We start from the raw sequence: 229,975 nt of genomic DNA, 5'->3' as shown, positions 1-229,975 counted from the left end.
GCCCGAAGAGGGGCAGGTCCTGCTCGGTCAGCTGACGCTCGGACGCCGCCGCGCACAGGTGCGGCGCGAGGACGTAGGGGTTGGCGGGGTCGAACGTCGTCGCCTCGACGCCGGCGCCGAAGATGGCCTCCGGGTGGTGCACGACGAACCCGTCGAGCGGGTCCTCGCTGGCCACCAGCACCGCCACGCCGTCCGAGCCGGCGCGGCCCGCCCGCCCGGCCTGCTGCCACATGGACACGCGGGTGCCGGGCCAGCCGGCGATGACGACGGCGTCCAGGCCGGCGACGTCGACCCCGAGCTCGAGCGCGTTGGTCGTGGCCAGGGCGAGGAGCTCGCCGGAGCGGAGGGCCCGCTCCAGCTCCCGTCGCTCCTCCGGGAGGTAGCCGCCCCGGTAGGCGGCGACGCGGGCGGCGAGCTCCGCGTCGACCTCCCGCAGATGGCGGCGGGCCTGCTCGGCGATGACCTCGGCCCCGTAGCGCGAGCGGACGAAGACCAGCGTGCGGGCGCCGGCGCTGACGAGGTCGGCGAGCAGGTCGGCGGCCTCGGCGGTGGCGCTGCGCCGCGGCCCGGCCTCGAACGCCTCGTCCTCGGGGCCGCCCGCGCCCAGCTCCACCCCCTCGCCGGGCCACGAGGCACCCCACCCGGGCGACAGGGCGGGCTGCCACAGGGCGACGGTGCGCCGTCCGGCCGGCGCGGAGTCCTCCGTGACGGCGACCACGTCGGACTCCGGGACCCCGATCAGCCTGGCTGCGGTCAGCGCAGGCTCCGCCGTCGTGGCCGAGGCGGCGAGCACCGTCGGGGTGGCCCCGTAGTGGGCCGCGAGGCGCAGCAGGCGGCGCAGCACCAGGGCGACGTGGGCGCCGAGGACGCCGCGGTAGGCGTGGCACTCGTCCACGACGACGTAGCGCAGCCCCTTGAGCAGACGCTGCCAGCGCCGGTGCGAGGGCAGCATCGAGAAGTGCAGGAAGTCGGGGTTGGACAGCACGACGTCCGCGTGGTCCCGGGCCCAGTCCCGCTCCTCCAGCGGGGTGTCGCCGTCGCAGGTGGTCACGCGCACCCCGCGCAGCCCCGCGGCGTCGAGAAGACGGTGCAGCCCGGTCAGCTGGTCCGCGGCAAGGGCCTTCGTGGGGGAGAGGTACAGCGTGGTGGGGCGGCGGTCGTAGGCGGCGATGCTGCCCGCGCCGGGGCGGGCGGCGTCTGCGGCACCGGCGCGGACCGCGGAGATCGCGGGCAGCCAGGCGGCGAGGGACTTGCCGGACCCGGTGCCGGTGGCGACGACCGTGTGCCGCCCCGCCCAGGCGGCCTCGGCCGCGGTGACCTGGTGCACCCATGGTCGTTCCACGCCCAGGCGCCGGTAGCCGGCGACGAGGTCGGGGTCCGCCCAGCCCGGCCACTCGGCGGTCCGCCCCTGGCGGGCGGGCAGCTCCTCGAGGTGGACGAGGCGCCCGTCGCGCGCGCCGCTGGCGCGCAGGAGGGCGACGAGGTCCGGGCGGGGCACGGGATCAGTCTGCGTCATCGCACCGACACCCGCGGACGAGGAGCCGGCCTCGGCCGGGCCGTGCACGGCCGGCGTCCCGGCGCCCGGCGGCCGGCGCCCGGCGCCAGAGGGTCTCCTCCTCCGGGAGACGGAGGAGAGGACGGGACAGCTCGGTCGAGCGGCCGATGCCGGAGCGGCACGAGCGCCGCCACCATGTGGGGCATGACCACAGCACACGTCACCGCCGACACCCTCCAGGTCCGCTTCACCCGCAGGGAGAAGATCGCCGGCCTCGTCCGCGACATCGACCTGCCGCTCGCAGCGATCCGGGACGCACAGGTCGTCCCCGACGGGCTCGCGGCGACCCACGGGCTCCGCGCGCCCGGCCTCGGCCTGCCCGGCTACCGCAAGATCGGCACCTGGCGGCGCCCCGGCCACAGGACCGTCGTCTCCGTCAGCCGCGGGCGGCCCGCCGTCCAGATCGCCGCGGACCACCCCCGGCTCGACGGGCTGCTGCTCGACGTCAGCGACCCGGAGCAGCTCGTCGCCGCCATCCACGGCCGGTAACCCTGCCGAACGCCGCCGGCCGCCCGGAGCGCGCCGTCGGAGCTGCCACCTGCACGCCGACGACGGTGGCAGGTGGCTGCCAAGGGCAGTTGTGCGCACCCGGGCACCTCGGCCGCGCGCCCCCTCGGTGGGACGATCGCCGCAAGGGGGTGGCAGGCATGACATTTCGGGTGAAGGTGCAGGTGGTGGGCGCGACCCACGTCATCACCGTCGTCGGCGAGCTCGACGGCGCCACCGCGTGCCGGCTGCGCGCCGCGGTCGACCGGGCGCTCGACGCCCTGCCGACCGCCGTCGTCGTCGACCTCGGCGCGGTGACGTTCATCGACTCCGCGGGGGTGCGGGCCGTGCTGGACCGGCGCACGGTGATGAGCACGCTGGACGCCGCGCTGCGCGTCGTGGTGACGTCCGACCAGGTGCGCTCGGTCCTCGAGCTCTCCGGGATGACGGACGGGATGGTCCTGCACCGCACGCTGGACGAGGCGCTCGGGCGGGACGCCGGGCACCTGGCCGAGTCCGTCTAGAGCTCCCGGGCGCCACCGGACACGCGCCGGCCACTACGGCGGAACTTGCCGCGCCGCGTCGCCGCACCGGTAGGCTCGCCCGGGTAACAGCCATCCGTGACGACGTCGTCGCAGGTGGAACGCGCTGCCGAGGAGGGCGGATGCTGGATCTGGGGGCCACGAGCCTGACCATCGTCGGGATCATCGCGGGAGTCGCGATCGTCTCGCTCATCATCGCGGTGCTGCTGCGCCGCCAGGTGCTCGCCGCGGACGCGGGGTCGCCGCGGATGCGGGAGATCGCGGGCGCGATCGAGGAGGGCGCGCAGGCCTACCTGAGACGGCAGTTCCGCACGCTGGGCATCTTCGCGGTGGTCGTCTTCGGCCTCCTGTTCCTTCTGCCCGCCGATCCGGAGATCAAGGTCGGCCGGGCGATCGCCTTCCTCTTCGGCGCCGGGTTCTCCGCCGCCATCGGGTACCTCGGCATGTCCCTCGCCGTGCGGGCCAACGTGCGGGTCGCCTCCGCGGCCACGCGCGCCGACGGCCGCACCGAGGGGGCGCGGATCGCGTTCCGCACCGGTGGCGTGGTCGGCATGGCGGTGGTCGGTCTGGGCCTGCTCGGCGCCGCGGGGGTCGTGATCTTCTACCGCGGGGACGCCCCCGCGGTTCTCGAGGGCTTCGGCTTCGGTGCCGCGCTGCTCGCCATGTTCATGCGCGTCGGCGGCGGCATCTTCACCAAGGCGGCCGACGTCGGGGCGGACCTCGTCGGCAAGGTGGAGCAGGGCATCCCCGAGGACGACCCGCGCAACGCCGCCACCATCGCGGACAACGTGGGCGACAACGTCGGCGACTGCGCCGGCATGGCCGCGGACCTCTTCGAGTCCTACGCCGTGATGCTGGTGGCGTCCCTCATCCTCGGCAAGGCCGCGATGGGGGAGCAGGGGCTGATCCTGCCGCTCATCGTCACCGCCATCGGGGCGCTCGTCGCCCTCCTCGGCGTCGTGATCACGCGGGTCAAGGGCCAGGAGTCCGGCCTGACCGCGATCTACCGCGGCTTCTACGTCTCCGCCGTCGTCGGTGTGGTGCTCGCCGCGATCGCCGCGTTCGTCTACCTGCCCTCCTCGTTCGGGGCCATCGATGGCGTCAGCGAGGACCTGGCCGGCAACAGCGGGGACCCGCGGCTCATGGTCACCGCCGCCGTCATCATCGGGGTGGTGCTCGCCGGCGTCATCCTGTGGCTGACCGGCTACTTCACCGGCACCACCTCCCGGCCGACGGTGCACGTGGCGTCGACCTCGCGCACCGGCGCGGCGACCGTCGTCCTCTCCGGCATCGGCGTGGGCTTCCAGTCCGCCGTCTACACCGCCGGCATCATCGCCGCCGCGATTTGCGGCGCCTTCCTCATCGCGGGCGGCCACATCGGCCTCTCGCTGTTCCTCATCGCGCTCGCCGGCTGCGGCCTGCTCACCACGGTCGGCGTCATCGTCGCCATGGACACCTTCGGCCCCGTCAGCGACAACGCCCAGGGCATCGCGGAGATGTCCGGCGAGGTCGACGAGGCCGGCGCCCAGGTGCTCACGGACCTCGACGCCGTCGGCAACACCACCAAGGCGATCACCAAGGGCATCGCCATCGCGACGGCGGTCCTCGCCGCCACCGCGCTGTTCGGCTCCTACGCCGACGCCGTCCGCGTGGCGCTCGCCGAGATCGCGGACGCCGGGACGCAGGTGGCCGGCGGGATCGTCGGCGCCATGGTCAGCTACGAGATCATCTCCCCGATCACCCTGGTCGGCGTGATCCTCGGCGGGGCCACCGTGTTCCTCTTCTCGGGCCTGGCGATCGACGCCGTCACCCGGGCGGCCGGCGCGATCGTCTTCGAGGTGCGCCGCCAGTTCCGCGAGCACCCCGGCATCATGACCGGCCAGACCCGCCCCGAGTACGGGCGGGTGGTGGACATCTGCACCAAGGACTCCCTGCGCGAGCTGGCCACGCCCGGCCTCCTCGCCGCGTTCGCCCCGATCGCCGTCGGCTTCGGCCTGGGCGTCGGTCCGCTCGCCGGGTTCCTCGCCGGGGCCATCGGCGCCGGCGTGCTCATGGCCGTCTTCCTGGCCAACTCCGGCGGCTCCTGGGACAACGCGAAGAAGATCGTCGAGGACGGGCACTACGGCGGGAAGGGCTCGGAGGCCCACGCCGCCGTCGTCATCGGCGACACCGTCGGCGACCCCTTCAAGGACACCGCCGGCCCGGCGATCAACCCGCTCATCAAGGTCATGAACCTCGTCTCGCTCCTCATCGCCCCCGCCGTGGTGCAGCTGAGCGTGCCGGCGGACACCAACCACGCCGTGCGCATCTCGATCGCGCTGGTGGCCGCCGCCATCGCGTTCGGCGCCGTGGTGGCCTCCCGGCGGCGCGCCGGGCAGGTGGACACCGCGGAGGACATCGACAACACGATCGCCACCCGGCCGCACGTGGCCGGGGAGATGGAGCAGGTCGCCCCGGAGCCCACGACCCGGACCGGGAGCACGACCGGCAGCGCGGGAGCGTCCGAGCCGGCCGAGCGCCGCTGACGCGGCCGAGCACGACGGCGGAGGGCCCGGGGTCGGGAGACCCCGGGCCCTCCGCCGTCGGGGCAGTCCCCACCGGGGACGAGTCAGCCGCGGTGGCGGCGGGTCCCGCCGTGCGCCCGCTCTCCTGTCGCGTCGTCCCGCTCCGCGAAGGCCGCCTCGAGGCGTTCGTCGATGTGCGGGACGACGTGCGGAGCGAGGTCGCCCTCGAGCCGTGAGGTGATGTGCCGGTCCATCCGGCGGGCGAGCTCGTCGCGCCGCTGACGCCGCTCCGCCTCCACGAGCACGCGGTGCTCGGCGTGGAGCGCGCGGAACGTGGCCACGCACATCCCGATCATCACCACCGACACGGGCAGCGCGGTCAGGATCGCGGCCGTCTGGAGCGAGGCGAGACCGCCGGCGAGGAGCAGGGCGATGGCGACGGCGCCCTGCAGCAGCCCCCACACCACCCGGACCCAGGTGCGCGGGTCGGGGTTACCCCCGGACCCGAGCATGGAGATCACCAGGGAGCCGGAGTCCGAGGACGTGACGAAGAAGATGGCCACCAGCGCCACGGCGATGACGATGAGCACGCCGCCGGCGGGCAGGGAGCGCAGGAAGTTGAACAGCACGTCCTCGGCGACGACACCCTCGGCGGCGTCGAAGAGCCCGCCGTTCATGTCCTCCCACGCCTGCCGGATCGCGGACCCGCCCAGCACGGTGAACCAGACGAAGCTCACCGCCGTCGGGACCAGCATGACGCCCGCGACGAACTCACGGACGGTGCGACCGCGGGAGATCCGGGCGATGAACACGCCGACGAAGGGCGCCCAGGAGATCCACCAGCCCCAGTAGAAGATCGTCCAGGTGCCCTGCCAGGCCAGCCCCTCGTCCCCGGTGTACGCGGAGGCGTTCAGGCTCAGCGCGATGACGTTCTGCAGGTACGACCCGAGGGACTGCACGAGGTCGCGGAGCAGGAACAGCGTCGGGCCGAGCACGAGGACCGCGACCATGAACACCCCGGCCATCCCGAGGTTGATGTTCGAGAGCCACTTGATGCCCCGGCCCACGCCGCTCACGACGGACATGAGGGCCACGAGCGTGATGACGACGATGAGCACGATGAGCAGGCTGCTCGTCACCTCGCCGACCACGCCGAGCGTGGACAGGCCGGCGGAGATCTGCTGCACGCCCAGGCCGAGCGAGGTCGCCACGCCGAACAGCGTCCCGACGACGGCGACGACGTCGATGACGTCGCCGAGCGCGCCGCGCACCCGCCGCTCGCCGAGGAGCGGCTCGAGCGCCCAGCGGATCGAGACCGACCTGCCCTTGCGGTGGATCGCGTAGGCGACCGACAGGCCGACGACGGCGTAGATGGCCCAGGCGTGGAAGCCCCAGTGCAGGAAGGTCTGCGACATGGCGGCGGTCGCGAGCGTGGCCTTGCTGCCGTCGACCCCGGGCTTGGGGTCGACGAAGTGGGTGAGGGGCTCGGCGGCCCCGTAGAAGACGAGACCGATACCCATCCCGGCGGCGAACAGCATCGCGAACCAGGAGCGCAGGCCGAACTCGGGCTCCTCGTCGTCGTCCCGCGCGAGCTTGATGTCCCCGAAGCGGCTGAGCCCCATGGCGAGCGTGAAGAGGACGAAGGCGAAGACGAGGACCACGAGGTACGGCCCGAAGCCGGCGACGACGCCGGACTGCAGGGTGGTGAGGACCGAGGCCGTCCCGTCGGGGAAGACGATCGCCAGCACGACGGCGAGGACAATGAGTGCCAGCGCCGGGTAGAAGACCCTCGGCGCCTCGACCCTCCGGCGGCCGGTCTCGGGCGGCGTCCCGGTTCGGGGGGTGGTCACGATGTCCTCCGTCGTCGTTCCCCGGCAGCCGTGTGCCAGCGATCCGTTCTCATGGCCGCGACCGAACGTATCCGGACCGCCACGGGCACACCATTCGGGGGCGGCGGCCGGCGGCCGGGGCCTCGGCCTGCTTCTCTCCGCGCGCGCGGGACGACGCCGGAACCTACGTTGCGCTCATGGGTGTCACCGAGATCCTCCTGGTCAGGCACGGCGAGAGCGCCGCGAACATCGCCGCCTCCCGCGCCGAGGCGGCCGGGGCCGAGACCATCGACGTCCCCGCGCGCGACCCCGACGTCCAGCTCTCGGCCGCCGGGCAGGCCCAGGCGGAGGCGCTGGGGGCCTGGCTCCGGGACCTGCCGGACGACCGGCGCCCGGACGTGGTGTGGTCCTCCCCGTACCGCCGGGCGCTGGACACCGCCCGCACGGCGCTGCGGGTGGCCGACGCCGACGTCCCGCTGCGCGTCGACGAACGGCTCCGCGACCGCGACCTCGGCATCACCGACACCCTCACCACGGCCGGCGTGCTGGCCCGGTTCCCCGAGGAGGCGGAGCGCCGCCGGTGGCTCGGGAAGTTCTACCACCGGCCGCCGGGCGGGGAGTCCTGGGCCGACGTCGCGCTGCGCGTGCGCACCGTGCTGGCCGACCTCGAACGGCAGTCACGTCACCGGCGCGTCCTCGTGACCTGCCACGACGTCGTCGTGCTCGTCTTCCGCTACGTGTGCGAGCAGCTCGACGAGGAGCGCGTCCTCGAGATCGGGCGCACCGAGGGCGTCCGCAACGCGTCCGTGACCCGGCTCGTCCACGACGGCGAGGACTGGCACCTCGCCGACTACAACCTCGACGCCCACCTCCGCCAGGAGCACGCCCCCCGGACCGACGAACCGAGCGCCGTGCGGGAGGTCCGGTGACTCACGCACCCGAGCCGGTGACGCCGGCGCTGCTGCGCGCGTGGCCGCTGCCCGAGCCGCACGGGTCCAAGTACGGGCGCGGCCAGGTGATGGTGGTCGGTGGCGCGCGGGCGACCCCCGGCGCGGCGATGCTCGCCGGCCTGGCGGCGCTGCGCGTCGGTGCGGGCCGGCTCAGCCTCGCGGTCGCCGCGTCCGTGGCCCCGGCGGTGGCGGTCGCCGTGCCGGAGGCCGGGGTGCGTGGGCTCGCCGAGGACGACGACGGCGAGGTCACCGGTGACGACGCGCGGCGGCTGGAGCAGCATGCTGCCAGGGCGGACGGAGTCCTCCTCGGACCGGGCCTCGGGGCGCCGGAGGGCACCCTCGCCCTGCTGCGCGGGCTCGTGCCGCACGTCGGCGAGGACGTACCGGTCGTCCTCGACGCCTTCGCGCTCGGGGTGCTGCCCGGTGCCGGGGAGGTCCAGGAGCGGCTGCGGGGCCGGCTCGTGCTCACCCCCAACCTGGTCGAGATGGCGCGGCTGCTCGACCGGGACGAGATCGCGGACGAGGCGGCCGCCGACGCCGTGCACGAGGTGGCGGAGCGTTACGGCGCCGTGGTCTGCGGGCACGGGATCGTCTCGGACGGCGAGCGCATGTGGCGCTCCTCCACCGGCCACACCGGTCTGGGCACCTCGGGCAGCGGCGACGTCCTCGCGGGCGCGATCGTCGGGCTGCTCGCGCGTGGCGCGGAGGCGGCCCAGGCGGCCGCGTGGGCCATGCACCTGCACGCCGCGGCCGGGGACTCCCTCACCGCGCGGGTGGGGAAGGTCGGCTTCCTCGCCCGCGAGCTGGTGGACGAGCTGCCGCACGAGCTGCACGCCCTGTCGGCCTGAGCTCGGGGACCGTCCTCCCGGGCGGCGGCAGCCCGTGCGTCAATAGGCTGCCGGTATGACCTCGCGACCAGGCCCGTCCCCGTACGCCGCCGAGCCGAGCACGGCGCGGACCGGTGCGCCGCCGCCCGCCGGTGACCGGGCGGTGCTGGCGGCCCTGCGCGCCGACCTCGAGCGGTCGGAGTTCACGCGCGAGGCGGTCGAGGAGCTGGTCGGCGGCGTCGCGTCGGCGGCGCTGCACCGGGAGCAGCGGCTGCCCGCCCTGCGGGCGGCCCGCACGCAGGACCACCCGGCCGCGGTGCTCCTGCGTGCCTTCATGCTCGGCGACGACGTGACCCGCGCCGAGCTCGACGGCGCGCTGCCGCGCACCGGTGCCGACGGTGCCGAGCGCCTGGGCCTGGTGCGGACGGCCGGCGCGGGCCCGGAGGACGCCGCGGCCGCCGTCGTGGACCTGCGCCCCTACGCCGTCACGGACGGCGCCGGCACGGCGCGGTGGTGGGTGGCGTCCGACCTCGGCGAGCTGGCGACCGGTGCGGTGCTGCGGGCCGACCACGTGCTCGGGATCGGCGGCGCCTCGCTCACGCTGGCCCAGGTGACCGCGCGCACGCCCCGGCGCCGCACGCTCGACCTCGGCACCGGGTGCGGCGTGCAGGCGCTCCACGCGTCACGCCACAGCGAGCAGGTCGTCGCGACCGACATCTCGGCGCGCGCGCTCGGGTTCGCGGCGTTCAACGCCGGGCTCGCGGGGGTCGACGTCGACCTGCGCGAGGGCTCGATGCTCGGGCCCGTGGAGGGGGAGACGTTCGACCTCGTCGTCTCCAACCCGCCGTTCGTCATCACTCCGGCCGCCGCGTACGACGCCGGCCTGCCCGTCATGGAGTACCGCGACGGCGGGCGCGGCGGGGACGACCTCGTCCACGACCTCGTCTCCGCCGTCGGGCAGCACCTGGCACCGGGTGGGGTCGCGCAGCTCCTCGGCAACTGGGAGCACCACGGCGGGCAGGACTGGCGCGAGCGGGTGGCCGGGTGGCTGCCCGAGGACTGCGACGCCTGGGTGGTGCAGCGGGAGGTCCAGGACCCCGCCGAGTACGCCGAGCTGTGGCTGCGCGACGGCGGGATGCGCCCCGAGCTCGACCGCGCCGGCTACGAGGCCGCCTACGCCGCGTGGCTGGCGGACTTCGAGGCGCGCGGGGTCGAGGGGATCGGGTTCGGCTACGTCCTGGTGCAGCGGCCCGCGACCGCCCGCGCGCCGTGGCGGCGCGTCGAGGAGGTGGCCGGCCCGGTGCGCCAGCCCCTGGGCCCGCACGTGGCCGACGTGCTCGCCGTGCGGGAGCGCCTCGCCGGCACCGACGACGCGGCCCTCGCCGCCCTGCGGGTGGTGCGCTCGCCCGACGTCACCGAGGAGCACCACCTGATGCCGGGGGACACGGACCCGCAGGTGCTGCAGCTCCGGCAGGGCGGCGGGCTCGGACGGGTCGTGCGGCCCGGGACGCTGGTCGCCGGCGCCGTCGGGGCCTGCGACGGCGAGCTGAGCGTCGGGGAGATCGCGGGCGCGCTCGCGACGCTGCTCGAGGTCCCCGCCGCCGACGTCGCCGCCGAGCTGCTGCCGGCCGTGCGCGAGCTGCTCGTGGACGGGTTCCTGCGCCTGGGGTAGGTGCCCGCGGGCCGGGCGGGCGCCGCCTCGACGTGCGGGCGGCGGGCTTCTCCGGCAACGATGGGCCATGAGCAACGACCTGTCGAACATCCCCGTCCAGCAGCAGGAGTGGCCCGGCTCGACGTCGGCCCTCGATCCCGCCCCGGACCACGGCGAGACGTCCTACACCGGGCACGGTCGCCTCGCCGGGAAGAAGGCCCTCGTCACCGGCGGCGACTCCGGGATCGGCCGCGCCGTCGCGATCGCCTTCGCCAAGGAGGGTGCCGACGTCGCCATCGCCTACCTGCCCGAGGAGCAGGACGACGCCGAGGAGACGAGGAAGCACGTCGAGGCGGCGGGGCGGAAGTGCGTGCTGTGCCCCACCGACCAGCGCACCGAGCAGGCCAACGCCGAGCTGGTGACCAAGGTGGTCGAGGGGCTCGGCGGGCTCGACGTCCTCGTCAACAACGCCGGCTACCAGATGACGCACTCCGAGCTCGAGGACTTCCCCGGGGAACAGATCGAGCGGACCTTCGCCACCAACGTCTTCGCGACGTTCTGGCTCACCAAGGCCGCGGCGCCCCACCTCAAGGACGGGTCGGCGGTGATCAACACGACGTCGATCCAGGCCTTCCAGCCCTCGGAGCCGCTCCTGGACTACGCCGCCACGAAGGCCGCGCTGAACAACCTCACCGTCAACCTCGCGTCCGAGCTCGGCCCGAGGGGCGTCCGCGTGAACGCGGTGGCGCCCGGGCCGATCTGGACGCCGCTGATCCCCGCCACGATGCCGGAGGAGAAGGTCGAGGGCTTCGGCGCCGACACCCCGCTCGGGCGCGCCGGGCAACCGATCGAGGTGGCGACGGCGTTCGTCTACCTGGCGAGCGACGAGGCCAGCTACGTCTCCGGCACCGTGCTGGGGGTCACCGGGGGCAAGCCGGTGTTCTGAGCCACGAGGAGGCACGATGCAGGCGGTGGCCGAGCACATCCTCGCCCTGCCGGGGTGGTGGGCCCTCGCCGTCGTCTTCCTCGTCCCGGCGCTGGAGGCGTCGGCGTTCGTCGGGTTCGTCTTCCCCGGCGAGGTGGCCCTCGTCCTCGGCGGGGTGCTCGCCTACGAGCAGCGCGTCAGCCTCGTCGCCGTGCTCCTCGCCGGGGTGCTCGGCGCGGTCGTCGGGGACAGCGTCGGCTACGCCGTCGGGCGCCGGTGGGGACGGCGGCTCCTCACCGGCACGGTCGGCCGGTGGGTGCGGCACGACCACCTGGACAGGGCCGAGCAGTTCCTCGCCGAACGCGGCGGCCGAGCGGTGTTCGTCGGCCGGTTCACCGCCGCCCTCCGGGTGCTCATCCCCGGCCTCGCCGGGATGGCGCGGCTGCCCTACGGCACCTTCGCGGCGTACAACATCGCCGGCGGGACCATCTGGGCCGTCGCCGCCGTCCTGCTCGGCTACCTCGGGGGCCGCAGCTGGCAGCACGTCGAGCACATCGCCTCCCGCGTGGGCCTGGGGATCCTCGCCGTCGTCGTGCTCGCGCTCCTCCTCGGCCGGTTGCTGCGCCCCGAGCGCCGCGACCGGCTGGCCGCCCGGATGCGGTCAAGCCCGCGGCTGCAGGCGGTGCGGCGGCGCTTCCCCCGGCAGACGGCGTGGCTCGCGGCCCGCGTCGAGCGGCGCCCCACCGGGCTGCCGCTGACGCTCGCCGTGGCCGTCGGCGCGGGTGGCGTCTGGCTGTTCGCCGGCACCACGCAGGACGTGGTGGCGCACGAGGAGTTCGCGCTGCTCGACCCGGTGGTGCGGGGCTGGGTCGAGGCCCACCAGTACCCGTGGGCGACCGTGGCCGCCGAGGTGCTCGGCACGCTGGGCAGCTCCGTGGTGCTCGTCCCGGTGGTGCTCCTGGCCGGCGGCCTCGCCTGGCGGCGCACCGGCCGGTGGTCCGCGGCGGCGGGGCCGCCGGCGCTGTACCTGGGTGCCGTCGCGCTGCGCGACCTCGTGGCCGTCCTGGTCGACCAGCCCGCCCCGGGCGGCGGGGCCGCGCCCGCGCTGTCGACCTATCCCGCGGCCCGCACCCTCCAGGCGGCCGTGGCGGCGGCGGCCGTCGTGCACGTGCTGCTGCGGCACGTCCACCTCTCCGTGCCGCGCCGGCCCGCCGTCGTCGCCGTGGCGTTCGCGGCCGCGGTCGCGGCGGCCGACCTGTACCTCGGGACCTGGCTCACCGACGTCACCGGTGGCCTCGCCCTCGCCGCCGCCTGGGTCGCCGCATGGGCGGTGGGGCTCCTGACGCTCGAGGGGCGGCCACGGGCACCGCTCGAGGGGCGCCCGCGGCCCGCCCGGCCCGGCTGAGGCGGTGCGGGCGGCGCTCGGGTCGCGGCGTCGGGCCCCCGAGGGCACGATCGCACCTGTGGGTGCCTCGCCACGGCGTGTGGGGGGCGACCCCACGCGCCCCCGGGGCCGTCCAGGCACCGCCCGGGCGTGGCGCCACGTGCGCGGCACCGCGCGTGCGGCGGCGCGGCTCGTGCTGTCGAGCGACGTGGCCCTCGGTTACGCGGCGCTGGTCGCCGCCGTGACGATCGGGCTCCAGCTGGTCCCGGCCGAGGTGCGCGCCGACGTCGTGCAGCGCTGCAGCACCAACCTCGAGAACCTGCGTGACCGGCCGGTTCTCGTGCTCGTCGTCAGCGCCTTCGTGGTGCCCACCCTCACCGGGCTGCTGTCGCAGCTGCCCCTGCTCCTGCTCGTCTACGCCACCGGGCAGCGGTGGGTCGGCCGCGCGGGGACCGTGCTGGTGGCCGGGTTCGGCCACGTGGGTGCCACGCTGTTCGTCGCGGCACTCATCGCCTCGGGCATCACCCACGGCCGGCTCGCCGAGAGCGTCGCGCGCGCCTCCGACGTCGGCGTGAGCTACGGCGTCGCGGGCATGACCGCCTTCGTCGTCTCCCGGGTGCCGCCTCGTTGGCGCGGCGTGTACGTCGCCGGGGCCGCGGGCTTGTACGTCGCGCCGCTGCTCTGGCACCAGACGTTCACGGACGTGGGTCACGCGAGCGCGTTCCTGCTCGGCCTCGGTCTGGCGCTCCTCGCGGCCCGCGTGGCGCGGGCCGCGCGCACGGCGGAGCGCCTCCCGTGACCCCGCCCCGCACCGTCACCCTCCCGGTCTGGGTGCCCGTCGCCGCGGCGGCCCTGCTCTGGCGCCTGGTCCCGGTGCTGGCCGGCGGGGGGCTGCGGGGGGCGGGCGTGTACGACGACGGCGTCTACTTCACCGCCGCGACGGCCCTGGTGCACGGCCGGCTGCCCTACGCCGACTTCGTCCTCCTGCACCCGCCCGGGATCGTTCTCGCCCTGGCGCCGTTCGCGGCGCTCACGCGGTGGCTGCCCGACAGCGTCGCGTTCGCCGTCGCCCGGGCGGCCTTCGCCGTGGTCGGGTGCGTCACCGCCGTCCTCGTCGCCCGGCTGGCGGGTGCGGCCGGCCGGGCGGCGGCGCTGACGGCGGGGCTGGCGTACGCCGTCGCCCCGGCCGCGGCCCACGCCGAGCGGACGACGATGCTGGAGGGGCCGGCCAACCTCTGCCTGGCGGCCGGCCTGGTCGTGCTGCTGGCGCGGCCGGAGCTGACCGCACGGGCGGCGCTGGGCGCGGGGGCCCTGCTCGGTCTGGGCGTGTGCGTGAAGATCTGGGGGGTCGTCCCGCTCGTCATCGTCGCGGTGTGGGTCGGCCGGCGCTCCGGGCGAGGCAGGCTCGGGCAGCTCCTCGCCGGAGCGGCGGGTGTCTGCGTGGCGGTGTGCCTGCCGTTCTTCCTCGCCGCACCCTCGGAGATGGTGCGTTACGTCGCGCTGGCCCAGCTCGGGCGCACCCGGGCGGCTGCCGGCTGGGCAGAACGGATGGCCGGGATGGTCGGCCCCCTCCTCGGCCGTGACCCCGTGCTGAGACCCGTCCACGTGCTGCTGGTGGTGGGTGGCTGCGCGGCGGTGGCCCTGGCGGCGTGGTCGGTGCGGCGGGACCGGCGCGCGCACCTGTTCCTCGCGCTCCTGGCCGGCGCCGTGCTGACCCTGCTCGCGAGTCCGACGACCTTCCGCCACTACGGGGCGCTGGCGGCCGTGCCGGTGAGCGTGGTGCTGGGCCTGGCGGTCCAACGGGCCCGGGCCCTCCAGGTCCGTGGGCGGCGCCCGGCGCAGGTGATGGTGGCGGGCGCCACGGCGGTGCTGCTCGTCGCTGCCGCGCAGTCGCTCGCCCCCGCGGTCCGCGCTCCCTTCCCCCGGGCGCTCGCCGGTGCGGCGCGGCACGTGGACGGGTGCGTCACCGCCGACGACCCCACCGCGCTGGTGCTCATGGACACCCTCTCCCGCGACCTCGCCCGGGGGTGCCGCCTCTGGGTCGACGTCTCCGGCCTGACCTATGACCCGGCACGTCCCACCCACGGCACCCCGCGCCGTCTGGACGGGCCGTGGCAGCGGCAGGTGCTCGGGTACCTCTCCTCCGGGGAGGCGACCGTGGTGCACCGCAGGGGCACGGGGCTCGACGCCCTGTCGAGGGCCACGGTGGCGCGCTGGCCGGTCCTGGCCGAGGCCGGCGGGTACCAGCTGCGGGAGCCGCGGCCGTGACCTCCGCTCCTCGCCTGGTGTGCGCGGTCGCCGCAGCCGTCGCCCTGCTCCTCCTCGTGCCGGCGAGCCAGCAGGAGACGCCGATCCCGGAGAATCCCCGGTTCCGCGGTGACGTCGTCGTCTTCTACCCGGAGCACCCTGACGACGAGACGCTCCTCGGCGCGAGCGCGATCCGCGCCGCCCTCGCCCAAAAGGGGCCGGAGAACGTCTACGTCGTCCTCGTCTCCCAGGGCCGCGGTGTGGCGACGCTGCTGCCGGGGCCCGCCCTCGCCGGGATGACGCCGGCCGAGATCGGTGCGCGGCGGGCGCAGGAGTTCCGCCGTGCCACGCGGGCTCTGGGCCTTGCGGCGAGCCACGTCACCGTCCTGCCCGACGTGCGCCCCGGCCCTGCCGACAACCTCGCCGAGATGCGCGCGACGGCCCTGCGGTTCGAGCGCTCCGAGGCTCTGGCGGGGCGGTCGGTGACCCACGTCGCGCACACCTACGCCTTCGACGCCAACCCCATGCACCGCGCGAACGGCCGTGTCCTCAAGCGGCTGTCCGACGCCGGCCTGGTCCACGACGCGCTGTTCTGGGTCGACCCGTTCGGGGACGTCACCGCGCGGCGAGGGCTGTGGCGCTTCCAGGCCCTCACCACGACCGACGCGCGGGCGGTCCGCGCCGCGCTGGAGGCGTACCGCCGCGCCGACCCCCGGTCCGGTCTCGACGCGATCGGCTACCGCAGCGCGCCCTGGCACTTTGTGCTGCTCGCCTCCGACCGGTATCTCACGTCCTACCTGCACACCGCCGCGGTCCCGGACTGATGCCCACGGCGGCCTGCTCGCCACGACGAGCACGACGCCATGACCACGTGCCCGCCCGCAGGGCACGCCGCGACGGCGGTGGCCGCCCGGCTCACATGTTCCGGCGGTACTCCCCGCCGACGTCGTACAGGGCGTGACTGATCTGGCCGAGGCTGTGGGTCCTCACCGCCTCCATCAGCGCCTCGAAGACGTTCTCGCGGTCCCGCGCCGCCCGCTGCAGGAAGGCGAGGCCGTGCGCACCGCCGTCGGCCGCCCCGGTACCGGCAGGTCCGGCCTCCGAGCCGCCGCGTCCGGTCTCGGAGCGGCCGCGTCCGCCGTCGGCCGGAAGGTGCCGGGACGACGTCGCGCCCACCGGAGCGAGCGGGTTACGGGCCTCCTGGAAGGCGCGCACGTTCGCGATCTGCTGGGCCTTCTCCTCCTCGGTGGAGCGGATGAGCTTCACGGGCGTGGCGATCTCGCCGGCGTGCTCGGCGGGGAGGAACGTGTTCACCCCGACGATCGGCAGCGACCCGTCGTGCTTGCGCCGTTCGTAGTAGAGCGACTCCTCCTGGATGCGGCCGCGCTGGTACATGGTGTCCATCGCGCCGAGCACCCCGCCGCGCTCGCTGATCGCGTCGAACTCCCGGTAGACGGCCTCCTCGACGAGGTCGGTGAGCTCGGAGACGACGAAGCTGCCCTGCCACGGGTTCTCGTTGGCGCTGAGCCCCAGCTCCCTGGTGATGATCATCTGGATGGCCATCGCCCGCCGCACGCTCTCCTCCGTGGGCGTGGTCACGGCCTCGTCGTAGGCGTTGGTGTGGAGGCTGTTCGTGGCGTCGAACAGCGCGTAGAGCGCCTGCAGCGTGGTCCGGATGTCGTTGAACTCGATCTCCTGGGCGTGCAGGGACCGCCCGGAGGTCTGGATGTGGTACTTGAGCATCTGGCTGCGCGGCCCGGCGCCGTACCGGTCCCGCATCGCGCGCGCCCAGATCCGTCGCGCCACCCGGCCGATGACCGTGTACTCGGGGTCCATCCCGTTGGAGAAGAAGAACGACAGGTTGGGCGCGAAGTCGTCGACCGCCATCCCGCGGGCCAGGTAGTACTCGACGAACGTCAGCCCGTTCGCGAGCGTGAACGCGAGCTGGCTGACGGGGTTCGCCCCGGCCTCGGCGATGTGGTAGCCCGAGATCGACACCGAGTAGAAGTTCCGCACCCCGTTGCGGATGAAGTACTCCTGGATGTCGCCCATCATCCGCAGCGCGAACTCGGTGCTGAAGATGCAGGTGTTCTGCGCCTGGTCCTCCTTGAGGATGTCCGCCTGGACGGTGCCGCGGACCACGCGCAGCGTCTCGTCCTTGATCCGCTCGTACGTCGCCGCGTCGACGAGCTCGTCGCCGGTCACGCCGAGCAGGGCCAGTCCCAGCCCGTCGTGCCCCGGCGGCAGGTCGCCCGCGTAGACCGGCCGCGGCCGGCCCGCGAACCTCTGCTCGAGCAGGCGCTGCGCCGCCGCCCACCGGTCGGGGTCCGTCCGCAGGTACTTCTCCACCTGCTGGTCGATCGCGGTGGTGAGGAACATCGCCAGGATGATCGGCGCCGGGCCGTTGATCGTCATCGACACGGACGTGGTCGGCGCGCACAGGTCGAAGCCGGAGTACAGCTTCTTCATGTCGTCCAGCGTGGGGACGTTGACCCCCGAGTTCCCGACCTTGCCGTAGATGTCGGGCCGGGGCGCCGGGTCCTCCCCGTACAGCGTCACCGAGTCGAACGCGGTGGACAGCCGCACCGCGGTCTGCCCGCGCGAGAGGTAGTGAAAGCGGCGGTTGGTGCGCTCGGGCGTGCCCTCGCCGGCGAACATCCGTGTCGGGTCCTCGCCCGTGCGCCGGTACGGGTAGACCCCGGCCGTGTACGGGTAGTGGCCGGGGAGGTTCTCCTTGCCGAGGAACTGCAGCAGGTCCCCCCAGCTGCGGTAGCGCGGCGCCGCCACCTTCGGCACCCGCAGGTGGCTGAGCGACTCGCGGTAGTTCTCCACCCGGATCGCCCGCCCGCGCACCTGGTACTCGGCGGCCTCGTCCGTGATCGACCGCAGCCGCTCGGGCCACCCGCGCAGCAGCGCGAGCGACTCGGGGGAGAGGGTGCCCAGCGCGTCGTCGTAACGACGGCGCAGCTGCAGGAGCGTCGCGTCCGGTCCCTGGGGCGTCGTCTCCGGGCCCCCGGGAGTCGCGTCCGGCCGGTGGGTCGGCGGACCGATGGGGCCGGCCGCCGCGTCACGTCCCGACGGCTCGGCGGCCGCGTCACGTCCCGACGGCTGGCCCGCCGTCAGGTCCGCGTCCGCGTACGCCTCGAGCGGGCCGGGCAGACGGGGGTCCCCGAGGTCCTTCAGCGCGGTCCAGTACGCCTGGGCGCGGTCCGCGGCGTCCGCCTGCACCGCGACCGCCGCGTTCGCCGCCCGGCCCTGCTCGGCGATCTCGGCGAGGTAGCGCACCCGGCTCGGCGGGATGAGCACGGTGGCGCGCGGCTCCCGCAGGGTCGTGTCGAGCTCGGGACGGAAGTCGACGCGTGCGGGCGGGCGGGCGGCGCCGTCAGTGCCGGCCCTGCCGTCGCTCCCCGGTGCGAGCACCCGCTCGCGGACCAGCCGGCACAGGTTCACGAACATCCAGGTGATGCCGGGGTCGTTGAACTGGCTGGCGATGGTCGGATAGACGGGCACCTCCTCGTCGGGCACGTCGAACGCCACCCGGTTCCGCCGCCACTGCTTGCGCACGTCCCGCAGCGCGTCCTCGGCGCCGCGCCTGTCGTACTTGTTCAGCACCACGAGGTCGGCGTAGTCCAGCATGTCGATCTTCTCGAGCTGGCTCGCCGCCCCGTAGTCGCTGGTCATGACGTACACGGGCAGGTCCACCAGCTCCACCACGGCGGAGTCCGCCTGCCCGATCCCGGCCGTCTCCACCAACACCAGGTCGAACCCCGCCGAGCGGAGGAACGCCACCGCGTCCCGCAGCACGGCGCTGACGGCCACGTGCCGGGCGCGGGTGGCCATGGACCGCATGTACACCCGCGGGCTGCGCAGCGTGTTCATGCGGATCCGGTCCCCGAGCAGCGCGCCGCCGGTGCGCCGCCGAGTCGGGTCCACCGACAGCACCGCCACCCGCATCTGCGGGAAGGACACGAGGAACCGGTTCAGCAGCTCGTCGATGACCGAGGACTTCCCCGCGCCCCCCGTGCCGGTCACCCCCACCACGGGGACGACGCCGGAGCTCGCCGCCCGCCCTGCCCACGCCTCGCGCAGCCTCTCGAGCTCGGCACCGTCCCAGGCGCCGTCCTCGATGGCGCTCAGCACCCTCCCCACGGCGGCGTCCTCGCCGGCGGCGACCGCCGCGCCGTCGGGGGGCGGCACCTCCCCGCGGGCGGCCCGGTGCCGGGCCGTGCGGGCGACCACGTCGTCGACCATCCCGGTCAGGCCGAGCCTCATGCCGTCGTCGGGGTGGTAGATCTTCTCGACCCCGTAGGCCTCGAGGTCGGCGATCTCCTCGTGCGTGATGGTCCCGCCGCCCCCGCCGAAGACCCGCACGTGCGCGGCCCCCCGCTCGGCCAGCATGTCCACCATGTAGCGGAAGTACTCCAGGTGGCCGCCCTGGTAGGAGGAGAGCGCGATCGCGTCGGCGTCCTCCTGCAGCGCGGCCCGCACCACGTCCTCGACGGAGCGGTTGTGCCCGAGGTGGATCACCTCGGCGCCCCGGTCCTGGATGAGGCGGCGCATGATGTTGATCGACGCGTCGTGGCCGTCGAAGAGTCCGGCCGCTGTGACGAACCTCAGCGGACTGGTGGTCACCTGCTTCTCGCTCGGGCGGGCGAGGGTGGTCATCGCGTGAACCTCCACACGTCGTCGGGCGGGGCGCTCGCAGTCTATCGGTGCGCGGATACCGTGGTCCCGTGACGAAGACCGACGCTCCCTCGGCACCTCCGCTCGTCGCCCGGCGCGCCGCGGGGGTGCTCCTCGCCGCCCTGGCGGCGGCCGCGGTCGTGGGGGTCTGGTGGTTCTTCGTGACGACGCCGACCGGGCAGCGCATCGACGAGATCGCCTACCTGGGCTCGCGGATCGGGCGCAGCCGGCTCGACGAGGGCGCCCAGTCCGTCCTCGACGTCGTCTCCGTGCCTTTCCTGGCCCTCACGATCCTGGTGGCCGGTGCGGTCGCGCTGCTGCGCCGTCGGGTCATGGTGGCCGTGGCCGTCGCCGCGGTGGTCGGCGGGGCGAACGTGACCACCCAGCTGCTGAAGTACAGCATCTTCGACCGTCCTCAGCTGGGCATCTCCGAGGCGACCATGAACTCGTTGCCGAGCGGGCACACCACGGTGGCCGCCGCGGTCGCCGGCGCCGCCCTCCTGGCGACGCCGCCGCGCTGGCGCTGGCTCGCCACGCTCGTGGGCCTGGCCTACGCCGGCGGCACGGGCCTGTCCACCATGATCGGCGGCTGGCACCGTGCCTCCGACGTCGTCGCCGCCCTCCTGGTCGTCAGTGCCTGGGTGTTCCTGGCCCTCGCCGTCGTCGGGCCCGGGACGGACGACAGCGGCCGCGCGGCGCCGGCGTGGTCCCGGCGGGCCGACGCCCTGACCCGTACCCTTTTGGCCGTCGTCGGGCTGGCGGGCGCGCTGGCCGCGCTGGTGGCCATGGTGGTCGCCTCCCAGGTGGGCGGCGACTCGCGAGCCGAGCAGCTGCTCGCCTACGGGGGCGCGAGCGCCGGCGTGGTCGCCGTGGCGTGCCTGAGCGGGTACGCGGCGCTCGCCCTCGGGGCCCCGCGGCGCTGACCTGCCGTTCGGTCCGCGCTCCGTCCCTCCGGCACTCCGGCCCACTCGGATCGTGCCGCCGCGGAGGCGGTGCGAAAGTGGTCCCACGATCCGCACGACCGAAAGGGCTTCGCGTGCTGGGACTGCCGGACGGCGTCAGAGCCTGTCTGTTCGACCTCGACGGTGTCCTCACGGACACGGCCCGCGTCCACGCCGCCGCCTGGGCCCGCACGTTCGACGAGTACCTCGCCGCCCGTGCCGCCCGCACGGGAACCTCCTTCGTGCCGTTCGACGCGCAGGCGGACTACGCCGCCCACGTCGACGGCAAGCGACGGGCCGACGGCGTGCGGGACTTCCTCACCAGCCGCGGCATCCACCTGCCCGAGGGGGAGCCCGGCGACGCCCCGGACGCCGAGACCGTGAACGGCGTCGGCAACCGCAAGAACACCCTGGTCCAGCAGCTGGTGCGGGACGACGGCGTGGAGGTCTACCCGGCCAGCCGCCGGTACGTGGACGCCGCCCGCGCGGCGGGCCTGGCCCTCGCCGTCGTCTCCTCCAGCGCCAACACGGCCACGGTGCTGCAGGTCACGGGGCTGGCGGACCGCTTCGACGTCGTGGTGGACGGCGTCGTCGCCCGCGAACGCTCCCTGCCCGGCAAGCCGGCCCCCGACACCTTCCTCGTGGCGGCGGAGGAGCTCGGCGTGCCCCCCGGCGCCGCCGCGGTCTTCGAGGACGCCATCGCGGGCGTCGAGGCCGGCCGGGCGGGAGACTTCGGCTACGTGGTGGGGGTCGACCGGCTCGGGCAGGCGGACGCCCTGCGGGCGGCGGGGGCCGACGTCGTCGTGACGGATCTGGAGGAGCTGCTGTGAAGGGACACGCGGACCTCGGGCGCGACCCGTGGGTGCTGTGCGAGAAGGAGCTCGACCTCGAGCACCTCGGGCAGACGGAGTCCCTGTTCGCCCTGTCCAACGGCCACATCGGGCTGCGCGGCAACTTCGACGAGGGGGAGCCGAACGTCGTCCCCGGCACCTACGTCTCCGGCGTCTTCGAGCATCACCCGCTGCCCTACCCGGAGGGTGGCTACGGCTACCCGGAGGCCGGGCAGGCCATCGTCAACGTCACCAACGGCAAGCTGATCCGCCTGCTCGTCGACGACGAGCCCTTCGACGTGCGCTACGGCAAGCTCACCAAGCACGAGCGACGCCTCGACATGCGGACCGGCATCCTGCGGCGCGAGGTGCACTGGACCTCACCCGCCGGCCGGCCGGTGCGGATCAAGTCCTCGCGCCTGGTGTCCTTCTCCCACCGCGCCGTCGCCGCCATCGCCTACACGGTGGAGGCGGAGGAGGAGACCCGCATCATCGTCCAGTCCGGGCTCGTCGCCAACGAGGCGGGACCCGTGCCGGCCGAGGGGGACGACCCGCGGGTGGCGAAGGCGCTGCACTCACCGCTCGTGGCGGTGAGCCAGGACGTCGAGCAGCGCGGCGCCGTGCTCGTGCACCGCACGGCGCAGTCGGAGCTCCACCTCGCCGCCGGCATGGACCACGACATCGAGTGCGACGCCCAGTACGACCTCGAGAACGAGGCGCGGGCCGACTGGGCGCGCACTTCGGTCGTCACCGTGCTGCAGCCGGGCCAGAAGCTCCGCCTCGTGAAGTACGTGGCGTACGGCTGGTCCGGCACGCGCACCTCCACCGCGCTGCGCGACCAGGTGGCCGCCGCCCTCACGAGCGCCCGCTACGGCGGCTGGACCACGCTCAGGGGCCTGCAGGAGGAGTACCTGGCCGAGTTCTGGGACGCCGCGGACGTCGAGATCGAGGGTGACCCGGTCCTGCAGCAGGCGGTGCGCCTCGGGCTGTTCCACGTGCTGCAGGCGGGTGCCCGCTCGGAGGGGCGCGCGATCGGGGCGAAGGGGCTGACCGGCACCGGCTACAACGGCCACACCTTCTGGGACATCGAGGGGTTCGTCCTGCCCGTCCTGACCCTGACCGCCCCGGAGGCCGCCGCCTACGCGCTGCGCTGGCGCGCCGGGACCCTGCAGGCGGCGAGGGACCGGGCGCGCACCCTCGGGCTGGGCGGGGCCACGTTCCCGTGGCGCACCATCGACGGCGCGGAGACGTCGGCGTACTGGCCCGCCGGGACGGCCGCCTTCCACATCAACGCCGACATCGTCCGGGCCTTCGAGGTCTACCGCCAGGTCACCGGGGACATCACGCTCGAGCGCGAGGGAGGCTTCGCGGTCCTCGTCGAGACGGCCCGGCTGTGGCACTCCCGCGGCCACCACGACAGCCACGGCGGCTGGCACATGGACGGGGTCACCGGTCCGGACGAGTACACGGCGGTGGTCGACGACAACGTCTTCACCAACCTCCAGGCGGCGCGGAACCTCACCAGCGCCGTGGAGGCGTGCCGACGCAACCCCGACCTCGCCGCAGAGATGGGCGTGACGACGGCGGAGCTGGCCGCCTGGGAGAAGGCGGCCCGGAACGTCCACATCCCCTTCGACGAGACCCTCGGCGTGCACGAGCAGTGCTCGCACTTCACCCGGTTCGCCGAGTGGGAGTTCGAGCCGAACGGGCACCGCTACCCGCTGCTGCTGCACGCGCCGTACGTGCAGCTGTACCGCAAGCAGGTGGTCAAGCAGGCCGACCTGGTGCTCGCGATGCACTGGCACCCGCAGGCCTTCACGGCAGAGGAGAAGGCCCGCAACCTCGACTACTACGAGCGCCGCACCGTGCGCGACTCCTCGCTCTCCGCCTGCACCCAGGCGGTGATGTGCGCCGAGGTCGGGCACCTGGACCTGGCCCGGGACTACCTCCACGAGGCGGCCCTGGTGGACCTGCACGACCTGCAGCAGACCACCGAGCACGGCGTGCACCTCGCCTCGCTGGCCGGCGCCTGGATCGGCGTCGTCGCCGGCTTCGGGGGCCTGCGCGAGGACGGTGAGGTGCTGCGCCTCGCACCCGCCCTGCCGTCGACCATCAAGGCGCTGACCTTCCGGGTGCGCTGGCACGGGATGCGGCTCGAGGTGCGGATCGGCGAGGGCGAGGTGCGCTGCGCGGTCGCCGGCCCGGCCGGCTGCCGCATGCCGCTGCGCCTGTACGACGAGGACGTCGAGGTCGGCGACGACGTCCCGCTCGTGCGCCCCCTGCGCACCCCGCAGCCGCTGCTGCCGCCGCCCACGCAGCCGCCCGGGCGGGCACCGCGGCGTATCAACGGCGAGGGCGGGTTCGAGGTGCCCCGGGCCCTCGAGGCCGACCACGTCGCCTGACCGGTCTCACTTCTCGTCGTCGTCGCGCCAGCCGTGGGAGTGACGCAGGCTGCGGGCGCGCGCGGCGTCCGCGGCCTGGCGGCGCCTGGCCCGCTCGGTGGCGCGGGTGTCCCGGACCGGCAGCTGGATCGCTGTCTCGGCCGCGCGGATGCCGGCGACGAGCTGGCGGGCGCGGATGGCCTCGGCGTCGATCTCCGCGCCGAGGAGCAGCGCCATGTTGATGATCCACATCCAGAGGGAGACCACGACGATGCCGGCCAGCACGCCGCCGTAGGTCAGGTCGAACCGGCCGGAGTAGGCGTACAGCCGCAGCCCCAGGGTGGCGACGGCGGCCAGGCCGATCGCGACGAGCGCGCCCGGGGAGACCCACCGGAACCGCGGGTGCCGCACGTTCGGGGTGGCGTAGTGCAGCAGCGCCACCACGAGGACGGCCGCGAGCAGGAGCACCGGCCAGCGCACCACCTCCCACACCACGACCGCGGTCCGGCCGACACCGAGCACCGCCCCCACCGCCCGGGCCACCGGCCCGGAGACCACGAGCAGGATCGTCACGAGCACCCCGAACGCCACGAGGACCACGGTGGTGAGCAGGTGCCACAGCTGCAGGCGCCACAGCGGGCGGCCCTCGTGCACCCCGTAGATCTGGTTCATCGCCCGACCGAACGACCCCACGTACCCGGCCGCCAGCCACAACGACGTGACGAGCCCGACGACGAGGGAGAACCCGGCGGCAGGATGGTCCGTCAGCGCGAGCACCGGTCGGGTCACCGCCTCGAACGACTCCTGGTCCGGCGCGAGCAGCCGCAGCACGTCGAGCACCGCCGTCACCGCGGCCTCGTTCTGGCCCGCGAGGGCGAAGATCGAGGAGATGGCGACCGCCAGCGGCGGGACCGACAGCGCCCCGAAGAAGGTCATGCCGGCCGCTCGGTCCCAGCACTCGTCGTTGAAGAACTCGCGCAGTGCCTTGCCCGCCATGAAGCGGCGCGAGGGGCGCCGTCCGACCACCTGCGTCTGCCGGACGGGCGCCGACGTCCCGAGCCCCTCCTGCGCCATCGCCTCCACCTCCCGGACCAAGCCAAGCACCGGGATGGCCGGCTCGCTCGGCGTCCGCCGGGCGGCCCACGTCCCCGCCCCGTTCTGCACCTTGTCCGGCGGACGAGGTACCGTCGGCCGCGAACCCCGTCGCCACGAGGCTCCCAGCAACGCCCCAGTAAGGAAGGTCCGCGTGACCAGCAGCCGCAAGCTTGTGATCGTCGAGTCGCCCGCCAAGGCCCGCACCATCGGCGGGTACCTCGGTCCCGACTTCGAGGTCGAGGCCAGCGTCGGTCACATCCGCGACCTCCCGCAGCCCTCCGAGCTGCCGCCGGAGATGAAGAAGGGGCCGTACGGCAAGTTCGCGGTCGACGTCGAGGGTGACTTCGACCCCTACTACGTCGTCGACTCGGACAAGAAGAAGAAGGTCACGGAGCTCAAGAAGGCGCTCAAGTCCGCCGACGAGCTCTACCTCGCCACGGACGAGGACCGCGAGGGCGAGGCCATCGCCTGGCACCTCCTCGACGTCCTCAAGCCCAAGGTCCCGGTCCGGCGGATGGTCTTCCACGAGATCACGCGGGAGGCCATCAACCGCGCCCTGGAGAACACCCGCGAGCTCGACACCCGCCTCGTCGACGCGCAGGAGACCCGGCGCATCCTCGACCGCCTCGTCGGCTACGAGGTCTCGCCGCTGCTGTGGCGCAAGATCAAGCCCGGCATCTCCGCCGGGCGGGTGCAGTCCGTCGCCACGCGCATGGTGGTCGAGCGGGAGCGGGAGCGCATGGCGTTCCGGGCCGCCTCGTACTGGGACGTCAAGGGCACCTTCACGGGGGGCCCGTCCGACGACCGTGCCCGGTTCGTGGCGCGGCTGGTCACGCTCGACGGCCGGCGGGTCGCCTCCGGTCGCGACTTCGGCGACGACGGCCAGCTGAGGGCCGCGGCCGTCAGGGCCGGCACGGTCCACCTCGAGCAGGCGCTCGCCACGGACGTCGCCACGGCGCTGGAGAAGGTCCAGGCCCGCGTCGTCTCGATGGAGACCAAGCCCTACACGCGCCGTCCCGCGGCACCGTTCACCACCTCCACCCTCCAGCAGGAGGCCTCCCGCAAGCTCCGCATGAGCGCCCGGGAGACCATGCGCACCGCGCAGGGCCTGTACGAGAACGGTTTCATCACCTACATGCGTACCGACTCCTCGGCGCTGTCCGGGCAGGCGATCTCCGCCGCCCGCCGCCAGGCCGCGGAGCTCTACGGCGGCGAGTACGTGCCCGAGAAGCCGCGCGTGTACGGCACCAAGGCCAAGGGCGCGCAGGAGGCGCACGAGGCGATCCGGCCCGCCGGAGACTCCTTCCGCACCCCCGCCCAGGTGGCGAGCCAGCTCAGCGGCGCCCAGTTCAAGCTGTACGAGCTGATCTGGAAGCGCACCGTCGCCTCCCAGATGGCCGACGCCCGCGGCTCCACCGCCACGGTGCGCCTCGGCGCCGACCCGACGCTGGCCGACGGGCGCACCGTGGCCGCCGAGCTCACCGCGTCCGGCACGGTCATCACCTTCCGCGGCTTCCTCGCCGCCTACGAGGAGGGCCGCGACGCCGACCGGTACGAGACCAACGGCAAGGACGACAAGGACACGCGCCTGCCGGTGGTGGCGGAGGGCGACGTCGTCGTCACCGAGCAGGTCCTGGCCGAGGGCCACGAGACCACCCCGCCGCCGCGTTACACCGAGGCCAGCCTCGTCAAGGCCCTGGAGGAGCGTGGCATCGGCCGGCCCTCCACCTACGCCGCGACGATCTCCACCATCACCGACCGCGGCTACGTCGACCGCCGCGGCCAGGCTCTCGTGCCCACGTGGCTGGCGTTCTCCGTGGTGCGCCTCCTCGAGGACAACCTCCCGCGCCTCGTCGACTACGACTTCACCGCCGAGATGGAGTCCGACCTCGACCGCATCGCGTCCGGCTCCGAGGACCGCGTGGACTGGCTCGCGAAGTTCTACCGCGGCGACGACGCCACCGAGCGTCCCGGCCTGAAGAACCTCGTCGAGGGGCTGGGGGACATCGACGCCCGCGCGGTCAACAGCATCGACATCGGCGACGGCATCACGCTGCGCGTGGGCCGCTACGGTCCCTACCTGGAGACCCCAGGGGAGGACGGCCAGGAGGGCAGGCGGGCCTCGGTCCCCGACGACGTCGCCCCCGACGAGCTGACGGTCGAGAAGGCCCGCGAGCTGCTCGAGCGCCAGGCCGACGACGGCCGCGAGCTCGGCGTGGACCCGGCCACCGGGCACACGATCATCGCGAAGAACGGCCGGTTCGGCCCCTACGTCACCGAGGTCCTGCCGGAGGAGGACGACGCGGCCGAGGCTGCGGCGTCGGGCAAGAAGCCGGCGAGGAAAAAGGCGAAGGCGAAGCCGCGCACCGCCTCGCTGCTGAAGTCCATGCAGCTCGAGACCGTCGACCTCGAGCAGGCGCTGAAGCTGCTGTCGCTGCCGCGCGTGGTGGGGACCGACGCCGAGGGCGTCGAGATCACCGCCCAGAACGGCCGCTACGGCCCGTACCTGAAGAAGGGGACGGACTCGCGCTCGCTCGAGAGCGAGGACCAGATCTTCGACATCACCCTGGAGGAGGCGCTGGCGATCTACGCCCAGCCCAAGACCCGGCGTGGTGCCACCGCGAAGCCGCCGCTGCGCGAGCTCGGCACGGACCCCGTCAGCGGCAAGCCGGTTGTCGTCAAGGACGGCCGGTTCGGGCCGTACGTCACCGACGGCACGACCAACGCCACCCTGCGCAAGGACGACGCCGTCGAGTCGATCACCCCCGAGCGCGGGTACGAGCTCCTCGCCGAGAAGCGCGCCAAGGGGCCGGCCAAGAAGCCGGCCCGCAAGCCGGCCGCACGGAAGACGACCACGACGGCGAAAAAGACGACCACCCGCAAGACCACGGCGAAGGGCTGAGCGGGCATGGTCGCGTCGCCGCTCACCCGCACCTTCCTCGTGGTCGCGGTCGTCTCCGGCACCGTGATCAGCGCCGCCGTGCTCCTGTGGGTCTTCGACGTGATCCCGATGGCGGCGTTCCTCGGCGTCGTCGTGGTGACGTTCGTCGTCGAGGCGCTCGTGATCCTCTCCACCGTCCGGAGGACCGGCCGGGTGGCGTCCGGGCCGGCAGGCGGCGTGGCCGCCCCGCCCGGGCCGGCCGGCACCGAGGTCCACGGCGCCTCGACCGTGCGCGAGCCCGGTGTCGACGGGGTCGGCTACGACCCGATGGAGAGATTCCGGCCGCCGCAGGGCTGAGACCGCCCGTAGATTTCTCCCATGACCTCTCCGGCGACGACGCCGCCCCCGCTGCCCGCACCGCCCGACCCCCGCGACGCGCCGCCGCTGCGCTGGGGGATCCTCGGGGCCGGCGGGATCGCCGCCCGCTTCGCCCGGGAGGTGCCGGCCCGGTCCGCGCAGCGGGTGGTCGCCGTCGGGTCGCGCGACGCCCTGAAGGCGGCCACGTTCGCCGCCGAGCACGGCGTCGAGCGGGCCTACGGCAGCTACGCGGGCCTGCTGGCGGACCCTGAGGTCGACGTCGTCTACGTCGCCACGCCGCACAGCCACCACCACGCGCACGCCCTGCTCGCCCTCAACGCCGGCAAGCACGTCCTGGTGGAGAAGGCGTTCACCCGCAACGCGGCGGAGGCGCGTGAGGTCTTCGCCACGGCCCGCGAGCTGGGCCTCTTCGCGATGGAGGCGATGTGGACCCGCTTCCTGCCGCACATGGTGGCGCTGCGCCACGTCGTCGCCGCCGGGATGCTCGGCGAGGTGGTCGCGGTCCACGCGGACCACGGGCAGCGCCTCGACCTCGTCGAGCGGCTCCACGCGCCCGAGCTCGCCGGCGGCGCCCTGCTCGACCTCGGCGTCTACCCCCTCTCCTTCGCGCACAGCCTCCTCGGGGCGCCGTCGGCGGTGCACGCCGCCGGGAGTCTCACGGCGCTGGGTGTCGACGCCCACGAGGCCGTCACCCTCACCTACGACGGTGAGCGGGCCCGCACTGTCGCCGTGTGCACCGCGAACATGTGGGCGCGCACCGCGACGACCGCCTCGGTGGTCGGGACCGAGGCGCGGGTCGACGTCGCCTCCCCGTTCTACGGGACCACCCGGTTCACGCTCGTCCCGTTCGACGGGCCGGCGTGGACCTGGCCCGCCGACGGCGAGGACCTCGGCGGCTTCCAGCACCAGGCGGCCGAGGTCGCGCGGTGCGTGGCGGCGGGGGAGCAGGAGTCCGCGACGATGCCCTGGCGGGCCACCGTGGAGGTCATGGAGACCATGGACGAGGTGCGGCGTCAGCTCGGCGTCGTCTACCCCGGCGAGCGTGCGGGCCTGGACCCCGCGGTCACGGCCGTCCCGGAGCCCGACGCCACCCCCCGCTGAGCGGGGAGCGGAGGCGGACTCGGCCGGCCCCGGGGACGACGGCGGAGCGTGTCCGCCCGCGCGGCTACCCTGGCCCGGTGAGCCCCGAGGTCCCTGCCGTCGTCCCGCCCGCCACCGACCTCCCCCACCGCGGGTGCTTCGTCTCCTTCGAGGGCGGCGACGGCGCCGGGAAGTCGACCCAGCGGAACCTGCTCGGCGCCTGGCTGACCGGCCTGGGGCACGACGTCGTCCTGACGCGGGAACCGGGCGGCACCCCGCTGGGCCAGGTGCTGCGCGACGCCGTCCTGCACGGCGAGGACCTCGACCCGCGCACGGAGGCGCTGCTCTACGCCACGGACCGCGCCCACCACGTCCACCGGCTGGTGCGTCCCGCACTGGCGCGCGGCGCCGTCGTCGTCACCGACCGCTACCTCGACTCCTCGGTCGCCTACCAGGGCGCTGCCCGCGACCTCGGCGACGGCGAGATCCGGGACCTGTCGCTATGGGCGACCCGGGGCCTGCTCCCGGACCTGACGGTGCTGCTCGACCTCGATCCCGCCGTCGGCGCCGGGCGCCGGACCGCGGCCCCCGACCGGCTCGAGCGGGAGTCGCTGGAGTTCCACACCCGGGTCCGCGAGCACTTCCTCGCCCTCGCCGCGCAGGAGCCGGCGCGCTTCCTCGTCCTGGACGCGACCGCCGCGCCCGAGGAGCTGCACGCCGCCGTCCGCACGCGCCTCCGGCCGCTGCTCCCGGCGCCCGCCGGACGTGCCGGCCACCCCGCCGCCGTGCCGGAGGAGCGCCCGTGAGCGTCTGGGACCAGGTGGTCGGCCAGGACGAGGTCGTGGCCACGCTGCGCGACGCCGTCCTCGCCTCCCGCCAGGCCGACGGCGCCGCCGCGGCCCGCGCCATGACGCACGCCTGGCTCATCACCGGGCCCCCCGGCTCCGGGCGCTCGGTGGCCGCCCGCGCCTTCGCCGCCGCCCTGCAGTGCACCGACCCGGCGGAGCCGGGCTGCGGCCGGTGCCACGGCTGCGCCACCGCGCTGGCCGGCACGCACGCCGACGTCACCCTCATCTCCACCGAGAAGGTCACGTTCCTCATCGAGGAGATCCGCCCGCTCGTCTCCCAGGCGCAGCGCGCCCCGTCCCAGGGACGGTGGCGGGTGATGCTCATGGAGGACGCGGACCGCATGGTCGAACGCACCTCCAACGTGCTGCTCAAGGCGATCGAGGAGCCGCCGCCCCGCACGGTCTGGCTGCTGTGCGCGCCGAGCCCCGAGGACGTGCTCACCACGATCCGCTCCCGCTGCCGCGCCGTGCACCTGCGCGTCCCGGACCCGCGCGCGGTGGCCGACCTGCTGGTCCGGCGCGACGGGCTCGACCCCGACGTGGCGCTGGCGTCGGCGCGTGCCGCCCAGTCCCACGTCGGCCTCGCCCGGCGCCTGGCGCGCGACCCCGAGGCCCGGCAGCGGCGCCGGCGGCTGCTGTCCGTGCCCGCCGGCATCCGGGGGGTCGGGGACGCCGTCCTGGCCGCCGCCGAGCTCATCGAGACCGCGTCCGCGGACGCCAAGGCCGCCACCGAGGAGCGTGACGCGGCGGAGAAGGCCGAGCTGCTGCGCAACCTGGGCGCCGACGCCGGCACCCGGCTGCCGCCCGCCCTGCGGGGGCAGGTCAAGCAGCTCGAGGAGGACCAGAAGCGGCGAGCCACACGCGCGCAGCGCGACGTGCTGGACCGCGCGATGGTGGACCTGCTCTCCCTCTACCGCGACGTCCTGGTCGTCCAGCTCGGCGCCGACGTGGAGCTCGTCAACACCGATCTGGCCGACGAGGTGCGGCGCCTCGCCGCAGGCACGACGCCGGAGCAGACGGTGCGGCGCATGGACGCCGTCGGGGTGGCCAGGGAGCGGCTGGCGGCCAACGTCGCCCCCCTGCTCGCGGTCGAGGCGATGATGGTGGCCCTGCGTCCCCAGGGGTGAACCGCGACGCATCGTGGGGGAGGGGGCGGTGCGGGACCGGGGTGGGCCGGTAGCGTGTGGGCGTGCCACGCTCCTTCCGCGCCGCCGTCCTCGGCGGGCTCGCCGCCGCCCTGACGCTGTCCGCCTGCACCGCCGAGCCGCTCGAGCGTGTCGCAGATCCCGGTACCACCGCCGTCCCCTCGGCCACCGCCGAGGAGACGTCCCCGTCCGCCGGGCTGCAGGGCTACTACGAGCAGCAGATCGCCTGGGAGAAGTGCGGCGACTTCGAGTGCTCCGAGGTCACCGTGCCGCTCAGCTACGACGAGCCCGACGGCGAGAGCATCACCCTGGCGGTCAAGCGTCTCGTCAGCAAGGACCCCGCCGCGCGGGTCGGCTCCCTCCTGGTGAACCCCGGCGGGCCCGGGAGCCCGGGCGTCGAGCTCGTCGACGCGGCTCCGACGATGTTCAGCGAGAACCTGCGGGCCGCCTACGACGTCGTCGGGTTCGACCCCCGTGGGGTCGGCTCCTCCACGCCCGTGGACTGCGTCAGCGACGCCGAGCTCGACCGGCTGCGCAGCGTCGAGTACGACACCGAGACCCAGGACGGCCTCGCCGCCTACGCCGCCGACGCCAAGCTGATCGCCGACGGGTGCGCCCAGAACACCGGGGAGCTCATCGGCCACGTCGACACCGAGTCGGCGGCCCGGGACATGGACATCCTCCGGGCCGTCCTGGGCGAGGACAAGCTCGACTACCTCGGCTACTCCTACGGGACCTTCCTGGGCGCCACCTACGCCGACCTCTTCCCGGGCAACGTGGGTCGCCTCGTCCTCGACGGCGCGATGGACCCGTCGCTGAGCAGCCACGAGACGACGCTGGCGCAGGCCGTGGGCTTCGAGAAGTCCCTGCGCGCCTACGTGGCGGACTGCCAGGGCGGGCCCGACTGCCCGCTCACCGGCTCGGTCGACGACGGGGTCAAGCAGGTGCAGACCCTCCTCGAGGTCGCCGGGGACACCCCGCTGCCCACGTCGTCGGACCGGGACCTCACCGCCTCCCTCGCCTTCTCCGGCATCATCACGCCCCTGTACGACAGTGCGAGCTGGTTCGTCCTGACCGCCGCGCTGGACCAGGCGATCAACTCGAACGACGGCTCCCAGCTGCTCTTCCTCGCCGACCTCATGGCCGGGCGCGAGCCCGACGGCACGTACCCGAACAACTCCACCGAGGCCAACTGGGCGGTCAACTGCCTCGACTTCCCGAGCACCGGCGACCCGGCGCTGTGGCAGCAGGAGGCCGCGGAGCTCGAGAAGGCGGCGCCCACGTTCGGCCCGCTCATGGGCTACGGCGACATGCTGTGCGAGCAGTGGCCGGCGAAGGGCGACGCCGAGCGGGGCCCGCTCACGGCGGAGGGCTCGGCGCCGATCATGGTGATCGGCACCACCGGGGACCCGGCCACGCCGTACGAGTGGAGCGTCAGCCTGGCCGACCAGCTCGAGAACGGGTTCCTCGTGACCTTCGAGGGGGAGGGGCACACCGCCTACGGGCGCTCGAACGACTGCATCGTGCGGGCCGTCGACGACTTCCTGGTCGAGGGCGTGGTTCCGCAGGACGGGCTCACCTGCTGAGGCTCAGGTGCCCGGGCTGCCGGGCAGCTCGGCCGGCCGGCCGGTCTCACTGCCGGGTGGTGCGCAGTGATGCCGCCCACACCTGGCGGAACGGTTTTGTTCGATGCGGCGCCGTCCCGGTACAGTTGTCTGCGCTGCGTCGGGCGATCCCCGACGGGCACGCCGCCTTAGCTCAGTCGGCAGAGCGATTCACTCGTAATGAATAGGTCGTGGGTTCGATTCCCACAGGCGGCTCCAGGCCAGCGGCCCGGTCTCGACGGACAGTCGGACCGGGCCGCTGCTCGTTTCGGCAGACAGTCCCACGCCGGCCAGCATTCGACGGAGCGGCTCTCCCGAGGCTGAATGGGTGCGTGCGGCGATTGGCGTGGCGGCACCAGGGCACCGCCATTGTTGGTGGCTCGTCGGGCGACAGCCGCACTTTCGTGATATCCGGGCGACGTCGGAATCGGGGGGCAGCGTGGAGTCCCGTGCAGCCCCGCACGCCCGCACGGTGGTCGCGCGAGAGATATCCGAAGAGACGCGACGGTATTCCGCACGCGCCTTCGACGGTGAATTACGGGCGCCTCGGCTGTGAATTACTTCTCATTCTGCCTGGCGATCGCTGGGGGAGTTGCGAATTCGAGCGAAGTCTGAAGCTGTCCGTGAATGACCGGCCCGACCCCTCCGCGCGGGGGTCGGGGTGTACCGGTGACCCGTAGGGTCCGAGTCCGGCGGGGCCGCTGCCCGTCGGCCTGCTGGTCCGCGGGCCCCCAGCTCCACCCGGGTCCGCCAGGGCGTCCCACGGGCGCGGCGGCATGCCGGTGCGGGCGGCACTGGTTCGTGGTGGGGCTCCCCGGCCGTCACGGACGCGACGGCACGGGTCCATCTGGCCGGTCCCGGTGCCTGCTGGTGGGCGGGGACCGCTAACGGTGGGTGAACCGGCCGACGTACACTCGAGCCGTGGATTATCTCGTCGCGCTCGTCCCCTCTCTGGGCACCGGGCTGCTCTTCTACTTCGTGATCCGCGCCTTCGTCAACGCAGACCGGAATGAGCGCGAGGCGCTGCGCCGGCTTGACGAGGAGGAGATGCGTAAAGGATCGGAACAGGTTCCCGGGGCCTGATTACTTCTTCGTCCACAGCATCGCTTCACCGGCGTGACAATTCTCGTCGAAAGAATTACGCTCGCCACACGAGTGATCGATACGTATCACCGGCAGGAGCGCGTCGCCCTGTCCCCCTGCGGGTGCGGGCGGTCCTGATTCTTGACGATTGACGACGAGAAAGAACTCACCATGGCGCAAAAGGTGCAAGTCCAGCTCATCGACGACATTGACGGTGCCCCCGCGGACGAGACTGTCACTTTCGCACTCGACGGCATTACCTATGAGATCGACCTCACCGACGCGCACGCCAAGGCTCTGCGTGAGTCCTTCGCGGAGTGGGTCGGCCACGCCCGCCGGGCGGGTGGGCGGCGCACGCCTGCCAGGCGTTCGGGCGGCGGTGCTCGCGCCGCGTCGTCGGACGCAGGGAAGATCCGCGACTGGGCCCGCCAGAACGGCTACGAGGTCTCCGAGCGCGGTCGCATCTCGGCCGAGATCCGCGAGGCCTACGAGCGGGCCACCAACTGATCCGCTGATCTGACGGCTCGCGCGGCCGGTCGCCCTGCCGGGGTGGCCGGCCGTCGTCGTCGGGTCGCCCGGGACGTCCCGGGTGACCCCGGCCCGATGATGGAAGAATGACGGGCATGACCTACACCCTGGTACTGCTCCGTCACGGCGAGAGCGATTGGAACGCCAAGAACCTGTTCACCGGCTGGGTCGACGTGCCGCTGTCGGAGAAGGGCGTCGTCGAGGCGAAGCGCGGCGGAGACCTGCTCCGTGAGGCGGGCGTCTCCCCGGACATCCTCCACACCTCCCTCCTGCGTCGGGCGATCTCGACGGCCAACTACGCCCTCGACGTCGCGGACCTCCACTGGATCCCGGTCAAGCGCAGCTGGCGCCTCAACGAGCGCCACTACGGCGCCCTGCAGGGCAAGAACAAGAAGGAGATCCGCGACGAGTACGGCGAGGAGCAGTTCATGCTCTGGCGCCGCTCCTACGACGTGCCGCCGCCGGAGATCGAGCTGGGCTCCGAGTACTCCCAGGACTCAGACCCCCGCTACGCCGGGGAGCCGATCCCGCGCGCGGAGTGCCTGAAGGACGTGCTCGAGCGGGCCCTGCCGTACTGGAACGCCGAGATCGTGCCGGACCTCAAGGCGGGCAGGACCGTGCTCGTGGCCGCCCACGGCAACTCGCTGCGCGCGATCATCAAGCACCTCGACGGCATCGACGACGAGACCATCTCGGGGCTGAACGTGCCCACCGGCATCCCGCTGGTCTACGAGCTGGACGAGAACCTCGTCCCCGTCGTCAAGGGCGGGAAGTACCTCGACCCGAAGGCGGCGGAGGCGGCGATCGCGGCCGTCGCGAACCAGGGGAAGTAGCGCAGGGCCCGGCACCTGGCCGGGTCCACGCACGACGAAGGGTCCCGCACCGTGGTGCGGGACCCTTCGTCGTCGGTCGTGCGTCGTGCGCGTGCGCCCTGGCGGGCAGGTGGTCCGCGCTGCTACTGGCGGGTGGTCTGCTTGCCGCCGGTCTCCTCGTCCTTCAGGCCCAGCATCGTCCCGGTGTTCACGACGGCGTTCTGCAGGTCACCGGTGACGAGGAAGGAGATACGGCGGGCGACGGAGACGCCGTGGTCGCCGAACCGCTCGAGGTAGCGCCCGAGCAGCACCGCGTCCACCAGCTGCTGGCGGGTGAGCTGCTCGTCGTCGTCCAGCACCACCTGGAAGGACTCGCGGTGGAGGCGGTCCAGGACGTCGTCGTCGGCCTCGATCTTCTCGGCCAGGTTGAGGTCGCGGGTCTCGAGGAGCTCGACCACCTGACGGGCCACCTTGACGGCCTGCTGGCCCATCTGCTGCAGGATCTGCTGCATCCGACCGGTCGAGGCGACCTCGGGGTAGCGGCCGCGGGCCACGTACGCGAGGTGACGGGCCAGGTCGCCCATGCGCTCCATCGTGGCGGACAGGCGCAGGGCGGAGACGACGATCCGCAGGTCCGTGGCCACCGGCTGCTGGCGGGCGAGGAGCGAGACGCCCCGCTCGTCCAGGCTGCGCTCGATCTCGTCGATGTGGCTGTCGGCGTCGATGACCTCCTCGGCGAGCGTGAGGTCCGCCGTCTCGAGCGACTGCGTGGCCTTCTCGATCGCCGAGCACATGAGCCGTGCCATCGTCAGCAGCTCCTCGCCGAGCTGCTCCATCTCTTGCTTGAAGATCTCACGCATCGCAGGCTCCTTCACGTTCATTCTCCCCGCCGCGAGCGGGATATCTGGCCTCTACCGTAGTCAAGCCCCACCCGGTGTACGACCGGTGGCGCCCAGATGAACCCCGGGTGTCTCCCCGGGACGGTCTCGGTGAACTCGCCCGCGCCGCCCTACTCTCATGGCATGGAGTTCTCGCAGATCCTCAGCTTCGTGCTGGTGGCTCTGCTCGTCGTCGCTGCCGGAATCATCGCGTTCCTCGTGAGTGAGCGCGAGCGGGGCGCTCACCGTCGACGGGACGAGGGTGACGGGCCGGACGACGTGGTCTCCGTGCTCTCGGTCCTCCCGCAGGCCGTCCTGGTCCTCGAGCCGGACGACGACGTGCAGCGCGCCAGCGCGGCCGCGTACTCCTACGGGCTGGTCCGCAACGACACCCTCGCCCACCCCGAGGTGCGGGAGATGGTCGCCGGCGTGCGCCGCGACGGGCACATCCGGGACGCCGAGCTGACCCTCACCCGCGGTCCGCTGGAGGGGGCCGGCACCCTGCGGATGCAGGTGCGGGTCGCCGCGCTGCGGCACGGCCGGGTCCTGGTGCTCGCCGAGGACCGCACCACCGCGCGGCGCCTGGAGGAGATCCGGCGCGACTTCACCGCCAACGTCTCCCACGAGCTGAAGACGCCCGTCGGCGCCCTGGGGCTGCTGGCCGAGACGGTCGCCGACGCGGCCGACGAGCCGGACACCGTGCGCCACTTCGCCGGCCAGATGCAGAAGGAGTCCGCCCGCCTCGCCGCCCTCGTCCAGGAGCTGATCGAGCTCTCCCGCCTGCAGGAGCCGGACGCGCTCGTCGACCCCGAGGTCGTCGATCTGGACGAGGTGGTGGCCGAGGCCGTCGACCGCGTCCGCGTCGAGGCGATGTCCCGCAAGGTGACCCTGGTGCTCGGCGGGGCGAAGGGTGTGAAGGTCTACGGGGACGCGGCCCTGCTGACGACGGCGGTGCGCAACCTGCTCGACAACGCCATCCGGTACTCCGGCCCCACGGGCCGGGTGTCGGTCGGGGTCTCGTGCCGCGACGCCCTGGTCCGGGTCGCCGTCGTCGACCAGGGCGCCGGCATCTCCGCGGAGCAGCGCGAGCGCGTGTTCGAGCGGTTCTACCGCGGTGACGAGGCACGCTCCCGGGAGACCGGCGGCTCCGGGCTGGGCCTGAGCATCGTCAAGCACATCGCCAACGACCACGGCGGACGCGTCGAGCTGTGGTCGACCGAGGGGAAGGGCTCGACGTTCACCCTCGTGCTGCCGCAGGCCTTCGAGCCGGACCGGCCCGACGAGGCGCCGCACACGCACGACGACGCAGCTGACGTGCCCGGGCGGCGCACCGCCGCCCGGGGGCCTGACGCGATGGAGGAAGCGCACTGATGACGACGATCCTGCTGGTGGAGGACGAGACCTCGTACCGGGAGCCGCTCACGTTCAAGCTCGAGCGCGACGGCTACGAGGTGGTCGCGGTGGCCGACGGCCGGGACGCGCTCACCGCGTTCGACCGCGGCGGCGTCGACCTCGTCCTCCTGGACCTCATGCTGCCCGGCCTGTCGGGCACGGAGGTGTGCCGGCAGCTCCGCCAGCGCAGCAACGTCCCGGTCATCATGCTGACGGCGAAGGACAGCGAGATCGACAAGGTGGTCGGGCTGGAGATCGGAGCCGACGACTACGTCACCAAGCCCTACTCCTACCGGGAGCTCGTCGCCCGCGTGCACGCCGTGCTGCGCCGCGGCGCCGGGCCGGACGACCTCGCCGAGCCGGCCGTGCTCGGCGTCGGGCGGGTGCGCATGGACGTCGACCGGCACGAGCTGACCGTCGGCGACGAGCCGGTGGCCATGCCGCTGCGCGAGTTCGAGCTGCTCGAGCTGTTCCTGCGCAACCCGGACCGGGTGCTCACGCGCGGGCAGCTGATCGACCGGATCTGGGGCGCCAACTACGTGGGCGACACCAAGACGCTCGACGTCCACGTCAAGCGGGTGCGCGCGAAGATCGAGGTCGACCCGTCCCGCCCGACGATGCTGCAGACGGTGCGCGGCCTGGGCTACAAGCTGGTGACCCCCGAGGCCTGAGCCGGTCCCGGACGATCCCTACGGACGAGCCCCCGGGACGCTGGTGCGTCCCGGGGGCTCCGACGTCGGCTCCGTCGTCGTCAGGTCAGGCCTGGTCGAGGAACTCGTCGTAGGGCGGGATGGTGCCGTCGAGCACGGGGACCTCGACCTTGAAGTCTCCGACGGTGGGGTCCGAGACGGTCGTGGAGATCGTCGAGCCGGGGGCGGCGTCGACGCTCTGCGTGGTGATGCCGGCGTCGGTGAAGTTGACGTGGTCGCCGGCGTCCACGCGGACGGGCACGCTGGCGCCGCCGCCCTCGAAGGAGAACGAGATCTCGACGTCCTCGGGGGACCGGTTCACCACCGCGCCGAGCAGGTGGCCCGGCTGGCCCTCACCCTCGGTGAGGATCATGAGGTTCTCCACCGAGACCTCGTCCGTCACGGCGACGCGGATGCCGTCGCTGGGCGCGTACGGGTGCGCGGTGGTGATGGGGCTCGCGACCGAGCAGCCGGCCAGGGTGAGCGTGCCGCCCAGGGCGATCAGGGCGGCCAGGCGAGTGCGGGTGAAGCGGGCCAAGGGATCTCCTTCGTCTGACGATCGGGACAGCGCGCAGGCCCTCCCAGGGGGAGGTTACCCGAGACCACCGGCCCGGTTCTGTCGCGTCTCTCACGAGCCGCAGAATCTCGCCACTTTTCCGTGTTAGACTTGGGTCCTTAGCGACTGAAGGAGCCTTAACACTATGACCTTCGCTGTCGGCGAGACCGTCGTCTATCCCCACCACGGGGCTGCGCTCATCGAGGACATCTCCACCCGCGTCATCCGCGGCGAGGAGAAGATGTACCTGCACCTCAGGGTCGCGCAGGGCGACCTGACCATCCAGGTCCCGGCCGAGAACGTCGATCTGGTCGGGGTGCGTGACGTTGTCGGCGCCGAGGGGCTCGAGAAGGTGTTCGACGTGCTCCGCGCGCCCTACACCGAGGAGCCGACCAACTGGTCGCGCCGGTACAAGGCCAACGTCGAGAAGATCGCCTCCGGCGACATCATCAAGGTGGCCGAGGTCGTGCGTGACCTCTCCCGTCGTGACACCGACCGCGGCCTGTCCGCCGGCGAGAAGCGCATGCTGGCCAAGGCTCGTCAGATCCTCGTCTCCGAGCTCGCCCTCGCGGAGAAGACCGAGGAGGACAAGGCCGAGGCCATCCTGGACGACGTCCTCGCCTCCTGAGTCTCGAGTGAGCTCGATCCGCGCGCGCGTGGTGGCCTGTGCCGCCACGCGCGCCGTGCTTTCCGCCCGCGTCGCGGGTGGCCCGCGGCTGTACGCCGGGGCAGTGACGGCATGACCTCGGCCGCCGTCCTGACCGCCGCGGGTTCCGGCACCCGTCTCGGCCACGCCGTGCCCAAGGGCCTCGTGGAGCTCGACGGCGAGCCGCTGGTCCTCCGTGCCGCACGCGGGCTGGCCGACGCAGGCTGCCTCGGTGCCGTCGTCGTCACCGTCCCCGCGGCGGAGGCCGCGACCTTCGCGACCCTCTTCCCCGCGGGCACCGTCCCGGGGACCGACGTGCCCGTGCGGGTGGTGCCCGGCGGCCCCACCCGGCAGGCCTCCGTCGCCGCCGGCCTCGCGGCGCTGGACCCCGACGTCGACGTGGTGCTCGTGCACGACGCCGCCCGCTGCCTCACCCCGCCCTCCCTCGTCCGGGCCGTCGAGGGCGCGGTGCGCGCCGGGCACCGCGCGGTGGTCCCCGCCCTGCCGGTCACCGACACCGTCAAGCGGGTCGGGACCGCGGGCGTCGACGGCGCGGCCCCCGTCGTGGCGACGGTCGACCGTTCCGACCTGCGCGCCGTCCAGACCCCGCAGGGCTTCGACAGGGCCCTCCTCGACGCCGCCCACGCGGCCGGTGCCCACCGCGCGGCCGACGAGGCCGTGGCCGTCTCCGACGATGCGGGCCTGGTGGAGGCCGTGGGGGAGCGGGTGTGGGTGGTCCCGGGCGACGAGCGCGCCCTGAAGATCACCACCCCGCGGGACCTGGCGCTCGCGACGCTTCTCGTGCGCGACGCGGGTGTCCCGTCCGGCGCGGCGGACGACCGCGCCCCCGTGCCGCGCGCCTGAGGGCGGCCGCGCCTGGTGCCCCGCGCCTGAGGTCCGCGGGGCGCCGTTAACCTGTCCGGCATGCAGCTGCCACGCACCGGGATCGGGACCGACGTCCACGCCTTCGCCCCGGAGGGCTCCGGCCGTCCGATGCGGCTCGCGTGCCTGGACTGGCCCGGCGAGGTGGGCCTCGAGGGGCACTCCGACGCCGACGTCGCCGCTCACGCCGCCTGCGACGCGCTCTTCTCCGCCGCCGGGCTGGGGGACCTGGGCACCCAGTTCGGGACCTCCGACCCGGAGTGGTCCGGTGCGTCCGGGGCCAGCATGCTCGCCGAGACCGCCCGCCGGCTGGCCGAGGCAGGCTGGGAGATCGGCAACGTCGCCGTCCAGGTGGTCGGGGTCCGCCCGCGGATCGGCCGCCGCCGCGCGGAGGCGGAGGCGGCCATGTCCGAGGCGCTCGGTGCGCCGGTCTCGCTCTCGGCCACCACCACCGACGGGCTCGGGTTCACGGGCCGCGCCGAGGGGGTGGCGGCGGTCGCCACCGCGCTCGTGGTGCGGGCGCCGCTCGAGGCCGCCTGACCGGCGCGCCGGCCGCTCAGGCCACCGGCGGCTGCACCAGGGCGCTGTCGCGCCGGGTGCGCGAGCGCACGGGCAGCAGGAGCAGCAGACCGGCGAGCAGCACCGCGACGATGCCGACGATGCCCCAGTACTGGACCTCGTCGGAGGTGGCGGCCCCGTTGACGGCCATGCCGAGGGTGAGGGCGAGGGAGAAGGCCGCCGGTGCCATGAAGCTCACCGCCCGGCCGGTGGTGGCGTAGAGGCCGAAGACCTGACCCTCGTGGCCGGCCGGGATGAGCCGGGCGAGGAAGGTGCGGGAGGCCGACTGGGCCGGGCCGACGAAGATGCACAGCACCAGCCCGAGCACCCAGAAGAGCATGGTGCCCAGCTCGTGCAGGAAGAAGATGCCCGTCCCCGCCACGATCATCGACGCGAGCGACAGCACGATGACGCGCTTCGGGCCGAGCCGGTCGTCCAGCGCCCCGAAGAGGATCGTCGCCACGCCGGCGACGAGGTTCGCGGCCACCCCGAACACGATGACCTGGCCGGCGTCGAAGCCGAACGTGCCGGCGGCGATGACCCCGCCGAACGTGAACACCCCGGCCAGGCCGTCCCGGAAGACCGCCGAGGCGAGCAGGAAGTACACGGTGTTGCGGTCCGTGCGCCACAGGTCCGCGACGGAGCGGAACAGCAGCCGGTAGGACTCCACCAGGCCCGTGCGCCCGCCGGCCGTGCGGGGGCCCCGCTCGTCGCGCACCGTGAGGATGACCGGGAGGGAGAACAGGAGCGTCCAGACGGCGCAGATCAGCATGGTGACGCGGACGTCCATGCCGTTCTCGCCGGTGATGCCGAACATCCCCACCTCCGGGCTGATGAGCCCGAAGTAGACGATGAGCAGCAGCACGATCCCGCCGATGTAGCCCAGGCCCCAGCCCAGCCCGGAGACCCGGCCGACGGTGCTCGGCGTGGAGATCTGGTTGAGCATGGCGTTGTAGTTCACGGACGCGAACTCGAAGAAGATGTTGCCGGCGGCCAGGAGCAGCAGGCCGAGCCACAGCAGGTCCGGCGTCGGCGCGACGAGGAACATCGCGGCCGAGGTCGCGACCACCAGGAGCGTGTTGACGGTCAGCCAGAAGGTCCGGCGCCCGGAACGGTCCGCCCGCTGCCCGCTGACCGGTGCGAACACCGCCACCAGCAGGCCGGCCGCGGCCAGCGCCCACCCGAGCTTCTGGTCGGCGCCGGGACCGAAGGCGTCGGAGGTGAGGTAGACGGTGAACACGAACGTGGTGATGACCGCGTTGAACGCCGCCGAGCCCCAGTCCCACAGGCCCCAGGCGTACACGGGCCAGCCGAAGCGGCGGGCTGGGGCGGCCCCGGCGGGCGACGGCAGCGACGTCTCAGGCGTTCTCACACCGCGAACCGTAGCGGGACGAGGGGTCCTCGGGGTGACGAACCGGCGGTATTCGGACGGCGCCGGGCGTGTGCGCCGTCGTCGGCGACGTGCGGCCGTCACCGGAAAGGCTGCGCGGGCGCGCCCCGGTAGCCTGGGCGGGTGAGCCTGAGACTGTACGACTCCGCGACGCGGTCGGTGCGCCCCTTCGAGCCCCTCGAGCCGGGGAAGGTCGGCATCTACCTGTGCGGGGCCACGGTCCAGGGGTCTCCACACATCGGCCACATGCGCGCCTCGATCGCGTTCGACGTCCTGGTGCGCTGGCTCCGCCGCACGGGCCTGGACGTCACCCTCATCCGCAACGTCACCGACATCGACGACAAGATCCTCACGAAGTCCGCCGAGGCGGGCTGCCCGTGGTGGGCGTGGGCCTACCGGTTCGAGCAGGAGTTCACCGCCGCCTACGACGCCCTCGGCGTGGAGCGGCCCACCTACGAGCCCCGCGCCACCGGCCACATCACCGAGATGGTCGAGCTCATGCAGCAGATCGTCGAGAAGGGGCACGCCTACCGCGGCGCGGAGGGCAACGTCTACTTCGACGTGCGCTCGCTGCCGGAGTACGGCTCCCTGACCCGTCAGGCGCTGGAGAACATGTCCGTCTCCGACGACGGCGACGCCGAGCCCGACAAGCGTGACCCGCGCGACTTCGCGCTGTGGAAGGCGCCCAAGCCGGGGGAGCCCGCGACCGCTGCGTGGCCGACGCCGTTCGGGCGGGGCCGGCCCGGCTGGCACCTCGAGTGCTCAACGATGGCGCGCCGCTACCTCGGCGAGAGCTTCGACATCCACGGCGGCGGCATCGACCTGCGCTTCCCGCACCACGAGAACGAGCAGGCCCAGTCCCACGCCGCCGGGCTCGGCTTCGCGCGCTACTGGGTCCACAACGCGTGGGTCACCACCGGCGGGGAGAAGATGAGCAAGTCGCTCGGCAACTCCCTCGTGGTCTCGGAGGTGCTGGCCCGCACCGACGCCGCCGTCCTGCGCTACGCCCTCGGCACCGTCCACTACCGCTCCACCGTCGAGTTCTCCGACGTCACGGTCGCCGAGGCGGCCGGGTCCTGGGAACGTTTTGCCGGGTTCGTCAAGCGCGCCGTCGAACGGGTCGGCGAGGTGCCCGCCGAGGAGATCGCCGCGCAGGGACCCGGGCAGCTGCCCGAGGCGTTCGTGGAGGCGATGGACGACGACCTGAACATCTCCGCCGCCCTGGCCGTGGTGCACGAGCACCTGCGGGCCGGGAACACCGCGCTGGCCGAGCGCGACGACGTGACCACCCGCGCCGCCCAGGTGCAGGTGCGGTCCATGCTCGACGTGCTCGGGCTGGACCCCCTGGCCGCGCCGTGGCGCGGCGGCGGCAACGCCGAGGACTCGGCCCACCACACCGCCCTCGACACCCTCGTCACCGCGGTCCTCGCCGAGCGCGACGAGGCTCGCGCCACGAAGGACTGGGCGCGGGCGGACGCGCTGCGCGACCGCCTGGCCGACGCCGGGGTGGTCGTCGAGGACTCCGCCGGCGGAGCCCGCTGGCACCTGAAAGGAACAAGCTGATGGCAGGTAACTCCCAGCGCCGCGGCGCCGTGCGCAAGCCGGGGTCGAAGAAGGAACGGACCGTCGGGTCGGGCGGGCAGCGCCGTCGGGCGCTCGAGGGCCGCGGGCCCACGCCGAAGGCGGAGGACCGCCCCTACCACCCGGCGGCCAAGAAGAAGGCGGCCGCCGAACGCAAGGAGGCACGCCAGAGCGGCACCCGCGTCGCCGGGCGGGACGCCGGCCGGGAGGCGCGGGAGGCGGCCCGCAGCGCCTCGCTGACGGCGAAGGTGCGCGGCGCCCTCGGCGTCGGCGGCGACCACGAGGTCATCTCCGGCCGCAACCCCGTCACCGAGGCCGTGCGCGCGGGCATCCCGCTCGGGAAGGTCTTCCTCGCCGGCGGCATGATGACCGACGAGCGCGTCGCCGAGGTGGTGCGCACGGCCACCGCGCTGGGCGCCCCGCTCGTCGAGGTGTCCCGGTCCGACCTGGACCACCTCACCGACGGCGCCGTCCACCAGGGCGTGGCGATCGAGGTGCCCCCCTACGCCTACCGCGACGTCGCCGACCTCCTCGCCCGCGCCGAGCGCGCGAACCACCCGCCGCTCATCGTCGCCCTCGACGGCGTCACCGACCCCCACAACCTCGGGGCCGTCCTGCGCAGCTCCGGCGCGTTCGGGGCCGACGGCATCGTCGTGCCGGAGCGCCGCTCCGCGGGCGTGACCGCGGCGGCCTGGAAGGTCTCTGCCGGCGCCGCCGCACGCGTGCCGGTGGCCCGGGTGACGAACCTCGTCCGGGCGCTGAAGGAGCTCAAGGAGGCCGGCTGCTTCGTCGTCGGGCTCGACGGCGGAGGACCGGTCGCCGTCGGCGAGCTCGAGCTGGCCACCGAGCCCCTGGTGCTCGTCACCGGCTCGGAGGGCAAGGGCCTGAGCCGCCTGGTGCGGGAGACCTGCGACGTCGTCGCCTCCATCCCGATCGGCGCGTCCGTGGAGTCGCTCAACGCCGCCGTGGCCACCGGGATCGCCCTGTACGAGGTGGCGCGCCGTCGCCGGGAGAGCTGACGTGGCCGGACCGTGGAACCGCGCCGAGGGCGTGCTGGTGGCCACCCGGCTCGACCCCGACGCCGTGGCCGCCCACCTGGCGGCCGCCGGGGTCCTGGCACGGCTGGAGTGGTACCCCGGCACCGAGCACCTGCTCTCGCTCTCGGTGCTGACCGACCCGGCCGGGTCGGTCGGCGCCGCCGGCGAGGGGCAGGTCGTGGCCGGTCCCACGCTCCCGGAGCTGGTCGAGGAGCTGCAGGCCACGTTCGACGCCGACGTGCTCATGGACGGCGTGCCCGCCGGCCACGAGGCCGACTGGACGATCACCGAGGAGGGCATCACCCTCGGCCCGGGCGCGCGCGAGGCCACCCCCGAGGACGGCGCCATCCCCGGCGTGGTGGAGGAGGAGGACACCGCCCACGACGCCCGCACGGTGGTGCTCACCCCCATGCCCGTCCACCAGGTGCCCCTGCATGCCACGCTGCTGGGCCGGCCGGTCACGGTGGCCGAGCAGCCGGTGGACGGCGAGCCGCGCCGGCTCGTCATGACCACCGGCCCGGGCCGCGAGCTCGGGGTGCACGGCTGGGACGCCGACGCCTACCCGGTGCTGCGGCTGCAGGTCGACGCGGAGGACCGCACCGCCCTCCTGCTGCCCGGCCCGGACTCCGACGTGGATGAGCGGGAGGGCGGCGTCGCCGTCTTCAGCTGGTCCATGCGCAGCCGGTACGTGCTCCCCGACGACGCCGCCGGGCCCGTGCGCACGCTCGTCGAGGACCTCCTCGGCGACGGCGAGGACGCGGCCGCGTTCGCCGCCGCGGTCCCCGGTGCCGACCCGGCCGCCGTCGCGGCGTCCTTCGCGCTGCCCGGGGCGGACGGTCTCGCCGCCTTCGTCGCCGCGCTCGGGCTGCCGCCCGCCGTGGCCGACGTGCTGGAGGGGCGCGCCGAGCCGGCGGACCTCGAGGGTGCCCGCACCCACGAGGCGGAGCGGCTGCCCCGGGCCGCGGCGCAGTCCGCCCGGCTGGCCCTCGAGGGCCAGCCCCCCATGGCGCCGTCGACCCGGACCGCGCTGCGGGCGGGCGCCGTCGGTCTCGGCGCGCTCGCCGTCGTGGCGATGGTCATGGCGCGGCGCGGCCGCCGCGGCTGAGACCGCTCAGGCGCGGAGCGGGGCCAGGACCCGGAACGGCCGCCGGACCCGGGAGCGGCACAGGACCCTCAGAAGTCGACGGCGGGCATCTCGACCGAGTCGCGGTCGAGGAAGGTCCGCTCGTCCGGGCGGTGGCGCAGCACCTTGTCGACGTAGGAGCCGACGGCCTCCGCCATGGGCACGTCGCGGGCCTGCTGCTGCGAGATGAACCAGCGGTGCTCGAGGACCTCGTGGAAGATCTCGGCCGGCTCGAGCTTGCGGCGCAGGTCGCGCGGGACCGCCTGGACGGTGGGGTTGAAGACCTCGTCGAGCCAGTCGTGCGCGACGATCGTCAGGTCGTCGTTCTGCCGGTCGGTCTCCGCCCGGTAGCTCTCCAGGTCGTTGAGCATGCGGCGCGCCTGGTTCTCCTGCACGTCCAGGCCGGTCAGCCGCATGATCTGGCGGTGGTAGTGCCCGGCGTCGACGACCTTGGGCTGGATGGAGACGGTCGTGCCGTCCACGTCGGTGGTGATGGTCAGCTCGCCGACGTCGAAGCCCAGGTCGTTGAGGCGGTTGATGCGCTCGGTCACCCGCTGGCGCTCGGTGGAGCCGAAGGACTCCTCGCGCGTGAGCTCCGCCCACAGCGACTCGTAGCGCTCGACGATCTGGTTGCCCACCTCGATCACGTCGACGTCCTCGTCGAGCATCTCGCCGGCCTGGAGGTCCATGAGCTCGCCGATGATGTTCGTGCGCGCCAGGTCGAGGTCGTAGCCGCGCTGGCCTGGGGTGAGCGAGGGATGGAGCTCGCCGGTCTCCGCGTCCACCAGGTAGGCGGCGAGGGCGCCCGCGTCGCGGCGGAACAGCGTGTTCGAGAGGGAGACGTCGCCCCAGTAGAAGCCGAGCAGGTGCAGCCGCACGAGCAGCACGCTGAGGGCGTCGATGAGGCGGCCCGCGGTCTCGGGGCGCATGTACTGGCTGAAGAGCGCGCGGTAGGGCAGGGAGTACTGGAGGTGCTCGGTCACCAGCACCGAGTTCAGCTCCTCCCCGTCCGGCGAGCTCCGCCCGGTGATGACGGCGAGGGGCTGGACCGCCGGGGCCTCCAGGCGACCGAGCGAGCGCAGCTGCTCGTACTCGTGGTAGGCCACCGACTCGCCGATCTCCTTCACGGCGATGATCCGGCCCGAGAGCCGCACGAAGCGCACGACGTGCCGGGAGATGCCGCGGGGCAGCGCGGCGAGGACCTCCGTCGGCCACTCCTCCAGCGGGACCTCCCACGGGAGGTCGAGCAGCGCCGGATCCACCCGTGCGGCGGTGATCTGGAGCTGCTGTGCCATGAGGTCATTCTCCCCGCTGGCCCCACCTCCGCGGGCGGGCTCAAGGGCTGTTCGGAGTGTGAGGTTCGTCCGGTCGCGGCGGCCGGTACGGCCAATCTACCGGCCGGCACGGAGGAGGGGCGGGCCCGAGGACCCGCCCCTCTCGCGAGACGTCAAGTTCTCCCTGAGTCGTCAACTTCTCCGTGAGTCGTCAAGTCCTCCCTGAGACGTCAACCTCTCCGCGAGACGTCACCACTCACGGCGACGTCGTGCACGTGCCCGCCGGTGCGGCGGGCCGAGGTGCTACTGCGGCAGGCGCTCGCCGGTGGCGGACGAGAACGCGTGCTGCTCGCCCTCGCGGATGCGCACGAAGATCTTGTCGCCCTTCATCGGCACGTCGCGCGGGTCGATGCGCACGATGATCTGGTCGGAGTCCTCGCCGGAGCCGAGGTGCTCGTTGAGCTCCCGCGAGCCCGCGAGCTCGCCGTAGACGAAGGCGTCCGAGCCGAGCTCCTCGACGAGGTTGACGGTCACCGGGATGGCGCCGTCGCCCTCGGGGACCCGGTCGAGGGACTCCGGCCGGAAGCCGAGGATGACCTTGCCCTTGTCGGCGTCCGTCAGGGCGCTGATGGTCGAGCGGGAGAGCGGCACGTGGGCCTCGCCGAGGACCGCCTGGCCGTTCTCGACGCGGAAGTCGCCGAGGTTCATGGCGGGGGAGCCGATGAAGCCGGCGACGAAGACGTTGGCCGGGGTGTCGTACATCTCCCGCGGGGTGCCGACCTGCTGGAGGAGGCCGTCCTTGAGCACCGCGATGCGGTCGCCCATGGTCAGGGCCTCGGTCTGGTCGTGCGTGACGTAGACCGTGGTGACGCCCAGCCGGCGCTGCAGCGAGGCGATCTGGGTGCGGGTCTGGACGCGGAGCTTGGCGTCGAGGTTGGACAGCGGCTCGTCCATGAGGAACACGCGCGGCTGGCGGACGATCGCGCGGCCCATGGCCACACGCTGACGCTGACCGCCGGAGAGCGCCTTCGGCTTGCGCTGGAGGTACTCGCTCAGGTCGAGGATCTTCGCGGCCTCCTTGACGCGCTGCTCGATCTCGGCCTTCGGGGTGCCGGCGATCTTCAGCGCGAAGCCCATGTTGTCCGCGACGGACATGTGCGGGTAGAGCGCGTAGTTCTGGAAGACCATGGCGATGTCACGGTCCTTGGGCTGGACGTCGGTGACGTCACGGTCGCCGATGAAGATGCGGCCGGAGTTGACGTCCTCCAGGCCCGCGAGCATGCGCAGCGAGGTGGACTTGCCGCAGCCGGAGGGGCCGACGAGGACCAGGAACTCGCCGTCGGCGACCTCCAGGTCGAGGGCGTCGACCGCGGGGCGCTCGGAGCCCGGGTAGATGCGGGTGGCTTTGTCGAACGTGACGGAGGCCATGGTGATGTACATCCCTTCACCGGCAGGTACGTGCCGGACGATCCGTAGTGAAGAGTGCCGAGAGAGGTGTCCGCTCTGACACAGCGAACCGCCGCGGACACCGGGGTCCGCGACAGCTGCCGGACCCATAGTGGCACACGAATGTTACGGGTGTGAGTCGTGGGTCCCTTGACGCAGCTCGAGGAGGCGGACCAGGACGGCGGAGAGCTCGTCCGGGTCGGCCACGCGGTACGCCGCCGCGGTGTCGCCGTCGCCGACCTTGATCGAGACGTCGCCCTCGCCCAGCACGGTGAAGGCGTCCTCGTCCGTGGTGTCGTCGCCGGCGTAGAGCACCGCGTCGACGCCGAGGGCGGAGCGCAGCTGCACCAGGGCGTCCCCCTTGGTCACCTCCAGGACGGCCATCTCCACGACCTCCTTGCCGACGACGACGCGCACGCCGTCCCGGGCCGCGGGCCCGGCGAGGGTGCGCTCGGTGAGGCGCTCGCCGGCCGCGCGCTCGGCCGGCCGGGTGTGGAGGACGACGGCGGCCGGCTTGACCTGCACCCACGCGCCCTCGACGTCGGCCGCCAGGGCCTCCGTCTCGCGCAGCAGCTCGGCCTTCAGCGCGGTCTGCTCCGCGGTGAGGTCGACGGGCTCGGCCTCCAGGGCGGTGCCGCCGCCGGGGGGGTCGACCACGCGGCCCCACTGGGCCCCGTGGGAGCCGATGACCCGGGTGCCGCCGGGCAGGCCGGCCAGCGCCACGAGGTCGCCCGCCTCGCGCCCCGAGACGAGGACCACCTCGACGCCCGGCTGCTGCGTGAGCCCGGCGACCGCCTGGGCCGACGCCGGCAGCATCCGCGACGTCGTCGGGTCCAGCACGATCGGGGCCAGCACGCCGTCGAAGTCGAGGGCGACCAGCACCCTCTCCCGCTCCGCGAACTCGCGCAGCGCGAGGTCGAGGGACTCCTCGAGGTGGGCGGTGAACAGCGGCGCCTCGACGCCGGGGCCGGGTACGCCGGCGTCGAAGGTGGCCGCTCCGCCGTCGTCCTCGGGGGAGCCGGCACGCGGGGCGCGGGAGTGGTCGGCGGTCACCGGGCGGCCTCCTGGGGGCTGGGGACGGACATCGGGCTGGGGACGGACATGGCGAGGTAGCCGAGGAAGTCGTCGGCCCACCGCTGGACGTCGTGCTCGAGGACCCGACGGCGCAGGCTGCGCATCCGGCGGCGCCCCTCCCGGGCGTCCATCCCGATGGCGCGCATGATCGTCGCCTTGGTCCCGTCGATGTCGTGCGGGTTGATCTGCAGCGCCTGGGTGAGCTCGTCCGCGGCCCCGGTGAACTCGGAGAGCACGAGCGCGCCGCCGAGGTCGGACCGGGCGGCCACGTACTCCTTGGCCACGAGGTTCATGCCGTCGCGCAGCGAGGTCACGAGCATGACGTCCGCCGCGCGGTACAGGGCCGCCATCTCCTCCATCGGGTAGGAGTGGTGCATGTAGTGCACCGCCGCCCGGCCGAGGGTGCCGAAGTCGCCGTTGATGCGCCCGACGGTCACCTCGACCTCGTCGCGGAGCTGGCGGTACTGCTCCACACGTTCGCGGGAGGGGCTCGCCACCTGGATCATGCACGCCTCGGGCACGCGCAGCTGGCCGTCCTCGAGGAGCTCCCCGAACGCCTTCAGGCGGTGGCGGATGCCCTTGGTGTAGTCGAGCCGGTCGACGCCGAGGAGGAGGACGTCCGGGCTGCCGAGCTCCTTGCGGATCTCCTTGGCGCGGGCCAGCACCTCGGGGGTGCGGGCCAGCTCGTCGAAGGAGGCCGCGTCGATCGAGATGGGGAACGCCTGGGCCCGGACGGTGCGGTCGGGCCGGGACCAGCGGCCGGGGACCGTCACCTGCGGGCCCTGGACGCGCAGGCCGGTCAGGCGGCGCACCGCCCGGAGGAAGTTCGCCGCGTCACCCGGGCGCTGGAAGCCGACGAGGTCCGCGCCGAGCAGCCCCTCGACCACCTGACGGCGCCACGGCAGCTGGGTGAAGATCTCCAGCGGGGGGAACGGGATGTGGTTGAAGAAGCCGATCTTCACGTCGGGGCGCAGCAGCCGCAGCACCGAGGGGACCAGCTGGAGCTGGTAGTCGTGCACCCAGACGGTCCCTCCGGGCGCGGCGGCCTCGGCGGCGGCCGCGGCGAAGCGGCGGTTGACCGAGACGTAGGTGTTCCACCAGGCGCGGTGGAACTCCGGCGGGACGATGACGTCGTGGTACAGCGGCCACAGCGTGCCGTTGGAGAAGCCCTCGTAGTAGGCCTCGATCTCGTCCTCGCTGAGCGTGACCGGCCACAGGCGCATGCCCTCGCCGTCGAAGGGCTCGTGCTCGAAGCCGGCCTGGCCGGACCAGCCGACCCAGGCGCCGTCGTTCTTCTGCATGATCGGCGCGAGCGCCGTCACGAGGCCGCCGGGCGAACGCTCCCAGCTCAGCGACCCGTCCGCGGCGACCGTGATGTCGACCGGGAGGCGGTTGGCCACGACGACGAACTCGTGTTCTCCGGCAGGCAAGGGGATCTGTGCTCCTTCACTCGGTTCCTGCCACCGTACCGGCGCCGTGACGCCGATGCCCGGCGGGGTACCTGGAGGAGGCATGGATCACGAGGGTGTGCGGGTAGGTAGCGTTGGAGCATGACGGAGCCGGAGCAGCAGGTGCGCGAGGTGGGCGGCTACCGCCTGCTGCGCCGCCTCGGTTCCGGCGGCATGGGCACCGTCCACGAGGCCGTCGACGCAGACGGGCGCCACGTGGCGCTGAAGCTCCTCCACCCCCACATCGGCACCGACCCCCAGGCGCGCCGCCGGCTCGCGCGGGAGGTCTCGCTCCTCCACCGCGTGCGCGACGCCGGGGTGGCCCGCGTGCTCGACGCCGAGGTCGAGGACGCCGAGGCGTTCGTCGTCACCGAGCTCGTCGACGGCCCGACGCTCGAGGAGGACGTGGCCGCGGACGGGCCCTTCTCCTCGCACGAGCTGTCGAACCTCGCCCACGGACTGGCGGAGGCGCTGCGGGCCATCCACGCGGTCGGCGTCGTCCACCGCGACCTCAAGCCCGGCAACGTGATGATGTCAGAGCACGGCCCGGTGGTCATCGACTTCGGCATCGCCCAGGTGGCCGACGACGCCCGGCTCACCCAGACCGGCATGGTCACCGGCACCCCCGGCTACCTCGACCCGGAGGTCATCGCCGGCGCCGAGCCCGCCCCGGAGTGCGACTGGTGGGGCTGGGCCGCCGTGCTCGTCTTCGCCGCCACGGGTCGGCCGCCGTTCGGTCGCGGACCCACCGGGGCGGTGCTCGCCCGCGTGGCCACCGGGAAGGTGGACACCGACGGGCTGCCCGAGGTGACCGCACGCGCGCTGCGCGCCGCGCTCGACCCCGACCCGGCCAGGCGTCTCGACCCCGACGGCGTGCTCGCCGTGCTGGACCGGACCTGGGGGGACGACCAGCTCACCCAGGTGATCGGGACGACGTCCGGGCACGCCGCCGCCGCTGGCGCGGCGGGCGCCGTGGCTGGTGCGGCCGGGGCCGCTGGTGGTGCGGCCGGGGCCGCGGGTGCCGGCGCAGCCGCCACGGGTCTCGTCACCGCGGGCCCCGCGACCCACCCCTTCGCCGACGGCACGCGCGCGTTCCGTGACGACCACGCCACCTCCGCGCTCCCGGGCGCGACGGCGGAGGACACCAGCGCGGGGGCCGCGACCCGGGCGCTCCCGGCCGAGCCCCGGGGCGTCCCCGCCGAGCCGGAGACCCGGGCCATCCCCGCCGAGCCGGCGACGCGGGCACTCCAGGCCGAGCCGGCGACCCGGGCCATCCCGGCCGAGCCGGCGACCAGGGCGCTCCCCGCCGAGCCGGCGACCCGCGTCATGCCGGCCGCCCCGCCCAGCTATCCCGTGGGGCGTGCCGGCACGCCGACCCAGGAGCCGCCCACCCGGATGCTGCCCCCGGTGACCGGCGACGTGGCGCAGCGCCCCGGCGCCGTGCAGCCGTACCCGGATACCCGGCAGCCGTACCCCGACAGCCAGCAGCCGTACGCGGGAGACGGGCGGTGGCCCGGCCCGCCCGGTCCGTCCCCCCACGGCGACGTGGCCTACCCGTACCCGCCGCAGGACCCGCGGCCGCCGCGCTGGGCGGTCCCGCCGCGCCGGCGCACGCTCACCGTGGCGGCCGTCGGGCTGGGCGTCAGCGCGGCCGCGGCCTCCTTCCCCGGGGTCTTCGCCCTGGTGGCGGCGGCGCTCCTCGTCCTGACGGCGACAACCGGGTGGGCCGGTCGGGCCCGCCGCTCCTCTCGGCTCCGGCGCGGCCCCCGGTCCGGCGACGACGCGAGGATGCTCGCCGGTCTGCCGTGGCACCTCGTCCGCGGGCTGCTCGCGCTTCTGCCCGGCGTGGTCCTCGGCGTGCTGCTCGGCGGGGTGGCCTGGTGGGTCGCCGGGCGGGCGCCGCTGTCGCTGGAGCCGGCCGTGCAGGAGCCCGCCGCGCTCTGGGCGGGCGCGCTCGTCGCGCTGCTCGTCGCCTGGCTGATGCCCTCGAGCCGGTCCGCCCGCGAGGGGGCCCGCGCGATGATCGACGTCCTCACGCCCACCCGCGGCTTCCGTGCGCTGCTCGTCGTCCTCGTGCTGGGGGTCGCGGCCGTCGTGGCCGTGCAGGTCGCGCTGGGTGCCGCACCGGTCGCCTCCTGGGCGCCGCTGCCGGAGCCCCCGCTGCCCTGACCGCGCCCGGCGCGGCGGTGCCGGAACCGGGCATCTCGCCCACCCCCCGACCGTTACCCTGGTGCGGTGATCGCGCGGCACCCTGCGTGGCGGACGGGACTGGTCCTGCTCGCCGTCGTCGTCGCGCCCGTGGCTGCCGCCCTGGCGAGCGGCGCGGCCGTCATCCAGGCGTGCGTGCCGGCCTCCGGCGCGTGGTCGCAGGTGGCGCTCCGCCTGGCGCTGCTGCACCCCGACGCGGCCTGCCCCGAGGGCACGCTCGGAGCCGGCGCCGCACCGGAGCAGGCCCTCACGGTCGTCGCCGCCGTGGCCCTGCCCGCGCTGCTGGGGCACCTCGCCCTGCTCACCGGGGCGGCCGGGCTCGTCGGCTCCGCCCGGCGCGTCATGGCCGCGGAGGTCCGCCGGTTCGTGCGGGTCCTCCTGCCGGCCGCCGCTCCGCCCGTCCCCGACGACGGGGGCGACGTGGTCCTGCCTGTGCAGCCGGCCCGGCCGGTGCGCCTGCTCCTCGCGCGCCGCCCGCTGCGGCGCGGCCCTCCGGCGTGGGTCGGCGCGTAAGCAGCCTTCCCGCCGGGCGTCCAGCGGACGCCGCCCCCGACCCACCCCTGACAGGAAGAACCGATGTCCTCCAGCTCGTCCTCCAACACCAAGGCCCAGCGCCGCGACGCCGCGCGCGAGCAGGCCCGCAAGCTCCGTGAGGCCCAGGCCAAGCGCGAGAAGCGCAACCGCAGTCTCATCATCGCCGGCGTGCTCGCCCTCGTGGTCGTCGTCGGCATCGCGCTCTACGTGATCATCAGCCAGGGCAACAAGTCCGTCATCGAGTCCGTCGCGGACGTCCCCGCGAACACCTCGGTCCAGGACGGTGGCATCTCGCTCGGGTCGGACCTGGTGGCCGGCACGGAGAACTCCGGGGCGCCGGTGCTCGACGTCTACCTCGACTTCTCGTGCCCCCACTGCGCCACCTTCGAGGAGATCAACGCCGACGACATCGACTCGCTCGTGGCGGCCGGCGAGGCCACCGTCGTCTACCACCCCGTCGCGATCCTCGACGGCAGCGGCGGCGAGTACACCGGCTTCTCCGGCCGTGCGGTGAACGCGGCCGGCATCGTCGCCGACCAGGCGCCCGAGGCGTACAACGCCTTCCAGGAAGGCATGTTCAAGCTCTTCGCCGGTGCGAGCGCCGAGCCCACGGACAAGGAGATCGCCGCGACGGCGGTCGAGGCCGGCGTGCCGCAGAAGGTTGCGGACACCATCGCCGCGGGCGAGCACCCGTACAAGGACTGGGTCGCGGCCACGACCAAGCAGTTCAGCCGTGACGGCTTCACGGGCACGCCCACCGTGCTCATCAACGGCAAGGAGTTCGACGGCTGGAGCGAGCCCGGCGCCCTGGTCGAGGCGCTCAAGAACCAGTAGTCAGGACGGACGGGGACGAGCGTGCCGCGCCCGTCGTGGCAGACTCGTCCCCGGTCACGCCGCCTTAGCTCAGCTGGTAGAGCACCCGCCTTGTAAGCGGACGGTCGTCGGTTCGAGTCCGACAGGCGGCTCCACGGGTCGCCGACGTGGCCTCAGGCCGCGTCGGCGATCTCCCGCAGCCGCTCCGCGTCGAGGATCGCGGTCCAGCGCCGGCCGGACTCCACGACGCCGTCCTGGCGCAGCCTGCTCATCACCCGGGAGACCGACTCGGGTGTGGACCCCGTCATCCCGGCGAGATCGGCACGGCTGAGCGGGACCTGCAGCAAGGTGCTGCCGTCGGCCCGCGACTGCCCGAGCTCGCCCGACAGTCGCAGCAGCGTCGTCGCCACCCGTTGGGCGACGGAGCCGGTGGAGATCCGGCCGACGTCGGAACGGGCCCGGGCGAGCCGGCCCGCGACGTCGTCGAGGACGCGCAGCGCCACCTGGGGATGCTCGGTCAGCACGGCCCGGAAGGCGGCCGGGTCGATCCGCAGCGCGCAGGCGGTGGTCATGGCCTCGGCGCTCTCCGGGTACCTGGGCTCACCGAGGCTGCTCAGCGCACCGAAGAGGTCCCCGGGTGTGAGGATGTCCGTGAGGACGTCCTGGCCGGTCGGCGTGGGCTGGGTTACCCGCACCCGGCCGGCGGCGAGGACGTAGAGATGGTCGGCGGGGGCGCCGGCCTCGTACAGCGGGTCGCCCTCGGCCCAGGAGAGCGAGACCATGCGCCGGTCGATGTCGGCGAGCTCGCTCTCGTCGAGCCCGGCGAAGTAGGGGACCTGGCCGAGCACCTTCATGCGCACCGGGCGGGGGCAGTGGTGCGGCTCCGCGCAGGTGCTGCGCAGCGGGACGCGACGACGCGCCGCGCCGTCGGTGCTCATTCGATGACGCCGTCGTCCTGCCCCGAGTCGCCGTGCACGAAGTCCTCCTCGACGTCCGGCCCGGCGCCCACCAGCTCGGCGTCGGGACCGGAGCGCTCGGCGTCGGTGCGGGGCGCGCCGGAGGGGCGGCCACCGCCGAGGACGTCCCGCGAGCGGTAGCGGTCGACGTCCTGGTCCGGACGGACGAGGCCGCGGTGGACGAGGGCCTCGGTGACCAGGTCGGGCCGCCGGACGGACTCGCGGGGGGTCATGCTCACCACTCCTCGGTCGGTGCGGGGCGCCGGGTCCCGGCGCCCTCCTGCCGCGAATGCTACGTGAGGGACCAGTCCACCGGCTCGCCGCCGAGCTCGGCGAGGAGCGCGTTCGCGCGTGAGAACGGCCGGGAGCCGAAGAACCCGCGGGAGGCCGAGAGGGGGCTCGGGTGGGCGGAGGTGATCACCGGGGTGGAGCCGAGCATCGGGCGCAGCGTGGCGGCGTGGCGCCCCCACAGGATGGCGACCAGGGGCGTGCCGCGGGCCACGAGCGCCCGGATGGCGTGCTCCGTGATCTCCTCCCAGCCCTTGCCCCGGTGCGACGCCGGCTCGCCCGGGCGGACAGTCAGGACCCGGTTGAGCAGCATCACACCGTGGCGCGACCACGGCGTGAGGTCACCGGTGGAGGGGACCGGCAGGCCGAGGTCGTCGTGGAGCTCGCGGTAGATGTTTTGCAGCGAGCGCGGCACCGGGCGCACGTCGGGCTGCACGCTGAAGGACAGGCCCATGGGGTGCCCCGGCGTCGGGTAGGGGTCCTGCCCGACGATCAGCACGCGCACATCGGCGAGCGGGTAGGTGAAGGCCCGCAGCACGTCGGTGCCCGCGGGCAGGTAGCTCCGGCCGGCCGCGATCTCGGCACGCAGGAACTCGCCCATCGCGCCGATGCGGTCCGAGACGGGGCCGAGCGCGCGGGCCCAGCCGGGGTCGAGCAGGTTCTCCAGGGCGGTGGCTGTCACGCAAGGGAGGGTAACCACGCGGGGCCCCCGGCCGACCGGCGTGGCGCCACGCGGAGGAATGACACCGGTGTCGTTCGCGCCCTAGCATGGAACCCGGACCGCACGAGCACGCCCGAGACCTACGGAGGAGAGCATGGCCGCAACGCACGCGGAGGCCGACGCCGCCGGGTCGGCGAGCACCGGGCTGAGCGAGACGGAGGCCGCGATCCTGGGCTTCGAGCGGCAGTGGTGGAAGTACGCCGGCGCCAAGGAGACGGCGATCCGTGAGCTGTTCGACATGAGCGCCACCCGCTACTACCAGGTGCTCAACCAGCTCCTCGACTCCGAGGCCGCGCTCGCGGCGGACCCGATGCTGGTCAAGCGCCTGCGCCGCATGCGGTCGTCCCGCCAGCGGGAGCGGTCCTCCCGCCGCCTCGGGTCCTCGCTCTAGGAGCGCCCTCAGCGCCCACGACGCCGGAACGGATAACCTCAGCCCGTGAGCACGCCACACGAGGACTTCCCCGAGGACGAGTTCGACGTCGCCGGCCGCGACCGCACCCCGCAGGGTGTGCACCGCGGGCCGCGCTCGCCGCTGCGCACGCTGCTGCCGATCCTCGCCGTCGTCGTCCTCGCCCCGCTCCTCGCCTGGGGGGCCATCGCGCTCCTGGGCGACGGCGGGGAACCTGCCCCGACGGCGGGCGCGCCAGCCGCGACCGCGACGGCCGAGCCGGGCGGCGACGGCACCGGGACGGCCGCGACCAGCGAGGCCCCCGCCGAGGGGACGGAGGCACCCTCGGACGAGGCGACCAGCGAGGAGCCGACCGAGGAGACGACCACCGAGGCGCCGAGCGGCGACATCCAGTACGGCGCGCCGATCGCGGTCCTCAACGGCGCCGGGATCAACGGGCTGGCGAGCGACGTCGTTGGGACCCTCTCGGGGGCGGGTTACACGGGCGGCGTGGCGGACGACTACACCTCCGGGGCGCCGGCCACCACCACGCTGTACTACAACAACCCCGACCTGCAGGCGACCGCCGAGGACGTGGCGAGGACGCTGAACATCGGGAACGTGGTCGAGAGCTCGAGCGCCACGCAGTCCATCGCCATCGTGCTCCGCTCGGACTACCAGGGCCGGTGACATGACCCGCGAGGTGCGGGACGCCGTCGTCGTCGGCTCGGGCCCCAACGGCCTGGCCGCCGCCGTCACCCTCGCACGCGCGGGCCTCGACGTCCTCGTGCTGGAGGCCCGGCCCACGCTCGGGGGCGGGGCGCGCACCCTGGACCTTGGGCTCGCGCCCGGCCTGGTGCACGACGTGTGCTCCGCGGTGCACCCCCTCGCCCTGGCCAGCCCGTTCCTGCGCGCCTTCGACCTGCGGGCGCGCGGCGTCGACATCGTCGTCCCCGAGACCTCCTACGCGCAGCCGCTCGAGGGGCGTGACGCCGGCATCGCGTACCACTCGCTCGAGCGCACCGCCGCCGCGCTCGGCGAGGACGGGCCGGCGTGGCGCCGGCTGATGGCTCCGCTCGTCGACGACGCGCGGGCGGTCACGGCCCTCGGGCTCGGCGACCACCGCAGCGTGCCGCCCGAGGTGCTCAGCCCGAGCGGCGTCCGCGCGGCCCTCGCCTTCGGCACGACCCTGCTCGAGCAGGGCACCGGCCTGTGGGACCTGCGGTTCTCCGGCGACGTCGCACCCGCGCTGCTCACGGGCGTCGCCGCCCACACGATCTCCGCGCTGCCCTCCCTCGCCGGTGCCGGCACCGCGCTCCTGCTCGGCTCGATGGCCCACGCCGACGGGTGGGCCCTGCCGGTCGGCGGGAGCCAGGCCATCACCGACGCCCTCGTCGCGGACCTGCGCGCGCACGGCGGGGAGATCCGCGCGGACACGCCGGTGACGGGGTGGCGCGAGCTGCCCCGGGCGCGGGCCTACCTCTTCGACACCACGCCCCGGACGCTGGTCGAGGTCTGGGGGGAGCGGATGGCACCCTCCGTGCGTGCGGCGCTCTCGCGGTTCCGGTACGGCGACGCCGCCGCCAAGGTCGACTTCGTCCTCTCCGGGCCGGTCCCGTGGACCGACCCGCGGGTGAACGGGGCCAGCACCGTCCACGTCGCGGGCACCCGCGCCGAGATGGTCGCGTCCGAGGCCGCCGTCAAGGCGGGCCGGCACGCCGAGCGGCCGGTCGTGCTGGTCTCCGACCCCACGGTGGCGGACCCCGGCCGGGAGGTCGGCGGCCTGCGTCCGCTGTGGACGTACGCGCACGTGCCCAAGGGCTCGACCCGGGACGTGAGGGAGGACGTCACCGCCCAGATCGAGCGGTTCGCGCCCGGCTTCCGCGACGTCGTCGTCACCTCGCGGTGCATCCCCGCGGCCGAGATGCCCGCGCACAACGCCAGCTACGTCGCCGGCGACATCGCCTCCGGGGCGGTGTCCATGTACCGGATGGTGGCCCGCCCGAGGCTGGCGTGGCACGTCTACGACGCCGGGGTGCCCGGTGTGTACCTGTGCTCCTCCTCGACCCCGCCGGGGCCCGGCGTGCACGGCATGGCCGGCTGGCACGCGGCCCGGCGCGCGCTGAAGGTCCGGTTCGGCAGCTCCCGGCCACCGGCCCTCGGCCCGACGGCGTAGCGGCGGCCGAGGGGACGGGGCGGGCGCTGCGCCGCCGCCGGGGCCGTCAGCGGCCGGGGATCTCCACCACCTGGGGCCGGGGGCGCTTCGGTGCCCGTGCGTCCCCGGAGGACCGACGGCGGAGCCGTCGCCCCACCCACGGGCCGGCGTAGGTGCGCAGCCAGGTCAGGTCCTCGCGCAGCCGCTCGGCCCGGGCCGCCGGCGGCAGGGGCTCGAGCGGGTCGTCCCAGTCCGGGGTCTCGGCGCCGAGGCCCAGCGCCACGAGGGCGCCCTGCGTCACCCGCTCGTGCCCCTCGGTCGAGAGGTGGATGCGGTCCTCGGCCCACATGCGCCAGTCCCTCAGCGAGCGCATGCCCCACACGTCGAGCACGTGAGCGCCGTGCCGGCGGGCGATCGTCCACAGGTGCGCGTTGAACACGGCCACGCGTGGCCTCGTGGCCCGGATGACGGGGGAGTCGTGGGCGTCCATGCCGGTCGCGAGGAGCACGTCGGCGCCGGTGGCGCGCACCTTCTCCACCGCGGACTCCATGAGGGCGGCGAGGGCGTCAGGGTCCGAGCCGGGGCGCAGCAGGTCGTTGCCCCCGCCGACGAGGGAGACCAGGTCCGGCCGCAGCGCCAGCGCGGCGGGCAGCTGCTCGGTGACGATCTCGCCGAGCAACCGGCCCCGCACGGCGAGGTTGGCGTACTCCAGCGGGCCGTCACGCCGCTCCGCGAGGCGGCTGGCCAGCAGGTCTGCCCAGCCGCGGAGAGTCTCCGGCGCGGCCGGGTCGACGTCCCAAAGCCCCTCCGTCATGGAGTCGCCGAGTGCCACGTAGCGCTCCCACCGTGCGGCGGGTCCGGGTGCGGTGCTCACAGTGCACCAGCCTCCTCCAGTGCGGCGACGGTCAGGACCACATTGGCGCTCGACCAGGTCAACGGCGCGACGGCCGCGGGTGCCCCGTTGGCGAGCACCTTCTCCGGGATCGCGCCCGAGGCGGTGCGGTGCTCGACCACCCAGTCCAGCCACGCCGTCGCCCGGCGGGGGTGGCCGTTCTCCGCGGCCGTGAGCGCGTACAGGGTGGTCTCGGGCGTCCACGAGATCCCGTCCCGCTTCCACCCCGCCCCCGGGGCCACCCCGCCCGCGGGACGTGCCATCTCCTCCGCGGAGACCAGCCACGCCTCCTCGGCCCCGGGCAGGGCCCCGGTGGTGAACGGGGGCAGGAGCATCGCCGTCGCGGCGTCCCGCCCGTCGGACCCGAGCAGCGAGGTCATGGGCGCGTCCCCGGCGTACCGCTCGTAGCCGCCGGGACCGAAGGTCGTGACGACGGCGGAGCGGAGCTGGCCGGACCGGCGGCCCACCCGCTCGGCGCGGTCGTGCATGCCCTGGTCGGCGTAGAGCGTGGCCGCGTGCTCGAGGCCGGCGAGCATGGGTGCCGCGGTGCCGAGCGTCAGGTCCTTCTCGCGGACCTCCCAGTAGTCCGCCGACGGCGGGGGCAGGTGCGGAGCCTCGGCCGTGAGCTCGAGGACGTGGTCGGTGGCGGTGTCGATCAGGGGGCGCAGCTGCCGGAACGCGGTGCGGCGCTCGCCCTCGTCCTCGATCTGCGCCAGCACGGTGGCGGCGGACCACAGGACCCACCCGTTGCCGTCGAGCTGGATGCCGCGCCCGTCGGGCACGCCCGAGCCGTCCGGCAGGTAGCGGGCCTGGAACCCGCCCTGGCTGCTCTGCACCTCGCCGACGAAGCGGAGCACCGCCACCGCGTCCTCCACGTGCCCGGTGCGGGCCAGGGCCGCGGCGACGAACGAGGCGTCGCGGGGCCAGACGTAGCGCCATCGGTCCGTCCACCCGGCCACGACGGCGCCGGGGGCGGCCTCGGTCGTGGCACCGTCATCGTCGAAGGCGGCCCCCGTGAGGGTGTGGATGTCCAGCAGCGCGTTCGTGACGAGCTCCTCGTAGGCGGTCCCCGCGCCGGGGACGCTGCCCTCGGCCAGCCAGTCCCGCTGGGCCTGGGCGAGGGCCTCGGCGTCGGCGTCGCCCGCGTGGGCGGCGAGCACGCGGGAGCCGGGCAGGTACTCGGCGGGCTCGTGGGCGGGCACGTCCGCGACCCGGCCGTCCGGCTGGAGGTGGACGCCGTCGAGATAGAGGTCGATGAACTCCTCGGTCGACTCGTTCGCCTTCAGGTGCACCGACCACAGGGCGGTGGCCACGTACAGCACGACCGCGAGGGACCAGCCGAGCACCCGACGGGTGCGGCGCCGCCGCCGGCGCTCCGGGGCGGGGGCGGAGGCGGGGGCCGTCGTGCGGCGATCTGGCAGGACGACGGTGGTCACCGCAGCAGGGTACGTCAGGGGGTTAACGGAGATTCATCGCAGGTATGGGCCCGGACGCACCTCACCCTCAGGCCCGACCTGGCAGGAGCTCACTTCGACGGTGACGTGGTGATCGGCCTGCCGTCCGGGCCGACGACGAACCACACGCCCCCGACGTTCCCGTCCACGAGGATCGGACCGAGATCGGTCTGTGCGACCTGCAGCGTGGTCGCCGCAGCCGCGCTACCGTCGGTCCCGTCCGCGGTCCCGGTGGCGGGGCCTCCGGACATGTAGCCGCCGGGCGCAGAGGTCCCGGGTTCACCGCCACCTGTCGCGGTGCCGCCGCCATCGCCGCTGCCGGCAGCGCAGGCCGTGAGGACGCTGGCGAGCAGGACGACCGCAGTCACGGCCCGCAGGCCGGATCGTGCACGCATGACTCCTCCGGAGGTCGTGTCCCGATGCCGAGGTCGTGGCGGCCGGACGGCTCCGTGGAGGGGCCGGACGGCGCGTCGAAGGAGATACGTCCCGCACGGCCGCCGAGCTGGCGGGCGGACGGCGCAATCCCGGGTGCGCCGTCGGACGTACCTCAGGGCGTGCAGCTCTTCCCGCGGACGGACCGCGCGGCCGACGCGGCGCTGGTCGACGGCCTCGCCCTGGACGACCCCGACGCGGCGGCGGCCTTCGTGCGGCGTTTCCAGGGCGCGGTGTTCGGGCTGGCCGTCTCGATCACCCGGGACCGTGCACTGGCGGAGGACGTCAGCCAGGAGGTCTTCGTCCGTGCCTGGCGGGCCGCGGCGAGCTACGACGTCCGCCGGGCCTCGGTGCTGACGTGGCTGCTGACGATCACCCGCAACGCCGCCATCGACGCGGTGCGGGCCCGGCGCCAGGCCCCGACCGACGCGGAGGTGCTCGAGCAGCTCGTGGACGCCACGCTCCGCCCGCCGGACCCGGAGGAGCTGGCGCTGCGCGGCGTCGACGGTGAGCGTGCGGCGCGCCGGCTGATGGAGATCCCGCCCGAGCAGGCCCGGGCGGTGGTGCTGGCCGCCGTCGGTGGCCTGACGGCCAAGGAGGTCGGTGAGCACGAGGGCGTCCCGGTGGGGACGGCCAAGACGAGGATCCGCACGGGGCTCATGCGCGTGCGGCAGGCGATGGAGGACGAACGTGGCTGAGCAGCCGGGCGGGCCCGTCCCCGACCACCCGGAGCCGGACGAGATCGTGACCCTCGCGCTCGGGGAGGTCCACGAGCCGGGCCGGAGCGAGCTGGCGCGCCACCTCGCCGCTTGTGAGCCGTGCCGCGAGGAGTACTCGGCGGTGGTCGCCGGGCTCGAGCAGGTCCTCGCCGCGGCCCCGACCGTCGCGCCGCCCCCGGGGTTCGAGGGACGGGTGCTGACGGCCATGGGCATGGCGGGGGCGCCGGCCGCCGCCGGTGCACGAGAGCATCCCAGGGACGCCGGCAGGTCCGGGGTGGGTCCCAGCAGGTCCGGGGTGCGGCGCCGCGCCGTGCTGGTCGCGGCGGCCGCAGGCGTCGCCGGTCTTGCGGTCGGTGCCGGCGGCGCGTTCCTCGTCACCCAGGACGCGGGAGGCCCCGGCACGGGTCCCGCGGCACCGCCCCCGTCGGCCGGTGCGCCGTACACCGGCGCAGACCTGGTGCGGGCGGACGGCGCCGTCGTCGGCCGTGTCAGCGGGAGCCGGTTCGGCGGCAGGGACGTGCTGGTGGTGGACGTCGTCGGGGCGCCGGAGGGCGTGCGTTACGAGTGCCGGGGCGTGATGCCCGACGGCACCGAGGTGCCGCTCGGCGCGTGGACCGTCGGCCCCGAGCGGTCGGCCACCTGGGTGGTGACCGACCCCGGCGTGACGGCCGTGCGTCTCGTCACGGGAGACGGCCGCGCCTGGGCCGACGCGGCGCTCTGACGTCGGCCGTCACGGGACGGGCCTGTCGGGCACGCCGTCGTGCGCCGCACGCCTGTTCCCTCTCGGCGGACAGCACCTTGCACTCGGCCGGTGAGAGTGCCAATATCGAGTTAGCACTCTCGTCGTGAGAGTGACAAAGCAACCGGCTGGCCGGTGAGGCCCGGTGCGAGGCGGGACGTGACCGTCCTCGGGCCGGGTCGTCCGTCGCGGGCACCCGTCAGCCACACCACCACACCGTGGAGGAACCAGCTATGGCCAAGACCATCGCCTTCGACGAGGAGGCCCGTCGCGGCATGGAGCGGGGTCTCAACACCCTCGCCGACACCGTCAAGGTCACCCTCGGCCCCAAGGGCCGCAACGTCGTCCTGGAGAAGAAGTGGGGCGCCCCCACGATCACCAACGACGGCGTGTCCATCGCCAAGGAGATCGAGCTCGAGGAGCCGTACGAGAAGATCGGCGCCGAGCTCGTCAAGGAGGTCGCCAAGAAGACCGACGACGTCGCGGGTGACGGCACCACCACCGCCACCGTGCTCGCCCAGGCGCTCGTGCGCGAGGGCCTGCGCAACGTCGCCGCCGGCGCCAACCCGATCGCCCTGAAGAAGGGCATCGACAAGGCCGTCGAGGTCGTCATCGAGAAGCTCTTCGAGCAGGCTCGTGAGATCGAGACCAAGGAGCAGATCGCCGCCACCGCCGCGATCTCCGCCGGGGACCCGGCCATCGGCGAGCTCATCGCCGAGGCCCTCGACAAGGTCGGCAAGGAGGGCGTGGTCACCGTCGAGGAGTCCAACACCTTCGGCCTCGAGCTCGAGCTGACCGAGGGTATGCGCTTCGACAAGGGCTACCTCTCGCCGTACTTCGTCACCGACGCCGAGCGCCAGGAGGTCGTCCTCGAGGACGCCTACGTGCTCCTCGTCGAGTCGAAGATCTCCAACGTCAAGGACCTGCTGCCGCTGCTGGAGAAGGTCATCCAGTCGGGCAAGCCGCTCGCGATCATCGCTGAGGACGTCGAGGGCGAGGCCCTGGCCACCCTCGTCGTCAACAAGATCCGTGGCACCTTCAAGTCGGCCGCCGTCAAGGCCCCCGGCTTCGGCGACCGCCGCAAGGCGATGCTGCAGGACATGGCCATCCTCACCGGTGGCCAGGTCATCTCCGAGACCGTCGGTCTCAAGCTCGAGAACGCCGACCTCGACCTGCTCGGTCGCGCCCGCAAGGTCGTCATGACCAAGGACGAGACGACCATCGTCGAGGGCGCCGGCGCCGCGGACCAGATCGAGGGCCGCGTCGCGCAGATCCGCGCCGAGATCGAGAACTCCGACAGCGACTACGACCGCGAGAAGCTGCAGGAGCGTCTGGCGAAGCTGGCCGGCGGCGTCGCCGTCATCAAGGCCGGTGCCGCCACGGAGGTCGAGCTCAAGGAGCGCAAGCACCGCATCGAGGACGCCGTGCGCAACGCCAAGGCTGCCGTCGAGGAGGGCATCGTCGCCGGTGGTGGCGTCGCCCTCATCCAGGCCGCCAAGGACGCGTTCGAGGGCCTCGAGCTCGAGGGCGACGAGGCGACCGGCGCGAACATCGTGAAGGTCGCGGTGGACGCCCCGCTCAAGCAGATCGCCGTCAACGCCGGCCTCGAGGGCGGCGTCGTCGTGGAGAAGGTTCGCACCCTCCCCGCCGGCCAGGGCCTCAACGCCGCGACCGGTGTGTACGAGGACCTCCTCGCCGCCGGCGTGAACGACCCGGTCAAGGTGACCCGCTCTGCCCTGCAGAACGCGGCCTCCATCGCCGGCCTGTTCCTCACCACCGAGGCCGTCGTGGCCGACAAGCCGGAGAAGGCCGCCGCGGCCGCCGGCGGTGAGCCGGACATGGGCGGCATGGGCTTCTGATCCCGCCCCGCTGACCGGCGGACGACGTCGGAGCAGCACAGACCGCAAGGGCGGCACCCCGCGAAGGGGTGCCGCCCTTCGGCGTACCCGGCCACGTTCCGGCGGGCGCGGGTCAGCGCCGGAGATGGATCTTGTGGTGCTCGATGGCGGCCAGGTCGTCCGACGTCGCCTTCAGCAGCCGGTCCGCGAGGTCCCGGAGGGCGCGTGCCGTGGCGAGCTCCTCGCCGATCTCCGGGACGTCCTGGTCCTCCGGGTTGCGCCGGGCGCGGCCGTAGCCGTGGATCGGCGTGGGTGCCGACGTGGTCAGGACGGCGTGCGCGGTGGTGACGGCCTCGTCCGAGCGCACCTCCTCCGCGTCGAAGATTTCGATCCGCACGTTCCACGTCTTCGTCATGACGGCTCCTCGAGTGGGTGCCCGGCGCACGCGGCGGTGCGGCGCCGGAGTGGTCCCTCCATGGTCCGTCGCTCGTTGCGGCGAGTCCAGGGGACTCCCGGTGGCTCGTGTCAGGCCACCGGGTGCAGGTCTGACCGTCGCGCGCGCCGGCCACCGGGAGCCGGCTGCGAGGCCGGTCAGTCGTGCGGTCGGTCCAGCAGGGCAAGCTCGCGGCGGAGGTTCTCCCGGGCCGGCGTCTCCCAGCGTGCGCGGCCGGACGCGGTCGCGAAGATGTGCTCGTGAGCGAGCAGGCCGCCGAGCACGGCCGAACGTCCACGCCGGAAGTCCTCGTCCGGCACTCCCGCGTACTCGGCGCGCACGGCGGCGGAGTACCGCGCGTAGCGACGCGGCGAGGAGGCGAGGATCGCCAGGTCCGCGTCGCACAGCGCGGCGCCGGCCGCGTCGCCCCGGGCCGGCGCGTGGCTCGCCGTGAGCATCACGAGGCGCTCCACCTCCGCGACGGTCGCCGGACCCGCGCCCAGGTCTGACAGCCGTTCGCGGGCGAGCTCGGCGGACCGCTGCTCGTCGGCGCCGGGCACCAGGTCGTACACGGCGTCGTGGAACCAGGCGGCGAGCTCCGCCGTGACGGGGACCGCCTCCCCGTCGGCACGGAGGACGTCGAGGTGCTGCAGCACGTCGTCCAGGTGCGTCAGGTCGTGGTAGTGGCGGTGCGGCTCGTCCCACCGGCGGAGCAGCTCGGCACCGGCGTCGACCCACTCGGTCGACGCCGGAGCGGCGGCCCGAACCTCTCGGACGTCTCGGCGGTCCCGGTCGGGTCCCATACGGCCGGCCGGGGTCCGGGCAGCGAGCGCTGCCCAGCGCAGGGCCAGGTCCGCGGTGAGCCGGCGGTGCTTCTCCTGGAGCCGGTCGGAAGCCCGGACCCGCAGGCCCGACGCGCGCAGCCGGGCCACCAGTTCGCGGCCGGGGACGAGCTCGGCGCCCGCGGCCACCAGGGACTCGAGGCGCTCGGCCGGGACGTCGTAGTGGTCCAGGTCGAACGACCGTGGCGGAAGGCCGTTGGCGCGGGCGAAGCGGTGCAGCTCCTCCAGCGACCGGTCAGAGACCAGATGGGCCCAGACCGTCCCGTGGGCGGGCCAGCGCGGCTGGTCGACGAGGATGGCCACGATCCCGATGCTACGGCCGGTGGCCGTCCTCGTCCCGGTGGCCGTCCTCGTCCCGGTGGCCGTCCTCGTCCCGGTGGCCGTCCTCGTCCCGGTGGCCGTCCTCGTCCCGGTGGCCGTCCTCGTCCCGGTCGCCGTCCCCGTCCGTCCCGGCCGTCCTCGTCGGCCGCCGCCCGTGGTCAGCGCGCGAAGAGACCCTGGGCGGAGGCCTCGGCGTCGGCGTAGGTGCGCGACGCGGCGTCGAGGGCGATCGTGATCTGCTCCAGGGAGGCCTCCACCTGCGCCTGCGTGGCCCGCCACTGGTCCGCGCATGCGCCGAACGCCGCCGACGCCGAGCCGGTCCAGGAGGCCTGGAGCTGGACGAGGTGGTTCATCATCGCGGCCGCCTCCGCCCGGAGGGTCGCGGTGGTGGTGCGGGTCTGCGCGGCGGCGAGCGCCACCTCGGCGCTGTCGACCTGGAACCGTGCCATGGTGTGCTCCTCCCGTCCGCGCCCCGGTGGCGCGGGTACGCATCGGGACGTTACGGAGACGACCGGCACTGCCGGGGGAGCGGCGTCCGGGTCTGTGGACACCACGGCCGTCCGGCGCACCTGTGGACGGCCGTCCTGCTACCTCCTCTTGTCCTTCTTCCGGCGGGGTCGGTCGAAGAAGTCGGGCTCGCGCTCCATGCCGTGCTGCGGGGCGCCGTCCTCGGTCGGCCGCTGCCCGGTCACCGGTTGCGCGTCGACGAGGGGCGGGACCGGCTCGACCGTGCCGCGGGGCTGTTCCGGCGTGACGCGGCGGCCTGCGGAGTCCGGCGTCCCCGGGCTGGGCGGCGTGGGCGGCGTGAGCGTGGACGCCGCACTCGCACGGCGCTCCCGGACCGGGACCAGCATCTGCTCGCGCTCCGCCCGGGCGGCCAGCCGCCGCTCCCGCTGCAGCCGCTCCCGGTCCGCCCGCTCGCGGCGGTCGCGCGCCGCCTGCTCGATGAGCTCGCGGGAGGATCGTGCGACGGCGTCCCTGGTCGCCCGCGTGGTCTCTGCGCCGGCACGGGGCCGGGCGGCCAGGTCGTCGGGCTCGGACTCGAGGGAGGACGTCCGGGTAGGACGCTGTCCGCGCTCGGCCGCGGCCTCCGACGGCGTCGGCGTGCTGCCAGGGGTGACGGCGCCAGGGGTCACGGCTGCGGGAGTGACGGTGCCAGGGATCGCGGTGCCAGGCGTCACGGCGCCTGCAGGCGCGACCTCGGAAGGCACCGCGTCGGGTGTCGCGGCCCCGGGCCCTCGGCCCTGGCCGGGAACGGGCCCCCACGTCGGACGCGCGGCCGGGCCGGCGTCGGCGGCGGACTTGGCGGCGGGAGCCGGCCGGGCCGCCTCGTCGCCGGAGGTGGCGGATGCACCGGAGCCTGATGGCATGGAGGCGCCGGGGCCGGCGGGCAGGGCAGAGTCGGCCGGAGCCTCGGTGGCGGCGCGGACCGGCGCGGTGAAGACGTGGGACCCGGTGTCGTCGCGGCGGTGGCTCTCCTCGACGACCTCACCCTGCGCTGCCTCGGCCGCAGCGACGGACTCCTCGGGCCCGGCCTCGCCCATGGCCGCCAGCTCCGCCTGCAGCCGGGCGAGCTCCGCGGAGAGGTTCTCGCGAGCCGCGTCCTCCCACTGCGCACCCATCGGCGAGACGAAGAGGTTCCGCCTCGCGAGCAGCTTGGTGACGATGGCGAGCCGGGCCTCGACGTAGTGACGGGCGGGCAGGTGGGCGTACTCGGCCCGCACCGCCTTGCGGTACGCCTGGTAGTGCTGAGGGTCGGCCGCCAGCACCGCCAGGTCCGCGTCGGAGAGGGCGAGGCAGTCGATGTCGCGGCTCCGGATCTCGTGCCGCTTGAGGTTGAGGATGAGCTCCGCGATCCGGTCCCGGGTGGCCGGGGGCACCCCGAGGGCGCCCAGCTCCTCCCGGGCGAGCTCGGCCGAGGCGCCCTCGTCCTCCCCGCCGCTCCGCGAGTAAGCCTTGCCGGGCGTGGAGCTGAACACCGCGCCGTGGTACCACGCGGCGAGCCGCACGGTGTCGGGGTGGTGGGTCTCCTCGGCGAGCTCGTCGACGCGGGCGAGCACGTCGACGAGGTGCTTGAGGTTGTGGAAGTGCCGGTCCGGCTCCTGCCACCGCTCGAGGAGTCGGCGGCACGTGGCCTCGATCTCCTCACGCGGGGCGGTGGCCCCGACGGCGAGAACGCTGCGGACGAACGCGGCGGGCAACCATTGAGGTACGTCGATGACGCCCATGGCTCAGATCCTTGCATGCTGATCGTGCGGTCGCCCGATCGTAGACCCGCCCGGCGCGGCGGTGGGACGGATGGGGACCACCCGTGTCGAGGCTCACGGCCACGCCCCGGCGGGATGCGGACGGTGGCCCGGGAAACGGTGCGGCTCCCGGTAGAGTTCGCGGAATGTCACAACCGTTGGACCAGGCGCACGTCCTGCTCACGGGCGCCACGGGCTTCGTCGGGCAGGCCGTGCTCGAGAAGCTCCTCTCCGCCTACCCCAGCACGCGCGTCAGCGTGCTCGTCCGCCCCCGGGGAGACCTCTCCGCCGAGCAGCGCGTGGCCAAGCTGCTGCGCAAGCCCGTCTTCAAGGCGTGGCGCCGGTCGGTGGGCGAGGAGTCGGCGGCGGCCGCCTTCGCCGAGCGTGTCTCCGTGATCTCCGGCGACCTGGGAGACCTGCCGCCGCTGCCCGACGACGTCGACGTCGTCCTCCACTCCGCCTCCACCGTCTCCTTCGACCTGCCGGTCGACGAGGCGTTCGCCGCCAACGTCGGCGGTCCCATCTCGCTCTACGAGGCGCTGGCCGCCACCGGGGCCGACCCGCACGTCGTCCACGTCTCCACGAGCTACGTAGCCGGCCTGCGCAAGGGCGTGGCCGAGGAGCGGGCCCTGGACCACGAGATCGACCGCGAGGTCGAGCTCGCCTCCGCCGTCGCCGCGCGGGAGGCGGCGGAGAAGGAGTCCCGCACCCCCGAGGTGCTGGGCCGCCTGCTCCGCGAGGCAGAGAAGGAGCACCGGCGTGCCGGGGCGCGCGCCGTCGCCGAGGCCGCCGAGACGGCCCGGTCCGAGTGGGTGCGTGAGCAGCTCGTCGAGCACGGCCGCACCCGCGCACTCTCCCTCGGCTGGCCCGACGTCTACACCTTCACCAAGGCGATGGGCGAGCGCGTCGCCGAGGAGATGTGGGCGGGTGCGGGCCACCGTCTCTCGGTGGTGCGCCCCACCATCATCGAGTCCTCCCTCAGGCACCCCTACCCGGGCTGGATCGACGGCTTCAAGGTGGCCGACCCGCTGATCGCCGCCTACGGCCGCGGCCTCCTGCCGGAGTTCCCCGCCCTCGCCGACACGGTGCTCGACATCATCCCCGTCGACTTCGTCGTCAACGCGATCCTCGCCGCCGCCGCGGCACCGCCCGCACCCGGCGGCGCGAACTACTACCAGGTCAGCTCCGGGATCACGAACCCCCTGCGCCTCGGTTCGCTGGTGCACATGGTGCGCGAGTACTTCTCCGCCAACCCGCTCAAGGACGCCGAGGGCGCCCACGTGGCCGTGCCGGCGTGGTCCTTCCCGCACCGCGGCGCCGTGGAGCGCGCGCTGGGGCGGCGCGAGCTGGCCGTGGACGTGGCCGACCGGGCGCTGGGCTACCTGCCCGCCAACCGGCGCACCCGGCAGTGGATCTCCGCGCTGTACAAGGCGCGCCGCGACCTCGGGACACTCCGCAAGTTCACCTCGCTGTACCAGCCGTACACGCAGACCGAGGTGATCTTCGACGACGCCCGCACCCGCGCGCTGCACGCCGCCCTGCCCGCCGAGCGGCAGGCCGAGCACGGCTTCGACGTCGCCGAGATCGACTGGCGCCACTACCTCCTGGACGTGCACATCCCCGGCGTCCCCGGGCTGATGCGCGACCGCACCCCCAAGGAGGCGCCCGGCGCGCCCGCGGAGCTGCCGCGCCGCAAGGACGTGCTCGCCGTCTTCGACCTGCAGCGCACGGTCGCCGCGGCCACCCTCGTCGAGCAGTACCTCTGGGTCGAGCTCGCCGCGAAGCCGGCGTCGCGCTGGCCGGCGTCCCTGGCCAACCTCGTCGCCCTCGGCCCGCGCTACCTGCAGGCCGAGCGCCGGGACCGCGGCGACTTCATCCGCACCTTCATGCGCCGCTACGAGGGGGCCAGCGAGCAGGAGCTGCGGGCCGTCATCGCGCGGAAGGTGACCCCGTCGCTGCGCCGCGGTCTTCTCGTGGAGGCCGTCGAGCGGATCCGGGCGCACCGCGAGGCGGGCCACCGCACCGTGCTCGTCACCGGTGAGATCGACGTCTTCGTCGAGCCGCTCGCACCGCTCTTCGACGAGATCGTGGCCGGGCGGATGGAGACCGACGGCGACGGGCGCTGGACCGGCCACCTCGCCACCTCCCCGCTGGTGGGCGAGGCGCGCGCCGCGTGGCTGCGCCGCTACGCGCGTGAGCAGGGTATGGACCTGACGGGGTCCTATGCTTACGGGGACAGCTATGCCGACCGGCCGTGGCTGGAGGTCGTCGGGTATCCCAACGCCGTCAATCCCGACGCAGGCCTCTACCGCTACGCCCGGGCTCGGCGCTGGCCCACCCACCAGTGGACCGCCACGGCCGAGGGACGGCTCACCCCCGTCCTGCGCAGCATCAAGGGAGAACGCCAGTGACGCAGGGGAGCGAGAGCCCGACCGCGGGGTCCCGGCTCCACGGGCGTGCGCTCGTGACCGGCGGGACGTCCGGCATCGGGCTGAGCTTCGCCCGGGCGCTGGCCTCCCGGGGCTGCGACCTGGTGCTCGTCGCGCGCGACGAGGCCCGCCTCGCCAAGACGGCCGAGCAGCTGCGCTGGCGCTACGGCGTCGAGGTGGAGACCATCGTCGCCGACCTGTCCCGCCGGGACGCCGTCGGCGCGGTCGCCGCCCGGCTGGCCGACCCCGTCTCCCCGGTGGAGATCCTGGTCAACAACGCCGGCAGGGGCCTGCACGTCCCGCTGCTGGCCGAGGACCCGAGCGAGCACGAGGAGGCGCTCGACCTCATGGTGCGGGCCGTCCTCGTGCTCGGCGGCGCCGCCGGCCGGGCGATGAAGGCCCGCGGGCACGGGGTGATCGTCAACGTCGCCTCCGTCGCCGGCCTGATCCCGATGGGCGGCTACTCCGCGATCAAGTCGTGGGTGCGCACGTACTCCGAGTCCCTCTCCCTCGAGCTCGACGGCACCGGGGTGACCGTCACGGCGCTGCTGCCGGGTTGGGTGCGCACCGAGTTCCACGACCGGGCCGGGATCCGGGCGAGCTCGATCCCCGACGCCCTCTGGCTCGAGGCCGACCGCGTCGTCGAGGACTGCCTCGCCGACGTCGAGAAGGGTCGGGTACGTTCCGTCCCGTCCAGGCGGTTCGCGACGCTGGCGTTCCTCGCCGAGCACGCGCCGCGCCCGCTGGTCCGTCGCGCGACGGCGATCATCAAGGGGAGCCGGAAATGACAGGTGCACCGAGCCTGAGGCGCTACCACGCCGGCTGGCACCGGGCTGCGCGGTTCGTCGCGCAGCGGATGGTCCTGCGACCCGTCGTGCGGACCGTGACGAGGACCGTCGTCGAGGGGCTGGACAACCTCGAGGGGCTGAGCCGCCCGTTCGTCGTCGTCGCCAACCACTCCAGCCACCTGGACACCGGCGTCCTGATGAGCATGCTGCCGCGCCACGTCACCGAGCACCTCGCGGTCGGCGCGGCCGCCGACTACTTCTACTCCCGCTGGTGGACGAAGGCGGCGACGTCGCTGTTCTTCAACACCTACCCCATCCACCGCACCTCCGGCGGCAAGCGCACCCGCAAGGGTCTGTCCCAGCGCCTGGTGGCCGAGGACGTGCCGGTGCTGATCTTCCCCGAGGGCACCCGCTCCCGCGACGGCGTCATGCGCGCGTTCAAGCCCGGTGCCGCGGCCCTGTGCGTCGCCAAGAACGTCCCGTGCGTGCCGGTGGCGCTGCTCGGCACCCACGAGGCCATGCCCGTGGGCCGGTCGTGGCCGGTGCCCGGACGCCCGCGCGTGCGCATGCTCGTCGGCCGCCCCATGCGCCCGCGGCCCGGCGAGAAGCCCCGCGAGTTCAACGACCGCGTGGCTGCCCGCGTGCGCACCATGCTCGAGATGCAGACCCCGTACGTGCTCGCCGACGGCGCAGCTCCCGGCCAGGAGGCCGGTACGGACCACAAGCAGGAGGAGGCCTCGTGAAGGGTGTCGCACACCAGAAGTGGTGGGGCTGGGGTGTGGAGGGCGTCGCGTTCAACTACCGCGACAAGCCCAGGATGGCACCGTTCGTGATGGACAAGGTCGGCATCGACCTCTCGGCGCCGGGCACGCCGCCGCCGGCGTTCGAGGAGCTCGACGTCCCGGCCACCCGGCTGGGCGAGGAGCTCGCCGCGACCCTCGGCTCCGCCGTCGGCCAGGAGCACGTGGTCACCGACGACCTGGACCGGGTGGTGCACACCTACGGCAAGGGCCTGGCGGACCTGGTGCGGGTCCGGGCCGGTGACCTGCCGCGCGTGCCCGACGTCGTCGTCTACCCCGCCGACGAGGACGAGGTGCGCGCCGTCGTCGACGCCGTCGTCGCGGCCGACGCCGTCCTCATCCCCTTCGGGGGCGGGTCGAACATCTCCGGCTCGCTGACCCCGCCGCCGGCGGAGGAGCGCACCGTGGTCTCGCTCGACCTCGGCCGGCTCAACCGCGTGCTCGAGGTCGACGAGCACGCCGGTCTCGCCCGCATCCAGGCGGGCGTGCTGGGCCCGGACATGGAGGAGCAGCTCAACGCCCGCGGGTGGACCATGGGCCACCAGCCGGACAGCTTCCGCCACTCCACGCTCGGCGGCTGGATCGCGACGCGCTCGTCGGGCATGCAGTCCGACAAGTACGGCGACATCGCCGACATCACCCGCGGCCTGCGCCTGGTCCAGCCCGGCAAGGTCGTGGTGCTGCGGCCGCTGCCCTCGACGTCGTCGGGGCCGTCCGTGCGCGAGATGATCCTCGGCTCCGAGGGGCGCCTGGGCGTCATCACCGAGGCGTGGGTGCACGTGCACCGCCTCCCGGAGAACCGCGACATCATCGCCTACCTGTACCCCTCGTGGAGCGCCGCGCTGGCGGCGATGCAGGAGATCTCGACCTCCGACGCGCACCCCACCGTCACCCGCGTCTCCGACGCCAACGAGACCGCCTTCTCCTTCTCCACGCAGAAGGCGAAGAAGGGCATCTCCGGCAAGGTGCAGACCGTGCTCTTCGACGTGCTCGAGAAGCGCGGCTGGGACCTCGACGCGGTGTGCCTCTCCTACGTCGGCTACGAGGGCGGCAGCGCCCGGGTCAAGGCCGAGAAGAACATCATCGGCAAGATCGTCAAGAAGCACGGCGGCATCAAGCTCGGCCGCGGGCCGGGCGCCCTGTACGACCAGAAGAAGTTCGACACCCCCTACATCCGCGACTTCCTCCTCGACATCGGGGCGATGGGCGACGTCTCGGAGACCGCGGCGCCGTGGTCGAGGCTCATGGACGTCTACACCGGCACCATCCGGTCCGCGCGCGAGGCGTTCGACGAGCTGGGGGTCAAGGGCTTCATCATGTGCCACCTCTCGCACAGCTACCACTCCGGCGCCTGCCTCTACTTCACGTTCGCGTTCGCGCCGGGCGTGGAGTCGGTGGAGGGGCAGCTGGAGAAGTACTGGGTGGTCAAGAAGGCGATCCAGCAGTCGTTCGTGGACACCGGCGCCACCATCTCGCACCACCACGGGGTCGGCACCGACCACGCGCACTGGCTCGAGGAGGACATCTCCGAGGCCGGCACCGACGTGATGGTCGCGCTGCTGCGCGGGGTCGACCCGGGCCGCAACCTCAACCCGGGCACCCTGCTCCCGGCGCACCGGGAGTGGTGAGCGCGCACCTGAAGGTGCGCGCCGGAGCACGGTGACCCCCCGCTGACCGGCTCGTCCCGGAGCAGAGGGCGTCACCGGGCCTGCGAGGCTGCCGGAGCGCGCTCGCTGCGCTCCTTCAGGCCGAGCATCATCCCGCGGTCCATCACGAAGTGCAGCGGGTCGCCGACGACGTAGTCCACGACACCCAGCGCGGCGCGGGCCAGCGCGAACCGGCGGGGCACCATGGGCCGCAGGTACCCGCCGTCGCGCTCCCGCACGAGCAGCCGCGTCCGGCCGCCGGGGAGCGGGCGCAGGACGAACGCCCACGTGCCGATGACCAGCGCCCGGTTCGGCTCGAGCACCGTGACGGGGTTGCCGAAGCTGAACCGCCCGACCGAGCCGGTGTTGACGCGGTCGCCGAGCCGGAGGTGCTGGAGCTCGGGGTGGATGCGGGTGGCGGAGTGCGTGCGCTCGACGTAGTGGACGGTGCCCGGGAACACGAACCGCTCCACCCGGTCGTGGCTGTAGAAGCCGGCGCGGCGGTCCCCGATCTGGACCAGCCACGGCCACACGCGCTCCGGCGGCGCCTCGATGGTGACCGCCTTGGTGCAGTGGGTCATGACGTCGGCGACGATCTCGTCGCCCGGCAGCGGCTCACGCCGTTCCTCCGGCGTGCTGCCCCACGCGCTCATCCACGGGCGGAGTGCGACGTCGTAGGCGAGGAGCAGCGGCAGCAGCAGCGCGGCGGCGGGCCGGGCGAGGGGGCGGACCGGCATCAGGACCTCCAGCGTCGGAGCAGACCTAGGTCCAGGGAAGCACACCGTCGCCGGTGGGGCATCGCGGGACCTTCGTCCCCGGACGACGAACCGGGCAAGGACGACAATGGCCGCATCACCGGCGCACCGTCCCGCGGGGCGCGGTGCCCGGCCCGTCGGTCTGGCGAGCGGGGCCCACCCTGGGTCCCGCCTCGGCCGAAGGGAGGTCAGCATGCGCACCACAGCTGCCGCGCACGGGCCGCAGGTCCGCGCGCACGACCACGACGGAACCGTCCGGAGGGTCGCCGCACCGGTCGGCCGGTTCCTCCTCCACTACGCGGAGATGTGCGTGGTGATGTGCGTCGGCGCCGTCGCGCTGTCCGTGCTGTTCTTCCAGGGAGCGGCGTCCCTGGGTCGCACGAACCTGCCCGAGCAGGCTCCCGTCCTGTCCGTCGCGGTGATCGCCGTGAACCTGTCGGTCCCGATGGCGGCCTGGATGCGGTTCCGGGGCATGGACTGGCGCCCGACGCTCGAGATGGCCGGGGCGACCCTCGCCGTCGGGCTACTGCTGATCGTCGGCTACCTGACCGGTGCCGTGCCCCAGGCCAGCCTGATCGAGGTTCAGACGAGCCTGGCCTGCCCGGTCATGCTCGCCGTGATGATCCCGCGGTTCCGCCTGTACTCGTCCCACGGCGCCCACCACCGGGCGGGCCGGGTCCGGCACGCCCCGGTCGCCGGCGCCTGAGCGCTCGGCGCCTGCGGGGTCTGCGTCCGACGCCGGAGGTGCGGCCTCCGTCGCGGCGGAAGGCGGTGCCGCGGGCTGTGCCTCGCCGGCCGGCAGGGCCACCTGCACGGTGGTTCCGCCGCCCGGCGTCGGCACGACGCGCACCGCCCCGCCGTGGGCGCCGACGATGCTGGCCACGATCGCGAGCCCGAGGCCGGACCCGCCGGAGCTGCGCGTCCGGGAGGGGTCGATCCGGTAGAAGCGCTCGAACACCCGCTCCGCGTCCTCCTCCGCGATCCCCGGACCGTGGTCGCGCACCTCGAGCTGCGCCCAGCCCGGCTCCACCACGCCCACCCCGATCTCGACCGGTGTTCCGGCGGGGGTGTGCTGCAGCACGTTGCCCATGAGGTTGGCGACCACCTGGCTGATGCGGTCCCGGTCCGCGCGGACGACCACCGGCACCTGCGGGGCGCGCGTCCCGGCGAGCGGCACCACGGTAACCGTGCGGTCGGGCGCCTGGGCATGCAGGTCGGCGGCGGAGTCGCGGGCGACGGCGACCAGGTCGACGTCCGTCAGCACGAGCGGGCGGCCCTCGTCGAGCCGCGCCAGCTGGAGCAGGTCCTCGACGAGGTTGCCCATGCGCGTGGCCTCGGACTCGATCCGTCCCATGGCCTGCGGGAGCCGCTCCGGCGGGACCCCGCCCATCCGGTACAGCTCTCCGTAGCCGCGGATCGTCGACAGCGGGGTGCGCAGCTCGTGCGAGGCGTCGGAGACGAAGCGACGCATGCGCTGCTCGGACGCCGTCCGCGCCGCGAACGACTCCTCGATCTGGGCGAGCATGACGTTGAGCGAGCGCGCCACGGAGCCCACCTCCGTCGTCGCCGGCAGGGCGGGGATGCGGCGGGAGAGGTCGCCGTCGGCGATGGCGCCGGCGGTGGCCTCGATCTCGCGCAGCGGGGCGAGGGAGCGGCGCACCGCGGCCCAGGCGGCGAGCCCGCCGCCGCCGACGATCACGAGGCCGGAGAGCATGATGAGCTTGCTGGTGCCCGCCAGCGTCTCGTCGACCCCGACCATCGGGAGCGCGACGGTGACCGCGCCGAGGACCTGGCTGCCGCCGGGGGCGCGCAGCGGCATGGTGGTGGCGCGCCACCGCACGCGCCCCTCGTCACCGCCGTCGCCGAGGACCGTCACCGGCTCGGCGTCGGCCGCGGAGAGGGAGCCGAGGTCGACCGGCCCGAGCCGCGGGCGGCCCACCTCCTCCGCCGTCCGCGGGCTCATGATCTCCTCGACCCCCAGCCCGGAGACCTGCACACGCACGTAGTACTCCGACGGCAGCACGCTGGTGTCGGAGAGGGGTCGGCTGCCCGTGAGCTGGTCGACGGTGCGCTGGGCGAGGTCGTGCGCCGAGGCCTCGAGCTGGCGGTCCACCTGGCCGATGAGGTTGGCACGCAGCACCGCGACGGTGACCAGGGCCGCCGTCGTCAGACCCACGAGCAGGAGGGTCGTGATGATCGCGACGAGGCGGGCGCTGAGCGGGACGGCGCGCCAGCGGTCGTGCAGGCGCGAGACCATCAGGCCGGGATCCGGCGCAGCACGTAGCCCACGCCGCGCCGGGTGTGGATGAGGGGCGCGAGGGTGACCGCCGCGTCCCCGGCCAGGCCGAGGTTCTCCGCGGAGTCGATCTTGCGGCGCAGGTAGGAGATGTAGGACTCCACGATCGCGGGGTCGCCGGCGAAGTCGTAGTCCCACACGTGATCGAGGATCTGCGTCTTCGACACCACCCGCTCGGCGTTGATCATCAGGTAGCGCAGGAGCTTGAACTCGGTGGGGGAGAGCTCCACGGGGCGGCCCGCCCGGCGCACCTCGTGGGCGTCCTCGTCGAGCTCGAGGTCGGCGTAGGTCAGGTGCGCGCCGTCGTTCTCGGACGGCGGCTGGGTGCGGCGGAGCACGGCCCGGATGCGGGCCACGACCTCCTCGAGGCTGAACGGCTTCGTCACGTAGTCGTCGCCGCCGACCGTCAGGCCCTGCACCTTGTCGGACATGTCGTCCCGGGCGGTGAGGAAGAGGACCGGGACGCTCTGCCCGTGCGACCGCAGCCGCCGCAGCACGGTGAAGCCGTCCATGTCCGGCAGCATGACGTCGAGCACGACGAGGTCCGGCGGTTCCTGCGCGGCGGCCCGCAGGGCGGCGTTGCCGTCCTCCGCCGTGACGACGTCGAACCCGGCGAAACGCAGCGACGCCGAGAGCAGCTCGCGGATGCTCGGCTCGTCGTCGACCACCAGCAGGCGCGCCTCGGCCGTCCGGGCGGCGTCGGCGCGGCCGGTGAGCATGGCGTTCATGCGCCCAGTGTCCCGCGCTCGCCTGAGGATTGCCTGGGAGCTCTCTGGGACCCTCCCGGGTGGAGGGCGACCGTGCCGGCGTGCCGGTTCCGGCCTGCCAGGTGGCTGCGGGGCGGCTAGAGCAGGGCGGCCGCCGAGTAGTAGATGACGGAGAGCAGCATCGCCGCGACGACCACCGCCGCCAGCACCCGGTGCCACACGGGTCGCTTGCGCCGCGGCGGGAGGTCCTCGCCCGCGCCGCGCAGCTCCTCCGGCAGCCCGTTCACAGCCGCACCGTCCCGGCGACGCCGGTGACGGCGTCGCCCGCCACCCAGATCCGGCCGTCCTCCTCGGTCACGTGCACGCGGCCGGCACGGCCCTGCACCGTGCCCTGCGCCGCGACGTAGGAGGCGGGCGCGACCCCGGTGTCGCGCAGCCAGCGCGCCAGCCCTGCGTTGAGGCTGCCGGTGACCGGGTCCTCGGTTCCGGTGCCCATGACGGCCCGCACCTCGAAGGTGGGGCGGTCGTCCTCGCCCGGGGCGCCGTCGTCGGCGGGGTGCGGCCCCACGACGCCGACGAAGAGGTCGCTGAGCTCGGCGTAGGCCGGGCGGAGCCCGAGGACGACGTCGGCCGAGGCCACCCGGACCGCGAGCCACTCCGGGCCGTTGACGAGCCAGGAGGCGTCGAGCACGTCCTCGGGCGTGAGGCCGAGGCCGCGGGTGGCGCGCTCGAGCTCGTCGGACGACGGTGGCTCGTACCTGCTGAGCTCCGGACCGGCGAAGGCCCACCGGCCGGCCGACTCCCGCAGCGGCACCAGCCCCTTGGCGCACTCCTGCACCAGGTGACCGGGTGTGCGCGGCGTGCCGCCGGCCTCCAGCCAGGCGTGCGCGGAGCCGAGGGTGGGGTGCCCCGCGAAGGGCAGCTCCTCGTCGGTGGTGAAGATGCGGACCCGGTAGTCGGCGTCGCCGCTGGTGGGCGGGAGCAGGAACGTGGTCTCGGAGAGGTTGGTCCACGCCGCGAAGCGCTGCATCTCGGCGTCGGTGAGGCCCTCGCCGTCGACCACGACGGCCACCGGGTTGCCGGCGAAGGGCACGGAGGAGAAGACGTCGACCTGGGCGAAACGGCGTTCGTTCACGGGCCCCACGGTAGTGGCCCTGCAGCCGCTGCCGCGCTCACAGCGGGTGGGTGGCGCGGCCGGCCACGAACGTCGCCGCGACCGGCGTCGCACGCAGGTGGGCCGCCACGGCCGCGGAGGTCCCGGCGGCACCGGCCCCGCCCGGCGGGCGCGGCGGGGCGAGCGGGTCGGCGTCGAGGAGGACGACGTCGCCCCGGGACCCTGGCCGCAGCGTGCCCGCGCCACCGGTCGAGGCCGCCAGCGCCTCCGCCGCGCTGATCTGCTGCTCCGGGTGCCACGGCTCGCGCTCGTCGCCGCTGCGGTGCACGGCCGCGGCCATGGCCAGCCACGGGTCCAGCGGGGCGACCGGGGCGTCCGAGCCGAACGCCAGCCGCGCCCCGGCGTCGAGCAGCGAGCGCAGCGGGAAGCTCCGCGCGCCGCTGCCGGGCCAGGTCCGCTCCGAGACGTCGCGGTCGTCGAGCAGGTGCGCGGGCTGCACGCTGGCCACGACGCCCAGCCGGGCGAACCGCGCGGGCTGGTCGGGGGCGAGGAGCTGGGCGTGCTCGACGGAGCCGCGGGCACCGGCGGCCTCGATCGCGTCCAGGGCGATGGCGACGGCGGCGTCGCCGATGGCGTGGATGGCCACCTCCAGGCCGCCGGCCGTCGCCCGCCGCGCCAGCTCGGCGAGCTCGCCCGCCGGCACGTTCTGCACGCCGTGCGGGTGCGCGGCGTCGTGCGGGTGGGCGTAGGCGTGCAGCGTGTGCGCGGTGGCGGTGTTGAGCGATCCGTCGGAGATGACCTTCAGCGGTCCCATGGTCAGCAGGCCCCGGCCGCCCGGGAGCGGGTCCCCCGTGCGGAGCCCGGCCGCGAGCACGGCGTCGAGGTGGTCGGCGTAGGTGGCGGTGCGGATGCGGAGCAGGTCGAGCCCGGCGGCCACGCGCCCCGGCCAGTCGAGCTCGTTGCGCGCCCACTCCATGTCCGTGACGCCGACGACGCCGCGCGCCGCCGCGTGCCGCATCGCCTCGCGCAGCCCCTCGGCCGGGTCGGGACCGGGCAGCTCGGCGAGCCGCCCGAGGGCCGCGAACCACTCGTTCTCGCGGACCAGGCCGTCGTCGTCCGCGACGTCCGCGCCGGACGGGACCGGCAGGCCGAGGAGCGTGCGGGCGCGGGTGGAGACCCAGCCGCTGTGCACGTCGCCGGAGAGCAGGACCACGGGGCGGCCGCCCGCGACGGCGTCGAGGGCGCTCAGGGTGGGCCGGTCCGCCCAGGTGGCGTGGCGGAACCCGTAGGCGAGGACGGGCTCCTCGCGCACCGGGGCGTGGCCGGCGGGCGGGACGGCGGCGAGGTGCGCGGCCAGCAGCTCGAGCGCCTCGGCGGCGCTGCGGGCCGCGGAGACGTCGAGCCGGGTGAGCGTCTGCGCCCACTGGGTGAGGTGGACGTGCTGGTCCCACAGCCCGGGCACGGCCCAGCGGCCGTCGGCGTCGATCTCCTCCTCGCCCGGCAGGCGGCCGAGCGCGGGGGCGACGGCGGTGACCGTGCCGTCGGTGATGCGCAGGTCGACGGGCTCGCCGGGCGCCGCTCCGCCGTCGTCCACCGGGACGAGCCGGACGCGCCGCAGCAGCACGGAGCCGGTGAGCGCGTCCCCTCCCCGCCCCGCGCCCGGTGTCCCGGTGGAGGCAGGGGCCATCAGAGGTAGCGGCTGGGGTCGAACGCGGCGAGCGGGATGATGCGCACGCGCGGCAGCACGGAGGTGAAGGCGCCGAGGTCGTCCTCGAGGTCGAAGATCCGCAGCCCCCGCTCGGTCAGCCCCGCGAGCTCGGAGTTGAGGAACTCGCGGAAGCACAGCACGCCGACGCGCCGCCCGGCGTCCAGGAGCTTCTCGACCTGGGGGATGTAGTCGCCGTCGTGCGAGGCGAGCAGCACGTCCCCCTGGCCCTGCTCGAGGATGGCGTCCATCGTGCGCTGGATGCCGATGTCCACGACCTTCTCGTGGACCGTGCCGGCCAGCGGGATCGGGTGGAAGTCCATGGCCAGCAGCGCCTGGACGAACCCCATCGGCATCTGCCCCGACGTGGCGTTGAGGAAGAACAGGCCGCGCGCGTTCTCGTCCTCCCACACGTCCTCCGCGAAGTGCATCACGCGGTCCCAGCGCGGGCGCTCCTCCGGCGCGGGGCGCCGGCCGAGCACGCTCATGCCGAGGGTGGCGTCGATGTTCTCGCCGTCGACGAGAAGGTACGTGGTGCGGGAGTCGGGCATGGGGCCACAGTAGTGGGGACGTCCGTCCGTACGGCGCACCGCGCCCCGGCCCAGGCGCGCCGACGTCATAGGCTGCCCCGGTGCGAGACGACCGGAGCGTGACCCTGCTGGCGGGTGGGGTGGGCGGGGCCAAGCTCGCCCAGGGCCTCGACCGTGCGACCGACGACCTCACCGTCGTCGTCAACACGGGCGACGACGCCGTGATCTACGGGCTCAGCGTCAGCCCCGACCTCGACACCGTCATGTACACCCTCGCCGGGACGGCGAACCCGGAGACCGGCTGGGGAATCGCCGGCGACACCTTCGCCACCCTCGAGGCGATGGCCCGCCTCGGCGAGGACACCTGGTTCCGCCTGGGGGACCGGGACCTCGCCACGCTCGTCCTGCGCACCGCACGCCTGCGCGCGGGCGCCCCGCTCTCGGCGACGACGGCGGAGCTCGCCGCCGCGCTGGGCGTCCGCGCCCGGCTGCTCCCCATGACCGACGACGCCGTCGCCACCTTCGTCGACACGCCCGCCGGCCGCCTGGAGTTCCAGGACTACTTCGTCAGGCGCCGCCACGAGGACGAGGTGCTCGGCATCGTCCTCGGCGGCATCGAGGAGGCCCGGCCGGCGCCCGGGGTGCTCGACGCGCTCGACGCCGACGTCGTGGTGATCGGGCCGTCGAACCCGTTCGTCAGCATCGGCCCGGTGCTCGCCGTCCCGGGCGTGCGCGAGCGGCTGGCGTCCTCACGCGCCCGCCGGGTCGCCGTCAGCCCGATCGTGGGCGGGCGAGCCCTGAAGGGGCCGGCCGCTGCCATGCTCGGCGCGATGGGCCACGAGGTCTCGGCCCTCGGGGTCGCCCGCCTCTACGCCGGGCTGGCCGACGTCTACGTCCTCGACGAGAGCGACCGCGACCTGGCACCCGCCGTCGGGGAGCTGGGCATGGCGGCGCTGGTGACCCGGACCGTCATGGGCGGTCCCGAGGACCGGGAGCGGCTGGCCCGCGAGCTCCTCGCCGCGGGATGACGACGTCGCACGAGGCCGGGGTGCAGGACCCGGCAGCCGGACGAGATGCCGGGAGTCAGCGGGTCCGGCCGGATCAGCGCCGACCCGTGATCGCCGTCGTGCCGCTGAGAGGCGGCGGGGCGGGCAAGACCCGGCTCGCCGACGAGCTGGGCCCCGCCGAGCGGACCCGCCTGGTGGCCACGCTCGCCGGCCACGTGCTCGGCGCGCTGCTCGCCGGGCCGGTCGCCCGGGTCCTCGTGGTCACCGGCGACCCGGAGTTCGCCGCGGGCGTCATGGGGAGCGACCGCCGGGTCCGGGTGGTCCCGCAGCCGGGCGGCCGGCCGGGGCTGAACGAGGCGGTGGCCGTCGGCCAGGAGCTGGCGCTCGAGGCCGGGGCCCGGCGCGTGCTGGTGGCCCACGCCGACCTGCCCCTGCTGACGGCCGAGGACGTCGGTGCGCTGCTGGCCCCGGCGGGACGGGTCGTCGTCGCGCCGGACCGGTCGGGTACGGGCACCAACGCGCTCGTGCTCGACGGCTCGGTCAGCGGCTTCCGCTTCCGGTTCGGCCCCGGGAGCCGCGAGGCGCACGAGCGCGAGGCGCGGCGGCTGGGCGTGGTGCCGGACGTGGTGCTCCGGGCCGGCACGTCGACCGACCTGGACACGGCGGCCGACTGGGCCGCGCTCCCCGAGGCCGTGCGGACCGCGCTGCGGCGCGCGGTCGAGGGATGACGAGCTGGCGCTCGCGGCGTCAGATCGGGGCTGGACCGGCTGGGACCCTCGGTGCAAGGCGACCGAGATGGCCATTCTGGTCAGGATTCGCGCGATGACGAACCGATTGGGCCAGTTCGTCGGCCGAAGCACGGGGCGTCGGGGCATCCGGCCGGGCGCGCGTGGCGTCGGGGCATCCGGCCGGCGCACCCCGACGTCGATATCCCGGGCACCTGGCGGGCGTGCAGGGGTCGCCCGTCAGGTCGTCCAGCGGCCCCGATGGACGACCTCGTCGAGCGGGCGGCGCCGCCGACTGGTCGCCGAGCCGCCCGGCCGCTCCTCCGGCGCCGGGTGCCCGACCGTGATCGCCCCGACGGGCGCGTACTCCTCCGGCACGCCGAACTCCGCGCGCAGGGCCGCCACCCGCCCCGGCGGGACGCCGAAGAAGCAGGCCCCGAGGCCTTCGTCCACGGCCGTCTGGAGGATGAGGAGCGAGGCCATCCCGGCGTCGACGTGCCAGTAGGGCACGCCCCAGCGAGGGCCGCCAGCTCCCGCGGCAGCATCCCGCGCCGGACCGGCGCCCGCCTTGTCGGGCTCGGCGTAGCGACGGCGGTAGGCGGCCTCGGAGGAGAACGGGACCACCACCACCGGTGCCGTCCGCATGCCGCGCAGCCAGCTGTCCGGCCGGGCGGCGCGGGCCGGCGGGGTGGCGGCCGCCCAGAACCGCGCGACGTCGTCGGGCCGGTCGAGCACGAGGAAGCCCCAGCCCTGGGAGAAGCCGGCGCTCGGGGCTCGGACCGCGTGCCGCAGAAGCCGGTCGACCACGGCGGGATCGACGGGCTCGGGGGAGTACCGGCGCACCATCCGCCGTTGTCGCACGACCTCCTGGAACTCCACGCCAGAAATCATGGCAGGGCTCACGCGACGACAGTGGTGGTGTCCGGAGCGGCGTCCGGCACCGGGCACCCCGTCACCGCCACGTGGCCGCGGTGGTGTCCCGGGCCCGCCCGGCGAGCGGGGACCGGTGCGCCTAGGACCAAGGGACCTGGCAGCGAGTCCGTCCGCGCTGCCCGTCCGGTAGGTCCGGACTACCCTGGTTCTGACGGTGACCGGGCCGACACCCCTGGCGCGGCGCCGCTCATCCACAAGATGACGAAGGAGTCAGACGCCGTGACCACCCTGTCGCGCCCTGAGGCGCCCCGCACCGCCCCTCTTGCCTCGTTCCGGGTCCCCGGCCCGTTCGACCCCGCGCACGGCCACGAGCAGGTCGTCTACTGCAACGACGCCGCCAGCGGCCTGCGTGCCATCATCGCCGTCCACAGCACCGCGCTGGGCCCTGCCCTGGGCGGCACCCGGTACTACCCCTACGACTCGGAGGACGCCGCGCTCGCGGACGTGCTGCGCCTGTCGAAGGGCATGACGTACAAGAACGCCCTCGCCGGCCTCGACCTCGGCGGCGGCAAGGCCGTGATTATCGGCGACCCGACCCGTGAGAAGTCCGAGGCGCTCCTGCGCGCGTACGGCCGCTTCGTCGAGTCCCTCGGCGGCCGGTACGTGACGGCCTGCGACGTCGGCACGTACGTGACGGACATGGACGTCATCCACCGCGAGACCAGCTTCGTCGTCGGACGCAGCCAGCCGCACGGCGGCGCCGGCGACCCGTCGGTGCTGACCGCCTTCGGCGTCTTCACCGCGATGCGGGCGTGCGCGGAGCACGTGTGGGGCACCGGGTCGCTGCGCGGCCGCACGGTCGGCGTGGCGGGCGTCGGCAAGGTCGGTCACCTCCTGGTGGGCCACGCCCTCGAGGCGGGCGCCACCGTCGTGGTCACCGACGTCAGCGACCAGGCCGTCGACGCCGTCCGCCGGGAGCACCCCGAGGTCGAGGTGGCTGTGGACACCGACGCCCTCGTCCACGCCGACCTCGACGTCTACGCCCCCTGCGCGCTCGGCGGCGCCCTCGACGCCGCCACGGTGGAGGCGCTGCGCGCGCGCGTCGTGTGCGGCTCCGCCAACAACCAGCTCGCCGACGACGGCGAGGGCGGCATCCCCGAACGCCTCCTCGCCCGGGGGATCACCTACGCCCCCGACTACCTGGTCAACTCCGGTGGCGTGATCCAGGTGTCGGACGAACTGGAGGGGTTCGACTTCCAGCGTGCCAAGCACCGGGTGGAGAAGCTCTACGGCGCCACCAAGGCGGTCCTGGAGCGGGCCGAGGAGCAGGGCATCAGCCCCGCCCGCGCCGCGGACCACCTCGCCGAGGAACGCATCACCGCGATCGGCTCCTCCCGGATGTACCTGCCCGGGCGGCGCTGAGGGAGAGCGGCCGGTCGGTGTCGGGGCGCTCGCTCGGCAGGTCTGCTGGGCGGGGCCTCCTCAGCCCTGGCCGGTCCGTGACCCCGGCGCGGTACCGCCCGTCGGCGCCTCCGCCGTCATGAGGGCGCTCAGCTCGGCCTGCTGGGCGGCCGACGGCATGCCCCAGCCCGGCCGGTAGCCGACGACCTCGCGCAGCGGGCGCCCCTCCTGGTTGCCCGCCAGGATCTCGACGTCGTCGACGTCGATGAGCCCGGGGTGCAGCACGCCGCACGACTCGGCGACCTTGAGCAGGTCGCGGCGCAGGGTGCGGAGGTAGCCGGCGAACCGGACCGACTTCTGGGCCGGGTCCAGCCCGTGGGCCAGCCAGGCGTTCTGGGTGGCCACCCCCACGGGGCAGGTGTCGGTGTGGCACTTCTGCGCCTGGATGCACCCGATCGACAGCATGGCCTCGCGGGCGACGCCGAGGAGGTCGCACCCCAGCGCGAGCGCGACGATCGCGTTGTCGGCCAGGCCCAGCTTGCCCGAGCCGACGAACACGACGTCGTCCGTCAGCCCCGCCTCGGCGAAGATGCCGTACACCCGCGGGAACCCGACCCGGAAGGGCAGGGCGACGGAGTCGCTGAAGGTCAGGGGAGCGGCGCCGGTGCCGCCCTCTCCGCCGTCGATGGTGATGAAGTCGACCCCGCGCTGCCCGTCCGCCATGGCGGCGGCCAGGTCGCGCCAGACCTCGAGGTCTCCGACGGCGGACTTGATGCCGACCGGCAGGCCGGTGGCGTCCGCGAGCAGCTCCACCCAGTCGAGCAGGCTGTCCACGTCGCTGAACTCGGCGTGCCGGGACGGGCTGATGCAGTCCTCGCCCTGCCGTACCCCACGGATCTCCGCGATCTCCGCGGACACCTTCGCCGCCGGCAGCACCCCGCCGAGACCTGGCTTGGCGCCCTGGCTGAGCTTGATCTCGAGCGCCCGGACCGGCGCGGAGGCGACGAGGTCCTTGAGGCGCTCGAGGTCGAAGGCGCCGTCGAGGTCGCGGCACCCGAAGTAGGCGGTGCCGATCTGGAAGATGAGGTCGCCGCCGTGGAGGTGGTGCGGGGAGAGGCCACCCTCGCCGGTGTTGTGGAGGGCGCCGGTCATGGCGCAGCCCTCGTTGATCGCTCGGACCGCGTTGCCGGAGAGGGAGCCGAAGCTCATCGCCGAGACGTTGACCACCGACTCGGGGCGGAAGGCGCCGGTCCGGCCGCGCGCGGCGCCCAGCACCTTGGCGCACGGCAGCCGGACCTCCTCGCCGGACCGGGGGTGCGAGGGCGGCGCGACGGCGGAGAAGGTGCGGTGCTTGATGATCGGGTAGCCGTCGGTGTTCTCGACGTCGTTGTCCGTGCCGAAGCCGAAGTAGTTGTTCTCGCCCTTGGCCGAGGCGTAGATCCACCGCCGCTGGTCCCGGGTGAAGGGCCGCTCCTCGTCGTTCCCGGCGACGACGTACTGGCGCAGCTCCGGACCGATCTTCTCGATCGCGAACCTCGCGTGGCCGACGACGGGGAAGTTGCGAAGGAGGGTGTGGCGCCGTTGCAGGAGGTCGTGCGCCGCGACACCGGCCAGGCCGGCGAGGGGCAGGAACGCCGTCGTCCACCTCATGGAGGTGAGTGTCCCGCCCGCCGGTGCCTCCCGCCATCGGTGGGCGCGGCGAGGCCTCCGGGGGGTACGGGCCAGTTGGCGACGGGCGGGACGAGGGGCGCGGGCCAGTTGGCGACGGGCGGGACCCACGGGCGAGGCCCTCGACCCGGTCTCGGGTCGAGGGCCTCGCGGGAGCCGGACGGCCGGCTCAGTAAGTGGTGCGGTCCTCCTCGGGCGCCGGGACGGCGGAGCCCTCGTCGGTCGCGCCGGCGGCACCCAGCTGCGGTGCGGGGGTGCCGCCGCCCTTGAGGGCGGCGAGCCGGGCCTCGACCTCGGCGTCACGGCCGTAGTCCTCGAGCTCGGCGAACTGCGCCTCCAGCGAGGCGCCCTGCAGCTCGGCGTGGCCGGCCACCCGGGCCTCCTCGCGGCGCACCTGCTCCTCGTAGCGGGCGATCTCGCTGGTCGGGTCCATGATGTTGATGGAGGAGATGGCGCCCTGCACGGTGGCCTGGGCCTCGGCGGTCTTGGCGCGGGCGACCAGCTGGTCGCGCTTGCTCTTGAGCTCGTCGAGCTTCACCCGCATCTGCGTCAGGCCGGTCTTGAGCTTCTCGACGACCTCGTTCTGCGAGTCGATCATCGGCTCGGCCGCCTTGGCCTCGTTCTCGGCGGTGATCTGCTTGCCGATGGCGATCTTGGCCAGGTTGTCGAACCGGCCGGCCTCGCCGGCGTTGCCGGCGGCGCGCAGCTCCTCCGCCTTGTTCGCGGCGGCGAGCGCCTTCTGACCCCAGTCGCGGGCCTCGGCGAGATCGGCGGCGTGGTCCTGCTCCGCCAGACGGAGGTTGCCGATGGTCACGGCCACCGCGTCCTCGGCCTCGGCGATCGAGGAGGTGTAGTCACGCACCAGCTGGTCGAGCATCTTCTGCGGATCCTCGGCACGGTCGAGGAGGGCGTTGATGTTCGCGCGGGTCAGCTGGGCGATGCGTCCCAGGATGCTCTGCTTCTCTGCCATGGTGATGCCCTTCTGTGGTTGGGTCTCGTTCACGATTGTGGGTCTCGTGGTGCAGATGCCGGAAGGTTCCGGCCACCGCGCCGGGCACGGGACGCCGAGGGCGGCGTGCGGGCGAGGCGCCGTCGTCGGCCCGGCTGTCAGAAGCGACCTCCGCCGCCGCCGAAGCCTCCACCGCCGAAGCCCCCGCCCCCGCCGCCGAAGCCCCCGCCGCCGAAGCCTCCGCCGCCGCCCCAGCCGCCGCCGTGGCCGCCGCCCCCGAGGAGGATGCCGCCGAGGATCAGGGAGCCGACGTCGATGCCGCCACGCCGCCCGCCGCCGTAGCCGCCGCCCCAGCCGCCGCCGCCCCACGGGTCGTAGCGGTCGCTGTCACGCTCGGCGAGGCGCTGGGCGTCGGCAGCCATCTGCTCGGCCTGTGCCACCTTCTGCATGGCGGCGACCGGGTCGGTGGTGGAGAGGTGGTTCGCCTCGGACGCCAGGCGGGCCGCCTCGGAGAGCCGCGTGCGGGCCTCGGTGCCGACGGTGCCGCGGCGGGTGGAGATGTAGTCGGAGACCGCGCGGATCTGGGAGTTGAGGCGGCCGAGCCGGTCCTGCAGCTGGGCCGAGGCCCGGCGGCGGTTCTCGTCGGCGTCCCGGGCCGGTGCGAGGACGGCGTCGATCGCCGTCTCCGCGGAGTGGAGCCGCTGGAGCGCGGCGAGCGGGTCCCCGCCGGTGCGCGCGTGGTGCCCCTGGGCGATGGCCGCCTCGGCCTCCTTGCGGCGCGCGATGACGGCGGGGTCGTTCGGCGCCAGCCGGTTCGCGTCCTGGACGTCGCGGGTGATGGAGGCCAGGGCTGCGTCGAGGCGGTTGCCGGCGTCGGCGAGGGCCGCGCCAGCGCCGTTGACGGCGCCCAGCAGCGTGCTGGCCTGGGCGATCGCCTCCTCCGCCACGCGGGCGTGGGTGACGGCGGTCTGCCGGTCCCCGGCCTCGACCTTCGCCCGGCCGGTGGCCACGGACTCGTGGGCCGAGACGAGCAGCGCCTTCGCGTGGTCCGGGTTCTTCAGCACCGAGGCCAGCGCGGTGTCCGGGTACTGCGTCCGGAGCTGGGCCAGCTGGGCGCGGGCCCCCTCGATCTGTCGCTCGACCTCGGTGGCCCGCTGGTCCAGCTCGGAGAGCACCTGGGGTGCGCGGGCCTGCATGTCACGCAGCTTCACGAAGTGCTCGGCCTGGGCCGACAGGGTCTGGTCGATCTCGGAGGTGAGCTGGAGGATCTCGGCGTACATCTGCCGCTGCTGCGGCTCGGTCTCGGGGACGTCGTCGTCGAGCTGCTGGCGCAGGGCGAAGGCGCGCTGCGCCTTCCGCTTCGCCTCCTCGAGCGCCGCGCTGAACTGGTCGGTGGCCTGGAGCCCGAACTGCGCCTTGGCGAAGCCGAGCTCCTCCTCGGAGCTGCGGACGGCGTCGTCGGCCCCGAGGAGCGCGGTCCCGGCGCGCTTCGCGAGCTCGGGGGTGGGCAGGTTGAGCGGGTGGTCCGGGGGGAGCTGCTGACGGGCCTGGCGGGGCTGGGCCTCCCCACCCTTGCGGCGGCGGAAGACGGAGATGAGCCCGATGCCGCCGATGACGACCAGCCCGATCAGGGCGATGGTGAGGAAGCCGCCCATCCCTCCGCCCATCCCCGCGCCGCCTGAACCGGACAGGCCGCCCTGGGCCGCGTCGCCGACGCCCTGGGCGAAGGCGATGGACGCCTGCGTCCAGTCCTCGGAGCGGAGAGCCGGGACCACGTCCTCCCGGATGATCTGTTGAACCTCGGCGTCGCTGACAGGCGAGTCGGAGTGGAGTCCGTAGCCGTACGCGCCTTCGCCGACGGCGACCGAGAGCAGCACGTTGTCAGGCCCCAGGTTGGACTGCTTCGCCGTGTCGACGGACCACTGCTTCGCGCTCATGCCGTCGAAGTTGTCGACGAAGGCCACGAAGACCATCTGACCGGTGTCGTTCTGCACCTTGTCGAACGCGGCCTGGATCTCGGCCACGTCGCTGTCGCTGAGGACGTCGGCCGTGTCGGTGACCTGGTCCGCGAGGTTGGTCGGCGGCTCGGCCGCCGCGGGCCCCGCGATCGCGACGGCGGAAGCGGTGACCAGGGCGGCCGCGGCCAGCGACCTCACGACGGCGACGAGTCTCACACCGTGATCCTTTCGGGATCGGCGCGGCGGCGCAACGAATACGCGTCGCTTTCGCCCAGGGAGGAGAACGGGAACTGCGGGAACGCCCGAGCCCCCGGTCCCGCAGCTGGTGTGCCTGCGGGACCTGGGGCCCAGGTGGCTGTGGTTCCGGTGCTGCCGCGAGTCGAGTATTACCGCCCGACGTCGCTGCGAGCGGCGGCGCTCACGATGCTGCCGCGCCCGGCACCGGCTGGCACTCGTCGCCCGGCTCGGGTCCGTGCCAGGCTTGTCGGCGATGACGGTGAACGTGACCGCCTGAGCCTCGGAGGTGTTGCCGGCGGTCTCGGTCAGGGCGATGGTGGCTGTCCCGACGTCGTCGTCCTGGGTGCCGGTGGAACACCACGTTGCCGTAGTCGTCGAGGTTGTCCGCCTTGATGGTCAGTCGTTCTGCGTGGTGTGGCCGGTGCGGCCGCCTGAGCCGTGGTCCTGGAACCGGTCGATCGCCTCCTGTGCGCCGTCGGGCATGGAGCCGTCGGCGTTGCGCACCAGGAAGATCCCGGCCATCCCGCCGTCGGAGTGGAACTGGACGTGGCAGTGGTACATCCACGCTCCGGCCCCGACCATCTCGCCGGCGAGCACCTGGAAGCCGAAGGAGTCGCCTGGGTTGAGGTCGCGGTTGTCGATCACCTGGCTGGGGTCGTTCGGGCCCTCGAGGATGCCCGTGCGGTTGTATGCCCAGCGGTGCGCGTGCAGGTGGAACGTGTGCAGGGCGTTGCCGTGGCCGATGGCGATGAACTCCACGCGCTCGCCGAGGTTGGCCTCGAACATCGGGGCGTGCGGGGCGACACGGTTGTTGATCGTCATGTCGTTGAAGACGACCGTGAACTGGCGGTCGGGGAGCACGTCGCCCTTGCGCCGCACCACGAGCGCTCCGTACAGCCCGGCCTTGATGCCGCCGGTGCCGTGGTCGGTCCCCATCGCGTGGTCGTGGTAGTGCCAGTACCCCGCGCTCCCTGGCACCCACTGGTTGCCCGAGCGGTACGGGGCGTGCGAGCGCCACACGTACGTGCGGGTCTCGCCCGGCTCGTTGAAGGAGCCGTTGAACGGGCTGCCGTCGGAGTCGACGTCGTAGTCGACGCCGTGCGGGTGGATCGACAGGCGCTTGTCCGTGGTGTTGACCAGCTCGATCTCGAGGGTGTCGCCCTCCCACATCTCCAGCACCGGCCCCGGCACGGTGGCCTCGCCGGGGGCGAGTCCGTAGCCGACCATGTTGCCCGGCAGCTTCTCGGCGTACATCGTGATCCGCCGGGTCTCACCGCCTCGGCCGGCCGCGTTCCCGTCGCCCGGGTTCGGCCTTCCTGCTGGGTCCGCGGCCGCCGGAGGACCGGCGAACGTGGCCGCGAGAGCAGGGACGAGGCCGGCGGCGGCACCGGCCATCATCGAGCGTCGAGAGAAGGGGCGCGCCGACGTCCCGGTGTTCGCTTCTGCTTGAGTCATGAGATCTCTCCGATCCGAGTGGCGCCCCGGCCCAGCGGCCGGAGGCGTGGTGAGCGGCGGACGCGGGGAGGTCCGCCGACGGCTGCACGGAAGGCACGGCACGGGGCCGTGCGGCTCAACGGGAACGGCCGCGCGTCGCGCTGTGCGGTGTCGTTCGCAGACCGGCGGTGCGTGCTCGGCGCCATGTCGATTCCCCCTCGAGTCGGACGGGCTCGGCCGACCGCGCGGTCGTTGCGCGTGGAGGCCGTGGTGCCCGGGGCGGCCGACGGAGGGGGTCGGTCATCCGTCGCGCTCGGCGTACGGCCCGTTTGTGGTGCTTGTGTGCAGCCGTGACTGTAGAGGGGCTTATGCCGAAGGTCAACCAAAAGCTGCCGCATTGCCCCTCTAACGCCAGATGCTTTGCGCGTTGAGAGCGCAAGTTATGGGTTGGACGTAGCAGATGTCACGGGGCAGGCAGTGTCGAACCTATGGCAGCGAAGAGGCGCTGATCGAACGTCGACGATGCTGCTCACGGGAGTCTCGGCATGGGGCCGGTCAGTCGCGCTAAGTCTGCGCCGTGCCGCGGCGCGTTGGCTGCGGGCGCGGGTGCGGACGGCTCAGCGGGCGCCGCGCGTCAGGCAGTCGCGTCGGTGAGGGCGTTGACGCCCTCGGCGGACAGCGCGTGCTGCGTGACGAGCGCGGAGGCGCCAAGGATCCCCGCGCGCCCCTCGGTGCGGGAGCTGACGATCCGCAGGTGCTGCGTGGCCAGGGGCAGGGAGCGGCTGTAGACCGACTCCCGGATGCCGGCGAGCAGATGCTCGCCGACGGCGGCCACGACGCCGCCGATGACGATGACCGAGGGGTTGAGCATGTTGACGCAGCCGGCGAGCACCGACCCGATGTCCCGACCGGCCTGTCGCACGGCCTGGACGGCGCCACGGTCGCCGGACCGGACCAGCTCGACCAGCTGGGAGTTGGTCTCGACGGTGTACCCCTCCTCGCGCAGCCGCCCGGCGACCGCCGGGCCGGAGGCGACCGCCTCGAGGCAGCCGACGTTGCCGCAGGTGCACGGTGTGCTGTTGCCGTCGGGCACCGCGATGTGGCCGAGGTCGCCGGCGGCGCCCTGCGCCCCGCGCTGGAGCTGGCCGTCGCTGATGATTCCGGCGCCGATGCCGGACGCGATCTTGACGAGGATCATGTCCTCGACGTCGCGGTACACGGCCTCGTGCTCGCCCAGGGCCATGATGTTGACGTCGTTGTCGACGAGGATCGGCACCGGGAAGGTCTCGCGCAGGTGCCCGGGGACGTCGAAGCGGTCCCAGCCGGGCATGACCGGCGGGCTCGTGGGGCGGCCGGTCTCGTACTCGACCGGGCCCGGGAGCCCGATCCCGACGCCCGCGAGGTCGGTCAGCGGCCTGCCCACCTTCTCCACGAGGCGCACTGCCGTCTTCGTGACGGCGCCGAGGACGGCGACCGGGCCGTCGGCGATCGACCGGTCGAACGTCTCCTCGGCGAGGACGTGGCTCGCGAGGTCGGTCACGGCGACGCGTGCGTGGCTGACGCCGAGGTCGACGGCGACGACGATGCGTGCGCCGGGGTTGAACGCGAAGGTCGCCGGTGGCCGACCGCCCGTGGAGGCCGCCTCGCCGGTCGGCGTGACGAGGGACGACGCGAGGAGGTCGTCCACGCGTGCGGAGATGGTGGACCGAGCCAGGCCGGTGACGGCCGCGAGCTCGGCGCGGGTGCGGGGGCTGCCGTCCCGGAGCAGCTGGAAGAGACTGCCGGCGCTGCTGGGCAGGGCGGGCTGGTTCCAGTGCCGGGCGACGCCGTTGTCCGCGGTCTGCAGAATCGCCATGTCGATTAGTTAACCACGCACTTCAGCGTTTGTCGTGATCAAGATCGTCACCTTTTGCTTGACGTGTGACGAAAGTCCTGGATACGTTGTGCCCATGGTCACAGCAGACCCCGCACCGCCGTTGCTGCAGATGCGCGGCATCGTCAAGCACTTCCCGGGAGCCAAGGCGCTCGACGGCGTGGACCTCGAGATCCGCGCCGGCGAGGTGCACTGCCTCCTCGGGCAGAACGGCGCCGGCAAGTCCACTCTCATCAAGACGCTCGCCGGAGCCCACCGTCCCGACCGCGGCGAGATCCTGTGGCAGGGCGAGCCTGCCACCATCGACTCGCCGCAGGCCGCCCTCGAGCTCGGCGTCGCGACCATGTACCAGGAGCTCGACGTCGTCGACGGGCTGAGCGTGGCCGAGAACATCTATCTCGGCCACGAGCTGGCCAACGGAGGGTTCCTCCGGCGCGCCGAGGCGCACGAGCGGACGCGCGAGCTGCTCCGTCGGCTGGGCCACCCGGAGATCCCGCCGTCACGGGAGGTCGGCCGGCTCTCCGCCGCCGGGAAGCAGATCGTGTCCATGGCCCGCGCCCTCTCGCACGACGCCAAGGTGATCGTCATGGACGAGCCGTCGGCGGTGCTCGACCCGGAGGAGGTCTCGAATCTCTTCCGCGTCGTCCGCTCGCTGAGCGCCGAGGGCGTGGCGATCATCTACATCTCCCACCGGCTGGAGGAGATCCGCCAGATCGGGGACCGGATCACCGTCCTGAAGGACGGTCGGACGGTGGCCACCGGACTCGCCGTGGCGGACACCCCGACGGCGAAGCTCATCCCCCTCATGACCGGCCGCGAGGTCGCGACGAACTTCGGGGGTGCGTCGAGCGGCGCCACCTCGGACGAGCCCGTCCTGGAGGTCGACGGGCTCACGCTTGCCGGCGTCTTCTCCGACGTCTCCTTCAGCGTGCGGCCGGGCGAGATCGTCGGCCTCGCGGGGCTCGTGGGTGCGGGCCGGTCGGAGATCCTCGAGACGGTCTACGGCGCGCGTCACGCCACCGGCGGGACGGTCAAGGTCGGCGGCAGACAGCTCCGGCGCGGCTCGGTGCCGGCCGCCGTCGCCGCCGGTGTGGGACTGGCCCCCGAGGAGCGCAAGAGCCAGGGCCTGCTCCTGGACGAGCCCGTCTTCCGCAACATCACGCTGTCCACCTTCAGCCGGTTCGCCCGGGGCGGCTTCCTCGACGAGCGCGGCGAGCGCCTCGCCGCCGAGGAACAGATCAAGGCGCTCCAGCTCGCGCCCGCCGACCCGCGTCGGGTCATCCGCACCCTCTCGGGCGGCAACCAGCAGAAGGCCATGCTGGCGCGCTGGCTCGTGCACGGCTGCAAGGTGCTGCTGCTCGACGAGCCCACCCGCGGTGTCGACGTCGGCGCCCGCGCAGAGATCTACACGCTCATCCGCCGGCTCGCCGCCCAGGGCGCCGCGATCGTCGTCGTCTCCAGCGAGATCGAGGAGGTGCTCGGCCTCGCCGACCACGTCCTCGTCGTCGCCGACGGCGCGGTCGTCCACTCCGGGCCGGCTGACCAGATCGACGAGCACCGCGTGCTCGACCTCGTCATGGAAGGAACCCACGTATGAGCGAGACCCCGTCGGCCACCGTGCCGGCCGGAAGCACCCCCGAGGGGACGGGGCTGCCACCGACCAACCGTGACGTCAGCCCGTCCACGAACGGGAGCAGGCGCACGCCGAAGTTCCAGCTGGGGGGCCTCGGCCACAGCCTCGGCCTCATCATCGCCCTCGTGCTGCTGATCGTGATCGGCGTCGCGACGTCGGGTCAGCGGTTCGTCGGGATGAGCAACGTCATGGTCATCCTCGAGCAGACCGCCGTCATCGGGGTCGTGAGCATCGGCGTCACGTTCGTCATCACTGCCGCGGGCATCGACCTCTCCGTCGGGTCGGTGCTGGGCCTGGCGACGGTGTGGGCGTCGACCCTCGCCACGCAGACGATGGCGGAGAACAGCCACTGGATCGTCATGGTGTTCACGGCGCTCGCCGTCGGCACGGTGGCCGGGCTCGTCAACGGGGTCATCATCGCCTACGGGAAGGTCGTGTCGTTCATCGCCACCCTGGCCATGCTGGTGGCGGCGCGCGGACTGGCGGAGATCATCTCCAACCGCCGCACGCAGATCGTCGAGGTCGACGGCTACAAGGACTTCTTCCGCGGCGACTTCATCGGCATCCCCGTCATCGTGTGGATCTTCCTCCTGGTCGCCGTCGGCGGGTGGGTGCTCCTCGCCCGCACGACCTTCGGACGGCGCACCATCGCCGTCGGCGGCAACCCTGAGGCCGCCCGCCTGGCCGGCATCAAGGTTCAGCGGCACACGATGTGGGTCTTCGCCCTCTCCGGGCTCACCGCCGGGATCGGGGCCGTGATGATGCTGGCCCGGACCACCGCGGGCAGCTCGACCAACGGCTATCTCATGGAGCTGGACGCCATCGCCGCGGTCGTCATCGGCGGCACGCTGCTCATCGGCGGGCGCGGCACCATCGTCGGCACCGTCCTCGGAGTCCTCGTCTTCGCGGTCCTCAACAACATCTTCATCCAGAACAACCTGTCCATCTCGACGCAGGCGCTGGCCAAGGGCGCGATCATCGTCCTCGCCGTCCTGCTCCAGCAGCGCTTCGCCACCCGAGCCAGATCCAGCTGACGCCACGCGGATCCCGGCCGGGTACCGATCCGGGATCCGCGCGGTGCCCGACCACCGAGCGACACCCACCCCCTACCCCGATCGTCCTCACGTCAAAGGAGACCCACATGTCTGTTTCCGTCCGGCGCCTCGCGGCCCCTGTGGCCCTGCTCGCCTCCGCGGCCCTGCTCGCCGCGTGCACCTCCAACACCCCGGAGGAGACCAGCAACACCGGCGGCGGCGGCAACGCCCCGGCCGCCGCCGGCAGCAACGACGAGACCGGCGACACCGTCACCATCGGCTTCTCCGCCCCCGCCGCCGACCACGGCTGGATGGCCGCCATCACCTCCGCCGCGGAGGCCGAGGCCGCCAAGTACGAGGACATCGACCTGAAGGTCGCCGAGGGCACCAACGACGTCAACGTGCAGATCTCCCAGGTGGAGACGTTCATCAACGACGGCGTCGACGCCATCGTGCTGCTGCCCTTCGACGGCGCCGCCCTCACCGAGGTCGCCGTCGAGGCGATGGAGGCCGGCATCCCGGTCATCAACGTCGACCGTGAGTTCTCCCGGCCCGAGGCCGCCCGCGTGACGGTGCTGGGCGACAACTACGGCATGGGCCGCAGCGCGGGCGAGTACATCTGCGAGCGGCTCGGCGACCAGGGCGACGCCGTCGTCGCCGAGATCGCCGGCATCGACAACCTGCCGCTGACGCAGGACCGCAGCCAGGGCTTCGCCGACGCGCTCGGCGAGTGCGGCCTCGAGGTCTCCAACCGCGTGGCGGCCGACTTCACCGTGCAGGGCGGCGAGTCGGCGACCGCCAACCTGCTCCAGGCGGCCCCGGAGATCGACGCGATCTGGAACCACGACGACGACCAGGGCGTCGGCGTCATGGCGGCCATCGACAACGCCGGCCGCGACGAGTTCTTCCTCGTCGGCGGAGCCGGCTCGAAGAACGTGATGGAGGACATCAAGGCCGGCGACTCCGTCGTCGAGGCCACCGTGATCTACCCGTCCACGCAGGCCGCCGACGGCATCCGTCTCGCCCGCCTCCTCGCGCAGGGCAAGGCCATGAGCGACCTCGTGGAGGTCGAGGTGCCTCGCCTGGTCCAGCTGCACGCCCCGGTGGTCACGGCCGACAACGTCGACCAGTACCTGCCGACCGCGTTCCAGTCCTGACGTCGCTGATCCGGCCCGGGCCGAACGCGGCCCGGGCCGGGTGGCACCGGCGCGCAGACGCCGGTGCGAGAGGAAGAGATCAATGAGTGAAGCAGCAGCACGTCGCCCGCTGCGGGTGGCGACGGTGGGGTACGCCTTCATGGGGCGGGCGCACTCCCAGGGCTGGCGGGGGGCACCGCGGTTCTTCGACCTTCCGCGTGACCCGGTCATGCAGGTCCTGGTGGGCCGCTCGCCGGAGCGCGCGGCGCACGCCGCGGACACGCTCGGCTGGGCCGAGGTGGAGACCGACTGGCGCCGCGTCGTCGAGCGCGACGACATCGACCTGATCGACATCTGCACCCCCGGGGACACCCACGCCGCCATCGCCACGGCCGCGCTGGAGGCGGGCAAGCACGTGCTCGTCGAGAAGCCGATGGCGAACACCCTCGCGGAGGCGGAGCAGATGGCCGCCGCGGCGGCGGCTGCGGCCGAGCGTGGCGTGCTGTCCATGGTCGGGTTCACCTACCGCCGTGTCCCCGCCGTCAGCCTCGCCCGCCAGCTCGTGGCGGAGGGGCGCATCGGCGAGGTCAGGCAGGTCCGCTGCCAGTATCTGCAGGACTGGCTCGCCGACGAGAGCACGCCGGGATCCTGGCGTACAGACAAGGAGAAGGCCGGCTCCGGGGCGCTGGGAGACATCGGCGCTCACATCGTCGACCTCACCCACTTCATCACCGGGCAGCGCGTGGCCGGCGTCTCCGGCCGGCTCGACACCCTCGTGACCGAGCGGCCGGTCGCCGAGAGCTTCGCCGGCCTGAGCGGGAAGGGCGGGACCGAGCGCGAACCGGTCACGGTCGACGACGTCGCCCTGTTCACCGGCGAGCTCGCCGGCGGGGCGCCCGCGATCTTCGAGGCGACGCGCTTCGCGTGGGGCCGCAAGAACGCCATGCGCATCGAGGTCAACGGGTCGGCCGGGGCGCTCGCCTTCGACTTCGAGGACATGAACGTCCTCAACTACTACGACGCGCGCGAGCCGGCCCGCACCGGCGGCTTCCGCCGCATCATCGTCACCGAGGCGGACCACCCGTACATCGAGGGCTGGTGGCCGCCCGGCCACGGCCTCGGCTACGAGCACGGGTTCGTCCACCAGGTCGTGGACCTCGTCCGGGCGATCGACGCGGGCGAGCAGCCCACGCCGTCGTTCGACGACGGCCTGGCCGTCCAGCGCGTCCTCGACGCCGTCGAGCGCTCGGCCGGACGGCGCAGCGAGTTCACCGAGATCCCGGAGCACGGCCGGCCGAGCGACGTCTCGGCCACGGCACCCGCCGGTCACGACGTCCCCGCCGCCGCGGGGCAGAGCTGAGGAGAGTGAGATGGCACGACCGATCACGCTGTTCACCGGCCAGTGGGCCGACCTGCCCTTCGAGGAGGTCGCCCGCCTCGCGTCGGAGTGGGGGTACGACGGCCTGGAGATCGCCTGCTGGGGCGACCACCTCGACCCGTGGCGCGGCGCCGAGGACGACGCCTACATCCAGGACCGGCTCGACATCCTCGAGCGGTACGGCCTGAAGGTCTGGACGATCGCCAACCACCTCAAGGGCCAGGCCGTCTGTGACGACCCCATCGACCAGCGTCACCGCGACATCCTCTCCGACCGCGTGTGGGGCGACGGCGACCCGGAGGGGGTCCGGCAGCGGGCCGCCGAGGAGCTGAAGATGACGGCGCGCACCGCCGCCCGGCTCGGTGTCAGGACCGTCACCGGGTTCACCGGCTCCTCGATCTGGAAGTACGTGGCCATGTTCCCGCCGGCGTCGGACGAGATGGTCGAGGCCGGCTACCAGGACTTCGCCGACCGGTGGAACCCCATCCTCGACGTCTTCGACGAGGTGGGCGTGCGGTTCGCCCACGAGGTCCACCCCAGCGAGATCGCCTACGACTACTGGACCACCGTGCGGGCCCTCGAGGCGATCGGGCACCGGGAGGCCTTCGGGCTCAACTGGGACCCCAGCCACTTCATGTGGCAGGACCTCGACCCGGTGAGCTTCCTGTGGGACTTCAAGGACCGGATCTACCACGTGCACTGCAAGGACTCGAAGCGCCGCGTCGGCAACGGCCGCAACGGGCGGCTCGGCTCGCACCTGCCGTGGGCCGACCCGCGCCGCGGCTGGGACTTCATCAGCACCGGCCACGGCGACGTGCCGTGGGAGGACGCGATCCGGATGCTGAACACGATCGGTTACGACGGCCCGCTCTCGGTGGAGTGGGAGGACGCCGGGATGGACCGCCTCGTGGGGGCGCCGGAGGCGCTGGCCTTCGTCCGCAAGCTCTCCTTCGAGCCGTCCGCGGCGGCGTTCGACGCGGCGTTCAGCACGCGTTAGCCCATCAGGGGACGTGGCGCCGGCGCCGTACCCGCCAGGGACGGCGCCCGGCGCTCGTCGACAGTCTCGGGCCCGCACCGCGGCAGGCCCGGGCGCCTCGGAAGAAAGGAACCTGACAGAACCTCCACGCGAAGCACCCCGTCACCCTGAGGTCCGTCGTTGCAGCGACGGGGATGACGGGGGCCCCACAGCACACCCATCGGCGAGAAGGAAGTGCCACATTGAAGAGTAAGAGGTTGCGCGTCGCCGCGCTGGCGATTGCGGCAGCAGCCGCTCTGGCCGTGCCCCAGGCGGCGTACGCCCACGACGGGGTCGACCACTCGCAGGAGGCGGGGGCCGCCGAGGCCCTCGACTGGTCGAACTACGAGAAGATCCTGCTCACCAAGAACGTCGGTGAGCCCATCGGCATGGCGGTGATGCCGGACGGGAAGGTCCTGCACACCGCACGCAACGGTGACATCCGGCTGACGGACCCCGACTCGGGCGTCACGAAGATCGTCAACACCATCGACGTCTACGCCAACAGCGAGGACGGGCTGCAGACGGCGACCCTCGACCCGGACTTCGAGGAGAACGGCTGGGTCTACCTCTACTACGCCCCCCGCGTGATGGAGGGCGAGGGCTACCCGACGACGACGCCGTCCGGCTCGGCGCCGAACAGTCTCCCCGCCGGCGCGGACGACTCCTACTGGGACCAGTGGAAGGGCTACAACCAGCTCACGCGCGCCAAGTGGGACCCCGAGGCGCAGGCGCTCGACCTGAGCACGGAGCAGGTCATCCTCAAGGTCGAGGTCCAGCGCGGCCAGTGCTGCCACGTCGCCGGCGACGTCGACTTCGACTCCGAGGGCAACCTCTACCTGTCCACGGGCGACAACACCCCGGCCGGAACGCCGGGCGCGAACGGGTTCGCGCCGAACAACGACGCCCCGGGCATGAACCCCGGGTTCGACGCTCGCCGGGGGGCGGGCAGCACGAACGACCTGCGGGGCTCGATCCTGCGAATCTCGGTGCAGGAGGACGGCTCGTACACGATCCCTGAGGGGAACCTGTTCGAGCCGGGTACCGAGGGCACGCGGCCCGAGATCTTCACCACCGGTCTGCGCAACCCGTTCCGGATGACCATCGACCCGGTCACCGACGCCGTGAGCTGGGGCGACTACGGCCCTGACTCCGGCACCGCCAGCGACGACCGCGGCCCCATGGGCTACGTCGAGTGGCAGCGCACCACGACGCCGCTCAACGGCGGATGGCCGTACTGCCACGGCCCGAACGCCAACTACAACGAGTGGGACTTCGCGACCGGCACGCCCGGCCCGTGGTTCGACTGCGAGGCCGGCGCGGAGAACAACTCCCGCTGGAACACGGGGCTGGACGTCCTGCCGCCCGCCACGGCTCCTCAGCTGTGGTACGGCGACCGGACCGACGACCAGCCGTGGCCCGAGCTGACCGACTTCGACCCGCAGGGCGGCCAGGGCCCGATGGGCGGACCGACCTACCGGTACGACCCCGAGCTCGACAGCCCGACCAAGTTCCCCGAGTACTGGGACGGGAAGACCTTCTTCTACGAGTTCTCCCAGGACTACATCGCCGTCCTCAGCCAGGACGACCCGGACGGCGAGGTCACCCACATCGAGCACTTCCTGCCCAACGCGGCGCTGCGGAACAACGTCCAGGCGATCACCGACAGCCCGATCGACATGGAGTTCGGTCCCGACGGCTCGCTGTACGTGCTCGACTACGGCAACGGCTTCTTCCGGCAGAACCCCGAGGCGGGCCTGTACCGGATCGACTTCGCCGCGGGGAACAAGGCTCCCCAGGCCGTCATCGCCGCGGACCCGATCTCGAGCAGCGAGGCGCCGCTCACCGTCACGTTCGACGGCTCCGGCTCCTCCGACCCCGAGGGTGGCGCGCTCACCTATGACTGGGACCTCGACGGTGACGGCACCTTCGACGCCACCGGCGCCACGGTGACGCACACCTACACCGAGCTCGGTCAGTTCACCGCCCGCCTGCGGGTCGCCGACCCGCAGGGCAGGACGGGCATCACCTCCCGCGTGATCACCGTGGGCAACCAGGCCCCGACGCTCACGCTGGACTACCCGGCCGACGGCGCCTTCTTCAGCTGGGGCGACGCGGTGCCGTTCAAGTTCTCCACGAACGACCCGGAGGACGGCACCGAGACGACCTGCTCGCGCCTGTCCTGGACCTTCGGTCTCGGGCACGACACCCACGCCCACCCCGAGGTGCTCGGATCCGGCTGCGCCGGCGTCTGGAACACCCCGGCCGACGCGCCCGAGCACGGCGAGACCGAGAAGCTGTTCGGCGTCGTCGTCGCCACGTACACGGACAGCGGCCACGGCGACATCCCGCCCGCCCAGGGCGAGGTGTCGATCATCCTCAACCCCTTCGTCAAGGAGGCGGAGCACGCCGACGTCCTCGAGGGCGTCGAGGTGGTCGAGGACGAGACGGCCGGCGCGCTGTCCAAGGTGACGTCGCTCGACGCGGGTGACCACATCGCCTTCGAGCCGGTCAACTTCACCGGCATCGACGGCGTGACGGTCCGTGGCGCCGGCGAGGGCACCATCGCCCTGCGCTGGGGCTCGCCCGACGCCGAGCCGTTCGCCACGGCGAACGTCTCCTCCGGCGACTGGTCCGACGTCGACGCGGCCGTGACCGCGTTCCCGGAGGGCTCTGGGACCGTGTACGTGACCTCCACCGGCGGGGTGGAGCTCGACCGGCTCACCTTCGTCGGCGCGGGGGTCACCGACGTCACCGCCCCCGAGGTCTCCCACACGGTGACCCCGGAGGCCGACGGCGAGAACGGCTGGCACGTCACCGGCCCGGTGACCGTCCAGCTCGCGGCGTCGGACAACGGCCAGCTCACGTCGGTCGAGTACTCGCTCGACGGCGGTGCGACCTGGACCAACGTCCGCAACAGCCGGACCGGGGCCGTCAGCCCGGTGCGTCTGACCGCGGACGGCGTCCACGAGCTCACCTACCGCGCCACCGACTCGGGCGGGAACGTCTCCGAGAGCGGGAGCGTCACGGTCAGCATCGACACGGTAGCGCCGGAGCTGTCGGTCAGCGGGATCGAGGAGAAGGCCTACGGCTCGGCGGACGTCGTCGAGCTGGCGGTCGACGCCACCGACGCGACGTCCGGCATCGCCGAGGTCACCGCCCAGATCGACGGCGAGGCCGTCGAGGTCGGCAGGATCGACCTGGCGACGCTGGCCCTCGGCGAGCACACGCTCACCGTGACGGCCACCGACGCCGCGGGCCACGCCAGCACGCACGAGGTGACGTTCACGGTCGAGGCCAGCCTCGACTCGCTGAAGGCGCACCTCGAGAAGCTGGTCACCGAGGGCGAGCTGAGGAACTCTGACGCCAAGCGGCTCGAGGCGTTCCTCGACCAGGCGGCGCGTCACGTCGAGGCCGGCCGCACGGCTCAGGCCGTCGACGCCCTCGAGCGGTTCGTCGGGGCCACCGACCACGAGCTGCTCGTCCGCGACGCGGATGCGGTCATCGACTCCCTCGGCTGAGTGACCACTCCTGGCGGGGCGCGGAGGGTGCCCCGCCAGGAGCTGGCCCGACCACGGTCGGGCGCACCGCCCGGCTGGTGCCGGGCGCACCGCCCGGCGCTGAGCCGGGCACACCTCGCCCGGCGCTGAGCCGGGCACGGGCCCGGCCGCCGGCCGGACCCCCCACCAACGGCGCTCCGGCGCCATGGCCGCCGCGGCCCCCGCGCACGGCCGAGGGTGCATGCACCCGCAGGGACGACGACATCGTCGCCGTCGAACGACACCCAGGAGGAATCGTGACCCTGACCACCAAGACCCGCCGCAAGACCCTGCTCGGCATGGCCGGCACCGTCGCCATGGCCGCCGGCCTGCTCGCGGCGCCCGCCTCGGCGGCCACGAACGGCAACGCCAACGAGAACGCCAACGACGCGGCGAAGTGCGCCGGCCGCAGCGTCCCGGTCAGCAAGATCTCGTTCCAGATGTACAGCTACAACAACTGGGGCCGCCAGGTCGGCACCGAGACCCTGCTGGCCGAGCTCGCCGAGGTCGGCTACAAGAACATCGAGCCGTTCGGCGGCACCTTCTCCGGCAAGAGCGCCGACGAGGTCAACGCCCTGCTGGACGAGTACGGCCTCAAGGCGCCGACCTCCCACGGCAGCACGAACGAGGCCACCTGGCCGACCACCCTCGAGTACTACAAGGAGGTCGGGCAGCGGTACGTCGGCTCCGGCGGGTTCGCCTCGCCGGGCATCCGCTCGTACGAGGACACGCTCGCCACCGCCGAGACGCTCAACCGCCTCGGCGAGGCGTCGGTCAAGAACGGCACGGGCAAGATCTACGGCCACAACCACCAGAGCGAGTTCACCACCAAGTACACCGACCCGGAGACCGGCGAGGTGAAGTCCGCGTGGCAGATCCTCGTCGAGAACACCGACTCGCGGTACGTGACCTTCCAGCTCGACATCTACTGGGCCGAGATGGCCGGCATCGACACGGCCTCGCTGCTCGAGCAGTACGGCGACCGCATCGAGCTGCTCCACATCAAGGACGGCGGCCTGACCGGTGAGAACCGGGGCAAGCAGACCAACGTCGGCGACGGTGAGATCGACTGGGCCCCGATCCTGAAGGCCGCGCAGGGCAAGGTGAAGTACTACGTCATCGAGATGGACGGTGCTCCCAACAGCATCGACTTCGCCGAGGAGAGCTTCGACTTCCTCACCTGCTTCAACTTCTGAGTCACTCGCAGCAGCGAGTTCTGACCCAGTCGCAGCAGCGAGCCGGTCGTCGACAGACCGGTTGCAGACGACCGAGGCCCCGTCCACACACGGACGGGGCCTCGGCCGTTCTCGCTCCCTGCGCCCTGAGCGGAGAGAGGCGCTGCTGCACGGCGCACGGTTGATCCCCTGGTCCCGGACGAGAACGCCCTAAGTGCCCGTTCCGGCAGTCGGACGGGCACTTAGGGCGTTCTCGGCGGTGCGGGGAGCGAACCGGCTCCTCAGCGGTGCGGGTCGTGCTGGTGGTGCGGGCCTGCGGACGGCGGTGCAGGTGCTCGCGGTGCGGGGAGCGAACCGGCCCCCGGCGGTGCTGCGACCGGCTGTCAGTGCGTCGGGACCGGCGCCCCGACGAGCTCGAGGATGAGGTCCCGCACCTCGGTCGCGCCCATGCTCTCGCGGCGCGCGGCCGGGTCGGAGCACAGCAGGACGGGGGCGTCCTCCGGGTTGTCCGGCAGCCGCCCGTGGCTGCCCCGGACCGGCGAGGGGTCGAGCGGGACGACCTGCATCGCGTAGCGCATCCCCGCCTTCTTCCGGGCCAGGGCCGTGGCGGCGCGGAGCTTGACCCAACGGTCCTCGGGGTCCATGAACAGCTCGGCCGGGTCGTAGCCGGGCTTCTTGTGGATCTCGACCAGCCGGGCGAAGTCGGGTGCCCGGTCGTCGTCGAGCCAGTAGTAGTAGGTGAACCACGCGTCCGCCTCCGCGACGGCGACGAGGTCGCCGGCCCGCGCGTGGTCCAGCCCGTACCGAGTTTTCCCGTCGTCGTCGAGCACCTCGGCCACCCCGGGCAGGTCCCGCAGGAGCGCGGCCACGTGGTCCCGGTCCGCCGGGTCGTCGACGTAGACGTGGGCCACCTGGTGGTCGGCGACGGCGAAGGCGCGCGACGTCCACGGGTCCAGCAGCTCGCCGGTCGCGTTCGTGTGGACGTGGAGCAGGCCGGCCCGGCGCAGGGCCCGGTTGATGTCGACCGGACGGGAGACCGGCGTGATCCCGTACTCGGACAGGACGACGACGGTCGTGCCGGAGTCCCGCGCGTCGGCGAGGAGCGGGGCGAGGGTGTCGTCGAGCTCCTGCGCCGCCCGCACCGCCTCGGGGGAGTCCGGGCCGAAGCGCTGGTGGTCGTAGTCCAGGTGCGGCACGTAGACCAGCGTCATGTCGTGCTGCGGCATGAGCCGGCGTGCCGCGGCGACGATCCACCTCGAGCTGCTGATGTCGGCCGTCGGCCCCCAGTACGTGAAGAGCGGGAACGGCCCCAGCTCGGCGACGAGCTCGTCGTGCAGCTCCGGCGGCCATGTCCAGCAGTCCGGGTCCTTGCGCCCGTCCGCGTGGTAGACGGGCCGGGGGGTGATGGTGGTGTCGGTGGTGGACCCCATGGCGTACCACCAGCCCACGTTCGCCACTTTGTAGTCGGGCCGTTCGCGCCGGATCGTCTCCCAGACCTTCTCCCCGCCGACCAGCTTGTTGTGCTGGCGCCAGAGGAAGACCTCGCCGAGCTCGCGGAAGTACCAGCCGTTGCCGACGATCCCGTGGTCGCGCGGCATGAGCCCGGTCAGGAACGTCGACTGCGCGGAGCAGGTCACGGCCGGCAGGACCGTGCCGAGCTCGGCCTGGAACCCCGCGGCCGCGACCGTGCGCAGGCTGTTCATGTGCTGCAGCGCGCGCGGCGTCAGGCCGACGACGTCGAGGACGAGGATCTTGTCGCTCACCGTGCTGTCACTCCCATCGTCTCGAGCCGGGCCGCCGTCCAGGACAGCTCGGCGGCGATCCCGGCGACGAGATCGTCGTCGGTCTTCGGCCGTACGCCCTCGGGCAGCACGGACCACGTGTACGTCTCGACCTCGAGGTGGTCGACGAGCGGGGACGCCCCGCCCACGAGCGTGCGCAGGCCGTCCTCGAGGACGTCGGTGGTGCTGCGCAGCCCCTCGGCCTCCGGCCCGGCGTGCAGGGGCACGTGGAAGTGCACCCGCCACGGCCCGTCGTCGGGCAGGTCGCCGGCCAGGGCCTCGGGCAGGTCGTCGCGGCGCTCGACCCGGCCGTCCAGCTGGGCCCGCGTCTGGTGCAGGAACCGGTCCTCGGCGAACGCGGCGAGCGAGGCGCGGGTGGCCTCCTCGGCCGGGTGCTCGGCGTGCAGCGCGGCGGAGACCTGGGTCTTCACGACCGGCACCCCGGCGTCGGCCAGCGTGGCGGCGGCCTCCGCCGGGTCCTCGAACTCGGTGGCCAGGTGGCACAGGTCCACGCAGGCACCCACGTGCTCGCCGATGCCGGCCAGCTCCGCGGCCGTTTGCTCGGAGGTCTCGACGACGCAGCCCGGCTCGGCCTCGAGGGCCACCCGTACCGTGCGCCCGGTGCGACGGCGCAGGTCCGCGAGCGCCTCGTCGAGGGCGACCAGCTTCGCCCGGGCCGCAGCGCGGCGGCCGTCGTCCCACGGCGTGCGCCAGGCGAGGGGCAGCGTGGAGATGCTGCCCCGGTCGGCGTCGTCGGGCATCAGGGCGGCGAGCACCTCCGCGCAGGCGAGGGTGTAGTCCAGCCGGGCGTCCTCGGTCCAGTCCGGGACGTAGACGTCCCGCTTGACCACCGGGGCGTGGAAGTGCCCGTACGGGAAGGCGTTGAGCGTGACGACCTCGCAGCCGGCCCGCTCGAGCGCCGTGCGGACCCGCGCCAGGTCGTCGGCGTCGGCGGCCAGGGCGTGCGCGGCGACGGCGGGCAGCCAGAGCCCGACGCCGAGCCGGTCGACGCCCAGGCGCTCGCGGACGCCGCCGCAGTACCGGTCGATCTGGTCGACGAGCCCGGCGACGTCCTGGGCGGGGTGGACGTTGGTGCAGTACGCGAGGTGGACGGTCGAGCCGTCGGGATGACGCAGCCGCACGTCAGCGCCCCGTGGAGAGCGGCTCGCCGCGCAGGATCGAGTTGCCCTCGAAGGTTGCGCCGGTCGTGGGAGCGGTGTCCTCCTCGGCGAGGAGGAGCCGGCCGCTCTGGCCGTAGAACTCGACGGGGTTGCGCCAGAGCACCTTGTCGACGTCGTCGTCGGAGAAGCCGGCCGCGAGCATCGCCTCCCCGGTCCTGAGGGTGGTCAGCGGGTCGCTGCGGCCCCAGTCCGCGGCGGAGTTGACGATCATCCGGTCCAGGCCGTGCTCCTGCAGGATCCGGACCATGCGGTCCGGCGCCATCTTGGTGTCCGGGTAGATGGAGAAGCCCATCCAGCACCCCGAGTCGGCGACCATCTGCACGGTCGGCTCGTTGAGGTGGTCCACCAGCACGCGCTCGGGGGCGAGCCCGACCTTGGCGACGACGTCGAGCGTGCGCCGCGTCCCGGCCGCCTTGTCGCGGTGCGGGGTGTGGACCAGCGCCGGGAGGTCGTGCTCGCCGGCGAGCTCGAGCTGGCGGACGAAGACGTCCTCCTCCTCGTCCGTCATCGAGTCGAACCCGAGCTCCCCGACGGCGACGACGCCGTCCTTCTCCAGGTACCGGGGGAGGACCTTGAGGACCTCGCGGCAGCGCGGGTCGTTCGCCTCCTTGGGGTTCAGCGCGATCGTGGCGTGGTGGACGATGCCGAACTGGGCGGCGCGGAAGCGCTCCCAGCCCAGCAGGCTGTCGAAGTAGTCGACGAAGGACGCGACGGACGTACGGGGCTGGCCCAGCCAGAACGCCGGCTCGGTCACCGCCCGGACACCGGCGGCGTGCATGGCCTCGTAGTCGTCGGTGGTGCGCGACGTCATGTGGATGTGCGGGTCGAAGATGCGCATGGTCGTCTCCTGTTCGTCGTTGAGAGGGTCTCGGCCGGGTGGGGCACGCCGGGGCGGGGTGAGGGTGCGAGAGGTCGGGAGGTCGCCCGGACGCGCGTCAGGACGCCGGGGCGTCGGCCGCGTCGAGGAGTGCCTGACCGTCCGCCGGGAAGTCGCGCCCGGCGGCGGTCCGCTCCTCCCGGAAGGCGCGGAGCATGCGCACCAGCTCGTCGTCGCGGCGTGCCTTCAGGCCGTCCACGGCCGTCAGCGGCACGCCGACGAAGAGGCACTTGAGGACCCCGTGCCGCCAGGCCGCGTCGTCGAGGTGCGCCGTCGCGTACGGGCCCATCGCGGCGGCGACGAGCCGGACGTCGTTGGTGCGCAGCGCGTCGCGGAGCAGGTCCACCGCGGCGTCGCCGACGTCGAGGCGGGGGAGCGCCCGCAGGACGGCGCGGCGCTCGTCGCCGTCGCCGTGGTCGTACAGGTCGCGCAGCGTCTCGACGACGGCGGCGCGGTCGCCCGCGGCACGGGCGTGGGCCGCGAGCAGCTCGCCGCGGGCGACGTCCTCGACGAGCGGGTGGACGACGCCGAGAGCGTCGTCGGGATCAGTGGGCCCGCGGCCGACCTTGCGGCCGGCGGAGGCGAAGAGCCGGACGACGGCGGCCGGGTCCTCCTCGACCCGGGCGACCGCCGCGGCGAGCCGGTCCCGGACGTCCGGCGCCAGCAGGTCGAGAAGCTGTGGGGACTGCTCGGTCATGCTTCCTCCTGTCACTGGTTCACGCCTTGCGTGGCAAGGCCGGCGGTGGTCATCGCGGCGCGCAGGGCCGCGATGGAGCGCGCGGCGACGGCCGGCGCGGCGTGGGAGTGGCGGGGCAGCTCGACCCCGACCAGCCCGGTGTAGCCGGTCTCGGCGAGCAGGCCGAGCAGCGGCGGCAGGTCCACCTCGCCGGTCCCGAGCTCGAGGTGCTCGTGGACGCCGCGCCGCATGTCGTCGACCTGGACGTGGACGACGTCCGCGCGGTGGCGGCGCAGCACCTCGACCGGGTCGTCCTCGTTGCAGGTGAGGTGGCCGAGGTCGAGCGTCATGCGCAGGCGCTCGGGCCGGCCGAGGCGGTCGAGCAGCTCGTCGACCCGGGCGGCGCGGTCGAGGAACATGCCCGGCTCGGGCTCGACGGCGAGGGTGACGCCGGCCCGCTCCGCCGTCGTCAGGACGGTCTCGACGCCGGCCAGGACGCGCTCCCAGCCGGTCTCCTCGCTCACGCCGTCGGGCAGGATCCCGGACCAGAGGTGGACGACGTCGGCGCCCAGGTCGGCCGCGACCGCGACGGCGCGGTTCAGCAGGTCGACGCGCCGGTCCCGGTCGGTGTCGGAGACCAGGGTCGGCTCGTGCTTGCGGAACGGGTCCATCACGTACCGGGCGCCGGTCTCGACCGCCACCGCGAAGCCGTACCGGTCGAGGAGTCCGGCGACGTCCCGGGTGCGGTCGAAGAGGTCCGGCGCGAACGGGTCGAGGTGCTGGTGGTCGAGCGTGAGGGAGACGCCGCCGTAGCCGAGGTCGGCGAGGACGGCGAGGGCGTCGGCGAGGCGGTGGTCCGCGAAGCCGTTGGTGCCGTAGGCGAGGGTGAACGTCACGTCGTCGCCACCTTCCGCGCCGCCGCACGCAGCGCGGGGACGGCGCCGACGAGGGCGCCGCCGAGCACGGGGTGACCGGCGGCGGAGGCCAGCGCGGCCTGCAGCGGCAGCATGCCGCGGATGCCGGTCCCGGTGGCCCGGCGGACCGTCCCGGCGTCGGGGGAGGCGACGGCGGCCAGCTGCGCCCGGCCCACGGACGCGGCGTACGACCCGGCCAGGGCGGTGGCCGTGAGGGCGGAGAGCACCCGCCGGACGGTGCCGGCGCGGCCCCTGCACGAGGGCGCGTCGGCCCGGGCCCCCGCGCGCGCGGCGGTCGCGGCCCCGACGACGACGCCGAGCGCCGTCGCACCGGTGGTCGCCGCCGCGGCCCGGGCTACGACGGGCCGGGTGCCGTGGACCTCGCCGCGGCTCAGCGCCGTCACCGCCATCGTGTGGGCCGCCAGGGCGAGCGCCGGCGGCAGCGCCCGGGCCGACCCGCCCGCGCCCAGGAGGACGTCGAGCCCCCGGGCGGCGCCCATGAACACCGGCCCGGCCACGGTGGGCTTGGCGAGCATGTCGTAGCCCCACACGACGCCGGCGAGCGGGACGGCCACGGCGAGGGCACCTCGGCCCGCGCCGGCCGCGAGGGCGACCCCCGCGCCGGTCAGACCCGCGGCCAGCGCGAGCGCCTGCCGCGGGGAGACCCGGCCGGACGGGATGGGCCGCTCGGGCCGCTCGGTCGCGTCGAGGTGACGGTCGGCGTAGTCGTTGAGCGCCATGCCGGCGAGGTAGAGCGAGACCGACGACAGCGGGGCCAGCAGCGTCCGCCGCCGGAGCGGCCAGCCGGCGGCCGCAGCGCCCGCCAGGGTGTCCCCGGGCACCGAGAGCGCGGCCGGCAGGCGGACGAGCTCCGCCAGGTCCCGGGCGGTGCTCACGGCGTCGGCGCCAGGCGGGCGCACCACCGCGTGAGCGTGGCCCACTGCTCGTCCAGGGCGTGCGTGCTCGCGCCGATCGGCTCCTTGAAGAAGAAGCCCAGCGGTGCCAGCGGGCCGCTCTCGCCCACCTCGTGGGCGCGGGCGACGAGCCGGGCGAGGTCGAGCACCAGCGGCGCGGCGAGCGCCGAGTCGCACCCCTGCCACGTGAACTGCATGGTCATCCTCGTCCCGAGGAACCCGTCGAAGGTGATGTGGTCCCAGGCGGTCTTCCAGTCGCCGAGGTCCTCGACGTAGTCGATGCGCACCGGGCCCTCCACGGGGTACCCCACGATCGACTGGACGGTGAGTGCCTTCGTCGTCGTCTTGCTGACGGCGGCGGCCGGTTCGGCGAGCGTGCGGCCGTCCCCGCCCCCCAGGAGATTCATCGCCGCCCACGAACGGACGTGAAGGGCGCGGCGGGCGAAGAGGGGCGCGAGGGTCGCCTTGACGAGCGTCTCCCCCGTCTTGCCGTCGCGGCCGGCCCACGGCACCTCCGCCTCCTTGGCGAGGTCGGCCAGCGCCGGGATGTTCGGGCCCGTGCTCGGGGTGAACGCGACGACGGGGCAGCCCGCCCGGAAGGCGGCGTAGGAGTAGAGCGAGCTCGGCGGCAGCGGCGCCCGCCCCGCGTCGAGCTCCTGCTCGAGCCGGTCGAGGTCGTGGAGAGCCGGGTGGTCGGGCGCGGGCGGCTCCGTGCTCGAGACGTCGACGACGACGACGCGGTCGAGGCCGTGCTCGTCCCGGAAGGCCGTGAGGTCCTGCTGGATGCGGTCGGAGGCCTCACGCTGGTGGCCGCCGGCGGGGACGCCGGGACGGATCCGGCGGTCGGCCGCGTCGAGCTCCTCACGCAGCGCCGCGACGAGCGCCGGGTGGAAGACCCCGCCCTCGGCCAGCTCGGCCGCGCGGTCGGCGAGGCTGTGCGTGCCGACGTCGTGCCCGCCGACGACGAGACTGTCGAAGCCGACCAGCCCGGCCTGGGCGACCTCCTCGAGCTGGGAGACGAGCCCGGTCTCCGGGGCGAGCCCCCGGCTGACGGCATGGAGCCCCAGCGTCGCGGTCGTGGCGACCGACCCGCGCCCGCCGATGAACCACACGCCGGTGCGTCGCGGCGAATCCCCGTCGCCGTCGGCCAGGATGGTTGCGGACGTCGTCGTCCGGATGTCGTCATCGAGCATGGGCCTGACGGTAGTCCACTTACGTCGAGTGTCAAACAAATGTGTCCGGAATTGAGACGCACTTCTGTCGCCCCGGGCGAGGTATGTGCTTCACTGGGCTCGTGCACACCGACGAGCACGCCTCCGTGACCGGCGCCCGCGGCTCACCGGCGACGGCCGCCCGTGTCCGGACGCTCCTGGCGGAGGAGGTAGGGGCCCGCCGGGGCGCGGGCGAGGCCGGCGAGTGGGGCCACCTGGTCTGGGACGAGATCGGACGCCTGGTCGACGGCGGCAAGCACCTGCGCGCCCAGCTGCTCCTGCGCACGCACGACGCGTTCGGCGGCACCCGGCACGACGCCGCGGTGCGGGCGGCCGCCGGGATCGAGATGCTCCACGGCGCGTTCCTCCTGCACGACGACCTCATCGACGGCGACACCGTGCGGCGCGGCACCCCGAACCTCGCCGCGATCGCCCGGGAGCGTGCCCTGCTCGCCGGGGCGGACGTCGCCGTCGCCCAGCGATGGTGCGAGGTCGTCGCGGTGCTCGCCGGCGACCTGGCGCTCGGGCTCGCCCATCACCTGTTCGCGACGGCGGAGCTGCCCGCCCGCGAGGCGCTCGCCGTCCAGCGCACCGTCTCCCGCACGCTCGGCACCACGGTGATGGGCGAGCTCGGCGACGTCGCCCTCGAGCTCGGGCTGCTGCCGGCCGACGCAGGCTCGGTGCGCGCCGTCGCCCGCGGCAAGACCGCCGCCTACTCCTTCGCCTGCCCGCTCGTCCTCGGGGCCGTGGTCGCCGGTGCCCCCGGCCGCTCGGAGGACGACCTGTGGGCGGTGGGGGAGTGCCTCGGCGTCGCCTACCAGATCGTCGACGACGTGCGCGAGGTCCTCGTCGACCGCGCACGCCGCTCGGACCTGCGCCGGGGGAAGGTGACCACGCTCGTCGAGCGGGCGAGCCTGCATCCCGGCTGGTCCGCCGTCGAGCACCTGTGGGGCGACCCCGCGCTCGACGACGCCGGCGCCGCGGTGCTGCGCCACTTCTTCGTCGACTCCGGCGCCGTCGCGGCGGGGGCCGCCGAGGTCCGCGAGCTGCTCGCCCAGGCCTGCCTGCGCGCCCAGGTGCTGCCCCGGGACGTCACCCGGGTGGTCGAGAAGTTCGCCGCAACCGTCGAGGACCTCCTCGGGGACGCCGTCAGGGGCGCCGCGGAACCCGTGCAGTGACTGGGCAGCACCGCGCTCGCGCCGCTCGGCTCATGCGCTGGCGAGGTCCTCCGCGTCGACGATCGTGTAGGCGTAGCCCTGCTCGGCGAGGAAACGCTGGCGGTGCGCGGCGAAGTCCTGGTCGACGGTGTCGCGGGCGATCACGGCGTAGAAGTGCGCGGTCTTGCCGTCCGCCTTGGGTCGCATGAGCCGGCCGAGCCGCTGGGCCTCCTCCTGGCGCGAGCCGAACGAGCCGGACACCTGCACCGCGACCGACGCCTCGGGCAGGTCGATCGAGAAGTTCGCGACCTTGGACACCACGAGCACCTGGATCTCCCCGGCGCGGAACGCGTCGAAGAGCCGCTGGCGCTCCGTCACGCTCGTCTGCCCGGTGATCAGCGGGGCGTCGAGGGACTCCGCCAGCTCGTCGAGCTGGTCGAGGTACTGCCCGATCACCAGCGTCTGCTCGCCCGGGTGACGATCGAGGATCTGCCGCACCACCCTCGTCTTCCCGGGCGCCGACGCGGCGAGCCGGTAGCGCTCCTCAGGCTCCGCCGTCGCGTAGACGAGGCGGTCGCTCTCCGGCAGCGTCAGGCGGACCTCGACGCACTCGGCCGGCGCGATGTAGCCCTGCGCCTCGATGTCCTTCCACGGCGCGTCGTAGCGCTTCGGGCCGATGAGGGAGAAGACCTCGTCCTCCCGGCCGTCCTCACGCACGAGCGTGGCGGTCAGCCCGAGCCGGCGCCGCGCCTGCAGGTCCGCCGTCATGCGGAAGATCGGCGCGGGGAGGAGGTGCACCTCGTCGTAGACGATCAGGCCCCAGTCGTGGGCGTCCAGCAGCTCCAGGTGGGTGTAGACGCCCTTCCGGCGGGTGGTGAGGACCTGGTAGGTGGCGATCGTGACCGGCCGGACGTCCTTGCGGGCGCCGGAGTACTCGCCGATCTCGTCCTCGGTCAGGGTGGTGCGGCGCACCAGCTCCTCGCGCCACTGCCGCGCCGAGACGGTGTTGGTCACCAGGATCAGCGTGGTGGTCCTCGACCTCGCCATCGCGCCCGCGCCGACCAGCGTCTTGCCCGCCCCGCAGGGCAGGACGACGACGCCGGAGCCGCCGTGCCAGAACGTCTCGACCGCCTCCTCCTGGTAGGGCCGCAGGTGCCAGCCGTCCTGCGCCAGGTCGATGGCGTGCGCCTCGCCGTCGACGTAGCCGGCGAGGTCCTCGGCCGGCCAGCCGAGCTTGACGAGGACCTGCTTGAGCCGGCCGCGCTCCGAGGGGTGGACGACGACGTCCTCGGCGTCGATCCGCTCGCCCACCAGCCCCTTGATGCGCTTGGAGCGCAGCACCTCCTCCAGCACCGGCCGGTCCAGGGCGTGCAGGACGAGGCCGTGGGTGGGGTGCTTGACCAGCTGGAGCCGCCCGTAGCGGTCCATCGTCTCGGCGACGTCGACGAGCAGCGTGTGGGGGACCGCGTAGCGCGAGTACTCGATGAGGGCGTTGACCACCTGCTCCGCGTCGTGGCCGGCGGCGCGGGCGTTCCACAGGCCGAGCGGGGTGAGCCGGTAGGTGTGGATGTGCTCCGGCGCGCGCTCGAGCTCGGCGAACGGGGCGATGGCCCGGCGCGCCTCACGGGCGCGGGGGTGGTCGACCTCGAGGAGGAGCGACTTGTCGGACTGGACGATCAGGGGGCCGTCGGGCATCCGTCCATTGTCGTCCGTCCGCGGCGCCCGGGGCGACCGCGGGGAGGGCTCGCACGGCGTGAGCCGCACTACGCGGTGGCCGCACGGCCCGGGCGCCACCGATCCGGAGTGCGGGAGCCCGCCGCGCGGCCCGGACCGCGCCCGCCTAGCGCGGAGGGCGACTCCGGAACGGTCGAGCACGGAGGCGGACCGCCCACCGCTCCCAGGGCGGCAGGTCCTCCCAGTTGAGCAGGATCGTGCGCCACGCGCGGCGCATCCGGCGGCGCCACTGCGCCGCCCCGACCACCGACCTGCCCGACACCCGCACGTGCAGGCCGTGGTCCAGCCTGATGCGGCGGTGCGGCCCCAGGGCGAACGCCAGGTCGAGGTCGTCGTGGAGCTCCGGGTCGTCGGTGTGGACGGCGGCGCGGACCTCCTCCCACGCCGAACGCCGCACCGCCATGTTCGAGCCCCACAGCGTGTGGTGGCCCAGCGCGGCGTGGCAGAAGAGGTAGTAGGCACCGAGGTAGGCCCAGGTGGCGGGTCCGTTCACCGGGGCGGGCAGGCCGTAGAAGCGGCCGGTGCCCGTGACGGCGACCGTCCCGCCGTCGGCCATCACCTCCGCGATCCGCTCGACCCAGCCCGGACCCACCAGGGTGTCGGCGTCCAGCCGCGCGACGACGTCGCCGGTGGCCGCGTCGTACCCCGCCGCCGCGGCCTGCGGGATGCCCCGGACCGGCTCGTGCACCACCCGCACGCCGAACGAGGCCGCCACCTCGGCCGTGGCGTCGGTGGAGTTGTTGTCGACGACGATGACCTCCGCCGGGGGCGTGCGCTGACGGGCCAGGGCGGCCAGGCAGGCCCGCAGGGCCGGGGCGTCGTCGCGCACCGGGACGACCACGCTGATCCGCGGCGAGCCGGTCACCGGCCGTCCCGCCGCCACGCGAGCCACGCGGCCGCCACCGCCGACCCGGCGCCGCCGGCCGCCAGGTCACCGATCGTGTCCTCGTAGCTGACGAAGATGGCCGGGTCGAGATAGGTGTGCCCCGCCCACTCGCCGACCTCCCAGACGACGGCGAGCGCCAGGCCGACGGCGAGCGTGACGGCTGCCAGCCCGAGCCGTCGCCCGCGCCTGGACGTCCCCGCCGCGAAGGTGCCAGCCCGCAGGAGCCCGGTCACGGCCAGCACGGCGAGCAGCCCGGTCGCCACCATGTGCACGACCATGTCCAGCCACCACCACCGCTGGTACAGCTGGAGCAGGGCCGCCCACGCCGCGACGACGAGCGTCAGGTCGAGGAGGAGCTGCAGATCGCCGGGCAGCCGGAGCACCCGGGCCAGCGTCACCCCGAGCAGCACGAGCGCCATGAGGGCCAGCCCCACCACGCCCCAGCCGAGACCGGCGACCAGGCTGAGCACGGCGAGAACGCCGGCACCGTGCACCGCCGCGCGGGTCCACGCCGACCCCGGCACCTCGACGATCTCGCGCGCCCGCTCCCGGAGCGGGCGGTCGTCGAGAAGGACGTCGACCGTCGCCGTGTGGTCGATCGACGGGGAGGGCGGCCGGCCGTCGTCGAGGGAACCCGCGAGCGCCGGGCTGTCGACGAGCTCCTCGAGTCCCCGGCGGGGGAGCGCGTCGGCGCGCCGAGGATGGGGCGGAGACGTCATGCGGGCCTGCCGGCGGCTGGGAGGGCGGGGTCGTGTCCGGCCCTGTGCGGGAGCCGTACCGAGACGGTAAGCGAGTGCGGGCGTCACGACCATCTGAACGCCTCGGCGGACCGGGGGACCACGGACCGGCGGCTGGGCGGGCCCGCCGTCGGCCGCGGGCCGGTCCTGCGCCCAGCTCTCCCGGTGGCCGGCCGTACGGGCAGGGCACACACTTTCGGCATGACGGAACCCACCGCGCGCGACGCTGCCGTCCGGCCCGCGGCCTCGGGCTCCGGCCGCCTCGCCCTCGTCACCGGCGCGACCGGATACATCGGCGGGCGCCTCGTCCCCGAGCTGCTGCGGGCGGGCTTCCGCGTCCGGGCGATGGCACGCCACCCCGACCGCCTGCAGGGGCGCGACTGGTACGACGACGTCGACGTCGTCCGGGCGGACGCTCAGGACGCGGACCAGCTGGCGGCGGCGATGGAGGGCGTCGACGTCGCGTACTACCTCATCCACTCCCTCGGCACGGGCCCGACCTTCGAGCAGCGCGACCGGCGCACGGCCCGGACCTTCGCCGTCGCCGCCCGCCGTGCCGGGGTGGGGCGCATCGTCTACCTGGGCGGGATGCACCCGGAGTCCGACGAGCTCTCGCCGCACCTGGACTCGCGCCGCGAGGTGGGGGAGATCCTGCTGGCGTCCGGCGTGCCGACCGTGGTGCTCCAGGCCGCCGTCATCATCGGCTCGGGCAGCGCGTCCTTCGAGATGATGCGCTACCTCACCGAACGGCTCCCCGCGATGGTGGCCCCGAAGTGGCTGGACAACCTCATCCAGCCGATCGCCGTGCGGGACGTGCTGCGCTACCTCGTCGGGGCGGCCGACATCCCGCGCGACGTCAGCCGCACCTTCGACGTCGGAGGACCGGACGTGCTGACGTACCGGCAGATGATGCAGCGCTACGCCGCGGTCGCCGGGCTGCCGCCACGGGTCATCCGCACCGTCCCCGTGCTCACGCCGAAGCTCGCCAGCCTGTGGGTCGGGCTCGTCACCCCCGTGCCCGGCGGGCTGGCGAAGCCGCTGGTGGAGTCGCTGATCCACGAGGTCGTGGCCAAGGAGCAGGACATCCGCGCCTACGTGCCCGACCCGCCTGAGGGGCTGCTCGGCTTCGACCGCGCCGTCGAGATCGCGCTGCAGCGCGTCCGGGAGTTCGAGGTCGCCACCACGTGGTCCTCCGCCTCGCCCGCGCACGCGCCGAGCGACCCGCTGCCCGAGGACCCCGAGTGGGCCGGCGGCAGCCTGTACGTCGACGAGCGCGAGACGGTCGTCGACGCCGACCGCGCCCGCCTGTGGTCGGTGATCGAGGGAATCGGCGGCGCCCACGGCTGGTACTCGTGGAATCTCGGCTGGGTGGCGCGCGGCGTCATGGACAAGCTCTTCGGCGGGCCGGGGCTGCGCCGCGGACGCCGGCACCCCAACGAGCTCCAGGTGGGCGACGCGCTCGACTGGTGGCGCGTGGAGCGGCTCGAGGAAGGGCGCCTGCTGCGGCTGCGGGCCGAGATGCGGCTGCCGGGCCTCGCCTGGCTCGAGCTGATCGCCGACGAGGACGGTGACGGCCGGACGATCTTCCGCCAGCGTGCCATCTACCACCCGCACGGCCTGCTCGGGCAGGCGTACTGGTGGGCCGTGTACCCCTTCCACGGCGTCGTCTTCGGCGGCATGCAGCGCAACATCGCCCGGGCGGCGGAGCGCCAGGCCGAGGCCGTCGCCGCAGGCGGGGCGGGAGGCACGACGGCGGAGCGCCAGGCTGAGCCCGCCGGCGGAGGCGGAGCGGGACGGACGACGGGGCGCACGTGAGCGAGAGACCGACGACGACGCGGCCCGAGGCCCCGGCGCGGCCGACGGGACCGGACCGCCTGCGTCAGCTCGGCGTCACCCTCAGCTACGTCCTGTGCCTCGTCGGCTCCGCGCTCGGCGTCGGCGCGTTCGGCGGCACGCCCATCGCCGACGCCGCCGGCGGCGCACTCTCCGCCGACGCCACCCATCTCGCCCCGGGGACGGGCGCGTTCAGCGTCTGGTCCCTCATCTACGCCGGGCTCGCCGCCTACACGATCTTCCAGTGGCTGCCTGGCCAGGCGGCCGCGCCGCGTCAGCGACGGATCGGCTGGTGGGTGGCCGCCTCGATGCTGCTCAACGCCGGCTGGATCCTCGTGGTCCAGGCCGGCCGGCTGTGGCCGAGCGTCCTCGTCATCGCCGTCCTGCTCGTGGTGCTGGCGACGATCTTCACGCAGCTCGTCCGCGTGCGCGGCGCCGGGGCGCTCGAGGCCGTGGTCGTCGACGGGACCCTCGGCCTCTACCTCGGGTGGGTCAGCGTGGCGACGTGCGCCAACGTCGCCGCCGCCCTGGTGGCCGCGGGCTTCGACGGACTCGGCCTGGCGCCGGAGGTCTGGTCCGCCGTCGTCCTCGCGGTGGTCGCCGCCATCGGGGTGGGGCTGGCGGTCTTCGGCCGCGGCCGGCTCGCGCCCGCGGCCACCATCGTGTGGGGCCTGTCTTGGATCGCTGTCGCCCGTGCCACCGGTGAGCCGCACTCCGTCCCGACGGCGGTCGCGGCCGTGCTCGCCGCGGTGGTCGTGACCGTGGCGACCGTGTGGCTGCGCCTGACGCGCGGACGGAACACACACCGGGGCTGAACTTCCGGGCGCCCCACCTCTGGCCTGCTCCCTTCGGTCAGTGGTCCCGCGCAGGTCCAGTCGGCCCGGGCCCACTGATTCTCCGCAGACTCACTGACGGAACACATGTGGGCGATCGCGCGCCGAGGGATGGGGGCCAGACGTGGGGCTCGCAGGCGGCGATTGTGGTGACGGGGATGCGAGCCCGGAGCGGCCGGGTGGGTGCGGTGGGCGGCCGGGAAGGTGCGGTGGGCGGCCGGGAAGAAGGTGCGGTGAGCGGCCGGGAAGGTGCGGTGGCGAGGAGCCCGGGAAGGCGCCCAGAAAATTCGTCCGGGCAATCTGCATCCGCACGGGCACCCACGCCGGAATACCTCCATGTCAGCAACGCTCCCGACCGGGGGCCCGACCATGGAGGACCATCATGCGCAAGACGGCTGCACTCGGTGGAGGCTTCGGCCTCGCCGTGCTCGCTCTGGCGGCCTCTCCGGCCGCGGCGGACGACCACACCGCCTCGCTGTCCGTGCTGCACGGGGTGCCGGACCTGACCGTCGACGTCTACGTCAACGGCGAGCTCACCCTGGACGACTTCACCCCCGGCGAGCTGGCCGGCCCGCTCGAGCTGGAGCCCGGGACGTACACGGTGGCGATCACCGCCTCCGACGCCGCGGACGACAGCCAGCCGGCGATCGGCCCGGTCGACCTGCCGCTGGAGGCCGGGACCAGCTACACCGCGGCCGCGCACCTCGACGCGGAGGGCACCCCGACGGCCACCCTCTTCACCAACGACACCTCGTCCACCGCACCGGGGGAGGGCCGCCTGACCGTCCGGCACATCGCGGCGGCCCCGGCGGTGGACGTGCTGGCCGGGGACCAGCCGGTCATCACCAACCTGTCCAACCCCGACGAGCAGGCGCTGAACCTCCCGGCCGGGACGGTCCCGGCGGCCGTCGCGGCGACGGGCACCACCGACCCGGTCCTCGGCCCGGCCGACGTCGAGGTCGCCGACGGCGTCGCGACGTTCGTCTACGCCTGGGGCAGCCTCGAGGACGACAACCTCGCCCTCGCGACCCAGACGATCGACGGCCTGCACTCCGCCCCGGGCGGCGTGCCCACCGGCGAGGTCCAGGTAACCGATGAGGCGGGGCTGCTTCCCGCGGCCTGGGCCGGTCTGGCCCTCGCGCTCGGCACGGCGGGCGTCCTCGGAGCCCGACGCCTCGCCGTCGCCCGGCAGCGTTGAGAAAGGAGGGCGGAGCGTGCGCACGCCGACCGCGACCGTCGCGGCCCTGCTGCTCGGCCCCGCCCTCCTCGCGGGCTGCTCGGACGACCCCGGGCAGCCCGCGCCCACGACGGCGGTGCCGGTTGATACCCCCAGCCCGGCCGGCACCGCCCCCGGGACGGCAGCGTCGACCGTGACGGAACCGGCCGGCGCTGCCCCGACGGACATCCCGGTGCGCGACGCCGGCGAGGCGGCCCGGACCACCGCGCCGCGGCCGCCCGTCCGTCTGGTCTACGACGCGCTCGACATCGACATGCCGGTCGTCCCGGTCGGTGTGGCCGACGACGGCCAGATGGAGGTCCGCCCGGACGCGCTCGAGGCCGGCTGGTACCGCTTCGGCCCGACGGTCGGCGCGGAGGAGGGGACCGCCGTCGTCGCCGCCCACGCCGGCTCCTACGTCACCCCGCGCGGCCCGTTCTACGACCTCAAGGACGCCCGGCCCGGGGACCGGGTGCGGGTGACCCGCGCGGACGGCCAGGTCCTCGACTACGAGGTGACCTCGGTGGAGAAGGTCGGCAAGGACGTCATCGATCTTGAGCAGTACTTCCGCCGCGACGGCGCCCCGCGTCTGGTGCTGTTCACGTGCGGCGGGCGGTGGGACGAGGCGCGGCAGAGCTACGACGACAACGTTGTGGTGTCGGCGAGGCCCGTCGGTGGGTAACCTCCCGATCACGGCGGTCGGTCTCCCGGCCGCGGCCCGGCCCCGGGAGGTGGGTGTGGACGACGACGAGTCCCGCCTGGCCCTCGAGGCCGCCTTCCGTGCCGGCCGGCCGGAGGCGGTGCGTGAGCTGTACGACCGCTGGTCGCCGCTCGTCTACACGATCGCCCGGCGCTCGCTAGGCTCCGTGGCGGACGCCGAGGACGTCACCCAGCAGGTGTTCGTGGCGGCCTGGCGCGGGCGCGCAGGGTTCGACCCCGTGCGGGCGCCGCTGCAGGCGTGGCTGGTCGGCATCACCCGCAACACCGTGGCCGACGCGCACGCCCGCCGCGCCCGTGAGCTGCGCGCGGCGGACGCCGCGACCCGCACGGCCGAGGAGGTCGCGCCGCCGGCGGACGACCCCACGCGCGTGGTCGAGCAGGTGGTGGTCGCCGACGCGCTCGGCGACCTGGGGGAGCCGCAGGGAGAGATCATGAGGCTGGCGTTCTTCGACGAGCTCACCCACGTGGAGATCGCCGAACGCGTCGGGCTCCCGCTCGGCACGGTGAAGTCGCACATCAGGCGGAGTCTGGGACGGTTGCGCACGAGGCTGGAGGTGGCAGATGTCGCATCTTGACGACGAGACGATCGCCCTCCGCGCCCTCGGCGAGCACGTCGGTCCCGAGGTCCAGACGCATCTGGAGAGCTGCGAGCAGTGCCGCGCCGAGGTCGCGTCGCTCGAGCGCGTGACCTCCTCGGCCCGGGGGGCCGGCGCCGGCCGGCTGGAGCGACCGCCCGAGCGGGTCTGGGACGGGATCGCCGAAGAGCTCGGGCTTGCCGACGGCGGAGCGGCCGAGCAGGTGACCGCCGCCCCGGCCCCGTTCCCCGCCGCCGCCCCGCCGCCGGCCGCCGGCCCGCCGCCGGCATCGGCCCCGGCGCCGTCCACCGCCACCACGGGCGCCTCGGCGTGGCGCCGGCGGACGGCCTGGATCGCTGCGGCGAGCTTCCTCGTCGGCGTCGGCGGGACCGTGCTGGCTCTCAACCTCCCCGACCGGGACTCGCAGGGTCCCGTGGTGGCCAGCGCCGCGCTCGACCCCATGCCGGGGCGGGAGGCGACCGGCGAGGCGGCCGTGCACGAGAAGGACGGCCGCCGGGTTCTCGACCTGCGGCTCGACGACGCCGGGCCGACCGGCTTCCTGGAGGTCTGGCTGCTCGACGCCGATGCCCAGCGGCTCGTGAGTCTCGGGATGCTCACGGGGACCTCGGGCACGTTCGAGCTCCCGCCCGGCCTGGACCTGAAGGAGTTCCCGGTCGTCGACGTCTCGGACGAGCCGTACGACGGCAACCCCGCGCACAGCGGCGACAGCATCGTCCGGGGCCGGCTGGCCTGAGGGGGTGGCGGTCGTGTCGGGAGGGTGCGGCCGCGACGGCCGGTCCTTCCGGTCAGGACCCGGACGTGGGCGGGCGGGGGGTGAGCGGCGCGGGCGAGCCGGCCTCGTCCAGCTCGCGGGCCATGTCGCGCAGGAACGTCACGACGGCGGGCCGCGCCGGTTCCGGCACCGCGCGGGCGATCTCCCGCATCCGTTCGTGCATCCGGGCGAGGCGGTCGCGCACCTCGCGGTGGGCGTGCTCGGTGGGCACCACGATCAGCGAACGCCGGTCGGTCGGGTGCGGGGTCCGCTCCAGGTGGCCCGACGCGGTGAGCCGGTCCAGCAGCTTGGTGGTCGAGGCGGTGGAGATCCGCAGGTGCGCGGCGAGGTCGCGCGGCGCCACCGTGCGGCCCTGGCCCTCCGCGGCGATGATGAACTGCAAGGCCTGCATGTCGGTCACGTTCATGTCCATGTCGGCGCTCATGCGCCGGCGCATCTCCTGGTCGGCGCGGCGGAAGGCCCGCAGTGCAGCGAGCATCTCCACCACGGCCGCCTCGCCGTCGTACCAGTAGGACGAGCGCGGCGGCGTCGGGCCCGACGAGGGGTTGTCTGCCATGGAGCGTATGTTACCTTGGAAACTAACTAGCCGGGCTAGCGAAATGCGGCAGGCACGACCGGAAGAGGTGAGGCCGATGGCCGGCCCCGTCCCGCTCGATCACGTGGTCCTCGTCGACGACGACGGCCGCCCGCTCGGTGTCGCGCCGCGCGGCACGGTGCACGGCACCGACACCCCGCTGCACCTGGCGTTCTCCTGCTACCTCTTCCGCAGCGACGGGCGGGTGCTGCTCACCCGCCGTGCGCTGGGGAAGCGGACCTGGCCGGGGGTGTGGACCAACTCCTTCTGCGGCCACCCGCGCCTCGGTGAGGCGGTGCCCGAGGCACTGGCCCGGCACGCGGCCCACGAGCTGGGCCTGACCGTCCACGACGTCCGGGTCGTCCTGCCGGACTTCCGGTACCGGGCGGTCGACGCCGCGGGCGTGGTCGAGAACGAGCTGTGCCCCGTCCTCGTCGCCCTCACCGACGACGAGCCGGCGCCCGACCCGGCGGAGGTCATGGACCTGCGCTGGGTGGACCCCGAGGAGCTCGGCCGCCTCGTCGTCCTCGCCCCGTGGGCGCTGAGCCCGTGGGCGGTCGAGCAGGTCCACGCCATGGCGGAGCTCGACGACGACACCGACGACGCCGCCGCCGGCGTCCACGCGCAGGAGCTCGTCGGATGAGTGGCCGGACAGCGGCGGACAGGGAGCTGCGCCGCATCCTCGACGCCGGGTCCGTCCGCGCCCGGCGCATCGGCGGCGAGCACGCCCGGCTCTGGGCCGCGCTGACGACCGCCACGGAGGGCGGCAAGCGGTTCCGCCCGGCCCTCGTTGTCGCCGCCCACGACCTGCTCGGCGGCCACCTGCCCGGGCCCGCGGCGCGGGTGGGGGCGGCCGTCGAGCTGCTTCACACCGCGTTCGTCGTCCACGACGACGTCATCGACGGCGACGACACCCGCCGCGGCCGGCCCAACGTCTCGGGCGCCTTCGCCGCGGAGGCCGCCGCGGCCGGTGCCACCGCGCGCGGCACCCGCACGTACGCCGACACCGCCGGCATCCTCGCCGGCGACCTCGCCCTCGTCGCCGCCGTGCGCGCCGTCGCCACCTGCGCCGCACCGCCCGAGGCGGTGGAGCAGCTGCTCGACCTCCTCGACCGCACGGTCCACGCCACCGCCGCGGGCGAGCTGACCGACGTCCGCCTCGGGCTTGGCCTCGAGGACGACACCGTCTCCCTCGGCGACGTGCTGACCATGGGGGAGCGCAAGACCGCCGTCTACAGCTTCGTGCTGCCGCTCCAGGCCGGCGCCCTGCTGGCCGGCGCGGACGCGGAGACGGTGGAGCGGCTCGGGGAGATCGGCCGGCTCGTCGGCATCGGCTTCCAGCTCGTCGACGACCTCCAGGGCGTCTTCGGCGACGAGGCCGTCACCGGCAAGTCCGCCCTCACGGACCTGCGCGAGGGCAAGCTCACCCCGCTGATCGCCCACGCCCGCACCACCGACGCCTGGCCCGGCATCGCCGTCCACCTGGGCGACCCCGAGCTGGACGACGCCGGCGCCGCCCGCGTGCGCGCCCTGCTGACCGACTGCGGTGCACGTGCCGTCGTGGAGGAGCTCGCGGTCGACTACTTCGAGACCGCCCTCACCACCGCCCGGGACGCCGGCCTGCCCGACGAGCTTCTCGACGGCGTCACCGCACTGACCCGCGACTTCATCCGGAGGGCCGCATGAGCGCACCACCCCTGCCGGGGAACGGCCACGAGGCCGACGGCGCGGCCAGGCCCGGTCCGTCCCTGCGCCTCGTCACCTCCGACCCCGTCTACGACGCCGTCGCCCAGCGCGCCGCCGCGGCCGTCATCGACGGCTACTCGACGTCGTTCGGCTGGGCGTGCCGGCTCCTGCGCGAGCCCGTGCGCACCCACGTGCGCAACATCTACGCGCTGGTGCGCCTCGCCGACGAGGTCGTGGACGGACGCGCCGGGTCGGGCGACCCGTCGCACGCGGGCGCGGTCCTCACCGCGCTCGAGGAGGACACGTACGAGGCCCTGCGCGACGGCCGGAGCACCAACCTCGTGGTCCACGCCTTCGCGATCACCGCACGGGCGGTGGGCATCGGCCCCGAGCTGCTCGTGCCGTTCTTCGCCTCGATGCGCACCGACCTGACCGTCACGGCCCACGACGCACGCAGCCTCGACGCCTACGTCTACGGGTCGGCGGAGGTGGTCGGCCTGATGTGCCTGAAGGTCTTCGTGGCCGCGCCCGACGCGCGCGGCGTCTCCTACTCGCGCCTGAGCCCCGGTGCCAGGCGCCTGGGCGCCGCCTTCCAGAAGGTCAACTTCCTGCGCGACCTCGCCGACGACCACGACCGGCTCGGTCGCACCTACTTCCCCGACGTCGACGTCGAACGGCTCGACGACGCCCGGCGCGACGAGCTCCTCGACGACATCGACGCCGACCTGGCCGCCGCGGCCCGGGCGGCCGCCCAGCTGCCGCCGAGCAGCCGGTCCGCCGTCCTCGCCGCGCACGGGCTGTTCGCCGAGCTGTCCGCGCGGCTGCGCCGGACGCCGGCGGCGGAGCTGCGACGCCGGCGCGTGCGGGTGCCGGGGCCGCGCAAGGCCGCCGTGGTGGCCCGCGCCGTGGTGCGGGGCGGGCGGCGATGAGCGCGACCGTGCCGCAGCAGCTGTCCGGCGCCGCCCCGCTGCCCGCCCGCGCCGCCTTGTCGACGGCCGGGGCGTCCTCCCCGACCGCGGGGGACGGAGGCCGGCGGCGCCGCACCGCCGTCGTCGTCGGGGGCGGGATCGCCGGGCTCGCCTCCGCCGCCCTGCTCGCCGGCGACGGCTACGACGTCGAGCTCCTCGAGCAGCGCGAGGCCCTCGGCGGCCGCGCCGGCACCTGGGAGCGCGACGGCTTCCGGTTCGACACCGGCCCGAGCTGGTACCTCATGCCGGAGGTCTTCGACCACTTCTTCGCGCTGCTCGGCACCTCCGCCGCCGAGCAGCTCGACCTGACGCTCCTCGACCCGGGCTACCGGGTGTTCTTCGAGGACCACGCCCAGCCGGTGGACGTGCGTGCGGACCTCGAGGCCAACGTCGCCACCTTCGAGGTCCTCGAACCCGGTGCGGGCGAACGCCTGCGCCGCTACCTCGACTCCGCCCGCGAGGCGTACGACCTCGCCACCCAGCGGTTCCTCTACACGAGCTTCGAGTCGCTCACCACGCTCGCGCGCCCGGACGTGCTGCGCCGCTCCCGGCGCCTCGTCGAGCTGCTGCTGCGCCCGCTCGGCGCGCACGTCGCGCGGCACTTCGCCGACCCGAGGCTGCGGCAGATCCTCGGCTACCCGGCCGTCTTCCTCGGCTCCTCGCCGGACCGCGCGCCGAGCATGTACCACCTCATGAGCCACCTCGACCTCGCCGACGGCGTGCTCTACCCCCAGGGCGGCCTCACCCGGCTGGTCGAGGCGGTCGCGCGGCTGGCCGAGCGCGAGGGCGCGACCCTGCGCACCGGGGCCACCGTGACCGCGCTGACGACGGCGGACCTGCCCGGCCGCCGTCGGGGACGGGCCGCCCGAGTGCGCCGCACGGGTTCCCACCGTGCCCGGGTGACCGGCGTGCGGTGGCGTGACGCGTCGGGGGCGGAGCACGTCAGCGCGGCGGACGTCGTCGTCGGCGCCGCGGACCTGCACCACCTCGAGACCGAGCTGCTGCCGCCGCGGCTGCGGACCTACCCGCAGCGGTACTGGGACCGTCGCGACCCGGGCCCCGGCGCAGTGCTCGTCTACCTCGGCGTGCGCGGCGAGCTGCCGCAGCTCGAGCACCACTCGCTGTTCTTCACCGCCGACTGGGACCGGAACTTCGCGGACATCTTCGGCCGCGAGCGCCGCGTGCCCGACCCGGCGTCCGCGTACGTGTGCACGCCCTCGCGCACCGACCCGACCGTGGCGCCGCCGGGCCACGAGAACGTCTTCGTCCTCGTGCCCGTGCCCGCGGACCCGGGGCTGGGCCGCGGCGGGGTGGACGGCACGGGCGACCCGGCCGTCGAGCGGGCGGCGGACGCCGCGATCGACCAGGTCGCCGCGTGGGCCGGGATCCCGGACCTGCGCGAGCGGATCGTGGTGCGCCGCACCGTCGGCCCGGGCGACTTCGCCGCCGACCTCAACGCCTGGTCCGGCGGGGCGCTGGGCCCCGCGCACACGCTGCGGCAGAGCGCGTTCCTGCGCGGGCGCAACGCCTCCCGGCGCGTCGCCGGGCTGTACTACGCCGGGTCGAGCACGATTCCCGGGGTGGGCCTGCCGATGTGCCTGATCAGCGCCGAGATCCTGCTCAAGCGACTGCGCGGCGACCGCAACACCGAGCCGACGGCGGTGGCGCGGTGAGCTGGCTCTACCTCGCCTGCCTGCTCGTCTCCCTCGGGTGCATGGTGCTGCTCGACCGCCGCTTCCGGCTGTTCCTCTTCGCCGACCCCCGCCGCGGCGCGCTCGTGCTCGGCGTCGGCGTCGTGTTCTTCCTGCTGTGGGACCTCGTCGCGATCGGCCTCGGCTTCTACGGCCGCGGCCAGGGCGAGGCGCTCAGCGGCGTCGAGCTCCTGCCCCATCTGCCGGTCGAGGAGCTCGTGTTCATCACCTTCCTCTGCTACCTGACGATGGTGCTGTACGGGCTGTTCACACGGTTCTTCGTCCGTGTCCCGGAGGAGGAGCGGTGAGCTACGCGACCATGGCACTGATCTTCCTGGCGGGGGCCGCCGTCGTCGCCGTGCTGTGCCTGCTCCCGGCCTGGCCGCCGTCGGTGCGCTGGCGCGCCGTCGTCGGACTGGTGGCGCTGGCCCTGGCCGTGCTGACCGCCGTCTTCGACTCCGTGATGATCGCCGCTGACCTCTTCCGCTACGACGAGTCCATGCTCTCCGGCGCGCGGGTGCTGCTCGCGCCGGTCGAGGACTTCGCCTGGCCGCTGGCGGCGGCAGTGCTGCTGCCCTCGCTGTGGGTGCGACTCGGACGACGGCGCAGCCGGGCCCGGCAGGTCGGGGGAGCGGGGGCCGCGGGCTCAGCGAAACCGCAGGGAGCTGGGGGCGCGGGAGCAGGCGGGCCGCGATGAGCGCGACGCTCTCCCGGGCGACCCCCGGCGGCGCGGTGCGCCAGCTGCTCGGGGCGTCCCGCCCGATCAGCTGGATCAACACCGCCTACCCCTTCGCCGCCGCCTACGTGATGACCACCGGCCGGGTCGACCTGCCGCTCGTCGTCGGCGCCCTGTACTTCCTCGTCCCGTACAACCTCGCGATGTACGGGATCAACGACGTCTTCGACTACGAGTCCGACCTGCGCAACCCCCGCAAGGGCGGTGTGGAGGGCGTGGTGCTCGACCGGCGCTGGCACCGCCTCGTCCTGGTCGCGGCCGCCGTCACGAACCTGCCCTTCCTCGTCTACCTCGTCGCCGTCGGGACGGCCGCGTCCACGGCGGTGCTGGCGGTGTCGGTCTTCGCCGTCGTCGCCTACTCGGCCAAGGGCCTGCGGTTCAAGGAGAAGCCGGTCCTGGACTCGGCCACGTCGGCCACCCACTTCGTCAGCCCGGCGGTGTTCGGCCTGGCGCTGGCGGGGGCGCAGTCGAGCGTGCCGGTGGTCGCCGCGATGGTCGCGTTCTTCCTGTGGGGCATGGCGTCCCAGACGTTCGGGGCGGTGCAGGACATCGTCGCGGACCGGGAGGGCGGCATCGCCTCCGTCGCCACGTGGCTCGGCGCGCGCAGGACCGTGCGCGCCGCGATGGCCGGCTACGGGCTCTCCGCCGCCGTGATGCTCCTGGCGGGGTGGCCGGGTGCGCTCGCGGCCGTCGTGCCGCTGATGTACGTGGTGAGCATCGCGCCGTTCCGGAACCTCGAGGACGCCGAGTGCGACCGTGCCCGGCCGGGGTGGCGGCGCTTCCTCTGGCTCAACCTCGTCAGCGGGTTCCTGATCACCCAGCTGCTGATCGTCATCGGGCTGGGCTGGGTCTGACCCCGGTCAGCCGCGGGCGCGGACCTCGACCCGGTCGCCGCTGACCCGCACGTCGTAGGAGAGGATCCCGACGCTCGCGGGGCCGCGCTCGACCTCGCCGTCGGCCAGCCGGAAGTGGCTGCCGTGCCAGGGGCAGACGACGCACCCGTCCTCGAGCTCGCCCTCCTCGAGCGGGCCGCCCATGTGGGAGCACACCGCGCCGGTGGCGTAGAGCTCGCCGTCGTGCCGGGTGAGGAGGACCGGCTGGCCGGAGACCTCCACGCGCACCATGCCGGCCTCGAGGTCCGACACCGCCGCCGCGTCCTTCCACTCGCGGGGCTTCGGGGTGCGGTCGGCGTTGCGGTTGACCGCCACGCCCTGGGCGTAGGCGAGGTGCCCCCCGAGGTACCCGCCGACGCCGAGGCCGGTCATCCCGAGCATCGAGAACATCTTGCCGCTCGTGTGCCGGCCCGCCCGCCGCGCGAACCAGCTGGCGACGAAGAAGGAGGAGGCGACGACGTTGGAGCCGGCGTGGACCAGACCGACCCGCTTGGGGCGCTTGGCGGAGCCGAGCTCGGACCAGTCGGCCAGGCCCGCGGCCGCCGCCGGGGCGACGCTGAGGATCGCCGCGCCGAGGAGGCGCTGCGCGGCCGGCCGGGCCGCCTTGCCGCCGGCGAGGTCGAGGATGGCCACGCCGATGTTCAGCCCGATGGGCAGCGTGACCAGCATCGGGTGCAGGGCATGTCCGAGCGGCTTGCCGTGCAGGGCGTCCTTGACCTCGCCCGGCGGCAGCACGGTGTTGACGGCGCCGACGACGGCGTCGACCGCCGGGTCCAGGATCTTGGCCTTCTCGAGCGAGCGCATCGCCTTGGCGAGGAACATGGAGCCTCCAACCGGTGTGCGGGTCCCGCGAGCGTAGCCAGGGCCGCGCCGGTCCGCCCCCCGAACGGTCTGCGCCGACGACGCTACGGCTCAGGGACGTCCGCAGGCGCGCCCAGCGCCGCCAGGGCCTCGCCGGTCAGGCGGAACGTCGACCACTCCTCCTGCGGACGCGCGCCCAGCGAGCGGTAGAAGGCGATCGAGGGAGCGTTCCAGTTCAGCACGGCCCACTCCACCCGGGCGTAGCCGCGCTCGACGGCGAGCTCGGCCAGCGTCCGCAGCAGGGCCTTCCCGAGGCCCTGGCCGCGTGCCTCGGGGCGGACGTACAGGTCCTCGAGGTAGATGCCGTGCACGCCCTCCCACGTGGAGAAGTTGCGGAACCACAGTGCGAAGCCCTGCACCGAGCCAGTCTCGTCCTCCGCGACGTGCGCGAAGACCGCCGGCGCCTCGCCGAAGAGTGCCGTCTCGAGGCCCTCCTCGGTGAGGCGGACGGCGTCCGGCTCGCGCTCGTAGGTCGCGAGGTCCCGGACCAGCTGGACGATGGTCGGGACATCTGCGGGCGTGGCGGGGCGAATGGTCACGGACGCCCACCCTAGGTGACGACGGGGATGTGAAAACCTGGCTCCGGACCCGAGCAGGAGGAGCTGAGCATTGAGTCTGAAGGTTGCCGCGCGCGCCGCCGTCCCGGCCTTCGAGGTGATGCGGATCCTCGACCGGGTGGCCGAGCTGCGCGCCGCCGGCCGTGACGTGGTCTCGCTGTGCGCGGGTGAGCCCTCGGGCGGGGCGCCGGCCGCCGTGCACGCCCGGGCCGCGCGCATCCACGCCGAGCGGGCGGAGCTCGGCTACACCTCCGCGCTCGGGGTGCGCCCGCTGCGCGAGGCGATCGCCGCCCACTACGGCCGCTGGTACGGCCTCGCCGTCGACCCCTCCGAGGTCGCGGTCACCACCGGCTCCTCCGGCGCCTTCGTGCTCAGCTTCCTCGCCGCGTTCGACGTCGGCGACCGCGTCGCCCTCGCCCGCCCCGGCTACCCCGCGTACCGCAACATCCTCGCCTCGCTCGGCTGCGAGGTGGTGGAGGTCGACTGCGGCCCGGCGGAGCGCTTCCAGCCCACCCCGGCGGCCCTCGACGTCGTCGTCGCCGAGACCGGCCCCATCGCCGGGCTCGTCCTCGCCTCGCCCGCCAACCCCACGGGCACGATGGTCTCCCGCGCCGAGCTCACCGCCCTGGCCGCGTGGTGCGCCGCCAACGGCGTGCGCCTGGTCAGCGACGAGATCTACCACGGCATCACCTACCCGGAGGACCCGGCGGTGCCCGGCGCGAAGGGCGTCTGCGCGTGGGAGACCGACCGCTCCGCCGTCGTCGTCTCGTCCTTCAGCAAGTACTGGGGCATGACGGGGTGGCGGCTCGGGTGGGCGCTCGTGCCCGCCGACCTGCGCCAGGCCGTCGACGCCCTCGCCGGCAACGTCGCCCTGTGCCCGCCCACCCCGGCCCAGCACGCCGCCGTCGAGGCCTTCAGCCCCGAGGCGTACGCCGAGGCCGAGGCGCGCGTCGCGGACTTCGCCGCCACCCGCGCGCTCCTCCTGGGGCAGCTGGGCCGCCTGGGCTGGGGGACCGTCGCCCCGGCCGACGGCGCCTTCTACCTCTACGCCGACGTCGCCCCGAAGCTCGGCCCCTTCCCGGACTCCGCGGCCTGGTGCGCGGCGCTGCTCGAGGAGGAGGGGGTCGCCGTCGTCCCCGGGGCCGACTTCGACGCCGCGCACGGCACGACGTTCGTCCGGCTCTCACTCGCCGCCGGCCGGGCGGCGGTGGCGGAGGCCGTCGAGCGGATCGTGCGGTTCCAGGACCGGCACGCCTGACCAGCGCTGCAGGCGACGACGACGCTCAGGCGCCGCCGTCGAGCGCCTGGCGCAGCCGTTGCGCGTAGGCCGCCGCCTCGCCGTCGGCGTACTTGGTGCGCGGCCAGAAGAACCCGCGCAGGCCGTCGCCCCGCGTGCGGGGGACCACGTGGGTGTGCAGGTGCGCGACCGACTGGCTCACCACGTTGTTGACCGCCACGAACGAGCCCTGCGCCCCCAGGGCCTCCACCATCGCGCTCGCCAGGCGCTGGGTGGCGGTGAGGTAGGGCGCGAGGAGATCCGCGGGCAGGTCCGGCAGGGTGACCACGTGGCGGCGCGGGACGAGCAGAGTGTGCCCCTTGAACACCGGCCGGACGTCGAGGAAGGCCACGGTGTGCTCCGTCTCGAGCACCACCTGGGCCGGGCTCTCGCCGCTGACGATCGCGCAGAACGGGCACGCGCCCGCCTGCGCGCCACGGGCGGCGGGGGTCACTGCAGCGTGCCGACGTCGTCCGGGACGTCCACGGCGTAGTGGCGCAGCAGCTCCAGCGGCACCACCTCGAGCGCGCGCTCGTGGGTGCACGCCAGCACGACGGGCGCCGGCACGCCGGCGGCGTGCGCCTGCAGCCAGCGGGCCGCCACCACGCACCAGCGGTCCCCGGGCTTCAGCCCCGGGAACTGCCACTCCGGGCGCGGGGTGACCAGGTCGTTGCCCACCCGGCGCTGTTGCTCGAGGAACTCCTTCGTCATCACCGCGCAGATGCTGTGGCTGCCGATGTCGAGCTCGTCGGCCGTGCACCGGCCGGTGCGGTAGTACCCGGTGACCGGGTCGACGCCGCACTCCTCCAGCTGCCCGCCCAGGACGTTGCGCTCGGCCATGCCCCCATCCTTCCAGGAAGGGCGCCGCGGCGTCAGTGGTCGCCCTCAGTCCGCGGGGACCGCGGCGACGGCGGAGATGCGGTGGATCGCCAGCGTCAGCTCCGTCTCGCGCTCCACGTCGGCGACCCGCACCCGGCCGCCGTCCACGCTCAGCGGCCGCACCCGACGACGCTCGGGCGTCCCGCGTGCCCCCACCACGACGATGTCGACCTGGTCGCCGTCGGCTGCCGCCTCCCGTAGCAGCGCCAGGGCGTGGACGGGATCGGTGGCCGCGGGGGCGCCGTCGGCCCGGCGCGCGGCGTCCCGGCGCACCTGCTCCTCACCGGCCCGCATGCGGGCGATCAGCGGGCGCAGGTCGGCGTCGTCGAGGCGGCGGGTGTACGCGCTGGTCGCGGCCCCGGGGAAGGTGGGCAGACCACGCTGGCGGCGCCGCCGCCCGAGCGCGCGGGCGGTGCCCACCGGTCCGTCCCCGCCCAGCACCACCGTCCCGTCCGGGCCCTCCAGGACGGGAGCCAGCCCCGCCTCGCGCAGCGCCTCCAGCACCTCGCCCGGCGGGGCGGGGGAGATCAGCACCGTGGGGGCGAGCGCGCGCAGGGACAGGTCGTCCAGGGCCGGGCTGCCGAGCAGCTGGGCGGCCAGCGCCGCGTCCTCGACCCGCAGGTAGGACGCGGCCGCCCCCACCCGCACCTGCCCGTGCCGGCGGGCGGCGTCGCGGACCAGGTAGTCCAGCGCCTGCGGCAGCGGCGTGCGCGAGTACCTGGCCAGGGCCTCCAGGAGCTCGGCGGCGCCCGTGCCGGCGTCGAGCGCGCGCCGCACTGAGCCGGCGGTGAAGCGGACCGTCAGCGCCGAGCCGCGCGACTCGACGTCCGAGCACGACTCGAGCAGCTCCCGGAGCTCCGGCAGCGGCCGCCCCGGGACGACGGCGGTCAGATCGCCCTGGACGAGCAGGTCGCCCACCGCCTCCGGGAGCGCGGCCTCGAGCGTCGCCGTCAGGGCGTCGTCGTCGGCGCCCTCGACCAGGGCACGGCCGGCGGCGGTGAGGGCGCCCGCCCCCGTGACCCCCAGCGTCTCCGCCTCGGCCAGCACGGCGGCGACGGTCGGGGCGGGCGCTGTGGCCCGGGGACGTTCCCAGCTGAGTGCCGCGCGGACCTGGTCGGCGTCGGGCGCGGTGCCGGGCGGCACGGCCGCGAGCACGGCCAGGGTCCGGCGGCGCAGGTCGACGGCCCAGCCGCGCTCGAGGGTGGGTTCGAGCGCGGAGCGCAGCGTGCCGTTGTCGCGGGTGCCGATGAGCCAGGGCGTGCGGGCGGTGGTGACCCAGGCGCGCGCCAGCCGCGCCCAGCGCAGCGGCAGGGGGTCGGCGAACCAGTCGTCGGCGGCGCGCGAGGGCACCCACACCACCTGCTCGTCGCCGTCCTGGGCGAGGAGCCCGGCCATCGCGGCCAGCTCGGCGACCAGTGCGGCGTGCGCCTCCTCGACCTCCAGCGCGGCGGCCGTGCGCCGCAGCTCGCGCACCCCGACCCCGCCCGAGCGCAGCACGCCGGCGCCCTCGTGCTGCCACGTCTCGAGCAGCACGCCGACGAGCCGGACCACCTCCTCGGCGGACCTGGCGCCCTCCGCGTCGACGACGGCGGCCGGCACCCGCCGGTAGCCCTCCGTCGCCGGGGGCTGCGGCGCCTCGCGACGGGTGCGCCCGCCGCGCGCCGCCAGCGCGACCTCTCGGGGCAGCACCAGCTGGGTGGGGGAGAGCCTGCGGAGCAGCCCGTGGTCGAGGAGCCACGCGGCGCCCTCCGGCACGGCGTCGGCCCGGACGGTCCCGACCGGTGGTCCCCAGGTGAGCGCGTCGAGGGTGCCGACGGCGGACGCGGGCGCGTCCTTGAGGGCGGCCCGCAGGGCGGTCGCCGTCGTGGGTGGGGCGGGGTGGTCCGCGCCCGTGCCCGTGCCAGTGCCGGTGCCATGGCCAGTGCCAATGCCGGCGTCGGTGCCATTGCCAGTGCCAATGCCGGCGTCGGTGCCGGCGTCGGCCGTCGGGGGAGGGGCGTGGGTCTCGGCGGTGTGGCCGGCTGGTTCGGCGTCCAGCTCAGCGAGCGTGGGGCCGAGCCCGGCGGGGTGCGGGCCCAGCGCCTCGCTCAGCGCAGCGACCGGGCGGCCGCCCGCCACGAGCGCGAGGTCCTCGAGCCGGGTGAGCGCGGGGGCGGCGTCGACGCCCACCGCCTTCGTCAGCGCGGCCGCTGTCACCTTCCTGATGGGGGTGAGGGCGACGGCCGCCTCCGCGACGGCGAGCTCGACGGTGTCGAGGGTGGCCAGCGCGCGCTCCACGCTGGGGCGCGAGGCGGCCCGCGCGGCGAGGGACGTGAGGGAGGACGGCGCCGGAGAGGCCAGATCCGGGCGTGCGGCGAGGAGCGCGGCGAGTGCGGCGTCGTCCCGTCGTTCCAGGGCCACGGCGAGATCCGCCGTCGTGACCGTGCCGTGTGCCCTCATCCGCACCACATTACGACTGCCGGGACACCACCCCCGACCCCGGCCGGGCTTCGGTCGGTCGCTGCCGGGTGATGCGGTCAGTCGTCACCGGTCCGACGCCCGGCCGCCTCCACCCGGCAGGCGGCCCGTCGCCTCCCCCGGCGGCCTGGGCCCGGCACCTGTCCCGGCGCCTGGGCCGGGCACCTGTCCCGGCGCCTGGGCCGGGCACCTGTCCCGGCGCCTGGGCCCGGCACCTGTCCCGGCGCCTGGGCCCGGCGGCCTGAACCAGGCACCTGTCCCGTAAGTGCTCTTGCGGAGAGTAAGCCTGCGTGGGCCGACTTCTTCTGCGCAGGAGCGCTTACGGGATGCGGATGTGCGGACGAGTGGTGTGCCGTCACCTCCGGGTCGGCAGCTGCATGAGCGCGGCGACAGGCCGGAGGCTGTCGAGGATCCTGCGGGGGAATCCGCGACACAGCCGGGCGAACGCGGCGTCGGCGTCGGTGAGATGGCGGTCGGCATACCTGTGCATGACGGCTCGCGTCGCGCGGATCGCGTCCTCGCGCAGCTTCTCTGTGAAAAGCGCCCGCGGGGAACCTGCGTACTTGCCGGTCCCGTCGAACTCCGCGACCACGCAACGTGCCTCGCCGGCACCGAACCCCTCCCGCTCGATGTCCCAACCCATGTCGGTGTAGAAGTCGCCCTCCGCCGTCCTCACGAGGAACTGGGCGACAGGTCGCGGAAGTCCGCGGGAGACCGCGATCCACCGCAGATCGCTCTCCCCGGGTGACTCGGAGAAGCCGTCTGCGTACCCGATGACCTCGCGCGCGCTGACGACGCCCGGACGCCGACCGAGGTCGTCGAGCTTCGCCCGGAGAGTGTCACGGACCGTGGCCATCGCACTGTCGGACTGCTCGCGCGAGAAGCGGTTCGGCCGGGAGAGTATGCGCAGGACGCTGTCGACGAGCGGGAGCGCGCGGCGCGGTGGGAACGTCAGCGCGCAGTCGAGGGCTGTGCGCTCCAGCGTCGTCACGCGCAGTCCGCCGACCGTGGTGATGTCCTCCTCGGACAGATCCGGCGAGTAGTGCCGGCTGATGTCGGGGACGTCCGGCTTGTGCGGCCGCCAAGGCACGCTCAGGTGCGTCCGGTCGGTGGGAGACCGTACCCATGCCCCGTGGACCAGCGCGGCGGACTCGTGGCTGAGGACGGCGCGGCCGGGCAGCTGACGCGAGACCGCGACGCACCGGGCGAGCGCGAGGACCTCGCGCCGTGCCCACGTCTCGGCGGGCAGTTCGCCGTGGAGGTAGGCACCGTCGCGCACGCGGGTGAGCACGCCGGCGCGGTGAGCGGATCGGGCGGCGTCGTACCCGATGTCGCGGGACAGCACGACAGCGGGCAGCGAGCGGGGCGTCGGTATCGGGGGAGGCATCGCGACAGCGTGCTCGTTCTTCCGTCCGCGGCAGTGGGCTCCTGTGGATGGCGTCCAGCCGGAGAGCCTGGGGATATGCGAGATCGGCGGCCGGTCGCTCAACGGCTCCGGCTAACCGATCGGGGGCCGGTCGCTCAACGGCTCCGGCTAACCGATCGGGGGCCGGTCGCTCAACGGCTCCCACTAACCGATCGGGGGCCGGTCGATCAGTGACTTTCAGGAGATGAAGTCGGCCTCGACCGACTTCATCTGCGCAGCACCGCTTACGGGCCGGACGGACGGCGCGGTGGCAGGGAGCCTTCAGGACCGCCGTCAGTCGGTCACTGGGTTCGCCAGCAGGTGCCGCACCTGGGCGACGCCGAGGTCGACCGACGGGCCGGCCGCGTTGATGCGCAGCGCGTCGCCGCGGCTCTGCAGCAGGAACTCGAGGATCCAGCCGACCGGCAGCCGGCGGAAGCCCGGCGTCGCCACCGGCTCGTCGCCGTGCAGCGCGGCCTCGACGGCGGAGGTGAACGCGAGCAGCGTGCGGCCGTCCGGCCCCTCGAGCCACACCGGCTCGAGACGACCGTCGACCTCGCGCTCGGCGATGAAGAGGAATCCCTCGTCGGTGCGCAGGGCGTCGAGGAGCGCCTGCATCGACGGCGGCTCCTGGTCCCAGCCCGGTGCCGCCGTCGTCCCGGCGCCCTCCGGCGAGTCCGCCGCCCGCTCCCGCACGCCTGCGGCCAGCAGGTCCTTGACCGCCTGGTTGTGCCCCTCGGCGAGCACCGCGCGCACGAGGTCCGCGGGGAGCACCGCCGAGGCGCCGGCGGGATCGACGACGACGAAGGACACGGCAGGGTCACCGACGGCACCCTCCAGCGTCGCGGCGGCCGACTGGACGAGCGTGAAGATGCCCTCCGGCTGGTCCCCACGGAACTGCTGCACCTCGGCGTTCCGCGTGAACACCGCCAGCCCGGTCGCCCCGTCGGGCGAGGTCACGTGGCTGACGACGACCTGCGGCGGCGACGCGTCGAGCCGCGACCCCGAGGCGTCGAGAACCAGTGAGCCACCGAGCGCCTGGGCGAGGACGCCGCGCAGGGACCGGGAGTCACCACGGAGCGCGTGCTCGACGAGGGCGGCGCGCAGCGGCAGGTTGTCCGGCGACGACCCGCGGCGTGCTGCGGGCGCGAAGACCTGTCCCTCGCGTGCGGCCGCGAGCACCTCCTCCACTGGCCCGGGCGCGCTGACGAAGTGGACCGTGAGAGCGGCGTCGGCGTCCGCGAGCTGCCACGGCAGGGCGTCGGTGACGACGTGCACCTCGGTCTCGGCGGAGCCGTCCGGGCGCAGCGCCGTCTGCGTCACGACGCCCACCACCACGTCCTCGCCGGTGGCGGCGCGGCTGAGCGCGACCCACGTGCCGGTGCCGTCCACGAACGTCAACGGTGCGCCCGCGCTGGTGAGGATGTCCCGCCAGGTGGCTCGGCCGTCGACCGTGCCGCGGCGCTGCTGGGGGCGGCGCCCGCCGGACAGCGGGATGCCGTCGCGGTCGATGAGCAGCCGCAGCTCGGCAGGCCGCTTCCGGAGGCCGGGAACCGCAGGTGCCTTGCCGGGGGACGCCTCGTCGGGGGAGTGCGGTGTGGCGACGTCGGGCGAGAGCGGTGTGGCGACGTCGGGCGAGAGCGGTGTGGCGACGTCGGGCGAGAGCGGTGTGGCGACGTCGGGTGAGAGCGGTGTGGCGACGCCGCCGGAGTGGGGTGCCGGCGGCACGAGCGTGGGCCCGGGCGAGGAGGCGTGGTCCGGCGGGCCCGTGAGCGTGGCGGCAGGAGCGGACGTGGAGCCGTGCGTCGGCACCGAGCCGGTCACCGTCCTCGCCGTCGGGACGTCCGCTGCCGACGCCGGGACGAGCCCGGGTGCGGTGACGCCCGAGGACTCCGACGGCACGAACGGCAGGCGGAGCCCGGCCGCGTCGACCCGGTCGATCACCCAGCCGGGGGTGGCCTCACGCGTGCGGGGGAAGCGGACCCAGTCCTCTAGCAGGTCCTCGGCGGTGACCCTGGGCTGGTCCGGGAGGAGGTAGACCGGCTCGTCGTCGTCGTTGAGGGTCGTGGCGAGGCTCACGCGGGCGTCCGGCCACCCGGTGGCCGTGAGCGTGACGACGGCGGAGAACCACGTGCCCGCCGGGTGGCGGTACGCCGACTCGCGCAGGACCGTGGCATCGGCGTGGAGCGGGGTGCCCGGTTCGACCGGGATCACCCAGCGGCCGTGCTCAGCACCACCCCGACGGTCCACGACCCCGACGTCCCACCGCTGCCCGCGCGCGGTCAGGTGCACCTCGAGGGCGTCCCACCCCGGTGCCACCTGGCTCGTGGCCCACCTGCCGACGGCGGATGCGGCCTCCTGCTGACGGAGCATCGGGGGAATCTGCGTCATCAAGTGTCTCCAGGCGTACGGCAACCGCCCGGGCAGAGCGGCGGTCCGGGCAGCATTCCGGACAAAGCACGCCCGCGCGAGCCGGTGCCATGGGGAGAACTCCCCATCTGGCTGCCGGAGGCTGCGGGTCGCGAAGCGCCTCCTCGGCGCGGCCGGGTGGGGCAGCACCGTCCCGTGCCGGCCGCGCGGGACCCGCCCGGCGGAGGTCGCGCACGAGCCACCAGAAGGAGGTTGCGGCGTCCGCCCTGGGGGAAACGGCCGACCAGGTGGGGCGGCGCCGGTATCCTTGGGGCAGGAAGTGGCGCCGGCACTGCCGGCGCCTTCGTCACGTGAGCAACAAAGGGGTCAGTCCCGTGCCTACCGGCAAGGTCAAGTGGTACGACGCCGAGAAGGGCTTCGGCTTCATCGCGGAGGACGGTGGGGGCGAGGTCTTCCTGCATGCCTCCGCCCTGCCGCAGGGTGTGGCTCCCAAGCCCGGCACCAAGGTGGACTTCGGCGTGGCCGACGGCCGCCGCGGCCCGTCCGCGCTGTCCGTCACGATCCTCTCGGAGCCGCCGTCGGTGGCCAAGGCTCACCGCCGGCCGGCCGAGGAGATGGTGCCGATCGTGGAGGACCTGATCAAGGCGCTCGACAGGGCGTCGAACAGCCTGCACCGCGGTCGCTACCCCGAGAACGGGAAGAAGCTGGCGCAGGTGCTCCGGGTGGTCGCCGACCAGTTCGACCTCTGATCCCGCCGTCGCGTCCTCGCGGCCACCGGGCGGCCCAGCGCCGCCCGGTGGTCCGCCGTCCGGCGCCCCGGACCCAGCCCGTAGACTGACGCCGTGCCAGCAGCCACGAAGCCCCCGCGCGTGACCACCCGACCCGTCAAGGAGACGGTGCTCGCGAACGCGGTCGACCTCGCACGCGCGGCCGCCGAGGAGGTGGCCCTGCCCGGTCAGGTGGGCGAGCACCGCGGCGTCGTCGTGGAGGCCGACCGGCTGCTCACCCACGTCTTCGAGTCTCTCGTCCCGGGCTACCGGGGGTGGCACTGGGCGGTCACGGTCGCCAGGCCGCCGCGGGGCCGGACGGCCACCGTCTGCGAGGTCGAGCTGCTGCCCGGCGAGGGAGCGCTCCTGGCCCCCGAGTGGGTGCCGTGGTCCGAGCGGCTCCGCCCGGGCGACGTCGGACCCGGCGACGTCCTGCCCTACATCGAGGACGACGAGCGCCTCGAGCAGGGCTACGAGGCCACCGGTGAGGACGCCGACGAGCTCGCCATCTACGAGCTCGGGCTCGGCCGCCCCCGCGTGCTCTCCGCCGAGGGCCGCGCCCAGGCCCTGACGCGCTGGTACGAGGGCGACCGTGGACCTTTTGCGCCGTCCGCCAAGGCCGCCGCGGCCCCCTGCTCCACCTGCGGGTTCTTCATGAAGCTCGCCGGCTCTCCGCGCACCGTCTTCGGTGTGTGCGCGAACGAGTGGTCGCCCGACGACGGTCGCGTGGTGTCCGTGGACCACGGCTGCGGCGCCCACTCCGAGACGCGCGGGCCCGAGCCGGCCTCCCTGTGGCAGCCCTCCGAGCCGGTCGTCAACGAGCGCGACCTCGAGGTGCTCACCACGAGGCCCGCGGCCACCGCGGACGAGCCGGTTGACGGCGAGCAGCCGGTTGACGGCGCACGGTCGGCCGACGACGCCAAGCAGTCCGACGACGGCAAGCCGTCCGCCGGCGGCGAGCAGCCGAGCCAGGGCGATCGGTCGGCCGACGGCGAGCAGTCGACCGACGAGCAAGAGCCGGTCGACGTCCCGTCCGTGATCGCCGGCGAGCAGGAGGCCGAGCGCGCCGCCGACGCCGTTGCCGACTCGGACGCCGTCACGACGGACGCCGTCGCCGAGTCCGACGCGAACGAGCCGGACGCTGCCGACTCGGACGACGCCGCCGCGTCCGGACCGACCGAGGACGGGTCCTCGGACCAGGCATGAGCCCGCCGGGCGGCGCCGACCCGTTCGGCACCGCCGCCCTGCGCGAGGCGGCCCTCGGCACCTGGCGCCGCGACCCCTCGCGCCTGCGCCAGGACGCCAACCTCGAGGAGGACCACGCCCGCGGCTACTACCGCGACCGCGTGGTCGTCGAGCTCGCGCAGAACGCCGCCGACGCCGCGGCCGCCGCCGACGAGCGCGGTCGGCTGCTGCTGCGCCTGACCTCCACCCCGGCCGGTGCGGAGCTGCTCGCCGCAAACACCGGTGCCCCGCTCACGGCCGACGGTGTCGCCGCCCTGGCGTCGATGCGCGCCTCCGCCAAGCGCGCGGGCGGGCAGGTGGGCCGCTTCGGGGTCGGCTTCGCCGCGGTGCGCTCGGTCAGTGACGAGATCACCGTGGCGACGGCGACCGTCGCTCACCACGGCCGGGACGCTGCGGAGCACGACGGCGGACCGAACGCGGGAGCCGCCGGCGTCACCTTCTCCCTGGCCCGCGCCGCGGCACTGCTCGGCGAGGCGGCCGCCGACCACCCCGGTCTCGCCGCCGAGGTGGCGCGCCGGCACGGGGACCTGCCGGCCCTGCGCCTGCCGTTCCCGGCCGTCGCGGCCGAGGTGCCGGCCGGCTACACGACGGCGGTCACCCTCCGGCTGCGCGGGAACCCCGAGGCCGACGCGGTCCGCGCGTCCCTCGACGAGCTCGACGACGTGATCCTGCTGGCCCTACCCGCCCTGGCGGAGATCGTCGTCGAGACGGACGACGAGCCGCCGCGGCGCCTCGCCGACGTCCGCGACCGCTGGTACTCGGCGCACGCCGAGGGTGGGCTGGACCCTGCGCTGCTCGCGCACCGTCCCGTCGAGGAGCGCGAGCGCACCGGCTGGTCCGTCACCTGGGCGGTACCGCGGCTGCAGGCGGGCGACAAGCTTGCCGCCGGCGGCGTAGGGCACAGCGGCGGCCCGGCCCTCGCCGACGCGACCGGTGCCCCGGCTCGCACCCCGCAGGCCGAGTGGTTCGGCACCGTCCACGCCCCCACGCCCACCGACGAGCCGTGCACGCTCCCGGCGGTGCTCATCGCCAGCTTCCCGCTCGACCCCTCGCGCCGGCACGTCCCGCCGGGGCCGCTGACCGACAGGCTCGTCCAGCTCGCCGGGGCCCACTACGGCAGCCTCGCGGACCTCCTCGCCGGCGGGCCGAACGGTGCGCCCGGGCGCCCGCACGTGCTCTCCCTCGTCCCGACCGGGCTGCCGGCCGGCACCCTGGACGCAGCCCTGCACGAGGCCGCGCTCGAGGCGCTGCGGAACACCTCCCTGCTGCGCGAGGTCGGCACCGACGAGCTGCGCAAGGCCCGCGCCGCCCAGGCGATCCTCGGCCCGCCCGGCCAGGACGAGCACCTCCTGGCCTCCCTCGCCCCGATGGTCGGCGGCCTCGTGCACGTCCCGCCCGAGCACACCGCCGCGGCCCGCGTCCTGGGCGTGGCGCTGCGCGACCTCGCGGACGTCGTCGACGACCTCCCCGCCGGCGGCCACGACCCCGGGCGCTGGCGCGACCTCTACGCCGCCCTCGCGCCGTACGCGCCGGCCCAGCGGGAGGCTCTCGCCGGGCTGCCGGTCCCGCTGCACGACGGCCGTACCGCCCGCGGTGCCCGCGGGCTGCTCCTGCCGACGCCGGAGCTCGCCGCCCTCGGCGTCGACCTGCCCGGACTGCGGATCGTCCACCCCGACGCCGCCCACCCGGTGCTCGCCACCCTCGGCGCCACGGAGGCGGACGCCGTCACCCTCCTCGACCAGCCCGAGGTGCGAGCGGCCGTCGAGGCGGACGGCGACGCACCCAGGGACGGCACCGTCCCTCCCGCCGTCGCGACCGTCCTCGGTCTCGCCCGCTCCGCCGTCGTGAGCCGCGGCGAGGATCTCGAGCTGCCCGGCTGGCTCGCGGAGCTGCTGCTGCCCGACGCCGACGGCGTCCCCCGCCCCGCCGCCGACCTCGCCGTCCCCGGGTCCTGGGCCGCCGACGTGCTGGACGCGCTCACCCCGGTCCGGGCCGACGTCGTCGCGCGCTGGGGGGCCGCCACCCTCCGCGCCGTCGGCGTGCGCACGGACCTGGTCACCGTCACGGTGCGCGACGTCGTCGCCGAGCCCGCGGGGGAGGACGACGTGCGCCTGGACGGCTGGGGCGACTACCTCGCCCACCTCGCCGACGTCCTCGGTGCCGGCGCGTACGTGGGCGACGTCGTCGCGGTCGCGGACCTGGACGCCGTGGCCGACGACGCATGGCCGCGCCTGCTGGCGCGGGTCGCGGAGGACCCGGACGCCCGGGCCGCCCTCCTGACCGAGGTCCGGGCGTCGGTGGGCGGCGCGGGCACGGCGCCGTCGTACACGGCGTGGTGGCTGCTCGAGGAGCTCGGGGCGCCCTTCGCCCACCCGCGCGGCGCCGGCGCGACGCCCTTCCTCCCGCCCGCCCCGGCGGGCACCGAGGCGCTCGACGACGTCGTCCTGGCCGCCGTCGGCGCGGTGAGCGACGTGACGGAGCTCGACGCCGGAGCCTGGGACGGCTATCTCGACCACTGGCCGGACGGGGGCACCCTCGCCATGACGGACGCCGTCGCTCTCTGGCGCGCTCTCGCCGGGGCCGCGGCCGACGGCGTGCGGCTCACCCCGCCCGAGGTCGTCCCCGCGCTCGTCGAGGGCTCCGCCCACATGGTCCCGGCCGACGACGCGGTGGTCGCGGCACCCGTGTGGGCGCAGGTGCGGCCCGTCGTGCCGGCGCCGGCTGACCTGGTGGAGCAGCTCGCCGACCTGCTCGACCTCGACGCCGAGACCGACGTGGTGCCCGAGACGCAGGGCGCCCACGCCGTCGCGACGCCGGGCGGGGCCCTGGCGGTGCTGCCCGGCGCGCCCGGCACGTGGTTCGAGTGCGACTCGCTGGCCGTGGACGGCGTCGACGTCGAGTGGTGGGCCACCCGGGACGCCGCCTGGGCGACGACGACCGCGGGCCTGGCGCGGGCGCTCGCGCACGCCGCGGGACGGTGGTCCCTGCGGTACGCGGTCGAGGCCGTCCTGCTCGACCCGGCCGCCGTCGACGAGGTGCTCGCGGAGGGTGCGGGGGAGTAGCGGCGCGCGTCCGCCGCCGGCCCGGGTGTCAGCCGCCGGCCCGGGCGTCCGCGATGGCGTCGACGTACTCCTGCGGCACGTGCGGCTTCATCGACCGCGACGCGCCCCACTCGTACGCCTCGGTGTACAGCCAGACGTAGGACTGGGCCACCTCCAGCGCGGAGCGGGTCAGATCGCCGAGCGTCTCCGGGTCGTGGACCGCGTAGTCGGCGTCCTGGTCCAGGTCGTAGACGGCGAGGGCCGCGGGGACCTCACGCGGGTAGTCCTGCGCCTGTTCGGCGGTGACGAACTCGCTGTCGGTCAGGAAGCCGCTGCGCTGCCACGCGGCAAAGGCCGCATAGTCCTCCTCGTCCCGCGCGCCGTAGTACTCCCCGCCGTCGACGACCCGGGCCTGCCGACGCCGGTCGACCATGCCCATGAAGAAGGGGCCCGCGAGCTCGTTGACCCACGAGATGTCGTTGTAGTGCAGTCCCGCCTCCTGGAGCGCCCGGTGCGTCGAGGGCTCGGAGACCCACGGCCCGAACAGCATCATCACGTCCAGGTCCGGCCAGGCTGCGGTGATGGCGTCCATCACCTGCGCGCCGCGGCTGCGGACCAGCTCCGTCGCCTCCTCCGGCGAGAGTCCCGGCGTGGCGCCGCCGACGCCCGACGGCGTCCACGCCCGGGTGCTGATGCCGTAGTCCCACGGGGACGGTCCGTCGCCGTACCACTCGTTGTCGAACCAGATCCCGGCGTACGGGCGGCCGCTCTCGCGCAGGGCCCTCGCCATCGCGCCGGCGTTCGCGGCGACCGTGCGCCACAGGTCGTCGTCGGACCAGTCGAGGTGGTCGTGCAACGTGATGCGGACCCAGTTCTGCCGCATCCTCAGGTCGGCCGGCAGGGCGGAGACCTGCGCGAGGAGCTCGTCGTAGCCGATCCTGTCGCCCGAGAAGACCTGCGCCGACTCAGGGATGCGCATGACGATGCCGTCGAACGGCAGCGCGTCGTAGGTCTCGCGTGCCGCAGCGACCTGCTCGGGGCTGGGGATGTCCTGGCCGTACTTGATCAGCGCGGGGCGTTCACCGCGCGCGTGGGTCGGTACCTGCGACGGCGGCACGGGTGCCGGCCGGCCGAGCTCCGACAACGACGAGGTCACCGACACCACCGCCACCACGACCACGAGCGCGGCGACGGCCAGCAGCAACCGTCTGGCGCGTGTGCCGGGCATGGGTCCATGGTGCGGGGGCGCCGAGGGGTCGACAAGGCGGTGTCGGCGGCCCGCACGCGGCGTGCCGTCAGACCGCGTGCGCGGACCCGGTGCTCGCACGGCCGGGTGCACGGTAGGCGGGGAAGAAGTCGGCGTCCACGGGGACGCGGGAGGCGTCGACAAGTCGTGCGTAGCGGCTCGGGTCGGCCACCAGCCGCCACGTGGCCACCGCTCCGCGGAGGGGGGAGAAACCCAGCTTGAACCGGAACAGGGGGTTCTCCGCGCCGCCCCACCCGCTCCCGCTGCCGAGCACGAAAGCGCGGTCACCCCGCTCCCGGGCCCAGTTCTGGACGGTGAGCAGCAGCAGCTTCGACGGGCTGCGGGCGAGGTGCTCACGCCGTGTGCCGCCCAGGAAGTACTGCACCGTTCCGCTCACCTCGCTGAACAGGCCTGCGGCGACCACCTCGCCGCCCAGCCGGACGGTGGCGACCACGAACGCCCCGACGTCACGGACCCGGTCGAAGAACTCGCCCGAGCGGCGGTAGAACTCGCGCGCGTCGACGCGGTCCATCGTGTCGGCGTAGATCTGCTGCAGGTCCGGCAGTGCTCCCCACCCTTGCTCGACCTGTCCGGTGAATCCGCCCCGCACCAGCTTCACCAGGTCGCGCCGGTGGTTGGTGCGCAACTGGGCACGGAGCTCCTCCTCGCCCCGGCCGAGGTCGACCCACACCGACTCCCCGTGGACCGCCAGCGTGCCCGCGGACGCGAGCGGGCCTTGAGGGAGGGCGAACCCAGGCAGCGGGTGCAGCCGCACGAACGCACTGACCACCTGCATGTCGAGCAACGCCGCGGTCAGCGACCCGATCGCGCCCGAGAGGAAGGTCTCCGCGCGTGCGTCCCGCGCCGGGGCGAGCGTCGGGCCTCGTCCGGCGTCCGTCGCCGTCAGCACGAGAGGTGTGGCGTAGCCGTACGGGCTGCGGGCGTCCCGCCACGTCGACCCGGCGCCGAGGCCGTCCGGCAGCGGGGCCAGGACGAGCGGGACGAACAGGGTCCAGGGGCCGTCCCTGACGACGACGGCGACCGGCTGCTCGTCGGCCCGGCCGGCGTCCAGCCGGCCGTACCCCGGCAGGTGGTAGACGTCGTGCAGGTGCCCGTCGAGGGTGGCGGGCCAGCGGCCGTCGTCGACGGCGAGGATCTCGGTGCGCATCACAGGGCCTGCCGCGGCGGGGCGTCGGCGCTCGCGGACGTGTCCATCGGGGCGCTCCTTCGTGTGCCGAGCCCCCCGTCCGGGCCGGAACCTAGCACGAGACGGGACGGTGCGGAAGGGATCGACGGCGGTGCACCGATCACGGCGGGCCGCTCGCGGCTCCGGTGTAGCGTTCGCCGCGTCACTCGCTGCCCGGGTCGACTCGAGGTTCCGGATGTCCCGCTTGCGGATCGCCACTGCCACGGGAGTCCATGCCGTCGGGACGATCCTGCCGCAGCTTGTGGGGCTCGCCGTCCTCGACGCCACCGACTACGGGCACTTCTCGGCCATCTACCTGACCTACGCGCTCGGTGTGTCGGTGGTCTCCTCCACGGTCGGCGACGCGTGGATCGTCACCGCGCGCACGGGTGGTGAGCTGGCCTCGTGGCGCGACTACGCCACGGCCCTGGGCTGGGTCGCGGCGGTGTGCGGCGTCATCGTCGCGCTCGTTTCAGTTCTGACGGGTCTCGGAACCGGCGTCGTCCTGGTCGCGGGAGGTGGGGCGGCACTGATGCTCTACTACGACGGCGCCCGCTTCCACCAGGGGCATCGGGACCGCTGGGGCCGGGTGCTGACGGGTGACGTCATGGTGGTCGTGGGGTTCGCCCTCGGATGGGGCGCAGGTCACCTCGCGGACCAGCACGGACTCGTGAGCCTGCTGCTGGCCTGGACGGTGGCTGCGGCCGGCGGCATTCTCGGCGTCGTTCGCCCGTTCGTCGGCACTCCCGCCCGGGCCAGGAGGTGGATGGTGCACCATCAGCGGGCAGTCAGGACCCTCGTCGCCGACGCCACCATGATGAACATTGGCTCGATCGGCACGCCGTACCTCCTGCTCGTTCCCATGAACCTTCACCAGTTCGGTCTGTACCGGGCGGTGTCCAACGTCTCCGCCCCCGCGCGTCTGGTGCTGTCACCGCTCCGCCCGGTGATCGCGGGCATGACCCGCACCCGGCTGCACTCCGTCCCCCTCGTCGGGGCCGTGCTGGCTGCCGCTGGCTTCTTCGGCACGGCAGCGGCGCTGGCGCTGGTCTGGATCGAGCTAGTCCCGCTGCCCCTCGGAGTCATCTCGCAGATCGGCCCGTACGCCGTTCCCGCGGGTCTGTACGTCGCGGGCAACGTGATCGGCGAGTTCTTCTACATGGTGGTGCGCTTCCACACCGGCAGGGCGGCCCTGTGGTCCGGCCGCGTGGTCGAGACCCTGCTCGCGGTGGTGGGACCCGTGCTGGGCTGGATCGTCGGCGGACTCAGCGGTGCCGTCTGGGGCTATGCGCTGGCGACCACGGCGTTCGGCGTGGTCTGGATGTGGATCGGGCTGCGCGGCACCCGTGGGCGCTGAGCGGCGCTCCCACCGGCCGACCCCGATCTCCCCATGCAGGGGCACGTCCTTACCCCCTTCGCCCCGCAACAACGCTCGGAATGCCCGGGGGTATCACCGTCGATCACTCTCCGGGGCCGTGGAGGTTCCCCACCCCGCGGACGTTCAATGAGGGGTGTCGGGGGGACGGACCGACCGGGGCGCAAGCCCCTGGGCCTCTCGAAGGACGTCCTCATGCCGACAATCCTCGAGCGCCGGCTCGCCCGGCTCGCCTGGGACGCCGCCAGCTGGGTGATGGCCGCGGGCATCGTCACCGGCGTCGTGCGCTGGCACCTCTCCCCGCACCAGTGGGCCGTCGTCGGCCACTACGTCCTGGCCGCCTGCGTGTTCCAGACCCTCGTGGGCGTGGCGCTCAAGCTCTACCAGGGCAGGTACCGCGTGGCCACGTTCGAGGAGAACGTCGGTCTCCTGACGGCCACGGGGCTGGTGAGCGTCATGGCCGGGGTGCTCCTGCTCAACCTCGACGGGGCGGAGACGACCGCGGTGGCGCTGGTGGTCCTGTGCCCGCTCCTCGCGCTGCTGTTCATGGAGCTCGGGCGGGGCGCGTACCGCCTGCGCCACGACCACGACCGGAGCCGCACCTCCGCGTCAACGTGCGAACGGGTCGTGATCTACGGTGCCGGGGACGCCGGCTCCCAGCTCGTGCGCCTCATCAGCGACGACAGGGCCGCCGCGTACCAGGTGGTCGGGCTGATCGACGACGACCGGATGAAGCGCCACCTGATCGTCCACGGCTGCCGGGTGATGGGGACGGGAGAGAGCCTCGTGGAGCGGGCCCGCGAGGCGGGCGCGACCACCGTCATCCTCGCCATCCCGTCGGCCGGAGCGGACCTGGTGCGCCGGGTGTCGGACGACGCCCGGGCAGCCGGCCTGAAGTTCCGCACCCTGCCTCCGGTACGCGAGATGATCGACCGGCCCGTGCGCCTGGGCGACGTGCGCGACCTCGACATCGCGGACCTGCTCGGGCGTCGGCAGGTGCACACCGACGTGGAACGGATCGCGGACCATCTCGCCGGGCGCCGCGTTCTCATCACCGGCGCCGGGGGGTCCATCGGCTCTGAGCTGGCTCGCCAGGTCCACGGGTTCAGCCCGGCCACCCTGGTCCTGCTCGACCGGGACGAGTCAGGGCTCCACGGGGTGCAACTGTCGATCTACGGTCACGCGATGCTCGACACCCCTGACGTCGTGCTCTGCGACATCCGTGACGAGCAGGCGCTGCGCGAGGTTTTCGAGACCCACCGCCCCGAGGTCGTCTTCCACGCCGCGGCTCTCAAGCACCTGCCCATGCTCGAGCAGTACCCCGAGGAGGGCTGGAAGACCAACGTGCTGGGCACCCGCAACGTGCTGCGGGTCGCTGCCGAGCTCGGCGTGAAGCGGTTCGTCAACATCTCGACCGACAAGGCGGCGGACGCGACGAGCGTGCTGGGCAAGACCAAGCGCATCGCCGAGCGGCTCACCGCCTGGTTCGACGGGCACCACGACGGCACCTACGTCTCGGTGCGCTTCGGCAACGTGCTGGGTTCGCGTGGATCGGTGCTCCACACGTTCCGCGAGCAGATCGCGCACGGCGGTCCTGTCACGGTGACCGACCCGGAGGTGAACCGGTACTTCATGACCATCCCTGAGGCGTGCGAGCTGGTCATCCAGGCTGCGGCCATCGGCCGCGGCGGAGAGGTGCTGGTCCTGGACATGGGTCGGCCGGTCAAGATCGTCGACGTCGCCCGTCGCATGATCGCCCAGTCCGGGCGCGACATCGAGATCGTGTTCACCGGTATCCGGCCCGGCGAGAAGCTGCACGAGGACCTGTTCGCCCCCGTCGAGCACCACACCCTCTCCGAGCACCCCGCCATCTCACTTGTGGACGTCCCCCCGCAGGACCCGGACCAGCTCGGCCTCGTGCGCGGCGAGCTGGCCGTCACCCGGCTCATCCCAGCGGAGCAGGATCATGCAGAGATCCGCCTCAGGGTGTGAGCCGGCCCCCGCCGGCGGGCTGGTCCACGACGGCGTCACGCGGGTCCACGACGGAGTCGCGCGGGTCCACGACGGAGTCGCGCGGGTCCTCGACGTCGTCCTCGCCTCCGTCGCCCTCGTGGTGACAGCGCCAGTGGTGGGCGTCGTGGCTCTTCTGGTGCGCCACGAGCTGGGCCGCCCTGTGCTCTTCCGGCAGCTGCGGGCGGGTCGGGACGGTGTCCCCTTCGTCCTGGTCAAGTTCCGGTCGATGAGGGAGCGCACCGGCGCCGTCGACCATGACGACGACCGCGAACGGCTGACCCCGTTCGGCGCCAAGCTCCGGGCGTCGAGCCTCGACGAGCTGCCGACCTTGTGGAACGTGCTCCGCGGGGACATGAGCCTCGTCGGGCCGAGGCCGTTGCACGTGTACTACATGCCCCTGTACACCCCGCGGCAGGCGCGCCGGCTCGAGGTGCGCCCCGGCATCACCGGCCTCGCCCAGGTCAGCGGACGCAACGCTTTGAACTGGGAGGAGCGGCTGGAGCTCGACGTGCGGTACGTCGAGACCCGTTCCCTGGCGCTGGACCTGCGGGTCCTGGCCCGCACCGTCGCCGTTGTGCTCCGGCGGAGCGGCATCGCGCCGGAGGGCGAGGTCACCATGACGACGTTCACGGGTGGTGCCCATGGCTAGCGTCCTGGACGCGGTCGGCCGCGCCACCACCAGCCCGGGCGCCTCCCGCCCGGGCGCCTCCCGCCCGGGCGCCTCCCGCCCGGGCGCCTCCCGCCCGGGCGCCTCCCGTCCCCGGCTGCTGCTCGCGGTCACGGGGGCCCGGTCGTTCGGCCTCATGCACGGCTTCCCGCAGTACCTCGAACGGGCCGGCTGGGCCGTCCACCTCGTCAGCGACCCGGGCGCCGAGCTCGACGACCTCGGCCCCCTCGTCTCCGGCACCCACGCGGTACCGATGCGGCGCGACCCCAGTCCGGCCGCGGACCTGCGGGCCCTCGTGGCCTGGGTGCGGCTGCTGCGGCGCCTGCGCCCCGACGCGGTCCTGGCCGCCACCCCCAAGGCCGCGCTGCTGGGGCTGGTGGCCGCCCGCCTGACGGGCGTGCCGGTGCGGGTCTACGACCTGTGGGGGCTGCGCCTGGAGACCACCACGGGCCTGCTCCGGCGGGTGCTCACCCTGACCGAGACGCTCACCGCCCGCGCCGCCACCGGCGTCCTCGCCGTCAGCCCGAGCCTGGCGGCCGAGTTCACCGGCGCAGGCCTGGCCGGGTCCCGCCCGGTGGACATCCTGGGGCGCGGCAGCTCCTCCGGCGTCGACGCCGGGCACTTCGACCCCTCGCTCGTGCCGCCCGCCGAGGTCGCGCGGGCCCGCCGGGAGGCGGGGCTCGAGCCGGGCCGCCTCGTCGTCGGCTACGTCGGCCGGATCACCCCCGACAAGGGCGTGGGCACCCTCGACGCCGCGATGCGGATCCTGAGCCAGGACGGCGTGCCCGCGTGCCTGCTCGTGGTGGGCGAGGCGGACGTGGCCGGCTACGCGCCCTTCACGGCGCCCCACGTTCACCGGGTGGGCCGGGTGGAGGACCCGCGCCCGTACTACCGCCTCATGGACGTGCTGTGCCTGCCCACCCTGCGCGAGGGCCTGCCCAACGTCTGCCTGGAGGCCGGCGCCATGGAGATCCCCGTCGTCACCACCACCGCCACCGGCGCGGTGGACAGCATCGCCGACGGCGAGACCGGCCTCCTCGTCCCGCCCCGGGACGCCGCCGCGCTCGCCCGCGCGCTCCGCACGCTCCATGAGGACCCGGACCGGTCCCGGCGCATGGGCGCCGCCGGGCGCCGCTGGGTCCGGGCGCACTTCTCCCGCGCCCAGCTCTGGGCCCTGCACGACCAGTACCTGCGGCGCCAGCTGCTCGCGGAGGGACGGCACCGATGAGGAACCACATCTACCTCTCCCCGCCGGACTGCGGCCCGGCCGAGGCGGACGCCGTCCAGCGGGCCCTGGCCTCCGGCTGGGTGGCCCCGCTCGGCCCCGAGGTCGACGCGTTCGAGGCCGAGGTGGCCGCGCGCGCCGGCCGGCGCCACGCCGTAGCCCTGTCCAGCGGCACCGCCGCCCTCCACCTGGCGCTGCTGGGGGTCGGGGTGCGGCCCGGCGACGTCGTCGTCACCTCCACGATGACGTTCGTGGCGACGGCCGGCGCGGTGACCTACTGCGGGGCCGAGCCGGTCTTCGTCGACTGCGACGAGACCGGGAACATGGACCCCGGCCTGCTGGCCGGGGCGCTCGCCGACCAGCGCCGCCGCCGCCGTCGGGTCGGGGCGGTGCTGCCGGTGGACCTGCTGGGCAAGGTCGCCGCCTACGAGGAGCTGGGGGCCGTCGCCGCCGACCACGGCGTCCCGGTCGTCTCCGACGCCGCGGAGTCGTTCGGCGCCCTGCGCGGGGGGCGACCCGCCGGGTCGTTCGGGCGCGCGGCGGCGATCTCCTTCAACGGCAACAAGATCATGACCACCTCCGGCGGCGGCGCCCTCGTCACCGACGACGGGGCCGTGGCCGCCCGGGCCCGGTACCTGGCCACCCAGGCGCGCCAGCCCGTGGCCCACTACGAGCACACCGAGATCGGCTACAACTACCGCCTCTCCAACCTTCTCGCGGCGCTCGGCCGGGCCCAGCTCGCCCGGCTCGACGAGATGATCGAACGACGCCGCGCCCTCCGCCTGCTCTACCGGGACCTGTTCTCCGGCGTCCCCGGCACGCAGATCTTCGGCAGCCCCGACGGCGCCGACATCCCGGGCGCGGCGCTGCACCGGGCCGGCCACCGGACGCCCGTGACCCGGGACAACTTCTGGCTCACCACGGTGCTCGTCGACCCCGCCGTCGCCGGGTGGACGCCGGCCGACCTCGTCGCCGCCCTGGCCCGCGCGGACATCGAGGCCCGGCCCATGTGGAAGCCCCTGCACCGCCAGCCCGTCTTCGCCGGACGCACCGTCTACGGCGGGACGACGGCGGAGCGGCTCTTCGCCCGCGGCGTCACCCTGCCGTCCGGCTCGTCGCTGGACCTGCCGGCGCGGGCCCGCGTGGTCGACGTCGTCCGGGCGTTCCTGGAGCGCCACGCACCGGTGGCGGAGCCGGCGAGCGGGCCCCTGCCCCTGGGCCGCCGGAGCGGCGCCGGGTCTCGCCCGCTGCGTGCGGCAGGTGCACCGTGACCGCCGGGGCTGGCGGCGGGCGGGTGACCGTCGTGATCGGCTCCGCCGGGCGGCGGCTCTACCTCATCGAGTGGTTCCGCGACGCCCTGGCGCGGCTGGACGTCGACGGCGAGGTGGTCGCCACGGAGCACGACCCCACCAGCGCGAGCTTCGGCTTCGCCGACCGCGGCGTGGTGATGCCCGCCTACAGCGACGCAGCGTACGCCCCGGCGATGCTGGACCTCTTCGAGCGGGCGCGCCCCGCCCTGTTCGTCTCCGTCAACGACTACGAGCTCCAGCTCCTCTCCGAGGGCCTGGCCGACCGGCTGCGGGCCACGGGCTGCGCCGTCGCCGGCCTCTCCCGCGCCGCGCAGGAGCAGGCGTCGGACAAGTACCTCATGGCCCGGCTGCTGGGCCGGGCGGGCGTGGCGGTGCCGCGCACCGAGCTCGGCTCGCGGTGGGAGGCCCTCGTGGCCGAGGACGGCGCCGCGGGCACGCAGTACGTCGTCAAGCACCGCTTCGGCTCCGGCTCCTCGGGGCTGCGGCTGACGGACCGCGAGGGCCTGGCCGCCGCCGTCGACGAGGCGTCCGGCTCCGCGACCGACATCCACGGCCGGCCGGCGCTGCGGGCGCGGGACGCGGTCGTCGTCCAGCGGCGGCTGATGGGCCAGGAGTTCGGCGTCGACGGCGTCTTCGGGCTCGGCCGCGAGACCGGCGTGCTGCGGGGGACGCTCGCCCGCCGGAAGATGCGCATGCGCTCGGGGGAGACGGACAAGGCCGTCACGGTGGACCCGGCCCCGTTCGCGCCCGTGGTCGCCCGGCTCGGGGCGGCCCTGCGCCCCGCCGGCCCCGTGGACCTGGACCTCATCCGTGACCGCGACGGCGTGCTGCGGGTGATCGACGTCAACCCGCGCTTCGGCGGCGGCTACCCGTTCATGCACGTCGCGGGGGCGGACGCGCCCACCTACCTGCTCGCCGCGGCGCTCGGACGCCGCGCCGACCCGGCGCTGCTGCGCTACCAGCCCGGCGTGGTGGGGGCGAAGTACGAGTCGATCCGGCGGACCGGAGCGCTGGTGGAGCGCGCGACGGGCGGTGCGTGACGTGGTCGCCGGGACGGGGGTGGTGGGGACGGAGCCGGTGACGCGGCGCGGGACGGGCCTGCCGGTGCTGGTGCTCTCGCTGGGCCTCGCCACCGTCCCGTCCGCCGCGGCCGGCGGCTCGGTGGTGCTGACCGCCGCCGCCGTCGTCCTCGGTGCTGTGGTCGCCGCGGCGGTCGCCGTCCGGCTGCGGCTGTCGCTCGTGGAGCTGCTGGTCGTCGCGCTGCCGGTCCACTTCTACCCGCCGGGGCGCGGCTCCCTCGTGAACCTCTCCCTCGCCGACGGCGTGCTGGTGCTCATGCTCCTCGCCGCGGCCGGCCGGGCGGCGCTCCAGCGCCGGTCGCCGCGAGGTCCGGCGGGCCCGACCTGGCCGCTCCTCGTCGGGTACACGGTGGTCCTGCAGCTGGTGCTGTGGGCGTCCCTGGTCGGTCCCGTGCTCCTCGGCGGGGCGGACTTCCCGGGCGGGGCCGCCGCCGCGGTGAAGATCGCCCTCGCGTGCGCGTACCTGCTCGTCCTCTACGCCGCCGTGGCGCCGAGGGTGCGGGCCGGCGACCGGCGCGTGCTGGAGATCTGGGCCGCGACCGCCACCGCGAGCGCGCTCATCGGCATCGGTGCCAGCGCCCTGTACGCGGCGGGGGTCGACCTGGGGCTGTCCTACTTCTGGCGGGCCTCCGGCACGTTCGAGGACCCGAACGCGTTCAGCGTCTACCTCCTGCTCTCCCTCGGCGTCGTCGTGGCCGCCCACCGGGACCGCACCGGGAGGCCCTGGTCCTGGCAGGTCCCGGTCATCGTGGTGGCGGTCGTCCTCACCGGGTCGCGGGCGGCGATGGCCGCGATGGCCCTGGCCGCCGTCGTCACGGTGGTCCTCACCCTCGGCACGCGCGCGGGTCCGACGTTCCGGCGCCTCCTCGTCGGCACCGCCGTGCTGGGCGTGCTCGCCGTCGTGATCCTGCCGGACGCGTGGGTGGGGGAGGTGCTGCAGCGGGCCACCAGCGTCTTCGTGCCCGACGCCGGAGCCGCCCCGGACCAGCGGTACCAGCTGTGGTCCGTCGCGGTCCAGCAGTGGGCCTCGAGCCCGGTGCTCGGTGTCGGGGCGGGGCAGTACGTCCCCGTGGCGCAGCAGCTGCTCGGGCCGCAGTGGGACACCATCCCGCACAACACCTACCTCGGGTTCCTCGCCGAGACCGGCATCGTCGGGCTGCTCGTCTTCCTGGTCGTCCCCGCCCTCGTGGTCACGCGCCTCCTGCGTGCCACGCGGGCCGGCGACGGCGACGCCCCGTACCTGCTGCTCTCCGTCCTGGCGCTGCTGATGCAGGCCTTCACGCTCAGCCTGGAGAACACCCGCCCCATGTGGGCCGTGCTCGGGCTGATGCTCGCGCTCTACGACCCGGGCCCGCCCGGCGCCGAGAAGCCGCCCGGACCCGCCACGGTGCACGGGCGCGGTCTGCCACACTCGAGTTCCGCCCGAAGGGGTCTGCGATGGAGCTGAACACAGTCTGGCGCGTGCTGCGTGCCCGGTGGGTGACCGTGCTCGCCGCCCTGGGGGTGGCCGTCCTGCTCGCGGCCGCGGTGACCGCCCTGATGCCGCCGCGGTACACGTCGACGGCGAAGATGTACTTCTCGGTCCGCTCGAGCCAGTCGATCACCGAGCTCAACGAGGGCACGGCGTTCACCGAGAGCCAGATGAGCTCGCTGGCCGACATAGCCACCTCGCCGCTCGTCCTCGATCCGGTCATCCAGGACCTCGGCCTGGACACCACGGCCACCGAGCTGGCCAGGTCGGTGAGGACCACCGTCCCGGAAGGCACCGCGATCCTCCAGATCGCCGCCACGGCGCCGACGGCGCAGGGGGCCGCCGACCTCGCCAACGCCGTCGCGAAGGAGCTGTCCGACGCCGCCGCCACGATCTTCCCCGACGCCGCCGACGGCGGTGCGGCGGTCCGGGCCACCATCCCCACCCCGGGCGCCGTCCCCACCAGACCCTCCGTGCCCAACCCCGCCGTCAACCTCGTCCTCGGCGTCGTGCTGGGACTCCTGGCCGGCGTCGTGCTCGCCCTGGTCCGCCAGGCCCGCGACACCCACGTGGGCGACGAGCGGGACCTCGCGGCCGTCACCGACGCCACCGTCCTGGCCTCGCTCGGCCCTGCCGGCAAGGCGGCGGCGCCGGTGTTCGTGCGCGCCGACCCCGACGGCCGCCGCGCCGAGTCCGTCCGCGAGCTGCGCACCAACCTGCACGTCCTCACCGCCGCGGCCGGCACCCGATCGGTCGTCGTCACGTCCGCCACGGCGGGGGAGGGCGCGACGACGGTCGCGGTCAACCTCGCCGTCGCGCTCGCGGACACCGGTGCCTCGGTGCTCCTCGTCGACGCGGACCTGCGGCACCCCTCGGCGGGGCGCGCGCTCGGGGTCGAGGGCAGCCCGGGGCTGTCGGACGCGCTGCTGGGCCGGGCCCGTCCCGAGGAGCTCGCCCGGCGGTGGGGCGACCGCCCGGTCGACGTGCTGCCCGCGGGGCGGTCGGCGCCGAACCCGAGCGAGCTGCTGTCCTCCGCGGCCATGGCGCACCTGCTCGCCGAGGCCGCGGGTCGCTACGACATGGTCGTCGTCGACAGCCCGCCGGTGCTCACCGCCACCGACGCCGCCGTGCTGAGCACGCTCACCGGCGGCACGCTGCTGGTGGTGGCGACCGGCAGGAACCGCAAGGTCGAGATGCGTCAGGCGCTCGAGCGCCTGGACCACGTCGGGGCCCGCATCCTGGGCCTGGTGCTCAACAGGGTGGACGCCGGACGGACCGGCGCGCGACCCGGGGAGCGCACGCCCGACGTCCCGGCAGGGCGTGACGACCGCGCGACGCGTCCGCCTGCGGCAGCCCGCCGGACCGAGCCGGGCGCCGCCGCGGTCCCCCGCACCGACAGACCGGGCACGACGACACCATGGGCCGGCAACGGGACCGTGCCCCCGGCGCGCACGACGTCGCCCGGGGCCGGCGACGGGGCCGTGCCCCGGGCGAGCGTGACGGGGCGGCGGCCGGACGCGCCGGGGGACGCCTGACGAGGGAGGAGACGCCGTGGCGGACCGACGGGTGAGGGTCGGGCTGGTCAGCGCGACCTCGCACGCCACCGCCTACACCAAGGGACTCGTCGACTGGGCCGCCCACCAGGACGACGTCGAGATCACCCACCTCGTGCTCGTCCGGAGCCCCACCGGCCGGCTGTCCGGATCTGCCGCGGGCGCCCGCGTGCCCATGGCGCTGCGCACGCTGACCGCGCTCGAGGGAGTGGTCCTGCGTCGGTTCTGCGCCTTCCGTGGCCACGGCCGGGCCACGGATCTCGGTGAGGTGCTGGAGACCGTGCCGGTACCGGCGGAGGTGGCCGCGGACGGCGCCGTGGTGTTCGACGAGGCGGCCGCGAGCCTCGTCGCGGCCCTGGGGCTGGACGTGCTCGTCGTCGTCGACGACGGTGCCCGGCTGCGCGGCCCGCTCCTGGACACCGCCAGGTTCGGCACCCTCGCCGTGCGCCCGGAGGCGGAACGGCTCGGGCCGCCGGGCTTCTGGGAGGTGCTCGACGGGCGCGCGGCCACCGAGTACGCCATCCGGCGGCTCAGGGCCGACGGCGGGAGCGTCGTCATCCGCCGGGGGCGGGCCTGGACCGGGCTCTTCGCCGAGCTCAACCGGGCGATCGTCACCCAGCGCTCCTACCACCACCTGCAGCTCCTGCTGAAGGAGCTCGCGCGCGCCGGTGCGCCGGTGGTGACGGCGTCGCGCAGCCGCAGCTCGCGGCCCGTCCCGGTCGACCCGTGGCCGGCGCCGGAGCCCGCCACCACCGCCGACTCGCTGCGGTACGCCGCCCGGGTGGCCGGCACGGTGACCCCCAAGCTCGTCGACAAGGCGCTCGGCCGCCCGCGGTGGAACGTCGCCTGGGTGCACGCGCCGTGGCGGGAGGTCGGCACGGCCCGCGCCACCGCGCTGCCGCGGCGGCGCGGCCACTTCCACGCCGACCCGTTCGTGGTGGCCCGCGACGGCCGGCACTACCTCTTCACCGAGGACTTCGAGCGCCGGGCGGGCCGAGGCCGGATCTTCGTGCACGAGATCTGCGAGGGGCGGAGCCGCGAGGTGGGCGTCGCGCTCACCGAGCCGTTCCACCTCTCCTTCCCGTACCTCTTCGAGCACGGCGGCGAGCTGTACCTGGTCCCCGAGAGCGCCAGGAGCCGGTCGATCCGGATCTACCGGTGCACGAGCTTCCCGCTCGGGTGGGAGCTGGCCCGCGTCGCGATGCACGACGTCGACGCCGTCGACACGATGATCTTCCCGTTCGGTGGGCGCTGGTGGCTGCTGACCTCGATCGCACCGCCGGGCACCGGTGACTACTCCGCCGAGCTGTTCGCCTTCCACGCCGACTCGCCGCTGGCCGACACCTGGCACCCGCACGCGGGCAACCCCCTCGCCAGGGACCCCGGGCGCGCCCGCAACGGCGGCATCGTGCTCGACGGCGACGAGGTGTACCGGGTCAACCAGCGGCACGGCTTCGGCACGTACGGCGAGGAGGCGGTGGTCAACAGGGTCGTCGAGCTCACGCCGACCACGTTCGTCGAGGAACCGGTCATGACCGTCTCGCCCAACGCCTCCCTGCGGGTGCAGCGCACCCACCAGCTGCACACCGACGGCGAGTACACCGTCATCGACTTCGTCCGGCCGCCGGGACTGCGGCGGGCCGCGGTACGCCGGCCCGCGACAGGTGCCCGCCTCGGCAGTCTCGTCAGCGTCGCGGACCTCACCGCCTGAGGGCCCGGGCGCGTCGCCCGTGTGCAGTCCCGGATCACCTGCGAGACGTACCTCTCATCGGTAAACTCGGGCGCCCATCGCTGGACGTCGGGGGAACGTACCGGCGGGGCAAGGTCGCCCTGCCACACACGAAGGATCGTCAGATGAACCCTCGATCTTCACGGTTCACCCGTCCCCGGACACAGGGTCGTGCGTCATGACCGGCACCGGCGGCCCCACGGCCGCCCCCGGCTCCGCCGGCCCGGTCACGGTGGTGCTGGGCTCCGCAGGACGGCGGCCCTACCTCGTCGAGGCGTTCCGCGACGCCGTCCGCCGCCTCGGACTGGCCGGTGAGGTCGTCGCCCTCGAGCAGGACCCCGCCAGCCCCGCCCTCGCCGCCGCCGACCGCGGGATCGTGATGCCGCCCTGCGACCACGAGACCTACGCCCCGGCCATGGAGGAGTGGTTCGGCCGTGAGCGGCCCACTCTCTTCGTGACCGTCGACGACGTCGAGCTCCAAGTGCTCTCCGAGGGGCTGGCCGACCGGCTGCGCGCCCTGGGCTGCGCCGTCGCCGGCCCCGGCCCGGCCGGTCAGGCGCCCAGCGCGGACAAGTACCTCATGGCCCGCTTCCTCTCCCGGGTCGGCGTCTCCGTGCCGCGGACCGTGCTCGGCTCGCGGTGGCAGAGCCTGGCCGACGACGCCGACCCTGGCACCGCCTTCGTGGTCAAGCACCGTTTCGGTTCCGGCTCGTCGGGCCTGCGCCTGACCCGCCGCCGCGGCCTCGCCGACGCCGTCGAGCGGGCGGCCGTGACGGCCCGTGACGCCCACGGGCGGGAGGCGCTCCGGGCTCTCGACGCCGTCGTCGTCCAGGAACGGCTCGCCGGCGAGGAGTACGGCGTCGACGGCGTGTTCGGCTTCGGTCGCCCGGCCGGGGTGCTGCGCGGGACGCTCGCCCGGCGCAAGCTTCGGATACGGGCGGGGCAGACGGACCGGGCGGAGACCGTCGACCCGTCCCCGTTCGCGCCCGTGGTCGCCCGCCTCGGCGCCGCCCTGCGGCCCACCGGCCTGGTCGACCTGGACCTCGTGCGCGACCACCACGGCGTACTGTGGGTGCTCGACATCAACCCCCGCTTCGGGGGCGGGTACCCGTTCAGCCACGTGGCCGGGGCGGACGCGCCCGCGTTCCTGCTGGCCTCGGCCCTCGGGCGCGCGCCCGACCCCGCCCTGCTCCACTACGAGATCGGTGTCGTGGCGGAGCGGGTGGAGGAGGTCCGCCGGGCGGAGGTGCGGGCGGTCGGCCGCGCGAGCGAGGAGGCCGGGACCGCGCCGGCCGCCTGACTCGCAGGAACTGGGGAGGCGGTACCGGTTCCGGGGGAGCAGACGGTCTTTCCCCGATAATCTGCCGCCATGGGGGCCCCGGGGGTGACGCGTGGGAGCACGCGCGCGCCCGGCGGGAGGCCGGGTACGCCGTCGTCCGGGAAGGACGGTGGCCGGTCAGACCCCTCCGCCGGCACGTCAGACCCCTCCGCCGGCACGTCGGGGCCCGCCCCCGGCCCGTCACGGCCCACGGGACCGGCACGGACCACGGGACCGGGGACGACGGGCCGACGCCGCGAGGGGGACCACCTCAGCGTCTTCCTCCGCCAGCTTCCGTTCACCGCCGTCACGCTGGTGATCATCCTCGGCGTGGCGGTCTTCGAGGAGGACCTGCTCGGCGACCACTACTTCTTCGTCGCCGTGGTCCTCACGGTCGTGGCGACGGCGATGTCGCTGCTCGTGCCGTGGCTGCGGCTGCCCCGCTGGGCCGCCGCCGTCGTCCCGGTCATGGACATCTGCGCCGTCGGCTTCGCCCAGACGGCCGGCTTCTCCTCCTACGTCCTCATCCTCCTGCCCGCGCTGTGGATGGCCACCGCCTACGGCGGGTACGGGGTGGCGGTCGCCGTCGTCCTCGGTTCGGCCGCCGCCTGGGGGCCGGAGATCCTCACGCCGATCGCACCGACGATCGAGGACATCAACCGTCAGATCCTCGGTCCGGCCGTGCTCGTCGCGGCCGGGATCTACCTCCACCTCGCCGAGCGGCGCTCCGCCGCGCACCGGAACCTCCTGGGCCGCCAGAGCACGCTGATCGAGGAGACCCTGCACGACGCGCGCACGCAGCAGCGTCTGCTGGCGGGGATCCTCAACACGATCGACGTGGGTGTCGTCGCCATGGACGCCCACGGACGGGTGACGCACATCAACCGGGCGCACGCCCGGGTCATCGCCGGCAGGTACAAGGTCGGCGACCCCGTCGACATCCACGCCGGCGTCGACGGCTTCCGCGCCGACGGCGTGACGCCGCTCGGGCCTGACGGCTCGCCGCTGGTGCGGGCGAGCCGCGGGGAGACCATCGACCGCGAGCTGACGTTCTGGGAGGAGGCGGACGGCAGCCGCCGGGCGCTGCGGGTCTCGGCCGCCCCGCTCCTGGACGACGAGGGGGCGCTCACGGGCGCCGTCGTCGTCTACCAGGACCTCACGGCCGAGACGAACGCGCTCGCCCAGCGCGAGGACTTCGTCTCCTCCGTCTCCCACGAGCTGCGCACGCCGCTGACGTCGGTGCTGGGCTACCTCGAGCTGGCGACCGAGGAACCCGGGCTGCCCCAGCGGGCGCGGCAGCACCTGCAGGTCGTCGCACGCAACGCCGACCGGCTGCAGCGGCTCATCGCCGACCTCCTCACGGCCGCCCAGACGAAGGCGGGGGAGATCGCGATGACGGCCACGCCGGTGGACCTGCGGGACGTGGTCAGCGAGGCGGTCCACAGCCAGGCGCCTCGTGCCGAGCAGCACGCGGTGACGGTCGAGAGCCGCGCGACGACCCCGTGCGTCGTCGAGGGGGACCGGATGCGCCTGACCCAGGTGGTCGACAACATCGTCTCGAACGCGATCAAGTACTCCAACCCAGGCGGCACCGTCACCGTCTCGCTCGACGCCGACGACGAGCAGGCCCACCTGCAGGTGCGGGACACCGGCATCGGGATCTCGGCCGCCGACCAGGAGCACCTGTTCGAGCGGTTCTACCGCGCCCGGGCGGTGCGGCGCGGCGTCGTCCCGGGGACGGGGCTGGGCCTGCACATCTCCCGCCAGCTCGTCGAGGCGCACGGCGGGCGGATCATTCTGAGCAGCGCAATCGGGGAAGGCACCACCGTGGACGTGTATCTGCCGAGGGGTCGGCGATGAGCCTCGACATGACGACGCTGCTGGTCGTCTCCTCACTGGTCATCACCGTCACGAGCGTGCTGTTCATCAGCGAGGCGTGGGCGCGCAACGCCGACGAGGTGGACCGGCTGTGGTCCCTGGCCTTCGCCGCGGCGCTCACCACCGGGCTGTCCTACCTGGCCAGCGCCATCGTCCCGGCGCTGTGGTGGGCGAACGCCGTCGGGAACGCGGCGAGCGTCCTGACCACCTTCGCGATGTGGAACGGCATCCGCGTCCTCACCGGCCACAGGTCCTTCCTGGCGGTGTCGTGGGCCGCCGGCGTCCTCGCCGCGCTGGCCGTGCTCGTCGCCGGCCCCGACGGCGGTCCGTGGGCCGGCGGGGGAGTCATGCTGGCGGGCACGGCCGTCGGGGCGGTGCTCGGTGGCCTGGCCGTGCTGCGCAGCGAGGCCTGGCGCATCCGGGCCGGCGTCCTCCTCGGCGCCATCCTTCTCGCCGCGGGCCTGTTCTACGGGTTCCGGCTCGTTCTGTTCCTGGTTGCCGGGCCCGAGTACGCGGCCTTCCGGATGTACGCCGGGACGGAGGTGACCACGCTGTTCGTGGTGCTGCTCGTCACCGGGGCGGCGTTCTCGATGGTGGTGCTGCGGGGGGCGCAGGCGCGCGAGCGGCAGGACGAGACCCGGAACTTCGACGCGATGACGGGTGCCAGGACGGGTGTGTCGTTCATCCCGCGGGCCTCGGCCGTGCTGCGGGCGCACGAGGAGGCCGGGGCGGAGATCGCCCTGGTGGCGCTGACGCCGGAGGGGATCGACGAGATCGCCGTGGCGTTCGGGCGGCAGCACGCGGACCGCGCGCTGGTGGTCTGCGGCGAGCTGGCGCAGATGCTGCTGCCCAAGCGATCGCTCATGGGGCGCGACGCGATGGACGGCCGGGCCTTCCAGGTCCTGCTGCCCGGCTTCACCGCCGAGGCGGCCGCCGACTGGGCGAACGAGGTGCGCAAGGAGGTCATCGACTCCCCGCTCGACGTGCCGGGCAGCCGGCTGCGGCTCGCCGTCAGCGCCGGGGTGACGAGCGCACGCACCCACGGCTACGGGCTCGACCGCCTGTGCGACGTGTCCCGTGAGCTCTCGCGCAACGCCGTCAGCGACGGCGGGAACCGGGTGGCGATCGCGGAGCGGGCGCCGGACGAGGGTGTGCCTGACCGTGTCCTCGCGGAGTGAGAGGTCCGGACCTGAGGTTGCCCGTCAGGATCTTGCGCATTTCTTGAGGTGACACAAAGGCGGTGTGAACGGTCGATTGAGGTCGGCCCGCCAGTCTTCTTCTCGGCAGCACGGAAGACCCCGTGCCGACAGAAGAAGACCCTCACCGACAAGGACCCTCCCCCCATGGCCGTGACCACCGCTGAGAAGCCCCGCTCCCGTTCGAAGCTCACCAAGGCGCTCGTCGCCACCGGTGTGGGCGTCGCCCTGCTGGCTGGTGGGGGTGGAACCTTCGCCGCCTGGACGTCGGAGGCGACTGTGGACCCCGGATCGATCACCTCCGGGAAGCTCCAGCTGGTTCAGCCGGCGGAGGAGGGGCGTTGGAGGAGTGTCACCACCAACAAGGGTATTCAGAACATCAGCGCCTACGACATCGTTCCGGGCGAGACGCTGACCTATACGCAGAACATCCAGCTCGTTGCTGAAGGAGCTGCGCTGGAGTTTGAGCTCGACGCCAACATCGACGGCGCGAGTGGTGCTATTGACGACGATGTTGTGAGCGCGCTGGAAGAGACCGCGCAAATCACGGTGAATGGCGCGAAGTTCGATGGGCCCATGATCATGAGGCAGGGCGCCAAGAACCTTGAGGTCCAGGTGCGTATCACCCTGCCGGCTGACACGACAGAACAGGACCAGTCGTTCATCCTGAAGAAGATCACGGTGAGCGCTAGGCAAACCGCCCCTGCCGATGCCTCGCTCGACGACAACGGTGCCGTCTAACGCCGTCTGAACGTTCCTCGAGTCGAATTGACTGCGAGGAGCTTGGTCTCCTCGGGGCACCCCCCCCTTGGCCCCGAGGAGACCACCCCCTCGAGCGCCTTCCAGCTCGAGGCGCCCTCCTCGGAGCCTCCCCCTGCGGTTCCGAGGAGGGCAACAACCTTCCTACCAACTGAAAGTTCCGGGAAATGAACACCGCTCGCCTGATCAGCGTCACCGCCGCCATCGCGGCCAGTGTCGCGCTGTTCAGCCCGGGTGGTTCCTCGTATGCGGCCTGGTCCGACACGGTGGTGCTTGCGGGCACCATCTCGAGCGGGCAGCTCAGCGTCGAACCGGTTGGGACGTCGGTGGAGGTAGTTGGCGGGACCGTCGTGGTGACGGCCTCGGCGCATCTCGCAGTCCAAGGAGACGCGCTCACCGCCAAACTAGATCTGGATCTGGCCGGCTTCACGCTGGCGAACGGCACGACCCCGCCAGGAATGGTTGTAGACGTCTCCGAAACCACCGGGCGCCTCACCGCCTCGAGCGGCTCCTGGAACGTGGATCGCACGTACAACGGCGCGGTCGTCACCGCACGCATCCAGCTGCCGGTCGCCGAGGCTCGGGCCATGACCGCCCAGCCCCGCGTGATCTGGAGACTCCAGCAGTCCACTCCTGGCCAGGGCTGGTCCGCACAGGCGGTGCACGAAGTGTCATTCGCCGGTGTGCCATCGATCCCGACATTTCCCGAGCTCGGATGCCTGCCCGGCTCCTCGGAGGGCGGTTCCATCACGATCTTCTGGACCTGGGACGGCAAGGAGCCGTTGCGGTGGCAGATCCTCGAGAGGAACAGCGCCGAGAACAACTTCAAGGTGGTGCAGAGCATCACGGCGGACGGTCGGACCGTGTACACCGTGACCGTCCCGACCCAGAACGACAACTGGCTCTACTCCGTGCGGGCCGTCTACCAGGACGGCACCACCAAGGAGACGCAGTACGTGACCCGTAGCTGCGCCGTCGTGAAGTAGATCGGGACTGACATGGCGACCACTCTCCGCCGGGCCCTGAACCCGCTGCTGTGGCTCATTCTGGGCCTTCTTGCCGCCGTCGCCCTCGCCATCATCGTCGTTCCGCGGGTTCTGGGCTGGGTGCCGCTGACCGTCCTCACCGGCTCCATGGAGCCGACCATCCCCACCGGCAGCCAGGTGATCGTCGAGCCGCTGGAAGGCGACGCGGACGCCGAGCAGCTCCAGATCGGCGATGTCGTCACCTTCATGCCGTACCCGGACGACCAGACGCTCGTCACCCACCGCATCGTCAGCCGCTCGGTGAGCACCGACGGGTCCGTCTCGTTCACCACTCAGGGCGACGCGAACAACGCCGCCGACCCGTGGGAGATCACCGCCACCCAGCTGCGCGGCGAGGTGAGGTACCACGTCCCTTACGCCGGCTATGTCGCGAATGCCCTGGACGGCAACCAGAAGAGCGCCGGCATCGTCGTCGTCGCCGCCATTCTGTTCGGCTACGCCGCACTACAGTTGGTCAGTGCGGTACGCGACGCCCGTCGTCCGAAGCAGGACGTCGGTGCTGACGAAGCGGCCGCCGAGAGGGAGCTTGACCGGGACGAAGCGCCCGCCTTCGTCGCCGCCGACCCGGAGGAGCCGACGGCGGACCCGGCCGAGCTGGAAGTGGACACCGTGGACCGGACCGAGCAGGAGGTGACCCGATGAGCACCGTTCTCGACCTCGGGGCGCTGCGCGTGCTCGAGGACGACCTCGGCCACCACGCCGCCCGTGACTTCGCCGGCCGGTATCTCGCAGAGCTGCCGTCGCGCATCGCCCGTCTGCACCGGGCGGTGCGCGACGGCGACATCGAGGAGGGCTACGCGGCCGCGCTCAGCCTCAGCTCGACGTCGGGGATGGTTGGCGCCGTCGTCGTCGCCCGGCTCTCCCGCGGGTTCGCGGTCGCCGCCCGCCACGGACTCGGGTGGCCCGCCGCTCGTGCGCTGGGCGACCTCTCCGCCGCCGCCAGGGTGACGTGCACGGAGCTGGCCACCGCACTGGCTACTCCCGCCCCACCCTCCCACGTGGTCTCCCGCCTCCCGGGGTGAGGCGTCCGGTCACCCAAGATTCAGCCTGCTGGGTGCTGCCTCGTTGACATGCGCGGATGGTGTGCTTCTTCCGTAGGAGGGGAGGGGCGATGGTGCCGAACCATGCACTTCACGACATGGCCGCCGACCTCGGCGCGGACGTGGCACGAGACTTCGCGGGCCTCTACCTCGACGCACTCGAGGGCCGGGTACACCGGCTCCGGCACGCGCTCGCCCGGGCCGACACGGACGAGGCCTACACGGCTGCGGTGAGCCTGTACACGGCGAGCTGGATGGTGGGGGCGCAGGACCTCGCGGACGCGGCGCACGGCGTCGCGGAGTCCGCGCGCAGCGGTGACCTCGAGGGCGCCCGGTCCGGGCTCACGCCGGTGGAGGAGGAGATTCCCGGTTCGGTGGCCGGGATCACCCTCGCCGTCAGCGAGCTGGCGTCAGACGGTATCCGACGCCGCGCACGGTCTCGATGAACCGCGGGGACGAGGCGTCCTCGCCGAGCTTGCGACGCAGGTTGGCGAGGTGCACCTCGACGGTGCGGCGGTCCGCGTCCGCGACCTCGACCCCGGTGGAGTAGTCCTCGCCCCAGAGCCGGCGCACCAGCTCGTTCTTGGACACCACCCGGTTCGGCGACGCCAGGAGCGCCGCCAGCAGGTCGAACTCGCTGCGGGTGAGGCGGATCGGGCTGCCGTCCAGCTCCACGGTCCGGGCGTCGACGTCGAGCCGCAGCCCGCGGTGGGTGAGCACGCGGTTCGGGGCCTGCACCGGTGATGGCGGGCTCTGGCCCGCCTCCGGCGCGCTCGACGACGAGGCGGCCAACGCCGGCGAGGTCGAGGCCGGGGTGGCGAGGGTCCGCGGACGGCGCAGCATCGCCTCGATCCGGGCCCGCAGCTCGCGCGGCCGGAAGGGCTTCGTGACGTAGTCGTCCGCGCCCGCGTCCAGGCCGAGCAGCGTGTCGATCTCCTCGGCGCGGCCGGTGAGCATGACGAGATAGGTGCTGGAGAACGTGCGGAGCCGGCGGGCCACCTCGAAGCCGTCGATGTCCGGCAGCGAGATGTCCAGGGTGGTCACCAGTGGCTGGTTCACGCGGACCAGCTCGACGCCCTCCACGCCCGTCCCGGCGGAGTGCACGGCGAAACCTGCCTGCGCCAAGGTGGCCTCGAGCAGGAACCGGATGTCGGCGTCGTCCTCGATGACGACCGCCGTCCGCGGTGCGTCGTTCTGCGTCACAGTGTGAAACTAACAACATTCGCCGACATTCGGGCGGTAGCCGTCAAGAACTGGCCGGGGAAAACCGGACAAGTCAGCCACGACACCCCCGGCACGGGATGATGTGCGCACCATGCCTGACTCCTCCTGCCGCGCCCGCGACCCGTACGACGCCCCGATGTTCCCGCTGCGGACCGTGGTGCTCGGCGCGTTCGTCCCGTCGCTCATCTTCGAGATCGGCATCGGGGCGATGCTGCCGATCATCGCGCCGACGGCGGTCGGGCTCGGCGCCGGTCTCGCCCTCGCCGGGGTCCTCGCGGCCCTGCTGCCCGTGGGGCAGATCCTCGCCGACCTCCCGGCCGGGGCGCTCGCGGCCCGCATCGGCGACCGGTACGCGATGATCCTCGCCGGGTTCGTCGCCGTCCTGGCCTTCGCCGGCGCCGCGTTCGCCCCCGGCCTCGTCACCCTCGGCGTCGCGGTCCTGGCCACCGGCGCCGCGTCGGCCGTGTTCAACCTGGCGCGGCACTCGTACCTCACCGAGATCACCCCGCCGCTGCGTCGCGCCCGGGTGCTCTCCACGCTCGCCGGCGTCCACCGCATCGGGCAGTTCCTCGGCCCGTTCGTCGGCGCCCTCGTCATCCACGGCGGGGACGTGCGCAACGCGTACCTGCTCGGCGTCGCCACGGCGGCCGCCGCCACGCTCACGCTCGTGCTCGTGCGCGAGACGCCGCCGGGGGAGCGGCCCGCCGCCGGGTCGCTGCGGGCCCGGGCCGCCGCTCGACGGGCGGCGCGCCGGGCCGGCGGCCTGGGGCCGCGGATGGGCCAGGTGCTGCGCGAGCACCGGCGGGTCTTCACCACGCTCGGCACCGCCGTGCTGCTGGTCGGCGCCGTGCGCGGGGCGAGGCAGACCGTCCTGCCGCTGTGGGGCGAGCACCTGGGGCTCGACCCGTCCACGACCTCGCTGATCTTCGGCATCGCCGGGGCGGTGGACATGCTGCTCTTCTACCCGGCGGGCAAGGTCATGGACCGCCTCGGCCGGCTGTGGATCGGCGTGCCGTCGATGATCGTCATGGGCGCGGCCATGATCGCGCTGCCCTTCACCGGGTCGGTCGCCAGCATGTCCGTCGCCGCGGCCTTCATGGGCCTGGGGAACGGCATGAGCTCGGGCATCCTCATGACCCTCGGCTCCGACGTGGCGCCGAAGGAGGGCCGGGCGCAGTTCCTCGGCATGTGGCGTGTGCTCCAGGACTCCGGCGGGGCGCTCGGCCCGCTGATCGCGTCCGCCGGCGCGGCGCTCGGCTCGCTCGCCGCGGGCATCTGGGTCACCGGTGCGCTCGGTGGTGCGGCTGCGGGCGCCCTGGCCCGCTGGGTGCCGCGCTGGTCGGTGCACGCCAACCGCACGACCCGGCGCCGGGCTGGTCTCATCTCCTGACTTGCCCCTCCTGGCGAACCGTCACCTTCCGAGGGGGCCGTCCCCATTCCTCGGGCGGCCAGCGATCTCGGTGCACGTTCCTTCGTCCGGTGCCCGTTGCACCACGCACCGAACGCAGGAACGCGCACCAAGAATCGTTGAGGCACGGAGGCACGGAGGCGCGGAGGCGCGGAGGCGCGGAGGCGCGGAGGCGCGGAGGCGCGGAGGCACGGAGGCGCGGAGGCATGGAGGCACTGAGGTGCCCTGGCGTCAGCTGCCGACCGCGTCAGAACGGTGACTCCGCCACCAGGTCCCCGTAGTACCGGTTCCCGTTCGGGCGGGCCGGGTCGCCCGCGAACCCGTGGTCGGGGTGGTCCCGGTTGTACGCCGCGACGAGGTCGCGGAACCGCGTGGTCGTGGCGACGCCGTCGCCGCGCGGGCACTGCCCGCCCTGCAGGCACAGCGCGAGCGTGCCCGCCGCCACCGGACTGGCGAAGCTCGTCCCCGAGCGGGCCGCGGAGTACGCGCCGCCGGGCGAGGTCGAGGTGATGCAGGCTCCGGGGGCGGCGACGGTGTGCTGCCGGTCCCCTCCGGAGACGGCGAAGTTGGAGAAGGGGGCTGCGGCGTCGTCGGTCATCGCGATGGTCGACGGCGGGCAGGCGTCCGGGCCCGCCCCGCCGGGGCTCCCGTCCGTGTCGGCGGCGGCCGTCACCGCGAGCACCTGGTCGTAGGAGGCCGGGATGTCGAGCGCGAGGTCGTGTGAGGCGTTGCCGGCGGCGACGACGTAAGCCACCCCGGCGCGCACCGAGCCGCAGATCGCCGCGTGGAGCGGGTCCTTGGACACCCGCCCGCACTTGCCGTCGTCCTTGCCGGAGCCCGCGATGCTGATGTTCGCGAGGGCGATGTCGTTGCCCCGGTCCGCATCGGTGCGGGTGGAGGTCACCCAGTCGACGGCGCAGACCAGGCTGGAGATCGTGATGCGGCCGTTGGCGTCGGCCACCCGGACGGACCACACGGGGGCACCGGGCGCGGTGCCGACCACGCCGAAGCCGTTGTCGCGGGCGGCGACCACGCCGGCCACGAGCGTGCCGTGGCCGAGCTGGTCGGTCAGGCTCGCGCCCGGGACGGCGGCGCTGCCGCTGGAGCAGTCGACCCCGCCGCGGACGTTGAGGTCCGGGTGCGCCCGGTCGACGCCGGAGTCGATCACGGCGATGTTGACGCCGACCGCCCCGGCGCCGTTCCCGGCGAGGGTGGACGACGACGGCCCGCCGATCCGCCTGACCTGGTTCCCCACGAGCTGGGCGGCGGCGGTGGCCTCCTCGGCCGGCTCCAGCGTGGCCACGACGCGGTCCTCGGCCACGAACTCCACGGCCGGGTCGGCCTCGAGGCTCGCGGCCTCGGCGGGGGTCATGGAGGCGGTGTACCCCTCGACCGCCTCCTCGTAGGTCTGCTCGGCATCGTGGCGCTCCGCCTCCGAGACCACGGCGTCGTCGCTCGTCCCGTCACTCATGACGACGACGTAGGTGGACTCCTCGCCGCCCGCCGGCCCGGCGCCCGGCGGGGTGGAGGCTGCGCCGTCGGCGGGGGAGGCGAACGCCGCGGGCGCCATCACGACCGCGAGCAGCGCCGGGACGGCCGCGAGCGCGCGGCGGAGGTGAGAGGTACGCACCACGGCGTGCTCCTTCGCTCGTCGTTGGGTTCCCCTCGACGGTAAGGAGCGGGCTGCGGGCCCCACAACCCTGTCGAGCCCCCTCTTGCGCCGGCCCCCGGAGCGGGGGCGAGGGGACGAGCCTCGCCGCGCGCCCCGGGGGAGGGGTCGTGCCCGGGGACCCGGGTGTCGAGGCGCGCCACCGGGAGACGTCCAGGGCGGCCTCGTCCGGCTGCGCGGCGCCGTCGCCGCCCGTCAGCGAGCGTCAGAGTCGCAGGACTCCCCTCACCCCCTAACGGCGCGGAGCCCTGGAGCCCCATCGCCCTGTTTCGGGCCAGGGGCGAGAAGGGCCGATCACCCGCCGATCACCGGCCCGACGGCTGCCCGGGTCGCGGGCCACCTGATGCAGTGGTCCGCAGACTTGTCGGGACTACCGTCGGGAGCGTCGATGCTCAAGCGCGTGTCACGCAGGCCAGCCAGGGTCGCTGCCCCGCAAGGGGTCGGGAGCGCACCGATGGACCGCATCCTGAGGACGGCGGCGACGACGCTGAGGTCGGTCCCCGCCGCCGCGGGCCGCGGACCCGGCGCGGCGGTCGCCACGCACCGGCCCACCACCGGCACCAGGTCGGCGTGGCTGTGGATGTGGCCCGCGCTCGCCCCGGAACCCAGCGGAGCCTGGGACCGGAGGTACCGGGCCGCGCTCGCGGTCACCGACTTCGTCCTGGTGGTGCTGGCCCTGCGCATCGCCGCGTTCACCCGCTTCGGCACCGAGCCCCACGAACTTGCGGTGGGCTCCCAGTACCTCGGGTACGGGGCCGTCAGCGGGTTGATCGCCGTCGTCTGGTTCGTCTCGCTGACCGCCTTCGACAGCCGCAAGCGCCGCGTCCTCGGCGCCGGCCTCGAGGAGTACCGCCGGGTGCTGGTCGCCACGCTGGCGGCGTTCGGCGCGATCGCGATCGTCTCCTACCTCGGCCCGGTGCCGCTCTCCCGCGGGTACTTCGTCGTCGCGCTCCCGGCCGGGCTCGGCCTCATCCTCGCGGGGCGGCTGACCTGGCGCACCGCGCTGTCCCGGGTGCGCAAGCGCGGCCGGGCGCTGACCGGCACCGTGGTCGTGGGCGACGCCGACGAGGTGGCCTGCGCCGTCGCGGAGATGCGCAAGCACCCCGACGCCGGGTACCGGCCGGTGGCGGTCTCCCTCACCGGGTCGGAGGTCGGCGGCTCGACCGGCACGCCGCCCGTGCCGGAGCTGCCGCGCGTCTCCCTCGACGAGCTGCGGCTCGCCGCCCACGACCCCCGGCTCGGCGCGGTGCTCATCGCCGGCAAGATGCCGTCCGCCGAGATCAAGCAGCTCGCGTGGGAGCTCGAGGAGGGCGCCGCGGAGCTGCTGCTCGTCTCCCAGCTCACCGACGTCGCGGGGCCGCGCATCCACCACAGCCCGGTGGACGGGCTGCCGGTGGTCCACGTCGACCTCCCGCGATTCTCCGGCCTCGCGCACCTGGTCAAGCGCAGCATGGACATCGCCTTCGCCTCGATCGCCCTGGTCCTGCTCGCCCCGCTGTACGCCGCCGTCGCCATCGCGATCAAGCTCGACGACGGCGGTCCGGTCTTCTTCCGTCAGGAACGGGTGGGGCAGAACGGCCGGCCGTTCATGATGCACAAGTTCCGCTCGATGGCGGTGGACGCCGAGGCCCGCCTCGCGGAGCTGCGGGCGAGGAACGAGGCCGACGGCGTGCTGTTCAAGCTCACCGACGACCCTCGCGTCACCCGGGTGGGCAAGTTCCTGCGCCAGCACTCCCTGGACGAGTTCCCCCAGTTCTGGGACGTGCTGCGCGGCCGGATGAGCGTGGTGGGACCGCGGCCGCCGCTGGCCAGCGAGGTCGCGCAGTACGAACGGCACGTGCACCGCCGGCTCCTGATCAAGCCGGGCGTGACGGGGCTGTGGCAGGTCTCCGGCCGCTCCGACCTCTCGTGGGACGAGAGCGTGCGGCTCGACCTCAGCTACGTGGAGAACTGGTCCGTCAGCGGGGACCTGATCCTCATCATGAAGACCGTGCGGGAGGTCTTCCGGGCCGACGGCGCGTACTGAACCGCGGTACGGGCAGTCCGCAGTCCGCGGCCCGCGGGAAGCGGGAAGATGGCGACGTGCCCTCCTACCGCGTGCGTCTGACCGTCGGCCTGCTCCATCCCGGCGTCCGGCCGGAACGGCTCCTGCCCGAGGCGGCCGACGCCGCCGCCCGCACCACCACGGTGGAGGCGAGGGACGTCGGCATCGTCGGAGGGCGGCCGCAGATCACTGTGCGCTTCACCGCGGCCGACGACGGCGAGGCGCGTCAGGTGGCCGCGCGCGTGCACGAGGCCGCACGCGACCTGGCCCAGGTGGGCGGGCCCGTGCTCACCCAGCGGGTGGGCGGTCGGTGGCGCGACCTGTAGGGCGCGCACCGAGGGAAGTGCGCAGCTCGCCGGTCCCCTCCCCCGAGTGGGGGCCGGCGAGCCACGACATCCGTGGGCTGCGCTCAGGCAGCGAGGGCCTTACGACCCAGCAGCACCGTGCCGCCGGCGAGGAGCAGGACCGAGAGCGAGACCGTTCCACCTACCCCGACTCCCGTGTCGGAGAGGGAGTCGCGCTCGCCGTCGTGCGGCAGCGGTGCCCGTGCCGCCGTCGACCCCTCCGCCTGGACGGGACCGGACGCGCCGCCCAGGGCCGCGGCGATGCCGGGCGCGGTGCCGACTCCGAAGCCGGCACCGAACCGGATGTCCGCATCGACGCCGGAGATTTCAGGGTCGATGCCCTCGGCCGTGGGCAGAACGCCTGAGGCGCCCTCGTCCGAGGGCTCAGCGGGCTCCGCCGGTACCTCCGGAGTGGAGGGCTCGTCCGGCACGACCGGCGGCACTGAGGGGACGGTCGGGCCCGCCGGCGCGTCCTCGACCGTGGTGGCGTCGCCGAGGACGCTGACGGCGTTGCCGCCGACGGTGACAGGGGCGGTGATGGGCGCGACGACGGTGGCGTCGGTCAGGACGTCGCCGACCAGGGCGCCGTCGTTTTCGGTGCTGTCCGTGCTGTCCGTGACGGTGACACCGCCCGGGGTCGCGCCGGGTGCGGAGCCGCTCGACCCGGTGGTGGCGTCGCCGATCACGCTGAGTGCCAGCCCCTCCACGGTCACCGGCGCCGTCACGGGTGCGACGACCGTGATGTCGTCGGCGATGTCCCCAACGAGGCCGTCTCTACGAGCGCCCTCGTCCGGGCCGGTGTCCGTGACCGTGACGTCAGGAGCGCCGGTGGTACGCGCGCCGGCGCACTCGGCGTCCGCATCACCCACCACTGCCACCGACGTGCACCCCACGGTCACGGGTGCGGTGACGGGGGCGACGACGGTGAGGTCGTCGGCGATGTCACCGACCAGTCCGCCGTGGGACGTGTCCTCGCTGGACGTGTCGGTGACGCTGACGTCGGCAGGTGCCGGCGCCGGGGCCGGTGAGCTGGTGCTCGTGCTGGCGTCGCCGAGGACGCCGACTGCGACGCCGTCGACGGTCACGGGTGCGGTGACGGGGGCGACGACCGTGACGTCGTCGACGACGTCCCCGACCAGCCCGCTGTGGGACGTGTCCTCGCTGGACGTGTCGGTGACGGTGACGTCGGCAGGCGCCGGGGCCGGTGAGCTGGTGCTCGTGCTGGCGTCGCCGAGGACGCTGACCGCGACGCCGTCGACGGTCACAGGTGCGGTGACGGGAGCGACGACGGTGAGGTCGTCGGCGATGTCGCCGACCAGCCCGCCGTCGTGGGTTGCGGCGTTGGCCGCTGCGGTTCCGGCGGCGAGCAGGCCGCCGGTGAGGAGCGCCGTGTGGAGCGCTCGTCGAGCGTAGACATGCATGGAAGTCCTCCTGGCTGATGGGTTCGTGCGCCCCGAAGAGCGCGGGTCCGCATGGCGGCAGCTCGCCGCCCGGACCGCCATCAGTCAGGAGCGACGGCCACCTCGAGGAGGACCTCGAGAGAGGTCGACGGCGGGACCGCGCCCGAGGAGAAGCTCAGGTCGTTCCGGGGCGCAGCGAAGCCACCGGCGAGGTCGGCGTCCGTGCCACCCGGCGAGTTGTTGCCCGTCGACGTGGTCGACGTCGCAGGGCTCGGAAGCGCCGCGAGGAGCGGTCCGGAGGGGACGCCGCTCGAGGGATGAGTCGTGGCACCTGCGGCTCCCGACGGCTCGTGGGCCGACGGGGAGAGTGATGTGTCGAGCAGGAGGGCGACATCGACGCCTGTGGCGTCGGTGCCGCGGGAGACCGCCGTGTGAGCATGCCGGACAGGCAGGGTGTCGGGCGCGGCTGCCGAGTCGGGCCGCGTCGCCGCAAGATCACCTGCTAGGGAGCCGGAAGTCCTCGCGCCGTGCCCTGTCACGTCGACGCCGGCTTCCATGACGGCGTCGACTGCCGGCATGACGGGCACAGCGCTCACCGGGTCGAGAACACCGCCGAGGAGAGGCGTCACCACACCGCCGAGGACAGGCGTCACCACCCCGTCGGCGACCGGGGCGAGGACGCCGTCGAGGACGGGCGTCACCACTGCGCCGACGAGGGGCGCCAGGACGCCGTCCGCCACCGGATCGACGATCGGCGCGTCGAGCCTTTCCCTGACCGGCTCGACGACGGGGGCGACGACGCCCTCGGTCACCGGTTCGACGACGTCCTGGAGGACCGCGCCCACCACAGGCGCGGCGGCGTCGACCACCGGCTCCGTCACCCGGGTCACCGGCTCGGCAACCTCTCGCACCACCGGTGCAACTACCTCGTCCGTGGCCGGCGCGGCCACCTCCTGCACGGCCGGCGTGACCAGCTTCTGCGCGACCGGCCCGGTCGCCCCCTGCACGACTGGCTCGGCCACCGCACGGGCTGCGGGTCTCACGGTTCCGGAGACGACCTCGCCGACCGGGGAGGGGAGCTCTCGCACCGCCGGCGCTGCGGCGTCGTCCACCGTCTCGGCGACGACGGAGGTGACGCCCCGTAGGAGCGCCTCGCCGTCGTCGTCGCCGTAGTCGTCGGCCGCGGCGGAGGTGGTGAGACCTGCGGAGAGAAGCACCGCGGCGCCGGTACCGCCGAGGGCCAGAAGGCCGCGCCGCGCCCAGCTCGCGAGGCGGTCGATGCCGTCCTCGCGTCGCTGAGCTGGGTGCGCCATGACGTCTCCTGCAGGGTGAGGTCGATCACAAGATACCGACGGTGTCCGGATCGCGCGCGGCGAGAAGGTGTCGGTGCCCGGACCGACGTCAGGCTTCCGCCCTGCGCTCGCCCCCGGGGTGACCGCGGTATTCACCCAGTCATCACCAGGCACTTCCGTCGCCCCTCCCGCTTCCTCTGTGGTCGGCTAGCTCTGTGCCGGCACCGGCCGGAAGCGTCGCCTCGCTGCGGTGTCGGTCGGCTGGACGCGGGGCGGGCGGGCACAGGGGGCTCGCCCGCCCCGCGACCCCGTGCCGCGACGCCGCCCGCCGCGACCCCGTGCTGCCGCGGAGGTGCCGCACGCTCCACGTGACCTCAACGTGACGTACCTGCGCAGGTTCCTGTCTACCCTTGGCCGCAGGAGGTCGACGTGGCAGCGCAGCCCACCCTGATCAACTCGGTCGTCCGTGCCCTGAACCTGCTCGACGCGGTCGGGTCCGCGAGCGCCCCCGTGCCCGCCAAACGCCTCGCGCACGCCGTCGGCCTCCCGCTGCCCACCACCTACCACCTGCTGCGCACCCTCGTGCACGAGGGCTACCTGGCCCGCACCCCGGACGGCTACGTCGTCGGGGACCGGGTGGACGCCCTCGCAGCGGGCGGCGCGCAGCCGCGGCGCTCGCGGCAGGTGCTCCAGCAGCTCCACGACGAGCTCGGCGCCGCCGCCTACCTCTCCGTCCTGGACGACGGCGAGATCCGCCTGGCCGAGATCGTCGACTCGCCCGCCGCGCCCCGGACCGACCTGTGGGTGGGTTTCCACGACGCCGCCCACGCCACCGCGCTCGGCAAGGCCGTCCTCGCCACGCTGCCCGAGGAGGACCGCCTCGAGTACCTGGCGTCGCACCCGCTGGTCGACCTCACCCCGCGCACGGTCACCTCGACCCGGGCGCTGCTCCAGGAGCTCGAGGGCGGCAGTGACATCGCCGTCGACCACGAGGAGTACGCGCTCGGCACGGTCTGCCTGGCGACCCCCGTGCCGGACGCCCCGATGGCTGTCGCCGTGTCCGTGCCCGTCCAGCGGGCGCCGGCCGTGCTCGCCAGGGCGGGTGCGTTGCGTCGGGCGGCCCGCCTCGTCGCGCTCGCGGGCGGGGCCTGAACGGGCACCGGCCGGCTGCGGCGCCGGCGGGCGCCCGTCAGCCCTGGACCGGCGGATCGGTCAGTTCGAGACCTCGCGCGCGAGGAGGATGTCGCGCGTGAGCTCCATGTGCCCGTGGTGCTGGACCAGCTCCTCCAGCACGTGCACCAGCGCGGCGCGGCGGGTGAACGGCCGGTCGGTGGGCATCCACGGCTTGCGCGGTCCCCCCTCGACGGCCGCGCCGAGGTCGAGGTCGGCGACGTCGTCGTGCAGCCGTGCCAGCGCCTCCCGGGACCGCGCGACGAGCGGGGCGACCGGGCCGGAGGCCGTGAACTCGGCGTCGCGGTCCCGGTGGTCCGGGCGGCCGACGACGACGGCGCCGATCCAGTACTCGATCACGCCCAGGCAGTGGTTGAGGATCGCGTAGGGCGAGTTGGCGCCCGCCAGGTCGGGGCGGTCGTTGGCGAGCTGGTCACCGAGGGAGAGCAGGATGTCGCCCATCTCCCGCACGGCTCGGTCGCAGAAGAGGAGCAGGTCGTCGGACTCGTCGCTCATGGGCACATGATGGCAGGGCCGCCGCTCCGGGGCCGAGGTCCCTACCCGGCGGGGTCCATGACGATCACCGCGCCGGACGAGGGCTCGGAGCCGGTCGCGAGGCGAGAGACCGTCACCCGCACCCGGAGCAGGCGTCCCCGCCGGTTGACCGCCTCCAGCTCGAGCCGCTCGGGCCCCGCGGAGGGGACGTCGATCTGGTGGAGCAGCGGCTGCCGCAGCCGGTCGACCGGCAGGCCGATGTCGAGGTCGGGCAGACGAGCACCGACCGCCTCGTCGCTGCGGACGCCCCACAGCTCCTCGGCGACGGAGTTCCACGCCAGGATCTGCAGGTCCTGGTCCACCACCACCACTGCGCCGACCAGGCTGTCGAGCACCGAGGCCATGAACGAGCTGAGACGGGTGATCTCGTCCTGCCCCTCACGCAGGGCCTCGTTGGTCACGTGGAGCTCGTCGTTCATCGACTGCAGCTCCTCGTTCATGGTCTCGAGCTCTTCGTTGGTGCTCTGCAGCTCCTCGTTCGTGGTCTCGAGCTCCTCGACCGTGGACTGCAGCTCCTGGTTGGTGCTCTCGAGCTCCTCGTTGCTGCTCTGCAGCTCCGTGTACGCCGTCTCCAGGTGCTGGTTGGCGCTCTCGAGCTCGCTGTGGAGCTGCCGGTAGGACGTGACGTCCTCGAAGACGACGGCGGCGCCCAGCCGGCTCGTCTCGTCGGCGAGCGGGGTGATGAGCACGTCGAACGCGCCCGGGTCTGCCGGGGCCACCTCCCAGCGCACGTCCCGGAGGTGGACGGGGCGCTGCGTGTCGATCACCGCCGCGACGCGCCCCTGCAGACCCTCCGGACGGAGGGCGAGCTGCAGATCCTCGAGCGGCCGTCCGAGGTCGGCCGTGCTGATGCCCAGCAGCTGGGACGCTCGCCGGTTGGCGAGCACGAGGTGGCCCGCGACGTCCACGAGCAGAGTCGCGGGCGCCATCGCCATCAGGGCCGCGCTGCGTGCCCGCGTGAGCTCCGGGGGGTCGGTGACGGGCTGCTGCGCTGCCGGGGGGAGGACGAAACGGCGGTCGCGCCCGGCGTCGGCCACCTTGCGGAAGATCCGTCGGCGCAGGTCGACGGGGCGGAACCGGGTGGCGTGGTTGAGCAGCATCTCGGCCTTGCCGAGCATGAGGAGACCGTCGGGCTTCAGCGCGAAGTGGAACCTGTTGAGGATCTGCCCCTGCGTCTCAGCGTTGAAGTACATCAACGTGTTGCGGCACGTCAGGATGTCGACGTGCGAGATCGGCGCGTCCCGCACCAGGTCGTTGCGGCCGAAGATCACCACCCGCCGCAGCTCCTTGCGGACCGTGAACCGCTCGCCGACCGGCTCGAGGTACTTCTCCCGCATGTGCGTCGGGACGGCGTGGACGTCCTTCGCCGTGTACGTCGCGAGCCGCGCGTGGGCGAGGGCCTCCTCGTCGACGTCGGTCGCGTAGATCTTGACCCGCTCGCGCACCGCGGCCAGGCCCATCGCCTCGGCGAGCACCATCGCCAGCGAGTACGCCTCCGCCCCGGACGCGCAGCCGGCACACCACAGGCGCAGGTCCTGGTCGTCCCGCCGCGCCAGCAGGTCGGGGACGACGGACCTCGCCAGGTACTCCCACGCCTCGGGGTCGCGGAAGAAACCCGTGACGTTGATGAGGATGGTGTTGAACAGGGCGGTGAACTCGCCGGGGTGGAGCAGCAGGTGGTCGTGGTACTGCTCGAAGTCGGTGAGGCCGACCGACTCCATGCGTCGCCGGACCCTCCGGACGAGGCTGCTGCGCTTGTAGCCGGTGAAGTCGAACCCGCGCTCCTCCTTCAGGTACTGCACGAGCGACTCGAAGTCCGGGTCCGTCCCGTTGGAGGCGGCGTCGTCGTCGGGCCTGCCCGCCGGACGAGACGGCTCCTGACCGGCCGTGGGCACAGGCCCTGCGGTCCCGTCAGTTCTCCCGTTCACGTCTCGACCCGCCCTCCTGCCCGGTCACGGTCCCGTGGGCGGTGATCTGGTCGATCAGGTCACGCAACGTGGCGGCGGCGCGCAGCACGTCGTCGGTCTCGGCGCCGAGGGCCTCCGACGTCAGGGGTCTGCCCTGGCTCACCGCCTGCTGCCCGAGCCGGCGCGTGAGCGTGGCCTTCTCCTCCAGCGACCTGAGGGCCATCCAGAGCGCACCCTGCAGCGTGGCGGTCTGCTGCGCGGCGAGGCTCGCGACGGACCAGGCGTGACCCACGCGGCACCGGAACCGCAGCAGCCCGCTCTCGACGATCTCGTACAGCGGACCCTGACAGTCGGGGCAGGTGTAGTCCGACGGCATCCCGGGTCGGTCACCGCCGTTGTCGATCGCCTCGAGGTCGAACTCGGCCACCAGCGCCTCGTTCCGCATGCGATCGGGCGGCGGCGTCGGCACGTCGGTGACCTCCTCGAGGACGATGCGGCTCAGGAGGGCGGGGATCATCGCGGCCGGGACGACCCGGTCCACCTCGACGGCCTGCATGGCGGCGCTCGGCATGGACTCGTGCAGCGCCTCGCCAGGGTCCTGGCAGATGCCGACGCCGCCGCGCGACTTCACCGCGACCATGCCCGCGGCGCCGTCGTCCAGGGCGCCCGAGAGGACGACGGCGACCACCCGGGGACCGAGGGCGGCCGCGGCGGAGCGGAAGAGCACGTCGACGGCGGGCCGGTGACCGTTCTCCCGCGGGCCGCGCGAGAGGGTGACGGCGTCGTCGTAGACGATGAGGTGCTGGTCGGGTGCGGCGACGAGAATCTGCCCGTGCCGGAGCCTGTCGCCCTCGACGGCGTGCCGTGCGGGCAGGGGACCGGCGCGGTCGAGGATGCGGGGCAGCGCGCTGGTACCCGTGGAGGGCACGTGCAGCACGACGACCACGGTGGCCGGGAAGTCGGCGGGCAGGCCACCGGCGAGCTGGCGGAGGGCCTCGACCCCGCCCGCGGAGGCGCCGACGACGACGACGTCACGTCTGGCCACGCACTCACACCCTCTGCTCGTCCGGCCGGTGGGAGCTCGCCGGGTCGGCACCGTTCTCCGCCGTCCGCAGCCGGTCGGCCTGCTCGAGCGCGAGGTGCGCACGGGCGGCGTCGCGGTGCTGGGCGGCGCGCGCCCCGCCGTCGCGGCCGCCGAGCAGCTCGAGCATCTCTGCCGCCGTCGTGTGCGCGAGCGCGGCATGGTGGTGCGCCTCCGCCGCGTGCTCGTGCGCCTCCTCCGCAAGCACGCGGGACTCCTCGGCGTGGCTCACCGCGAGGTCGACATCCTCCGGGGTGACCGGTCCGCCGGTGGTCAGCCTTGACCGGAGCGCGACCAGCTCCCGCACCCTCTCGGCGGCCCGGGCGCGACGACGGGCAACCTCGTCGGCCCTCGCCTGCTCCACGTCACCACGGTACTCTCGGTCCTTGCCACAGTGTGGTGGTCACGGGAGCACGGCCGTGGCTGAGCATGACGGGATGCGAGGAGCCACCTGTGGTGGAGCACTCCCAGGCAGGCGGTCCGGCCGATGCCTTCGACGACCAGCTCGACGCGCTCGAGAAGCAGATCGAGGCCGTCCGGGGTGCGCTGAGTCGCGCCGACTCCGACGCCCTGCTCGCGGACCTGCAGTCCGCGCACGAGGAGCTGCGTGTCGCCGACGAGGAGATCCGGATGCAGCGTGCCGAGGTGGCACGGCTGCTGGAGAGCGTGCACACCCGGCGGTGGCAGCACGAGCGGCTGATCCAGGTGCTGCCGGTCGCCGTCGTGGTCAGCGACGCGGACGGGCTGATCCGGTCCGGAAACGCCGCCGCTGCCGAGCTCCTGCACGTCCGGGCCGAGAGCCTGCCCGGCCGCCCGCTCGTCAGTTTCGTCCTCGCCGAGGACCGCCCGAAGCTGCGCCGCCGGCTGGCGACGGCGGTACGGGAGCACGCGCCCTTCCGGCAGGTCGTCGCGCTCGTGCCCCGCGGTGGGGAGGGGGCCAGCACCGAGCTGGTGGCGAGCGTGTCGTACGACGCCGTCACGGACGTCACCGAGGTGACCTGGGTGCTGCTTCGTTCGGGCGCGCGCGAGGAGTACGGGCTCCCGGCGGTCCTGCGCCCGCCGGCGGCCGCCGCGCTGGTCGAGATGAGCAAGCTTCCGCTGCACCGCATCGGACGGGCGGCGAGCGTCGCGCGCCTGGCGGAGATCTGCGCACAGGCGCTCCGCCCGGATGCCGGGGTCAGCGTCACGGTGGGGACACCGCGCGAGCCCCAGCTCGTGGCGACCACCTCCAAGGCGGCCCAGGTCGTCGACGGCGCCCAGATGGTGGCGATGGAGGGGCCTGGCTTCGACGCCTGGGACAACCGGCGGGCGGTGCAGGTGGCCGACCTGCTCGGGCACAGCGGCTGGCGGCGCCTCACCGACCTGGCCTCCGGGTCCGGCGTGCGGTCGGTGCTCGCACTGCCGATCACGGCCGGCAACGATCCGGTGGGCGTGCTCGCCCTCTACAGCACGGAGCTGAACGGGTTCGACGGCGGGCTGCGCGACGTCGCCGAGCTGCTGGTGGCGGCCATGGCGGCGGTGCTCCACGAGATCGAGCTCAAGGCGGAGCTCGAGGACACCGCGCGGACCCTCAGCCAGGCGCTGGAGTCGCGCGCGACGATCGAGCAGGCCAAGGGCGTCATCATGGCGCAGGCCGGCGTCGACGCCGACGAGGCCTTCGCCCGGCTGGTGAAGAGGAGTCGCGACAGCAACGTGAAGCTGCGCGTGCTGGCGGCGCGGATCGTGCAGGAGGCGGCCGGGCGCCGTGCGGGGAGGACGGCGACGGAGGGCTGAGCAGGCCGCGGCCCCTCCAGGTTCAGGCGCTGCCGAACCCCCGGCGGTCGGTGCTCGGTCGGGACGGCGCCGGGCCGCCGGTGCCCCCTGCACCGACGGCCCGACCGTCCCCCCGACTCAGGCTGGCTCTAGGTCTCCGGCGCGATCTCCACCGACTCGTCGAGGTGGGTCACCTGGAGGAGGAATCGCACGAGGTCCGTGGGAGTGACGAACGTGGCGCGCAGCGGGAACGCTGCGGTGAGCGACTGGAGCGCCGCCACGCCCGCGGTGTCCATGAAGGTCACGTGGCGGGTGTCGACCTCGACGGGCAGCCCGGACGCGACGGCCTCGCCCACGGCCGCGTCGACGTCCGCGGCGCAGAGCTGGTCGATCGGCCCGGAGAGCACCAGCCGCACCGCGCCCTCGGTGGTCAGGAGCGCGACAGCGCCCGCCTCGTGCCGCGATCGCGCGGTCTGTCCGGTGGGCATCATCGACGTCGTCACCTCGCCTGTGCGGCCCCCCTCGGAGGACCCCGCACCTCGGTCCCTGGCCGCTGTGCTGGAGCCTCGGGACGACGTTCCGTCTCCGTCGAGTGTGCACGCGCGCACCGGCAGTTGTCGACGGGCAAAGCGCCCACGCGTGCCGCTATCACCATCTGAAATCTCGACCGTTGCCCGCGGCTGCCGGACGAACCAGAGTGAGAGCAAGGACATCTAGCCAACGGAGGCAACCATGTCGACAGACGTGTCCAGGCCGGCACCTGTCCCGGCACCCACCGACGCCGGGTCACCCGCACCCGAGCTGCCCGACGACGTACGGGCCCGGCTCTACGAGACGATGGTGCTCTCCCGCACCTTCGAGGAGGCCATCCTCCGCGAGTACCACGCCGACAAGGGACCCGGTTTCGACATCGGCAAGGGCCTGGTCCCGGGGGAGATGCACCTCTCCGCCGGCCAGGAACCCGTCGCGGCGGGGGTGTGCGCGCACCTGACCACGGACGACGCCGTCACCGCCACGCACCGGCCGCACCACTTCGCCGTCGCCCACGGCGTCGACCTGAAGAAGATGACCGCCGAGATCTTCGGCCGTGAGACCGGCCTCGGCCGCGGCCGAGGCGGCCACATGCACCTGTTCGACCCCGAGACGCACTTCTCCTGCTCCGGCATCATCGCCGAGGGCTACCCGCCCGCGTTGGGCATGGCGTTCGCGTTCAAACGTCGGGGGACCGGCGGGATCGCCGTCGCCGTGACCGGTGAGGGGGCCGCGAACCAGGGGGCCTTCCACGAGTCCCTCAACCTTGCCGCGCTGTGGAAGCTCCCGGTCGTGTTCGTCGTCGAGGACAACGAGTGGGGCATCTCGGTCCCGCGGACCGCGTCCACGTCCGTGCCGTCCAACGCCGTGCGGGCGGCCGCCTACGGGATCCCCGGCGAGCGGGTGGAGCACAACGACGTCGACGCCGTCTACGCCGCAGCCGAACGGGCGGTCGGCCGCGCCCGGGCGGGGGAGGGCCCGAGCCTGATCGAGGTCGCGACCCTGCGGATGTGGGGCCACTTCGAGGGCGACGCACAGGGCTACCGGGCGGACCTCGAGAGCGTCTCCGCCCTCGATCCCATCCCCCTGTACGAGACCCGGCTGCGGGAGGCAGGCGTCCTCGACGACGCAGCCGTCGCCCGGACCAAGGAGCAGGCCACCGAGAAGGTCGAGGCCGCCGTCGCCTTCGCCAAGGACAGCCCCGTGCCCGACGTCGCCGACGTCATGAAGCACGTCTTCGCCGAGGAGGACCGATGACCACCACCGCCCCCACCCAGCCGGCCACCCGGCGCCTCAACACCTCCAAGGCGATGGTCGAGGCCATCGCCCAGGAGATGGAGCGCGACGAGACCGTCGTGTACCTGGGGGAGGACGTCGGCGAGTACGGCGGCATCTTCTCCTCCACCACCGGCCTGCTCGAGAGGTTCGGCAAGGACCGGGTCATCGACACCCCGATCTCGGAGACCGCGTTCATCGGCCTCGGCATCGGCGCGGCCACCGAGGGCATGCGGCCGATCGTGGAGCTGATGTTCGCCGACTTCATGGGCGTCTGCCTCGACCAGATCTACAACCACATGGCGAAGATCCACTACTTCTCCGGCGGCAACGTCAAGGTGCCGATGGTGCTGACGACGGCGGTCGGCGGCGGGTACTCCGACGGCGGGCAGCACTCGCAGTGCCTGTGGGCCACCTTCGCGCACCTGCCGGGGATGAAGGTCGTCGTGCCGTCCAACCCGGCGGACGCCAAGGGCCTGATGACCTCCGCCATCCGCGACGACAGCCCCGTCGTGTACATGTTCCACAAGGGCATCATGGGCCTGCCCTGGATGGCCAAGAACCGCCGCGCGATCGACGTCGTCCCCGAGGGTGAGCACCTCGTGCCCAGCGGCAAGGCCAACGTGGTCCGGCCCGGGACCGACGTGACGGTGGTGACGCTCTCCCTGTCCGTCCACCACGCGCTCGACGTCGCCGAGAGGCTCGACGGCGAGGGCGTCAGCGCCGAGATCCTCGACCTGCGCTCGCTCGTGCCGCTCGACCGGGAGGCGATCCTGGAGTCCGTGGGGAAGACGGGCCGGCTCGTCGTCGTGGACGAGGACTATCTCTCCTTCGGGCTCTCGGGGGAGGTGGCCGCGACGATCACCGACAAGGATCCGTCGATGCTCAAGGCACCGGTGCAGCGGGTGACGATGCCGGACATCCCGATCCCGTACGCCCACGACCTCGAGTACGCCGTCCTGCCGCGGCAGGAGCGCATCGAGGCCGCGGTGCGGAGGGTGCTGGCATGACGGACGTGCTCTTCCCGCCCCTCGACGAGACCAGGCCCGACACCGAGGGGGTGCTCGCCACCTGGTACGTCGCCGACGGCGAGCAGGTGTCCGAGGGGCAGCTCCTCGGCGAGGTGCAGGTGGACAAGGTCGACGCGGAGGTGACGGCCCCGGCCGCCGGAACGGTACGGCTCCTGGTCGCCGAGGACGACGCCGTCAGGCAGGGGGCGCCCATCGCGCGGATCGAGTAGGCACACGACGCGGCGCGCCCACCGGACCCACACCCGGTGGGCGCGCTCGTGCGTGCTCGTCCGCTACGAGCTGATGGCTGGCCTGAGCGGCTGAGACCGGCGAGGGTGGTCCCATGAACGCCGGGCTGCTGGCCCTCGTGCTGGCCGCGGTCATCCTGGGGTGCGTGCTGCAGCGCACGAGCGGCATGGGCACCGGCCTCGTGGTGGCTCCTGCACTCGCGCTCGCGATCGGGCCCGTCACCGGCGTGATGCTGACGAACGCGACGACGATCATGTCCGCGCTCCTGCTGACCCTGGCGGCGCGGGCGGAGATCGACTGGCGGCGCTACGCCGTCGTGGCTCCGGTGGTGGTCCTCGGGGCGGTCCCGGCCGCGCTGCTGGTCCGCGAGGCGGACACCGGCGTGCTCGAGGTGATCATCGGCGTCGTGGTGCTGACCGGCCTGGGCGGGGCGGTGCTGTGGCGGGGCATGCCGGTCGTGGGCGGCCGGGTCCCGGGCCTGGCCGCGGGCGTGGTCGGGGGCTTCCTCAACACCGCGGTCGGCGTGGCCGCGCCGGCGATGCTGATCTACGCCCGCGCCACCGGGTGGGAGCAGCGGCCCTTCGCCGCCACGCTCCAGCCGATCTTCCTCACCATGGGAACGGTGTCCCTCGTGACCAAGCTGGGCGTCGGCGCGGCGGGTCCCGCCGGTCCGCCCGACGGGTGGCTGGTGGCCGCCGTGGCGTGCGCCGTGCCGGTCGGCGTCCTGCTCGGCGGACGTGTGGCACGCAGGGTCTCAGCTGGCGCGGCGCGCCGGCTCGCCGTCGTCGTGGTGTCGGTCGGGGCGATGGGGACGCTCGTGCGCGGGGTCGCCAGGCTCGTGACGACGACCTGAGTGCGGAACGCCGCTCGGCGCCCGCCCACGAGCGCTGCTCGACACGGCGAGCGCAGTGCGCCAGTGGCGCTCGCGGTGTCGTGCAGCGGTCGCAGGGTGGCGGCGAACCAGGCTGCCGAGCCGCGGCCCCCTCCGCCGGCACCCGAGATGCCGACCGTGCGCCGTCCCCTCATGATGTGGTTCTCGAGGTCTGCCCGTCGCGAAGGAGCGAAGAGCATGTCTGACAGCAACCGCAGCCGGCCGGGGCCGGAGCAGCCCGCCACCGCCACCGGGTTCGCCGAGCGGGCGTCGGCGCCGCCCGGCCCCACCACCGAACGAACCGGGGGCACCTACCGCACGTTCGACGAGGTGCAGGAGATCCTCAGCCCGGCCGAGCAGAGGCTGGAGCGGCTGCGCCGCACGGCCGGCCTGTTCCTCGGCCCGCTCGCCGGGATCGCCGTCTACCTCGCCACCGGCACGCTCGACGAGCCGGCCCAGCGCCTGGCCGGGATCCTCACCTTCGTCATCGTCTACTGGATCACCGAGGCCATCCCGATCCCGGTGACGGCGATCCTCGCGATCTCGCTCGTGGTGATCTTCGAGGTCGCGCCGGCCGCCGACGTGTTCGCCCTCTTCGGCAACCCGACCCTGTTCGTCTTCCTCGGCGGCTTCATCATCGCCGAGTCCATGCGCAAGCACGGCCTGGACCGCCGCTTCGCCTTCGGGGTCCTGAGCCTGCCGGGCGTGGGCAGCTCGGTCGTGCGGATCATCATCGCGTTCGGCGCGATCACCGCGCTGCTCAGCGCCTTCGTCTCCAACACGGCGACCGCGGCGATGATGATGCCCATCGGCGTCGGCATCGTCACCTTCATCGCCGGCGTCATGTCGGCCGAGGCCGGGAAGGAGCTCGACCCTCGACGGCTGCGCTTCGCCACCGCCCTGATGCTCATGGTCGCCTACGGCGCGAGCGTCGGCGGCCTGCTCACCCCGGTCGGCAGCCCGCCCAACCTCATCGGGCGCGGGCTGATCGAGGAGGCGACGGGGGAGACCATCCCGTTCTTCACGTGGATGGTGCTCGCCTTCCCGATCGTGCTGCTGATGTTCGTCGCGCTGTGCGTCATCCTCGTCGCCCTCAACCGGCCCGAGGTCAAGCGCATCTCCGGCGTGGACGAGTACGTCCGCCTGGAGCGCGACCAGCTCGGCCCCATGGGCCCCGGCGGGCGGAACACCCTCATCGCCTTCGCCGTCGCCGTCGTGCTGTGGGTGACGCCCGGCGTCGTCGGTCTCGTCACCGGCGGCGAGGGGGCGCTGTACGAGAACGTCACGGCGCGCATGAACGAGGGTGCCGTCGCCGTCGTCGCGGCGAGCCTGCTGTTCCTGCTGCCCGTCGACTTCTCGCGGCGCCAGTTCACCATCAGCTGGAACGACGCCACCAAGATCGACTGGGGCACCATCCTCCTCTTCGGCGCCGGCATCACCCTCGGCAGCCTGCTCGGCTCCACCGGCCTGGCCGAGACGATGGGCGCCTCGCTCAGCGACCTCCTCGGCGTCAGCTCGCTGCTCGGCCTGACGCTCCTCGCCACCGTCATCGCGGTCATCATCAGCGAGACGACGTCGAACACCGCGAGCGTCGGCGTGGTGGTGCCGATCGTCATCCCGCTGGCCGAGGCCGCGGGCGTCAACCCCGTCATCCCGGCCGTCGCCGCGATCTTCGGGGCGTCCTTCGGGTTCATGCTGCCGGTCTCCACCCCGCCGAACGCGATCGTCTACGGCACCGGCATGGTCCCGATCATGAAGATGGTCCGCTCTGGGATTGTCTTCGACATCGTCGGGATCGTGCTCATCGTCGCCGGCGTGATGGGGATGGGCGCGCTGCTCGGGCTGGGGTAGCCCCGCGGGTCGGGCTCGACCACGGCGGGCGGCGGGAGCCTCTGACGGGAGCGGCGTCCGAACGGGCCCGTGAACGCGCGTCGCGTCGCTACGCTCCCGCCGTGCCGACGACGCGCCTCACCGCAGCCAGCGTCCCGACGGCGGAGCGGGCGACCTTCCTCCGCGCCGTCGCCCTGGTCCTGGCGCTGGCCTGGTCCACGGTGGGGTTCGCGACGACGGACCTGTGGGTGGTCATCCCGCCCGGCCACCCGCTCTTCGCCGCGGACGAGGCGATGCTCGAGGCCGGGTGGGGCATCTACCTCAGCTGCCTCGTGGTGCTCCCGCTGCTGGCGCTGGTGCTGCGCCCCGACCTCGGTCGCGCGGTGGTGACCCAGCTCGGCGTCGTCGCGGCATGCACCGTGCCCGTCGCCGCGCTCTCGCTGGACGCGGCGTTGTTGCTCTTCGGCGCCGTCCTGGCCGTGACGGCCCTTCCCGTGGCGTGGCCGGCACGCGAGGGACGACGGCGTCGGCCGGGCGACCGGCGCCGGCTCACCGTGGGGTGGGCGGCGGCCACGCTCGCGGTCTTCGCGGGTCTCCCGTGGGGCGGCTTCATGCGGACCTCCGGCGACTACTACCCGGCCGGCTCGCGCAACGGCGCGATCCTGCTGCTCGCCACGGTGGCTGCGGCGTGGCTGCTCGCCGCCGTGTCGCGGCGTCGGCCGTCTGGGGGGCCCGCGGTGCGGGACCGGGCCACGACCGCCGTGCTGGGTGTCGTCGCGCTGGGCGCCGCGCCGTGGCTCGTCTACCTGTGGCACCTCTGCTCCACGGCCCGGCACGTCGACTCCTACCTCACCAACGGCATCGACCACTGGCCGGCACAGGCCGCGGGCACTCTCGCGGTGCTCGCCCTGCCGGTGTCCGCGGTGCTCGGCCGGGGCTCCGTGCGGCTGGCCGGGGCGACCGCGGGGCTGACGGGGATCCTGCTCGGCGCGTTCTCGCTGCTGTACCAGGACGTCGCCGCCTCCCTCGGTTCGCTGTGGGGCGCACTCGCGATCGCCTGGGGTTGTGCGCTGAGCGGGGCGAGCCTGCTTCCGGCGCGGACGCGGTCCGGAGCGGGAGCACCCGCGGGGGACGGCCGGGATCCCATGGACGCCGTACGGGGGCGAACCGGCCCCCGGTGATAGAAACGGACCGTGGACGTCGCCGCTCTCGTGCTCGCAGGGGTGGGTGCCGTGTTCGCCCTGGTGGCGGCGGGCGTCAACCACTTCCTCGTCACGAGGATGGAGAGGCTGTGCACCGCGGTCACTGACGGCTCGGTGGTCCGGATCGTCCGCTCCAGCGACATGTACTACCCGGTGATCCGCTACGAGGTCGCCGACCGGGTGTACGACCGGCGCAAGCAGGTGACCGTCAACAAGGGCACGACCTTCCGCGTCGGGGCGCGGACGCACGGCCACGTGGACGTCGGCTACGACGTCGGCGAGCAGGTGCGCGTCCGGTACGACCCCGACAGACCCACCCGGTGGTTCATCGAGGGCGACACCCAGACCCGGACCTTCGTGAAGATCTTCGGCCTGGTCGGAGCGTTGTTCCTGTCGCTCGGTGCGCTGGCCGGGATCGCGGCGCTGACCGGCGCCTGAGAGGTGCGGCACGCCGCATTCCACATCGCCGCGCTCCCGTGAAACGTAACATCGAAAGGTGTCCGTAAAAGCAGCTCCTCCGCGCAGATCTCCCTGGCGCATGCGCGGCATCGTCACCGTTGCGGTCATCCTCCTCGGCCTCGCCGTCGACGGCCTCACCGGCGCCCTGATGCTGCTGGGCCTCGGCGCGTTGCTGATGGGGCTGCTCGCGCTCGTCACCGGCCGCACGGTGCTCTCCCTGCCCGGCCGCAAGGGCGGGGCGCGCGCCGTCGTCGCATCTTTCGTGCTCCTCGGCTTCGGTGCCGCGACCATCCCGGCCGCCTCCAGCGAGCCGGAGCCGGCGGCCGCTCCCGCCGTCGTCCGCTCTCCCTCCACGACGGCGGAGGCGACGGCGGACGTCACCGCGGCGCCGTCGTCGGCCCCGAGCCCGACGCCCGCCGGCGGGGTGACGGCCCCGGAGGCCGCCGCGGAGGCGCCGCCCGGGAGCGCGCTGGCCGCCGCCGGGACGCTCGAGGTCAAGGGCCGCGCGCCGAAGACCGGGTACGACCGCGATCTCTTCGCCTACCGCGAGGTGGACCTGGACCGCAACGGCTGCGACGTGCGCAACGACGTCCTGCGCCGTGACCTCACGGAGGTGTCGATCAGGCCGGGGAGCAACGGCTGCGTCGTCGACACCGGGATGCTGGCCGACCCGTACTCCGGGGCCGTCATCCCCTTCGTGCGGGGCGTGGACACCTCGAGCGACGTGCAGATCGACCACGTGGTCGCCCTCTCCGACGCCTGGCAGAAGGGCGCGCAGCAGTGGGACGAGTCGCGGATGCGCCAGTTCGGCAACGACCCGCTCAACCTGCTCGCCGTCGACGGACCGCTGAACGCGCAGAAGGGTGATGGAGACACCGCCACCTGGCTGCCGCCGAACAAGGCGTTCCGCTGCGCGTACGTCGCGCGGCAGGTCGCGGTGAAGGTCGGCTACGAGCTGTGGGTGACCGAGGCGGAGCGCGACGCGATGGTCGGCGTGCTGTCCACCTGCCCGGACGAGCCGCTGCCGGTGGGCGAGACAGCTCCGCTGGCGCCTGAGCGCGAGGCTGCGGCGCCGGTACCTGCTCCGGCCCCGGCTCCGGCTCCCGCCCCGGTCGCTCCCGCACCTGCCCCGGCGCCCGCGCCCGCTCCCGCCGCCCCCGGGGGAGCGGGGGACCCGCGGTTCGGGACCTGCAAGGAGGCGCTCGCCGCCGGCTACGGCCCCTACGTGGCGGGCCGGGACGCGGAGTACGACTGGTACCGGGACGGTGACGGCGACGGCGTCGTCTGCGAGTGACCCCGGCCGCGTCGACGGGCGGGGACGCTCGGCGGGGCCCACGACGGCCCGGTGAGGTCGGTGCGGCCCGGTGATCAGTCGCCGAGGATCGCGCGCGGCGTCATCCGGACCGACGTGCGCGACGAGCCGAGTCGTGGGGCGGCGATCGCGCGGGCGACGTCGTCGGCGACCGTCATGTCCGCGGCCAGGGCCGCGAACTGGGCCTGCCAGCTCGCAGCCGTGCTCTCCCAGCAGGCGTCCCGGCGGGGAGTGGTCCACGGGTAGGGGTCCTGCTCGACGAAGTTCTCACCGCTGACGTCGTCGGGGATCTCGCCGAGGCGGTAGCGGCGCCGGCGGGCGATCACCTCGTGAAGCCCGGGGGTGAGGTCGGTCAGGAGGATCTCGATCGCCTCGTCGGCGTTGCCGTCCGCGTAGCCGGACACCCGGACGCGGTCGTCGGCCTCGAACCGGGTCGACGCCTCCTGCACCTGCCGCATCAGGGCCGCCTCGGCGAGCACGAGCACGAACCGGTTCACGGCCCGGACGACGATCGCCGGAGGCTCGGTGAGCAGCACCTCGTCGAGCCGCGGGCGGGGCGGGAGGTAGCGACCGAGGTCGGGCACGGTGGTGACGTCGTCGACCGCCGTGACGGCCTTGCCCCAGACGGCCTGGCCGCGCGCCTGCAGGACGGCCGCGCGCAGGTCCGCGGTGTCGTCCTTGAGCGCCTTCTCGGTCGGCTCCCACAGGCGCTTGCGGCTCGGGTAGTCGTCCTCGTGCATGTCACGAGTCTGGCAGGCAGTGCCTCCTCGACCGCACGTACCCGAACGGGAGAACGCCTGCACACCGCCGGACCACCGTGAGAGGCTGCCACATGGCTCACGCGCTCGCCCGAGCCCGCGGCATGTTCCGGTCCCTCGCCTGGTCCTACGGCACCGACTGGGGGCAGCGCCGCAAACGCGCCTTCTACGGGGCGTTCGTCGGCCCCGGGGATCTCGCCTTCGACGTCGGCTCGCACGCCGGCAACCGGGTGCTGGCGTTCCGCCGGATCGGTGCGCGGGTGGTGGCGGTCGAGCCCCAGCCGGACTTCGTCCGGGTCCTCCAGCTGCTCTACGGGCGCGACCGCGGTGTGCAGATCGAGGCGTGCGCGGTGGGGGCGGAACGCGGGACGGCCCAGATGCGCGTGAGCACGCGGACCCCCACCGTTTCCACGTTGGCGCACTCGTGGGTGGACGACGTGCAGCGCGCCGCCAGCTTCCGGGCCACCACGTGGGACGGCGAGGTGACCGTGACGGTGCGGACGCTGGACGAGCTGATCGAGCGTCACGGCACGCCACACTTCTGCAAGATCGACGTGGAAGGTTTCGAGCTCGAGGCGCTGCGCGGCCTCACGCGGCCCCTGCCCGCGCTCTCCTTCGAGTACATCCCCGTGGTGATGGACCGGGCGCTCGGGTGCGTGAAGCGGCTGACCGAGCTCGGCGACTACCGGTTCACGTTCTCCCGGCTCGAGTCCTTCCGTTTCGCCACGCCCGGCTGGCTGGACGCCGCGGGCATCAGCGACGTGCTCGCGAGCCTCCCGGCCGACGAACGCCCCGGAGACGTCTACGCCGTCGGTGCTGGTGCCGGTCGACGCGGGGGAGCCGATCGTCCGAGAACCGGCGGCCGCTCCCGCGGGTGAGGGCAACGGGCGCCGCCTCCTGGGAGGCGTGCCGCCTGCCACGGCCGGCGGAGGCAGAGAAAAGGCCCCCGGAGGCAGCCGATGCGTCTGGGGGAAAGCCGCACCGTCGCCCCCGGGGGTACCCAGTACAACACCGGCGGGTGCGGAATGGTTCCCGGTTCGACCACGGATCTTTTCCGACGGCGCCTTCGCCCCTGGCGTCAGGTGCTCCGGCGGCGTCCGCGGTGCTCGTGGACGAAGCCCCAGCCGACCCCGAGGACACCCATCGCGAGCCCGGCGTAGCAGACGTGCAGCCAGTTCTCGTCCACCCGGCCCTGCCCGGCCAGCACGGCGATGACCACGGTGGCGACGCCCCACAGCACCGTGCCGTCCACCGTCAGCGTGATGGCGTTGACCTTGGCCGGCGGGGGGTCCGCGCGGCGCTGGAACAGGTGCAGGTTCGCCATGGTCCGAGCGTATCGGCCAGCGGTGACGTGGGGATCCGCTCGGCTCGTGGGCCGGTAGTCACCCGGCAGCTGACGCCCGGCCGACCGCGCGGGCAGGACCGTCACCCGACTCCGGCCCCGGCTGCGCCACCACCCGCAGGACGACGGCGGCCCACAGCGCCCCGAGCAGCCAGCCCGCCAGCACGTCGCTGGGGTAGTGGACGCCGAGATACACCCGCGTGACACCTACGCCGACGACGAGGACGACGGCGACCGCGGGCGCCGCCGCCCGGGCGGACCCGTGCCCCGTGAGAACTACCGCGAGGACCACCAGGACGGCGGCCGACTGCGCCGCGTGCCCTGAGGGAAAGCTGGGCGAGACGACGTCGAGCACCGGACCGAGCGACGGCCGGACGCGGCCGACGAGCAGTTTCGTCGTGTCCACCAGGACCACGATCCCGACGGCCGCGGCACACGCGGCCACCGTCCACGCGGGCCGACGGCGGATCACCAGCCACGCGGCCGCGACGGCCAGCAGCGGGCCGAGGGTGCGCATGGAGCCGAGCTCGGTCAGCGTGGTCATCCCGGACGTCAGCGGGGCCGTGCGCACGCTCGCCGCCCACGCGACGACGGCGCGGTCGGTCGGGGAGACGCCTGACCCGATCAGCAGGCCGACGCCTGTGGCCGCGGTCAGCAGCAGCACCGCCCAGCCGAGGAGCAGCAGCGCGGACCGCCAGGGGGACCGGCGCGGGAAAGCCAGCCGGACGGCCGACGGCGCGGCCGGGCCCCGACGCCCCGGGCTGCCCTCGCTCACCGACCCAGCGTGCCAGAAACGTCCCGACCCGCCGACGCCCTGGGCCTGCCCGGCCGACGTGACGACCGCCGTCGGGAACGCCTCCGGTCATCGGCGCGTCCTGTCAGAACCGCGGCGGCCGATCGTCGTCGGGAATGCCCGAGGTGGGCCGGGCGTTGGACCGGAGGATTGAATGCGATTGCATTGACTGTGTGGTTCCGCCGGCGCGAGGCCGGCCAGGTTGGAGGAAGTTGCCATGAAGTTCGAGCGAGGATCCATCGGGACGGTGGCGGAGGAGGGTCTCCCCGAGGAGGTCGACGTCGCGATCGTCGGGTCCGGCGGGGCGGGGCTGATGGCAGCCCTCACAGCGGCCAAGGAGGGAGCGCGCGTTCTCGTCGTCGAGTCCCGGGAGCTGGTCGGTGGCGCCACCGGGATCTCCGCCGGCGCCGCGTGGATCCCCAACCACGGCTTCTCCACCAAGGAGCTGAAGGTGAAGGACTCTCTGGACGAGGCCCGGCGGTACATCTACGGCCAGGGCCGCGACCAGACCCTCGACCACGACCTCGTGGAGAAGTTCCTGGAGACCGGCCCCTACGTCGCCAGGTACATCGAGAAGCACACCGCCTTCGGGTGGATCCCGACGATCTGGCCGGACTACCGCTCCGACATCGACGGCGCGTCCGTCGGCCGGGCGCTCTTCCCCGGGCCGTACTCGCCCGCGGGGCTCGGCGAGGCCGCGAAGTACGTGCGACCGGCCCTGACGACCGGCATGGCCAAGAACCCGCTCCCGTTCTGGCTGCTCGGCGGGATCGGCATCGACGACGTCTGGCTCGCCGGACCGGCACTTGTCGGGGCCCTGCTCGAGGCGTCCCTGCGCAACGGTGTCGACGTGCGCGTCGAGGCGCCCGCGACCCGACTGGTCGTGGAGGACTCCGAGGTGAGGGGCGTCGTCGTGAGTTCCGGCGGCGCCGAGCACACGGTCCGCGCCACCCGCGGCGTGCTCCTGGCCAGCGGCGGGTTCGAGAGCTCGGACGAGACCACCACGGCCTACCTCGGCGCACCCTTCGGCGTGCAGGTCTCTCCCAAGGGGCACGACGGCATCGCCGTGCAGCTGGCCGAGGAGGTCGGCGCCGACCTGACCGGCATGGAGGACGCCTGGTGGATGCCCGGCGTGCAGCTCCCCGGTGAGGAGCTCGAGGGCCGCCCGCTGGCTCGCGTGTTCCTCGGGGAGCGGGCCCTCCCGCACAGCATCATGGTGAACAGCAAGGGTGAGCGCTTCGCGAACGAGGCGCTGGCCTACGACCAGTTCGGCCAGATCATGCGCGAGATCGACCCGGAGACGGGCACCATGCCGAACGCCACCGCGTGGCTGATCTTCGACCAGAACTACTGGGAGAAGTTCGGCATCTTCGGCGTCACCCCGGGCGGGGAGGTGCCCGACTACCTCGAGCGCGCCAGCACCTTGTCGGAGCTCGCGGCGAAGATCGGGGTCGACGAGGTGGGGCTGCTCCGCACCGTCGACCGGTTCAACCCCGAGGCTGCACGCGCCCGCGACCCGGAGTTCAACCGCGGCGGCACGATGTTCGACCGCTACTTCGGCGCCTACTACCCCCGGCTGGGCAAGAACTCGCCGGACGCGCGGTTCCCCGCCGCCACCGCCAAGGCTCGCACGGCCATCGCCGGCGCGATCGGCCCGGTCGTCAGCAAGCTCGCCGGACGGGTGGCGAAGAAGAACGACTTCGAGCGCATCCGTTCTCTCGTGGTCGGGCCGCTGGCGAAGATCATCCGGCCCGTGCTCAAGAGCCCCCGGTCGAGCGTGCTCGGGCCGATCGACACCGCGCCGTACTACGCGCTCAAGGTCGAGGCCAGCGCGCTCGGCACCGTGGGCGGGCCGAGGACCGACGCCGTCGGCCGGGCGCTCAACAAGGAGGGCCAGGTCATCCCGGGCCTGTACTCCGCCGGCAACGCGGGCGGCGCGCCCACGAAGGGCTTCTACGGCGGCGCCGGCGGAACCATCTCGCTCGGCCTGGTGTTCGGTCACCTCGCGGGACGAGAGGCAGCCCGTCGGCAGGCCTCCACGCAGGCGGCGCGCGTCTCCGCGTGAGCCACGCGAGAGTGGTGCGAGCCAGGCTCGCACCACTCCTGCCGGGCTGGCACCCGCTGAAAAGGTGTCCTTCACCGGTCCGGGCAAATGAGGGCATCCAGACGCCCTGACGGACGACAACGGGGAAGATCACTGTCGCCAGACGACAGGGATCTTCCCCGTTGTTGTGTTGCCCCGGTCGCGAGCGGTAGCGCTGATATCGCGCGGAGCCCGACGGCGGAAGCCGAGTGTGCGACGGCGGTGCGGTCCGGTGCCGGGAGCCGACCATCCGTCGTGGGGACGGCCTAGCTCTCGACGCGCTCGACGTCGTCCGCGACGACCGGGACCGGCGGGCCGGCCGGGGCCGCGGGAGTGAGGACCGAAGCGTAGTCGTGCTCGCTGGAGTAGCGCAGGAACGACAGGTGCGCCTCGTAGCGGTCGAGGACGTCGTTGATGACCTGCTGCTGGGTCAGGCCCATGAGGTCGTAGCCCTCGGTGCCGGTCTGGGTGAAGACCTCGATCTTGTAGTAGATGTCGTCGCCCTTGGACATGGGCCGGCCGCCGATGCTGGGCACCGGGGCCTGGACCGCGGCCGTCTGGTAGTGGAAGTCGCGGTGCTCCTCCATGTTGACCACCAGCGTGTGCTCGTCGACGTCCGTCTCGGGGTTCGGGGTGGTCGTCAGCGTCGCCTCGTAGCCCTGCTCCCGGAACTCGGCGGCGACGGCGGTCAGGGCCGGGTGCACCACCCGCTCCATGAACTGCGCGACCGCCCGCTTCGACGGGTACGAGCGCAGCTGGGCGAGGCGCTGCTTCCACGTCTTCTCGGGCACCTGGCCGCCGTGGGCCGCGGCGGAGCGCCGGCGGACGACCTGCCCCTCGCGCTCGGCCCGCTCCATGCGCAGCACCTTCGAGAACGAGGCCATCACGAGGTAGGCGATGATCGTGACCGGGAAGGCGAAGATCAGCGTCGCGTACTCCATGGTGGTGACGCCGCCGGCCACGAGCATGGCGATGGTCAGCAGCGCGGTGACCACGGCCCAGAAGATCCGGAGCCACTTGGCGCCGTCCTGGGCGGGGTCGGGGATGGTGGAGGAGAAGTTCGCCATCACCATGGCGCCGGAGTTGGCGCTGGTGAGGTAGAAGAGCAGGCCGGACAGGGTGGCCAGGCCGATGAGGAACGCGGCGCCGGGGAACATCTCCAGCAGCGCGTACCAGCCCTGCTCCGGCTGGTCGATGGCGAGCTGGGCGAACTCGGTGTCGCCTCCCATGACGACCGACAGCGCGGAGTTGCCGAAGATCGAGACGATGACGAAGTCGCACAGCACCGGCGCGGTGATGGCGGCGATGACGAACTCGCGCAGGGTGCGGCCGCGGGAGATGCGGGCCAGGAACAGGCCGACGAACGGGCCCCACGCCAGCCAGAACGCCCAGAAGAAGAGGGTCCAGCCGCCCATCCAGCTGGCACCGTCGGCCTCGTAGGCGAAGGTCTCCAGGGTGCGGGCGGGCAGGGTGCCGATGAACCGGCCGATGTTGGTGACGAGGGCGTTGAGCAGGAACGCGGTCTGCCCGGTGACGAGGATGTAGAGCATCATCGCGCCGGCGATCCACAGGTTGAGCTCCGAGACGATGCGGATGCCCTTGTCCACGCCGGAGAGGCAGCCGGCGATGGTCATGACGACGGCGACCAGCACCAGGGCGATCTGCAGCGCCAGCCCCTCGGGCAGGCCGAACAGCCAGGAGAAGCCGACGTTGAGCAGGACGACCCCGATGCCCATGGAGGTCGCGACGCCGAAGACGGTGCCGATGAGGGCGAAGATGTCGATGGCGTCACCGGCGGCGCCGCGCACCCGCTTGCCGAGCAGCGGGTACAGCGCCGCGCGGATCGACAGCGGCATGCCCCACCGGTAGGCGAAGTAGCCCATCGCCATCCCCAGCAGGGAGTACATCGACCAGCCGGAGATGCCGTAGTGGAACATCGTCCACACGACGGCGTCCTGGGCGGCCTGGGCGGACTGCGGGTCGCCCGTCGGCGGCATCATGTACTGCGCGATCGGGCCGGTGACCGAGTAGAACAGCAGGTCGATGCCGACGCCGGCGCCGAAGAGCATGGCCACCCACGTGAACAGGTTGTACTGGGGCCGGGAGTGGTCCGGTCCCAGGCGCACCTGGCCCTCCTTCGAGAAGGCCACCCAGAGCACGAAGAGGATCACCGCGACCACGGTGACGACGTAGACCCAGCCGAGGTTCGTCGCGATGCCCAGGACCATCTCGCGCATGACGTTCGCGGCGTGGGTGGGGGCGAGCATCGCCCACAGCGAGAAGGCCACGATCACGGCGGCCGAGATGATGAACACGCGCCAGTTCACGCGCGGGCCGCGGTCCTCCGCCAGCTCGGTGGGGCCCTTGCTGAGCTCGGCGCTGGAGATGGGGGCCCGGCGCTCGTCGTCGGTCCGGGGCCGGCGCCGCTCCGTCGCGCCGAACCGGCCGCGGTCGATCCTCGACTCTTCGGTGCTGGGTGTCGCTTCGTGCTCGGCTGTCACGCGTTCTCCTTGCCTCGGGACCTGATCTGGGGCGGGGCGGCAGGGCGCGAGCCGCAGCCAACTCCTCAGTTCCGAGGCGACACGGGGAGACCGGTCCCGGCGGTTCAAGCACCCAGCCGTGCTACCGCCGTGGGGACACTGGCTCGCCTTTCACGATACGTACGAGCCGCCCGCATTCCAACGCTATGTCGGAAAAGTCATCAAGGTCACGCAAAGCCCGGGCCAACGGCTGTCGGGCCGGGCCTGCCCCGGGTCAAGGGACCGCCTGGCGTTGCGCGGCGGCGGGTTAGCAGTGCTGACCGCGCCACTCCCGCGGTGAGCGGGATGCGGGAGAGGGGTGCCGGAAAAGCCCGAAGTGTGCTTGCGTTCTCGTAGCCCGACCCGGGCGGGCCCCGTCCGGCGGGCGCTCAGGGCGTGCCGCAACGTCGCGGAGGAAGGAAGAGACCCATGGCCGAGGAGACCGGCGGGGCGTCCGACATGTTCGGGACGTCCCGGTCGGAGCTGCTGGTGGACTTCATCGTCTCGTTGGACGGCTTCGCGTCCGCGGAGGGGTGGCCGGGGTGGTGGGGGCTGGAGGGGCCGGAGTACCTCGACTGGCTCGAGGAGCAGCCCGAGGGCAGGTACACGATCCTGATGGGCGCCAACACGTACCGGCTGATGTCCGGCTTCGCCGCCGAGTTCGACGCCGCGGCCGCCGAGGAGCCGACGGACGAGCAGTCGAGCATCGACGAGCTGGGCCGGGCGCAGAAGATCGTCTTCTCCTCGACGCTCGAGGGGGAGCCGCCGTGGCCGAACACCCGCCTGGTGCGCGGGGACGCCGTGGCGGCCGTGACGGAGATGAAGCGGAGCGGTGCCGGACCGATGCGCACGATGGGGAGCCTGACCCTGTGCCGGTCGCTCCTCGCCGCCGGACTGGTGGACCGGCTGCGGCTGGTCGTCTTCCCGGTGATCACGGGCAGGACCGGCCGTGAGCGGATCTTCGAGGGCTATCCCGACGTCGCCCTCGACCTGGTCCAGAGCCGCACGTTCGACCGCCGGCTCCAGCTGCTGGAGTACGTGCCGACCGTCCTCCCCGGGCCGCCGGGCTCTCCCGCGGCCTGACCTTGGCGACGACGGCGCCCCGGCTTTTCGTCGATCGTGCCTCGGGCCCGCGGGTGCCAGACCTGGTCTCGGCGCACGGGCACGAGGCTGACCGCCACGCTCCAGGCCTGAAAGGCCCGGCTGGAACGAGAACGCCCGCGCACCTCCCGTCCGTCGGACGGGAGGCGCGCGGGCGGTTCGCCGGCTACCGAGGTGCTACGGCGTCACCGTGGTTCCACGCGGAGGTGCCTGCTCAGAGCGCGGAGCCCTCGGCGGAGGCGGTGAGCTGCTCACCCTCCATGTGGTAGACCATGCACGCGACCTCGCGGTCGTCGTCGAAGTTCCAGGACTCCTCGGACGGGAAGAAGTACTCGATGTCGAGCACGGAGTTGTCGTAGGAGTTGCCGACGAAGCCCTCGAAGTCGGCCCCGCACCGCTCGTCCGCGGCGGCGATGATCTCGTCGTCGCCGGGGAAGTCGCCGCCGGGCAGGTCGAAGACGGTGTAGACCTGGCTGTCGTGCGGCTGGTCGCAGGAGACGGTCTCGATCTCGGCGGGCGCCTCGGTGGTCCCGGTCGCCTGCTCGGCGGCCTGCTCCTCGGGGTAGAGGATGCAGTCGCCGACCTCGACGTCGAACGCGTCGACCGTCTCCGACTCCGCCTGGGTCTCCTCGGCGGCGGCGGAGGTCGCGGGAGCGGGGGCGGCCGCCTCCTCCCCGGCGCTGTCGCTGCAGCCTGCGAGGGCGAAGGTGCCGGCGAGGGCCAGGGCGGCCAGTGCTGTCTTGCGCATGTTCGGACTTTCTGTTTGTTCAGGTGGTGTGATCGGCAGACTAGGGCCGGCTCCGGACGCACCGCGGCCAAATATGGTCTCGGTTCGGTCACATGTATCCAGCGCCGTACCTGCTTGACCTGCGCCTTTACGAGTCTTGGGAGAGCCCTGGGCTCCGCGTCCGGGCGACGCGGCGTTCGTCGCCTCAGTTCATGTGGGTGTGGATCCAGCGCCGGGCCTCCGGGCGGAGCCCGGTCCACGAGGCGATGCTGCTCGTCAGCGCCGTGACGATGAGGCCGTCGCCCGGGTGGAGGTGGGGCACGAGCGCGTCGCGGACGTCGTCGGCCGTGCCCTCGGCGACGACGAAGCAGCTGGAGTCCAGCCCCTGGCACGAGGCCGGAAACTTGGCGAGCTGCTCGAGGAGGCCCGGGTAGGCACAGGCCGGCCGATGCAGGTCATAGGTCACCAGGTATGCCGCCACGAGTCCCAAGATATGGGGATGCCTGGAGTCACCGCAGACTTTTGGAGAGCAGCGTTCGGATACTTCCCGCACGCTGCCGGGCGGCGCCCCCGCCACCGGGAATCCCGACTCGGACCCACGGTACGGAAGCACCGCCCGCCAGTCTGCCGATTGCGCAACAAAACCGACGGGATGCGGCGTCAACGAGCCGCTTCATTCACCGGACGTCCGCCCGATTCTGCTGTTCCATGTCTGCACCCGGCCCCCTGACGGTCCCTCACGAGAGGACGGTCGTGATGCTCGAGATCTCACGGCCCGACGCGCGACTCGTCGCCGCGCTCCGCCACCTCGGGATCGAGTACGGCCCGGAGACCGTCGCCGCCGCCGCGCAGGCCCTCGCCGTGCTCGCGGAGGCCGAGCGGGAGCTGGAGCCCGTCCGCCCCTGACTCCCGACGTCGGTCCGCCCCTGACTGCCGACGTCGGTCCGCCCCTGACTGCCGACGTCGGAGCCTGGCTCGTGGCCGCACCTAGCGGGGGCGGATCACGACGAGTGCGACGTCGTCGTCCGGCTGGTCCGGCAGCAGGGTGGCGAGCAGGGCGTCGCACAGCTCCTCCACGCCCAGGGCGCCCACCTCGGCGAGGACCCCGCGCAGCCGCCGGACCCCCGCGAGGAGCCCACCGTCGCGGCGCTCGACCAGCCCGTCGGTGTAGAGCAGGAGCGTGGCGCCCGGCTCCAGGGTGAGCGCCGACTCGGACCGCTGCGTGCCGGGGCGGACCCCGAGGAGCAGGTTCGAGCCCGCCAGCATCTCCACGGCGCCGTCCGGCCGGACCAGCATCGGCGGCGGGTGGCCGGCGTTGGACCAGCGCACGCGGACGGGCTGGGTGTGCGCGTCGAGCTGGGCGACCACGCCGGAGGCGGGCGTGGTGTGCCCGAGCGCGTGCAGCGCGCGGTCGACCTCGGCGAGCAGGTCTGCGGGACCCGAGCCGGTGGTCACCGCGATGCCGCGCAGCAGCGAGCGGATCTGCCCCATGAAAGCGGCGGCGTGGAGGTCGTGGCCGGTGACGTCGCCGATGACGACGGTGGCGTCGCGGCCGGGGGCGAAGACGTCGTACCAGTCGCCGCCCACCTTGGCCGCCTCGGCCGCCGGGACGTACCGCACCGCGACGTCGAGGTGGTCCAGGACCGGCGGGTCGGTCAGCAGCGAGAGCTGCAGCTCCTCGGCCACCTGCCGCTGCCGCTGGTAGAGGTAGGCGTTGTCGAGGACCAGGGCGGCCCGGTCGGCGATCTCGCGGGCCGTCTCGAGGTCCGCCCCGCCCAGCGGCGTGCGGCCCGGGCCGTTGAACAGGCTGATCGCGCCGAGGGTGCGGCCGCGGGATCGCAGCGGCAGCATCGTCGCGGAGGCCGGAGCCAGCTCGGCGATGAGCTCGCGAGCCGGCCCGGGGGCCATGGCCTGCTGGATGCGTGCGACGGCGTCCGCCGGCACGCTGACGACCTCGCCGCTGGCCAGCGCGCGGTTGAGGAAGGAGTCGTCCCGCAGGGCCTCCTGCCGGTGATGGGCGTACCGCTCCACCAGGGGTCGGCGCGCGGGGTCGGGGTGCCACCAGCCGACGTCGGCCATGCCCCGCAGGCCGCCCACGTCGTCCAGCCCGGCCACCGACACGACGCCCCAGTCCCCGAGCTCCGGGACGACCGTGCGTGCGATGCGGCTCGCCGTCTCCTGCACGTTGAGGGTGCCGACGAGCTCGGTCATCAGGCGCGCCGTCAGCTGCGTCCGGCGGGCGGCCCGCTCGGTGTGCTCCTGCAGCGCGTGCCGGGTGGTGACGTCGAGGATGTAGACGGAGAGCCCGTGCGGGCCCAGTGCGGCACGGACCTCGTACCAGGCGTCCAGCGGGGCGTAGAAGGCGTCGAAGGCCACGGGGTGCCCGGTGGTCATCGCCCGCCGGTACTGGTGCTCGAACTCCGAGCCCACGAGCGCCGGGAAGAGCTCCCACAGCTCGTGGCCGAGCAGCTCCTCCCGGGTGCGGCCCAGCACGCGTTCGGCGGCCGTGTTGACGTAGGTGAACCGCCAGAAGTGGCTCAGCGCCATGAACGCCGCCGGCACCGTCTCCAGGAACGCGGCGTCGGGCAGGTACTCCTCGCGCACGGGTGTGGCGGCGAAGACCACGCCGATCAGCCGGCTCGGCGCGCCGTCGGGATCCCGCTGCAGGCGGCCGTGGGTGGCGGCCCACCGCACGGTCCCGTCACCGTCGCGCACCCGGAAGCGCAGGTCGTACTCCGGCTCGTCCCCGAGCATCCCGTTCAGCACGTCCCGCAGCGGCGGCAGGTCGTCGGGGTGCACGCGCTGCTCGAGCTCGGTGACGGAGTCGGCGCCGAAGATCTCCCGAGCGCTCGCGTCGGTGCTCAGCCGGCGGGTTCCCAGGTCGACCTCGTAGGTGCCGACGCCCGCGGCCGCGAGCTGGTGCGGGGTCGTTGCGGTGCCGCCGTCGCGGCCTCCTGCTCGCTCGTCGGGGTGGTCTGCCACTCCTCGTCGCCCTTCGTCCTGCGCCTGCGGGTCGCGTCCGGCCACCCGGCGCCACGATAACGCGGACCCGCACAACGGAGGGCGCGTGCGGCGCTCAGCCGGGTGCGGCCGCGACGAGATCCGCGGCCGGGACGGGGCCTCGTCGGCCGGCCTGGCTGCCTGCCCGGGACGACGGCGAAGGGGGCGGGTCCGTGGACCTCGCCCCCTTCGTGGGTCCCCGCAGCAGGGCTCGGCGTCAGCGCGCGCGGGCCCCGGCCGTCTCCGCCGGCTCCACCGAGTCCGGCTGGTCCGCATCGGCCAGCTCATCCTCCGTGGGGGTGGGCGCACCCGCCTCGGCGGAGTCGTCGACGGCGGCGGGCGTCGCGTCGCCGTCGTCGGCATCGCCGGTACCGGCCGTCGGGTTCTCGGCCGTCGGATCCTCGGCCGACGCGTCGTCGGCGGTGGTCGCGTCGTCGGCCGCTGCTGCGTCGTCGGCCGGGACCGCCTGGCCGCCGTCCGTCGCCTCGGCCACAGGCGCCGCCTGCGGCGCGGGCGCGGGCACGGCCAGCGGGTCGACGGGGGCGCTGCCACCGGTGAGCGTGGCCAGCATCTGCCGGACGTTGGCGAGCTGGGCGTTGATGCTGTCGCGGCGCTGGGTGGCGGCCGCCAGCTCGCGGTCGGACTCGTTGCGGATCCGCTCCGCGCGGGTCCGGGCCTCGCTGACGAGCTCGTGCGCCTGCCGCTCGGCCTCCTCCAGCGCGCGGCGGGCCTTCTGCTCGGCGTCGGCCTGCAGCTGCTCGCTCTCGTAGCGGATCAGCTCCGCGCGGTTCTGCACCGCCACCAGCTGCTGCTCCGCGGCGACGGCACGGCTCGCGAAGTCCTCCTCCGCCTGCTGCCGGCGCTGCGCCAGCGTCGTCTCGAAGTCCGCCGCCGCCTGCGCCGCCCGGGCGCGCTGCTGCTCGTACACGGCCTCGGCCTCCTCGCGGCGCACGGTGGCGTCGTGGTCGGCCTGGTCGAGGATGTCGTCGGCCTCGCGGCGGGCGCGCTCGAGGGTGCGGGTGGCGTCCGCCTCGGCGGCGCTGCGGGTCTGCGCGGCGTACCGCTCCGCCTCGGCCCGCAGGCCCTCGGCCTCCGCCGCCGCCTGCTCCCGCTGCTCCGCCACCTCCTGCCGCGCGGTCTCCCGCAGCTCCTCGGCCTCCTCCTCCGCCAGCTGCAGGATCGAGCCGATCCGGGCGCCGAAGTCCGACCAGGTCGGTTCGGGGGCCGGCTGCTCGGCGCGGCGCTCGGCCTCCTCCCGCTGACGGTTGGCCTCGGTGACCGCGGCCGCCGCGGCGCTCTCGGCCGCCTCGAGGGCCTGCACCCGGCGGGCGAGCTCGTCGGTCTGCTCGCGGGCGCCCTGCAGCGCCGCGGTCAGCTCCCCGAGGTGCTGCTCGACCTCGGCGGGGTCGTAGCCCCGAAGGACGGTTCGGAAGGATGTCTGGCTCATCGGGCGTCGCGTTCCTTGTCGTGGTGGGTGGTGAGGTCGTCGGTGGACGGGGGGTCGGGGGAGAGGTCAGGGAAGGGGTCGGGCACCGCGAGGGCGTCGATGACGCCGGAGAGCTGACCCAGCTCGGTCGCGATGCGGTCGCGGCGCTCGGTGAGGGCGCGCACCTCGGCGCGGGCGGCGTCGAGGAGCTCGCGCGCACGGGCGCGCAGGTCGTCGGCCTCGGTCCGGGCCTCGGCCACGAGGCTCGCCGCCTCCGTGCGGGCCTCGCGGAGCCGGTCCTGGACCGCGCGCTGGGCGGCTCCGGACTGCTGGGCAGCCTGCTCCCGCAGCACGCGGGCGCCCTGCTCCGCGCCGGCAAGGCGCCGTTCCGCCCGCTCCACCATCGCGGCGGCGCGCGCCTCCGCCTCGGCCAGCGTCCGGGCGGCGTCCTCCCGGGCGCTCAGACGCTCCGCCTCGGCCGCCGCCCGCGCGGACGCCAGGTGGTCGTCGGCCTCGGCCCGCACGGCCGCCGCGGCCTCCTCGGCGGCTGCGAGCCGCGCGCGGACCTTGGCGGCCACGGCGCCGATCACCGGCTGCAGACGACGGCGGACCGACCGCACCCTCTCGGCCGCGGCCGCGTGGCCCCGGCCGTGGAGCCGCTCGGCCTCCAGCTCGGCCGCGGACACCAGCTGCTCGACCGTGCGCTGCGTCCAGTCCATCTGCTCCGCGGCGAGGGCGATGTCCGCCTCCGCGGTGGCCCGTGCCTCGTCGCGGATCCGGGCCGCCTGCTCCGCGGCCGTGGCCAGCTCGGCCGCCGCGTGGCCGCGGGCCCGCTCCAGCTCCGTCGTCGCCTCGCCGCGCATCGCGTCGGCGGCGTCGGCGGCGTCCGCTCGGAGCCGCTCGGCCTCCTCGCGGGCCTCGCGCACCGTCCGCTCCGCCTCGTCGGCGCCGGCCTGACGGACCCTTTCCTCCTCGGCGGCGAGGGCGGCCGTGCGCCGCGCGACCTCGGCCTCCGCCTCGGCCAGGAGCTGCCGGCTGCGTTCCTGTGCCTCCTCGACGAGGCGCGCGGACCGCCCGTCGGCCTCGACGGCGGCCCGTTCCGCGCGGGCGCGCACCACCGCGGCGGCCGACTCCGCCTCACCCAGCACCTCGTCGCGCGCCCGGTCTGCCTCCGCCAGCACGAGGGCCGCCTGCTCGGCGGCGTCGGCGACGAGCTGGGTGGCCTCCTCCTGCGCCTCGTCCAGCTGGACGACGGCGGCACGTCGCGCCTCCTCGGCCTCGGCGTGCAGGCGCAGAGCCTCGGCGTGCAGCCGGTCCGCCTCGGCGCGGATCGCGTCGGCGTGACGCTGGGCCAGCGAGAGCAGATGGACGGCCTCGTCCGCCGTCGTCGGCGCCGCGGGTGGCGGGAGCGCCACGCCAGCGTCCGGCGAGATCACGGCGTCCACCTGGCTCACCTCCGGAGGCTGCACGGCGGGCATTCGGCTCAGCTGGTCCTGTCGTTCGATCGGCGTCGGCGGTTCCCGCAGCCGAGTGACCAGGGCGGATGACCGACCCGGGCCTGCGCCGACGCAAATGGGGACGTCCGAGCCCGATTCTATCCCGGGGCCGCCGGACAGCGGACACCTGCTCCGCGCCGGCCAGACGGGGCACACCGGGCAGAAAGGGCACGACCGGGCAGACCTGGCAGACCCCCCCACGACCGGGCATACCGGCCCGGCGTGACGGTCGTCAGGCCCCACTTAACGTTGCTTAAGGCCGTCGCCCGCCCGGATGGTGGGCACAGGTTTGGTCCTACGGACCTGAGCGCGACGGTGGGCTGATGAGCAACGATGACATTTTGGGCGGGGGCAGGGCTGTCTCCGCGGCCGGTCTGGCACGCCTGCTCGGCGTCAGCTCGGCGGCCGTCTCCTACGCCTTGAACGGACGACGGGGCGTGTCCGACGAGCTGCGGCGACGCATCCTCGACGCCGCCGTCGAGCACGGGATGGACATCCCGGCGGCGGCTCTTCGGCCCGCCACCCAGCCCGTGCTGGGGCTGGTGCTGGCCGACGTCGGCAACCCGTACTACTCGGAGATGGCGATCTCGGTCACCGACGCGGCCCGGGAGCGCGGGTTCGAGGTGTTCCTCAGCAACAGCAGCGACGCCCCTGAGTCGGTGGCTGCCGCCGTCGACGCGATGATCCACCACGGCGTGGACGGCGTGCTGATCACCGCCCTGCAGGCGGGCAACGCCGACGTATGCCGCCCCCTGCGTGCGGCCCGCATCCCCTTCGTCCAGATCTCGCGCCGGATGCTCTCCGCCGAGGCGGACTTCGTCGGGATCGACGACCTCGCGGCCGGCGCCGAGGTGATGGACCACGTGCTCGATCACGGCTACACCAAGGTCGCCGTGGTGGGAGGCCCCGTCAGCTCATCCGCGTCGGCGCACCGGGCCGACGGCTTCCGCCGCGCGCTCCGCGTCCGCGGCGTCGACCTGCCGCGTGCCTGGAACATCACCGGCGGCCTGAACGAGGTCGACGGCGCACGTGCCGCCCGGCACCTCCTCGACCAGCCGGAGCTGCCCGAGGTCATCGTCTGCGGGACCGACGCGATCGCCCTGGGCGTGATCGCCGTCCTCGCTGGCCGCGGCCTGCAGGTCCCCGACGACATCGCGGTGACGGGGTTCGACGGGCTGACCACCGCCCGCACGAGCCTCGTGGACATCACCACCGTCGTGCAGCCGCGACCCCGCATGGCGGCCGAGGCGGTCCGTCTCCTTCACGAGCGGCAGCGCACCCCGAACGCTCCCGCCCAGTCCATCGTGCTCCCGCACGGCCTGTACATCGGAAAGAGCTGTGGCTGTGCCACAAGAACGGAGAAGATCCATGTCTGACAGCAAGCCTCTCGACGGGAAGGTCGCCCTCGTCACGGGGGCCGCCCGCGGCATCGGGCGAGGCATCGCCCTGGTGCTCGCCGAGCGTGGCGCCACCGTGGTCGTCGCGGACATGGACGCGGACCAGGCGAGCGCCACCGCCGAGGCGGCCGGCAACGGCAGCACGGGTCTCGCGCTGAACGTCGCGGACCGGGAGGCGGTCGACGCCGCCGTCGCCGAGGTGGTCGAGCGGCACGGCAAGATCGACATCCTCGTCAACAACGCGGGCATTAACCGCGACGCGATGCTGTGGAAGATGACGGACGAGCAGTGGGACGACGTCATCGCCGTCGACCTGTCCGGCGTCTTCTACATGTGCCGCGCGGTCGGGGCCCACATGCGCCAGCAGAAGTACGGCCGCATCGTCAACATCTCCTCGGCGTCCTGGATGGGCAACATCGGGCAGACCAACTACGCCGCCGCCAAGGCGGGCGTCGTCGGCCTCACCCGATCCATCGCCAAGGAGCTCGCCCGCTCGCAGATCACCGCCAACGCGATCTGCCCCGGCTTCATCGAGACGGACATGACGCGCGGGATGCCGGAGAACCTGTTCGCGGCGCAGCTGGACAAGATCCCGCTCCAGCGCGCCGGCCAGCCCGAGGACGTCGCCCGCGTGGTCGCCTTCCTCGCGAGCGACGACGCCGCCTACGTCACCGGCGAGGTCGTCAACGTCGGCGGGGGTTACAAGCTGTGACCCGGTTCATCACCATCGACGAGGTCGCCGGTCTGGTGCCCGACGGGGCCACCGTCGTGTCCGACGGCATGACCCTCATGGGCGTGGCCGACGAGGTGCTGGCCGCCATCGAGAGGTCCTTCCTCTCCACGGCTCAGCCGCGCGACCTCACCTGGGTGCACTCCGCGGGCCAGAGCAACCGGGTCGAGGGCCTGGCCCGGGTCGCGCACGAGGGTCTGCTGCGCCGGGTCGTCGGTTCGCACTGGGGTCTCAACCCGCCGATGGCGGAGCTGCTCGGCGACGACAAGGCGGAGGCGGTGTGCCTGCCGCAGGGGCAGCTGTCCACCCTCTTCCGCACGATCGCCGCGAAGCGCCCCGGCCAGCTCTCCACCGTCGGCCTGGGCACCTACGTCGACCCCCGCGGCGACGGCGGCCGCATCAACGCCTCCGCGAAGGCGAACATCGCGCCGGACGAGTACGTCGAGCTCCTCGAGCTGCACGGCGAGGAGTACCTCTTCTACAAGTCCTTCAAGCTCGACGTCGCCATCATCCGCGGCTCCGCCGTCGACCGGCTCGGCAACCTCAGCCAGCGTGAGGAGGTCTCCGGGCTCGACGCCCTGGCGATCGCCCAGGCCGTCCACAACAGCGGCGGCATCGTCATCGCCCAGGTGCGCGACGTCGTCGAGCCCGGGGAGATCGACGCCCGCGACGTCACCGTCCCCGCCGTGCTGGTCGACTACGTGGTGCAGACCTCCGACGCGGCGGCGCACCACCGCCAGTCGCACACGTTCCCGGAGTTCAACGCCGACCTCATCACCGGCTACGTCTCCCCGGAGAACGTCGGCCAGGCGTTCGAGGCGCAGGACATGGCGGAGGACCGGGTCGCCGTGGGCGTCCGCGGCGTCACCCTGGTCCAGCCCGGCGACGTGATCAACGTGGGCACCGGCATCCCGGCCGACACCATCGGCCGCGCCCTCACCCGCGCGAACCTGCTCGACAAGGTGCACCTGACGGTCGAGTCGGGAACCTACGGCGGCATCCCGCTCGGAGTCGTGGACTTCGGTTGCAGCATCCATCCGCAGGCCATCATCGGCCACCCGCAGCAGATGGACTTCTACAACGGCGGCGGCGTGGACATCACGTTCATGGGGATCGGCCAGTTCGACGGCGTGGGCAACGTCAACGTCTCCTTCCTCGGCGGCAAGGCCATCGGCTGCGGCGGGTTCATGGACATCGTCGACGGCGCACGCAAGCTGTGCTTCCTCATGTCCGCCAGCGGCAAGCACACCAAGTTCGTGGAGAAGGTCGACCAGGTCAGCTACAACGGCCGCCGCGCCCTGGCCAAGGGGCAGGAGGTCTACCTCGCCACCCAGCACTACCTGCTTCAGCTCACCGGGCGTGGCTGGGTCCTGCTCGACCGGGACGAGGGCCCCGACGCCGACGCCGCCCTCGACGCCATCAAGATCGCACTGACGGAGGAAGTTTCAGCATGAGCAAGGACAGGATCGTCATCGTCGACGGCGCGCGCACGCCCACCGGCAGCTTCGGCGGGGCGCTCGCCGCGGTGCCCAACCACGAGCTCGGCGCCCACGCCGTGAAGGCCGCCTGCGCCCGGGCCGGCGTCGCCGTGGAGGACGTCGACGAGTTCGTCATCGGCTGCGTGGGCCAGGTCGGCGGCGACGCCTTCATCGGCCGCCGCGTCTCGCTCGCGGCCGGCGCCCGCCCGGAGTCGACTGCCATGGCGGTCAACCGCCTGTGCGGCTCCGGTCTGCAGGCCATCGCGACGGCGGCCCAGGAGCTGCTCGTCGGCGAGGCCAAGGTCGCCGTCGCCGGCGGCACCGAGAACATGTCCCGCCAGCCCTTCATGGACTTCGACGCCCGCAACGGCTGGAAGCTCGGCCACCACAACCTGGTGGACGGAACCCTCTCGCTCGTCACCGACCCCTGGGGCAACTACCCCATGGGCATGACGGCGGAGAACGTCGCCGAGCGCTACGGCATCACGCGTGAGATGCAGGACGAGTTCGCCGTCGAGTCCCAGCGGCGCGCCCAGGTGGCGATCGCCGAGGGCACGGTCAAGGGCGAGATCGAGCCGATCACCATCTCCGAGCGCAAGGGCGATCGCGTCGTCGACACGGACGAGCACCCGCGCGCCGGCGTGACGGTGGAGCGGCTGGCGAAGATGCGGCCCGCCTTCAAGAAGGACGGGTCCGTCACCGCCGGGAACTCCTCCGGGATCAACGACGCCGGGTCCGCCGTCGTCGTCACGACCGCTGCCGAGGCGGAGCGCCGCGGGCTGAAGCCGCGCGCGGAGCTGGTCGACTTCACCAAGGCGGGCGTCGACCCCGAGATCATGGGGTACGCGCCGAAGGTCGCCATCGAGAAGCTCCTGGACCGCCAGGGCATGTCCGCCGCCGACATCGGCTGGATCGAGCTCAACGAGGCGTTCGCCGCCCAGGCGGTGGCGGTCATCCGCGACGCCGGTCTCGACCCCGAGAAGGTGAACCCCCTCGGCGGGGCCATCGCGTGGGGCCACCCGATCGGCGCCACGGGCGGCATCCTCACGGTCCGGCTCATCGAGGCGCTGCACCGCAACAACCTGGAGCACGGCCTCGTGTCCATGTGCATCGGAGGCGGCCAGGCCGTGGCTGCCCTCTTCCGGGCGCTCTGAAACCACCCCCTGTACGCCCTGCCGGGGAACGACCCCCGGCAGGGCGCACCGAGGGCACCCCCCACCCCGCTCGCTGTGGAGCAGCAACCCTCCTGAAAGGAAGACGAATGTCGGAAACCACCGACGTGGGCCCAATGGCGGAGCCCACCAAGCGGTCGCGGCTGGAGGCCATCTCGGCCACCAACTTCCGCAAGCTCATGCCGCTGCTGGTCATCGTCTACGTGATCAGTTTCATCGACCGCACCAACATCGGGATGGCCAAGGAGGCCCTCGAGGTCGACATCGGGCTGAGTGCCGCCGCGTACGGGCTCGGTGCCGGGCTGTTCTTCGCCTTCTACGCCCTGCTGGAGATCCCCTCCAACCTGATCATGCACAAGGTCGGTGCGCGCTTCTGGATCGCGCGCATCATGATCACCTGGGGCATCATCTCGATGGCGATGGCCATCGTCTGGAACGAGACCAGCTTCTACGTCCTGCGCATCCTGCTCGGTGCCGCCGAGGCCGGTCTCTACCCGGGCATGATCCTGTACATCACCTACTGGTTCCCCCGGGCGCACCGGGCGCGCGCCATCGGCATCTTCCTGCTCGGTGTGTCCCTGGCGAACGTCATCGGCGCCCCGCTGGGCGGCCTGCTCCTCGGCCTCGACGGCATGGGCGGGCTCCACGGGTGGCAGTGGATGTTCATCATCGAGGGCCTGCCCGCCGTGCTGCTGGCGTTCGTCGTCTGGTTCTGGCTGCCGGACAAGCCCCACCAGGCCAAGTGGCTCACCGCCGAGGACAAGGCTCTGCTCGACCAGCAGCTCGCCGCGGAGGACGACGGCGCCGCCTCGCAGAGCCACGGCTTCAAGGCCCTCATCCCGGTGGCCAAGGACAAGATCATCTGGCTCGTCATCGCGATCTACTTCACCCACCAGGTGGCGGTGTACTCGCTCAGCTACTTCCTGCCGTCGATGATCCGCAACTTCGACGACGGCATGTCCAACCTGACCGTCGGCCTCATCACCGCCATCCCGTGGATCGCGGCGGCGGTCGGCTCCTCGACGCTGCCCCGGTTCGGCACCACGCTGCGGCTGCAGAAGATGCTCGTCTCCGGCGGGCTCTTCTCCGTGGCGGTCGGACTCGTGGTCGCCGCCACGTCGAACAACAACCTGGTGCTGGCCGTGCTCGGCTTCGCGTTCGCGGCGTTCTGGTTCTTCGTGATCCAGTCCGTGCTGTTCACCTTCCCGGGGCGGCGTCTCTCCGGCGCGGCGACGGCGGCCGGCATCGCCATGGTGAACATGTTCGGCCTCCTGGGCGGTTTCCTCGGCCCCACCATCATGGGCTCGCTCGAGACCTCCACCGGCAACCCGCTGGCCGGTCTGTGGTTCATCGTCGTCCTGACGGTGATCGGCTCGGCCCTCGCCTGGGGCCTGAAGGGCGCGCGCCAGCGCGCCACCTACCAGGCGGAGACCGTCAGCGTTTCCTAGCAGTGCCGTGCCGGCACGGGGCCCGCTGCACCCGTGCCGGCACGCTCGAAAGACAGGAGGAGCTCCCATGAGGATCGTCTGCGCCCCCGACTCGTTCAAGGAGTCGATGACGGCGGCCGAGGCCGCGGCAGCCATGGCGCGCGGGATCCGCCGGGTACTACCCGGCGCGGACGTCGTGGAGGTCCCGCTCGCCGACGGCGGTGAGGGCACCTGCGCCACCCTCGTGGAGGTCCTCGGCGGCGAGCTCGTTCACGTGCCATGCACCGACGCGCTGGGCCGCCCGTCCACCGGCACCGTCGGCTGGGTCGCCGACCGGGCGCTCGCGGTCATCGAGGTGGCCAGCGCCTGCGGGCTCGAGCAGGTGCCCGCGGAGCTGCGCGACGCGCGCACCACCACCAGCTTCGGTGCCGGCGAGCTGGTGACCGCCGCGCTCGACCTCGGGGCGCGGCACCTGGTGATCGGCCTCGGCGGCTCCGCCACCAACGACGCCGGCACCGGCATGCTCCAGGCGCTGGGCGTGCGGTTCCTCGACGAGCAGGGCCTCGAGCTGCGCCCCGGTGGTGCCGACCTCGCCCGTCTCGCCCGTGTCGACGACTCCGGGTTGCGCATCAACCTTGCCGACGTCGAGATCCTCCTGGCCTGCGACGTCACCAACCCCCTGCTCGGCCCGGACGGGGCCAGCAAGGTGTTCGGGCCCCAGAAGGGTGCGACGCCTCAGGCGGTCGAGGAGCTCGACGGTGCGCTCACCCGCTGGGCTGACGTCGTCGAGAAGGCACGTGGGGTCTCGGTGCGCGACGTGCCCGGCGCCGGTGCCGCCGGCGGCCTGGGCGCGGCGTTCCTCGCCTTCACCGGCGCCCGGATTCGCCCGGGCATCGAGGTCGTCATGGACGCGGTCGGGCTCGCGCGACTCGTCGGCTCCGCCGACCTGATCTTCACGGGGGAGGGCAGCATGGACGCCCAGTCCGCCGCAGGGAAGGTGCCGTGGGGCGTGGCGCAGCTCGCCCTCGAGGTCGGCGTACCCGTGGTGGTGTTCGCCGGCCACGTCGACGACGCCGTCGACGCCGCCATGCCGCCCGGGGTCCGGGCGATCGTCCCCATCGTCCGCGGCGTCAGCGACCTGCCGCACGCGCTCGCGGAGGGGCCCACGAACCTCGAGCGCGCCGCCGCGCTCGCCAGCCGCCTCATCACCGCGACCGTCGACCGGCCCGGCGCGGTCGGCACCCGATCCAAGGAGTTCTCATGATTGTCGGGGACCAGCTGTGGGACGCCGCCGTCACCACCGGGCTGCGCGACGTCGAGGCGGGCGGGCGCGTTGTGCGGGTGTTCGACGACGCCCCGCCGAGCCTGTACGCCTCGCTCGCGGCCACGGCCGCCCGGCAGCCCGGGGACGTGGCGCTCACTGAGGAGGACGGCCGGCGCTGCACCTTCGCCGAGCTGCTCGCGGCGGTGGAGCGCTTCGCCGGCGTGCTGTCCGAACGCGTGCGCCCCGGGGAGCGGGTGGCGTTCCTGCTCGACACCTCCATCGAGTTCGCCGTCGCGCTGTACGCGGCTAACAGGCTCGGTGCCGTGGTCGTCCCCGTGCCCACGAAGTACCGGGAGCCGGAGGTCGAGTCGCTCCTCGAGCGCGCGGGCGCTGTGCTGGTGATCGCGGACCGGCGGTTCGAGTCGCTGGAGTGCCTCACCGGTGGCGCTGTGCCGGTGCTCTGGGCGGACCGCGACCACGTCGACGAGCTGTGGAGCAAGGACCCGGCGCGGCCGGCCCCCGTGCCTTCGCAGGACCCGGACGCGGACGCCGTCCTCATGTACACCTCGGGCACCACGGCGCGCTCGAAGGGGGTGCTGCTGACCAACCGCAACGCCGGGCACGCCATCGTCGCCTACGAGCGCACCCTTGGTCTGGGCGCCGGGGACTCCACCATTCTGCCCGTCCCGATCTACCACATCACCGGGCTCGTCGCCGTGCTCGGGCTCTTCGTACACATCGGTGGCCGGGTGCACCTGCAGCGGCGCTTCGACGCGGTGCGCGTGCTGGAGACGGCGCGCGACGAGGCCGTCACCTTCCTGCACGCGTCCCCCACCGTCTTCACCATGCTGCTGCAGCTGGCGGACCGCTTCCCGGACCTGCCCCACCTGCGGTCGATGGCCTGCGGGGCCGCGCACATGCCGGTGTCGCGACTGGAGGAGCTGCACGCCTGGTTGCCCGGGATGGCGTTCCACACGGTGTACGGCCTGACGGAGACCTCCTCGCCCGCCCTCGTCTTCCCGGGTGACTCGGCCACCAGCCCGCATCGGGGGTCCTCGGGCATTCCGATCCCGGGCCTGGTGGTGGCGATCCGCCGGCCGGACGGGAGCGAGGCCGAGGTGGGGGAGCGCGGTGAGATCTGGCTGCGGGGCACCAACGTCCTGCGGCGGTACGACGGCCTCGACACCCCGGCCCTGACCGCGGACGGCTGGCTGTCCACCGGGGACGTGGGCTACGCCGACGCCGCGGGCTACGTCTACGTGGTGGACCGCACCAAGGACATGATCAACCGCGGTGGCGAGAAGGTCTGGTGCATCGACGTCGAGGAGGAGCTTCGCCGTCTGCCGGGCGTCCGTGACGCCGCCGTGGTGGGGGTGCCTCATTCCGTCTACGGCGAGGAGCCCGCCGCGCTGCTGGCAGTCGACGCCGGAGCGGCAGTCGATCCCGGGACGATCCCCGCCGCGCTGCGGGCGCGCCTGGCGACGTACCAGATCCCGCGGCACTACCGGTTCTGCGAGGAGCTTCCGTTGACGCCGAACCTGAAGGTGGACAAGAAGGCGGTGCGGCGGTTGTTCGAGGGGGCGCTGGAGCACGCCTGAGCCTGCTTCGACGGTGACTCCTGGGTCGGCTCGGTCAGATCTGCTCCTCCCGCCGGTCCCGGACGGCGTGCTCGGCCGAGCAGAAGACCCGGCGCCCACGCCGCCATCCCTGGCCCGGCGGGACGATCACCGTGCAGTTCTCCAGGGCACCGGGGGTGTTGCCGTACATGCACTCGTGCGGCTCGTCGACAGGGAACCCGTTGGTGAGCGCGTGCCAGCCTCGCCGCAGCACCAACCTCAGCCCCCGCATGGCTCGCAGCCTAGGCGGCCGGCCGTCCGTAACGGTCACGAACGGGAGGGGCGGGGTCCGCAGACCCGCCCCTCCCGGCGCTGCGCCTGCCGGTCGGTGCGCCCACCCGCACCGAACGCTGGTGGCTGCCGCTGCCGTCCAGCCGCCGATCTTGACCGGCGCTAGCTGATCCGATCCAGCTCTCGTTGCACGTTCGTGCTGACGGCGCCGGTGCCGCCGAGGATGACGATGCGGCGGGGCTTGAGGCGCCGGATCTCGTTGGCGACGTCGGTCGGCAGGGAGTCGGCCCGGGTGAGGAGGACGGGGCCCTTGGTCATGCCGGCCACGGGGGCGGCGGAGAGGGCGTCGACGGAGGTGAGGCCGTTGGCGATGTAGACCACCGGCACGCCGGGGTCGAAGTTCGCCCTCGAGACGGCGGCGGAGACGGCGTACCGGTCCGCGCCGGCCCAGCGGTCGACGGTGCCGGCGTATCCGCGCAGCTGTTGCCGGATGCCGGAGCTGACGGCGCCGGTGCCGCCGAGGATGACGATGCGGCGGGGCTTGAGGCGTCGGATCTCGTTGGCGACCTCGGTCGGCAGGGAGCCGGCCCGGGTGAGGAGGACGGGGCCCTTGGTCATGCCGGCCACGGGTGCGGCGGAGAGGGCGTCGACGGAGGTCAGCCCGTTGGCGATGTAGACCACCGGCACACCTGGGTCGAAGTTCGCCCTCGAGACGGCGGCGGAGACGGCGTACCGGTCCGCCCCGGCCCAGCGGTCGACGGTGCCGGCGTATCCGCGCAGCTGTTGCTGGATGCCGGAGCTGACGGCGCCGGTGCCGCCGAGGATGACGATGCGGCCGGGCTTGAGGCGTCGGATCTCGTTGGTGACCTCGGTCGGCAGGGAGTCGGCCCGGGTGAGCAGGACGGGACCCTTGGTCATGCCGGCCACCGGGGCGGCGGAGAGGGCATCGACGGAGGTCAGGCCGTTGGCGATGTAGACCACCGGCACGCCGGGGTCGAAGTTCGCCCTCGAGACGGCGGCGGAGACGGCGTACCGGTCCGCCCCGGCCCACCTGGCGATCGACGCCTGCGGGAAGCTGGAGTTGAAGGTGCGGCTCCAGCTCGCGGTCGAGCCCGCGACGAGGACGTAGCCCGGCCTGGCGCGCGCCGTCACGGTCACGGTGCCGGTGCCGGGGTAGGTGCCCGCACCGACGACCTTGCCGCCGACGAGGTACTCGACCCCTTCGACCGCCGGGATCGTGTAGGTGTCCTTCGCGGTGCCGTCCTGGTCGACGAACGCCACGGCTGCGGGCCGAACCGCAACGGGGCGGACGTCGAACGTGTGGGTCCACTCGGTGGTGCCGGTCAGGACCCAACCGTCCAGGGCGCGCGCGGTGACCGTCACCGTGCCGGTGCCCGGGTAGGTGCCCGCGGCGACCGGCTCGCCGCCGATGACGTACTCCACCCCTCTGACGGCGGGGATCGTGTAGCTGTCCTTCTCGGTGCCGTCCTCGTCGGTGAAGGTGACCGCTGCAGGCGTGGCGCTGACCGGCGCGAGGGACGCGTCGAAGGTGTGGGTCCACTCGGTGGTGGCGCCCTCGATCAGGACGTGGTCCGCCGCCGCGCGGGCGGTGACCGTGACGGTGCCGCTGCCCGGGTACGTGCCGGCGTCGACGATCTCGCCGCCGACGAGGTACTCGACGCCCTCGACAGCGGGGATCGTGTAGGTGTCGTTCTCGGTCCCGCGCTCGTCGGTGAAGACGACGGCGGCGGGCTCGGCCGGGTAGGGCCGGGCGTCGAAGGTGTGGGTCCACTCGGTGGCGGCGCCCTCGACGAGGACGTGGTCCGCCGCCGCGAGGGCGGCGACCGTGACGGTGCCGCTGCCCGGGTGGGTCCCCGCCTGCACGACCCTGCCGTCGACCAGGTACTCGACGCCGTCGACCGCGGGGATCGTGTAGGTGTCGTTCTCGGCGCCGTCCTCGTCGGTGAAGACGACGGCGGCGGGCTCGGCCGGGTAGGGGCGGGCGTCGAAGGTGTGGGTCCACTCGGTGGCGGCGCCCTCGACCAGGACGTGGTCCGCCGCCGCGCGAGCCGTGACCGTCACGGTGCCGGCGCCGGGGTAGGTGCCGGCCGCGACGATCTCGCCGCCGATGAGGTACTCCACCCCGTCGACGGCCGGGATCGTGTAGCTATCCTCCTCGGTCCCGTCGGTGTCGGTGAAGACGACGGCGGCGGGCTCGGCCGGGTAGGGCCGGGCGTCGAAGGTGTGGGTCCACTCGGTGGCGGCGCCTTCGACCAGGACGAAGCTCGCCGCCGCGCGGGCGGTGACCGTCACGGTGCCGCTGCCCGGGTACGTGCCGGCGGCGACCACGTCACCGTCGACGAGGTACTCCACCCCTCGGGCGGCCGGGACGGTGTAGGTGTCCTTGTCGTTCCCGTCGGTGTCGCGGAAGACGACGTCGGCCGGCGTCACCAGAGGGGTCAGGCTGAGGATGGCCGAGGGGACCCCGGCGAACTGTCCGACGTTCGCGGTCACGCGCACGTCGTACGAGCCGGCGAGCGGCACGCCGGTGCTGATCCGGGCGTCCGTCTGGCTCGTCGTCGTGCTGGTCTGCCACGATCCGCCGCTCCGCCGTACCTCGACCACGTAGCTCGGTGCGACCAGCGCGCCCGACGGCGCGGACCACGACACGTGCGCGTAGCCGGGTCCGCCCGCGGTGGCGACGAGGTTCGCCGGTGCCCCGGGGGTCAGCGACGCGCCCATGGTCAGCACCTTGGACGGGCTCTGGTACCCGGCGTCCTCCACCCAGCCTGACGCCGCGGCGGCCAGAGCAGCTTGGACCTCCTGGGGCGTGGCGTCGGGGTGCTGTCCGAGGTAGACCGCGGCAGCCCCAGCGACGTGCGGGGCCGCCATCGACGTTCCGGAGTCGATGGTCCAGTAGGGATCGAGCCTGTGCAACGAGGCGATTTCGTCCCCGGGGGCGAAGATGTCGAGGCAAGGCCCCCAGTTGGAGAACTCGGCGCGCCGGTCCTCCCGGTCGGTCGCGCCGACCGTGTACGAGCCGTACGAGCGCGCCGGTGACGTCTGGCAGGCGTCGGCGCCGTCGTTGCCGGCCGCAGCGGCGATGAAGAAACCGGCGTCGAACATCCGCACGACGGCCGCGTCGATCGCGTGGTCCGGCTCGTCCGAGCCCAGGCTCATGTTGATCACGGCGGGAGTGCCTGCCGGGTGCGTGGCGAGCACCCAGTCCAGGCCGGCGAGGAAGGTGCTCGTGTCGCCGTATCCGTTGCAGTCGAGCACCCGCACCGGGACGATGGTGGCGCCTTCGGCGACGCCCCACGTGCGGCTGGCGATCGTGCCGGCGACGTGGCTGCCGTGCCCGTCGCAGTCTTTGGTGCCGCCGCCGAACGCCGAGAATCCGGGTGCGACACCCGGCATGTCGGAATGGGTGGCCACGACACCGGTGTCGAGCACGTAGACCCGCACACCGGATCCCGCTGACGAGGACTCGTTGTAGTAGCCGTCCAGCGGCAGGTTCTTCTGGTCGATCCGGTCGAGCCCCCAGACCTCTGTGGCGCCGGACGCCCGGATCCCGTCCGTCTGGACGGGCTGGGCACTCCCGTCCCGGATCGGCTCGGCGACGCTCACCGGGTTGTTGGGAAAGACGCCCTCGACGCCCGGGGCGTCGGCGAGCTCCTCCGCCGCCGCACCGTCGAGCGTGACCGCGAAGCCCTCGACGACCTCCTCGAACTCGGCCTCGGGCTCGGCCCCCATCTCGCCCAGGGCAGCCCGGACGTCGTCCTGCGCACCTGGTGCGACCTCGACGATCCAGCTGGCCGCCTCGTCAGCCGGCCCGGCCGCGGCCGGTGCGGCCACAGCAGTGCCGACGAGCGCCGCGGACAGCGCGAAGGTGAGCAGGGGTCTAGCCAGACGCATGCCGCGTCCTCTCGTCCGGGGGGTTCGGGGCGACGTCGCCCGTCCGGGGTAGTGTGCCGGAACCCTCCGACATTCGGGACGGAATCGGCCCCATACGCACCGGACCGTGCTCTGAAGCCCTCGGCGGGGCTGGCCGGTCCAGCGCTGAGGGCACCAGCGGTTCCCGACGGGACGGCGATCGGTCCGGCCAAGTGACGGCCGGCGGTTCCCCACGGGACGACGACGAAAGGGGCGGGGTCCGCAGACCCCGCCCCCCCGCCGTCGGGAAGCTAGTCGGTGACCTCGAAGGAGATCGTCTCGGTGAAGGTGCGGCCGTGGACGTCGGTCGCGGTCACCTCGGCGGTGTGCTGGCCGACGGCGAGGTCGGCGGGCAGCTCGAGGCGCCACAGGTGCATGGAGCGGTCGGCGACGGAGCCGCCGTGGACGAGCTGCTCCTGGACGGCGGCCGGGTCGGACCACTCGGCGCCGACGTTCTGGCCCTCGCCCTGCAGCTGCTGGGTGCGGACGGCCTCGACGGTCTCGCCGCCGTCGAGCGTGACCTGGACGGTGGAGCCGGTGGAGCCCATCCAGAAGTTGGTGGTCAGCCAGGTGGTGCCGGCCAGGTCCGCCTGGGAGACGGCGAGCGGGTTCTCCAGCGCGGGCGCGGAGCCGCGGTTGCCAAGGTTGGCGGCGTACCAGTCGCGGTAGCGCGGGGTGTTCAGGCCGAGGGCCATCTGGTGGCTGTCGTCCTCGCCGCGGACGGTGAAGCGCTCGACGAAGGTGTTGTTCTTGATGTCGAGGGTGAGGACGCCGGGCTTAGCGCCGTCGCGCTGGAGGGCGGTGGGGTAGCCGGCCTCGAGCATGCGGCCGGAGTACCAGTCGCCGGAGATGGCGCCGGAGGTGATGTGGGTGAAGGGCAGGCCCTCGACGCCGAAGAGGTCGCTCCAGCCGGCGAGGCTGTCGCCCTCGCGGAGGTTCTCGAGGCTGTGGGTGTGGCCGCCGACGGCGACCACCTCGTGGCCGGCGAGGATCTCGTAGATCTCCTGCACCTGGGCCACCTGGTGGCGGGCGGCGCCCTGGTCGGCGTAGTCGAGGAGCGGGATGTGCGAGGCGAGGACGATCAGCTTGTTCTCGGGCACCTGGGCGATGTCGTTGCGCAGCCACTCGAGCTGCTGGGCGTCGAGGGCGCCGGTGTAGCTGGTGCCGGCCTTGTACTCGACGGTGTTGAGGGCGACGACGTGGGCCTTGCCCGAGTCGTAGGAGTAGTACTCCGGGCCCAGCTTGGCCTTGAACGTGTCGAAGGTGTGCTCGCTGGTGGCGGCGTCGAAGTCGAGGTCGTGGTTGCCGGGCAGGAAGCGGGCCGGGCCGTTGAGCATGCCGGCCAGCTCGCGGGTCTGCGGGTAGAGGGAGAGGTCGTCGCCGACGACGTCGCCGATGAAGGTGACCCCGCACCCGGCGTAGTCGGTTCGCTGCGCGAGGTCGGCGAAGGCGCCGGCCCGGGCGTACTCGACCTCGGCCTGCTTGTAGGTCTGGATGTCGCCGCCGATGACGCAGTGCTGCTCGGGGTTCTGGGTGAGCGAGCTCTGGGCCAGCGGGAAGTTCACCGCGTCCGGGAGGGGGCCGGTGGGCTCGAGGCCGCCGTAGCGGAGCTCCGGGGAGCCCTCGGGCAGGTGGTGGTAGAAGAACTGGGCGACGTTGTCGCCGTCGACCGGCACCTGGTAGCCGCGCGGCTGGGTGACGAACACGGTCATGTTGTCGAACGCCGGGAGCTCGTAGCGGCCCTGGCCGTCGGTGGTGGTGACGTCGCGGCCGTTGGAGACGGTGACGCCGGGCAGGCCGGGCTCGCCGGAGTCCTGGACGGAGTTGCGGTTCTTGTCGTCGAAGACGGTCCCGTCGAGGATCTCGGCGGTCTCGTCGGCGCCGGCGACGACGTCGACCCCGCCGCGGTAGGCCGTCTCCGCCCAGCTGGCGCCGTCGGTGGCGGTCGGCGCGTTCCGGCCGGGTGCGGCGGTGGCGACGGTGGTGGAGAGCACCGCGCCGCAGGCCGCGAGGGCCAGGGCGGTGGTGGTGAGGCGGATCGGTCGGTGACCGCGGGCGCTCGACGAGCGTTGGGGCATGTTCACGTATCGGCTCCTGTTGGTTTCGGCCGGTCCCCCTGACCGGCCGGGACCGACGCTCCCAGGCGCACGTGAACGGCAGTTGGAGCAGGGACGACGGCGATATGGAGCGCCGTTGACCGTTCAGAGCCGAAGTGGTCCGCCCCCGCTACGCCTCCCCTCGCGAAGGCAAGAATGTCGTGCCCAGTTTCTCCGCCGGGTCCTCAAAGGCGGTTCTCGTGTCGATGTTTGCACGCACCGTCAGGCAATCGTTCGACGGGAATTTCTGACCGGCTACTGGCCATGGGACACTGCAGAGTCCGCCGGACAAGGAGAATTTTGCAGACGGACAATGTCTTCGGGCCCACCATTCGGATGGTGGCGACCGACATCGACGGCACCATCGTCCCCCATGGGGGGACGGTCTCCGCCAGAACGCGTGACGCGCTGGCCGAGTGCGTCAGAACCGGGCTTCACGTGACGCTCGTGACGGGACGGCCGCCGCGATGGATGCCTCCGATCCTCGACGCCACGGGCTTCCGGGGCACGATGATCTGCGCCAACGGGGCGATCGTCATCGACGCCGCCACCGACGAGGTGGTGACCGTTCACCGCCTTCCCGTCCCCACCGTCCACCGGGTGGTGGAGCGCCTGCGAGAGCGGCTTTCGGACGTGCTGTTCGCGATCGAGACGCCGTACTCACTCCGGGTGGAGTCGGGATACCGCAACGTGCGCGGTCGCGGTCGCGGTCGCGGTCGCGGCCGGGCCGAGGGGCTCGCTCCGCGCTCTGTCGCGCCCGAGTCTGAGGCTCCCCGTGTAGAGGACCTCTTGGACGATGAGCCGATCATCAAGATGGTCGCCATCAGTGCCAGCCTCACGCCCGACGAACTCCTCGTCATAGGCAGGGATGCTGTCGGAGACCTGGTGGCGCCCACGCACTCGAGCACAGGGCTGGCTCTTCTGGAGCTCGGCCCCCTGGGCGTCTCCAAGGCGTCGACGCTTGCCGCGCTCGCGGACTCGCTGGCCGTCGACCGGTCGGAGGTGATCGCCTTCGGTGACATGCCGAACGACGTCGAGATGCTCACCTGGGCGGGCAGCGGCTACGCCATGGAAGGTGGGCATCCGGCGGCCGTTGCCGCGGCGACCCACCTGGCGCCTCCGGCCGGCGAGGACGGTGTGGCACAGGTGCTCGAGGACCACCTTCGAGCCGGGGGCCGCATCTCGGAGCTCAGCAGGATGGCGGCGCAGGACTAGCTCGTCGAGTGACACCCGCGGATCCTCCTCCCCAGCCCCACCGCGTCCCAGCCGCGGGGAACGGGCCGGCGCAGTGACGTCGATCGCTCGTCGCCCCTCCCATGAGGGTGGCGGCGCCCCTGCCGAAGCGGCTGAGTTGGCCGGGCAGATGAAGCTATGAGAAGTCGCCCGGTCGGCTGACCGTCTTCGGGCGGTGTTCCTGCGCGCGGGTCAGAAGGTGTGGGAACGCGCCGCGTTAAGCGTGAACCTGCAAAATGTGCGCATGAGTTGGTTCCGCATGTAGTGCCGGTAGCACTGCAGCGTCATTAGCGACTATTGATTACCTCTAAAGAACGCCCTTGGCGTGGGCCTCTTCGATCACCACAAGTGTTGACTCCAGGTGCTGGACGGTAAGCCGGACTACGGCAGCCTGATCTCGTTGCCGATACATGTCCAGCATCTCGGCGTGCTCGCAGTTCGCCTGGTCCGTCTGCGCCGGCCGGGCGTTGAGGGACAGGGCTACGTAAGGGGCGGCGCTGTCACGGAGGTTTCCCAGGATGTCCGCAAGACGGCTGCCCTTGTCAGGTTCGCTGAAAATCGCATGGAAGTCACGATTGAGATTGACCCACGCGCCGGTGTCGGTCTCACCCTCCATCTTTGTGCGAAGTTCCTCCGCCCGTCCCAGCTGCTCTGCCGTCAACTGGTCGATGACCCGCGCAACCATCAGCGGTTCGAGGGCTATGCGCAGCTCGTAGATCTCCCGGACCTCAGAGAAGTTCAGTGGGCGTACGAGGGCTCCTTTGTGGGCGTCAAAGATTACAAGGCCTTCTTTGGCCAGGTCGCGCAAGGCTTCCCGCACAGGCGTCGTGCTTACGCCGAGTGCCGCGGCTAGCTCGGTCTGGACAAGGCGGGCGCCACCGGCGAGCGTCCCGTCTAGGACCCCCGCCCTGAGAGTCGCGCGAACGTGGTCGTATGCCGTAGCTGCTCGCGGCGCAACCTCAAGTCGTCCCAGAGTCACTGGTTCTCGCCCCAATCCATCACAGTCGTCGAAGCCTCTAACGCAAATTATCCGCCGTGCGTGCCAGGACGGAACCACTGCGCTGCTCGAACTGGGCGGCCACGCCATCTGCCGCCACACCGGTCGCCAGCAGAGCCCAGAGCAGCAGCCGAGCCTTGCGTGCGTCGAGCCAGCCGCCGGAGACCGCGCCACGCCGGAGGAGGTCGCTCTCGGATCCTGGAAAACCGTAGGTGTGGGCAAGGGTCGAGCCCGAGCCAGTCCTCGATGCGAACACCACTGGAACCTGTTCCGTCGCGGCCTCGATAGCATCCGCGAGTGCGCGCGGCACGTGTCCGGCGCCGAAAGCAGAGACGACGACGCCGTCGTAGCCGTCCTGAAGCGCTAACTGCAGCAACCTCGCGTCGTCGCCCAGACATGTCTCGATCAGGGCGACGCGAGGAGCCGCAGCAATCTCGCGCCCGGGGCGTGGAAGCTTCGCTATGCGCGCGTGCGTGTTGCCATATGTGACCACTCCCTCGTGCACCCGCCCCAGTGGGCCGAAGCTGGGGGAGGTGAATGCATTCGTCCCGGTGGCGTCTGATTTTCGGACTCGGCTGGCCGCGTGGATGACGTCGTTCATGACGACCACCACCCCGGCATTGCTCGAGAGAGGCGAGACTGCGGTGAGGACCCCGGCCAGAAGGTTCGCCGGACCATCTGCGCCGGGCGTGGCTGGCGGGCGCATGGCGCCGGTCATCACAAGGGGTTCCTCTCGATCCCAGAAGAGGTCGAGAAAGAAGGCGGTCTCTTCGAGGGTGTCGGTGCCCTGGATCAGCACAACGCCGGACGCGCCGCCATCGGCGGCCGCTTCCGCCCACTCGAGTGCGGCGATCAGATCATGAAAAGACAGCGAGGCTCCCGGCAGCGAGGCGAGGGTCGTCGCCTCAATGTGTGCGATCTCGGCTAACTGTGGCACAGCGGCGATGAGCTCTTGAGCTCCGAGAGTCGGCAGTACGCCCTGGCCTGCCGGTCGTCGAGTCATGGTGATGGTGCCCCCGAGCGAGCCGACGGCGACGTGGGGAAGATGCATGTGACCTCCTTGACAGGTTGCACCCTGCACTTTATAGGATGCAGTCTCGGCAAGGAAGCCCACTCCCCGAAGAGGTGAACCGTGAGCAGCAGCAACCGAAGCAGCAGAGTCACGCCATCAGAAGAGGTGCAGACACCGGGCGGTTTAGCACGCCTGACCAAGACGGTCGCTCTGGCCACTCTCGCCGTCCTAGGGGCGTCTTACGTCCTGAATGCTATGGACCGTCAGGTCTTCCCGGTCCTCCTGCCGGACATTCGCACGGAGTACGGTTTCTCGCTCGGGCAGGGCGGATTCCTTGCCACGATCTTCACGTTGGGAATCGGCCTGGCGGGGCTCCCGACCGGCTACCTGCTCGATAAGATGTCTCGCCGAGGCGTGATCCTGCTTGGGATCGCGATCTTCTCGGTGTTTACGGTGCTGACTGCGCTCGCCGTGGGGTACTGGGACATGTTCGCGTACCGCGCTCTTTCGGGCGTCGGTGAGGCCATGCAGAACGCCGCCCTATTCTCGGCCGTGGGCGCCTACTTCTTCGCGAACCGTGCGCTGGCACTGGGCAGCCTCAACTTCGCCTACGGAATCGGCAGCTTCCTTGGGCCGTTGCTGGGTGCTCAGTTCGCGACGTCATTCGGGGACTGGCGTGCACCTTTCTTCATCTACGGCGGCGTTGGCATTGTCCTGTTGGTTGTCATCCGTCTGACCGTGAGCAAACGATTCACCGAGCAGGTGGAATCCAAGACTTCTGTCGCGCAGGGCTTCGACCACATGCCGCAGAATCTTTACAACAAGAATCTGCTGCTGCTGGCTCTCACCGCTGTGGTGGTTGGTGTGGCGATGTACGGCTACATCGGCCTTTACCCAACCTTCCTGCAGGAGGAGCTCGGCTTTAGTCGTGGCGACGCAGGCCTCGCCGCGAGCATGTTCGGCATCGGTGCGCTCATGGGACTGCCGGCAGGCTGGCTTGGAGACCGTCTCAACCAGCGCAACCTTATGATCGCCGCGCTCCTCGCTGGGGCGGTGGTCGGATACCTGCTCTTCAACGGCCCCACGTCGCTCGGCCCGCAGGTCGCGTTGTCCTTTGCCGAGGGCGCCCTCGCGAGCGGCTTCATGTTCGTGAACATCTACTCCTCAATGCAACGTGCAGTGCGACCCAACATGGTAGGTAGGGCTTCAGGGCTGTACGTTGCGAGTTTCTACATCCCTGCAGCTATCGCGGGATACCTTTTCTCTGCGCTCGTCGCTGCGACCGGTTGGGGCGGTGCTGCACTTTGGCAGCTGACAATCCTGCCTCTTATCGGCGTCGCAACCCTGGCGTTCGTCGACGTCAAGAAGTTCTCCAACGCACGCGTAGCCGCGCACCACTGAACCTCGCCGTCCCTACCACTGAGCCAAAGGAGACCCAGATGACCCCCCGACCCACTGCGTCGACGACCGCCGAGCCGACGACAACCCGCGGAAACCGCAACATCACCGGGAAGTCCGGACCACGACGGTGGCACGACCAACGCTGGGTGATCGACTCCGTGCTGCGTACCGACGGCCTGGAGTGGGACCAGCCCCGGGTGGCGTACACCCTGCGCCCCATGGGCATCGACGCGACACCCGACTTCCGCGTCGCGCAGTCCCGAATCCACAAGTTCGCCGACATCACGCCCGTCTTCATCGAGCTCGCTCAGCTGCGGCAGTCCAAGGCGGAGGCGGCAGAGGCCGCCGGCCGGCAGGTCACTGCCCGGGAGCACTATTTCCACGCCGCGCTGCTCTACGCGACGGCCGAGTGGCCGATCTGGGAGGACACCGCTGCGCTTGTCGAACTGGACGACAGGAAGAACCACTGCTTCTCCCGCTACGCGAAATTCGCGGATCACCACGTCGAGCGGGTGGAAATCCCGTTCGGAGAGGGATATATCCCCGGGTGGTTCCACCTTCCTGTGGGCTATTCGGGAGGCCCTGTGCCGACCGTGATCGCCTGCGGCGGGATGGACGCTCCCAAGGAGCTCAACGTCAACCTCTACGGGGACAAGTTCCTCCAGCGTGGCTTCGCCGTGCTCTCCTTCGACGGCCCGGGTCAGGGCGAGGCGCCCATCCGCGGAGTGAAGTTCACCCCTACCGCGTGGATCGACGCCGGTGAGGCTGTCATGGAATGGTGCTGCTCGCGCGAAGAGGTCGACAACGACCGGACGGTCGGATTTGGTTTGTCATTCGGTTCGTACTGGATGTCCCAGATCGCGGCGACGCAGCCCGACCTGAAGGCGGCAGTGGTTGGGCTCGTCTGCCACGAGCCCGGTGGCCACATGATCTTCGAGATGGCGTCGCCGAGTTTCAAAGCGAGGTACATGTGGATGTCCGGCCTCGAGTACGACGAAGAGGCGTTCGACGCTATGACCGAGGAGATCGACCTCCGCCCCCTCATGGGCAAGATGCAGATGCCCTGGCTCGTCATCGCCGGTGATGAGGACGAACTCTCGCCGATCGAGCACAGCTACGACCTCGCCCGCGACTGCGCGAGCCCCTCACCGATGCTCGTCTACCAGCAGGGTCGCCACGCGTTGTCACTGCCCACGCCCTCGGTCGCCTTGGGGCCCAACTGGCTCACGTATGCGGCGGACTGGCTGCTCGACCGCGTCAACGGCGAGCCCGCAGAGGACTACGTCGACTACGTCCTGCCCAGCGGCGCCATTGAGCGCCGTCCGCACCCGAAGGAGAAGCTCGCATGACGCTCCCCACCCTCCACGGCCGCAGGCCGGCAGTGGTGACCATCGACATGCACCGCGGCCACCTCGACCCCGCGGTCGCCACAATGCCGCTTTCAGCCGACAAGGCGGAACGCGTGACCCAGGCCAACGCCCGCCTGCTGAAGGCGGCCCGCGAGCACGGCATCCCGGTGATCCACGTAGTCACCTCTTACCGCTCGGTGGAGGAGATCGCCTCGAATCCGTGGTGGTCCGCCGTCGCCGGGACCGACGCCACCCGAGCGAACGTCTTGAACCACCAGCTCCCCGGCAGCCCTGGGCTCGAGCTCATGGCGGAGGTTTACGACCCCAGGTACGACCTCGTCGTGAGCACCAAGAAGCGCTACGACTGCTTCGCGGCCACCGACCTCGACCATGCGCTTAGGTCCTTGCGGATCGACACACTGTTCCTAACGGGCGTCAATACGAACAGCTGCGTGCTGGCCACCACGGTTGCCGCGAACACGAGGGACTACACCGCCATCGTGGTCGAGGAGTGCGTGGACACGATGGACCCGGCCCTGCACACTGCTGCCCTCGCAGTCATCCGACAGGCCTTCGGTTGGGTCGGCACCACAGATGAGGTCGTGGCCGCGCTCGACGAGGAGATGGCTGCGCTGTGAGAGTGGTCGACGTCCATGCTCACGTGATTCCACCGGCGATCGTGGAGATGATGCGCTCCGGGAGCGCGCCCGACGGCATCCGCCTAGAGAACGACGGCGGAAGGTCGTGGGTTGTCCATCGTCAGGGATACCGGTACCCGTTCCTGGACGCGTTCCACGACGTGGAGGCCCGGCTGGCGGTCATGGACGGCACAGGCGTCGACCACGCTCTCCTTTCTGTCGCGCCACCGTTGTTCCTCTACTGGATCGAAGCGGCCGCCGCCGTAGATGCCGCCCGGGTGATCAACGATGCTGTCGCGGCGATGGCTGCCGAGGCACCGGACCGTTTCACACCCGTCGCGACTCTGCCGCTGCAGGATCCGCACGCAGCCGTGGCCGAGCTGCGCCGGTGCATCCGGGAGCACGGGATGACCTCGGCACAGATCGGGCCGCACTGCGAGGGGGTACCGCTCGAGAGCGAGGCCATCCGGCCGGTGCTCGCCGCGGCGAACGAGCTCGGCGTCCCGTTGATCCTGCATCCGTACTACGTGGGTAGCTCACCCGAGCTGGACGACTACTACCTGACCAATCTCCAGGGAAATCCCTGGCAGACGGCGGTCGCCGCGTCGCGGTTGATCCTGTCCGGCACCCTTGATGACTTGCAAGAACTGGACTGCGTGCTAGTCCACGGCGGCGGACATCTGCCGTACCAGATCGGCCGCCTGGACCACGGCCATCGGGTGCGCTCCGAGGCCGCGGCACCGAAGCAGGCTCCGAGCGAGTATCTCCGCCGATTTCACTACGACACGCTCACTCACCGGCCAGAGGCGACCGCATGGCTGATTGCTCAGGTCGGCCCAGACCGTGTCTTATACGGCACCGACACACCGTTCGACATGGGCGGCGGGAGCTTCGAGGACCAGCTGGCCGGGGCTGCCCTCGGGGATCAGGAGCTTGAGGCCGTGGCCCACTGCAACGCCGATCGAATCTTCAACCTGAAGGAGTCCGACCATGGCTGAGACCGTGCAACTGCACATCGACGGCGCGGACGTACCCGCGGCGGACGGAGGCACCTTCGTGGTGCGGAACCCGGCCACCGGGGCGCACCTGTTCGACGTCGCGCACGCCACTGCCGACGACGTCGACACCGCCGTCACCGCCGCCAGAACTGCGTTCGCGGACGGGCGCTGGCGCGACATGCGACCCCGCGACCGGGCGAGGATCCTCAACCGTGCTGCTGGCCTGCTCGCCGACCGCGTGGACGAGTACGCGCGCCTGGAGACCTTGCAGATCGGGCGGACGCTGCGCGAGATGCGCGCCCAGCTAAGCCGTCTGCCCGAGTGGCTGGAGTACTTCGGCGCGGTCGCTCAGACCGCCGAGGGGACTGTGCCCGAGTTCGGTGGCGGGCACCTGAACATCGTGCGCCGCGTCCCCCTCGGCGTCGCCGGACTCATCACGCCGTGGAACCACCCTCTGCTCATTACCATGAAGAAGGTCTCCGCCTCCTTGGCGGCCGGGAACTCGTTGGTCATCAAGCCCAGTGAGCTGGGCCCTGTTGTGCCGCACCACCTGGCCCTCCTGCTTGAGGAGGCTGGCGTCCCGCCGGGGGTGGTGAACGTCGTCACCGGCTTCGGGGCGACGACGGGGAGGGCGCTCAGCGAGCACCGAGGACTGAACAAGCTCGATGTGACGGGAGGGACCGAGACCGGG

General features: G+C 73.5%; 196 protein-coding genes and 2 tRNA genes (2 of these 198 only partly in view). 121 read left to right on the top strand and 77 right to left on the bottom strand.

Annotation, left to right across the window (positions count from 1 at the left end):
* Positions 1-1,516, bottom strand: partial view of a DEAD/DEAH box helicase gene (locus ATJ97_RS08455; protein ID WP_098485328.1) — the 5' portion only. It extends 944 nt beyond the left edge of the window; only the first 1,516 of its 2,460 coding nucleotides appear in the window; the start codon lies at positions 1,514-1,516; its stop codon lies beyond the left edge, outside the window.
* Between the two features lie 183 nt (positions 1,517-1,699).
* On the opposite strand from ATJ97_RS08455, the gene ATJ97_RS08450 reads away from it, so the two are divergent.
* The 3 genes from ATJ97_RS08450 to ATJ97_RS08440 all read left to right on the top strand — a co-directional run bounded on the left by ATJ97_RS08450 (position 1,700) and on the right by ATJ97_RS08440 (position 5,108).
* Entirely contained in the window at positions 1,700-2,044 is a 345-nt protein-coding gene (locus ATJ97_RS08450; protein WP_098485327.1) for a hypothetical protein, read from the top strand.
* Between the two features lie 158 nt (positions 2,045-2,202).
* Positions 2,203-2,565 carry an STAS domain-containing protein gene (locus ATJ97_RS08445; RefSeq protein ID WP_098483371.1) on the top strand — a complete coding sequence of 121 codons (363 nt, stop codon included), beginning with the start codon at positions 2,203-2,205 and terminating at the stop codon, positions 2,563-2,565.
* Between the two features lie 140 nt (positions 2,566-2,705).
* Entirely contained in the window at positions 2,706-5,108 is a 2,403-nt protein-coding gene (locus ATJ97_RS08440) for a sodium-translocating pyrophosphatase (RefSeq protein WP_098483370.1), read from the top strand.
* 83 nt (positions 5,109-5,191) lie between these two features.
* Here the strand turns inward: ATJ97_RS08440 and ATJ97_RS08435 are convergent, their stop codons facing one another.
* A complete protein-coding gene (locus ATJ97_RS08435) occupies positions 5,192-6,937 on the bottom strand; it encodes a BCCT family transporter (protein ID WP_245862290.1) in 1,746 nt (581 codons plus the stop codon).
* A 176-nt stretch (positions 6,938-7,113) separates the two neighbouring features.
* Between ATJ97_RS08435 and ATJ97_RS08430 the strand changes: the two genes are divergently transcribed.
* From ATJ97_RS08430 to ATJ97_RS08400, 8 genes are all read left to right on the top strand, one after another.
* The gene (locus ATJ97_RS08430) at positions 7,114-7,845 is read left to right on the top strand and encodes a histidine phosphatase family protein (RefSeq protein ID WP_098483368.1); all 732 of its coding nucleotides are present in this window, start codon (positions 7,114-7,116) and stop codon (positions 7,843-7,845) included.
* Positions 7,842-8,714 carry an NAD(P)H-hydrate dehydratase gene (locus ATJ97_RS08425; protein ID WP_245862285.1) on the top strand — a complete coding sequence of 291 codons (873 nt, stop codon included), beginning with the start codon at positions 7,842-7,844 and terminating at the stop codon, positions 8,712-8,714. The genes ATJ97_RS08430 and ATJ97_RS08425 overlap by 4 nt, the downstream gene beginning before the upstream one ends.
* Before the next feature lie 55 nt (positions 8,715-8,769).
* Positions 8,770-10,365, top strand: a complete 1,596-nt coding sequence (locus tag ATJ97_RS08420) for a DUF7059 domain-containing protein (RefSeq protein ID WP_098483367.1) — start codon at positions 8,770-8,772, stop codon at positions 10,363-10,365.
* A 67-nt stretch (positions 10,366-10,432) separates the two neighbouring features.
* Entirely contained in the window at positions 10,433-11,290 is an 858-nt protein-coding gene (locus ATJ97_RS08415) for an SDR family oxidoreductase (RefSeq protein ID WP_098483366.1), read from the top strand.
* A gap of 25 nt (positions 11,291-11,315) precedes the next feature.
* Positions 11,316-12,674 carry a DedA family protein gene (locus ATJ97_RS20020; protein ID WP_211287111.1) on the top strand — a complete coding sequence of 453 codons (1,359 nt, stop codon included), beginning with the start codon at positions 11,316-11,318 and terminating at the stop codon, positions 12,672-12,674.
* A 139-nt stretch (positions 12,675-12,813) separates the two neighbouring features.
* Entirely contained in the window at positions 12,814-13,452 is a 639-nt protein-coding gene (locus tag ATJ97_RS19765; protein WP_170037291.1) for a rhomboid-like protein, read from the top strand.
* Positions 13,449-14,921: a glycosyltransferase 87 family protein gene (locus ATJ97_RS08405; protein WP_170037288.1), complete on the top strand. Its 1,473-nt coding sequence runs from the start codon at positions 13,449-13,451 to the stop codon at positions 14,919-14,921. The genes ATJ97_RS19765 and ATJ97_RS08405 overlap by 4 nt, the downstream gene beginning before the upstream one ends.
* Positions 14,918-15,724, top strand: coding sequence for a PIG-L deacetylase family protein (locus ATJ97_RS08400; protein WP_170037285.1), 807 nt, complete (start codon positions 14,918-14,920; stop codon positions 15,722-15,724). Before ATJ97_RS08405 ends, ATJ97_RS08400 begins: the two co-directional genes overlap by 4 nt.
* A gap of 91 nt (positions 15,725-15,815) precedes the next feature.
* Here ATJ97_RS08400 and ATJ97_RS08395 read toward each other — a convergent pair whose 3' ends face one another.
* Positions 15,816-19,565: a methylmalonyl-CoA mutase family protein gene (locus ATJ97_RS08395; protein WP_098483362.1), complete on the bottom strand. Its 3,750-nt coding sequence runs from the start codon at positions 19,563-19,565 to the stop codon at positions 15,816-15,818.
* Between the two features lie 68 nt (positions 19,566-19,633).
* Between ATJ97_RS08395 and ATJ97_RS08390 the strand changes: the two genes are divergently transcribed.
* From ATJ97_RS08390 to ATJ97_RS08380, 3 genes are all read left to right on the top strand, one after another.
* On the top strand, positions 19,634-20,506 hold the full coding sequence (locus tag ATJ97_RS08390) for a phosphatase PAP2 family protein (protein ID WP_098483361.1): 873 nt from the start codon (positions 19,634-19,636) through the stop codon (positions 20,504-20,506).
* Between the two features lie 113 nt (positions 20,507-20,619).
* On the top strand, positions 20,620-21,354 hold the full coding sequence (locus tag ATJ97_RS08385) for a beta-phosphoglucomutase family hydrolase (RefSeq protein ID WP_098483360.1): 735 nt from the start codon (positions 20,620-20,622) through the stop codon (positions 21,352-21,354).
* Positions 21,351-23,756 (top strand): glycoside hydrolase family 65 protein, encoded by a 2,406-nt coding sequence (locus ATJ97_RS08380; protein WP_098483359.1) that lies wholly within the window; start codon positions 21,351-21,353, stop codon positions 23,754-23,756. The genes ATJ97_RS08385 and ATJ97_RS08380 overlap by 4 nt, the downstream gene beginning before the upstream one ends.
* Positions 23,757-23,762: 6 nt before the next feature.
* Here ATJ97_RS08380 and ATJ97_RS08375 read toward each other — a convergent pair whose 3' ends face one another.
* Complete coding sequence (locus tag ATJ97_RS08375; RefSeq protein ID WP_098483358.1) at positions 23,763-24,809, bottom strand: YihY/virulence factor BrkB family protein; 1,047 nt, start codon at positions 24,807-24,809, stop codon at positions 23,763-23,765.
* 172 nt (positions 24,810-24,981) lie between these two features.
* Here ATJ97_RS08375 and topA point away from each other — a divergent pair, with 172 nt between their 5' ends.
* The 10 genes from topA to ATJ97_RS08330 all read left to right on the top strand — a co-directional run bounded on the left by topA (position 24,982) and on the right by ATJ97_RS08330 (position 35,210).
* Positions 24,982-27,732 (top strand): type I DNA topoisomerase, encoded by a 2,751-nt coding sequence (gene topA, locus ATJ97_RS08370; RefSeq protein WP_098483357.1) that lies wholly within the window; start codon positions 24,982-24,984, stop codon positions 27,730-27,732.
* A 6-nt stretch (positions 27,733-27,738) separates the two neighbouring features.
* On the top strand, positions 27,739-28,068 hold the full coding sequence (locus ATJ97_RS08365; protein ID WP_098483356.1) for a hypothetical protein: 330 nt from the start codon (positions 27,739-27,741) through the stop codon (positions 28,066-28,068).
* A 21-nt stretch (positions 28,069-28,089) separates the two neighbouring features.
* A complete protein-coding gene (locus ATJ97_RS08360) occupies positions 28,090-29,190 on the top strand; it encodes a Gfo/Idh/MocA family protein (RefSeq protein WP_098483355.1) in 1,101 nt (366 codons plus the stop codon).
* A gap of 77 nt (positions 29,191-29,267) precedes the next feature.
* Complete coding sequence (gene tmk, locus ATJ97_RS08355) at positions 29,268-29,975, top strand: dTMP kinase (RefSeq protein WP_098483354.1); 708 nt, start codon at positions 29,268-29,270, stop codon at positions 29,973-29,975.
* Positions 29,972-31,144 carry a DNA polymerase III subunit delta' gene (locus ATJ97_RS08350; RefSeq protein WP_098483353.1) on the top strand — a complete coding sequence of 391 codons (1,173 nt, stop codon included), beginning with the start codon at positions 29,972-29,974 and terminating at the stop codon, positions 31,142-31,144. The genes tmk and ATJ97_RS08350 overlap by 4 nt, the downstream gene beginning before the upstream one ends.
* Before the next feature lie 62 nt (positions 31,145-31,206).
* On the top strand, positions 31,207-32,748 hold the full coding sequence (locus ATJ97_RS08345; RefSeq protein ID WP_098485325.1) for an alpha/beta hydrolase: 1,542 nt from the start codon (positions 31,207-31,209) through the stop codon (positions 32,746-32,748).
* 161 nt (positions 32,749-32,909) lie between these two features.
* Positions 32,910-32,985: transfer RNA gene (locus tag ATJ97_RS08340), tRNA-Thr, on the top strand.
* A gap of 702 nt (positions 32,986-33,687) precedes the next feature.
* Positions 33,688-33,849 carry a hypothetical protein gene (locus tag ATJ97_RS19760; protein ID WP_170037279.1) on the top strand — a complete coding sequence of 54 codons (162 nt, stop codon included), beginning with the start codon at positions 33,688-33,690 and terminating at the stop codon, positions 33,847-33,849.
* 171 nt (positions 33,850-34,020) lie between these two features.
* Positions 34,021-34,356: a histone-like nucleoid-structuring protein Lsr2 gene (locus ATJ97_RS08335; protein WP_098485324.1), complete on the top strand. Its 336-nt coding sequence runs from the start codon at positions 34,021-34,023 to the stop codon at positions 34,354-34,356.
* A gap of 116 nt (positions 34,357-34,472) precedes the next feature.
* A complete protein-coding gene (locus tag ATJ97_RS08330; RefSeq protein ID WP_098485323.1) occupies positions 34,473-35,210 on the top strand; it encodes a phosphoglyceromutase in 738 nt (245 codons plus the stop codon).
* 122 nt (positions 35,211-35,332) lie between these two features.
* Here ATJ97_RS08330 and phoU read toward each other — a convergent pair whose 3' ends face one another.
* A complete protein-coding gene (phoU, locus tag ATJ97_RS08325) occupies positions 35,333-36,049 on the bottom strand; it encodes a phosphate signaling complex protein PhoU (RefSeq protein WP_098483352.1) in 717 nt (238 codons plus the stop codon).
* 162 nt (positions 36,050-36,211) lie between these two features.
* On the opposite strand from phoU, the gene ATJ97_RS08320 reads away from it, so the two are divergent.
* Positions 36,212-37,438 (top strand): sensor histidine kinase, encoded by a 1,227-nt coding sequence (locus ATJ97_RS08320; RefSeq protein ID WP_098483351.1) that lies wholly within the window; start codon positions 36,212-36,214, stop codon positions 37,436-37,438.
* A complete protein-coding gene (locus ATJ97_RS08315; RefSeq protein ID WP_098483350.1) occupies positions 37,438-38,130 on the top strand; it encodes a response regulator transcription factor in 693 nt (230 codons plus the stop codon). Before ATJ97_RS08320 ends, ATJ97_RS08315 begins: the two co-directional genes overlap by 1 nt.
* An 85-nt stretch (positions 38,131-38,215) precedes the next feature.
* On the opposite strand, the gene ATJ97_RS08310 is transcribed toward ATJ97_RS08315, so the two are convergent.
* A complete protein-coding gene (locus ATJ97_RS08310) occupies positions 38,216-38,686 on the bottom strand; it encodes a hypothetical protein (protein ID WP_098483349.1) in 471 nt (156 codons plus the stop codon).
* Between the two features lie 163 nt (positions 38,687-38,849).
* On the opposite strand from ATJ97_RS08310, the gene ATJ97_RS08305 reads away from it, so the two are divergent.
* The 3 genes from ATJ97_RS08305 to ispF all read left to right on the top strand — a co-directional run bounded on the left by ATJ97_RS08305 (position 38,850) and on the right by ispF (position 40,772).
* On the top strand, positions 38,850-39,332 hold the full coding sequence (locus ATJ97_RS08305) for a CarD family transcriptional regulator (protein ID WP_043499258.1): 483 nt from the start codon (positions 38,850-38,852) through the stop codon (positions 39,330-39,332).
* Positions 39,333-39,443: 111 nt separating this feature from the next.
* Positions 39,444-40,214: a 2-C-methyl-D-erythritol 4-phosphate cytidylyltransferase gene (gene ispD / locus ATJ97_RS20325; protein ID WP_098483348.1), complete on the top strand. Its 771-nt coding sequence runs from the start codon at positions 39,444-39,446 to the stop codon at positions 40,212-40,214.
* Positions 40,215-40,274: 60 nt separating this feature from the next.
* Positions 40,275-40,772, top strand: a complete 498-nt coding sequence (gene ispF, locus ATJ97_RS20320; protein WP_098483347.1) for a 2-C-methyl-D-erythritol 2,4-cyclodiphosphate synthase — start codon at positions 40,275-40,277, stop codon at positions 40,770-40,772.
* Between the two features lie 16 nt (positions 40,773-40,788).
* On the opposite strand, the gene ATJ97_RS08290 is transcribed toward ispF, so the two are convergent.
* A complete protein-coding gene (locus tag ATJ97_RS08290) occupies positions 40,789-42,162 on the bottom strand; it encodes an MFS transporter (RefSeq protein ID WP_098483346.1) in 1,374 nt (457 codons plus the stop codon).
* Between the two features lie 141 nt (positions 42,163-42,303).
* Here ATJ97_RS08290 and cysS point away from each other — a divergent pair, with 141 nt between their 5' ends.
* Genes cysS through ATJ97_RS08275 form a run of 3 tightly spaced genes read left to right on the top strand, consistent with a single transcriptional unit; the run spans position 42,304 to position 45,903 of the window.
* On the top strand, positions 42,304-43,743 hold the full coding sequence (gene cysS / locus ATJ97_RS08285; RefSeq protein ID WP_098483345.1) for a cysteine--tRNA ligase: 1,440 nt from the start codon (positions 42,304-42,306) through the stop codon (positions 43,741-43,743).
* On the top strand, positions 43,743-44,780 hold the full coding sequence (rlmB, locus tag ATJ97_RS08280; protein WP_098483344.1) for a 23S rRNA (guanosine(2251)-2'-O)-methyltransferase RlmB: 1,038 nt from the start codon (positions 43,743-43,745) through the stop codon (positions 44,778-44,780). Before cysS ends, rlmB begins: the two co-directional genes overlap by 1 nt.
* Before the next feature lies 1 nt (position 44,781).
* Entirely contained in the window at positions 44,782-45,903 is a 1,122-nt protein-coding gene (locus ATJ97_RS08275) for a hypothetical protein (protein WP_098483343.1), read from the top strand.
* Between the two features lie 68 nt (positions 45,904-45,971).
* On the opposite strand, the gene ATJ97_RS08270 is transcribed toward ATJ97_RS08275, so the two are convergent.
* The 4 genes from ATJ97_RS08270 to ATJ97_RS19750 form a co-directional block, all read right to left on the bottom strand.
* Entirely contained in the window at positions 45,972-47,216 is a 1,245-nt protein-coding gene (locus ATJ97_RS08270; RefSeq protein ID WP_098483342.1) for a DUF4032 domain-containing protein, read from the bottom strand.
* 282 nt (positions 47,217-47,498) lie between these two features.
* A complete protein-coding gene (locus ATJ97_RS08265) occupies positions 47,499-48,623 on the bottom strand; it encodes an ABC transporter ATP-binding protein (RefSeq protein WP_098485322.1) in 1,125 nt (374 codons plus the stop codon).
* Between the two features lie 144 nt (positions 48,624-48,767).
* Positions 48,768-49,694, bottom strand: a complete 927-nt coding sequence (otsB, locus tag ATJ97_RS19755; protein ID WP_170037276.1) for a trehalose-phosphatase — start codon at positions 49,692-49,694, stop codon at positions 48,768-48,770.
* A complete protein-coding gene (locus tag ATJ97_RS19750) occupies positions 49,691-51,145 on the bottom strand; it encodes an alpha,alpha-trehalose-phosphate synthase (UDP-forming) (RefSeq protein WP_170037273.1) in 1,455 nt (484 codons plus the stop codon). Before ATJ97_RS19750 ends, otsB begins: the two co-directional genes overlap by 4 nt.
* 120 nt (positions 51,146-51,265) lie before the next feature.
* Here ATJ97_RS19750 and ATJ97_RS20315 point away from each other — a divergent pair, with 120 nt between their 5' ends.
* From ATJ97_RS20315 to ATJ97_RS08240, 4 genes are all read left to right on the top strand, one after another.
* The gene (locus ATJ97_RS20315) at positions 51,266-53,332 is read left to right on the top strand and encodes a serine/threonine-protein kinase (protein ID WP_098483341.1); all 2,067 of its coding nucleotides are present in this window, start codon (positions 51,266-51,268) and stop codon (positions 53,330-53,332) included.
* Positions 53,333-53,398: 66 nt separating this feature from the next.
* Positions 53,399-53,884 carry a hypothetical protein gene (locus ATJ97_RS08250; protein ID WP_098483340.1) on the top strand — a complete coding sequence of 162 codons (486 nt, stop codon included), beginning with the start codon at positions 53,399-53,401 and terminating at the stop codon, positions 53,882-53,884.
* 63 nt (positions 53,885-53,947) lie between these two features.
* On the top strand, positions 53,948-54,739 hold the full coding sequence (locus ATJ97_RS08245; RefSeq protein ID WP_098483339.1) for a DsbA family protein: 792 nt from the start codon (positions 53,948-53,950) through the stop codon (positions 54,737-54,739).
* A gap of 58 nt (positions 54,740-54,797) precedes the next feature.
* A tRNA-Thr gene (locus ATJ97_RS08240) sits at positions 54,798-54,873 on the top strand.
* 18 nt (positions 54,874-54,891) lie between these two features.
* On the opposite strand, the gene ATJ97_RS08235 is transcribed toward ATJ97_RS08240, so the two are convergent.
* From ATJ97_RS08235 to ATJ97_RS08225, 3 genes are read right to left on the bottom strand one after another with little or no spacing between them, the layout of a single operon-like run.
* Entirely contained in the window at positions 54,892-55,656 is a 765-nt protein-coding gene (locus ATJ97_RS08235) for a Crp/Fnr family transcriptional regulator (RefSeq protein WP_098483338.1), read from the bottom strand.
* Entirely contained in the window at positions 55,653-55,907 is a 255-nt protein-coding gene (locus tag ATJ97_RS08230; RefSeq protein WP_098483337.1) for a hypothetical protein, read from the bottom strand. Before ATJ97_RS08230 ends, ATJ97_RS08235 begins: the two co-directional genes overlap by 4 nt.
* Before the next feature lie 59 nt (positions 55,908-55,966).
* A complete protein-coding gene (locus ATJ97_RS08225) occupies positions 55,967-56,644 on the bottom strand; it encodes a uracil-DNA glycosylase (protein WP_098483336.1) in 678 nt (225 codons plus the stop codon).
* A 133-nt stretch (positions 56,645-56,777) separates the two neighbouring features.
* Between ATJ97_RS08225 and ATJ97_RS08220 the strand changes: the two genes are divergently transcribed.
* From ATJ97_RS08220 to ATJ97_RS08210, 3 genes are read left to right on the top strand one after another with little or no spacing between them, the layout of a single operon-like run.
* Positions 56,778-57,074: a DUF3263 domain-containing protein gene (locus tag ATJ97_RS08220; RefSeq protein WP_098483335.1), complete on the top strand. Its 297-nt coding sequence runs from the start codon at positions 56,778-56,780 to the stop codon at positions 57,072-57,074.
* Between the two features lie 45 nt (positions 57,075-57,119).
* Entirely contained in the window at positions 57,120-57,761 is a 642-nt protein-coding gene (locus ATJ97_RS08215) for a LytR C-terminal domain-containing protein (RefSeq protein ID WP_098483334.1), read from the top strand.
* Position 57,762: 1 nt separating this feature from the next.
* On the top strand, positions 57,763-59,247 hold the full coding sequence (locus ATJ97_RS08210) for a phytoene desaturase family protein (protein WP_098483333.1): 1,485 nt from the start codon (positions 57,763-57,765) through the stop codon (positions 59,245-59,247).
* Positions 59,248-59,293: 46 nt separating this feature from the next.
* Here the strand turns inward: ATJ97_RS08210 and ATJ97_RS20005 are convergent, their stop codons facing one another.
* The 3 genes from ATJ97_RS20005 to ATJ97_RS08200 all read right to left on the bottom strand — a co-directional run bounded on the left by ATJ97_RS20005 (position 59,294) and on the right by ATJ97_RS08200 (position 61,967).
* Positions 59,294-60,100 carry an SGNH/GDSL hydrolase family protein gene (locus ATJ97_RS20005; RefSeq protein WP_281254935.1) on the bottom strand — a complete coding sequence of 269 codons (807 nt, stop codon included), beginning with the start codon at positions 60,098-60,100 and terminating at the stop codon, positions 59,294-59,296.
* The gene (locus ATJ97_RS20000; protein WP_211287107.1) at positions 60,097-61,554 is read right to left on the bottom strand and encodes a glycoside hydrolase family 15 protein; all 1,458 of its coding nucleotides are present in this window, start codon (positions 61,552-61,554) and stop codon (positions 60,097-60,099) included. Before ATJ97_RS20000 ends, ATJ97_RS20005 begins: the two co-directional genes overlap by 4 nt.
* An 89-nt stretch (positions 61,555-61,643) precedes the next feature.
* Positions 61,644-61,967 (bottom strand): hypothetical protein, encoded by a 324-nt coding sequence (locus ATJ97_RS08200; protein WP_098483332.1) that lies wholly within the window; start codon positions 61,965-61,967, stop codon positions 61,644-61,646.
* A 24-nt stretch (positions 61,968-61,991) separates the two neighbouring features.
* On the opposite strand from ATJ97_RS08200, the gene ATJ97_RS08195 reads away from it, so the two are divergent.
* From ATJ97_RS08195 to groL, 3 genes are all read left to right on the top strand, one after another.
* Positions 61,992-62,702, top strand: coding sequence for an RNA polymerase sigma factor (locus ATJ97_RS08195; RefSeq protein WP_098483331.1), 711 nt, complete (start codon positions 61,992-61,994; stop codon positions 62,700-62,702).
* The gene (locus tag ATJ97_RS08190) at positions 62,695-63,444 is read left to right on the top strand and encodes a hypothetical protein (RefSeq protein ID WP_098483330.1); all 750 of its coding nucleotides are present in this window, start codon (positions 62,695-62,697) and stop codon (positions 63,442-63,444) included. The genes ATJ97_RS08195 and ATJ97_RS08190 overlap by 8 nt, the downstream gene beginning before the upstream one ends.
* Before the next feature lie 251 nt (positions 63,445-63,695).
* Positions 63,696-65,321: a chaperonin GroEL gene (groL, locus tag ATJ97_RS08185; RefSeq protein ID WP_098483329.1), complete on the top strand. Its 1,626-nt coding sequence runs from the start codon at positions 63,696-63,698 to the stop codon at positions 65,319-65,321.
* 112 nt (positions 65,322-65,433) lie between these two features.
* On the opposite strand, the gene ATJ97_RS08180 is transcribed toward groL, so the two are convergent.
* From ATJ97_RS08180 to ATJ97_RS20670, 4 genes are all read right to left on the bottom strand, one after another.
* Positions 65,434-65,715 (bottom strand): DUF1876 domain-containing protein, encoded by a 282-nt coding sequence (locus ATJ97_RS08180; protein ID WP_098483328.1) that lies wholly within the window; start codon positions 65,713-65,715, stop codon positions 65,434-65,436.
* Positions 65,716-65,891: 176 nt separating this feature from the next.
* Positions 65,892-66,878 carry a DUF4031 domain-containing protein gene (locus ATJ97_RS08175; protein WP_098483327.1) on the bottom strand — a complete coding sequence of 329 codons (987 nt, stop codon included), beginning with the start codon at positions 66,876-66,878 and terminating at the stop codon, positions 65,892-65,894.
* A 176-nt stretch (positions 66,879-67,054) separates the two neighbouring features.
* Positions 67,055-67,345 (bottom strand): WXG100 family type VII secretion target, encoded by a 291-nt coding sequence (locus ATJ97_RS08170; RefSeq protein ID WP_098483326.1) that lies wholly within the window; start codon positions 67,343-67,345, stop codon positions 67,055-67,057.
* A gap of 138 nt (positions 67,346-67,483) precedes the next feature.
* Positions 67,484-69,124: a hypothetical protein gene (locus ATJ97_RS20670; protein ID WP_143426947.1), complete on the bottom strand. Its 1,641-nt coding sequence runs from the start codon at positions 69,122-69,124 to the stop codon at positions 67,484-67,486.
* Between the two features lie 164 nt (positions 69,125-69,288).
* On the opposite strand from ATJ97_RS20670, the gene ATJ97_RS08160 reads away from it, so the two are divergent.
* From ATJ97_RS08160 to ATJ97_RS08145, 4 genes are read left to right on the top strand one after another with little or no spacing between them, the layout of a single operon-like run.
* Positions 69,289-71,553 (top strand): HAD-IB family hydrolase, encoded by a 2,265-nt coding sequence (locus ATJ97_RS08160; protein ID WP_098483324.1) that lies wholly within the window; start codon positions 69,289-69,291, stop codon positions 71,551-71,553.
* Complete coding sequence (locus tag ATJ97_RS08155; protein ID WP_098483323.1) at positions 71,550-72,359, top strand: SDR family NAD(P)-dependent oxidoreductase; 810 nt, start codon at positions 71,550-71,552, stop codon at positions 72,357-72,359. Before ATJ97_RS08160 ends, ATJ97_RS08155 begins: the two co-directional genes overlap by 4 nt.
* The gene (locus ATJ97_RS08150) at positions 72,356-73,102 is read left to right on the top strand and encodes a lysophospholipid acyltransferase family protein (RefSeq protein WP_098483322.1); all 747 of its coding nucleotides are present in this window, start codon (positions 72,356-72,358) and stop codon (positions 73,100-73,102) included. The genes ATJ97_RS08155 and ATJ97_RS08150 overlap by 4 nt, the downstream gene beginning before the upstream one ends.
* A complete protein-coding gene (locus ATJ97_RS08145) occupies positions 73,099-74,787 on the top strand; it encodes an FAD-binding oxidoreductase (protein WP_245862283.1) in 1,689 nt (562 codons plus the stop codon). The genes ATJ97_RS08150 and ATJ97_RS08145 overlap by 4 nt, the downstream gene beginning before the upstream one ends.
* 71 nt (positions 74,788-74,858) lie before the next feature.
* On the opposite strand, the gene ATJ97_RS08140 is transcribed toward ATJ97_RS08145, so the two are convergent.
* The 7 genes from ATJ97_RS08140 to ATJ97_RS08110 form a co-directional block, all read right to left on the bottom strand.
* A complete protein-coding gene (locus ATJ97_RS08140; protein ID WP_245862279.1) occupies positions 74,859-75,542 on the bottom strand; it encodes an SRPBCC family protein in 684 nt (227 codons plus the stop codon).
* 541 nt (positions 75,543-76,083) lie between these two features.
* On the bottom strand, positions 76,084-77,817 hold the full coding sequence (locus tag ATJ97_RS08130; RefSeq protein ID WP_098483320.1) for a sensor histidine kinase: 1,734 nt from the start codon (positions 77,815-77,817) through the stop codon (positions 76,084-76,086).
* Positions 77,817-78,584 (bottom strand): response regulator transcription factor, encoded by a 768-nt coding sequence (locus tag ATJ97_RS08125; protein WP_170037270.1) that lies wholly within the window; start codon positions 78,582-78,584, stop codon positions 77,817-77,819. The genes ATJ97_RS08130 and ATJ97_RS08125 overlap by 1 nt, the downstream gene beginning before the upstream one ends.
* Before the next feature lie 116 nt (positions 78,585-78,700).
* Entirely contained in the window at positions 78,701-78,850 is a 150-nt protein-coding gene (locus tag ATJ97_RS19740) for a hypothetical protein (RefSeq protein ID WP_170037267.1), read from the bottom strand.
* On the bottom strand, positions 78,847-79,698 hold the full coding sequence (locus tag ATJ97_RS08120) for a PhzF family phenazine biosynthesis protein (RefSeq protein ID WP_098483319.1): 852 nt from the start codon (positions 79,696-79,698) through the stop codon (positions 78,847-78,849). The genes ATJ97_RS19740 and ATJ97_RS08120 overlap by 4 nt, the downstream gene beginning before the upstream one ends.
* 37 nt (positions 79,699-79,735) lie before the next feature.
* On the bottom strand, positions 79,736-81,364 hold the full coding sequence (locus ATJ97_RS08115) for an amidohydrolase (protein ID WP_098483318.1): 1,629 nt from the start codon (positions 81,362-81,364) through the stop codon (positions 79,736-79,738).
* A complete protein-coding gene (locus tag ATJ97_RS08110; RefSeq protein WP_098483317.1) occupies positions 81,364-81,933 on the bottom strand; it encodes an NYN domain-containing protein in 570 nt (189 codons plus the stop codon). The genes ATJ97_RS08115 and ATJ97_RS08110 overlap by 1 nt, the downstream gene beginning before the upstream one ends.
* Positions 81,934-82,013: 80 nt before the next feature.
* Here ATJ97_RS08110 and cofD point away from each other — a divergent pair, with 80 nt between their 5' ends.
* A complete protein-coding gene (gene cofD, locus ATJ97_RS08105) occupies positions 82,014-82,940 on the top strand; it encodes a 2-phospho-L-lactate transferase (protein WP_098483316.1) in 927 nt (308 codons plus the stop codon).
* 86 nt (positions 82,941-83,026) lie between these two features.
* Positions 83,027-83,647, top strand: coding sequence for a 2-phospho-L-lactate guanylyltransferase (gene cofC / locus ATJ97_RS08100; protein ID WP_245862277.1), 621 nt, complete (start codon positions 83,027-83,029; stop codon positions 83,645-83,647).
* A 237-nt stretch (positions 83,648-83,884) separates the two neighbouring features.
* Here the strand turns inward: cofC and ATJ97_RS08095 are convergent, their stop codons facing one another.
* Positions 83,885-84,523 carry a nitroreductase family protein gene (locus tag ATJ97_RS08095; protein WP_098483314.1) on the bottom strand — a complete coding sequence of 213 codons (639 nt, stop codon included), beginning with the start codon at positions 84,521-84,523 and terminating at the stop codon, positions 83,885-83,887.
* 273 nt (positions 84,524-84,796) lie between these two features.
* Between ATJ97_RS08095 and ATJ97_RS08090 the strand changes: the two genes are divergently transcribed.
* Positions 84,797-85,939 carry a Glu/Leu/Phe/Val family dehydrogenase gene (locus ATJ97_RS08090; protein WP_245862271.1) on the top strand — a complete coding sequence of 381 codons (1,143 nt, stop codon included), beginning with the start codon at positions 84,797-84,799 and terminating at the stop codon, positions 85,937-85,939.
* A 60-nt stretch (positions 85,940-85,999) separates the two neighbouring features.
* On the opposite strand, the gene ATJ97_RS08085 is transcribed toward ATJ97_RS08090, so the two are convergent.
* The 5 genes from ATJ97_RS08085 to ATJ97_RS08065 all read right to left on the bottom strand — a co-directional run bounded on the left by ATJ97_RS08085 (position 86,000) and on the right by ATJ97_RS08065 (position 94,019).
* Positions 86,000-87,568 carry an FMN-binding glutamate synthase family protein gene (locus tag ATJ97_RS08085; protein ID WP_098483312.1) on the bottom strand — a complete coding sequence of 523 codons (1,569 nt, stop codon included), beginning with the start codon at positions 87,566-87,568 and terminating at the stop codon, positions 86,000-86,002.
* Between the two features lie 187 nt (positions 87,569-87,755).
* Positions 87,756-88,556, bottom strand: a complete 801-nt coding sequence (locus ATJ97_RS08080) for a PspA/IM30 family protein (RefSeq protein WP_098483311.1) — start codon at positions 88,554-88,556, stop codon at positions 87,756-87,758.
* A 137-nt stretch (positions 88,557-88,693) separates the two neighbouring features.
* Positions 88,694-90,709 carry a TPM domain-containing protein gene (locus tag ATJ97_RS19995; RefSeq protein WP_098483310.1) on the bottom strand — a complete coding sequence of 672 codons (2,016 nt, stop codon included), beginning with the start codon at positions 90,707-90,709 and terminating at the stop codon, positions 88,694-88,696.
* A gap of 417 nt (positions 90,710-91,126) precedes the next feature.
* Positions 91,127-92,185, bottom strand: a complete 1,059-nt coding sequence (locus ATJ97_RS08070; RefSeq protein ID WP_098483309.1) for a multicopper oxidase domain-containing protein — start codon at positions 92,183-92,185, stop codon at positions 91,127-91,129.
* A gap of 613 nt (positions 92,186-92,798) precedes the next feature.
* The gene (locus ATJ97_RS08065; RefSeq protein WP_098483308.1) at positions 92,799-94,019 is read right to left on the bottom strand and encodes an ROK family protein; all 1,221 of its coding nucleotides are present in this window, start codon (positions 94,017-94,019) and stop codon (positions 92,799-92,801) included.
* A 94-nt stretch (positions 94,020-94,113) separates the two neighbouring features.
* Here ATJ97_RS08065 and ATJ97_RS08060 point away from each other — a divergent pair, with 94 nt between their 5' ends.
* The 7 genes from ATJ97_RS08060 to ATJ97_RS08030 all read left to right on the top strand — a co-directional run bounded on the left by ATJ97_RS08060 (position 94,114) and on the right by ATJ97_RS08030 (position 104,968).
* On the top strand, positions 94,114-95,634 hold the full coding sequence (locus tag ATJ97_RS08060) for a sugar ABC transporter ATP-binding protein (RefSeq protein WP_098483307.1): 1,521 nt from the start codon (positions 94,114-94,116) through the stop codon (positions 95,632-95,634).
* Positions 95,631-96,704 carry an ABC transporter permease gene (locus ATJ97_RS08055; protein WP_098483306.1) on the top strand — a complete coding sequence of 358 codons (1,074 nt, stop codon included), beginning with the start codon at positions 95,631-95,633 and terminating at the stop codon, positions 96,702-96,704. The genes ATJ97_RS08060 and ATJ97_RS08055 overlap by 4 nt, the downstream gene beginning before the upstream one ends.
* A gap of 107 nt (positions 96,705-96,811) precedes the next feature.
* A complete protein-coding gene (locus ATJ97_RS08050; protein WP_098483305.1) occupies positions 96,812-97,861 on the top strand; it encodes a substrate-binding domain-containing protein in 1,050 nt (349 codons plus the stop codon).
* An 82-nt stretch (positions 97,862-97,943) separates the two neighbouring features.
* Positions 97,944-99,200 (top strand): Gfo/Idh/MocA family protein, encoded by a 1,257-nt coding sequence (locus ATJ97_RS08045; protein ID WP_098483304.1) that lies wholly within the window; start codon positions 97,944-97,946, stop codon positions 99,198-99,200.
* Positions 99,201-99,210: 10 nt separating this feature from the next.
* A complete protein-coding gene (locus tag ATJ97_RS08040; protein ID WP_098483303.1) occupies positions 99,211-100,215 on the top strand; it encodes a sugar phosphate isomerase/epimerase family protein in 1,005 nt (334 codons plus the stop codon).
* Between the two features lie 221 nt (positions 100,216-100,436).
* Positions 100,437-103,754: a PQQ-dependent sugar dehydrogenase gene (locus tag ATJ97_RS08035; protein ID WP_245862268.1), complete on the top strand. Its 3,318-nt coding sequence runs from the start codon at positions 100,437-100,439 to the stop codon at positions 103,752-103,754.
* Between the two features lie 275 nt (positions 103,755-104,029).
* Entirely contained in the window at positions 104,030-104,968 is a 939-nt protein-coding gene (locus ATJ97_RS08030) for a sugar phosphate isomerase/epimerase family protein (RefSeq protein WP_098483301.1), read from the top strand.
* 362 nt (positions 104,969-105,330) lie between these two features.
* On the opposite strand, the gene ATJ97_RS08025 is transcribed toward ATJ97_RS08030, so the two are convergent.
* From ATJ97_RS08025 to ATJ97_RS07995, 7 genes are all read right to left on the bottom strand, one after another.
* On the bottom strand, positions 105,331-106,710 hold the full coding sequence (locus tag ATJ97_RS08025; protein ID WP_245862265.1) for an alkaline phosphatase family protein: 1,380 nt from the start codon (positions 106,708-106,710) through the stop codon (positions 105,331-105,333).
* Entirely contained in the window at positions 106,707-107,870 is a 1,164-nt protein-coding gene (gene eboE / locus ATJ97_RS08020; protein WP_098483300.1) for a metabolite traffic protein EboE, read from the bottom strand. Before eboE ends, ATJ97_RS08025 begins: the two co-directional genes overlap by 4 nt.
* 1 nt (position 107,871) lies before the next feature.
* On the bottom strand, positions 107,872-108,747 hold the full coding sequence (locus ATJ97_RS08015; protein WP_098483299.1) for a TatD family hydrolase: 876 nt from the start codon (positions 108,745-108,747) through the stop codon (positions 107,872-107,874).
* Between the two features lie 97 nt (positions 108,748-108,844).
* Positions 108,845-109,483 (bottom strand): EboA domain-containing protein, encoded by a 639-nt coding sequence (locus ATJ97_RS08010; RefSeq protein ID WP_170037264.1) that lies wholly within the window; start codon positions 109,481-109,483, stop codon positions 108,845-108,847.
* Between the two features lie 11 nt (positions 109,484-109,494).
* A complete protein-coding gene (locus tag ATJ97_RS08005; protein WP_098483298.1) occupies positions 109,495-110,358 on the bottom strand; it encodes a sugar phosphate isomerase/epimerase family protein in 864 nt (287 codons plus the stop codon).
* Complete coding sequence (locus ATJ97_RS08000) at positions 110,355-111,299, bottom strand: SCO3242 family prenyltransferase (RefSeq protein ID WP_245862262.1); 945 nt, start codon at positions 111,297-111,299, stop codon at positions 110,355-110,357. Before ATJ97_RS08000 ends, ATJ97_RS08005 begins: the two co-directional genes overlap by 4 nt.
* Positions 111,269-112,483 (bottom strand): inositol-3-phosphate synthase, encoded by a 1,215-nt coding sequence (locus ATJ97_RS07995; RefSeq protein ID WP_098483297.1) that lies wholly within the window; start codon positions 112,481-112,483, stop codon positions 111,269-111,271. The genes ATJ97_RS08000 and ATJ97_RS07995 overlap by 31 nt, the downstream gene beginning before the upstream one ends.
* 101 nt (positions 112,484-112,584) lie before the next feature.
* On the opposite strand from ATJ97_RS07995, the gene ATJ97_RS07990 reads away from it, so the two are divergent.
* Positions 112,585-113,679: a polyprenyl synthetase family protein gene (locus ATJ97_RS07990; protein ID WP_170037261.1), complete on the top strand. Its 1,095-nt coding sequence runs from the start codon at positions 112,585-112,587 to the stop codon at positions 113,677-113,679.
* A 30-nt stretch (positions 113,680-113,709) separates the two neighbouring features.
* Here ATJ97_RS07990 and ATJ97_RS07985 read toward each other — a convergent pair whose 3' ends face one another.
* The 3 genes from ATJ97_RS07985 to ATJ97_RS07975 all read right to left on the bottom strand — a co-directional run bounded on the left by ATJ97_RS07985 (position 113,710) and on the right by ATJ97_RS07975 (position 116,997).
* Positions 113,710-115,353, bottom strand: coding sequence for a DNA repair helicase XPB (locus ATJ97_RS07985; RefSeq protein ID WP_098483295.1), 1,644 nt, complete (start codon positions 115,351-115,353; stop codon positions 113,710-113,712).
* Positions 115,354-115,498: 145 nt separating this feature from the next.
* Entirely contained in the window at positions 115,499-116,257 is a 759-nt protein-coding gene (locus tag ATJ97_RS07980) for a glycosyltransferase family 2 protein (RefSeq protein ID WP_098485314.1), read from the bottom strand.
* A complete protein-coding gene (locus ATJ97_RS07975) occupies positions 116,254-116,997 on the bottom strand; it encodes a DUF2238 domain-containing protein (RefSeq protein ID WP_098483294.1) in 744 nt (247 codons plus the stop codon). Before ATJ97_RS07975 ends, ATJ97_RS07980 begins: the two co-directional genes overlap by 4 nt.
* A 219-nt stretch (positions 116,998-117,216) precedes the next feature.
* Between ATJ97_RS07975 and ATJ97_RS07970 the strand changes: the two genes are divergently transcribed.
* The 6 genes from ATJ97_RS07970 to ATJ97_RS07945 all read left to right on the top strand — a co-directional run bounded on the left by ATJ97_RS07970 (position 117,217) and on the right by ATJ97_RS07945 (position 122,946).
* Positions 117,217-118,830: an SDR family oxidoreductase gene (locus ATJ97_RS07970; RefSeq protein WP_098483293.1), complete on the top strand. Its 1,614-nt coding sequence runs from the start codon at positions 117,217-117,219 to the stop codon at positions 118,828-118,830.
* Positions 118,827-119,663: a tryptophan-rich sensory protein gene (locus ATJ97_RS07965; protein WP_098483292.1), complete on the top strand. Its 837-nt coding sequence runs from the start codon at positions 118,827-118,829 to the stop codon at positions 119,661-119,663. Before ATJ97_RS07970 ends, ATJ97_RS07965 begins: the two co-directional genes overlap by 4 nt.
* Positions 119,664-120,063: 400 nt before the next feature.
* The gene (locus ATJ97_RS07960) at positions 120,064-120,879 is read left to right on the top strand and encodes a DUF4397 domain-containing protein (protein ID WP_098483291.1); all 816 of its coding nucleotides are present in this window, start codon (positions 120,064-120,066) and stop codon (positions 120,877-120,879) included.
* Between the two features lie 16 nt (positions 120,880-120,895).
* The gene (locus ATJ97_RS07955) at positions 120,896-121,579 is read left to right on the top strand and encodes a class F sortase (RefSeq protein WP_211287106.1); all 684 of its coding nucleotides are present in this window, start codon (positions 120,896-120,898) and stop codon (positions 121,577-121,579) included.
* A complete protein-coding gene (locus tag ATJ97_RS07950) occupies positions 121,572-122,192 on the top strand; it encodes an RNA polymerase sigma factor (protein WP_098483289.1) in 621 nt (206 codons plus the stop codon). Before ATJ97_RS07955 ends, ATJ97_RS07950 begins: the two co-directional genes overlap by 8 nt.
* The gene (locus ATJ97_RS07945) at positions 122,179-122,946 is read left to right on the top strand and encodes an anti-sigma factor (RefSeq protein ID WP_098483288.1); all 768 of its coding nucleotides are present in this window, start codon (positions 122,179-122,181) and stop codon (positions 122,944-122,946) included. The genes ATJ97_RS07950 and ATJ97_RS07945 overlap by 14 nt, the downstream gene beginning before the upstream one ends.
* 52 nt (positions 122,947-122,998) lie before the next feature.
* On the opposite strand, the gene ATJ97_RS07940 is transcribed toward ATJ97_RS07945, so the two are convergent.
* Positions 122,999-123,541 (bottom strand): MarR family winged helix-turn-helix transcriptional regulator, encoded by a 543-nt coding sequence (locus tag ATJ97_RS07940; RefSeq protein ID WP_098483287.1) that lies wholly within the window; start codon positions 123,539-123,541, stop codon positions 122,999-123,001.
* Positions 123,542-123,617: 76 nt separating this feature from the next.
* On the opposite strand from ATJ97_RS07940, the gene idi reads away from it, so the two are divergent.
* From idi to ATJ97_RS07905, 7 genes are read left to right on the top strand one after another with little or no spacing between them, the layout of a single operon-like run.
* A complete protein-coding gene (idi, locus tag ATJ97_RS07935) occupies positions 123,618-124,202 on the top strand; it encodes an isopentenyl-diphosphate Delta-isomerase (RefSeq protein ID WP_098483286.1) in 585 nt (194 codons plus the stop codon).
* On the top strand, positions 124,199-125,245 hold the full coding sequence (locus tag ATJ97_RS07930) for a polyprenyl synthetase family protein (protein WP_098483285.1): 1,047 nt from the start codon (positions 124,199-124,201) through the stop codon (positions 125,243-125,245). The genes idi and ATJ97_RS07930 overlap by 4 nt, the downstream gene beginning before the upstream one ends.
* Positions 125,242-126,174, top strand: a complete 933-nt coding sequence (locus tag ATJ97_RS07925; protein WP_098483284.1) for a phytoene/squalene synthase family protein — start codon at positions 125,242-125,244, stop codon at positions 126,172-126,174. Before ATJ97_RS07930 ends, ATJ97_RS07925 begins: the two co-directional genes overlap by 4 nt.
* Positions 126,171-127,886, top strand: a complete 1,716-nt coding sequence (gene crtI / locus ATJ97_RS07920) for a phytoene desaturase family protein (protein ID WP_098483283.1) — start codon at positions 126,171-126,173, stop codon at positions 127,884-127,886. Before ATJ97_RS07925 ends, crtI begins: the two co-directional genes overlap by 4 nt.
* Positions 127,883-128,212: a lycopene cyclase domain-containing protein gene (locus tag ATJ97_RS07915; RefSeq protein WP_098483282.1), complete on the top strand. Its 330-nt coding sequence runs from the start codon at positions 127,883-127,885 to the stop codon at positions 128,210-128,212. Before crtI ends, ATJ97_RS07915 begins: the two co-directional genes overlap by 4 nt.
* Positions 128,209-128,601, top strand: a complete 393-nt coding sequence (locus ATJ97_RS07910; protein ID WP_211287105.1) for a lycopene cyclase domain-containing protein — start codon at positions 128,209-128,211, stop codon at positions 128,599-128,601. Before ATJ97_RS07915 ends, ATJ97_RS07910 begins: the two co-directional genes overlap by 4 nt.
* Positions 128,598-129,494 carry a prenyltransferase gene (locus tag ATJ97_RS07905; RefSeq protein ID WP_098483281.1) on the top strand — a complete coding sequence of 299 codons (897 nt, stop codon included), beginning with the start codon at positions 128,598-128,600 and terminating at the stop codon, positions 129,492-129,494. Before ATJ97_RS07910 ends, ATJ97_RS07905 begins: the two co-directional genes overlap by 4 nt.
* A 6-nt stretch (positions 129,495-129,500) precedes the next feature.
* Here the strand turns inward: ATJ97_RS07905 and ATJ97_RS07900 are convergent, their stop codons facing one another.
* Both ATJ97_RS07900 and ATJ97_RS07895 read right to left on the bottom strand, forming a co-directional pair.
* Positions 129,501-130,355: a Rieske (2Fe-2S) protein gene (locus tag ATJ97_RS07900; RefSeq protein ID WP_098483280.1), complete on the bottom strand. Its 855-nt coding sequence runs from the start codon at positions 130,353-130,355 to the stop codon at positions 129,501-129,503.
* A gap of 83 nt (positions 130,356-130,438) precedes the next feature.
* A complete protein-coding gene (locus ATJ97_RS07895; protein WP_098483279.1) occupies positions 130,439-130,933 on the bottom strand; it encodes a GNAT family N-acetyltransferase in 495 nt (164 codons plus the stop codon).
* A 118-nt stretch (positions 130,934-131,051) separates the two neighbouring features.
* On the opposite strand from ATJ97_RS07895, the gene ATJ97_RS07890 reads away from it, so the two are divergent.
* Complete coding sequence (locus tag ATJ97_RS07890) at positions 131,052-132,209, top strand: aminotransferase class I/II-fold pyridoxal phosphate-dependent enzyme (protein WP_098485313.1); 1,158 nt, start codon at positions 131,052-131,054, stop codon at positions 132,207-132,209.
* Between the two features lie 25 nt (positions 132,210-132,234).
* Here the strand turns inward: ATJ97_RS07890 and ATJ97_RS07885 are convergent, their stop codons facing one another.
* From ATJ97_RS07885 to ATJ97_RS07865, 5 genes are all read right to left on the bottom strand, one after another.
* A complete protein-coding gene (locus ATJ97_RS07885; protein ID WP_211287104.1) occupies positions 132,235-132,681 on the bottom strand; it encodes an HIT family protein in 447 nt (148 codons plus the stop codon).
* Positions 132,678-133,067 (bottom strand): DUF2237 family protein, encoded by a 390-nt coding sequence (locus tag ATJ97_RS07880; RefSeq protein ID WP_098483277.1) that lies wholly within the window; start codon positions 133,065-133,067, stop codon positions 132,678-132,680. The genes ATJ97_RS07885 and ATJ97_RS07880 overlap by 4 nt, the downstream gene beginning before the upstream one ends.
* Positions 133,068-133,112: 45 nt before the next feature.
* A complete protein-coding gene (locus ATJ97_RS20540) occupies positions 133,113-135,545 on the bottom strand; it encodes a helicase-associated domain-containing protein (protein WP_098483276.1) in 2,433 nt (810 codons plus the stop codon).
* A gap of 373 nt (positions 135,546-135,918) precedes the next feature.
* Positions 135,919-136,950 carry a hypothetical protein gene (locus tag ATJ97_RS07870; protein WP_143426945.1) on the bottom strand — a complete coding sequence of 344 codons (1,032 nt, stop codon included), beginning with the start codon at positions 136,948-136,950 and terminating at the stop codon, positions 135,919-135,921.
* Between the two features lie 312 nt (positions 136,951-137,262).
* Positions 137,263-139,359: an SseB family protein gene (locus ATJ97_RS07865; RefSeq protein ID WP_143426943.1), complete on the bottom strand. Its 2,097-nt coding sequence runs from the start codon at positions 139,357-139,359 to the stop codon at positions 137,263-137,265.
* A gap of 353 nt (positions 139,360-139,712) precedes the next feature.
* Here ATJ97_RS07865 and ATJ97_RS07860 point away from each other — a divergent pair, with 353 nt between their 5' ends.
* The 3 genes from ATJ97_RS07860 (at position 139,713) to ATJ97_RS19730 (ending at position 144,412) form a co-directional block, all read left to right on the top strand.
* The gene (locus tag ATJ97_RS07860) at positions 139,713-140,087 is read left to right on the top strand and encodes a cold-shock protein (RefSeq protein WP_098483273.1); all 375 of its coding nucleotides are present in this window, start codon (positions 139,713-139,715) and stop codon (positions 140,085-140,087) included.
* 93 nt (positions 140,088-140,180) lie between these two features.
* A complete protein-coding gene (locus tag ATJ97_RS07855) occupies positions 140,181-141,311 on the top strand; it encodes a DUF3027 domain-containing protein (protein WP_098483272.1) in 1,131 nt (376 codons plus the stop codon).
* A complete protein-coding gene (locus ATJ97_RS19730; protein WP_098483271.1) occupies positions 141,308-144,412 on the top strand; it encodes a sacsin N-terminal ATP-binding-like domain-containing protein in 3,105 nt (1,034 codons plus the stop codon). Before ATJ97_RS07855 ends, ATJ97_RS19730 begins: the two co-directional genes overlap by 4 nt.
* Before the next feature lie 28 nt (positions 144,413-144,440).
* Here the strand turns inward: ATJ97_RS19730 and ATJ97_RS07845 are convergent, their stop codons facing one another.
* Positions 144,441-145,619, bottom strand: coding sequence for a hypothetical protein (locus ATJ97_RS07845; RefSeq protein WP_143426941.1), 1,179 nt, complete (start codon positions 145,617-145,619; stop codon positions 144,441-144,443).
* A gap of 67 nt (positions 145,620-145,686) precedes the next feature.
* Positions 145,687-146,805, bottom strand: a complete 1,119-nt coding sequence (locus ATJ97_RS07840) for a GNAT family N-acetyltransferase (protein ID WP_143426940.1) — start codon at positions 146,803-146,805, stop codon at positions 145,687-145,689.
* Between the two features lie 214 nt (positions 146,806-147,019).
* Between ATJ97_RS07840 and ATJ97_RS07835 the strand changes: the two genes are divergently transcribed.
* From ATJ97_RS07835 to ATJ97_RS07755, 17 genes are all read left to right on the top strand, one after another.
* Positions 147,020-148,180: an MATE family efflux transporter gene (locus ATJ97_RS07835; protein WP_143426938.1), complete on the top strand. Its 1,161-nt coding sequence runs from the start codon at positions 147,020-147,022 to the stop codon at positions 148,178-148,180.
* 213 nt (positions 148,181-148,393) lie between these two features.
* Positions 148,394-150,190 carry a polysaccharide biosynthesis protein gene (locus ATJ97_RS07830; protein ID WP_170037258.1) on the top strand — a complete coding sequence of 599 codons (1,797 nt, stop codon included), beginning with the start codon at positions 148,394-148,396 and terminating at the stop codon, positions 150,188-150,190.
* Positions 150,165-150,860 carry a sugar transferase gene (locus tag ATJ97_RS07825; protein ID WP_098483266.1) on the top strand — a complete coding sequence of 232 codons (696 nt, stop codon included), beginning with the start codon at positions 150,165-150,167 and terminating at the stop codon, positions 150,858-150,860. The genes ATJ97_RS07830 and ATJ97_RS07825 overlap by 26 nt, the downstream gene beginning before the upstream one ends.
* On the top strand, positions 150,853-152,106 hold the full coding sequence (locus ATJ97_RS07820; protein ID WP_143426936.1) for a glycosyltransferase family 4 protein: 1,254 nt from the start codon (positions 150,853-150,855) through the stop codon (positions 152,104-152,106). The genes ATJ97_RS07825 and ATJ97_RS07820 overlap by 8 nt, the downstream gene beginning before the upstream one ends.
* The gene (locus tag ATJ97_RS07815; protein ID WP_098483264.1) at positions 152,103-153,374 is read left to right on the top strand and encodes a DegT/DnrJ/EryC1/StrS family aminotransferase; all 1,272 of its coding nucleotides are present in this window, start codon (positions 152,103-152,105) and stop codon (positions 153,372-153,374) included. The genes ATJ97_RS07820 and ATJ97_RS07815 overlap by 4 nt, the downstream gene beginning before the upstream one ends.
* Positions 153,371-154,453: an ATP-grasp domain-containing protein gene (locus ATJ97_RS07810; RefSeq protein WP_098483263.1), complete on the top strand. Its 1,083-nt coding sequence runs from the start codon at positions 153,371-153,373 to the stop codon at positions 154,451-154,453. The genes ATJ97_RS07815 and ATJ97_RS07810 overlap by 4 nt, the downstream gene beginning before the upstream one ends.
* A complete protein-coding gene (locus ATJ97_RS07805; protein ID WP_098483262.1) occupies positions 154,446-155,939 on the top strand; it encodes an O-antigen ligase family protein in 1,494 nt (497 codons plus the stop codon). Before ATJ97_RS07810 ends, ATJ97_RS07805 begins: the two co-directional genes overlap by 8 nt.
* A complete protein-coding gene (locus tag ATJ97_RS07800) occupies positions 155,930-157,498 on the top strand; it encodes a tyrosine-protein kinase domain-containing protein (RefSeq protein ID WP_098483261.1) in 1,569 nt (522 codons plus the stop codon). Before ATJ97_RS07805 ends, ATJ97_RS07800 begins: the two co-directional genes overlap by 10 nt.
* Before the next feature lie 16 nt (positions 157,499-157,514).
* Positions 157,515-159,227 (top strand): glucosamine inositolphosphorylceramide transferase family protein, encoded by a 1,713-nt coding sequence (locus tag ATJ97_RS07795; RefSeq protein ID WP_098483260.1) that lies wholly within the window; start codon positions 157,515-157,517, stop codon positions 159,225-159,227.
* Positions 159,228-159,423: 196 nt separating this feature from the next.
* On the top strand, positions 159,424-160,545 hold the full coding sequence (locus ATJ97_RS07790; RefSeq protein ID WP_098483259.1) for an ATP-grasp domain-containing protein: 1,122 nt from the start codon (positions 159,424-159,426) through the stop codon (positions 160,543-160,545).
* Positions 160,546-160,878: 333 nt separating this feature from the next.
* Positions 160,879-162,423 carry a sensor histidine kinase gene (locus ATJ97_RS07785; protein ID WP_170037255.1) on the top strand — a complete coding sequence of 515 codons (1,545 nt, stop codon included), beginning with the start codon at positions 160,879-160,881 and terminating at the stop codon, positions 162,421-162,423.
* Positions 162,420-163,619: a GGDEF domain-containing protein gene (locus ATJ97_RS07780; protein WP_098483257.1), complete on the top strand. Its 1,200-nt coding sequence runs from the start codon at positions 162,420-162,422 to the stop codon at positions 163,617-163,619. The genes ATJ97_RS07785 and ATJ97_RS07780 overlap by 4 nt, the downstream gene beginning before the upstream one ends.
* 165 nt (positions 163,620-163,784) lie before the next feature.
* Positions 163,785-164,378 (top strand): alternate-type signal peptide domain-containing protein, encoded by a 594-nt coding sequence (locus ATJ97_RS07775; RefSeq protein ID WP_098483256.1) that lies wholly within the window; start codon positions 163,785-163,787, stop codon positions 164,376-164,378.
* 185 nt (positions 164,379-164,563) lie between these two features.
* A complete protein-coding gene (locus ATJ97_RS07770; protein ID WP_098483255.1) occupies positions 164,564-165,382 on the top strand; it encodes a hypothetical protein in 819 nt (272 codons plus the stop codon).
* 12 nt (positions 165,383-165,394) lie between these two features.
* Positions 165,395-166,084 (top strand): signal peptidase I, encoded by a 690-nt coding sequence (locus tag ATJ97_RS07765; protein WP_098483254.1) that lies wholly within the window; start codon positions 165,395-165,397, stop codon positions 166,082-166,084.
* Positions 166,081-166,464 (top strand): hypothetical protein, encoded by a 384-nt coding sequence (locus ATJ97_RS07760; RefSeq protein WP_098483253.1) that lies wholly within the window; start codon positions 166,081-166,083, stop codon positions 166,462-166,464. Before ATJ97_RS07765 ends, ATJ97_RS07760 begins: the two co-directional genes overlap by 4 nt.
* A gap of 89 nt (positions 166,465-166,553) precedes the next feature.
* Positions 166,554-166,928 carry a hypothetical protein gene (locus ATJ97_RS07755; protein ID WP_170037252.1) on the top strand — a complete coding sequence of 125 codons (375 nt, stop codon included), beginning with the start codon at positions 166,554-166,556 and terminating at the stop codon, positions 166,926-166,928.
* Here ATJ97_RS07755 and ATJ97_RS07750 read toward each other — a convergent pair.
* A complete protein-coding gene (locus ATJ97_RS07750) occupies positions 166,879-167,685 on the bottom strand; it encodes a response regulator transcription factor (RefSeq protein WP_098483251.1) in 807 nt (268 codons plus the stop codon). The two genes, ATJ97_RS07755 and ATJ97_RS07750, sit on opposite strands and share 50 nt — an antisense overlap.
* A 112-nt stretch (positions 167,686-167,797) precedes the next feature.
* On the opposite strand from ATJ97_RS07750, the gene ATJ97_RS07745 reads away from it, so the two are divergent.
* Positions 167,798-169,096, top strand: coding sequence for an MFS transporter (locus tag ATJ97_RS07745; RefSeq protein ID WP_098485312.1), 1,299 nt, complete (start codon positions 167,798-167,800; stop codon positions 169,094-169,096).
* 265 nt (positions 169,097-169,361) lie between these two features.
* On the opposite strand, the gene ATJ97_RS07740 is transcribed toward ATJ97_RS07745, so the two are convergent.
* Entirely contained in the window at positions 169,362-170,747 is a 1,386-nt protein-coding gene (locus tag ATJ97_RS07740; RefSeq protein ID WP_098483250.1) for a S8 family serine peptidase, read from the bottom strand.
* 490 nt (positions 170,748-171,237) lie between these two features.
* Here ATJ97_RS07740 and ATJ97_RS07735 point away from each other — a divergent pair, with 490 nt between their 5' ends.
* Together ATJ97_RS07735 and ATJ97_RS07730 are read left to right on the top strand one after the other, a co-directional pair.
* On the top strand, positions 171,238-172,809 hold the full coding sequence (locus ATJ97_RS07735; protein WP_170037249.1) for a sugar transferase: 1,572 nt from the start codon (positions 171,238-171,240) through the stop codon (positions 172,807-172,809).
* 56 nt (positions 172,810-172,865) lie between these two features.
* Positions 172,866-173,153, top strand: coding sequence for a hypothetical protein (locus ATJ97_RS07730; protein WP_211287103.1), 288 nt, complete (start codon positions 172,866-172,868; stop codon positions 173,151-173,153).
* A gap of 83 nt (positions 173,154-173,236) precedes the next feature.
* On the opposite strand, the gene ATJ97_RS07725 is transcribed toward ATJ97_RS07730, so the two are convergent.
* Together ATJ97_RS07725 and ATJ97_RS07720 are read right to left on the bottom strand one after the other, a co-directional pair.
* Positions 173,237-174,592: a hypothetical protein gene (locus ATJ97_RS07725; RefSeq protein ID WP_098483248.1), complete on the bottom strand. Its 1,356-nt coding sequence runs from the start codon at positions 174,590-174,592 to the stop codon at positions 173,237-173,239.
* A gap of 80 nt (positions 174,593-174,672) precedes the next feature.
* Positions 174,673-175,884, bottom strand: a complete 1,212-nt coding sequence (locus tag ATJ97_RS07720; protein ID WP_098483247.1) for a hypothetical protein — start codon at positions 175,882-175,884, stop codon at positions 174,673-174,675.
* Between the two features lie 408 nt (positions 175,885-176,292).
* Here ATJ97_RS07720 and ATJ97_RS07715 point away from each other — a divergent pair, with 408 nt between their 5' ends.
* Positions 176,293-177,015 carry an IclR family transcriptional regulator gene (locus tag ATJ97_RS07715; RefSeq protein WP_098483246.1) on the top strand — a complete coding sequence of 241 codons (723 nt, stop codon included), beginning with the start codon at positions 176,293-176,295 and terminating at the stop codon, positions 177,013-177,015.
* Between the two features lie 60 nt (positions 177,016-177,075).
* Here the strand turns inward: ATJ97_RS07715 and ATJ97_RS07710 are convergent, their stop codons facing one another.
* The 4 genes from ATJ97_RS07710 to ATJ97_RS19725 are packed head-to-tail and all read right to left on the bottom strand — an operon-like array spanning position 177,076 to position 180,940.
* A complete protein-coding gene (locus ATJ97_RS07710) occupies positions 177,076-177,549 on the bottom strand; it encodes a mycothiol transferase (protein ID WP_098483245.1) in 474 nt (157 codons plus the stop codon).
* Positions 177,550-177,590: 41 nt separating this feature from the next.
* Complete coding sequence (locus ATJ97_RS07705) at positions 177,591-179,483, bottom strand: CheR family methyltransferase (RefSeq protein ID WP_098483244.1); 1,893 nt, start codon at positions 179,481-179,483, stop codon at positions 177,591-177,593.
* A 16-nt stretch (positions 179,484-179,499) separates the two neighbouring features.
* A complete protein-coding gene (locus tag ATJ97_RS07700) occupies positions 179,500-180,540 on the bottom strand; it encodes a chemotaxis protein CheB (protein WP_170037246.1) in 1,041 nt (346 codons plus the stop codon).
* 4 nt (positions 180,541-180,544) lie between these two features.
* Positions 180,545-180,940, bottom strand: coding sequence for a hypothetical protein (locus ATJ97_RS19725; protein WP_170037243.1), 396 nt, complete (start codon positions 180,938-180,940; stop codon positions 180,545-180,547).
* Between the two features lie 89 nt (positions 180,941-181,029).
* On the opposite strand from ATJ97_RS19725, the gene ATJ97_RS07695 reads away from it, so the two are divergent.
* Positions 181,030-182,349, top strand: coding sequence for an ANTAR domain-containing protein (locus tag ATJ97_RS07695; protein WP_170037240.1), 1,320 nt, complete (start codon positions 181,030-181,032; stop codon positions 182,347-182,349).
* A gap of 128 nt (positions 182,350-182,477) precedes the next feature.
* Here ATJ97_RS07695 and ATJ97_RS19720 read toward each other — a convergent pair whose 3' ends face one another.
* Complete coding sequence (locus tag ATJ97_RS19720; protein WP_170037237.1) at positions 182,478-182,819, bottom strand: STAS domain-containing protein; 342 nt, start codon at positions 182,817-182,819, stop codon at positions 182,478-182,480.
* 346 nt (positions 182,820-183,165) lie between these two features.
* On the opposite strand from ATJ97_RS19720, the gene ATJ97_RS07685 reads away from it, so the two are divergent.
* The 8 genes from ATJ97_RS07685 to ATJ97_RS07650 all read left to right on the top strand — a co-directional run bounded on the left by ATJ97_RS07685 (position 183,166) and on the right by ATJ97_RS07650 (position 191,049).
* The gene (locus ATJ97_RS07685) at positions 183,166-184,116 is read left to right on the top strand and encodes a thiamine pyrophosphate-dependent dehydrogenase E1 component subunit alpha (protein ID WP_483866845.1); all 951 of its coding nucleotides are present in this window, start codon (positions 183,166-183,168) and stop codon (positions 184,114-184,116) included.
* Entirely contained in the window at positions 184,113-185,144 is a 1,032-nt protein-coding gene (locus ATJ97_RS07680; RefSeq protein ID WP_098483239.1) for an alpha-ketoacid dehydrogenase subunit beta, read from the top strand. Before ATJ97_RS07685 ends, ATJ97_RS07680 begins: the two co-directional genes overlap by 4 nt.
* Positions 185,141-185,374 carry a biotin/lipoyl-containing protein gene (locus ATJ97_RS07675; RefSeq protein WP_098483238.1) on the top strand — a complete coding sequence of 78 codons (234 nt, stop codon included), beginning with the start codon at positions 185,141-185,143 and terminating at the stop codon, positions 185,372-185,374. The genes ATJ97_RS07680 and ATJ97_RS07675 overlap by 4 nt, the downstream gene beginning before the upstream one ends.
* 113 nt (positions 185,375-185,487) lie before the next feature.
* Positions 185,488-186,246 carry a sulfite exporter TauE/SafE family protein gene (locus tag ATJ97_RS07670; protein ID WP_098483237.1) on the top strand — a complete coding sequence of 253 codons (759 nt, stop codon included), beginning with the start codon at positions 185,488-185,490 and terminating at the stop codon, positions 186,244-186,246.
* A 216-nt stretch (positions 186,247-186,462) separates the two neighbouring features.
* Entirely contained in the window at positions 186,463-188,115 is a 1,653-nt protein-coding gene (locus ATJ97_RS07665) for an SLC13 family permease (RefSeq protein ID WP_098483236.1), read from the top strand.
* A gap of 101 nt (positions 188,116-188,216) precedes the next feature.
* Positions 188,217-189,275 carry a hypothetical protein gene (locus tag ATJ97_RS07660; RefSeq protein ID WP_098483235.1) on the top strand — a complete coding sequence of 353 codons (1,059 nt, stop codon included), beginning with the start codon at positions 188,217-188,219 and terminating at the stop codon, positions 189,273-189,275.
* Between the two features lie 12 nt (positions 189,276-189,287).
* Positions 189,288-189,734 carry a DUF3592 domain-containing protein gene (locus ATJ97_RS07655; RefSeq protein ID WP_098483234.1) on the top strand — a complete coding sequence of 149 codons (447 nt, stop codon included), beginning with the start codon at positions 189,288-189,290 and terminating at the stop codon, positions 189,732-189,734.
* Positions 189,735-189,834: 100 nt separating this feature from the next.
* A complete protein-coding gene (locus ATJ97_RS07650; protein ID WP_245862257.1) occupies positions 189,835-191,049 on the top strand; it encodes a GmrSD restriction endonuclease domain-containing protein in 1,215 nt (404 codons plus the stop codon).
* A gap of 74 nt (positions 191,050-191,123) precedes the next feature.
* Here ATJ97_RS07650 and ATJ97_RS07645 read toward each other — a convergent pair whose 3' ends face one another.
* Positions 191,124-191,807 carry a hypothetical protein gene (locus tag ATJ97_RS07645; RefSeq protein ID WP_098483233.1) on the bottom strand — a complete coding sequence of 228 codons (684 nt, stop codon included), beginning with the start codon at positions 191,805-191,807 and terminating at the stop codon, positions 191,124-191,126.
* 92 nt (positions 191,808-191,899) lie between these two features.
* Here ATJ97_RS07645 and ATJ97_RS07640 point away from each other — a divergent pair, with 92 nt between their 5' ends.
* Positions 191,900-192,703: an FkbM family methyltransferase gene (locus ATJ97_RS07640; RefSeq protein WP_098483232.1), complete on the top strand. Its 804-nt coding sequence runs from the start codon at positions 191,900-191,902 to the stop codon at positions 192,701-192,703.
* 200 nt (positions 192,704-192,903) lie between these two features.
* On the opposite strand, the gene ATJ97_RS07635 is transcribed toward ATJ97_RS07640, so the two are convergent.
* On the bottom strand, positions 192,904-193,149 hold the full coding sequence (locus tag ATJ97_RS07635; RefSeq protein WP_098483231.1) for a DUF2530 domain-containing protein: 246 nt from the start codon (positions 193,147-193,149) through the stop codon (positions 192,904-192,906).
* A gap of 58 nt (positions 193,150-193,207) precedes the next feature.
* Positions 193,208-193,942, bottom strand: a complete 735-nt coding sequence (locus ATJ97_RS07630; protein ID WP_098483230.1) for a phosphatase PAP2 family protein — start codon at positions 193,940-193,942, stop codon at positions 193,208-193,210.
* 235 nt (positions 193,943-194,177) lie between these two features.
* Here ATJ97_RS07630 and ATJ97_RS07625 point away from each other — a divergent pair, with 235 nt between their 5' ends.
* Positions 194,178-196,025, top strand: coding sequence for an FAD-dependent oxidoreductase (locus ATJ97_RS07625; RefSeq protein ID WP_098483229.1), 1,848 nt, complete (start codon positions 194,178-194,180; stop codon positions 196,023-196,025).
* Positions 196,026-196,309: 284 nt separating this feature from the next.
* Here the strand turns inward: ATJ97_RS07625 and betT are convergent, their stop codons facing one another.
* Complete coding sequence (gene betT / locus ATJ97_RS07620) at positions 196,310-198,544, bottom strand: choline BCCT transporter BetT (RefSeq protein ID WP_098483228.1); 2,235 nt, start codon at positions 198,542-198,544, stop codon at positions 196,310-196,312.
* Between the two features lie 447 nt (positions 198,545-198,991).
* On the opposite strand from betT, the gene ATJ97_RS07615 reads away from it, so the two are divergent.
* Entirely contained in the window at positions 198,992-199,645 is a 654-nt protein-coding gene (locus ATJ97_RS07615) for a dihydrofolate reductase family protein (RefSeq protein WP_245862256.1), read from the top strand.
* A gap of 232 nt (positions 199,646-199,877) precedes the next feature.
* Here the strand turns inward: ATJ97_RS07615 and ATJ97_RS07610 are convergent, their stop codons facing one another.
* Together ATJ97_RS07610 and ATJ97_RS07605 are read right to left on the bottom strand one after the other, a co-directional pair.
* Positions 199,878-200,411 carry a septum formation family protein gene (locus tag ATJ97_RS07610; RefSeq protein WP_098483227.1) on the bottom strand — a complete coding sequence of 178 codons (534 nt, stop codon included), beginning with the start codon at positions 200,409-200,411 and terminating at the stop codon, positions 199,878-199,880.
* A gap of 184 nt (positions 200,412-200,595) precedes the next feature.
* Positions 200,596-200,871 carry a hypothetical protein gene (locus ATJ97_RS07605; protein ID WP_098483226.1) on the bottom strand — a complete coding sequence of 92 codons (276 nt, stop codon included), beginning with the start codon at positions 200,869-200,871 and terminating at the stop codon, positions 200,596-200,598.
* Positions 200,872-201,146: 275 nt separating this feature from the next.
* On the opposite strand from ATJ97_RS07605, the gene ATJ97_RS19715 reads away from it, so the two are divergent.
* Positions 201,147-201,296, top strand: coding sequence for a hypothetical protein (locus tag ATJ97_RS19715; protein WP_170037234.1), 150 nt, complete (start codon positions 201,147-201,149; stop codon positions 201,294-201,296).
* 81 nt (positions 201,297-201,377) lie between these two features.
* On the opposite strand, the gene ATJ97_RS07600 is transcribed toward ATJ97_RS19715, so the two are convergent.
* The 3 genes from ATJ97_RS07600 to ATJ97_RS07590 form a co-directional block, all read right to left on the bottom strand.
* Complete coding sequence (locus ATJ97_RS07600) at positions 201,378-203,372, bottom strand: SpoIIE family protein phosphatase (RefSeq protein WP_170037231.1); 1,995 nt, start codon at positions 203,370-203,372, stop codon at positions 201,378-201,380.
* A 235-nt stretch (positions 203,373-203,607) separates the two neighbouring features.
* Entirely contained in the window at positions 203,608-204,837 is a 1,230-nt protein-coding gene (locus ATJ97_RS07595) for a DivIVA domain-containing protein (protein ID WP_143426932.1), read from the bottom strand.
* Positions 204,834-206,270 carry a coiled-coil domain-containing protein gene (locus ATJ97_RS07590; protein WP_143426930.1) on the bottom strand — a complete coding sequence of 479 codons (1,437 nt, stop codon included), beginning with the start codon at positions 206,268-206,270 and terminating at the stop codon, positions 204,834-204,836. Before ATJ97_RS07590 ends, ATJ97_RS07595 begins: the two co-directional genes overlap by 4 nt.
* Positions 206,271-206,635: 365 nt before the next feature.
* Here ATJ97_RS07590 and ATJ97_RS07585 point away from each other — a divergent pair, with 365 nt between their 5' ends.
* The 7 genes from ATJ97_RS07585 (at position 206,636) to ATJ97_RS07555 (ending at position 215,378) form a co-directional block, all read left to right on the top strand.
* Positions 206,636-207,688 (top strand): LacI family DNA-binding transcriptional regulator, encoded by a 1,053-nt coding sequence (locus tag ATJ97_RS07585; RefSeq protein WP_098483223.1) that lies wholly within the window; start codon positions 206,636-206,638, stop codon positions 207,686-207,688.
* Entirely contained in the window at positions 207,681-208,421 is a 741-nt protein-coding gene (gene fabG, locus ATJ97_RS07580; protein WP_098483222.1) for a 3-oxoacyl-ACP reductase FabG, read from the top strand. Before ATJ97_RS07585 ends, fabG begins: the two co-directional genes overlap by 8 nt.
* Complete coding sequence (locus ATJ97_RS07575) at positions 208,418-209,893, top strand: CoA-transferase (RefSeq protein WP_098483221.1); 1,476 nt, start codon at positions 208,418-208,420, stop codon at positions 209,891-209,893. The genes fabG and ATJ97_RS07575 overlap by 4 nt, the downstream gene beginning before the upstream one ends.
* Entirely contained in the window at positions 209,890-211,071 is a 1,182-nt protein-coding gene (locus ATJ97_RS07570; RefSeq protein WP_098483220.1) for a thiolase family protein, read from the top strand. The genes ATJ97_RS07575 and ATJ97_RS07570 overlap by 4 nt, the downstream gene beginning before the upstream one ends.
* 107 nt (positions 211,072-211,178) lie before the next feature.
* A complete protein-coding gene (locus tag ATJ97_RS07565; RefSeq protein ID WP_245862253.1) occupies positions 211,179-212,537 on the top strand; it encodes an MFS transporter in 1,359 nt (452 codons plus the stop codon).
* A 67-nt stretch (positions 212,538-212,604) separates the two neighbouring features.
* Positions 212,605-213,780 carry a glycerate kinase gene (locus ATJ97_RS07560; protein WP_098483218.1) on the top strand — a complete coding sequence of 392 codons (1,176 nt, stop codon included), beginning with the start codon at positions 212,605-212,607 and terminating at the stop codon, positions 213,778-213,780.
* A complete protein-coding gene (locus ATJ97_RS07555) occupies positions 213,777-215,378 on the top strand; it encodes a class I adenylate-forming enzyme family protein (RefSeq protein WP_098483217.1) in 1,602 nt (533 codons plus the stop codon). Before ATJ97_RS07560 ends, ATJ97_RS07555 begins: the two co-directional genes overlap by 4 nt.
* 34 nt (positions 215,379-215,412) lie before the next feature.
* Here the strand turns inward: ATJ97_RS07555 and ATJ97_RS07550 are convergent, their stop codons facing one another.
* From ATJ97_RS07550 to ATJ97_RS07540, 3 genes are all read right to left on the bottom strand, one after another.
* Positions 215,413-215,628: a hypothetical protein gene (locus ATJ97_RS07550; protein ID WP_098483216.1), complete on the bottom strand. Its 216-nt coding sequence runs from the start codon at positions 215,626-215,628 to the stop codon at positions 215,413-215,415.
* 161 nt (positions 215,629-215,789) lie between these two features.
* Positions 215,790-219,542 (bottom strand): cell wall-binding repeat-containing protein, encoded by a 3,753-nt coding sequence (locus ATJ97_RS07545; RefSeq protein ID WP_098483215.1) that lies wholly within the window; start codon positions 219,540-219,542, stop codon positions 215,790-215,792.
* Between the two features lie 269 nt (positions 219,543-219,811).
* Entirely contained in the window at positions 219,812-221,638 is a 1,827-nt protein-coding gene (locus tag ATJ97_RS07540; protein ID WP_098485308.1) for a calcineurin-like phosphoesterase C-terminal domain-containing protein, read from the bottom strand.
* A gap of 357 nt (positions 221,639-221,995) precedes the next feature.
* Here ATJ97_RS07540 and ATJ97_RS07535 point away from each other — a divergent pair, with 357 nt between their 5' ends.
* Entirely contained in the window at positions 221,996-222,871 is an 876-nt protein-coding gene (locus tag ATJ97_RS07535; RefSeq protein WP_170037228.1) for an HAD family hydrolase, read from the top strand.
* A 325-nt stretch (positions 222,872-223,196) separates the two neighbouring features.
* On the opposite strand, the gene ATJ97_RS19455 is transcribed toward ATJ97_RS07535, so the two are convergent.
* Both ATJ97_RS19455 and ATJ97_RS07520 read right to left on the bottom strand, forming a co-directional pair.
* On the bottom strand, positions 223,197-223,868 hold the full coding sequence (locus ATJ97_RS19455) for a GntR family transcriptional regulator (protein ID WP_170037225.1): 672 nt from the start codon (positions 223,866-223,868) through the stop codon (positions 223,197-223,199).
* Between the two features lie 37 nt (positions 223,869-223,905).
* On the bottom strand, positions 223,906-224,937 hold the full coding sequence (locus tag ATJ97_RS07520; protein WP_098483213.1) for an asparaginase: 1,032 nt from the start codon (positions 224,935-224,937) through the stop codon (positions 223,906-223,908).
* 81 nt (positions 224,938-225,018) lie between these two features.
* Here ATJ97_RS07520 and ATJ97_RS07515 point away from each other — a divergent pair, with 81 nt between their 5' ends.
* The 5 genes in view from ATJ97_RS07515 to ATJ97_RS07495 are tightly spaced (at most 38 nt apart) and all read left to right on the top strand, a layout consistent with a single transcriptional unit that may run on beyond the window.
* On the top strand, positions 225,019-226,299 hold the full coding sequence (locus tag ATJ97_RS07515; RefSeq protein WP_143426926.1) for an MFS transporter: 1,281 nt from the start codon (positions 225,019-225,021) through the stop codon (positions 226,297-226,299).
* Positions 226,300-226,337: 38 nt separating this feature from the next.
* A complete protein-coding gene (locus tag ATJ97_RS07510) occupies positions 226,338-227,648 on the top strand; it encodes an alpha/beta hydrolase family protein (RefSeq protein ID WP_098483211.1) in 1,311 nt (436 codons plus the stop codon).
* Entirely contained in the window at positions 227,645-228,286 is a 642-nt protein-coding gene (locus tag ATJ97_RS07505; protein ID WP_098483210.1) for a cysteine hydrolase family protein, read from the top strand. Before ATJ97_RS07510 ends, ATJ97_RS07505 begins: the two co-directional genes overlap by 4 nt.
* The gene (locus ATJ97_RS07500; RefSeq protein WP_143426924.1) at positions 228,283-229,284 is read left to right on the top strand and encodes an amidohydrolase family protein; all 1,002 of its coding nucleotides are present in this window, start codon (positions 228,283-228,285) and stop codon (positions 229,282-229,284) included. The genes ATJ97_RS07505 and ATJ97_RS07500 overlap by 4 nt, the downstream gene beginning before the upstream one ends.
* Positions 229,277-229,975, top strand: the 5' portion of a protein-coding gene (locus ATJ97_RS07495) for an aldehyde dehydrogenase family protein (RefSeq protein ID WP_098483208.1). 798 nt of this gene lie beyond the right edge of the window; only the first 699 of its 1,497 coding nucleotides appear in the window; the start codon lies at positions 229,277-229,279; the stop codon falls past the right edge of the window. The genes ATJ97_RS07500 and ATJ97_RS07495 overlap by 8 nt, the downstream gene beginning before the upstream one ends.

Source organism: Georgenia soli, from assembly GCF_002563695.1.
Lineage (GTDB): Bacteria > Actinomycetota > Actinomycetes > Actinomycetales > Actinomycetaceae > Georgenia > Georgenia soli.
The sequence above is the reverse complement of the archived record's forward strand: the minus strand, read 5'-3'. Positions and strand labels throughout refer to the sequence as shown.

What these genes read in the sequence shown, in the direction of transcription:
- ATJ97_RS08450 (WP_098485327.1), top strand. Translation starts at nt 1,700, where the DNA reads ATGACCACAGCACACGTCACCGCCGACACCCTCCAGGTCCGCTTCACC.
- ATJ97_RS08445 (WP_098483371.1), top strand. Translation starts at nt 2,203, where the DNA reads ATGACATTTCGGGTGAAGGTGCAGGTGGTGGGCGCGACCCACGTCATC.
- ATJ97_RS08440 (WP_098483370.1), top strand. Translation starts at nt 2,706, where the DNA reads ATGCTGGATCTGGGGGCCACGAGCCTGACCATCGTCGGGATCATCGCG.
- ATJ97_RS08430 (WP_098483368.1), top strand. Translation starts at nt 7,114, where the DNA reads ATGGGTGTCACCGAGATCCTCCTGGTCAGGCACGGCGAGAGCGCCGCG.
- ATJ97_RS08420 (WP_098483367.1), top strand. Translation starts at nt 8,770, where the DNA reads ATGACCTCGCGACCAGGCCCGTCCCCGTACGCCGCCGAGCCGAGCACG.
- ATJ97_RS08415 (WP_098483366.1), top strand. Translation starts at nt 10,433, where the DNA reads ATGAGCAACGACCTGTCGAACATCCCCGTCCAGCAGCAGGAGTGGCCC.
- ATJ97_RS08395 (WP_098483362.1), bottom strand. Translation starts at nt 19,565, where the DNA reads ATGACCACCCTCGCCCGCCCGAGCGAGAAGCAGGTGACCACCAGTCCG.
- ATJ97_RS08375 (WP_098483358.1), bottom strand. Translation starts at nt 24,809, where the DNA reads ATGGCGCAGGAGGGGCTCGGGACGTCGGCGCCCGTCCGGCAGACGCAG.
- ATJ97_RS08365 (WP_098483356.1), top strand. Translation starts at nt 27,739, where the DNA reads ATGGTCGCGTCGCCGCTCACCCGCACCTTCCTCGTGGTCGCGGTCGTC.
- ATJ97_RS08360 (WP_098483355.1), top strand. Translation starts at nt 28,090, where the DNA reads ATGACCTCTCCGGCGACGACGCCGCCCCCGCTGCCCGCACCGCCCGAC.
- ATJ97_RS08335 (WP_098485324.1), top strand. Translation starts at nt 34,021, where the DNA reads ATGGCGCAAAAGGTGCAAGTCCAGCTCATCGACGACATTGACGGTGCC.
- ATJ97_RS08330 (WP_098485323.1), top strand. Translation starts at nt 34,473, where the DNA reads ATGACCTACACCCTGGTACTGCTCCGTCACGGCGAGAGCGATTGGAAC.
- phoU (WP_098483352.1), bottom strand. Translation starts at nt 36,049, where the DNA reads ATGCGTGAGATCTTCAAGCAAGAGATGGAGCAGCTCGGCGAGGAGCTG.
- ATJ97_RS08320 (WP_098483351.1), top strand. Translation starts at nt 36,212, where the DNA reads ATGGAGTTCTCGCAGATCCTCAGCTTCGTGCTGGTGGCTCTGCTCGTC.
- ATJ97_RS08315 (WP_098483350.1), top strand. Translation starts at nt 37,438, where the DNA reads ATGACGACGATCCTGCTGGTGGAGGACGAGACCTCGTACCGGGAGCCG.
- ATJ97_RS08305 (WP_043499258.1), top strand. Translation starts at nt 38,850, where the DNA reads ATGACCTTCGCTGTCGGCGAGACCGTCGTCTATCCCCACCACGGGGCT.
- ispD (WP_098483348.1), top strand. Translation starts at nt 39,444, where the DNA reads ATGACCTCGGCCGCCGTCCTGACCGCCGCGGGTTCCGGCACCCGTCTC.
- ispF (WP_098483347.1), top strand. Translation starts at nt 40,275, where the DNA reads ATGCAGCTGCCACGCACCGGGATCGGGACCGACGTCCACGCCTTCGCC.
- rlmB (WP_098483344.1), top strand. Translation starts at nt 43,743, where the DNA reads ATGGCAGGTAACTCCCAGCGCCGCGGCGCCGTGCGCAAGCCGGGGTCG.
- ATJ97_RS08270 (WP_098483342.1), bottom strand. Translation starts at nt 47,216, where the DNA reads ATGGCACAGCAGCTCCAGATCACCGCCGCACGGGTGGATCCGGCGCTG.
- ATJ97_RS08265 (WP_098485322.1), bottom strand. Translation starts at nt 48,623, where the DNA reads ATGGCCTCCGTCACGTTCGACAAAGCCACCCGCATCTACCCGGGCTCC.
- ATJ97_RS20315 (WP_098483341.1), top strand. Translation starts at nt 51,266, where the DNA reads ATGACGGAGCCGGAGCAGCAGGTGCGCGAGGTGGGCGGCTACCGCCTG.
- ATJ97_RS08245 (WP_098483339.1), top strand. Translation starts at nt 53,948, where the DNA reads ATGTCCTCCAGCTCGTCCTCCAACACCAAGGCCCAGCGCCGCGACGCC.
- ATJ97_RS08235 (WP_098483338.1), bottom strand. Translation starts at nt 55,656, where the DNA reads ATGAGCACCGACGGCGCGGCGCGTCGTCGCGTCCCGCTGCGCAGCACC.
- ATJ97_RS08230 (WP_098483337.1), bottom strand. Translation starts at nt 55,907, where the DNA reads ATGACCCCCCGCGAGTCCGTCCGGCGGCCCGACCTGGTCACCGAGGCC.
- ATJ97_RS08220 (WP_098483335.1), top strand. Translation starts at nt 56,778, where the DNA reads ATGGCCGCAACGCACGCGGAGGCCGACGCCGCCGGGTCGGCGAGCACC.
- ATJ97_RS08210 (WP_098483333.1), top strand. Translation starts at nt 57,763, where the DNA reads ATGACCCGCGAGGTGCGGGACGCCGTCGTCGTCGGCTCGGGCCCCAAC.
- ATJ97_RS08200 (WP_098483332.1), bottom strand. Translation starts at nt 61,967, where the DNA reads ATGCGTGCACGATCCGGCCTGCGGGCCGTGACTGCGGTCGTCCTGCTC.
- ATJ97_RS08195 (WP_098483331.1), top strand. Translation starts at nt 61,992, where the DNA reads ATGCCGAGGTCGTGGCGGCCGGACGGCTCCGTGGAGGGGCCGGACGGC.
- groL (WP_098483329.1), top strand. Translation starts at nt 63,696, where the DNA reads ATGGCCAAGACCATCGCCTTCGACGAGGAGGCCCGTCGCGGCATGGAG.
- ATJ97_RS08180 (WP_098483328.1), bottom strand. Translation starts at nt 65,715, where the DNA reads ATGACGAAGACGTGGAACGTGCGGATCGAAATCTTCGACGCGGAGGAG.
- ATJ97_RS08170 (WP_098483326.1), bottom strand. Translation starts at nt 67,345, where the DNA reads ATGGCACGGTTCCAGGTCGACAGCGCCGAGGTGGCGCTCGCCGCCGCG.
- ATJ97_RS20670 (WP_143426947.1), bottom strand. Translation starts at nt 69,124, where the DNA reads ATGGGCGTCATCGACGTACCTCAATGGTTGCCCGCCGCGTTCGTCCGC.
- ATJ97_RS08160 (WP_098483324.1), top strand. Translation starts at nt 69,289, where the DNA reads ATGTCACAACCGTTGGACCAGGCGCACGTCCTGCTCACGGGCGCCACG.
- ATJ97_RS08150 (WP_098483322.1), top strand. Translation starts at nt 72,356, where the DNA reads ATGACAGGTGCACCGAGCCTGAGGCGCTACCACGCCGGCTGGCACCGG.
- ATJ97_RS08140 (WP_245862279.1), bottom strand. Translation starts at nt 75,542, where the DNA reads ATGCCGGTCCGCCCCCTCGCCCGGCCCGCCGCCGCGCTGCTGCTGCCG.
- ATJ97_RS08130 (WP_098483320.1), bottom strand. Translation starts at nt 77,817, where the DNA reads ATGGTCTCGCGCCTGCACGACCGCTGGCGCGCCGTCCCGCTCAGCGCC.
- ATJ97_RS08125 (WP_170037270.1), bottom strand. Translation starts at nt 78,584, where the DNA reads ATGAACGCCATGCTCACCGGCCGCGCCGACGCCGCCCGGACGGCCGAG.
- ATJ97_RS08115 (WP_098483318.1), bottom strand. Translation starts at nt 81,364, where the DNA reads ATGGCCCCTGCCTCCACCGGGACACCGGGCGCGGGGCGGGGAGGGGAC.
- ATJ97_RS08110 (WP_098483317.1), bottom strand. Translation starts at nt 81,933, where the DNA reads ATGCCCGACTCCCGCACCACGTACCTTCTCGTCGACGGCGAGAACATC.
- ATJ97_RS08085 (WP_098483312.1), bottom strand. Translation starts at nt 87,568, where the DNA reads ATGAGGTGGACGACGGCGTTCCTGCCCCTCGCCGGCCTGGCCGGTGTC.
- ATJ97_RS08080 (WP_098483311.1), bottom strand. Translation starts at nt 88,556, where the DNA reads ATGGCAGAGAAGCAGAGCATCCTGGGACGCATCGCCCAGCTGACCCGC.
- ATJ97_RS08070 (WP_098483309.1), bottom strand. Translation starts at nt 92,185, where the DNA reads ATGACTCAAGCAGAAGCGAACACCGGGACGTCGGCGCGCCCCTTCTCT.
- ATJ97_RS08065 (WP_098483308.1), bottom strand. Translation starts at nt 94,019, where the DNA reads ATGGCGATTCTGCAGACCGCGGACAACGGCGTCGCCCGGCACTGGAAC.
- ATJ97_RS08060 (WP_098483307.1), top strand. Translation starts at nt 94,114, where the DNA reads ATGGTCACAGCAGACCCCGCACCGCCGTTGCTGCAGATGCGCGGCATC.
- ATJ97_RS08055 (WP_098483306.1), top strand. Translation starts at nt 95,631, where the DNA reads ATGAGCGAGACCCCGTCGGCCACCGTGCCGGCCGGAAGCACCCCCGAG.
- ATJ97_RS08050 (WP_098483305.1), top strand. Translation starts at nt 96,812, where the DNA reads ATGTCTGTTTCCGTCCGGCGCCTCGCGGCCCCTGTGGCCCTGCTCGCC.
- ATJ97_RS08045 (WP_098483304.1), top strand. Translation starts at nt 97,944, where the DNA reads ATGAGTGAAGCAGCAGCACGTCGCCCGCTGCGGGTGGCGACGGTGGGG.
- ATJ97_RS08040 (WP_098483303.1), top strand. Translation starts at nt 99,211, where the DNA reads ATGGCACGACCGATCACGCTGTTCACCGGCCAGTGGGCCGACCTGCCC.
- ATJ97_RS08015 (WP_098483299.1), bottom strand. Translation starts at nt 108,747, where the DNA reads ATGCGCATCTTCGACCCGCACATCCACATGACGTCGCGCACCACCGAC.
- ATJ97_RS08010 (WP_170037264.1), bottom strand. Translation starts at nt 109,483, where the DNA reads ATGACCGAGCAGTCCCCACAGCTTCTCGACCTGCTGGCGCCGGACGTC.
- ATJ97_RS07995 (WP_098483297.1), bottom strand. Translation starts at nt 112,483, where the DNA reads ATGCTCGATGACGACATCCGGACGACGACGTCCGCAACCATCCTGGCC.
- ATJ97_RS07985 (WP_098483295.1), bottom strand. Translation starts at nt 115,353, where the DNA reads ATGCCCGACGGCCCCCTGATCGTCCAGTCCGACAAGTCGCTCCTCCTC.
- ATJ97_RS07975 (WP_098483294.1), bottom strand. Translation starts at nt 116,997, where the DNA reads ATGACGTCTCCGCCCCATCCTCGGCGCGCCGACGCGCTCCCCCGCCGG.
- ATJ97_RS07970 (WP_098483293.1), top strand. Translation starts at nt 117,217, where the DNA reads ATGACGGAACCCACCGCGCGCGACGCTGCCGTCCGGCCCGCGGCCTCG.
- ATJ97_RS07960 (WP_098483291.1), top strand. Translation starts at nt 120,064, where the DNA reads ATGCGCAAGACGGCTGCACTCGGTGGAGGCTTCGGCCTCGCCGTGCTC.
- ATJ97_RS07945 (WP_098483288.1), top strand. Translation starts at nt 122,179, where the DNA reads ATGTCGCATCTTGACGACGAGACGATCGCCCTCCGCGCCCTCGGCGAG.
- ATJ97_RS07940 (WP_098483287.1), bottom strand. Translation starts at nt 123,541, where the DNA reads ATGGCAGACAACCCCTCGTCGGGCCCGACGCCGCCGCGCTCGTCCTAC.
- idi (WP_098483286.1), top strand. Translation starts at nt 123,618, where the DNA reads ATGGCCGGCCCCGTCCCGCTCGATCACGTGGTCCTCGTCGACGACGAC.
- ATJ97_RS07930 (WP_098483285.1), top strand. Translation starts at nt 124,199, where the DNA reads ATGAGTGGCCGGACAGCGGCGGACAGGGAGCTGCGCCGCATCCTCGAC.
- ATJ97_RS07925 (WP_098483284.1), top strand. Translation starts at nt 125,242, where the DNA reads ATGAGCGCACCACCCCTGCCGGGGAACGGCCACGAGGCCGACGGCGCG.
- crtI (WP_098483283.1), top strand. Translation starts at nt 126,171, where the DNA reads ATGAGCGCGACCGTGCCGCAGCAGCTGTCCGGCGCCGCCCCGCTGCCC.
- ATJ97_RS07905 (WP_098483281.1), top strand. Translation starts at nt 128,598, where the DNA reads ATGAGCGCGACGCTCTCCCGGGCGACCCCCGGCGGCGCGGTGCGCCAG.
- ATJ97_RS07900 (WP_098483280.1), bottom strand. Translation starts at nt 130,355, where the DNA reads ATGTTCCTCGCCAAGGCGATGCGCTCGCTCGAGAAGGCCAAGATCCTG.
- ATJ97_RS07890 (WP_098485313.1), top strand. Translation starts at nt 131,052, where the DNA reads ATGCGGATCCTCGACCGGGTGGCCGAGCTGCGCGCCGCCGGCCGTGAC.
- ATJ97_RS07880 (WP_098483277.1), bottom strand. Translation starts at nt 133,067, where the DNA reads ATGGCCGAGCGCAACGTCCTGGGCGGGCAGCTGGAGGAGTGCGGCGTC.
- ATJ97_RS20540 (WP_098483276.1), bottom strand. Translation starts at nt 135,545, where the DNA reads ATGAGGGCACACGGCACGGTCACGACGGCGGATCTCGCCGTGGCCCTG.
- ATJ97_RS07870 (WP_143426945.1), bottom strand. Translation starts at nt 136,950, where the DNA reads ATGCCTCCCCCGATACCGACGCCCCGCTCGCTGCCCGCTGTCGTGCTG.
- ATJ97_RS07865 (WP_143426943.1), bottom strand. Translation starts at nt 139,359, where the DNA reads ATGACGCAGATTCCCCCGATGCTCCGTCAGCAGGAGGCCGCATCCGCC.
- ATJ97_RS19730 (WP_098483271.1), top strand. Translation starts at nt 141,308, where the DNA reads ATGAGCCCGCCGGGCGGCGCCGACCCGTTCGGCACCGCCGCCCTGCGC.
- ATJ97_RS07845 (WP_143426941.1), bottom strand. Translation starts at nt 145,619, where the DNA reads ATGCCCGGCACACGCGCCAGACGGTTGCTGCTGGCCGTCGCCGCGCTC.
- ATJ97_RS07840 (WP_143426940.1), bottom strand. Translation starts at nt 146,805, where the DNA reads ATGCGCACCGAGATCCTCGCCGTCGACGACGGCCGCTGGCCCGCCACC.
- ATJ97_RS07835 (WP_143426938.1), top strand. Translation starts at nt 147,020, where the DNA reads ATGTCCCGCTTGCGGATCGCCACTGCCACGGGAGTCCATGCCGTCGGG.
- ATJ97_RS07830 (WP_170037258.1), top strand. Translation starts at nt 148,394, where the DNA reads ATGCCGACAATCCTCGAGCGCCGGCTCGCCCGGCTCGCCTGGGACGCC.
- ATJ97_RS07825 (WP_098483266.1), top strand. Translation starts at nt 150,165, where the DNA reads ATGCAGAGATCCGCCTCAGGGTGTGAGCCGGCCCCCGCCGGCGGGCTG.
- ATJ97_RS07820 (WP_143426936.1), top strand. Translation starts at nt 150,853, where the DNA reads ATGGCTAGCGTCCTGGACGCGGTCGGCCGCGCCACCACCAGCCCGGGC.
- ATJ97_RS07815 (WP_098483264.1), top strand. Translation starts at nt 152,103, where the DNA reads ATGAGGAACCACATCTACCTCTCCCCGCCGGACTGCGGCCCGGCCGAG.
- ATJ97_RS07800 (WP_098483261.1), top strand. Translation starts at nt 155,930, where the DNA reads ATGGAGCTGAACACAGTCTGGCGCGTGCTGCGTGCCCGGTGGGTGACC.
- ATJ97_RS07790 (WP_098483259.1), top strand. Translation starts at nt 159,424, where the DNA reads ATGACCGGCACCGGCGGCCCCACGGCCGCCCCCGGCTCCGCCGGCCCG.
- ATJ97_RS07780 (WP_098483257.1), top strand. Translation starts at nt 162,420, where the DNA reads ATGAGCCTCGACATGACGACGCTGCTGGTCGTCTCCTCACTGGTCATC.
- ATJ97_RS07775 (WP_098483256.1), top strand. Translation starts at nt 163,785, where the DNA reads ATGGCCGTGACCACCGCTGAGAAGCCCCGCTCCCGTTCGAAGCTCACC.
- ATJ97_RS07770 (WP_098483255.1), top strand. Translation starts at nt 164,564, where the DNA reads ATGAACACCGCTCGCCTGATCAGCGTCACCGCCGCCATCGCGGCCAGT.
- ATJ97_RS07765 (WP_098483254.1), top strand. Translation starts at nt 165,395, where the DNA reads ATGGCGACCACTCTCCGCCGGGCCCTGAACCCGCTGCTGTGGCTCATT.
- ATJ97_RS07760 (WP_098483253.1), top strand. Translation starts at nt 166,081, where the DNA reads ATGAGCACCGTTCTCGACCTCGGGGCGCTGCGCGTGCTCGAGGACGAC.
- ATJ97_RS07755 (WP_170037252.1), top strand. Translation starts at nt 166,554, where the DNA reads ATGGTGCCGAACCATGCACTTCACGACATGGCCGCCGACCTCGGCGCG.
- ATJ97_RS07745 (WP_098485312.1), top strand. Translation starts at nt 167,798, where the DNA reads ATGCCTGACTCCTCCTGCCGCGCCCGCGACCCGTACGACGCCCCGATG.
- ATJ97_RS07735 (WP_170037249.1), top strand. Translation starts at nt 171,238, where the DNA reads ATGGACCGCATCCTGAGGACGGCGGCGACGACGCTGAGGTCGGTCCCC.
- ATJ97_RS07725 (WP_098483248.1), bottom strand. Translation starts at nt 174,592, where the DNA reads ATGCATGTCTACGCTCGACGAGCGCTCCACACGGCGCTCCTCACCGGC.
- ATJ97_RS07720 (WP_098483247.1), bottom strand. Translation starts at nt 175,884, where the DNA reads ATGGCGCACCCAGCTCAGCGACGCGAGGACGGCATCGACCGCCTCGCG.
- ATJ97_RS07710 (WP_098483245.1), bottom strand. Translation starts at nt 177,549, where the DNA reads ATGAGCGACGAGTCCGACGACCTGCTCCTCTTCTGCGACCGAGCCGTG.
- ATJ97_RS19720 (WP_170037237.1), bottom strand. Translation starts at nt 182,819, where the DNA reads ATGATGCCCACCGGACAGACCGCGCGATCGCGGCACGAGGCGGGCGCT.
- ATJ97_RS07685 (WP_483866845.1), top strand. Translation starts at nt 183,166, where the DNA reads ATGGTGCTCTCCCGCACCTTCGAGGAGGCCATCCTCCGCGAGTACCAC.
- ATJ97_RS07680 (WP_098483239.1), top strand. Translation starts at nt 184,113, where the DNA reads ATGACCACCACCGCCCCCACCCAGCCGGCCACCCGGCGCCTCAACACC.
- ATJ97_RS07675 (WP_098483238.1), top strand. Translation starts at nt 185,141, where the DNA reads ATGACGGACGTGCTCTTCCCGCCCCTCGACGAGACCAGGCCCGACACC.
- ATJ97_RS07670 (WP_098483237.1), top strand. Translation starts at nt 185,488, where the DNA reads ATGAACGCCGGGCTGCTGGCCCTCGTGCTGGCCGCGGTCATCCTGGGG.
- ATJ97_RS07665 (WP_098483236.1), top strand. Translation starts at nt 186,463, where the DNA reads ATGTCTGACAGCAACCGCAGCCGGCCGGGGCCGGAGCAGCCCGCCACC.
- ATJ97_RS07650 (WP_245862257.1), top strand. Translation starts at nt 189,835, where the DNA reads ATGCGCGGCATCGTCACCGTTGCGGTCATCCTCCTCGGCCTCGCCGTC.
- ATJ97_RS07645 (WP_098483233.1), bottom strand. Translation starts at nt 191,807, where the DNA reads ATGCACGAGGACGACTACCCGAGCCGCAAGCGCCTGTGGGAGCCGACC.
- ATJ97_RS07640 (WP_098483232.1), top strand. Translation starts at nt 191,900, where the DNA reads ATGGCTCACGCGCTCGCCCGAGCCCGCGGCATGTTCCGGTCCCTCGCC.
- ATJ97_RS07635 (WP_098483231.1), bottom strand. Translation starts at nt 193,149, where the DNA reads ATGGCGAACCTGCACCTGTTCCAGCGCCGCGCGGACCCCCCGCCGGCC.
- ATJ97_RS07625 (WP_098483229.1), top strand. Translation starts at nt 194,178, where the DNA reads ATGAAGTTCGAGCGAGGATCCATCGGGACGGTGGCGGAGGAGGGTCTC.
- ATJ97_RS07615 (WP_245862256.1), top strand. Translation starts at nt 198,992, where the DNA reads ATGGCCGAGGAGACCGGCGGGGCGTCCGACATGTTCGGGACGTCCCGG.
- ATJ97_RS07610 (WP_098483227.1), bottom strand. Translation starts at nt 200,411, where the DNA reads ATGCGCAAGACAGCACTGGCCGCCCTGGCCCTCGCCGGCACCTTCGCC.
- ATJ97_RS19715 (WP_170037234.1), top strand. Translation starts at nt 201,147, where the DNA reads ATGCTCGAGATCTCACGGCCCGACGCGCGACTCGTCGCCGCGCTCCGC.
- ATJ97_RS07595 (WP_143426932.1), bottom strand. Translation starts at nt 204,837, where the DNA reads ATGAGCCAGACATCCTTCCGAACCGTCCTTCGGGGCTACGACCCCGCC.
- ATJ97_RS07585 (WP_098483223.1), top strand. Translation starts at nt 206,636, where the DNA reads ATGAGCAACGATGACATTTTGGGCGGGGGCAGGGCTGTCTCCGCGGCC.
- fabG (WP_098483222.1), top strand. Translation starts at nt 207,681, where the DNA reads ATGTCTGACAGCAAGCCTCTCGACGGGAAGGTCGCCCTCGTCACGGGG.
- ATJ97_RS07570 (WP_098483220.1), top strand. Translation starts at nt 209,890, where the DNA reads ATGAGCAAGGACAGGATCGTCATCGTCGACGGCGCGCGCACGCCCACC.
- ATJ97_RS07565 (WP_245862253.1), top strand. Translation starts at nt 211,179, where the DNA reads ATGTCGGAAACCACCGACGTGGGCCCAATGGCGGAGCCCACCAAGCGG.
- ATJ97_RS07560 (WP_098483218.1), top strand. Translation starts at nt 212,605, where the DNA reads ATGAGGATCGTCTGCGCCCCCGACTCGTTCAAGGAGTCGATGACGGCG.
- ATJ97_RS07555 (WP_098483217.1), top strand. Translation starts at nt 213,777, where the DNA reads ATGATTGTCGGGGACCAGCTGTGGGACGCCGCCGTCACCACCGGGCTG.
- ATJ97_RS07550 (WP_098483216.1), bottom strand. Translation starts at nt 215,628, where the DNA reads ATGCGGGGGCTGAGGTTGGTGCTGCGGCGAGGCTGGCACGCGCTCACC.
- ATJ97_RS07545 (WP_098483215.1), bottom strand. Translation starts at nt 219,542, where the DNA reads ATGCGTCTGGCTAGACCCCTGCTCACCTTCGCGCTGTCCGCGGCGCTC.
- ATJ97_RS07540 (WP_098485308.1), bottom strand. Translation starts at nt 221,638, where the DNA reads ATGCCCCAACGCTCGTCGAGCGCCCGCGGTCACCGACCGATCCGCCTC.
- ATJ97_RS07520 (WP_098483213.1), bottom strand. Translation starts at nt 224,937, where the DNA reads ATGCATCTTCCCCACGTCGCCGTCGGCTCGCTCGGGGGCACCATCACC.
- ATJ97_RS07510 (WP_098483211.1), top strand. Translation starts at nt 226,338, where the DNA reads ATGACCCCCCGACCCACTGCGTCGACGACCGCCGAGCCGACGACAACC.
- ATJ97_RS07505 (WP_098483210.1), top strand. Translation starts at nt 227,645, where the DNA reads ATGACGCTCCCCACCCTCCACGGCCGCAGGCCGGCAGTGGTGACCATC.